Source organism: Microbacterium sp. CBA3102, assembly GCF_007954505.1.
GTDB lineage: Bacteria > Actinomycetota > Actinomycetes > Actinomycetales > Microbacteriaceae > Microbacterium > Microbacterium aurugineum.
In genome coordinates this window covers 2444391-2671137 of the sequence record NZ_CP042412.1, presented here as the reverse complement: position 1 = coordinate 2671137, position 226747 = coordinate 2444391, and the positions used below count along the sequence as shown (strand labels likewise).

Below are 226747 nucleotides of genomic sequence, written 5' to 3'. Positions count from 1 at the left end.
GTTGCCGAGGGTGAGCGCCCGACGCCGTCCGACGTGCGCAGCGAGGCGGGCGAGCGGGATCGCGCACGCGGCCGCTCCGAGCGTCACGGAAGCCGTGGCCAGCCCGGAAAGCGCATCGTTGCCCGAGATGTCCGCGGCCAGGAGCGCGCCGAGGGAGACCGTCGCACCGAATGCGATGCCGCCGAGGACCTGTCCGAGCGACAGCACCAGGACGGTTCGCCGCTGGACCGCCGTCTGCTGCGCCGCCGTCAGGGCGACGGTCGTCATGGCACGGGAACGGCGTTGCGCGCGGTGTTGCGAAGGATGCCGAGTCCGGAGATCTCGACCTCGACGACGTCACCCGCCTCGAACGTGCCGACCCCGGCCGGCGTGCCCGTCATGATCACATCGCCGGGGAGAAGGGTGAAGACGGCGGAGGCGTACTCGATGATCGCCGGCACCGAGTGGATCATGTCGGTGAGTGGGGCGTGCTGGCGCACCTCGCCGTTCACCCGCGTCTCGATCGTCGCGTTGGCCGGATCGAAGTCCGTCTCGATCACCGGTCCCAGCGGGCAGAAGGTGTCGAATCCCTTGGCCCGCGACCACTGGCCGTCCTTGCGCTGCAGGTCCCGCGCGGTCACGTCGTTGCCGATCGTGTAGCCGAGCACGTAGTCGAGCGCGTTCTCGGCCTTCACGTTCTTCGCGATCTTCCCGATCACCACGACGAGCTCACCCTCATACTCGGTGCGCTCCGAGAGCGAGGGACGCACGATCGCATCACCTGGTCCGATCACGGACGTGTTCGGCTTCAGGAACAGCAGCGGTTCCTCCGGGGCCACTCCCCCCATCTCGGCGGCGTGATCGTGATAGTTCTTCCCGACGCAGACGACCTTCGACCGCGGGATCACCGGAGCGAGCAGCGCGGCGTCGGCGAGGGGCACACGAGCGCCGGTCGTCTCGTACCCGGTGAACATCGGATCCCCCGCGAGGACGACGAGTTCGCGCTCGTCGATGATCCCGTACATGATGGCTTCGTCGTGGCTGAACCGGGCGATCTTCATGGTGTCCAGCCTAGCGAGCGCGGCACCCTGCACCGAGACCCCCCAACGCCGCCGAGACCCCGTCCTGTGCGCGCCGAGACGACGGGGTCTCGGCGAGAGGACGGGGTCTCGGCGTCGGGGGTCCGGCGTCAGGCGTCGAGGCGCAGGAGCCAGCCGTGCTTGTCCTCACGGCGTCCGTACTGGATGTCGGTCAGCTCTTCGCGCAACGAGAGAGCGAGTTCTCCCAGCGGCTGCGGCTCGTCGAAGCCGTCGCCCACGAGCGCGCCGATCGGGGTGACGACGGCGGCCGTGCCGCACGCGAACACCTCGACGATGTCGCCCGATGCCACGCCTTCACGCCACTCGTCGATCGAGATCGGACGCTTCTCGACCGTGTATCCGCGGTCCTCCGCGAGCTGCAGCAGCGAGTCACGGGTGATGCCCTCGAGGATGCTGTCCGACTCGGGGGTGACGACGCGGCCGTCCTTGAACACGAAGACCACGTTCATGCCACCGAGCTCCTCGACGTCGCGCTTCTCGTTCAGGAACACGACCTGGTCGCAGCCCTGAGCACTCGCTTCGCTCTGTGCGAGCAGGCTCGACGCGTAGTTGCCGCCGGTCTTGGCCTTGCCGGTGCCGCCCTTGCCCGCACGGGCGTACTCCTCCGAGAGCCAGATGCGCACCGGCTTCACACCGCCGGAGAAATAGGCGCCCGCAGGGCTGGCGATGACGTAGTAGGCGACCTTCTGCGCGGCGCGGACGCCGAGGAAGGCCTCCTTGGCGAACATGAACGGACGCAGGTAGAGGCTCTGGTCGGCCCCGCTGGGTACCCAGCGACCGTCGACCGCGATCAGCTCGCGCAGCGACTGGATGAAGTACTCGGTCGGAAGCTCGGGCAGCGCGAGGCGGCGGGCGCTGGCCTGCAGGCGCGCGGCATTGCGGTCGGGGCGGAACGTGTGGATCGAGCCGTCGGCGTGGCGGTAGGCCTTGATGCCCTCGAAGATCTCCTGCGCGTAGTGCAGGACGGACGCCGCGGGGTCGAGCGGGATCGGCCCGTACGGCTGCACGCGGGGCCGGTGCCAGCCGCCCTTGACCGACCAGCAGATGTCGACCATGTGGTCGGTGAAGACCACGCCGAAGCCCGGGTTCTCCAGCACCTCGGCCAGCCGCGCGGGCGACGCGGCGGTCAGGTTCTTCGTGACGGCGAACTCCAGGGGAGCCACGGTCGCCTCGGCATCGATGGTCGTCATCTCATCATCCATTCCTCGTGGGTGGGCGCATCCTCGCGCCCGTTCAGCCTACGCCTGCGGTCAGAGTCGTGCGGTGATCGCGGAACCGATCTCCGCGGTCGTGCGCGCCGCGCTGCGGGCGGCGATGTCGGCCTCGACCGCGGCGCTCACCCGCGCGGATTCGGCGGAGAGGCCGAGGTGGTCGAGCAGCAGCGCGATCGAGAGGATCGCGGCCGTCGGATCGGCCTTCTGCTGACCGGCGATGTCGGGGGCGGAGCCGTGCACGGGCTCGAACATCGAGGGGAAAGCGCCATCGGGATTGATGTTGCCCGAGGCGGCGAGGCCGATGCCGCCCGTGACCGCTCCGGCGAGGTCGGTCAGGATGTCGCCGAACAGGTTGTCGGTGACGATGACGTCGAAGCGCGAGGGGTCGGTCACCAGGAAGATCGTGGCCGCGTCGACGTGCAGGTAGTCGACCGTGACCTCGGGGTGCTCGGCCGCGATCTCGTTCACGATGCGCTGCCAGATGGCTCCGGCGTGGACGAGCACATTGGTCTTGTGAACGAGCGTGAGCTTCTTGCGGCGACGCTCCGCGAGCTCGAAGGCGTAGCGCACGACCCGCTCGACACCGAATGCGGTGTTCACGGAGGTCTCGTTCGCGACCTCCTGCGGGGTGCCCTTGCGGATCGCCCCGCCGTTGCCGACGTACGGCCCCTCGGTCCCCTCGCGGACCACGACGAAGTCGATCTCCCCCGGCGCGGCCAGTGGTCCGGGAGCTCCGACGAAGAGCTTGGAGGGACGCAGGTTCACGTAGTGGTCGAGCGAGAAGCGCAACCGGAGCAGGAGTCCCCGCTCGATGTTCGCGTATTTCAGTCGCGGGTCCCCCGGCGTTCCGCCGACGGCGCCGAGCAGGATCGCGTCGTGGGCGGCGATGGCGGCGAGGTCGTCATCGGTGAGCGTGTCGCCGGTCTCCAGGAAGCGGCCGGTGCCGAGCGAGAAGCGGGTCTTCTCGAACACGACGTCGCTCGCCGCGGTCACGGCGTCGAGCACCTTCTCCGCCTCGGCGATGACCTCGGGACCGATGCCGTCACCGGGGATGACGGCCAGCTTCACGACACGCGACATGACACTCCTTGCGCACTGCACGGGGATGGACCGGCCCAGACCTGCCGCAGGGCGGGGCGGGCCGATCCTCCCAGCGTACTGGTCAGTGCGAGGGGGCTTTGCGCAGTGTGACGGCGGCGATCACCCCGGCGACCACGACGAGCCCGGCCCCGATCAGCGACGTCACCGTCACACCGGAACCGAATGCGTCGGCCGCCGCGTCCCACAGGGCCGTCCCCAGCTGCGCCGGGAGCTCCTGCGCGGCGGTGTAGGCACCGGCGAGGGTCTCCTCCGCCGCGTGGGCGACATCGGCGGGCAGACCTGCCGGAAGCACGAGAGCGCCGCGGTAGAACGCCGTGATGATGCCACCGAGCACCGCGGTGCCGAGCACCGCCCCGAGCTCGTACGCCGTCTCCGAGACCGCACTCGCCGCGCCTGCCTTGGCCGCGGGAGCGCTCGAGAGGATCAGCTCGTTGGAGATCGTCTCCGCCGCGCCGATGCCGATGCCCAGCACCACGAACGCCACCACGAGCGGGAGGACGCCGTGCTCATGCGTCGTGAACGCCACGATGAGGTAGCCGGCCACCGAGAACGCGAGCCCGGCGGGGACCACGATGTGCGGCGGCACGCGGCGCGAGACCGGCACGACGGAGAGCCCCGCCACGATCATCGCGAGCATGCCGGGGACCAGTGCGATGCCGGCCATCATCGGCGACAGGCCGAGGACCAGCTGCAGGTGCTGCGACACGAAGTACAGGAAGCCCACCAGCGCGACCACGCTGAGCAGGTTCACCAGGATCGCCCCGGAGAAGGAACCGCGCCGGAACAGCGCCATGTCGAGCATCGGGCTCTTGGCCCGCAGCTGACGACGGACGAACAGGTAGCCCATGCCGAAGCCGAGCAGAGCCCAGGCGCCGGCGGTGAGGCTCGGGCCGTCCACCGCGAGGGACTTGATCGCGTAGACCACCGGGATCATGGTCGCCATCGACAGCGCGATGCTGATCAGATCGATGCGACCCGGGTTCGGATCACGACTCTCCGGCACCAGCAGCGGTGCGGCGATGAGCAGGGGGATGAGCACCGGAACGGCGATCAGGAAGACCGATCCCCAGGCGAAGTGCTCGAGCAGGATGCCGCCCACGATCGGACCCAACGCCGACCCGGCGGAGAACGCCGATGCCCAGACCGCGATCGCCATGCGGCGCTGATCACGGTTGCGGAAGATCGACCGGAGGAGGGAGAGCGTCGACGGCATCAGCATGGCGCCGAAGAGACCCAGGAGCGCACGGGCGGCGATCAGCAAGCCGGCCGTGGGCGCGAAGGCGGCGAGTGCGGATACGGCGGCGAAGCCGGTCGCCCCGATCAGCAGCATCTTCCGACGTCCGAACCGGTCACCCAGGGTACCCATCGTGACGAGGAGTCCCGCGAGCACCAGCGGGTACACATCGATGATCCACAGCTGCTCCGCACCGGTGGGCGCGAGCGCGATGGAGATCTCAGGGAGCGCGAAGCTCAGCACCGTGTTGTCCACCGACACCAGAAGCACCGGCAGCATGAGGACGACGAGCGCCGCCCAGCCACGGGCTCCGACACGGGGAGCATCCGTCTCTGTCGTCGGGATCGACGCAGTACGGGTCATGGAACACCTCTCAGGATCGTGATCGACGGTTAGTGAACCGTCCGGCTGGTATAGTAACAGAATCCCGACCGCTCCCCCTGTGCAGAGGACCCACGATGCCCCGACCTCCCCTCGCTCGCGAGAAGGTGCTCGACGCCTTCGAAGCGATCCTCATCGAAGACGGCGAGCGTGCCGCGACCCTCGACGCGACCGCCAAGGCAGCAGGGGTCTCCAAGGGTGGTCTGCTGTACCACTTCGGCTCGAAGGAAGAGTTGGAGATCGGCCTGGTCGAGCGCCTCGACCGCCTCACGACAGCGGACCTCGAGCGGATGACGGCGGCCGAGGAAGGGCCCGTCGCCTACTACGTGCGCACCTCGGTGATGGAAGACGACGCCCTCGACCGTGTCCTGATCGCGACGACGAGGCTCGCGCAGGGCGGCTCGGTCGCTGCGGCCGACATGCTGCGCGAAACACGGCGACGTTGGGCTGAGACGATCCGTCCGCACGTGCGCGACAACGCGAGCCTCGACCTCGTGATGCTCGTCAGCGACGGCCTGTACTTCAACAACTCCCTCGACGTGCACGGCCCCGAACGCCTGGTTCCCCGAAGCGACGAGCTCAAGGACCTGATCGCGCTGGTGCTCCGAGCCACGGCCTGACGGTCAGAGAGACGGGAGAGGGCGGGAGCATCTCGCTCCCGCCCTCTCCCGTCTGTCGCGTCGAGTGATCAGACCTCGGTGATCTCGATCTGCCGGAAGAGGTCGGCGTCGATCGCGGCGCTCACGTCTTCGAGCAGCTCCTCCGACACCGGCGAGTCGAGCGTCAGCACGCTGAGCGCCTGCGCGCCCGCCGCCTGACGCGCGATCTGCATGCCGGCGATGTTGATGCCTGCTTCGCCGAACTTCTGCCCGTACACCGCGACGATGCCGGGGCGGTCGGTGTAGAGCATCACGACGTGGTGCTGCTCGATCGGCAGTTCGAGCGCGTGATCGTTGATCCCGACCAGCTTCTCCGTCTGCTTCGGCCCCGTCAGTGTTCCCGAGACCGACAACTGGGTCCCGTCGGACAGCGCGCCCGTGAGCGTGATCACGTTGCGGTACTCGTCGCTCACGTCGTCCTTGATCAGACGCACGGCGATCCCGCGCTGCTCGGCGAGGAGCGGGGCGTTCACGTACGAGACGGTCTCACTCACGATGTTCGTGAACACGCCCTTGAGCGCGGCGAGCTTGAGAACGCTCACGTCGTAGTCGTTGAGCTCGCCGTGCACCTCGACGTCGAGACTCGTGAGAGGCGAGGTCGCCAGCGAGGCGAAGATCTGGCCGAGCTTCTCGACCAAGGAGATGCCGGGGCGCACGTACGGGTCGATCACGCCACCCGCGACGTTCACCGCGTCCGGCACCAGGTCTCCGCCGAGTGCGAGACGCACCGAGCGGGCGACCGAGACGCCTGCCTTCTCCTGCGCCTCCTCGGTGCTCGCGCCGAGGTGCGGCGTGACGACCACGTTGGGCAGGTCGAGCAGCGGGCGCGCGGTTCCGCCTTCCACGGGAGGCTCGGTCGTGAAGACATCGAGCCCGGCGCCGGCGATCTCTCCTGCGACGAGCGCCGCGTGGAGCGCTTCCTCATCGATCAGTCCGCCGCGGGCGACGTTGACCACGAACGCCGTCGGCTTCATGGCCTGGAACTGCGCGGCACCGATCATGCCGGTGGTCTCCGGCGTCTTCGGCATGTGGATCGTCAGGAAGTCCGACTCGGCCACGAGCTCGTCGAGGGAGAGGAGCTGCACGCCGAGCTGCTGCGCGCGGGCGGACGTGACGTAGGGGTCGTAGGCGACGACACGCATGTCGAAGGCCGCGAGGCGCGCGGCGACGAGGGCGCCGATCCGGCCGAGGCCGACGATGCCGACCGTCTTCTCGAACAGCTCGGCTCCGGTGAAGGAGCTGCGCTTCCACGCGCCACCGGAGAGCGACGCGTGTGCGGCGGGGATGCGGCGGGCGAGGCTCAGAATGTGGCCGACCGTGAGTTCCGCCGCGGAGACGATGTTGGACGTCGGCGCGTTCACGACCATGACGCCCGCTGCGGTGGCTGCCTTGATGTCGACGTTGTCGAGACCGACGCCCGCACGGGCCACGACCTTGAGCTTCGGCGCGTGCGCCAGCGCCTCCTCGTCGATGCGCGTCGCCGAACGCACCAGCACGGCGTCAGCGTCGGCGAGTGCCGCGAAGAGCGCCTCGCGATCGGTACCGTCGACGTCGCGGACGTCGAAGTCGGGGCCGAGGGCCTCGATCGTGGCGGGAGAGAGAACTTCGGCGATGAGCACGACGGGCTTCGGCACAGTGGATCCTTCGGGGCAGCGCGGCAGGCGGGAGGGGCCGATGCGCCGCACACCATGGGGGCGCGATCGCGTCAACTCTACCCGAGGGCTCGGGGCGCTCCGTGCCGTGTGACGCCCGCGACTCAGGCGCTCGGCATCGTCAGGCTGAGCGCAATCAGGCTCATCCAGAACACCGCGACGACACCGAGTCCGGCCAGGAAGACAAGGAGGAGCTCCCCCACCCGCCGACGACGGCCGATCAGGTACGCGAAGACGAAGACGATCGCGGGGAACGCGACGCCGAAGAGCAAGGTCGCCCACCCGCCGGCGGTCAGTCCCGTCTGCGCCATCGTGATCAGATGCGCGACGGCGTTCCACACCGCGTATGCGTAGAACAGTCCGGCCAGGCCGACGACCAGGCCGACGAGCCAGCGCGGCGAACCGGCGGACACCGGCTCCGTGGTCGGGGATGCGCTCATGATCCGACCACCCCCACGGTGACGAAGGGCCAGGGAACCAGCAGGACGACTCCTGCGAGCAGCACGGCGACGCGGATCCACGAAGCCCTCCCCCTGGTCAGGACCCAGCTCGCGAGGAACCAGAGCGCCGGCGCAGCGATCGCCAGGACGAACCAGGGCAGGAACATCGCATCGGCGACCAGGAACGACGCCAGTGGCCGCAGACGCAGTCCGCCGACGATCCATCCGACCGTGTAGAGGAGATACACGCCGCCGACGATGCCGAGGATCAGCAGCATCGGCGTGCTCAGGCCGGCCTGTTCATCCGACCGGGCGGGAGTGATCGTTCCGTCCCCCTCGATCGTGCCGACGTCGCGACTGCCTTTCCCGACGGCGTTCCAGCCAGGGGGCAACGCGGGATCCTTCGGCGCGGAAGCCTCGTCGCCATCCCAGGTGAGGGCGTCGTCGGAGTCGGAAGTCATGCCCTCTAGCGTAGGACACCCGGTCCACTATGCTCAGGGTTGCCTTGAGCTGGAACGGCGGGCATCGGAGGGGAAAGGGAGCACCGTGGCCGAGAGTGACGACACCGACGCGCGGATCGAACCGTCCGCGACGAACGCGACTCCGGAGCCGCCCTCCGGCTGGACTCCCACTGCGGAAGCAAAGGCCAGGGCCACACGCTTCCGGTGGATCGCCGCGGTCCTCTGGGCGGTCGCGATCATCGGCGAGGGTGTCGGCATCTTCTGGCTCCTCCGCCAGCGCGAGTTCGTCGGCGAGGACGGCACTCTGCTCCGCGATCCCGACACCGGCCTGTTGGAGGAACAGGGCGTCACCGCGACGTTCCCGCAGTGGGCATTCGTCGCCCTGCTGGTGCTGCTGGTCGTCATCGCGGCGCTGTCCATCACCGGATCGGTGCTGTGGAAGAAGGCGAACCGCCTCGACCCCGCACGCAAGTCCGACAAGACGCGTTTCTTCGTGCAGAACCAGCTCGGCGCGATCATCGCGGTGGTCGCGTTCCTGCCCTTGGTCATCCTGATCTTCCTGAACAAGGACATGGACAAGGGACAGAAGACCACGGCCGGCATCGTCGGCGTGGCTCTCGCGGCCCTGGCTGTGTTCATCGGCGTCGACTTCGATCCGCCGTCCGTCGAGCAGTACACGGCCGACCAGTCCGCCGTGATCCTGCTCCTCGGCAAGGACGAGGTCGTCTGGGTCGATGGCGGCAAGGTGTACCACGTGTGCGATGAGGTGTCGGCGATCCAGACCGGGAGCGAGATCCGCACGGGCACGACGGCGCAGGCGGTCGAAGCGGGGAAGATCCGGCTGACGCTCCAGTTCACGTCCGAGCTCCGGGCGTGCGGGCTCCCCGTTCCCGAGAACGACGAGGAGATCACCGAGGCACTGCGCGCGATCCAGGCCGGCCAGACCGACACCGTGCTCCCCGCCCCGGAATGGACCGACCCCTCCGAGGCGCCGATCGTCGTGGAGGAAGCGCCGGCGGAGTGACGACGGGCGCGACGCTAGTCCGCGTCGAGCGCCTCCACCAGCCGCTCCTCGGCCGATGACAGGTGAGCGTCGAGGAGGATTGCTGCTCGCTCCCCGTCTCCCGAGGCGACCGCAGCCAGGATATCGCTGTGCTGCGCCGCGATCGCCGCCGCGTCGAGCAATCGTCGACCCTGCACCTGCGCCATGCACAAGCGCACTTCGTCGAGGACGCTGCGGTACATCCGAGCGGTGCGTTCACTGTCGAGCGCCTCGATGAGAGCGGTGTGGAATCGCAGGTCGGGCGCGACGGTCGCCGGGTCCGGCCCCGGCGGCATCGCGAGGAGCTCCGCGTTCGCCTCGACGGCCGCGCGTGGCACCGTCCGCGTCACCGCGAGGTCGCGAAGGGCGGCGCTCTCGAGCCGCGTCCTGGTGCGATAGACATCCCGCACCGTCGCAGAATCGATCCCGACCACGCGCGCGCTGCGATGCGCCGTGCGCACCAGGAGTCCGCTCGCGACGAGCTGCTCGATCGCCGCCTTCGCGCTGGGACGGGCCACTCCGAAGGACTGCGACACAGCCGCTTCCGTGATCGGATCCCCGGAACGGATCTCGGCACGGAGGATACGGCCGCGCAACTGAGCGGTGACAGCATCCACGACGCCGACGATCCCCAGCGTTGCGTCCGAAGCGGTGGTCATGCGGGTCAGCCTATCGAAGCATCCAGGTATCGGTACACTTGTCTGACAATCTTTCGACGGAGCAGAGGAGCACCGTGCCGACCACCCTCGCCGAACCCCTGGACACCGCATTGCTGGGTACCAGGACGCAGGTCCATTCCCGCTCCATCGACCGCTTCGCACGGGCCCACGACGCGTCCCACTATCTGCTCATCCCGGATGCCGTCCTCTCCCCCGCAGACGCCGAGGGCGTGGCGCGCGCCTTCGGCGCAGTCCGCGCCGCCGGGCGCACGATGACGTTCCGGTCCGGAGGCACCAGCCTCTCGGGGCAGAGCGTGAGCGGCGACATCCTCGTCGACACGCGCAGCAACTTCCGAGACATCCGGGTGGAGGACGACGGGGCCTCGGTGCGGGTGGGACCCGGTGCGACCGTACGTCAGGTCAACACACGCCTGTCGCGCTACCGCCGCAAGCTCGGCCCCGACCCCGCGAGCGAGATCGCGTGCACGATCGGTGGCGTCGTCGCGAACAACTCCAGCGGAATGGCCTGCGGGATCACCGAGAACTCGTATCAGACGATCGAGTCGATGACCGTCGTGCTCCCGAGCGGGACGATCCTCGACACCGGCCGCCCGGATGCGGGCGAGGTGCTGCGCGCGGCGGAACCCGAGATCGTCGCGGGCCTGCTCGACCTGAGAGCACGCCTGCTCGCCGCCCCCGAGCACGTCGCCTTCCTCCGCCAGCAGTTCTCGATGAAGAACACCATGGGCTACGGGCTCAACGCGCTGCTGGACTTCGACGACCCGGTGCGCATCCTGGAGCATCTCATCATCGGGTCCGAAGGCACGCTCGCGTTCGTCGCGGAGGCTCGATTCCGCACGATCGAAGTGCGACCGTCGATCGCGACGGGACTTCTCGTGTTCGAGACGCTCTCGGCGGCGATGACGGCGCTCCCCCACCTGACCCGGCTCGGTCTGGCCACCATCGAGCTCCTGGACGCCGCATCCCTGCGGGTCGCTCAGGGACTGAGCGATGTCCCCTCTGCGATCGCCGAGATCGAGGTCCAGGGTCACGCCGCTCTCCTGGTCGAGGTCCATGCCGCCGACGCGGACGCTCTCACCGCGTCGAGCACGAAGGCGCAGTCGCACTTCGAGCAGCTCCCGCTGGCCGTGCCCCCGCGCCTCACCACGGATGCGAGTGAGCGCGCCGCTCTGTGGCATGTGCGCAAGGGGCTCTACACCGCGGTCGCCGGTGCGCGCCCGTCCGGTACGACGGCGCTGCTGGAAGACATCGTGGTACCCGTCCCCCGGCTCCTCGCCACCTGCGAACGCCTGATCGAGCTGTTCGCCGAGCACGGCTACGAAGGCTCTGTCATCTTCGGGCACGCCAAGGACGGCAACGTCCACTTCCTCCTCAACGAACGGTTCGACGACCCCGACAGCGTCGCGCGCTATCGGCGGTTCACGGACGACCTGGTCGAACTCGTCCTCGCGCAGCAGGGATCGCTCAAGGCCGAACACGGCACCGGTCGCATCATGGCGCCGTTCGTGCGTCGCCAATACGGCGATGAGCTCACCGACATGATGTGGGAGATCAAGGCGCTGTTCGACCCCGACGGCATCCTGAATCCCGGAGTCGTCCTCTCCGATGACCCTGACTCGTACCTGCACGACCTCAAGCGGGTGCCGACGGTCGAGAACGAGGTCGACCGCTGCGTCGAGTGCGGCTACTGCGAACCGACCTGCCCGAGCAAGAGCATCACGCTCACCCCACGCCAGCGCATCGTGATCCGCCGCGACATGGCATGGGCCGAGGAGCAGGGCGACACCGAGCTGCTGCGCGACCTGCAGAAGGACTACGACTACGACGGCGTCCAGACCTGCGCGGTCGACGGCATGTGCGGCGTGGCCTGCCCGGTCGACATCAACACCGGTGATCTGGTACGTCGGCTTCGAGCGGAGCAGTCGAACTCCGTCGAAGGCGCGGTATGGGGCACCGCAGCCAAGCACTGGGGCACGGTCACGCGCGCCGGTGGAGTCGCGCTCACCGTCGCCGATGCCCTCCCTGCGCCGCTCGTGCGCGGGGTGACGCATCTCGGCCGCGCCGTCCTCGGTGCCGACACCGTGCCTCTGTACGACGGCGGGCTCCCGCACGGTGGTTCGAAGCCGCCGCGCCCGGAGTCACCGGCCGACGCGCAGGCCGTCTTCTTCGGTGCCTGCATCGGGACGATGTTCGGCGCGGAAGGCGACGGCGAGGGCTCTCGAGACGCACTCCGCGCCCTGCTGGACCGTGCGGGCATCGCCGTCGTGATCCCCGAGGAGAACGGAGGCCTGTGCTGCGGCACACCGTGGAAGTCGAAGGGGCACCTGGACGGTTACGCCCTGATGTCGGACCGGGTGCTGGAGTCGCTGTGGGAAGCCAGCAGGCACGGGGAGCTTCCAGTGGTGTGCGACGCGGCGTCGTGCACAGAGGGCCTGGACGTGATGCTCGCGCAGTCGGTCGCGAAGAACCCGCGCTACGCAGACCTGCGGATCGAGGACGCCACGACGTTCGTGGCACGCGAGGTGCTGCCGAAGGTCTCCGTGTCGGCCAAGCTCCCCACGGTGGCCGTGCATCCGACTTGTTCCACGACCGCGCTCGGCGCGACCGGAGCATTGACCGCGATCGCCGCGGCCGTCGCCGACGACGTGTTCGTCCCCGAGGGATGGGGCTGCTGCGCCTTCGCGGGCGACCGCGGCATGCTGCACCCGGAACTCACGGCCAGCGCGACCGCCCAGGAGTCCGCGGAGATCGCCGAAGCGGAGAGCACGCGCGGCGACTTCGACGCGTTCGTGTCGGCGAACCGTACCTGCGAGATCGGCATGACGCGCGCCACCGGCCGGCCGTACCGCCACGTGATCGAAGTCCTCGAGGAGCTCACCCGGCCCTGACACCCGGTGCACACAGCGAGGGCCCTCCCGAATCGACATCGGGAGGGCCCTCGCGTGGTCGCGATCCGGTCCGTCTCAGCCAGCGGACAGGACGGCGACAGCTTCCTCGCGCAGACCGGCCGGGATCACAGCGACCGTGCGGTCGTCCGTGGATCGCTCAGCGACGGAACCGTCGGCCCAACGCAAGTCGGAGCCCAGGAGCTCCGCGGGCAGCTCCAGCGTGCCGACGCTCGGGTCGAGCGCATGCACATGCACGGTCGAGCCCGTGGTCGTGTACCGCCGCGGCGCTCCGGTCCGCTCGCCCATTCGAACCCACGGACGGGTGCCGTAGATCGCCTCGCCGTTCGTCTCGAGCCACGTGCCCAGCTCGCGCATCGCGCGCCGCTGAAGTTCCGGGATCGACCCGTCGGCGGCGGGACCCACGTTGATCAGCAGGTTGCCGTTCTTGGCGACGACGTCGATGAGCAGCCGGATCAAGGCGGCTCCCGACAGCGAGTGACGCTCATCCTCGGCCTGGTTGAACCCGAAGGAGTAGCCCAGGCCTCGAGTCGACTCCCACGGCTCCGGGATGATCTCCGGGATGTCCGTGTACTCCCGCGTGAGGAAGCCGTGATACGGCACGCCCCACCGGTCGTTGACGACGCCGTCCGGGACGGCCTCGAAGTATCGCTCCAGCAGCGCGGCGACCGCATACTCGTCGCGCCCCTTGCCGCCGTCGGGCCACTCGATGTCGTTCCACAGCACGTCGGGTGAGAAGCGCGTGACCAACTCGTCGAGCTGAGCTGCCGAGTACCGCGCGAAATGGGCGTCGTTGCGGCGGAATCGGAACAGATCGGTGTCGGACTCGATCGGCGGGAAGTCGCTCACATGCCAGTCGAGCGCGCCCGAGTAGTACACGCCGAACTTCGCGCCCGCGCGCCGGGTGGCATCGTGGAACTCGGAGATCAGGTCACGGCGCGGCCCGCGCGCGACCGCGTTGAAGCCGGTGGTCTCGGTGCCCCACAGACAGAAGCCCTCATGGTGCTTCGTGGTCGGGATGATGTACCTGGCCCCTGCGCCGACGAGCTCGCCGACGAAGGCATCCGCGTCGAACGCCTCGGCGTCCCACCGATCGGCGAGGTCCTCGTAGGAGGTCCCCGGCCCGAACAGCTGCTGATGACGCTCCCAGGTCGGACTCCCCGCGATCCGCACGGTGTTGCCGTACCACTCGGCGTACTGATGCCAGGCGTACGCGTCCTCGGTCGGGATGTTCACGCCCTCGCCGTGCTGCACGGCCCACGCCGGCACCGAGTAGAGCCCCCAGTGCACGAAGAAGCCGAGCTTCGCGTCGCGGTACCAGTCGGGCACGCTCTGCGTCGGGTACGTCGGAGCATCCGCGCCGAGGTCCGGCCCGGTGCGCTTCTCGAAGTTCATCATGCGGTCGGCTCCTCTGCGACGCCGCGGCGGACGACCACGGCTTTCAGGTCGGGGTTTCCGTCGGGGTCGAAGGGGTAGACACCGGGGCGTAGACGGTGGTGACCGAGACGGAGGAGGTCCTGGTCGACACCTCCGGGAGTCAACGCGAGAGTCCAGCCCGCGGCGAGCTCGTACAGCTCGGGTTCGAGATAGCCGATCTTCACCACCACGATGTCCGCGGTCGTCGGCTCGAGGCCCAGCATCCGGAAGTCGGAGAGGTGATGGAACGGCTTGCGACGCTCCGTGATGATGGCGTGGAGTCCACCCGCCGCGATCACGACCTGCGTGCCTGCGTCCGGATCTCCGTCGGTGATCGAGAAGACGGTCCCGGTGATCGTCACGGGGCCGTGCGGGCCATCGTCGACCCGGGCGCCCGCCACGATCGTGATCGTCGCCCCGACGCCCGCTTCGACCGCCCGCGCGACCGCCTCGGGATCGAAGATCGACGCCACCAGGGTCGTGCGGTCGGGGCCGATGAGTTCGGAATGCGCGAGCAGGTGTGCAAGGGTCCACGTCACATCGCCCGCCCCGCCCGCCGTCGGATTGTCACCCGAGTCCGAGATGAGGTACGGGTGGGGCGCTCCCGGCGCGAGCGCCTTCTCGAGCGCCTCATCGAGCGTGCCCGTCTCAGCGACGAACACGAAGTCCTCGCGAGCCTCCCAGAACATGCGGGCCACCCGCTCGGCCTCACGCGCGATCAGCTCCCGATCGTCGCCGGTGACCACGACGTACGCCTGGCAACGGGGTTCGTCGGCCCAGGCGTAGCCGATCCAGACCGAGGCATCGACGACGCCCGGAAGCGCCTCGATCTCGGGCAGCTCGGCGTAGATGCTGCGTGCGGGCTCGAGCCGGGTGCTGGTCTTCTCGCCGGGGAGCAGGACCGGGGCCGGCACCCACGCCACGAACGGCCGACGGCCCAGCGGGTCGGCGCCGTGCGGCCCCCGCAGCCGGGCGAGGAGGTTCCACACCGCCCGTTCCTTGGTGTTCATCCAGTCCTCGTGCGGCGCCATCCGGTAGCACGTGAGCAGGTCGACCGCGTCGCGCAGCACCTCGGAGACGTTGCCGTGCAGATCCATCGATGTCGAGACCAGCGTGTCCGGCCCCAGTGCCGCCCGCACCGCGAGCGCGAGGTCGCCTTCGGCGTCGTCGAGACCGACGACGCTCATCGCTCCGTGGATGTCGAAGAAGAAGCCGTCGAAGGGGCCCTGCTCGCGGATGCCCTCGACGATGGCGTCCTTCATCCGACGGTAGGTCTCGGGCGCGACGGCACCACCGGGCAGCGAGCGACCATGGGTGAGGGGCACCCAGTCGGCGGCCGCAGCGAGCTCGCGCCCGTCGTCGAGGAACGGGTAGTAGCTGCGCAGAGCCTCACCTGTGCGAACCGTGAAGGCTTCGTCGCCCGAGATGTGCGGGGAGAACGTGCTCGACTCGATGGAGATCCCGGCGATACCGATCCGGGGCTGCGCGAGCCCCCCGTCGGCGACGGTCGGAAGCGGACCCATCCAGATCTCGTGGGCTTCGGGACGTACGGTCACGTGATGTGCTCCTTGTCGGTGCGGGAGGTCGGGCTCAGTGTGCTCCCGCCGGGACCAGAGCCCGGCGGGCGGTCTCGATGGCGCCGAGAGCGACGGCATCGGAACCGAGGACGGCGGGGACGATGCGCAGAGGGATCCCGGACACCGGGGAATCCGTGTGCAGAGTACGCGTGATCGCGGGCTCCAGAAGATCCCAGGCCGACGTCACGCCTCCTCCGACGATGGCGCACGGCAGGTCGAGGATCGTCGCTGCGCTGGCGCAGGCGAGGGCGAGTGCGCGGCCGGCGGCGTCGAACACCGCGATCGCCTGCACATCACCCGCTCGTGCACGATCCGCGACGACTCTCGCGTCGCGGACGATGTCGCCGGTGCGCTCCTGGTACCGCATCGCGATCGACGTACCGGACGCCAATGTCTCGAGGTGCCCGACCTGCCCGCAGGTGCAGACCAGCTCGCTGTAGCCGGGTGTGTGCCCGATCTCCCCCGCGGCACCGTGCGGTCCGTGGTGGAGCTCACCGTCGATGAGGAGCGCGCCTCCGACCCCGGTGCCGAGCATCACGCCCAGCACGTCGCGGTCCTCGCGGCCGGCGGCGGCGGCTTCGCCCAGGAGGAACGCGTTGACGTCGTTCTCCACACGCACCGGCACCCCCAGTCGCGCTTCCAGCTCCTCGGCGAGCGGGAAGCCCGCCCACCCGACGAAGGTCGCCGAGGCTGCGCGGATCGTGCCGGTCTCGTGGTCGATGACACCGGCAGCGCCGACACCGGCCGCCCCGAGCGGGACACCGGCCTCGGCAGCGAGAGAGGCGGCGAGACCCGCGGCTGCATCGGCCATCGCCGCACCGCCCTGCGCTGCGGGGGCGCCGACGCTCCCCCGTGCCAGCACCGTCCCCTCGCTGCTCACGAGGAGCGCAGCGATCTTGGTGCCTCCGATGTCGATACCGACGACTCCCGATCCGGATGTGCTCGAACGCGTGACGGGCATGGTGGTCCCCTGTTCCTGGCCGATCATGCTCAGCGGCCGCCCAGTCCTGCCATCGCGATGCCCTTGACCAGGTGCTTCTGCAGCACGATCACGAGAATCGTCGTCGGCACCATCGAGATGATCGCCGCAGCCATCTGCAGGTCCCAGCGCGTCCCGGTGAGTCCGGCGAAGCTCGCGAGACCCACGGGGAGGGTGCCGTGCGCGTTGTAGTCGACCGTCACGATGAGCGGCCACAGGTAACTGTTCCAGAAGGACAGGAAGGTGAACACGGCGAGCACCGCGACCGCCGACTTCGACAGCGGCAGGATGATCTGCAGGAACGAGCGTACGGGCCCGGCGCCGTCGACGCGCGCGGCCTCCTCCAGCTCATACGGGATGCCGCGGAAGAACTGCCGCATCAGGAACGTGCCGAACGCACCGAACGCGAACGGGAGCACGAGCGCCTGATAGGTGTCGACCCAGTTGAACCACTGCATCACCTGGAACATCGGGATCACGAGCACCTCGGCGGGCACCATGAGCGTCGCGAGGAACAGCACGAAGACGGCGTCCCGTCCCTTCCAGCGCAACCGCCCGAAGGCGTACCCGGCCGTGGTCGACACGATCAGCACGACGAGCGTGCCGAGGATCGCGACGATGAACGAGTTCATGATGTAGGTGAGGAAAGGGCCGTAGGCGAAGACGTCGACGAAGTTGCTCCAGCGAAGCTCCGACCCGACCAGGGTCGGCGGCATGGAGAACATCTCCGAATTCGGCTTGAGCGCCGAGAAGAACGCGTAGACGAGCGGGGAGATGAAGATCAGCGCTGCGACGTAGATCGCGACGTGCGCGAGGACCAGCCGCACACGCGACGCCGGTGTGGTCGCGGCACCCCGTGCGCGCTCGCGGTCCGAGCGGCCGGCGCGGCTTGTCGGGCGGACGAGGGTCTCAGTGCTCATAGTGCACCCACTTCTTCTGCGCGGCGAACTGGAGACCGGTGATCGCGATGATGATCGCGAAGAGGATCCAGGCTGCCGCGGCGGCGAGGCCGAGGTCGCCGAAGGTGAATCCCTGCTCCCAGATGTACATGACGAGCGGCTTGGTGGCGTTGCCGGGGCCGCCGCCGGTGAGCATCTGCGGCTGGACGAACACCTGCAGGGACGTGATCATCGTCATGATGGTGGCGAAGAAGATCGAGGGCGAGATCATCGGGATGATGATGCTCCACACCCGTCGGAGTCCTCGGGCGCCGTCGATGCTCGCCGCCTCCAGCACGCTCTCGGGGAGCTGCTCGAGAGCGGCCGAGAAGATCAGCATGTTGTAGCCGAGCCCCTGCCAGACGCTCATCACGACGACCATGATCATCGCCCACGACGGGTCGGCCAGGAAGTTTGGCAGCTCGATGCCGAACCACGTCTGCGAGAGGCCGTTGAAGAGCCCCTGTGGCTGCAGCATCATCTTCCACACCAGCACGTTCGCGACCATCGGGGTCACGACCGGGATGAAGAAGAGGACGCGCAGGGCACCTCGCCCGCGGATCCGCGACCCGAGGCCGAGAGCGAGCACGAGCGAGAGAGCGACACTCAACGGCACGTACAGCAGCGTGTACACCGCCGAGTTGCGCAGCGCAGGCCAGAAGTCCGGGCTGCTGGTGAACAGCTTGACGTAGTTGTCCACCCCGTTGAAGTTCCGCTCGCCGAAGGTCGGCCAGTCGAAGACGCTCATCACGATCGAAAGGCCCACGGGCACGATCGTGAACAGGGCGAGCCCGATCAGGGCGGGGCTTGCGAACCCCAGCGCCTGACCGGCCTCGACCTTGGCGAGCGATCGTCGACGTCTCGTCGTGATCGTCATCTCATATTTCTTTCTTTGTCACCACTGACGGCCGAAGCCGGATCACTCGCCGAACTGGGCCTGGGCGTTCGACAGCAGCTCGTCCATCGTCATCTGGCCGTTGTAGACGCTGACGAGGTTGGGCTGGATGTAGCTGTCGAGCTTCTGCCAGTTCTTGGTCATGTACAGCGGGACGGTGTCACCGAAGGCCGCCTCGAAGACCGACTGCACCTGCTCGCGGTACTCCTCATCGATGGACTCGAAGTACAGCGGCTGCGACGACGTGCGTGCCGGGTACGAGCGGCCGGACGATGCGATGTAGTCCTGAGCGTCCTCGCCGAGCAGCGAGCCCATGACCTTGAGGGCCGCCTCCGGGTTCTCGCAGTTCGCCGAGATGCCGTAGCCGGAGCCGAGGATCGGGCCGGGGTTGCCGTCGACACCAGCGGGCAGCGGGACCATACCGGCCGCGAAGCCGGACTCGTTGTTCAGGTAGCTGACGGCGTTCCACGTGCCGTCGACCGCCATGGCGGCGTTGCCACCCGTGTACTGGTTCTCGCCCCAGCCGGTGTCGGAGGCGGATGCCACGGGGGCGGCGACCTTCTTCTCCGTCACGAGCTCGGCGTACCACGTGGACGCGTCGACGAACGCCTTGTCGTCGATGTGCAGGGTGCCGTCTTCGGAGGCCGGCTGCGTCGCGGAGTACGCGATCGGCATCGACATCCACTGGTATCCGCCCATGCCCATGCCGAAGCCGTACTTGCCGTCCTTCGTCGCGTCGGCGGCGATGGCGTCGAAGTCGTCGAACGTCCACCCGATCTCCGGCGTCGCTGCGCCGGCAGCGGTGAGCATGTCCTGGTTGTAGTAGACGAGCATCGTGGCAACGTCGAACGGCACGCCGTAGACCTTGCCTTCGAAGCTGAGGATGCCGTCGGCGCTCGGGTTGAAGTCCGCCCAATCGATGCCGGCCGTCTTGAGGTCCGCGTCGCTCAGCTCACGGAAGGCACCGGTGTAGCCACCGAGCTGCGCGCCGCTCATACCGGTGACGCAGGCCATGTTGCCGCTGGCCATGTTCGTGGTCAGCTTCGTGAAGAAGTCGCTCCACGGCGAGGTCTGCAGCTTGATCTTGATGTCGGGGTTCTGCTCCTGGGCGAATGCGACCTGCGCCTCGAGGGCATCCACGTCGGACTCGCTGCCTGCCCACATGTCGACGACGATCGTGTCGCCGTCGGCGGAACCACCGTTGCCGCTGCTGCTCGCGCAGCCGGTCATCGCGACTGCGACGCCGGTGACGGCGACGACAGCCCCTACACGCAACTTCTTCATTGAATGCCTCCTGGAAGGGAACTAGTTGCTTCGCGGGTCGAAACAACCTAGTAGGATTTCGTATGAAGTTACCGTTTCACACTTCGCAAGAGGCCGCAAGCTGAACATCCGATGTTTATCGGAGCTTGATAATTCGTAACTCCCGGGAAACATGACCATCCCCTACTACGCTGACGAATGCTCCGACCAGGAAAGTGCCCCCATGCCAAATCCCGCTGACACCGCCGTCGACGACCCGCACACCCGCCGCATCCTCGACCTCGTCGCCCGCGGCGAGGCCCGCTCCCGCACCGAGCTCGCCGCCGCACTCGGCGTGGCCGCCTCGACCGTGGGCCTCCGCGTGCAGTCCCTGCTCGACGCCGGCGTGCTGCGCGAGGCCGGCGACGGCACGTCACGTGGGGGACGCCGCCCGCGGGTGCTGCAGATCTCCGCGGACGGTGTCGTGCTCACCGCCGACCTCGGCGGCGGCCACGCGCGTATCGGCAGGCACTCCCTCAGCGGTGCCCTCCTGGACAGTCGCTCGATCACGGTCGATGTGACCGAGGGGCCGGAAGCCACGCTCGACCGCATCGGCGAGGTCTTCGACCAACTCGCCTCCGAGTCGCGGGTCCACGCGATCGGCATCAGCCTGCCCGGTCCCGTCGACATCGCCACCGGCACGGTCGACCAGCCGTCGCGCATGCCGGGATGGCCGGGCTTCCGTGTCGGCACCCATCTCGCGACCCGCTACGGCGTGCCGGTCGCGGTCGACAACGACGCCAACCTCGCCGCGCTCGGCGAGCATCGCGAGCGCTTCGGGCACACCGGGCACAGCATCACGGTGAAGGCCGGCACCGCCATCGGAAGCGGCATCATCGTCGATGGACACGTGCACCGCGGGGCGACGGCCGCGGCAGGAGACATCACCCACACGCGGATCGACGGCAGCGGCGACATCCCGTGCTCCTGCGGCAACACCGGCTGCCTCGAGACGGTGGCCAGTGGGGCGAGCCTCGTGCGCCAGATGCGCGAGCGCGGCAACGAGGTGGTCCGCACCACGACCGACGTGCTGAGCCTGGCGCGCGACGCCGATCCCCTCGCGACCACCCTGGTCCGCACGGCGGGAACCCATCTCGGGCAGGCGCTGTCAGGCGTGGTGAACTTCTTCAACCCGCACGCGGTGTTCCTGACCGGCAGCATGAGCGCCTCGGAACCGTTCATCGCCGCCGTCCGCAGCCGCGTCTACGAGGCATGCCACCCCCTCGCGACCCAGCGACTGCGCATCGAAGCGGCGACGACCGGCGCCGACGCGATCCTCCACGGCGCCGCACGCCTTGCGCTCGAAGGCATGGAGATACCGGTGACGACGGCCTGAGCCGTCGCCACCGTGTGGATCATTCGTCGATGAGCGTCAGCTCGACCACCGGCACCAGCACCTCGGGACGCCGCACCGGCAGATGCACGGTGAGCGTCCCCTCCGCCTCCCCCGCGGGCGTCATCAGATCAGCCTGACGGTCCGGGTCGGACACACTGGTCTGCAGCCAGGATCCGTCGTTCAGCAGCCGCGCGTAGGAGACCTTTCCGGCGAGCTCCGGAAGGTGCACGAAGCCCATCGGCCAGCTGAACAGGCTCAGGTAGAGCTTGTTCCCGCGCCGGGTGTAGACGCCCTCGCGCGGCGGGGTGAGCGGCGCATGCCCGGCCCCGATCACGGCATCACGGTGCAGACGCATCCACTCGCCGATCTCCGCCAGGGTGCGGGCATCCCGGGGCGCGATCGCACCACGACCGTCAGGGCCGATGTTGAGCAGCATGTTCCCGCCCATCGACACCGAGTCGACGAGCATCTGCACGAGCAGTGTGGCGGACTTCTGGTCCATGTTGTCCCGGTGATAGCCCCAGGAGCCGTTGAGCGTCTGGCATGCCTCCCAGGTCAGCGGTACGCCGTCGCGCACGATCGGTGCGGTGGGCTGATACTGCTCCGGCGTGACGAAGTCGGCGGGGATCCCGAGCCGATCGTTGACCAGCATGTCGGGCTGGAGCTCACGGCACAACGCGAGCAGGGTGGTCGCATCCCAGTCCTCGGGCCCCTTGCCCGCCCACCCCTCCTTGCTCTCGGGGTAGGTGAAGTCGAAGAAGAGGTAATCGATCTCCCCGTACTCCGTCAGGAGCTCTCGCACCTGACCGTGGAGGTAGGCGCGGTATCGGGCCATGTCACGCCCGACGTTGAGTTCGTGGGCGTTCTCGTCGTCGCGGCGCGGATGGTTCCAGTCGACGGTGAAGTCGGGGTGATGCCAGTCGATGACCGAGTGGTACAGGCCGACCTTGATCCCCTCCGCGCGCAACGCCTCGACGTACTCACGCACGAGGTCGCGTCCGACGTTCACCACGGAAGTGAAGTCGGTGAGCTTCGAATCCCACAGGCAGAAGCCGTCATGGTGCTTCGTCGTGAGGACGACATAGCCCATGCCCGTCTCCTTCGCGGTGCGTGCGAGGGATGCGGCGTCGAAGAGATCCGGATCGAAGTGCTCGAAGTACGGACGGTAGTCCTCGTCCGTCAAACGCTCGTAGTTTTGCACCCATTCATGACGGGCTGCCCCGCTGTAGAGGCCGAAGTGGACGAACATCCCGAACCGGGCCCGGTCAAACCATTCCTGTCGCATGGCTCCCATCCTGACACAGACATCCGATGTCTGGCGTGATTTGGCGCAGACCACACAAAGAACGGGCGCCCCTGGAGGGACGCCCGTTCTTTCGAGAATCGAATCAGCGTGCCGCGCTGCCGTCGACGTAGTCCTCGTCCTGCTGCTTCCAGGCGAAGAGCGAACGCAGTTCCTTGCCGGTGACCTCGATCGGGTGCTGCTCCTCCTTGGCACGCAGTGCCAGGAACTCCTCCGCCCCGTTGTCCTGGTCATCGATGAAGCGCTTCGCGAAGGCGCCGGACTGGATGTCCGCGAGGACGCCCTTCATGCTCTCCTTGACGCGCTCGTCGATCACACGCGGACCCGAGACGTAGTCGCCGAACTCGGCGGTGTCGGAGATCGACCAGCGCTGCTTGGCGATGCCGCCCTCCCACATCAGGTCCACGATGAGCTTGAGCTCGTGCAGCACCTCGAAGTAAGCGATCTGCGGCTGGTAGCCCGCCTCGGTGAGCGTTTCGAAGCCCGCCTGCACGAGGTGGCTCACGCCACCGCAGAGCACGGCCTGCTCGCCGAACAGGTCGGTCTCGGTCTCTTCGGTGAAGGTCGTCTTGATGACGCCGGCGCGGGTGCCACCGATGGCCTTCGCGTAGGAGAGGGCGAGGTCCCAGGCGTGACCCGATGCGTCGCGCTCGACCGCGATGATGTCCGGGATGCCCCGGCCGGCGACGAACTCGCGACGAACCGTGTGGCCCGGAGCCTTCGGCGCCACGAGGATCACGTCGACGCCCTCGGGCGCGTCGATGTAGCCGAAGCGGATGTTGAAGCCGTGGGCGAAGGCGAGCGTCTTGCCGGCGGTGAGGTTCGGCGCGATCGACTCGCTGTAGATGATGCGCTGGTGCTGGTCCGGCGCGAGGATCATGATGACGTCGGCCCACTCGGTGGCCTCCGCGACGGTCTTGACCGGGAAGCCCGCCTCTTCGGCCTTCGCAGCGGACTTGGAGCCCTCCTTGAGAGCGATGGCGACCTCGACGCCCGAGTCGCGCAGGTTCTGCGCATGCGCGTGGCCCTGCGAGCCATAGCCGACGATGGCGACCTTCTTGCCCTGGATCAGGGACAGGTCGGCGTCGGCGTCGTAGAAGATCTCGGTGCTCACTTTGTGTTTCTCCTTGTTCGTGACAGTGGTGCACGCCCTGCACGTCCGAGGACGGCGGGGCAGGTAGGTGTGATGGTCTGGAAGGTCAGCCGCGCAGGACGCGTTCGGTGATGCTCTTGCCGCCTCGGCCGATGGCGAGAAGACCGGACTGGGCAATCTCCTTGATCCCGAAGGGCTCGAGCGCGCGAAGCATCGCGTCGACCTTGCCCTTGTCACCGGTGACCTCGATCACGAGGGCATCGGAAGCGTAGTCGACGACGGACGCACGGAAGAGGTTCACGACCTCGATCACGTTCGACCGGGTGGCGTTGTCGGTGCGCACCTTCACGAGCATGTGCTCGCGCTGCACGGACGTGGCGAAGTCGAGCTCGACGATCTTGATCACGTTGATCAGCTTGTTGAGCTGCTTCGTGACCTGTTCGAGCGGGAGCTCATCGACGTCGACGACCACCGTGATGCGCGAGATCCCGGGGACCTCGGTCACGCCGACGGCGAGGGAGTCGATGTTGAAGCCGCGGCGGGCGAAGAGCCCCGCGACACGGGTGAGAAGACCGGGGGTGTTCTCCACCAGCAGGCTCAGCACGTGGGTCGACATGGCTCAGTCCTCCTCGTCGAATGCGGGCGCGTGCTCGCGGGCGTACTGGACATAGCTGTTGCTGACTCCCTGGGGGACCATCGGCCACACCATCGAGTCGGCGCTCACGACGAAGTCGATCACCACGGGGCGGTCGTTCGTCTCGAGTGCGAGCTGGATGGCGGCATCCACCTCTTCTTCCTTCTCCACGCGGATCGCGAGGCAGCCGTAGGCCTCGGCGAGCTTCACGAAGTCGGGGATGCGGATCGTGCCGTGCCCGGTGTTGAGGTCGGTGTTGGAGTGGCGACCGTCGTAGAACAGCGTCTGCCACTGGCGGACCATGCCCAGCGAGGAGTTGTTGATGATCGCGACCTTGATCGGGATGTTGTTGATCGCGCAGGTCGCGAGTTCCTGGTTGGTCATCTGGAAGCAGCCGTCACCGTCGATCGCCCAGACGGCGCGGTCGGGTTCGGCGACCTTCGCACCCATCGCCGCGGGGACCGAGTAGCCCATCGTCCCGGCACCGCCGGAATTCAGCCAGGCGTTCGGGCGCTCGTACTTGATGAACTGCGCGGCCCACATCTGGTGCTGTCCGACGCCGGACGCGTAGATGCCCTCGGGTCCCGTGAGCTCACCGATCCGCTGGATGATGTGCTGCGGAGCCAGAAGCCCGTCGGTCGTCGGAGCGTAGCCGAGCGGGAACTCGGTGCGCAGGCCGTCGAGGTATGACCACCACTCCGCGATGTCGGGCTTCACGCCCGCGGTCGCTCCGCGGAAAGCCGTGTCGAGATCGGTGAGCACATCGCGCACATCACCGACGATCGGCACGTCGGCGGTTCGGATCTTGGAGATCTCCGCGGGATCGATGTCGACGTGCACGACCTTGGCGTTGGGGGCGAAGAGCGCAGCCTTGCCCGTCACGCGATCGTCGAACCGTGCACCGAGGGACACCAGGAGATCGGCCTCCTGCAGCGCCAGCACAGCGGGAACCGTGCCGTGCATGCCCGGCATCCCGAGGTGCTGCGGGTGCGAGTCGGGGAACGCGCCGCGCGCCATCAGCGTGGTGACGACCGGAGCGCCCGTGGACTCCGCGAGCTCGAGCAGCTCGGCTGCCGCCCGGCCGCGGATCACGCCGCCGCCGACGTACAGGACGGGCTTCTTGGCCTCGGCGAGGAGGCTCGCAGCCGCTTGGATCTGCTTGCCGTGCGCCTTGGTGACCGGGCGGTAGCCGGGGAGGTCGATCTTGGGCGGCCACACGAACGGTGCCGTGGCCTGCTGCGCATCCTTCGTGATGTCGACGAGGACGGGTCCGGGACGACCGGTGCCCGCGATCTCGTAGGCCGCGGCGATCGCACCCGGGATGTCGGCGGCGTCCTTCACCAGGAAGGAGTGCTTCGTGATCGGCATCGTGATGCCCACGATGTCGGCCTCCTGGAACGCGTCGGTTCCCATCAAGGTCGAGAACACCTGACCGGTGATGGCCAGCAGCGGCACCGAGTCCATGTAGGCGTCGGCGATCGCCGTGACCAGGTTCGTCGCTCCGGGACCGGACGTCGCGATGCACACGCCCACCTTCCCGGAGGCCGAGGCATAGCCCTCGGCGGCGTGACCGGCGCCCTGCTCATGCCGCACCAGGATGTGGCGGAGCTCGGAGGCGTCCATGAGCGGGTCGTAGACCGGGAGGATCGCTCCTCCCGGAAGCCCGAACACGTCGGTGACACCGAGCAGCTCGAGCGAGCGCACCACGGCCTCGGCACCGGTGATCTCCGGCGCAGACGTTGGACGAGCGGGCGGCCTCGGCACGGCCGGGGCGGAATCAGCAGTCATGAGTTTCCTTCTGATGATCTCTGGAGGACGCCGGATGCCGGAGCGTCCGGGTCAGCCGGTGGTCGCTCCCTCGGCGGCGGACCGCACGAGGCGCGAGTACTTGGCAAGAACGCCTCGGGTGTAGCGCGGGGGAAGCGGCTCCCAGCCGGAACGGCGGGAGGCGAGCTCTGCGTCATCGACGAGTAGATCGAGAGTGCGAGCTGCGATATCGACCCGTATCAGATCACCATCGCGCACGAAGGCGATAGGACCTGCGTCCACCGCTTCGGGTGCTATGTGGCCGATGCACAGGCCGGTTGTGCCGCCTGAGAATCGTCCGTCCGTCAAGAGTAGTACATCTTTTCCGAGCCCCGCGCCCTTGATGGCCGCCGTGATGGCGAGCATCTCCCGCATCCCCGGTCCGCCCTTGGGGCCTTCGTAGCGGATGACGATGACGGTGCCGGGCTCGATCTCCCCGTCGGCGACCGCATCCATCGCGGCGCGCTCGCGCTCGAACACACGGGCGGGCCCCTCGAACACCGCGGCGTCGAAGCCCGCGGTCTTCACGACAGCGCCCTCCGGTGCGAGCGAGCCGTGAAGGATCGTCAGGCCGCCGGTCGCGTGGATCGGGTTGTCGAACGTGTGGATGACCTCGCCGTCGATCGGCATGGGGTCGAGGTCCGCGAGGTTCTCGGCCAGCGTCTTGCCGGTGACGGTGAGAGCGTCGCCGTGCAGCAGCCCCTCATCGAGCATCGCCTTCATGATCACCGGAATGCCGCCGTGACGGTCGACGTCGTTCATGACGTACTTGCCGAACGGCTTCATGTCGGCGACGTGCGGGACCTTGTCCCCGATGCGGTTGAAGTCGTGCAGGCTCAGCTCGACGTCGGCCTCGCGGGCGATCGCGAGCAGGTGGAGCACAACGTTGGTGGAGCCGCCGAGAGCCATCGCCAGCGCGATCGCGTTCTCGAACGACTCCTTGGTCAGGATGTCGCGGGTCGTGATGCCCTGGCGGAGCAGGTTGACCACGGCCTCGCCCGAGCGGTGCGCGAAGTAGTCGCGACGACGGTCCGCGGCGGGCGGCGCGGCGGATCCGGGAAGGCTGAGACCGAGGGCTTCGGCGACCGAGGCCATCGTGTTCGCCGTGTACATGCCACCACAGGCTCCTTCACCGGGAGCGATCGCGCACTCGATGCGCTTGAGGTCCTCTTCGCTCATGAGACCGGCACGGCACGCCCCGACCGCTTCGAACGAGTCGATGATCGTGACGTCCTTCTCGGTGCCGTCGGAGAGCTTGACCCACCCCGGGGCGATCGAACCGGCATAGAGGAAGACACTGGAGAGATCGAGGCGCGCACTGGCCATGAGCATGCCCGGGATCGACTTGTCGCAGCCGGCGAGCAGGACGGAGCCGTCCAGACGCTCGGCCATCATGACCGTCTCGACCGAGTCGGCGATGACCTCGCGGGACACGAGCGAGAAGTGCATGCCCTCGTGGCCCATCGAGATGCCGTCCGAGACGGAGATCGTGCCGAACTGCAGCGGGTACCCGCCGCCGGAGTGCACGCCTTCCTTCGCTCCCTGAGCGAGCCTGTCGAGGCTCAGGTTGCAGGGCGTGATCTCGTTCCAGCTCGAGGCGATGCCGATCTGCGGCTTGTCCCAGTCCGCGTCCCCCATGCCGACGGCACGGAGCATGCCGCGGGAGGTCGTGGCCTCGATGCCGTCGGTGACGACGCGGCTGCGGGGCTTGATGTCGATGGGCGCGCTGCTGGCAGGATCATGCGAGGACATGACGGAAGTCTATTGCCGCGCGGCGGTGCGTTCGTCCGCCAACGCCTCCAGAAGCTCGGCGATCTGTTGTGGAGTGTCCACACGCAGGGTCGCAGCGCTCTCCCCCGGGCCCACCCGCACACCGAGATCACCCGGTCCCAGCACGCGCATCGCGTCCTCATCGGTCACGTCGTCGCCCGCGAACAGGATGCCGGTGGCGTCGAAGCGCTCCCGCAAAGCGGTCATCGCGGCGTCCTTGCCCTCCGTGCGCGAGGAGAACTCCAGCACACGGTGTCCTGCCCGACGGCGCCAGTGCGGGAAGCGCTCGGCGACCAGCGCATCGATCTCGGCGAAGACGCGCTCCTCCGTCTCGCGATCGGCGCGTCGGGTGTGCACACCCATACCGAACGTCTTCGGCTCGAACTCGGCACCCTCGTAGCGCGCGATGATCGGCTTCGCGGCGGCCCAGAGCTCTTCCCGGGTGCCGTCCTCGTCGAAGGCGTCATGGACGGCGTCGGGGTCGTCGCCGGGGAACCAGTACTGGGCACCGTGCGAGCCCGCCAGTGCGATCGCGGAGTCATCCGTGTGCTCGGTGATCACGCGCAGATCGTGCATGCTGCGTCCGGAGACGTAGGCGACGACCGTGTCGGGCAGCGCCGCGAGTCGCTCGACCTGGACGGCGACTTCGGGGAGCGCACGCGCGGCCATCGGGTCGGGCACCAGGGGTGATGCGGTGCCGTCGAAGTCGAGGGCGACGACCAGCCGAGGCGTCGCCGCCAGCGCGCTCAGGTCTTCGTCGGCGGTTCCGGGGGTCCAGGGGCGCGTCACAGCTTCTCCAATCCGCGGGGCGTACCCCGTGTCTCCATTGCGAGGTCGATCAGCGCGCACGCACTTCGGCGAGCGCGGCCAGGAACGAGGAGGACCAGGCGTTGACGTCGTTGTCCAGCACACGCCTGCGAAGTGATCTCATGCGTCGTCCCTGGTCGGCAGGAGACATCTCCACCGCGGTCATGATCGCGTCCTTGAGGCCCTCGATGTCATGCGGATTGACCCGCACGGCCTGTCGGAGCTCGTCCGCCGCACCGGTGAACTCGCTCAGCACCAGCACACCGCGGTCGTCCACACGGGTCGCGACGTACTCCTTCGCGACGAGGTTCATGCCGTCACGGAGAGCGGTGACCAGCATCACGTCCGCGGCGAGGTAGAGCGCGACCATCTCTTCGCGCGGGTACCCCTGGTGCAGATAACGGATGGCGGAATGCCCGACCGTGTCGGTGTCGCCGTTGATGCGGCTGACCGCGAGCTCGATCTCGTCTCGCAGGTGCACGTATGCGTCCACGCGCTCCCTGCTGGGGCTCGCGACCTGGACCAGCGTCACGTCCTCGATCTTGAGACGCCCTTCCGCGAGCAGCTCCCCGTAGGCCTTGATGCGGTGGCGGATGCCCTTGGTGTAATCGAGGCGGTCGACGCCGAGCAGGATGCGCTTCGGGTTGCCGAGGCTGGCGCGGATCTCCGCTGCACGGGCACGGATGTCCGCGCGTCCCGCGAGTTCGAGGTAGGGCGCGGTGTCGATCGAGATCGGGAAGGCCTTGGCCAGAGCCGGCCGCACGCCGTCGCCTTCGGGGACGGAGACGTTGGGCCCCTTCACCTCGTAGCGGAGCCGGCGGCGGACGGCCGTCAGGAAGTACGTGGCGTCCTGAGCGCGTTGGAACCCGATCACGTCGGCACCGAGCAGCCCACGGAGCACCTGGTCACGCCACGGCAGCTGCGCGTACAGCCCGTGAGCGGGGAAGGGAATGTGGTGGAAGTACCCGATCGTCACGTCGGGCCGGATCTCGCGCACCATCTGCGGGACGAGCTGCAGCTGGTAGTCGTGCACCCAGACCGTGCCGCCCTCGACCACCGCGGACGCCGCCGCCTGCGCGAATCGACGGTTGACGGTGACGTAGGCCTCCCACCATTCACGGTGATACTGCGGGGGCGCGATCACGTCATGGTAGAGCGGCCAGATCGTGTCGTTCGCGAAGCCCTCGTAGTACTCCGCGACCTCCTGCGCGCTCAGCGGGACCGGGACCAGTTCGATGCCACCGGCTTCGAACGGGGCCAACTCGACATCGGCCTGACCGGCCCAGCCGACCCAGGCACCGTGCACGTTGCGCATCATCGGCTCGAGAGCGGCAACGAGTCCTCCCGGCGACGTCCGCCAGACCTCCTCGCCGTCAGGCCCCTCCACCCGATCGACGGGCAGCCGGTTGGCGACGACGACGAAATCTGCAGCTGCCAAGGGGGCTCCTCACACCAGGGGGTTGAGTCCAACTTACCCAGGTTGGCGTGACTCTGCCGCGCGGTGTCAGACCGTCACGGACAGACGACGCCGCTCACCGCTGAGAACCCAGTTGGCGGCCCCGGCCGCGAACGTGATGAAAGCGGCGACCATCGGCAGGAGGAGAGCGGCGGAGGTGCCGATGCTCTCGGCGATCTCTCCGGTGACGGCTGCGCCGATGGACTGCCCCACGACGACGCCGGAGCCCAGCATCGTCATGACGGTCGCGGAGCGACCGAGCGGGCTGCGGGCGGCACCGAAGCTGTACTGGGTCACGAGGGTCGGGCCGATGCCGATGCCCATGATCGCGAGAGCCAGGACCATCGCGCCCGGCGAATCGACGATGCTCAGCAGGAGCGTGCCGACGAACAGGATTCCGGAGAAGACCAGCCAGCGCGCGCGCAGCGAGAACGCGGGTGGCAGCCAGGCCACGCCCAGGGCGAGCAGGGCGGAGCCGACCCCCATCACGCCGTAGAGAAGGCCGGCCTGCTCCGGAGCACCCCGATCCGCCATGAACGAGGTGAGCGAGGTGAGCATGGCTCCGAAGAACATCCCGACGCCGAGGATGCCGACGACGACGATCAGCAGCCGCGGGCGGAACAGCTCCGAGACGGCCGAGGGCGCTCTCCCGTCGGCGTCACGGTCCTGCGAGACATGGCGGCCGCTCGGGTGGAGGGCGAATGCCCCGACGAACACGACGGTGAGAACGGCGGCACCGACCAGCGGCGCCCACGGCGAGATCGCCGACGCCAGGATGCCGACCAGGAACGGGCCGAACACGAAGACGGTCTCGTCGGCGGCGGACTCGTACGCCATCGTGCCGGACACCGTGCGATCACGTCGGGCCTCCGGCATCCGGTCCCGGATGATCGTGACCAGTCGTGAGCGCGAGAGCGGAGCGACCTGCGGCGCCGTCGCACCGATGCCGACCGCGGCGAGCAGTACGAAGCCGTCCGCGGCCGTGCCGTAGACCACGAACGTGAAGAGCAGGAGCATCGCTCCGTTGGCCAGCGCGAGGATGACCAGCACCGCACGCTGGCCGAATCGGTCGGCGGCAGCGCCGAGCAGAGGCCCGAAGCACGCTGTGCCCAATCCGACGGCAGCCGACGTCAGGCCTCCGAGCGAGAGGGATCCGCGCGCGGAGACGACGACCGTCAGCACGCCGACGACCATCATCGCGAAGGGCAGACGTGCGATGAAGGCGATGAGGAAGTACGGGAGGCCCGCGATGCGGAGGAGGCTCGGGCTCTGCGGGGCGGATTTCGGTGATGCGGGTGCGTGTGTCATGGCTCTCGCGCGTCGATGACGCGATGTCGGGTGCCGCCGCTGTCCGCCGGATTGCCGGCGGCCGGTAGATACACGGTGTGTGCGGCCGCGGGCGAGCCGCGACGCACCCAGGATAGCGGATGTGGACGAGGAAAGCCCGGGAATCCGCCGGTGCAGGGAGGGTCTATCCTGGGCGGCACCCGTCTCACGCTGCCGCTCCCGAGGAGGATTCCGTTGCCCACCACCGCCCCTGTCGCCGCGGCGACCGTCCCGCTTCCCTCACGCTCGCAGCGGGCCGGAACGGCCAAGACTTCCCCGGTGCGTGACCTGCTCGCACTGACCGAGCGGCCGGAGGTCATCTCGTTCGCCGGGGGTCTCCCGCCCCCGAGCTCTTCGACGTGGACGGCATCCGTGCTGCGTTCGACGCCGTCCTGGCCTCTCCCGGTGTGCTGCAGTACTCCACGTCGGAAGGCGACCCGCGGTTGCGGGAAGAGGTCGCGCGGCGCTATTCGATCGACGGACTGCCCACCGCCGCATCCGATCTGATCATCACGACGGGTTCGCAGCAGGGTCTCGGACTGCTCGCGACGACACTGCTCGACCCCGGAGACACGATCCTCGTGGAAGAGCCCTGCTATCTCGCCGCCCTGCAGACGTTCGCGCTGGCGGGAGCGCACGTGGTGGGCGTTCCCGCGAACGGTGATGACCTGGATCTCGAGGCGCTGGACAGACTGGCGCCGACGCACGGCCCGAAGTTCTTCTACACGGTGCCCACGTTCCAGAATCCGACGGGCCGAACACACGGGCTCGAGGCCCGCAGACGCATCGCGGAGATCGCGAGGAGCCGAGGATTCCGCATCATCGAAGACGAGCCGTACCGCCAACTGAGGTATTCGGGCGACCCCCTCCCCTCGCTGGCCGAGCTCGCACCCGAGCATGTCGTCAGCCTCGGCAGCTTCTCGAAGGTGATCGCTCCCGGCCTGCGAATCGGGTGGATCCGCACGACGGCCGACATCCGCTCGACCGTGACGATCGCCAAGCAGGCAGCCGATCTGCACACCTCGACCATCGATCAAGCGGCGGCCGCCCACTACCTCGTCTCCGGTCGCAGTGAGCCCGCGCTCGACCGGATCCGCGACGCGTACGCCGCCCGCCGCGACGCGATGCTCGAGGCGCTGCCGACCGCGCTGCCCGAGGGCAGCACGTGGACTCGACCGGACGGCGGCATGTTCGTCTGGGTCCGCCTCCCGGAGGGCTTCGACGCCACGACAGCGCTCAGGAGAGCGCTGGCTCGGGACGTCGCGTTCGTCCCCGGCACGTCGTTCTCCTCCGGCACCCCGGATCCACGGACGTTGCGCCTGTCCTTCACGACCTACTCCCCTGCCAGGATCCGGGAGGGCTTGTCAAGGCTCGGTGCGACATGGGGTGCGGACGGGTAGCGTAAAGGGATGCGCTACCTCTTCAGCACCGGACTCGTCGCTGCGATCTCCGCGGGTGTCTCCCTGCTGCGCGGCACCCGCGAACAGCCCATCACCTGGCGCGCCCTTCTGTCGTGGCTGAGCTGGGGCATCACGATGGCTCTGGCGATCGGAGCCGTCGTCGACATGAACCGTGAACGTCGCGGTGTGCTCGTCGATGCCGACTCGCCGCAGTCGGTCAAGAAGGCGAAGAAGGCCCAGCGGCTCCAGTTCCGTTCGCAGAAGGCGCTCGCCGACACGCAGGACCACGCCCAGGACGCACGGCGCTGAGTCCGAGCGCCCTGGACGGACACATCAGCGTGTGAGGATCAGCGCTTCGCCCTGACCGCCTCCCCCGCAGAGTCCGACGGCAGCAGTTCCTCCGCCTCGACGCACGAGTTCGTGCACCGCATGGACCACGAGACGGTTACCGGAGGCCCCGATCGGGTGGCCGATCGCGATGCCCCCTCCGTGGATGTTCACGATGCCCTCATCCAGTCCGAGCTCGGTCTGCGAGCGTGCCACGACAGCACCGAAGGCCTCATTGATCTCCACGACATCGAGATCCGCGGGCGTGATGCCCTGCTTCTGACAGGCGCGCTCGATCGCGCGCGCCGGCTGCGCCTGCAGCGAGTTGTCCGGTCCGGCGGTCTGACCGCTCGCCCCCACCCGGGCCAGGATGGGCCAGCCCTTCGCCTCCGCCGTGCGCCGCGTCGTGACGATCACGGCCGATGCGCCGTCGGAGATCTGGGACGAGTTCCCCGCAGTGATCGAACCGCCCTCGGCGAAGGCGGCACGCAGTCCGGCCAGCGTGTCGACCGTGGTGTCGGGGCGGACCCCCTCGTCTTTCGTGACCCGCAGCGGCTCCCCCCGGCGCTGCGGCACCTCGACCGTCACGATCTCCGCATCGAAGACTCCCGCTTCCTGCGCGGCGGCCGCGCGCTGGTGCGACAGCGCGGCGACGCGATCCTGCGCCTCCCGGGTGAGCTCGAAACGGGCGTTGTGGCGTTCCGTGGACGCGCCCATGCTCTCGCGGTCGTACGCATCGGTGAGACCGTCGTAGGCCATGTGGTCGAGGACCTCGACGCTCCCGTACGTCCAGCCGTCGCGCGAGCCCATGAGCATGTGCGGCGCCCGCGTCATCGATTCCATCCCCGCTGCCACCACCACGTCCGCGTCGCCCGTGGCGATCATCCGCGCCGCGTCGATGATGGCCGTCAATCCGGACAGACACACCTTGTTGACCGAGTGGGCCGGCACATCCCAGCCGATGCCCGCGCCGATCGCCGCCTGGCGCGCCGCGTTCTGCCCCGAGCCCGCGGCCAGCACCTGCCCCACGATCACCGCGTCGATGTCGGCCGGATCGACCGAAGCCTGCGCGAGCGCGCCACGGATCGCGAAGGATCCGAGCTGCGGCGCCGTGAAGGCGGCCAGTTGTCCCTTCAGCCGCCCCTGCGGCGTACGGGCCGCGGAGACGATGACGATGTCGTTCTCGGTGTCGTTCATGGTGCAGGGGTCCTTCCCTCGAGGAGATCCGGGTGGATGGCGAGCGGGGGCTGTGTCGCGTCGACGACCTCGTCGACGGTGACGCCGGGCGCCGTCTCGACGAGGACGAGCCCTTCCTCCGTGACGTCGATCACGGCCAGGTCGGTGATGATCCGATCGACCACCGCACGACCGGTCAACGGGAGTGTGCATTCGTCGACGATCTTGGCCGAGCCGTCCTTCGCGACGTGCTCCATGAGCACGATGACGCGCGCTGCGCCGTGAACGAGATCCATGGCGCCACCCGGCCCCTTGACCATCTTGCCCGGGATCATCCAGTTCGCGAGATCACCGGCGGCAGACACCTGCATGGCACCGAGGACGGCGGCATCGATCTTCCCGCCGCGGATCATGCCGAAGCTCGTGGCCGAGTCGAAGAAGGCGGCGCCCGGGAGGGTCGTGACCGTCTCCTTGCCGGCGTTGATCAGGTCGGGGTCGACGGCCTCTTCCCGGGGGTAGGGTCCGACGCCGAGGATGCCGTTCTCCGACTGCAGCACGACCGTGGTCCCGGCAGGCACATGGTTGGGCACGAGCGTGGGGAGTCCGATCCCGAGGTTCACGTAGGCACCGTCCGGGAGCTCGACTGCGGCTCGGGCAGCCATCTGGTCTCGCGAGAGTGCCATCTCAGGCTCCTTCCACGGCGACGGTCCGCCGTTCGATGCGCTTGGGGATATCGGTGCCGACCTCGACGATGCGGTGCACGAAGACTCCGGGGAGGTGGATGCTGTCGGGGTCGAGCTCGCCCGGCTCCACGAGTCGTTCGACCTGCGCGATGCAGATCCGGCCCGCCATCGCGGCGAGGGGATTGAAGTTGCGTGCGGCCTTGTTGAAGACGAGGTTGCCGTGGCGATCGCCTTGCGCCGCGTGCACGAGCGCGAAGTCGGTGACGATGGCCTCTTCCAGGACGAACTCCTGGGGCACGCCGTCCACGTCGAACGCGCGGACGTCCTTGACGGGAGAGGCGACGGCGATCGAGCCGTCCGAGTTGTATCGACGAGGCAGACCGCCCTCCGCGACCTGGGTGCCCACGCCGGTCTGCGTGTAGAAGGCCGCGATGCCCGAGCCGCCTGCCCGCAGCTTCTCAGCCAGGGTCCCTTGAGGCGTGAGCTCGAGTTCGAGCTCGCCGCTCAAGAACTGGCGCTCGAACTCTTTGTTCTCCCCCACATAGGACGACGTCATCTTCCGGATGCGCTGCGCGGCCAGCAGGACCCCGAGCCCCCAGTCGTCGACGCCGCAGTTGTTGCTCACGACGCTGAGGTCCTTCGTCCCCTGTGCCAGCAGTGCCTCGATCAAGGCGATCGGATTACCGGACAGGCCGAAGCCGCCGACGGCCAGCGAGGCGCCGTCCGGGATGTCGGAGACGGCTTCGGCCGGTGACTCCCATTGTTTGTCGATCACGTCTGCTCCTTCGAAAGCGTGCGTGTCTCCAGCTTCCCCCTCTCCCGGCGCCCGGGGGCAGTCCGTTCTTGTGATGTGGTCACATCCGGAGGTAGCGTCCACAATATGGAATCCCCCGACCGTTCCGTCCCCGGCGCACAGGCGATCGCCCGAGCGGCACGCCTCCTCCGCCTCGTGACGTCTTCCGGCGTGGACGGCGCGAGCCTGCACGACCTCGCCCGCGCCGCCGACCTGTCCCGCTCGACCGCGCACCGTCTCCTGAGCGCACTGCGGGCCGAGGGGCTCGTCGATCGAGACGAGGACAGCACGCTCTGGATGCCCGGCCCTGAGCTGTTCCTCATGGGGTCCGTGGCGGCGGCGCGCTACGACGTGACCGCGCTCGCACGGGACATCGTGCGCTCACTGGCCGTCAAGACCGAGGAGAGCGCGTTCTTCTCGGTGCGCCGTGCGGACGAGACGGTGTGCCTGCTGCGCGAGGAAGGCTCGTTCCCGATCCGCTCCTTCGTCCTGAGCGAAGGAGTCCGGTTCCCCCTCGGTGTGGCGAGTGCAGGGCTCGCGATCCTGGCTTTCCTTCCTGACCACGATGTGGACGCGTATCTCGGCCGGCACCCCGAGCTCGAGAGCGGGTGGGGGCGAGCACACGGCCCCTCCGCTCTGCGCACCCGCCTGACCGAGACGAAGGAGCGCGGATACTCGGTGAACCCCGGCCTGATCGTCGAGGGCAGCTGGGGCATCGGCGCGGCCGTCTTCGATCGCAGCGGGCGACCGGAGTGGGCATTGAGCCTGACGGGCGTGGAGTTCCGATTCGGCCCCGAGCGTCTGGCCGAGCTCGGACGAACCCTTCTCGCGCACGCCCACCAGCTCTCCGCCCGGATCGCCGGCGCCCGACGCTAGATCCATTTACATACCAGCGGGTATATACTCGCTGGTATGAATCGCTCGGATGTCATCCCCTCACTGGTGCTCTCGGGATATGCCCTCGGACGCATCGCCGCTCAGGATGCCGGCAACGAGGCACCCGCTGCACAGTGGCGAGTACTCAGCCTTCTGGAGCAGTCAGGATCGCGACGTGTGGGAGAGCTCGCCGCTGCCGCCCGCACGACCCAGCCCGGGATGACCCGGCTCATCGGGGGCCTGGAACGCGAGGGACTCGTCCTCCGCTCCCCCGACGCCGACGATTCCCGCGCGACCGTCGTCGACATCACGCCGCAGGGCGCCGCCGCCATCGATGCGTGGCGTGCGGAGTTCCGGGAGACGCTGGCGCCTCGATTCGCGGCGTTGAGCGAGGAGGACTGGTCGGCTCTCACTCGTGCGGCGGAGATCCTCGCCGCACACACCGCCACAGAACGAACAGGAGAATCTCGGTGAACACCCCCACCACCTCATCGGTGTGGAAGCAGCCCGCGCAGGTCTGGGCGGTCGCGTTCGCGTGCGTGGTCGCTTTCATGGGCATCGGCCTCGTCGATCCCATCCTTCCCGCGATCGCCGATTCGCTCCAGGCGTCTCCGGTCGAGACGGAACTGCTGTTCACCAGCTATCTCCTCGTCACCGGGCTCGCGATGCTCGTCACCAGCTGGATCTCCAGCCGGATCGGCGCAAAAGCGACCCTGCTGATCGGCCTCGCGCTGATCGTGGTCTTCGCGCTCCTCTGCGCCGTGAGCGGCAGCGTCGACGCGGTCATCGGCTTCCGTGCCGGATGGGGGCTCGGAAACGCGCTGTTCATCTCGACGGCGCTCGCGACCATCGTGGGCGCGGCGTCCGGCGGGAGCAGCGCGGCGATCATCCTGTACGAAGCGGCGCTCGGCCTCGGCATCGCCGTGGGCCCTCTGCTCGGCGGCATCCTCGGCGAGCAGAGCTGGAGGGGACCGTTCTTCGGCGTCGTCGTGCTGATGGCGATCGCCTTCGTCGCCGTGCTCGTGTTGCTCCGCGGTCCGGGTGAGAAGAGGGTGCCGGTGCCGTTCTCCGCTCCGTTCACCGCACTGCGTCGCCCGGCACTCGCGACCCTCGCGATCGCTGCGCTGTTCTACAACATCGGCTTCTTCGTGCTGCTGGCCTTCTCACCGTTCCCCCTCGGCTTCGGCGCGCTCGGCATCGGTCTCACTTTCTTCGGATGGGGAGTCGCCCTCGCCGTCACGAGTGTGTGGGTGGCCCCCGTGCTGATGCGTCGGATACCGCGCACCCGCATCATCCTTCTCGTCCTCCCCTTGCTCGCGGCCGATCTGGTCGTCGCCGGGCTCGTCGTCGGGAGCGCACCGGCCCTGGTGGCGTGCATCGTCATCGGCGGCCTGCTGCTCGGTGTGATGAACACCGTGCTCACCGAGGCTGTGATGGAGGCCACCGATCTCCCGCGCTCGGTCGCGTCCTCCGCGTACTCGGCCGTGCGCTTCCTCGGAGGTGCGATGGCGCCTCCGATCGCCGCCCTGCTGTGGCACGCGTTCAACGCGACGGTGCCGTACCTCTTCGCGGCGGTGTCCGTGTTGCTCGCCGCGCTGACCGTGTTCCTCGGTCGACGCGTTCTCGCACACATCGACGACCAGCCGCAGGACACCGCCACCGAGGATGCGGCCGCGATCCTCGTCGGCGACGCCGGCTGACCAGGAGGACAGGCGGCGGAGCAGCATTGGATATCGTGGGGCGATGAGCGAAGGCACCCTCCTCCCGGAACGCAGCAGGCTCGTGCAGCAGCACCTGGTCGATGCGGGCGTGGACACCACGATCCGTGTCCTTCCCGACTCGGCGCGCACGGCGGCCGAAGCGGCGGCCGCGATCGGATGTGACGTCGCGGCGATCGCGAACAGCCTGGTGTTCCTCGCCGATGGCGAACCCGTCCTCATCATGACCAGCGGCGGACACCGCGCAGACTTCGCCGTCCTGACCGAGAGCATCGGGGCGGCGGAGGTCTCGATGGCACCGGCGTCCGTGGTCCGCGCCGCTACCGGCCAGGCGATCGGCGGCGTGGCGCCCGTCGGACACCCCGCGCCGCTGCGCACCTTCCTCGACGAGGCGCTCCAGGATCACGATGAGCTCTGGGCTGCGGCCGGTCACCCGCACACCGTGATGCCCCTCACCTTCGAGCATCTTCGGGTGATCACGAACGGGGCCGTCATCCCCGTCGCGTAGCACGGGTCGACCGAGCTGCGTCTCACTCCTGACGTCGGCGGGCCCGTGCCCCAGCAAACACCGTCAGAGCGATGCCGAGCAGGAGCGCTGCTCCCCCGCCCCAGAGGTACCCCGCCGGCACGTCTCCACCGGTTGTGGCCAGTGATCCCTGCCCCGTCAGCGGAAGCTCGTTCGGCGGGGTGACCGCGTCGGGCGGGGTGCCCGTGTCGGGCGTGGTCGGCGGAACCACCGGCGGCGTCACTGTGGCGGTGTTCGTGAGCGTGATCGCGATGGCCGCACCCCCGCCGATCGTGAACTGGGCTGACCCATCGGCCCGCCCGCTGACGCCGCTGCCGGAGAACACAGGCGTACCCCACTCGACCCCCTCGACGGCCGGAGGCGTGAGTTCCACGAGGGTGACGAGGGTACCCGCAGGCAACGAAATTCGAGACGTCGCCTCTCCGGCAGCCACCGTGAGCGTCCGCTCCACCGCCGGTTCGCCGTAGCTGTAGCGGACCGTGTAGACCGCGTCGGCCGGAACCTCCGACGAGCCCGATCCTTCGAGAACCTTGGTCAGCGTGAAGTCACCCGACGCGCTGCCGTCGCCTGTGCCCCCGCCCGTGACGCGCCAGGCCAGGTCATTCCGCAGCGTGAGACCGTTCACGTCGGCCACGTTCCCGTAGGTGGCGCCGGCGGCCTGCGAACTCGGCACGGTGAAGTACTTGACGAAGTAGGTGCGCGTCGGGTCGATCGGCCCGGGGATCACGAGATCGAACCCCGTTCCCTCCGCGTTCCAGCCGCCGGTCCAGTTCGACACGTCCTTGGCGTCCTGGTCGAGTCCGTCCGTGCTCCAGACGACGAGCGCCCCATCTTCGTTGTGATGCTCGGCGAACTGGTCGTCGGCCGTGGCCAGCATGTCGTGGATGACGAGGGAATCGACGTTCTGGAACTGTGCGCCGGGAAGGACCAGCTGCCACGCGATCCTGCCGTCGGCCGTCTGCCATGACCACTTCTGCGGTTCCGTGGGCAAGGGCGACGCCGGACCGATCCCGCCACCGGGGACCTCGACGGGCGTGATCTTGCCGTCGACGACGAACTCCACCGTGCTCTCGGTCGTCTGTTCGTCAGCGCTGGCTGCGAACCACAGCGATCCGTTGACTCCCGTGCGTCCGTCCACGAAGTCTGTGAGCGTGCAGGTGACGACGGGGGCGGCGTCGGCGCTCACGGTGCATTCGGCGACGGTCTGACTCGGATCCTCGACGGACGGCACCGAGAACGTCATCCCGGCGCGTCCGAACTGGCTCGGCAGCGTGAATCCGAACTTCTGCCCGTCGACGGCGCCGTCCGGCACCGCCCACTCGGCATCGACACGGATCTGCTGGTACTGCGTGACCGATGATCCCCCGTTCATCGTCGTGACGGTGATCGATGCCGCGTCGATGGCCGCGGGATAGTCGTACTCCGCGGCTGTCGCCGCTCCGGCGCCCACGAACGTCATGACAGCGGTGAGCGCTGTCGCGGCGATGGCCGTGATGGTCGTTCGGCGTGCGCGCGCACGTCCAGGATGTGTGTTCACGTTTCTCCCCAGTTCTCTTGACACGCCACACCCGGATCCTGCTGTCCTACAGCAGCGCATCCGTACGAGGTGCGGCGTATCCCCACGGGGAGAGACGACGTCCTGCCGATTCCGTTACGCGAGTTCACGGAAATCCGTCGGGAGATCTCCGTGAACGACGAAAGGTCCTGAAACTGGCGAGAGTTTCAAGACCTTTCTGGTGCACCCCCTGGGACTTGAACCCAGAACCCACTGATTAAGAGTCAGTTGCTCTGCCGATTGAGCTAGAGGTGCGTGGCCCGGGAGAACCCCGACCGAGGAATTACATTACCAGCCGACGGACCCCATGTGAAATCGGGGTCGCCTCGGGCGCGCCGCCGCCGACTCACGCGGAAACCTGGCCGTTCGACACTCTGGCCACGCCGTCGTGACGACTATTCTGAGACCGTGACCGACTCCCCCCTCACCGACTCCCTTCGCAGCGATCTCGAACTCGCACTCCGCCTCGCCGATGCCGCCGACGCCCAGTCGCTCCGCCGCTTCGACGCCGCCGATCTGGAGATCTCGACCAAGGCTGACAACTCCCACGTGACGGATGCCGACCTCGCCACCGAGCGCGCCATCCGCCGCGTCCTGGAAGCCGAGCGCCCCGAAGACGGCATCTTCGGTGAGGAGTTCGGCGCACAGGGAAGCACCCACCGCCAGTGGATCATCGATCCGATCGACGGCACAGCGAATTTCCTCCGTGGCGTTCCGCTCTGGGGCACGATGATCGCGCTCGCGATCGACGGAGTGCCGCAGGTCGGTGTCGTGAGCATGCCCGCTCTCGGTCGCCGCTGGTGGGCGGCCATGGGTGGCGGAGCCTGGACTGCCACCGAAGGCGAGCCCCGACGGCTGCAGACCTCGGCGGTGGACTCCCTCGACGACGCCAGCGTCAGTTTCCAGAGCATCGCGCAGTGGGCGGACGCCGGTCGTCTCGACACCCTGCTGAGCATCGGCGCACGGGTCTGGCGTGACCGCGCCTACGGTGACGTCTACGCGTACATGCTCCTCGCCGAGGGCCGCATCGACATGGTCGCGGAATTCGGCGTCAAGGAGTACGACATCGCCGCCGCCGTGCCGATCGTCCGAGAAGCAGGTGGCCGGATGACCGCCGTCGACGGAGACGAGACGATCTCGGCGCGCTCGACACTCGCAACCAACGGCCGTCTCCACGACGACTTCCTGACACTCATCAACGACTGATCCGGACGAAAGGGGCCCGCGATGAAGACGCGCATCATGTCCGCCACCGCGGGCGTCGTGCTGCTCATCGCTGCCCTGACCGCGTGTGCGGCACCGGAGGCCTCGCCGGCCACGCCTACTCCGGATCGAGTGACCCCGAGTCCCGTGGCGACTCCCGAGCCGGCAGCATCGACGGCGCCCGAGCCTCCTGCCGAGGAGCTCACGTGCGAGTCCATGATCTCGGCGGGGACGGTCACCGCTCTCACGGACGCCGGATGGACCGCACAGTCCAAGGAGTTCGTCGTGGGCGGCGTCGAACTCACCGACGGCCTGCTGTGCTTCTGGGCCGACTACAGCGTCGGTTCCGATCACGGTCAGCTCTACGGCTGGTCGCCGACGACATCGGAAGAAGCCGCCGACGCGCAGGCCGGTCTCCTCGCCGAAGGGTGGAAGCGTGAGGACGACGCCGCGGGCGTCTACTTCACCGAGGACCCTCAGTACTCGATGGGAACCGATGCGGACGGGTATGGGATGACCTACCTGTTCGGCGACGGATGGGTGAAGTTCGCCGACACCAGGCAGGGCCTGATCCTCGTCGAGTGGACGGGCTGAAGACGTCGCTACGGCCGCGCGGCGCCCATCGAGCTCTCTCTGATGCGTCCGAATCCCCGCGCGACCGGGGGTGACCACATCAGCGTGATGAGGGTCGCAGCCACCAGCACCGTCACCGCCGCACCCCAGTCCCACCGCTCGCCGAAGACGATGACGACGGCGTTGAGCGCGATGGCGACCCCGAGGAAGATCGTGAGCATGAGCCGCGAGAGTCCACTGCCACGACGTATTCCGGCAGCGACCGCGAGCACCAGAAGGCCGAACAAGGCGATCGCCGCACCGGCGAGGGAGAACGCCGACGTGCTCACATCCGGGTCGTAGCGACCGAGGAAGACGAGGATGCCGAAGCCCGTCGCGAGGACACCGAACGCATACGCGAGCACCACGACCACCGTCGTGATGATGCCCGCAACGACGCGAGCCGGAGGGGTCGTCGCCGTCGACGGCCGCGCGATGACCCGCGTGGTCGCGGCCGTCTTCGGGCTCAGGACGAGGCGGCGGTGAAGCAGACGCACCACCTCTATCGCGGCGACCATCACGATCGTGATCCCCGTGAGCGCGATGGCGAGGTCTTCTCCCGGGTCGACCAGCACGAAGAACTCTCGGGCGAGCGGGATGGTGAAGACCGCGATCAGCAGGACGAACATCGCCCCCACGACGATCACCTTGAACCGGTTGAGCGGACGTGCGAGCACCGCCAAGATCCAGATCCCGACCACAGCGAGGATCACGGTGGCCCCCGTCCGCAGCTGTTCCTCGTGGACTCCGAGGCCTCGCGCGACGAAGGTGTACCAGGTCAGGCCCAGGGCGACCACGACTCCCGAAGGGATCGCGAAGCTCAGCGAACGTCGTAGGAACCCCGGCACGTACCGGGCCGCGTTGGGCATGAGCGCGAGGAAGAAGGCGGGAATGCCGATCGTCAGGCCATCGGTGATCGACAGTTGGCGCGGCAGGAAGGGGAACTCGAGCACGAGCACTCCGAACATGATCGCGAGCAGTGTCGCGTACACGGTCTTGTTCAGGAAGAGCATCGACACGCGTTCGATGTTCGCGATCACCTGACGCCCTTCCGCGACGACATCGGGCAGGTGCGAGAACTGTCCGTCGAGGAGGACGAGCCTGGCGACCGCCTTGGTGGCGGGCGATCCGGAGTTCATGGCGATGCCGATGTCCGCAGCCTTGATCGCCAGGGCGTCGTTGACGCCGTCGCCCGTCATCGCGACCGTGTGCCCGTGGCTCTGCAACGCCGTGACCATGCGCTTCTTCTGCTCGGGGGTGACGCGCCCGAAGACCGAGTGCTGATCGAGGACGTCGGCGAGTTCGGCATCGCCTTCCGGCAGCCGCCGTGCGTCGTAGCCCTCCGCGACGTCGAGGCCGACTTCCCGGGCGATCGCAGCCACCGTGCGCGGGTTGTCGCCGGAGATGATCCGGATGCCGACCTCCTGCCGTGTGAAGTACTCGAGGGTCTGCGCCGCGTCGGGCCTGACCTGCTCGCGGAAAGTGAGGACGAGGACGGCCGTCAGCTCACTCGGAAGCTGCTCGGACTCGATGTCCGCCTCGGACAGCGGAGTCTCCGAACGACCGAGGACCAGAGTGCGCCGACCGGTCTCGGCGAGGGTGGTGACCATGCGTCCGAGTTCGGTCGCGTCCGACGTCGCCGCGTCTCCGAAGACCATCTCGGGTGCCCCCATCACCCAGGCCCCGGGGATCTCCGAGAACGTCACCGCGCTCCACTTGCGCGCCGAGGAGAACGGAACGTATCCGCGCACGACGAGGGGCTGCGTGACCGGATACGCCGTGGCCATCGATCGCGCCGTCGCGTTCGCATCCGGCGAGGCGGCGAACCAGGACAGCACCGCCGCGGCGGTGCCGGAGAGCTCTGTCGTGCTTCCGGCGAGGGGATGCGCCGCATCGAAGCCGATCTCCCCGACGGTCAGGGTGCCGGTCTTGTCGAGGCACACGACATCGACGCGCGCGAGGCCCTCGACGGCGGGGAGCTCATTGACCAGCACCTGTCGACGCGCCAGTCTCGATGCCCCGACGGCGAAGGCGATGCTCGTCATCAGCACCAGGCCGAGCGGGATCATCGCGGTCAGCGCCGCGATCGTGTTCACGACCGCCTGCACCCATGCGCCGCTCGAGAACACCATGGCGTATCCTCCACCGACGATGATCTGAGCGTTCAGCACCAGCAGCCCGACCGGGCCGATCACCCAGCTCACCCATTTCAGAACGCGGTCGACCGAAGCGCGGAGCTCGCTCGAGACGAGGGAGAAGCGCTTGGCCTCGCCGGCGAAGCGGTTCGCATACGAGTCCGCCCCCACTCGGGTCGCCTGAGCAGTCCCTTCGCCGCCGACGACGACAGCACCCGAGAGAGCATCGTCGCTCGGTTGCTTCTCCACCGGATCCGACTCGCCCGTGAGCATCGACTCGTCGATCTGGAGTCCATGCGACGTGAGGATGCGGGCATCAGCCGGCACCTGTTCGCCGGCGCGCAGGATGAGCACATCGTCCAGGACCACTTCGCCGGGTGCGACCTCGGCTTGCACGCCCTCTCGGAGCACCAACGCTCGTGGCGCATTCATCAGCGCGAGGCGGTCGAGCGCGGACTTCGCGCGGAACTCCTGCACGCATCCGATGATCGCGTTCGCGAAGGCAGCGAGTCCGAACAGCGCATCCTGCCAGCGCCCCACGAGGAACAGCACGAGGAAACAGGCGAAGACGATGCCGTTGAAGAGCGTGAACACATTCGCCCGCACGATGCTCCACGCGCTTCGGCTCGTGTCCGCCGAGAACGCGTTCGTCTTCCCGGACGCGACACGCTCTGCGACCTCCGTGCGCGTCAGACCGTTCGTGTCCGTTTCGGTCGTCGACTCCACAGACCTCAATATAGGCCCCTGTAAAGGATGCCCGTCGGATGGCTTCTGTTCTCCCCGGCCCCGACCACGCTGGCTGATGAGAAGCCGGACACACAGCGAAGCCCGCCTCCCTCGTGGCTACGAGGGAGGCGGGCTTCAATTCCTGTGACAACGACGTGGTGGAGCTGGGGGGAATCGAACCCCCGTCCAACGCTGAGTCTCCACGCCTTCTCCGGGCGCAGTCTGTGAAGATGTTCTGCTCGGCTCCGACCTTTGTCACAGACACCTAAGTCGACGAGCCCAGCCTGGGAAGAGTCCCACGTGACGTCCAGACGCCATCACGCAGCAAGATTCCTAGATGACGCCAGGATCCGTATCGGAATCACATACGGCCTGACGGACTATCGGGCTCGCTTATGCAGCGAGGGCGAAGTCGTTGCGCTTGGTTTCGGCAACTATTTTTTTGCAGAGAGCGTTTACGAGATAACTCTGCATCCTCGGCCCGCTTCTCGTGGATTCACAGGCGCTGTCGAAACCGATCAGCCCCGTGGTCCTTCTCTCGAAGGAGCCGTTGTCACACTATGGAATTGCCAACCCGGATGACGAACACCCGAGCATCTCAGACTACAACGTTCGACGGCTCTCCGCCATTCCGCAGGGCGTGATGAGCTGGCGTAGAGTCGGCCCATGAGTGAAGTCACCGTCACCGTCCGCGGCGAGCACGAGAGGCGCGTCGCACCGGAGAGAGCAACCATCCGCGTGAGCGTCCGCAGCGAGGGGCCGGAGCGGACGGTCGTCCTCGAACATGTGATGCGACTGGCCGACCCTGTGCGAACCAGCATCACCGAGCGAGCCGACGCGGGCAGCATCGTGGACTGGACCAGCACTCGTCTCTCGGTGCGTGCGGAGCGGCCGTGGAGCAACGACGGCAAGCGCCTCGCACCCGTGTTCTACGCCAGCGTCGACTTCACCGCGACCTTCGCGGAAGCTCCCGAGCTTTCGATCTGGACCTCCGACATCTCGCCGTGGGACGGCGTCGAGGTGGGCGGGGTCGAGTGGCATCTGACCCCCGAAACCCGGACGCAGGTCGAACAAGAGGTCGCTGCGGAAGCTGTCGGCGTCGCCGTCACACGGGCTCAGGCGTACGCCGGGGCGCTCGGACTGGAGCAGGTCACCCCCATCGAGATCGCCGACGCGGGCTTGATCTCGAAGGCTCAGGGCTCCGCAGAGGCGCCGCTGATGAAGGCGCGCGGAGGTATCGCTTTCGCTGCCGACGCCGGCCCCGTGATGGAGTACGAACCGGACGAGATCGTCATCTCGGCGACCGTCGAGGCCCGCTTCCTCGCCCGCTGACCCGGATCACTCCGGCGTCGCGAAGGGAGCGAGCTCCGCCGCGAGACGCTCGGACACCCGAGCATGAACGGCGGTTCCCTCCTCCCGATGATCCACGGCGAGCAACAACCCGGACTCGTGGATCGCGGCTACCAGGTCGCCGCGATCGTAGGGGATCACCGCGTGGACCTCGACTGCCGGCTTCGGGAGTGCGTCCTCGATGGCGGCACGCAGCTCCGCGATTCCCTCGCCGGACCGTGACGACACGAAGTGCGCGTGCGGCTGGAGGCCGCGGAGCACCAGACGCTCGTCCTCGTCGATCAGATCCGCCTTGTTGAAGACCACGATCTCGGGCAGATCCCGTACGCCGACATCACCGAGCACGTCGCGCACGGTCTGAAGCTGACCCGCCGGGTCGGCGTGCGAGCCGTCGACGACGTGGAGCACGACGTCGGCTTCGCCGACCTCTTCCAGCGTCGAACGGAAGGCCTCGACGAGCTGATGCGGCAGGTCACGGACGAATCCGACGGTGTCGGTCAACGTGTACACGCGTCCGTCCTCCGTCTCGGATCGGCGCACCGTGGCATCGAGCGTCGCGAACAGCGCGTTCTCGACCAGCACCCCGGCGCTCGTGAGCGCATTGAGCAGACTCGACTTGCCGGCGTTCGTGTACCCCGCGATCGCGACCGACGGAATCGTGTTGCGCTTGCGCTCGGCGCGCTTCGCCTCACGAGCCGGGCCGAAGTCTCGGATCTGGCGCCGCAGCAGAGCCATCTTGGTCCGGATCCGCCGACGGTCGAGTTCGATCTTGGTCTCACCGGGACCGCGCGAGCCCATGCCCGCGCCGCCGGCACCCACCTGCCCACCGGCCTGACGACTCATCGAGTCACCCCATCCGCGCAGACGCGGAAGCAGGTATTCCAGCTGCGCGAGCTCGACCTGGGCCTTGCCCTCACGGCTCTTCGCGTGCTGGCTGAAGATGTCGAGGATCACCGTGGTGCGGTCGATGACCTTGACCTTGACGACGTCTTCGAGTGCACGACGCTGGCTCGGCGCGAGCTCCGTGTCGGCGATCACGGTGTCAGCGCCCACGGCGGCGACGATGTCTTTGAGTTCCTGCGCCTTGCCGCGACCGAGATACGTGGCGGCATCGGGATGCGGCCGGCGCTGAAGCACGCCATCGAGCACCACGGCACCGGCGGTCTCCGCCAACGCCGCGAGTTCACGGAGAGAGTTCTCCGCGTCCTCCTGCGCGCCCTGCGGGTACACACCGACGAGGACGACGTTCTCCAGACGCAGCTGCCGGTACTCGACCTCGGTGACGTCCTCGAGTTCTGTCGAAAGCCCGCCGACGCGACGAAGCGCGTGACGGTCTTCGAGGTCCCACTGCGCACCATCGGTGCTGCCGTGGGAGGCCGTCGATTCATCCTGCAGCGCCTGTGCTGCGCCGAACACGTGCACGTCGGAACGCTTCTCTGCGCTCGCGAGTACGCGATCGACGGTGTGGTCGTCGGTGGAGGGGGTGGTGGTCTCCGTCATCCGTTCCTTGTCTCTGGGTTCGTAGCGAGCCTTAACCTTAGCCCGCGCTGTCCGGTACGCTCGCCCTATGGGGTCCGATCACTACTTCACTGCGGCCCCGGCAAGCCCCGAGAACCTTCGTAAGATCCGCGTATCGCTCGCAGGTCGAGAGCTCGAACTCACCACCGCCGGTGGTGTCTTCAGCCCGGATCGTCTCGACGCCGGCACTGCAGTGCTCCTCGCCAACACGCCTCCGGTTCCTCCGGGCGGCGACCTTCTCGACCTCGGGAGCGGTTGGGGTCCTGTCACGATCTCGATGGCCCTCGCCTCTCCCCATGCGACAGTGTGGGCCGTCGACGTGAATGAGCGCGCCCTGGATCTCGTCCGCCGCAACGCGGCTGCTCTCGGGCTCACCAATGTCAACGCATCTCTGCCCGACGATGTTCCCGCGCACGTGTCGTTCCGCACGATCCGCTCGAACCCGCCCATCCGCGTCGGCAAGAACGAGCTCCACGGGCTGTTGGAACGGTGGATCCCGCGACTCGACGAGCGCAGCGACGCGTGGCTCGTGGTGCAGCGGAACCTCGGGGCCGACTCGCTGCAACGCTGGATCGGCGCGACGTTCCATCCGGGCTACAGCGTCTTCCGGACCGCCACCGGCAAGGGGTACCGGATCCTGAAGGTCCGTAAGCACGGCACGCCCCCGACGGAGCCGATCGCACTCTCCGAGTTGTGACCGTCGCCGTCGTCTTGGACGACGGTCAGACGAGGTCGACCTCGCCCTGGAACACCAGCTGGGCCGGGCCTGAGAGCGCGACGTGCTCCCCGTCCTCGGCCGGGAACATGCGTACGCCGAGGGTGCCGCCCGGCACTTCCACCTGCCAGTTGTTCGGCGCCTTCTCCCCCGCCCAGTAGCGCACGGCCAGCGCTGTCGCGGCGACGCCGGTACCGCAGCTGAGGGTCTCGCCCACACCCCGCTCATGGACGCGCATGCTCACGTGTCCGACGCCATCGCGCACGAGCGGCTCCCCTGGCACGACGAACTCGACGTTCGCCCCCTCGGGAAGCGAAGGATCGAGATCAGGTGCGCGGTGCAGCTCGAGGCCAGCGAGCTCGGCCTCCGAGGCGAGCGCCACGACGACGTGCGGATTGCCGACATCGATCCCGAGGCCGGGACGCGTGACGGGGAGCCCGTCGACACGCACGAGCGGGTCGTCGCCCGAGAGCTTCCAACGGCCGAGGTCGACCTGGTATCCGGTCGCGCTTCGAGTCACGTCGCGCACACCGGCCCGCGTACCGATGGGCAGGGTGGATCCTGGCTCGATGGTCGCGAGACCGGAGCGAACCAGGTAGTGCGCGAACACCCGGATGCCGTTGCCGCACATCTCGGCGAGCGAACCGTCGGCGTTCCGGTAATCCATGAACCACTCGGCAGCAGGTTCCTCCGCCAGCGCGGCCTCGCCATCGGGGATCGCCTCGGATCGGACGACGCGGAGGATGCCGTCCGCACCGATACCGAAGTGGCGGTCGCAGAGGACGGTGACCTGTTCCACCGTCAGATCGAGCGCCCCGTCAGGGTCAGCGATGATGATGAAGTCGTTGCCCGTGCCGTGCCCTTTGGTGAATGCGACCATGCCCCCAGTCTAGAGAGCGGGGCTAGGCGTCGGAGACGAGACGCTTTCCCGTGTTGGCCACGGTAAACCGCTCGTACCCGGTCTACTCCGGCGCACCGGAGGTCGGTGACTCGGTCGACACGCTCACGCGGACACCACGGAATAGCGTCCACACAGGAAGTTCCGATTGCGCGCGACCTCCATGAGCTCGAGGTCGAGCCTGCGCGGGAGCAAAGGTGCGCCGGAGCCCAGCGTCACGGGCGCATACTGCACCCAGACCTCGTCCAGCAGCCCCGCATCGGCGAACTGACCCGCAAGGTCTCCCCCGCCGACGATCCAGATGTCCTGATCGCCCGCCGCCGCCGACATCTCGGCATGAACGCTCTGCACGTCCTGCTGGGTCAGCCGCACCTCGGCGTTCTTCGGGAGTTCGAGTTCACGGTGGGAGAACACCCAGGTCGGCTGGCTGTAGCCCCATCGACCCTCTTCGTGGCGCATGACCCACTCGTATGTCGATGACCCCATGGCCAGGGCGCCGACGTTCTTCTCGAACGCGTTGTACCCCATCGGACCATCGGGATCGACATCCTGCGTCAGCAACCAATCGAGCGAATGCTCGTCTGTCGCGATGAACCCGTCGAGGCTGGAGGCGGTGAAGAAATGGGTGACCATGCCCTCAGCCTCCCACCACTCACCGACATCGAAGGCGGTCGGTCACGACGGTGCGGTCTCGGCTCCGAGGAGCGCCTCCGCGTCCGCGGGTGCGGTCCACCACTCGAGCTCCGGGTACCGCTTGAACCACGAGACCTGACGACGCGCGTAACGGCGGGTCAAGGCTTGCGTCTGAGCGATGGCGGCGGCTTCGTTCAGACTCCCGTCGAGCTGGGCCAAGGCCTGCGCATAGCCGATGGCTCGCGGAGCGGTGACACCACGCTCGAGGCCGTGCTCCCGCAGGCCTGCGACCTCTGCGACGAGACCGGCCTCCCACATCCGCTCGACGCGGGCATCGAGGCGAGGCACCAGGTCGGCGCGATCGACGTGCAGGCCGATCACCCGTGTTCGCGGGTGCCACAGCACAGGCCTTTCCGGCAAGGCGGCGCCGTGTGTACTGCTCCCCTGCTCGAGGACTTCGAGGGCGCGGATGACGCGGCGGCTGTTTCGCGGGTCGACCTTCGCCGCCGCCGCAGGATCCTGGGAACGGAGACGCTCGAGCAGTCCGGCGAGGCCTGCGGACTCCAACTCGCGCTCGAGGCGCTCACGGATCGCAGGGTCTCGTGGCGGGAAGTGGAACTCGTAGACGACGCTCGACACGTACAAGCCGGATCCACCCACGAGGATCGCGTCCCCGCCGCGCCGGTGGATCGCACCGATCGCCTCTCGCGCCACCGGCTGATACCAGGCCACCGCCGCTTCGTCGGCGACCTCACGCACGTCGAACAGGTGGTGCGGGATGCCGCGCCGCTCTGCCACGGGCAGCTTCGCGGTTCCGATGTCCATGCCACGGTAGAGCTGCATGGCGTCGGCGTTCACGATCTCGGCCGGGTTGCCCCGAGCACGCAACGCCTCCGCGAGATCGAGCGCAAGCTCGCTCTTCCCGGTGCCGGTCGCCCCGACGATCGCCCAGAGGCGCGGGTCGCTCACACTCCGACGCGCAGCGTGGGAAGGCCGAGCGAGACCGGTCGCGGGCCGCCCTCTGCCGCGGGCGTCGGGACCGCGCAGGACTCGGCCTGCCCGCGATCCCACGCGTCGCCGCCGCGGGTCCGACGGATGCGCAGCGGAGCGCCGGTCGGGTCATCCGCGAGCAGGTGGAACGGTGCGGCATGGGTCACCGTGACCGTCACGACGTCGCCCGGCCGCGGAAGAGCCGAACCGTCGGTCACCTCGAAATGCACCAGCCGGTTGTCTTCGGCGCGGCCAGTGAGCCGGTGGGTCTCCGCGTCTTTCTTTCCTTCGCCGGTCGAGACCAGCACCTCGACCTCGCGACCGACCTGCTTCTGGTTCTCTTCCAGGGAGATACGCTCCTGCAGGGCGATCAGTCGGTTGTACCGCTCCTGCACGATCTCCTTGGGCACCTGGTCCTCCATCGTGGCGGCAGGAGTGCCCTCGCGGATCGAATACTGGAAGGTGAACGCGGCGGAGAATCGTGCCTGTTCGACGACGCGCAGTGTGTCTTCGAAGTCCTCGTCCGTCTCGCCCGGGAATCCGACGATGATGTCGGTGGTGATCGCCGCGTTCGGGATTCGTTCGCGGACCCGATCGAGGATTCCGAGGAACCGCTCGCTGCGGTACGAACGACGCATGGCCTTGAGGATGCGGTCGCTTCCGGACTGGAGCGGCATGTGCAGCTGCGGCATCACGTTCGGCGTCTCGGCCATCGCATCGATCACGTCGTCGGTGAATGCCGCGGGGTGCGGACTGGTGAACCGGATCCGCTCGAGTCCGTCGATCTCGCCCGCCGCGCGGAGAAGCTTGCCGAACGCCTGACGATCGCCGAACTCGACCCCGTAGGAGTTCACGTTCTGCCCGAGCAGAGTGACCTCGATCGCGCCGTCATCCACGAGGAGACGGATCTCGTTCAAGATGTCGCCAGGACGACGATCCTTCTCCTTGCCGCGCAGGCTGGGGACGATGCAGAAAGTGCAGGTGTTGTTGCAGCCCACGGAGATGGATACCCAGCCGCTGTGCGCGGAGTCGCGCTTCGTCGGCAGCGTGGACGGGAAGACCTCGAGCGACTCGAGGATCTCGAGCTCGGCATCACCGTTGTGGCGTGCGCGCTCGAGGAGGCCGGGCAGTGAGCCCATGTTGTGGGTTCCGAACACGACGTCGACCCACGGAGCCTTGTCGAGGACGGCCTGCTTGTCCATCTGCGCCAGACACCCGCCCACCGCGATCTGCATGCCGTGCTTGCGTCGCTTCACCGAGGCGAGGTGCCCCAGCGTGCCGTACAGCTTGCCGGCGGCGTTGTCTCGCACGGCACAGGTGTTGATGATCACCACATCGGCTTCGGCGCCGTCGAGCGCACGCACATAGCCGGCGCTCTCCAACGAGCCGGAGAGCCGTTCGGAGTCATGCACGTTCATCTGACACCCGAAGGTGCGGACTTCGTAGGATCGCTGTCGCCCGTCGTCGTCGACGGCCGCCGACGACGCACTGATGATCGTCGGTTCACTGCGCGGAATAGTCATGATCAACCCATTGTACGAGCCGATTCCACGCGTGTGCCGCGTCGGGATCTCAGTCCGAGTCGACGAATCGGACGCCCGAGGTCGCCCTGCCGAACGTCGCCTCCTGCAATGCCGTCTTCGCCGCCTTCATCGCTGTCGATCCGTTGTAGCCGCGACGCGAGAGCTGCCCCATCAGACGCCGAAGCGCCGTGTCGTGGTCCAACCGGGCGAGCGAACGAGCCTTGCTCCGAGCGAACTCGAGAGCGCGTTCGTCGTCATCGTCGGGTAGCTCATCGAGCGCGACGTCGATAACCTCGCGCGGGATGCCCCGCTGGGCCAGCGCCCGGGAGAGTGCGACGCGCCCCTGCCCCTTCCGCTCTACTCCCGACGTCACCAGAACCTCGGCGAGAGCGGCATCGTCGAGGTAGCCTCTGCGTCCGAAGTCTTCGATCACCTCGTCGATCGTGGCGCTGTCGAGCTCGTGTCCCCGCAACATCTGACGCGCTTCGGAAACCGACAGCGAGCGGGATCGTAGCTTCCGTACGAGCGACTCCTCGGCCGCGGTACGGGCCTCGTCCCGATCAACCTCGTCGCCACCCGACGCCTCGTTGGATGTGTCGAGCGCACGGAGACGGGGTCCGGAGCTCGCCTCGCCTGCTCGCCCGGCTCCCGGTCTCGCAGATGCTCCTCGGGCGGGATGGCGGTCACTGGGCGTGCCCGCATCGGACGTCGTCCCGAGCGCGGATCCGCGAGACGGAGTGTCCCACGTCGATCGCCACGCTCCGGCGTCGTTCGTGTGGCCGGGCTCGGCTTCCGAGACCACGTCGCTTCCTGCCGCAGCGCTCCGGCCGGGGTCAGCCTGAGGGCGAGCACCGCCGAAGAGAGGAATGATGGGGGCGATCCGCTCGGAATCGCCCCCACGTGTGTCATTCATCAGGCCGGACGACGCTCGGCGAGCTCGTCAGCGGCGTCAGGAGCGACGAGCTGCGCACCGATACCGAGCTTCTGCTTGATCTGCGTCTCGATCGCGAGAGCGATATCGGGGTTGTTCAGCAGGAACGTACGGGCGTTCTCCTTGCCCTGCCCGAGCTGGTCGCCGTCGTAGGTGTACCACGAGCCCGACTTCTTGACGATGGCATGCTCGACGCCGAAATCGATCAGGCTGCCTTCGCGTGAGATGCCGACGCCGTAGAGGATGTCGAACTCCGCCTGCTTGAAAGGCGGAGCCATCTTGTTCTTCACGACCTTGACCCTGGTGCGGTTACCGACAGCGTCGGTCCCGTCCTTCAACGTCTCGATACGACGGATGTCCATCCGGACGGACGCGTAGAACTTCAATGCCTTACCACCGGCCGTGGTCTCGGGCGAGCCGAAGAAGACACCGATCTTCTCGCGGAGCTGGTTGATGAAGATCATCGTGGTGTTCGTCTGGTTCAGGCCACCGGTCAGCTTGCGAAGCGCCTGCGACATGAGTCGAGCCTGCAGACCCACATGCGAATCACCCATCTCTCCCTCGATCTCGGCGCGCGGCACGAGCGCGGCGACCGAGTCGATGACGATCAGGTCGATCGCCCCGGATCGAACGAGCATATCGGCGATCTCGAGCGCCTGCTCACCGGTGTCGGGCTGCGACACCAGGAGCGCGTCGATGTCGACACCGAGCTTCGCTGCGTAGTCGGGGTCGAGAGCGTGCTCCGCGTCGATGAAGGCCGCGATACCGCCGGCGCGCTGTGCGTTCGCGATCGCATGCAGCGTCAGCGTGGTCTTACCCGAGGACTCCGGTCCGTAGATCTCGACGATTCGACCACGCGGGAGTCCGCCGACGCCGAGGGCGACGTCGAGCGCGATGGAGCCGGTCGGGATGACCGCAACGGGGGCGCGCTCATCACTGCCCAGCCGCATGACCGAGCCCTTTCCGAACTGACGGTCGATCTGGGCGAGGGCGGTCTCGAGGGACTTCTCGCGGTCTGCGGGTGATGGCATGATGTGCTCCTTCTGCGCGCGTGGTGCCGCCTGTAGGCTGTCGCGGCCCTCCCGGTTGGGAGTGACTCTCCGACAAGGCGTATGGCTCTTCGGCTTGTTCTCCACCGTACGAGGGGCCACCGACATCGTCTCGGCAAACTCACGTTCGGTGGACAATCACAGCTCTGAACCACCTGTGCAGAAGACTACGCTCTCTTCGAACGAATATTCGACGACACGCCGCCGATCGCACACCGTGTGCCGTAACCCGCGGACATCGCCGACGGAGTCAGTGCCCGCGCGGCTCCAGACGGCCGACACCGTGACGCCGGCTATCCGGGACGTCCATCTCCACGCACAGTGCGAGCCAGATCTCACGGGGCGGTGTCCCGTCGGCCAACGCCTCGAGCGCCGTGCGACCACGAAGAGCCGAGAGTGCGAGATCGTTCACCAATGACGATGCTCGTGCCTGGAACTCGGTGTCGACCGCGCGCAGAAACTCGCTACGACGCATCGTTCACTCCGGCACCCTGCTCAGTGCAACGAGAGCTGAGGCTCGACCGACGCCACGAGGTCGTCCGGAACGACGTCCGGGAAGACCTGGATACCCTCGAGAACCGAGATGCGGTCTCCGACCTCGCGCATGATCGTCGAGATGGGCACATCGAGAGCATCGGCGACGGATGCGAGGATCTCGCTCGACGCTTCCTTCTGCCCACGCTCGACCTCACTGAGGTAGCCGAGCGCAACCGACGCCTTGCTTGCAACCTGCCGGAGCGTGCGCCCCTTCTGCAGGCGGAAGTCCCTCAGCACATCGCCGATTTCCTGTCGTACAAGAATCATCGGAACCTCCTCCCCGTGTGGTCGTTCGGGGTCTCCCCCGATAGGACAGCCAGTCTAGTACGCCTGGCCTGCACGAAATCTACCCCTGCACTCTGTGGTTTGAATGTGAGCACATCATTGATAACCAGACCGGGGCGGACACTATTCCGCGACCAGGTCGAGCAGTGCTTCGAGCGCCGCAGCCACCGTCTGCGCCCGGATCGAATCCCGGTCGCCGCGGAAGCGGAATTCTCTCGCCTGCGCTCCGTTCGGCGTCACGATACCGATGTGCACGGTACCGACGGGCTGTCCGTCCGGCGAATCCGGTCCCGCGATGCCGGTGGTGGACACGCCGACATCCGCGGGCCGATCGTCTACGCTCACCACTCGCCGCACACCCCCGGCCATCTCCAGCGCGACCTGGGGGTGCACCGGACCGCGCCGGGCGAGAAGCTCGGCGTCGACGCCGAGCACCGTCGCCTTCACCGAGGTCGCATAGGCCACGACACCGCCGAGGAGAACGGCGGAGGCTCCGGGGACGGAGACGACCTCTGCGCACAGCGCCCCGCCGGTGAGAGACTCCGCCACTCCCAGTGTCCACCCGCGTTCGTCGAGCGCCGACAGAACGGCGGCGGCGCTCGTCTCGCTCATGCCCTCTTCTGCCGCGATCCGCGCACCTGCGCCACGATGTAGTCGATCCCACTCGCCACGGTCAGCAGCAAGACGATGATCATCAGGATGAACGTCACCAGTGTCCATGCTTCGAGACCGATGAGGACGTGCAGGGGAAGCAACGCCCATCCCAGGGCCACGCCCTGGAACGCCGTCTTGATCTTGCCCATCCACGCGGCCGCGACCACATGCTCGCTCGCGACCATCAGACGATGGATGGTGATCCCCCACTCGCGCACGAGAATGATCGCGACGATCCACCAGCTGACCTCGTCGAGGATCGCGAGACCGATGAACCCCGCCCCGGTGAGGAGCTTGTCGGCGATCGGGTCCCAGAGCTTCCCGAAATCGCTGACGATGTCGTATTTGCGAGCCAGGTAGCCGTCGACCCAGTCGGTGGAGATGCCAACGATGAAGATGATCGCGGCGGCCCAGCGCAATCCGGGCTCAGCCAGGCCGTAGGTTCCTCCGAGCAGCAGCAGGACGAAGAACACGACGGCGAGAGGGATCCGCGCGACCGTGATGGCATTGGGCAGTTGCCGGGGGATGGCCATCAGTCACGCCCCGTCAGGCCCCAGGCGTCTTCGTCGCCCTCGGCCTCCACCTCGGGAAGACCCTCGTACTGGGCCGCGATCGGATCATGGGCCGGAGGCATCGGCGGGACCGGCGGGGCGGCAGGTGCCGTCGGCGCGGCGGAGGCGGCAGGAATGTCCTCGCCGCGCAGCTTCGCCATCACCTGCGGCAGCTGCTCAGCCGTGGCCAGCACGTCCCGCGCCTTCGAACCTTCCGAAGGCCCGACGATCTCGCGGGATTCCAGCAGGTCCATCAGGCGCCCGGCCTTCGCGAAGCCGACACGCAACTTGCGCTGGAGCATCGACGTCGACCCGAACTGCGACGAAACGATGAGCTCGGCCGCGGCGAGCAACAGCTCCAGATCGTCGCCGATGTCCTCGTCGACTTCCTTCTTCTTGGTCGGCTCCATCGCCTCCTGCACGTCGGCACGATAGTCCGGGCGCGCTTGGCGGGTGACGTGCTTGACGACGGCGTCGATCTCCTTCTCGTCGACCCACGCGCCCTGCAGTCGGAACGGCTTGGAAGAACCCATCGGCGAGAACAGCGCGTCACCCTGACCGATGAGTTTGTCGGCTCCCGGGCTGTCGAGGATGACCCGGCTGTCGGTGACGCTGGTGACCGCGAACGCGAGACGCGACGGCACGTTGGCCTTGATCAGACCGGTGACGACGTCGACGCTCGGACGCTGGGTCGCGAGGACGAGGTGGATACCGGAAGCGCGCGCGAGCTGAGTGATGCGGACGATCGAGTCCTCCACGTCGCGCGGGGCGACCATCATGAGGTCTGCGAGCTCATCCACCACGACCAGGAGGTACGGGTACGGCTTGAGAACGCGTTCACTGCCCACCGGCAGCTCGACCTCACCGGCCCTGACGGCACGGTTGAAGTCATCGATGTGACGGAAGCCGAACGACGCGAGGTCGTCATACCGCATGTCCATCTCCTTCACGACCCACTGCAGCGCTTCGGCCGCCTTCTTCGGGTTCGTGATGATGGGCGTGATCAGATGCGGAACGCCGGCATAGCTGGTGAGCTCCACGCGCTTCGGGTCGATCAGGACCATGCGCACGTCGGCGGGACGCGCCCGCATGAGCAGACTGGTGATCATGGAGTTCACGAAGCTGGACTTACCGGAGCCGGTCGAGCCGGCGACCAAGAGGTGCGGCATCTTGGCGAGATTCGCGATCACGATGTTGCCGCCGACGTCCTTGCCGACGCCGATCGTCATCGGGTGCGTGCTCTTCTGCGCGGCGGGCGAGCGCAGAACGTCGCCGAGCGCGACCATCTCCTTGTCGGCGTTCGGGATCTCGATCCCGATCGCGCTCTTGCCCGGGATCGGCGAGAGGATGCGGACGTCGTTCGAGGCGACCGCATAGGCGAAGTTGTTGCTCAGCTGCAGGATCTTCTCGACCTTGACGCCGTGCCCGACCTCGACCTCGTACTGCGTGACCGTCGGGCCGCGCGAGAATCCGGTGACCTTCGCGTCGACCTTGAACTGCGACAGCACGCTCGTGATCTGCTCGATCACCTTGTCGGTCGCCTCGGAGCGCATCACGGGAGGCGGCCCTTCGACCAGCAGACCCGGAGACGGCAGGACGTACGGGGTGACGGGAGCCTGAGGACCACGATCCCCCGGGCCCGCGGTCCCGAATCCGTCCAGGCCGGGGAGCTCGGGGACCTCGCCGGTGTCGGACGCGTCATCCAGCAGCGCTGTGTTCTGCTGCTCGGCGAGGGAATCCGCAACGGAGCGCACGTCCGAGAGAACCTCGGTGGCGGCGTCATAAGGATTCTCGACGACGACCGCCTGGTCGTACGCCGGGGTCGGCTCGGACGTCGTCAGCAGCGCGGTGATGTCGTCGGAACCGAGGGTGCCCTCGTCGGGGTCTTCTTCGCGCCCGGACTTGTTCCGCCGCCACCAGGGCAGCACGTCGGGGTCGTCGACCTTGTCGGCGTCGTCGATCGCCGCATCCTTCGCCGGCTTCTCCGGGCGCTCGGCGTCGAACATCCACGCGTAGAGGTCGCCGAGTCGGGAGCCGATGCGGTTGGGAGGGGTCTTGGTGAGGATCAGGATGCTCAGCGCGGCGAGCAGCGACAAGACGATGTAGGCGGGAATGTCGGTGAGGTAGCTGAGCGGCTGACCGAGCATCCAGCCGAAGAGGCCGCCGGATTCGCTCAGGGCGAGCATCCCCTCCCTGGGCTGAGGACCGTCGCCGGCCACGTGGCAGAAGCCGGCTAGCGTCAGGATGAAGAGCCCGAACCCGATACCGATGCGACCGTTGTCATGCACGGACGACGGGTGGCGGAACAGCCATCCGGCCAGCAGAAGCAGAAGCACGGGCATCACGAAGGCGACGCGTCCGATCAGCCCGCCGACGGAGTACGCGCTGATGTTCGCGGCGACCTCGTTGCCGATGAAGAACCACTCGTTGACCGCTCCGAGGACGGCGAGCACGACCAGGAAGAACGGGAATCCGTCGCGGCGATCATCTTTCTCGAGCGTCTCCGGCCCGAACGCGCGGAAGAGTCCGCCGACACCGTGTGCCAATCCGACCCAGGCACGGACGACGATCGGAGGCTTCTCGGCCTCGTCGATGTACTTCTTCGGAGCGGGCTGGGCCTTGGGAGCCGTCTGCCGCTTGGGGCGCGACGGTGCGCTGGTCGACGCGCGCTCTGTCTTCGTGGAACTCCTGGCCATGCTCTCACGTTACGTCCAACAGCCGACATCACCGCGTAATGACGCGGCTTTCCGCGGATCCGAGAGGGCATCGACTAGGTGGTGGCACGGACCATCGTGTCGCGCGCGGAGCCCTGCCCGACCACGACGAAGCCCTCCGCGCGATAGAGGTTGCGTGCGAAGTTGTCCCGTTCCACGCTCAAGCTGATCCGCGAGTGACCTTGGGACCCCGCGAGTTCCACGACACCGCGCAACAAGGTGCGCCCGACACCGCGTGCCCGCCACAGCGGATGCACCCCGATGATCAGCTCCGGGACGGCGACACCCACGAAACCGAATCCGGGCGCATTCTGCGGAAGCACGCGATACCAGGCTGCGCCCACGGGCACGTCGTCCTCACCGGTGGCCACCAGTCCGTCGTCGGCCGACCTCTTCCACCCTGCGAGATAGCGCCGGTGCTCAGCCGACGTCAAGACCTCGTGCCGCGGACGCACTCCCCCGGCACGCCAGTTGGCGGCCTCGACGAGCATGTCGCCGAGGAACATCGCATCCGTCTGCGCCGCCCTGCGGAGGGAGAAACCCCTGTACATGACGTGAGCCTAGGGCGCCGGTGTTACATCGGGATGACGGTCAGCCGTGAGTGGGGAGACGACCCCCTGCACTCACGCTTCGATGACGAGCGGCACGATCATCGGACGACGACGCAACCGCTGGTTCACCCAACGACCGATCGTGCGTCGCACGACCTGCGACAACGCGTGGGTGTCACGGACGCCGTTGCCTGACGCTTCCTTGAGCGCCGCGACGATCTTCGGCGTGACGTCGTCGAACACCGAGTCATCCTCGGCGACACCGCGCGCGTGGATCTCCGGACCGGAGATGATGCGCCCCGTGCCGGCGTCCACGACGACGATGACGGAGATGAAGCCCTCCTCGCCGAGGATCCGACGATCCTTGAGGTCGGCATCGGTGATCTCGCCGACGGTGGAGCCGTCGACGTACACGAATCCGAGGTCGAGCTGGCCGGCGACCTTCGCGACGCCGTCCTTCAGGTCGATCACGGTGCCGTTCGAGGCGATGATCGTGTTCTCCTCGGAGATGCCGGTGTCCTGCGCGAGCTTGGCGTTCGCGATCAGGTGCCGATACTCCCCGTGCACGGGGAGGACGTTCTTCGGCTTGAGGATGTTGTAGCAATAGATCAGTTCGCCGGCGGCGGCGTGTCCGGAGACATGCACCTTCGCATTCGCCTTGTGGACGACGTTCGCACCGAGCTTGGTGAGTCCGTCGATCACACGGTAGACGGCGTTCTCGTTGCCCGGAATGAGGCTGGAGGCGAGGATGACGGTGTCGCCCTCGCTGATCTCGATCGCGTGGTCCAGATTCGCCATCCGGCTCAGCACCGCCATGGGCTCCCCCTGGGAGCCGGTGGACATGTAGACGATCTGCTCGTCGGGTAGGTCGCGCGCCTTCTTGAAATCGATGAGCACCCCGTCCGGCACCTTCAGATAGCCGAGCTGCTCGGCGATCGTCATGTTGCGAACCATGCTGCGGCCGAGGAAAGCGACACGGCGGCCGTTGGCGTACGCCGCGTCGATCACCTGCTGCACGCGATGGACGTGGCTGGAGAAGCTCGCGACGATGACGCGACGAGGTGCCTTCGCGATCACCTGGTCGAGCACGGGGCCGATCGAGCGCTCCGTCGGCGTGAACCCGGGGACGTCGGCGTTGGTCGAGTCGACGAGGAACAGGTCGACACCCTCTTCGCCGAGGCGCGCGAAAGCCCGGAGGTCGGTGATGCGACCGTCCAGCGGCAGCTGATCCATCTTGAAGTCACCGGTGGCGAGCACCATTCCCGCCGGGGTGCGGATCGCCACGGCCAGCGCGTCGGGAATCGAGTGATTCACGGCGACGAACTCGAGGTCGAACGGGCCGACCCGCTCCTGCTGACCTTCCTTCACCGTGAGCGTGAAGGCCTTGATGCGGTGCTCCTTGAGCTTCGCCTCGACCAGTGCAAGGGTGAGGCCCGAACCGATCAGGGGGATGTCGCTCTTGAGCCGGAGCAGATAGGGAACGGCGCCGATGTGGTCTTCGTGGCCGTGCGTGAGCACCACGCCCACGATGTCGTCCAGGCGGTCACGGATGGGCTCGAAGTCCGGAAGGATCAGGTCGACGCCAGGCTGGTGCTCCTCGGGGAAGAGCACACCGCAATCGACGATCAGGATCTTGCCGTCGTACTCGAACATGGTCATGTTGCGACCGATCTCGCCGAGTCCGCCGATCGGGATGACCCGAAGCGTTCCTTCGTCGAGAGCGGTCGGTTCTACCAGGGGAATGGACATGCTGTCTCCTCAGTCGGACACTCCGCGCGTCCGTTCGTTCGTGGCGACGCGACTCAGCGCGTCGTGCCGTGCACCTTCGGCAGGGCACCACCCGCAGCCGCATTGCGGTCGGGTCGGAAGTTCGAGAAGTCCGCACCGGGAACGTTCTGCACGAGGTCGAGCTCATCCTCGATGAGCGCGGCCTCCCATTCCTCGGGGCCGACCAGGGGAAGGCGGACGCGCGGGCTCGAGATGCGACCGAGTCCGTGCAGGATGTACTTCGCCGCGACCGTTCCCGGCACGTGGGTCATCACGGCACGCACGAGCGGCTCCAGACGCTTGTGCTCCGCGGTCGCCGTGGCGAGGTCACCCGCGTTCACCGCATCGATGATCGTGCGGTACGGGGCCGCCGCGACGTTGGCCGTCACGCCGATGAGGCCCGTGGCACCGATCGCGAGGTGCGGCAGCACGTTCGCGTCGTCGCCGGAGAAGTACATCAGGTCGGTCTGGTTGAGCACGCGGCTCACCTCGGAGAAGTCGCCCTTGGCGTCCTTCACGGCGAGGATGTTCGGGTGCTTCGCGAGCCGCAGGATCGTCTCGTACTTGATCGGCACGCCCGTGCGCCCCGGAATGTCGTAGAGGATCACCGGCAGATCGGTCGCGTCGGCGACCAGCCGGAAGTGCGTGAGGATTCCGGCCTGCGTCGGCTTGTTGTAGTAGGGCGTGACGATCATGATGCCGTCGGCGCCGGCCTTCTCGCTGGCCTTGTAGAGCTCGATCGCGTGGGCCGTCTCATTGGAACCACCGCCGGTGATGATCTTCGCGCGCCCGCCCGAAACGGACTTGCCGACCTCGACGAGCTTGAGCTTCTCCGGGTCCGTCAGGGTCGAGGTCTCGCCGGTCGTTCCCGTCACGACGATGCCGTCCGCGCCTGCGGTGATCACGTCATCGATGTGCTTCTCGACAGCGGGCCAATCGACTTCACCGTCGGCCGTCATCGGAGTGACGAGCGCGACGAGAACCTGTCCGAAAGGGTTGCCCGAGTGCGTCATAAGCCCAGCGTATAGGTTCGACCGGTGGTCCCGCGGACGCGGTGACGCAGATGCACCTCTCCTCGGGGCGAACGGGTCCGAGCGCGTCCCCCGGGCCTGCGCACGTCTCTCGTCGACTCCTGTCGGCCTCAGACGCGACCGCGCCGAGCGACGCCGGACGTGAACGAGCGGGGCAGGACACGCGTCAGCGCCACGATCGCCTTGTACCGAAGTGACGGAACGGATACTGCTCTGCCGCGCGCCGCATCGCGCAGACCGGTACGGACGACATCGCGCGCATTCAGCCACATGATCGCGGGCACACCCTCCTCCCCCACGGCCAGCCCCATCCGCTCATGGAAGGACGTGTGCGTGAATCCGGGGCAGAGCGCGGTGACACTCACTCCGTCTCGTGCGTACTCCGCATTCGCCCAGCCGCTGAATCCGATCAGCCAGGACTTGCATGCCGAATAGGTCGACCGGGAGATGAACCCGGCGACGGACGCGACGTTGATGATGCGACCACCGCGCCCGCGCATCGTCTGCAGCGCCGCGTGCATCAGGCGCATCGACGCCTCGACGTGCACGCGGAGGTGTCGCACCTCGTCGTCGATGTCGTTGTCCGCGAACTGCAGCGGCAGACCGAACCCGGCGTTGTTGATCAGGAGGTCGACCGGGTCGGAGGTGTCGCGCAATCGGGCGGCGACGCGCTCGACCTCGCTCTCCGCCGCGAGGTCGGCGACGAGGATCTCGACCGCGACACCGTACTCCGTGCGCAGCTCCGTGCCCAGCGCCTCCAGCGTCTCGGGTGTCCGCGCCACCAGGATGAGGTCAGCTCGACGCCGTGCCAGCTGGCGCGCGAACTCGGCTCCCAGCCCTGCGCTGGCTCCGGTGATCAATGCGGTGGGCATCAGCGCTCGTACCCGAGGAAGCGGTAGCGGACGCCGGTGCGCGATGTCTGCCACTCGCCCTCGTCGACGAGTCGCCAGCCGGTCGTGGCGGGCGCATAGGCGTCTCCGGCGACGTCGATGTCGAGCTCGGTGACCTCGAGGCGATCGGCGTCGCCGATGACCTGACGGAAGATCTCCGCGCCTCCGATGATCCACGCCTTGTCCAGCCCGCGGACTGCTTCGGCGACGGTCGCCGCCCGTCGCGCGCCCTCATGGCTCCAGTCCTGTTGGCGCGTGATCACGATGTTGTCGCGACCGGAGAGCGGGCGGAACCGCTCCGGAAGGGAGTCCCACGTCTTCCGGCCCATCACCACCGGTGCCCCGAGCGTGACGTCCTTGAAGTGAGCGAGATCCTCCGGAACGTGCCAGGGCATCCCGCCCTCCGCTCCGATCACGCCGCCGCGCGCCTCAGCCCAGATCAGCCCGACCCACGTCATACGGCCACCGCCGCCCGGATCGGCGCGTGATGCTGGTAGTCCTCGACGATGAAGTCCTCGTACCGGTAGTCGAAGATCGACTCCGGCGTCCTCGCCAGTCGCAGGGTCGGGTACGCGTAGGGCTCGCGGCTGAGCTGCTCGCGCACCTGCTCCACGTGATTGTCGTAGACGTGGCAGTCACCGCCGGTCCACACGAAGTCGCCGGGCTCCAGGCCGACCTGCTGCGCGATCATCAGGGTGAGCAGCGCATAGGAGGCGATGTTGAACGGCACTCCGAGGAACATGTCGGCGCTGCGCTGATACAGCTGGCAGGAGAGCTTTCCATCCGCGACGTAGAACTGGAAGAGCGCATGACACGGCGCGAGGGCCATGTCGGGGATATCCGCAGGATTCCACGCCGAGACGATCAGACGACGGGAATCGGGCGAGCGACGGATCTGCTCGATGACCTCGGAGAGCTGGTCGATGCTGCCGCCGTCGGGAGTCGGCCAGGAGCGCCACTGCACCCCGTACACCGGGCCGAGATCGCCCGACTCGTCCGCCCACTCGTCCCAGATCGTCACGCCGTTGTCGCGCAGCCATCCGACGTTGGAATCCCCTCGGAGGAACCAGAGCAGCTCGTACGCGATCGACTTGAAGTGCACGCGCTTCGTCGTGATGAGCGGGAAGCCCTTCGCGAGGTCGAAGCGGATCTGCCGCCCGAAGACGCTCGTCGTGCCGGTACCCGTCCGATCCGACTTGTGCGTGCCGGTCTCCACGACATCGCGGAGCAGATCTTCATAGGGGGTCGGAACGGCGGCGCTCATGACAGCCACGATACCTTCCCGCCCCCGTCGCGGGGTGGATCCTCCGCCTTGGAAAGCGCCGTTCGTCATCATCGGAAACATCGACTCCCGATCCCACGAGCGCGGCGTACTCTCGACGCATGTCGCCCGCGCTCGCCCTCGTGATCGTCCTCGGTCTCCTCGTGCTCGCCACGGCGGTCGGGGTCGCGCTTCGTCGGCGCGACGGGCGGCGGCGCGACGGCGGCAGGCTCCGGTTCGATGCCACGGACATCCCCTCGGCAGCACTCGGCTCCCGCGCGACACTGGTGCAGTTCAGCACCGAGACCTGTGCGCGTTGCCCGCAGGTGCGCCGGTTGCTGCACTCCTACGCTTCGGGTGACGACGGGCTCGCGCACATCGAGGTCGATCTGACGCACCGCCCCGACCTTTCGGCACGGTACAAGGTGCTGCAGACGCCGACGACCTTCCTCATCGACGGCTCCGGCACCGTCCACGCACGATTCCACGGTGTCCCCCACCGTCATGCACTCACCGAAGCGGTCGCGGCCGTCTGAGGCGCGAAGACTGGAGCACACATGACCACGCCCGCACGCATAGACCCCCGCGGTCCGCGATTCGCGGCCACGATCACCGCGGCACTGCTGCTCGTGGCCACGTTCCTGGCGTTGACGGGGATATCCACCGCCCAGGCGGGCGCGGCGACGTTCGGCTGGTACGCCTATCAGCCGTCGACCGGCGCGACCTTCGTCCCCGGCGGATGGGCCGTGGCTGGAACGCCCCTCGTTCACCGTGCCCTGGACCGGGGATTCCTGCTCACGGTGATCATCGCCCTGCTGTTCCTATGGGCCCTCGTCTCGCCGAGGACGGCCCCCTGGGGTGCCCTGTTCCGCGCGCTGGTGCGCCCTCGGCTCGCGCCACCTGCGGAGCTTGAAGATCCGCGACCGCCTCGGTTCTCTCAGGGGGTCGGCCTCTTCGTGGTCGGCGTCGGTCTCGTTCTGCACCTCGTCGGGGTCCCCTGGGCGTTGCCGATCGCCACCGCTGCCGCCTTCATCGCCGCCTTCCTCAACGCGGCGTTCGGCTTCTGCCTCGGATGCCAGATGTACCTGCTGCTCCAGCGGGTCGGCGTGATCGGCCGGACAGCCCCCGCAGCGTGATTCCGGTTCCCTCCGAACCGAACCGTCGATAGGCTGGCCGCGACGTGACCCCTCATCCCTCGGGGCACGAGAACCGGAGGAACCATGCCCGTCACCAGCGAAGCCGCCAGCACCTGGACAGGATCGCTCATGGAGGGGTCGGGCACCGTGGCGTTCTCTTCGTCGAAGCTCGGCACCTTCCCGATCAACTGGAAGGCCCGCAGCGAAGGCAGCGACACCACGACCACGCCGGAAGAGCTCATCGCTGCCGCTCACGCCTCGTGCTTCAGCATGGCGCTCTCCCACGCCCTGGCCGAGAACGGCACGCCTCCCGAGCGAGTCGACGCGAGCGCGTCCGTCACCTTCAAGCCCGGTGTCGGCATCACCGGCAGCCACCTCAACGTCAACGCGACCGTCCCGAACCTCACTCCGGAGGCGTTCCAGGAGATCGCGAACGGAGCGAAGACCGGGTGCCCGGTGTCTCAGGCGCTCGCGGGCATCGAGATCACGCTCGAGGCGACGCTCGCCTGATCGTCGAACCCGACGTCAGGGCCGACGGAAGAGGCGGATCGCCTCGCGGATGCTGGCTCTGGCGTCTTTCCGACGTCCGGCGGCGTCTTGCACGACGCCCAGGCGGTACCGTGCACGCCAGTCATCATGCGCGGCGTCCGCTTCCGCTGCGTACCGTGCGATGAGGGGGTCTGCGTCGGCGCGCGCGATACGCCCGCTCGGCGTCAGCTCGGTCTCCACCGGAGGCATTCCTCCCTCCGCGTCGAGCAGTCGCCCCAGGCGGTCCGCGCCGAAGCCGAACATCATCTCCCGGACGAGCGCCCAGGCACCGATCGGAGCCAGCACGAGGAGCGTGATGCCCATGCCGATCGAAATCGGAGTGCTGACCGAGATGAACATCACGGCGAGCCAGATCGCGACCGCAAGGTAGACGAGCAGCGCCGCCGCCATCAGCGCGACGCCGATCCGCGACATCACGAGCGGATGCCGATGTCGATCATGTGCTCGAGGCCGACGACCACGCCGGCGGCGCTTCGCGCGAACGGGACCGCGATGCGGATCCCGGGTGCGTAGGCGAGCGCCGAGTCCGTGGTGTCATGGGTGAACGTCAGCGATTCCCCCGGTCCGGACAGGATGACCTCCTGCTTGGCGACGACACCGGGGCGACGCAGCGAGTGGATCGGCACACTGCCGACCTGCTGCCCCCGGGCGCGCTGATCCGCGTGCGGAGCGCTGACCGGCCCCTGCTCGGCGCGCGCGGCCGCGATCAGCTCTGCGGTACGCACGGCCGTACCGCTGGGCGAATCGATCTTGGTCTCGCGATGCGCCTCGATGATCTCCGCGGAGCCGAAGAACGGGGCCGCCGCCGCCGCGAGGGCTGACCCGAGCACCGATCCGAGCGAGAAGTTGGGGATGAAGACCGCGCCGGTCCCGGCCGCCTCGACGAGGGGGCGCACCAGCGCGATCCGCTCGGCCGACCAGCCCGAGGTCGCGACGAGCACATTGATGCCTCGCTCGACGGCGGCGCGGACGACATCGATGCTCACCTGCGGCGTCGATGCATCGATGACGAGGCCGGCGCCGTCCAGCTCGGAGAGTTCACTCGACGAGGTCAGCACACGGCTCACCTCGAACCCCTCGAGCTCGTCGACCACCGCATGGATGATCTGTCCGAGCTTCCCGGTGCCGCCGACGAGTGCTACCTGCGTGGTCATGCGTCCAGTCTATTTCGCGGACATCGCCCGCCTCGCGGGGCGCGCGGGACCGCATCGCACCCGATTCGGGGAGCACTCGACCTCACACGAGCAGTGCGTCGGGAATTCCGGTGCGCAGCTCCACCGGCAGGTGACCGGTGTCGTTGTGCGTGAGCAGCGTCCACGGCCGTCCCTGTTTCTGCGCGATCACCGTCAGGCCGCAGTGCGACTGGTTCAAGGTCATCCAGCGCCACTCCGGCGCCGCGAGCACCTCGCGGACGAACCAGGAGATCACGAAGTTGTGGGTGATGAGCACCTCGTGGACATCACCGGTCTTGCGAACGAGGAACTCGTTGACGGCATCCGACATCTGTGCGCGCCCCGCCTCGATCTCCGCCTCGGTCACCGACCCGAAGAACGGTTCGAACGCAGACGGAGTGTCCTCGGTCATCCCGGTCGGCACGCAGTCGAAGAGCAGTGCCGTCGGTGCGGGGTCGACCGAGGGCAGTCGCGCGGCGATCGCCCGCGCCGTCTCGTTGGCCCGCAAGAGCGGGGAATGCCACACAGCATCGAGCGGAAGGCCGGACAACCGGTCGGCGATCAGCTCCGCCTGACGCTGCCCCCGCGGGGAGAGGGGTCCGTCGGCGAGACCATGTTCTGCGTCCTGATGTTCACCGTGTCTAACCAGATATATGTAGTGCGTCACAACTCGCTCGCTTCATTGCCAGCATCCGCCGGGCGTTCATTCCACCCTATGTCAACGGCGGACGATACTCAGTTGCCGGCCCGCGTGAGCTCGGCGAGGTGGCTCCGTGACAGCGAGACGCCGGCGCCCTGCATGAGCTCATCGACATGATCCGTCGCGAAAGCGTTCACGATCGGCGCAGCGACGGTGCGCTGCGCGAGAAGCCAGGCGATCGACACCGCCGCCACGGGAACGCCCAGCTCTTCGGCGACCTGATCGAGCGCGCGCAACACCTTGATGCCTCGTCGATTCAGGTGCCCACGCAACTGCTCGCCGCGCACGCCGCGCGAGGTGAGCGCCTTGTTGCGGTGCCGACCGGACAAGAACCCGTGCTCGAGCGCATGGGACGGCGTGACCGCCAGGTTCTGCGCGCCGGCCACGAGGCGCAGATCGCCTTCGAACGGCAGACGCCGGACCAGGTTGTACGGTGCGTCGATGACCTGCACCCGCGGGTAGCCGGCAGAGGCGAGGATGCGCGCCTCGACCAGCCGCTCCGGCGCGAGCCCGTAGGCGCCGAGCGCGCCGACCTTGCCCGCGTCCGACAGCCATTCGACGGTCGCCAGGGTGTCTTCGAGGTTGGTCGTCGCGTCGAGCGTGGCGTCGAGGTACAGCACGTCGATCCGCTCGACACCGAGTCTGGTGAGCGAGCCCTCGACCGCGCGCACGAGGTTCACGGAGCCGAGCCCGGGGTTGTCGGCATGAGCGCCGACGCGCACACTCAGGACGGCACGCTCGCTCTGTCCGCGCGAACGCAGCCACTGGCCGATGATGTGCTCGCTCCGGCCACCGGAGAATCCGTCCGCGGTGTGGATCGCATTGCCACCGAACTCGACGTAGCGATCGAGGATGCCGTGGCTGGTCTCGAGGTCGACGTTCCAGCCGAACTCTGCAGCGCCGAGCATCAGCGGGAAGGTCTCGAAGCCGGTCTCGCCGAGTGGCACCCGGATGGATTCCCCTATCCCCGGACCGACGATGGGAATGGGCGCGGAGGGATGCTCGGCTGCGGCCGCGTGGTCGCGTTCCGCTGACGCTCCTGCGCCTACGCCGAACAACCGCATACTCTCTCACCCCCGCGTCGATCGGTGCGTCCCGACCTGCGTACCTGCTGGATCTGCACCCCCCGGTGCGTACTTCCGAGGGTAGGCGAATTCACACAACGTCCTGACCAATCCGGGGAACGTCGGGGAAACGCCCGATAACGATTTGGTCACACCGGAGACGACGGAACCCGGGCCCGTCCAGCGCGGACGGACCCGGGTTCCTGTTCGAGCTCTGGGCCTACTCCGCGGCAGCGGCCTCGGCAGGAGCCGCCTCGGCGGCCGGAGCGTCGTCGAGCACGGGCTCGAGCGAGAGCTTGCCGCGGTCATCGATCTTCGTGATCTTCACGAGGATCTTCTGCCCGACCGACAGGACGTCATCGACGTTCTCGACCCGCTTGCCACCGGCGAGCTTGCGCACCTCGGTGACGTGCAGGAGGCCGTCCTTGCCCGGCAGCAGCGAGATGAACGCACCGAACGTGGCGATCTTCACGACGGTGCCGAGGAACTGCTCTCCGACCTCCGGGTTGGTGGGGTTCGCGATCGCGTTGACCTGAGCACGGGCGGCCTCGGCCGAGGGGCCGTCGGTCGCGCCGATGTAGACGGTGCCGTCCTCCTCGATGGAGATCTGCGCGCCCGTCTCGTCCTGGATCGCGTTGATCGTCTTGCCCTTCGGGCCGATCAGCTCACCGATCTTGTCGACAGGGATCTGCACGCTGATGACGCGCGGAGCCGTGGGCGCCATCTCGTCCGGAGCGTCGATCGCCGCGTTCAGGACGTTGAGGATCGTCAGGCGAGCCTCGCGGGCCTGGGTGAGCGCACCGGCGAGCACCGACGACGGGATGCCGTCGAGCTTCGTGTCGAGCTGGATCGCCGTGACGAACTCGCTGGTACCGGCGACCTTGAAGTCCATGTCGCCGAGAGCGTCCTCGGCGCCGAGGATGTCGGTCAGTGCCGCGTAGCGAGTCTCGCCGTCGACCTCATCGGAGACGAGACCCATCGCGATACCGGCGACGGGGGCGCGCAGCGGCACACCCGCGTTCAGCAGCGACAGGGTCGACGCGCACACGGAGCCCATCGAGGTGGAGCCGTTGGAGCTCAGCGCCTCGGACACCTGACGGATCGCGTACGGGAACTCCTCGCGGCTCGGCAGCACCGGCACGAGGGCGCGCTCGGCGAGGAAGCCGTGCCCGATCTCGCGACGCTTCGGCGAACCGACACGGCCGGTCTCACCGGTCGAGTAGGGCGGGAAGTTGTAGTGGTGCATGTACCGCTTGCTCGTCGTGGGCGACAGCGAGTCGATCTGCTGCTCCATCTTGAGCATGTTCAGCGTGGTGACACCCATGATCTGGGTCTCGCCGCGCTGGAAGATCGCGGAGCCGTGCACGCGCGGAATGACCTGCACCTCGGCGTCGAGCGGACGGATGTCCGCCAGGCCACGGCCGTCGATGCGAGCGCCCTCGGTGAGGATGCGTCCACGGACGATCTTCTTCGTGACGGACTTGTACGCGGCGGAGAACTCCAGCGGAGCCGCGGCCGGCAGCGAGCCCGCCTCGGTGGCCTCGATGAGCTCGGCCTTGACGCGGTCCTTGATCGCGTCGTCAGCGGTCTGACGCTCGACCTTGTCGGCGATCTGGTAGACGTCGCTGAGCTCGGAGAAAACGCGCTCGGAGACGAAGCTGTAGACCTCGTCGCTGTACGCGGGGAAGACCGGGTACACGCCCGGCTCCTTCGACGCGGTGGCGGCGAGCTCGGCCTGAGCCTTGACGAGCTGGGCGATGAAGGGCTTCGAGGCCTCGAGGCCCTGCGCGACGATCTCCTCGTTCGGCTTCGTGGCGCCGGCCTTGATCAGGTTCCAGCTGTCCTCGGTGGCCTCGGCCTCGACCATCATGATGGCGACGTCTTCCGTGCCATCGGCCTTGGTGACCACGCGGCCGGCGACGATCAGGTCGAACACGGCCTCCGAGACCTGCTCGGCAGTCGGGAACGCGACCCACTGGTCCGCGTGCTGGCCGTTGCCGGGGATGAACGCGAGGCGCACACCGGCGACGGGGCCCGAGAAAGGCAGACCCGAGATCTGGGTCGACGCCGATGCCGCGTTGATCGCGAGAGCGTCGTAGAACTCGCCCGGTGCGATCGACAGGACGGTGATGACGATCTGGACCTCGTTGCGCAGGCCGTCGACGAACGACGGACGCAGCGGACGGTCGATCAGACGGCAGACGAGGATCGCCTCGGTGGAGGGACGGCCCTCACGACGGAAGAACGAGCCGGGGATCTTGCCTGCGGCGTAGGAGCGCTCCTCGACGTCGACCGTCAACGGGAAGAAGTCGAAGCCTTCGCGCGGGTGCTTGCCTGCGCTGGTGGCCGAGAGGAGCATCGTCTCGCCGTCGAGGTACGCGGCGACTGCGCCCTGAGCCTGCTGCGCGAGGCGGCCGGTCTCGAAGCGGATGGTGCGGGTGCCGAAGCGGCCGTTGTCGAGAACGGCCTCGGTGGCGGTGATTTCAGGACCTTCCAAGAGGTCTCTCCTTCTTTGTTTAGACTCGCGAGTCCATGTGACGCGCGAGCGTGTTCAAAGGAGCGGAACGGAAGGGTTCGGGCGCGCGGGCACTCCCGCGAATCTCGCCTGCGCTGGCCACCAGTAGAAAGCCACCCGACACGTGCCGAGGAACCCACCACAGGGGACCAGCTTCTCCGCCGATCGCTCCATGAGTCGGTGTGAAGTTGTGCAGTTGACACACGTCAACCTCATCCACCCTACCAGCGCACACCTCGAATCTTGGTGTCGCTCCGAGCTTCGCGGATCCGACACGTGACGGTCAGATGCTGTTCATCCGCAGGATCCCGCGGCGCGACGAGGATCCGCTCTGCTGAGATCATGCGCATGTCAGTGATCGGCTGCGGGTACCTCGGTGCCGTGCATGCCGCAGCGATGGCCTCCCTCGGACACGATGTCACGGGTATCGACGTCGACGAGGAGAAGATCGCCGCCCTCATCGCGGGGAAGGCACCGTTCTTCGAGCCTCGACTCCCGGAGATGCTCGAAGAAGGCCTCGCTTCCGGACACCTGCGATTCAGCAGCCGGATGGCGGATGCCGCGGGCGCGGACGTCCACTTCCTCGCGGTCGGAACGCCTCAGATTCCCGGAGGTCACGCCGCGGATCTCCGCTACGTCGATGCGGCGATCGACGCGCTGCTCCCCCACTTGCGCCGCGGGGACGTCGTCGCGGGCAAGTCGACCGTGCCCGTCGGCACCGCCGGGCGACTGGCACCGCTCATCGCCGCGTCGGGAGCGACCCTAGTCTGGAACCCTGAATTCCTCCGCGAAGGGTGGGCGGTGCATGACACCCTGACCCCGGATCGTATCGTGGTCGGTGCGGAACAGGATGGTGACGGGACGCGCGCCGTCGCCACCCTGCGCGAGGCGTACGCGGCGGCCGTCGACGCCGGAACACCCTTCCTGGTCACCGACCTCGCCACGGCCGAGCTGGTCAAGGGGGCGTCGAACGCCTTCCTCGCCACCAAGATCTCCTTCATCAACGCGATGGCGGAGATCGCCGAAGCCTCCGAAGCGGACATCACGCTGCTCGCCGATGCCCTCGGGCTGGACAGCCGTATCGGGCGACGGTACCTCGGCGCAGGTATCGGCTTCGGTGGCGGGTGCCTGCCGAAGGACATCCGCGCCTTCGCCGCGCGCGCAGATGAGCTCGGTCGCGGCGAAGCGGTCGGCTTCCTGCGCGAAGTGGACATGATCAACCTGCGACGCCGCGACCGGGCCGTGCGCCTGGTGGTCGATGCGCTCGGCGGACTCGTGTTCGGGCGCCGGATCGCGGTCCTCGGAGCGGCGTTCAAACCGTTCAGCGATGACATCCGTGATTCTCCGGCTCTGGATGTCGCCGTGCGCCTGCGAGGTCTCGGCGCAGACGTCGTCGTGACCGACCCTGCGGCGATCGACAACGCCATCGCCGCGCACCCGCAACTGGGATATGCCCGCGAGCGCGACGACGCGCTGCGCGACGCCGATGCCGTGGTGATCGTGACCGAATGGGACGAATACCGGCGTGACCTCTCGCCCGAGCACGCGGGCGGGCTTGTCCGCGGGCGGATCGTCATCGATGGACGCAACTGTCTCGACGCGGCGGCGTGGCGCGCCGCCGGCTGGCAATATCACGGCATGGGTCGACGCTGACCCCCCGTCCTGAGGGGACTCAGCCGACGAACGCGGATCGGGGAGCCGACGATCCTCCGAGGCGGACGTAGTCATCGTGCTTCGCCGTCCGCCCGTCGCCCGCAACGCGACCGTGCAGACGACGCCAGACCCAGGGCAATGCGTGGCGTCGCCACCACGCCCCCACGCCGAGGGGCTCGTGCTCGTGCAGTGCTGCATCGAGCGCTCCGAGAGCGTCGGCGTCCGGCACCCCGAGGAGTTCACCCGCCCGATACGCGAGGAAGCGATGCCCCCGGCTGCTCAGATGAACCAGGTCTTCGCCCCAGTTCGGGTGTTCGGCCAGCTGAGGGTGCAGATCCGTGTCGATCAGCATGGCCCCGGTGCGCGCAGCGATCCCGGTCAGAGCCGTCGCGTAGGCGGAGAACCTGCGGGTGTAGATCCACGCCGCACGGCGACCGGGGAGGAACGGCGTCACGAGGAGCACGTCGGCACCGATCGCCCGCAGCCGCCGCACCGCGACCTCGAGCTCTGCGGCGAGCGCGGAGACATCGACACGGCGCTTCACGAGGTCGTTGGCTCCGATCAAGATCGACACGAGGTCCGGGCGAAGCTCGAGTGCCCTGGTCAGCTGGACGCCGGCGACGTCGTGCACTCGCTGGGAGCGGACGGCGAGGTTCGCGTAGTGCAGGTCGCCCTGGGCGGCGAGCAGCAGGGCGAGGCGATCGGCCCAGCCGCGGAGGGTCCCGTCGGGGGCCGGATCGCACAGTCCCTCCGTGAGTGAGTCGCCGAGCGCGACATAGCGGTGCCACTTCCGAACGGTGACCGGTGCGGGCGGCTCCGGTCGCACGCGCCTGCGCGCGCGGGCGCGGGAATCCGCGTGGTGCAGCGCCTGCGCCTCGTCGAAGTACTCGAGGAGCTGGTCACACACGCCGGTCCAGCTGCGGCTCTGCACGGCGTCGCGTCCGGCTTCCCCGAACGCCCGGCGTTTGCGGGTGTCGCCGGCGAGATCGGCCACGCGCGCACGGAGGTCGTCGAGGTCCCCCGGGCGGTACAGCCACCCGTCGATGCCCATGCGCACCAGGTCCAGGGGTCCGCCACGCCCGGTCGCGATGACGGGGACACCGCTGGCATGAGCCTCTTGGAGTGTCTGTCCGAAGGTCTCGCTCTCCCCCGGGTGCACGAACAGGTCGAACGACGCGATCGCTGCGGCGAGCGCGTCACCGTCGAGGTGTCCGAGGAAATGGGCATCCGGGAGCACGGTCTCGAGCTGCGCTCTGCTGGGCCCGTCCCCGACGATCACGAGCCGGGCGCCCGGGATGTCCCGGAGGACGACGAGGTCCTCGACCTGTTTCTCGGGGGCGAGCCGACCGACGTAGCCGATCACGACGTCGGCGCCCCAGGTCGCACGGAGCGCGGGGTCGCGTCGCGTGGGTTGGAAGCGCTCGGCATCGACCCCTCTCCCCCAGCGGCGGACACGGTCCACACCGAGTGCGGCGAGCTGCTGCGCCGCATCGGCGGAGGGCGCGAGGGTCATCGTCGCCCGCCGGTGCAGTCGTGCGATGTGCGTCTGAGCGATCCCCGTGGTCGCCGCCATCCGGTACCTCTCGGTGTAGGCGGCCACGTCCGTCTGATACGCGGCGACGCTCGCGACGTCGAGCCGCTCGGCGGCGAGCACGCCCCGCCAGCCGAGAGCGAACGGGGAGGCGAGATGGACGACGTCGGGCGCGAAGCCTCGCAGGGAGGAAGCGATGCGTTGCGCACCCGACGTTCCCACCCTCACGTCGGGGTAGCCGGGCAGTCCGAGACTCGGGATCGCCTCGATCGGGGCGCCGTCAATCTGTTCGGGGACGCCGACGGCGGCCGGAGCCACGACATGTGCCTGGTGACCTCTCTGCTCGAGGTGGCGCAGGATCTGGAGGACGGAGCCGGTGACGCCGTTCATGTGCGGAAGGAAGGATTCTGTGACGATCGCTACTCTCACATCCCCAGGATGACGGCACTCGACGGCCGCATCGTCGGAAGACGGCACTCGGCACCGGATGTTCACCGGATGCTGGTCGACGGGTCACCGGCTATCCGATCTCCGGTTCCCGAGTCGGTCGATCCGGCGACCGACTCGGGCCCGCTGCTCGCCGGGTGCGCGATCGAGAGAGGGTGACCCGTTGCACCGGGTGCTCTAGGCTCAGGTCATGAGCACCGAAGAAGGCGCCTCCTCGTCTGAGGAGATGAAGCGCAAGTTCAAGGAAGCGCTCGAGAAGAAGAACGCGCACCAGCGGCAGGGCGAGGCACACCTCGACGGCGATTCCGCCGTCCACAGCGCGCACGCCCCGCAGACCCGGCGCGAGTTCCGACGCAAGAGCGGTTGACCGCGCGGATGCGGGAGTCCGTTCCTCGGACTCCCGCATCCCTCTCTCTTTCTTTCGGTCAGGCGCTTCCGGCCCGCATCCGAGCCCGCTCCTCCTTCGCCGCCATCTCCGTGAGAGCCGCCTCGCGCAGGTCCTGGACATCGGCCCCTTGCGACCCGCCCGATGTCGCGTGCGCGTCCACCCCATCGAGCAGCGACTCGTCGAACGGCAGCTCGCCGCCGAGGACCCGGCGCACGCGCGCCCGGTCGATCTGCTTCGTCCAGGTGCCGATCAGGAGCGTAGCCACGGCGTTGCCGGTGAAGTTCGTGAGGGCACGGCCCTCGGACATGAACCGGTCGATGCCGACGATCACCCCGACACCGTCGACGAGATCGGGACGATAGGCCTGCAGACCACCGGCGAGCGTCGCGAGCCCCGCGCCGGTGACCCCGGCTGCGCCCTTGCTCGCGATGATCATGAACACCAGCAGTCCGATCTGCTCGCCGATCGACATCGGCTGCCCCATCCCGGTGGCGATGAACAGCGATGCCATGGTCAGGTAGATCGCCGTGCCGTCGAGATTGAACGAGTATCCCGTCGGAACCGTGATGCCGACCACCGGCTTGGAGACGCCGACGAACTCCATCTTCGCGATCAGACGCGGGAGCGCGGACTCCGAGGAAGAGGTACCGACGATCAGGAGGTACTCCCGTCCCAGGTACTTCATGAGCGAGAAGATGTTCACCCGAGCCACCGTCCAGAGCAGCGCTCCCAAGACCACGACGATGAACAGGATGCACGTGATGTAGAACGCACCCATCAGGATGCCCAAGCTCCAGATCGCTGCGATCCCGGTCTTGCCCACCACCGCCGCGATCGCACCGAACGCCCCGATCGGGGCCAGCCACAGGATCATCCCGAGAATGCGGAACACGAGCTTCTGGAGTTGCTTGACCGCCTCCATGATGGGTGCCCCGCGCTCACCGAGCCCCTGCAGCGCGAAGCCGACGAGGAGCGCGATGAACAGCACCTGCAGCACACTCTCACCGGTGAAGGCCGAGAAGAACGTGGTCGGGATGATACCCAGGATGAACTCCTGCGTCGTCTTCGCCTCCGTGTCGGCCGCGTCATAGGTCGCGGAGGCCATGTCCAGTCCGGCGCCGGGGTGGATGATGTTGCCCACGAGCAGTCCGATCGCGAGTGCGAACGTCGACATCACCATGAAGTAGAGCAGTGCCAGCCCGCCGATCTTGCCCACGGTCGCGGCCTTGGCGATGGAGCCGACCCCGACGACGATCGTGCAGAAGATGATCGGCGCGATCATCATCTTGATCAGCGCGACGAAGCCCTTGCCGAGAGCTTCGAACCCCTGGCCGATCTCCGGCCAGACCAGACCCACCACGGCACCGAGCACCACGGCGATCAGGACGGACACGTAGAGCCACGTATGCCTGTCCCACGCGTGCTTCCCCCGTCGCCAGTTGAACTTCGGGAGTGCGAATCCTGTCGTGAGCGCCATGCGTCCTCCTTGATCGTCGACGTCGTCGTCCGGTGGCGGCTGCGGTGCCGCCGATCGGGTCCCAGAGTCGCCGACTTCGCGGCGCAGCACGATTTGTGGTCGTATTGGTCTCGGCACGGACCATCGACGATCGGAGGCACGCGATGACGCGCACCTCCCCCGGGCGCAGCACCGCCTCTCGCGTGTTCTTCGTGCTGCTCGGCGCGACCGTCGTGATCGGCGTGCTGGTGGCCGGTTTCCTCGTCGTGGAGGCCCAACGGGCGCTCCGGACCGAGGCGGAGCGGGTCACGGCTGCCACCGCGGAGGCTCTGGCGGTCTCGCCGGTGGTCGTTGCCGGGCTCGCCGGCACGGACGCCGAGGCAGCCACCGACGTGCTCGAGCCCTACACGCTGGACGTGATCGCGCGCGCGGACCTCGACTTCATCACGATCATGACGCCCGACGGCATCCGGATCACGCACCCCGATCCGGCACAGATCGGCAAACGCTACCTCGGAACGATCCCCACCGCCGCCCGCAGCCTCACAGAGGTCTTCACCGGCACGCTCGGACCGTCCGTGCGGACGATCGTGCCCGTGACCGCCGCAGACGGAGAGGTGATCGGGTGGGTCTCGGCCGGCGTCACGACCGAGACCATCAGCGATACCCTGATCCGCCGGCTGCCCCTCACCCTCGGCATCACCGCCGGGCTGATCGCACTCGGCGCGGCCGGGGCCGTGATCGCGCGGCGGGCGACGCGGCGCATCACGGGAGACCTTCCGCCGGGGCAGTTGCGCGATGCGGTCTCTTCGTACGAGTCGATCCGTACGCTCGGCGATGCCCTCCGCGCCCAGACCCATGAACACGGGAACCGGATGCATGCCGCCGTCGCCTTGCTCGAGCTGGGTCGCAGCGCCGAAGCCATCGAGATCCTGACCGAGACGTCTCGCCAGAGTCAATCTCTCGTCGATCAGGTCACGGCGCGGCGTCACGGTGACCCGGCCGTCGGTGCGCTGCTCCTCGGGAAAGCATCGCAGGCCAAAGAGCGTGGCATCGACTGGCGCGTGCACATCGAGCCGGAGACTCCGCGTACCCCGCTCTCGCCGGTCGACGCCGTCTCCGTGCTCGGCAACCTCGTGGACAACGCGATGGATGCGGCCGCAGAGTCCGAGGATCGCTGGGTGCGGGTGTCCCTGCGCTCCGGGGAGGAAGGTGAGGTGGTGCTCGAGGTCTCCGACAGCGGCCCGGGTATCCCGCGAGCCCAGCAGGACCGGATCTTCGAACAGGGCTACTCGACCAAGCCCGCGGACGCCCAGGGACGCGGCGTCGGCTTGGCACTCGTGCGGTCCGTGGTCACTGGAGCAGGCGGCACGGTCTCGATCAGTGACGGACCGACGACGTTCCGCGTCGTCCTGCCCGCAGCGACCGGGCCGCGGAGGTCACGCCCATGATCCGCACGCTGCTCGTCGACGACGATGCCCTCACGCTCGAACTCCACCGCGACTACCTGGCCCGCCTCGACGGGTTCATCGTCGCCGGAGAGTGCAGCAGCGCCCGCGCAGCCTTGAACGCGGTGCTCGATCGGCCCGGCGCCGCTGCCTTCGACCTCGTCCTGCTCGACATCACCATGCCGGACGGGTCGGGGATCGATGTGCTGCGGACGCTGCGTGCTCGGGCGGAAGCCACCGACGTCATCGCGATCACCGGGGTGCGCGACGCCGAGACCGTCCGTCAGATGGCGGCCCTCGGCGTCTACCACTACCTGATCAAGCCGTTCCCGTTCGCCGTGTTCCAGGAGCGGATGGACGGGTACCGCGCCCATCGGGAGCAGGCCACGACGACCGCAGGCGAAGCGACCCAGGCGGAGATCGACGCCCTCCTCGGCCGTGCCACGGGCGCGGTCGCCGTGCCGAAGGGCCTGTCCGTCGCGTCGCTCGAGAAGATCAGCGCCGTGCTGCGGACCTCCGGCCCGCTGTCGGCACGGGAGGCCGCCGAACGGCTCGGGATGTCCCGGGTCGCCGCGCGTCGGTACCTCGAGCACCTCGTGGCGGAGGGCGTGCTCACGCGGGCGGCGCGCTACGGGACGCGCGGACGCCCGGAGACCGAGTACGACTGGAAGCGGCGGACCGGACCGACCGCCTGACCGTCACCCGTCAGGGGCGAGTCGTGATCCGGCTCACTCGCCGGCCAGCCCGCCCAGCATGTGCCCGAACGAGCGCCCCTCGCCCAGGTACGTGGCGGGGTCGTACGGGTCCTCGACCGTCGTCTCCTCCCGACGGACGATCGCCTCTGCGAGCTCTCTGGCTCCTCGCTCCACACGCTTGCCGAGCGGAGCCACATCGTCGCCGGAACCACCCCAATCGCTCGACGCGGCGAACACCCCGGTCGAGACGGCATCGGCGTGGAGGTAGGCGAACAGCGGCCGGATGGCGTAGTCGATCGCGAGAGAGTGTCGCGCGGTGCCGGCGTTCGCACCGATCAGCACGGGCTTGCCCCGGAGGGAATCCGGGTCGAGCACATCGATGAACGACTTGAAGAGCCCCGAGTAGCTCGTCGAGAAGATCGGCGTCACCGCGATGAGAGCGTCGGCCGAGACCACGGTGTTGATCGCGGTCTCGAGCGCAGGCGGCGCGAAGCCGGTCAGCATGTTGTTGGTGATGTCGTGTGCGTAGTCACGAAGCTCGATGACGTCGACACTCGCCTGGATGTCCTGCTCGGCGAGCGCCTTGACGGTCTCGGTCGCGAGCCGGTCGGCGAGCATCCGCGTGGAGGACGGGTTCGACAGGCCGGCGGAGACGACGGCGATACGACGCGTGGTCATCTCACGCCTCCTTCCGGCCGAGCCCGAATGCCGCGCCGGCGGGGGCAGGAGAGTCCTGATACGGCGAGTCGCCGGTCAGGTTGTCGCCGCGGTTGGCGCCGGGACGGGCCTGACGGGTCGGCCCGTCGCCGAACTCGGCCTTGACGCGTGCCGCGTGGGTCGGCGCGTCGGGTACTGCGGCAGGACGGTCGTTCGCGAGTTCCTTGCGGAGCACGGGCACGACCTCGGAGCCGAGGATGTCAAGCTGCTCCAGCACCGTCTTCAGCGGCAGGCCCGCGTGATCGATCAGGAACAGCTGTCGCTGGTAGTCGCCGTAGTGCTCCCGCATGGCGGCGTAGCGGTCGATGACCTGTTGCGGGGAGCCGACGGTGAGCGGAGTCATCTCGGTGAAGTCCTCCATGCTCGGCCCGTGGCCGTAGACCGGCGCGTTGTCGAAGTATGGACGGAACCGGTTGACCGCGTCCTGCGAGTTCGCAGCCATGAACACCTGTCCGCCCAGACCCACGATGGCCTGCTCCCTGGTCCCGTGGCCGTAGTGCTCAAAGCGCTGCCGGTACAGCTCGATCAGGCGCTGGTAGTGCTCCTTCGGCCAGAAGATGTTGTTCGCGAAGAAGCCGTCACCGTAGTAGGCGGCCTGCTCCGCGATCTCCGGGGTGCGGATGGACCCGTGCCAGACGAACGGCGGGATGCCGTCGAGCGGACGAGGCGTCGAGGTGAAGCCCTGCAACGGAGTGCGGAACTTCCCCTCCCAGTCGACCACGTCCTCACGCCACAGCTTGTGCAGCAGCGCGTAGTTCTCGATCGCGAGCGGGAGTCCCTGACGGATGTCCTGCCCGAACCAGGGATACACCGGTCCGGTGTTGCCGCGGCCGAGCATGAGGTCCATGCGGCCGTCGGACACGTGCTGGAGCATCGCGTACTCCTCGGCGATGCGCACGGGGTCGTTCGTGGTGATGAGCGTCGTCGACGTGGAGACGATGAGGCGCTCGGTCTGCGCGGCCAGTGCCGCCAGGAAGGTCGTGGGGCTGGAGGACCAGAACGGCGGGTTGTGGTGCTCGCCGATGGCGAAGACGTCGAGTCCGACCTCTTCCGCGTGGACGGCGATGGCCGTCGTCGCCTTGATGCGCTCCTGCTCGCTGGGGGTGATGCCGGTGAGGGGGTCGCGGGTGATGTCGCTGACCGACATGATGCCGAACTGCATCGCCTGCGCGCCTGACTGCTCGCTCATGATTGCTCCGTGTTCTCCGAACCGGATGACTCGCATCCGGTTCTATTCACTTGAATGTAACTGTGTCAACGCGCTCACAGCAACTTTATTCCCGGGCTGTAATCTCGGACGATGAGCAGTACCGGCGCCGACCTCACAGGGCCCACCACAGGTTCGATCCCGCGACGAAGACGGCGCGTGCCGTTCTGGGACAACGCACGGTACTTGTGCATCGTGCTCGTCGTCCTCGGACACGCGATACAACGCCTCACCTACGACTCCGACATCGCGTTCGCCCTCTATCTCGCGCTGTACGCGTTCCACATGCCGGCGTTCGCGATCATCTCCGGGTACTTCTCCAAGTCCGGCTCCCCCACCAAGACGCAGATGGCCCGGGTGATCACGGACATCATCCTCCCCTACGTGATCTTCGAGACGCTCTGGACCCTCACCAAGTGGGCCGTGGAAGGCGAGGCATCGCCCAACTTCACGAAGCCGAGCTGGACGCTCTGGTTCCTCCTCGCCCTCGGCATCTTCCGCCTGATCCTCCCCTACCTCGCGCTGCTGCGCTGGCCGTTGCTGTGGACCGTCCTGATCTCGATCGGCTCGGGCTATCTCCCGAACGTCGACAGCACCTTCTCCCTGTCCCGCACGCTCGGACTCCTCCCGTTCTTCGCGCTCGGCTGGTGGCTCCGCGAGCATGACATCGTCGATCGACTGCGGTTGCTCGACTTCCGCCCGTGGTGGATCCGCGCTGCCGCGGTCGCCGTCCTCGCCTCAACGGGCTGGGCGGCCTGGAACTGGCTGCCCCTCTGGCAGGCCATCGACCTTCGACACTGGCTGTTCTACGAGGACGCCTACTCCGATCTGGGCGGCGACCAGTGGTGGGCGGGCGGGATCCGGATCGCCCTGATGCTGCTGGCCGTCGTGCTGTGCGCGGCGTTCTTCCTCCTGATCCCCCGCGGTTCGTATTGGTGGACGTCCTTCGGTCAGTACACGATGTACGTCTACCTGCTGCACTCCTTCGTGCTCTATCCGTTCCGCGAGACAGGCGTCCTCCGAGACCTCGAACCCACCTGGCTCTGGCTGCCTCTGGTCACCGCACTCTCGGTGCTCGTCGCACTTCTGCTCGCGACCCGGCCGGTGCGCTGGGTCTTCCGCCCGCTGATCGAACCGCGTCCGGGGTGGCTCTTCGCCGACCCCGAGCTCACTCGACGGGAAGGGCGTCGCAACGATCCCACCGGCTCGCGGCGTCCGCGTCCGACCTCGTGACGGCCATGAGCGTGGCGCACGCCGTGCGCGACAGCATCGTGGAGGCAGCCACGCTCTCCGGCTTCGGCGCACACGGACTGCACGTGCGCATCGGCGACGCCGAGGCCGAGCACCGGTGGACCGCCGACGTCCGGGAAGACGTGCACTCCGTCGCGAAGGGCGTCTGCGTCCTGGGCACTGCCCTCGCCGCCGACGAGGGGCTGGTCGACGTCGACGAACCGGTGGTCGCCTCTCTTCCCGACTTCGCGCACGGTGACGGGGTCGACGAGGTGACGCTGCGCCATCTCCTGACGATGTCGAGCGGGATCGATCTCCCCTGGTCGGAGACCCTGATGACGGATTGGCCCGACCTGGCGCGCGAGTTCCTCCGACGCCCATCACGCGGGCGCGTCTTCCAGTACTCCAACGCGAGCACCTACACCGCGATGACGGCTCTCGCGGCGCGAGTGGGCGACGTGGGCGAGTATCTGGATGCGCGGCTCTTCGCTCCGCTCGGCATCACCGACGTCGCCTGGGCACGCTGCCCGAACGGACGCATCGAAGCCGGCGGCGGTCTCCCCCTCCGTACGAACGAGATGGCGCGCATCGGGCTGCTGATCCGAGACCGCGGGCAGTGGCGAGGCAGACGGCTGGTGTCGCCGGAGTGGATCGACGCGATGCATGAGGATGCCGTCGTCGCCGGCGAGAACCCCGGATACGACCGCTATGGGCTCGCGGGATGGGGCGGCCCCGGCCCTGCGTGGCGGCTGCACGGAGCGTACGGTCAGCTCCTGATCTTCCTCGACGACGCGGTCGTGACGATCAGCGCGAACGACCATGCCGGTGCCGACGCGATGGCGGCCTCGGTGGTCGCGATCCTCGAGGATGCCCTCCCGATACCCTGAGTTCAGGCGAAGAGGTCGGCTCCGATGTACGACCCCGGCTCCACCCCGGCGGGAACCGCCCAGATCCCTGAACCGACGTGCCGGATGTACTCGTTCATCCGATCGGTCGAGAGTCGCCGCTGCAGGGAAACGAACTGCGCCGGGTCGCGCTGGTAGGAGAGGAAGAACAGCCCGGCGTCGAGTCGTCCGAGATCGTTGTTGCCATCGACGTAGTTGTATCCACGACGAAGGATCCGGACGCCGTCGTTGTGCTCGGGATGCGCGAGGCTCACGTGACTGTTCTCATCGATCGCGGTGCCCTGGAAGTCGGGCGCGGTGAACTCGTCACCCCCGGAGAGAGGAGCCCCCTCCCCCTTGTCCCGCCCGATGATCGCATCCTGCTCGGACAGGCGCACCCGGTCCCAGGTCTCGATCAGCATCGCGATCTTGCGGGCGACGAGGTACGAACCGCCGGCGAGCCACGTGGGCTCATCCTGGGTCGAGACCCAGACATGATCCCTGAGCGCGGCGGCATCATCGGCGAGGATGTTCGCCGTACCGTCTTTGAAACCGAACAGGTTGCGCGGCGTCGCCTGCGTCGTCGTGGTGCGTGACGTCTTGCCGAAGCCCAGCTGCGACCAGCGCAAGCGCGCGCGTCCGAACGCGATGCGGCTGAGGTTGCGGATCGCGTGCACGGCCACCTGCGGATCATCCGCACACGCCTGGATGCACAGGTCTCCGTGGGATGCCTGCGGGTCGAGGTCGTCCCCGAGGAACGCCGGCAAGCGCTCCAGCCCCGACGGCCGCTGCGCAGCTATGCCGTAGCGGTCGCCTTCCTCGTTCTCGAACAGTCCCGGGCCGAAACCGAAGGTGAGGGTGAGTCCCGAGGCAGGAAGGCCCAGGGCCTCACCCGTGTCGTCCGGAGGCGCTTCGGCCGGCCCTCCGACGGCACCCGTCGCGCTGACCTCGAGGCCCTGCGCCATCCGCGAGGCCGCATACGACCAATCCTGCAGCAGCGAGATCAGGTCCTCCCGGTCCGTGCGCGGCATCATGTCGAAGCTCGCGAAGTGGAGGTGATCCTGCACCGGGGTGGTGATGCCGGCCTGGTGCTCGCCGAAGAAGCCGTACGCCGAGTGCGCGTCCTCCGCCGCTCGCGCGCGCCCCAGCGCCACACCTCCGGCGAGCCCGGCGCCCGCTCCGACGGCGAGCCCCGCCACACTTCCGCCGATCGCCAGACCGAGGAGCCCTCGTCGGCTCAATCCACCGGAGGCGGATGCATCGCGCGTCGCCGCCTCGTCGGGTGCGTCGCCCTCTTCAGGTTCGTTCACGTCCGTGATGGTATCCGGTCGGTTCGGCACGCGGCTGATCAGTCGAGAACCGTGCTGGTGAGCTGCGAGAGCGGCTCGGCGAGGGCGTTGATCAGATCGGTGAACTCCCGCTTGTCGGCTTCCGTCAGCTCGGAGTATCCGACGAACCCGTCCATCAGCGAACCGTGTGCGGCGAGCGAATCATCGAGGGACGCGTAACCCGCTTCGATCTCGCCGACGAGCGCCTTCCCGTCTTCGCCCTGCGCGACGGCGAAGTCCTTCACGAGAGAGAAAGCCATCTTGGACCCCTCGACGTTCGCCGCGAAGTCGTAGAGGTCGGTCCCGGACCACCAGTCCTCCTCGCCGGAGATCTTTCCCGTCGCGACCTCGTCGAGCAACGCGATGGCGCCGTTGGAGATCCCGCCGATGCCCTGGTCGTCGAGAGCCGTCGTGAAGTCGTCCGAGTGCACGTACTCGTACAGCTCCTGGACGTCGGCGAGAAGCAGGTCACCGTAGTCGGCGCGCTCCTGGGGCGTCGACGGCGCCCAGTCCTGCCAGGCCGACGTCTCGCCGTCGGCATTCAGGGCGTCCTGCGCCGGCACCCACAAGTCCTTCTCGATGCGGTGGAAGCCTGTCCAGTCCAACCCCTCGGCGACCGCGTCGACCTCACGGTAATCGATGCGCGGGTCGAGGTCGCCCAGTGCCTCGGCGACCGGTTCGATGCGCTCGTAGAACGCACGGGTCTGCGGGAAGAGCTCCCGTGCAGCGGCGTCATCGCCGGATTCGTACGCGGTGACGAAGTCCTCGACGGCCGGGACGAGCTGGCCGACCTGGTCCTTCACGAACGCAGCGTAGAGGTCGACCGCCTGCTGCTTCTGCTCGGCGTCGGGTCCTTCGACGGCCACCCTATCGCCCGTGACGGTGAAGGCCGCCTTGCCGACTCCGTCACCGATCATGCCCGGCTTGCAGAGAGTGAAGTACTCTCCCGGCTGTGCCACGACCGTGAGGGTGCGGGATGCCGCGGGGGCGATGTTCTCGACCTCGCCGACGATGCGGAGACCGTCTTCGGCCAGGAGGTAGAACTCGGAGACCTGATCGGTGTCGTTCTTGACGTCGAAGGTGAGCGTCCCGCTCTTGGCCGTGGCCGCCGACACGGCGCAGTCGGTAGCGGTCGAGGATACGGCGAACGCGGCATCCGCGGCGACGTCGCTCTTCGCGACGCACCCGCTCAGGACGAGCACTGCGGCACCCGCGGCCGCCAGGGTCCACAGGACACGGTGAGAGGTGGTCATGCTGCTCCTTGTTGTGTGAGAGAAGTGGGTGGCGGCCCGGACTCGGGCTGCGGCGCGTCGTGTGACCGCACCGGACGCGGAGACCGCAGGCCCCGCACGTACAGTGATCCGACGACCAGGATGTAGAGGGTCCACGCGATGACCTGGACCCACGTCATCGCGGGCATGAAGCCGACCGTGGCCTGCAGCAACGCGGCCAGCGGACCACTCGGCGCGATGACGGCCGACACGTCGAAGGCCCAGCCGAACGGGAACCCCGCTCCGCCGACGGTGACCGCGCCCGTCACGGGGTCGAGCGGTGCAGCGGCGGTGAACGGCCCGGGGAGGGCACCCGCCTCCTGCAGATCCATCAGCGCGTAAGCGAGCACGCCGGCCGCGACGATGACCAGGAAACCACCGGTCCACGCGAAGAAGCGGCGCAGGTCGAGCTTCACGGCTCCGCGGGAGATGAGCCAGCCGACGATGACGGCGGCGGCGAGGCCGAGCAGCGCACCGAGCAGAGCGGAGGGAGCGTCGCCGAAGGCCTGCACCATCGACCACAGCAGGAGAGTCGTCTCGATACCTTCACGAGCGACGGAGACGAAACCGATCGCGACCAGCGCCCAGAGCCCGCCGGTGGTGAGCGCACGATCGAGACCACCCTCCAGCGTCGCCTTCATCGTGCGTCCGGCGCGCTGCATCCAGAAGATCATCCACGTGACCATGCCCACGGCCAGGAGCGAGAGCCCGCCGCCGATCAGCTCCTGCGCCTCGAACGTGAGCTCGTAGGCACCGAAAGTGAGCACGGCGCCGATGCCGAGGGCGAGGGCGATCGCGAGTCCCACTCCGGCCCACATCTTCGGGAGCGCATCCTGGCGGCCGAGGCGACGGAGATAGGCGACGAGGATGCCGACGACCAGCGCGGCTTCCAGACCTTCACGGAGGCCGATGAGAAATGTGGCGAGCACGGGAGAACTCTCTTGCGATGACTGAGGTAAGGCATCCCTTACCTCCAGGACTCTAGCATCCCCTCGACGCGATATCGGAACAGGATGCGTCGGGCTGGACGAACGTGCGCGGTAACGCGACGCAACAGTCGCCCTCACTCCTGGACGGCCGACGTACCCTCGGTCCATGGCTGAACTCTCGCTCCCGATCCTCGACCTGTCCCAGCTCGATCAAGGCCCCGAGGCCGCGGCACGCTTCTGTGAGAGCCTCCGGACGGCGACGCACGACGTCGGCTTCTTCTATCTCACCGGCACGGGCATCTCCCCGGAGCTGGAATCACGTCTGCACCGCGCTGCGCGCGACTTCTTCGCCCTCCCCGAGGAGGACAAGCTCGCGATCGAGAACGTGAACAGTCCGCACTTCCGTGGCTACACCCGCATCGGCGGCGAGCGCACCCGGGGCGAGGTCGATTGGCGTGAGCAGATCGACATCGGGCCCGAGCGAGAGCCTCTGGACGACGGCCCCGCGTTCAACCGCCTGATCGGGCCGAACCTCTGGCCGGCTGCACAACCGGAGTTGGAGGAGGTCGTGGCTGAGTGGCACGAAGCCCTCTCGGAGGTCTCGCGCACACTGTTGCGCGCCTGGGCGCTGGCGCTCGGTGCCGACGAGACGTACTTCGACGAGCACTTCGGGGAGCCGTCGACCCTCATCAAGATCGTGCGCTACCCGGGCACCCATGAGCCGGAGCCGCAGCAGGGTGTCGGGGCGCACAAGGACTCCGGTGTGCTCACGCTGCTGTGGGTCGAACCCGGCAAGGGGGGACTGCAGGTCGAACGCGACGGCGTCTGGGTGGACGCTCCCCCGGTGTCCGGGGCCTTCGTCGTGAACATCGGGGAGCTGCTCGAGTATGCGACCGGCGGATACCTCAAGGCGACGAACCATCGGGTCGTCTCTCCGCAGGCACCGGATGACCGCATCTCGATCCCGTTCTTCTTCAACCCCGCGCTCGACAAGCGTCTGCCGTTGATCGAGCTCAGTGAGGAACTCGCGGCGGAGGCGAACGGGGTGACGGACGACCCGGACAACCCGATTCACGCGCTCTACGGCGAGAACGCGCTGAAGTCACGCCTGCGCGCCCACCCGGACGTCGCAGCGATCCACCATGCCGACCTCGTCGGCGCGCGAGTCTGAGCGGGAGCGCCCATCTGTCGCCTGCCTCCGCGACTGCGTGACCCACCACACATGACGAAGGCCGCCCCACACCGTGGGGCGGCCTTCTCAAGAATGTTCTGCGCGATTGAACGCTGGCGGAATCTGCCTTATCGGCGAAGACCCAGGCGCGCGATCAGCGAGCGGTAGCGCTCGATGTCGACGCTCTGGAGGTAGCCGAGCAGACGACGGCGCTGACCAACGAGCAGGAAGAGGCCACGACGCGAGTGGTGGTCGTGCTTGTGCTCCTTCAGGTGCTCGGTGAGGTCCTTGATGCGCTGCGTCAGCATCGCCGCCTGCACCTCGGGGGATCCGGTGTCACCGGGGTGCGTCGCGTACTCTTCGATGATCGCCTTCTTGACGTCTGCTTCCAGTGCCATAGATTCGATCCCCTCTCTGCTTGTTGCGCGGCGCCCGACGCCTGATACGTGGGCTCTCTTTATCCGCGGCCGATCGAACGGCAACCTGAAGAGTCTACCAGCCGAGCGCTCCCCCGTGTGACACGGGCGGATACCGCGCACCCCGATGCAACTAGGCTCGAACGGTGCAGAAGAAGATCCACCGGTGAGCGCGCGCCGCGGTCATCTGATCGACCTCACCCCGCTGAAGACCAGTCCCGCCTTCGCGCGGATGTGGATCGGTTCGACCCTGGCCGGTATCGGCGGGCAGCTGACGATCGTCACGGTGATGCTGCACGTGTTCGTACTGACCGGGAGCACCTTCGCGGTGTCGATGATCGCGGTCGCCGGACTCGTGCCGATGATCCTCGCCGGACTGTACGGCGGGATGCTCGCGGACGCATTCGACCGGCGGCGGGTGGCGCTGATCGCGGCCACGATCACGTTCGTCTCGACCGCGCTCCTCGCCGCCCTCACCTGGACGGGCAGTGAGACCATCTGGTGGCTCTATGCGTTGAGCATGATCAACTCAGCGGCGAACTCCGTCGGGATGGCCACCCGCACAGCCATCGTCCCTCGACTCATCCCCCGCACGCAGCTCGCCGCGGCATCCGCATTGAACGGCGTCGCGTTCGGGCTCACCGTGATGGCGGGCCCCGCACTCGCCGGGCTCCTGGTGGCGCTCACCGGCTACGGCTGGACCTACACGATCGACGTCGTGCTCATGCTCTCGATGTTCCTCGGGCTGTGGACCCTCCCGGTGCTGCGCCCAGAAGGGGATGTCGTGCGACCAGGCTTGGCATCCCTCGTCGACGGGTGGCGATTCCTCCGCAGGGCCGGCAACATCCGGATGCAGTACATCATCGACATCATCGCCATGACCTTCGGTCAGCCCCTCGTGCTCTTCCCGGCGCTGGGCACGGTCCTCCTCGGTGGAGGCGCCATCACCACCGGAATCCTGACCGCGGCCGTCGCCGTCGGCACCTTCGCCTCGAGCCTCTTCTCCGGACGCGTCGTCCAATATCGCTGGCACGGCCGCGGGATCGCTCGGGCGGTCGAGGCATACGGGGCATCGATCCTGCTGTTCGGTCTGGTCCTGCTGATCGGAGCCCTCTCGGATTCCGCGTCGGAGGACGCACCGAACGTCGGATTGATCATCGCCGCCTGCGCGGCACTCGCCCTCTCCGGGGCATCAGACAATGTCAGCTCCATCTACCGCAACACGATGATGCAGGCGGCCGTCCCGGACGCCATGCGTGGCCGACTGCAGGGTCTCTTCGTGGTCGTCGTCGCCGGCGGACCACGGGTGGGCGCCCTCTACGCCGGAACCCTCGCGACCCTGACGACGCTCTGGTTCCCTCCCCTGTTGGGCGGCGTCCTGGTGATCGCCCTGGTCGCGATGCTCTCCCGCCGGAATCGGCGTTTCCTCGACTACGACGCAGAAGACCCCGAGCCCTGAGGGCCCGGGGTCCTGGATGCTGAGCGCAGCGCGATCAGTCCTGCTGCAGGGCGCCCTGAAGGTCCAGGTTGATCGTGATGTCCTTGCCCACGAGCACGCCGCCGGTCTCGAGTGCCGCGTTCCAGGTGAGGCCGAAGTCCTCGCGGTTGATCACGGCCTTCGCAGAGGCACCCGCCTTGTAGTTGCCGTACGGGTCGGTGCCGAAGCCACCGAAGTCGAGCTCGAAGCTGACCGGCTTGGTGACGCCGCGGATCGTGAGGTCGCCATCGACGACGAGCTCGTCACCCTTGACGCGGGTCCCCGTGGAGACGAACTCCATGGTCGGGAAGTTCTCGGTGTCGAAGAAGTCTGCCGAACGGAGGTGCGCGTCGCGGCCCTCGTCGTTCGTGTCGACGGAGGTCACGTCGACGGTCGCCTCGACCTTGGCCTCGAGCGGGTTCTCGGGAGCGATCAGCGTCGCGTTCTTGACGCCGAACGTGCCCCTCACCTTGGAGATCATCATGTGGCGGACGCTGAACGTCACCTCGCTGTGCGAAGGGTCGAGCACCCAGGTGCCGGGACGGTAGCCGGGAATGTCGATGCTGGTCATGGTTTCTCCTTCGGAGACATCGGCCGCGGTTGCGGCGTCGGACAGGGGCCGCGGTGACGCGACCCTCGTGACAACTTACATTCACTCGAATGTATTCCCACGAATGAAGATCTCGTGCCCGCACAGCACGAGACGCTCCTCTTCAGACGAAGAGGAGCGTCTCGCAGGAACGTCGACGGGGTCAGACCGCGATCAGATCGATGATGAAGATCAACGTCTTCCCCGAGAGGAAGTGTCCGCCACCGGCCGGACCGTAGGCGAGGTGCGGAGGGACGATGAGCTCTCGACGACCGCCGACCTTCATGCCGGGGATTCCTTCCTGCCACCCCTGGACGAGCGCGGCGAGAGGGAACTGGATGGTCTCACCACGACCCCAGGAGGAGTCGAACTCTTCACCGGACTCGTACTCGACACCGGCGTAGTGGACGGTCACGGTGTCGCCGCGCTTGGCCTCCGCGCCGTCTCCTTCGATGATGTCGCGGATGACGAGTTCCGCAGGAGCGGGACCGGTGGGAGCGTCGAACTCTGGCTTTGTGCGATCAGTCATGCTTCCATCAAACCGAGCATCGTGGACGAGGTCAACGCGATCGCACTTGCTCACAGCGAACAGCGAGACCAGGCGTCGACACAAAACCCTCTTGACACTCGGCGAGAGCCGGTGCACCCTGTTTACAGATCAACTCAGCGCCCGGGAGACTCGCAGGCATCGCCGCAGCACCGGGCGCTGAGTCTTGCCACGGGGTCCGTCAGCGTCCGACTCAGTACGCCAGCACCGCCGCCCTGGCTGCGCGCGTACGGATCAGCAACGCGCGCTCGTCATCCACCGCGAGGGGATCGCGCCCGGTGATCGCACGCTGGCGGACAGCGGCCAGTGCCGTCGCGTCCTTGATGAATTCGCGCATGAGTGGCCTCCGGTCGCCTCGGAGTCCGCGTGCCCAGGCGAGGCCCGCCTTGCGACCGCTCGACGTGGCGAGCATCGTGACCTCTTCCGGCGTGAACCACCCCGCGCTCGCATACTCGGCGAGGCGGGCCCGGGTGAGGCGCGCCTCCTCGCGGCGCAGCGCGATGATCCCGAGGATGAAGCCGATGAAGAGCGGCACCTGGAGCGTGAAGTAGAGACCGAAGAAGTCGGCGAACGTCGCTGAGCCGTTCCACAGTCCGTGCAGCAGCACGGCCCCGAGCCCTCCCACCAGTCCGGCACCCAGCGCCGAGCCCGCCGAGCCGTGTCGACGCGCCACGAGGCCGATCGCGAAACCGGTGACGGCGGTGAACATCGCGTGCGCGAAGGGCGAGAGGATGGCGCGCACCGCGAACGTCACGGTCAGCTGCTCGCCACCGCCCTCGATCAGGCTGATCGCGAAGTACTGGATGTTCTCGGTGAACGCGAAACCGGCTCCCACGAGCGCCCCGTACACGACGCCGTCGACCGGACCATCGAAGGCCCGGCGGGCCAGAAGGAAGATCAGGAAGACGCCGACTCCCTTCCAGAACTCCTCGACGATCGGGGCCTGCACCACCGCGGTGAAGGCTTCGGAGGTGGGACCGATCAGGATCGTCAGGCCGACGTCGACGAGAAGCGTGAGCCCGACCGCGGCCACGGCTCCCCAGGCGATCGCGAAGAAGATCAGTCGCTTGGGTTCGGGCTCCCAGCGGTCGATCATGCGCACACCGAGGAACACGATGGTCAGAGGGATCAGCGCGAGGACCAGGCCGACCACCGAGGCGAATGCGCCCAGTGCCCAGCCGAAGTAGCCGATCAGAGCCAGGAGCAGGAAGCCCAGGAAGCCGAACAACCACAGCGAGATCGTCCGCCCCTTGCGCGTCGGTACCGGCAGCGCCGGAAGCGACTCCGCGGGCGAGGGTGCGACCGGGGCCGGCGGCGTGTACGGCGTCGGCTGGGCGAGCACCGACGCGTAGCCCGACTGCCGAAACGCTGCCGTGGCCGGCGGAGGCGTGTAGGGCGACGGCTGCTGCGGCGGGGGTGGTCCTCCGAAACTCATAGCCAAAGCCTACGGGGCACAAGAGAGATGGCCTCGGTATGGCTGTGTCCTCCATCCGCGGACCGGCCGCCACCCGGTAGCGTAGGAGCATGCGGTTCGCTCATCTGCGCCGTCCTGACTCCCCTCGCGCGGTTCTCGCCGTGGTCCAGGACTCGGACGCCATCCTCGTCTCTGATCTCCTGACCGACGCCCCTGCCACGCTGCAGCAGCTCATCGAAGGTGGGGATGCTCTTCTCGAGGCTCTGCGCGTGGCGCTGGCCGCAGGCGCCGCCGTCCGTCATCCGCTCGGTGACTGGTCGTTCGATTCCGCGGTGCTCGCACCCCCGGCCGTCCTCGCCGTGGGGCTGAACTATGCCGCCCACTCGAGCGAGCTCGGCCTGAAGACCGACGCCGCGCCCACCGTGTTCACCCTGTGGCCGAACTCGCTCACCGGCCACGATCAGACGACCTCCTGGCCGCGTGACCTCAGTGAGGCCGTGGACTACGAGGCAGAGCTCGGCGTCCTCATCGGCACCCCCGCGAAAGACGTCAGCGAGCAGGACGCCCTCACGCACGTCTGGGGTTACACCGTGGTCAACGACATCACCGCGCGGAACATCCAGTTCTCCGAAGCCCAGTGGTCCCGATGCAAGTCCTTCGACGGGTTCACACCGACCGGGCCCTTCGCGGTGACCGCGGACGAGATCCCCGATCCGCAGGACCTCCACATCTGGACCGTCGTGGACGGGCACACCGTGCAGGACGCGAGCACCGGACAGATGGTGCGCTCCGTCGCGAAGCTGATCGCCCACCTGTCGCAGTCCCTCACGCTGCTGCCCGGAACCCTCATCTCGACGGGCAGCCCCGGAGGCGCCGGGTACTCACGCGACCCGCAGATCTTCCTCCGCGATCACTCGACCGTGACCGTGGGCATCGACGGCATCGGCGAACTCACGACCCACTGCCGCATCACGGACTGAAACGGATCGGACACATGAGGGGACGGACGCCGTGGCGTCCGTCCCCTCGTGCGTTCCCGCCCTCTCAGATCTCGATCAGATCCTCCGGCGCGACGACCGGGATCGCAGCGGTGACCGTCTCCAGTCCCGACAGGCGTGCCGGCGACAGCTGCTTGACGACCTCGTCACGCGACATCAAGCCCGCCTCGACGACGAGATCGGCGACATTCCGATTTGTCAGCAGCGCGGTCTTCGCGAGCGCCGCTGCGGCCGCGTAACCGATGAACGGCGTCAGCGCGGTGATGACGCCGACCGACGCGCCGACCATCGCCCCGAGGCGGTCGCGGTTCGCGGTGATGCCGTCGACGCAGTTGACACGCAGGGTCCACATCGCCTGGCGCATCCAGGTGATGGACTGGAAGATCGAGTGCGCGATCACCGGCTCGAAGGCGTTCAGCTGCAGCTGCCCGGCCTCCGCCGCCATCGTGACCGTCATGTCGGCACCGGCGACGGCGAAGGCCACCTGGTTCACGACCTCCGGGATCACGGGGTTCACCTTGCCCGGCATGATGCTGGACCCCGCCTGCATCGCGGGAAGGTTGATCTCGCCCAGCCCGGCCTGCGGTCCCGACGACAGGAGACGCAGGTCGTTGCAGATCTTCGAGAGCTTCATCGCGTTGCGCTTGAGCGTCGAGGAGAACGACATGAACGAACCGGTGTCACTGGTGGCCTCGACGAGGTCTCCCGCGGTGCGCAGGTCGAGCCCGGTGATCTCCCGCAGGTGCTTCAGCACGGACGGGGCGTAACCCCGATGCGTCGTGATGCCGGTGCCGATCGCGGTCGCCCCCATGTTGATCTCGAACATCAGAGACGCGTTCTCGGTCAGGCGGGTGTGATCGTAACCGAGCGTCGTGGCGAAGCCGTTGAACTCCTGGCCGAGCGTCATCGGCACGGCATCCTGCAGCTGGGTACGACCGACCTTCAGGACGTCGTGGAACTCCCGCGACTTGCCAAGGAAGGACAGTCGGAGCAGATCCAGCTCCTCGAGCAGGGACCGCAACGTCAGCGAAAGACCGATCTTCACGGCCGTCGGGTAGACGTCGTTGGTGGACTGGCTGCGGTTCGTGTGGTCGATCGGTGAGAGGAACGCGTAGTCACCCTTCTCCCGGCCGGCGAGTTCGAGCGCGATGTTGGTGATGACCTCGTTCGCGTTCATGTTGGTCGAGGTGCCGGCACCGCCCTGGATGACGCCCACCGTGAACTGCTCGTGGAACTCGCCGTCGATCACACGCTGCGCAGCACGATCGATCAGGTCGGCACGCTCGGCGTCGAGCACACCGATCTCACGATTCGCGCGGGCGCTCGCCTGCTTGACCATCGCCAGGCCGACCACGAGATCGGGGTACACCGAGATCGGCCGCTTCGTGATCGGGAAGTTCGCGTCGGCGCGGGCGGTGTGGATCCCCCAGTACGCGTCGACGGGAATCTCCATGCTCCCGAGCGAATCGGTCTCGGTGCGGGTCAGGGTAGGCGCGGCAGAAGCCATGTCACATCCTCGTGGGTCGTGGCGGGTGAGAAGAGTGGGGGATGTGCCCAGTCTACGCCGCTCAGCGCCCGGGTTTGCGGGAGAAGGCCTCGAGTCGCCCTTCCGGTGAGAGCTTCGACATCCGCTCCACCCAGGCCTCCGAGAAGTAGTCGCCGGTCACCGCGTCGGTCACCGGGACGACGGTGTGGGTGATCGTGTCGGGATACACGTGGACCATCTGGAATGCCTGCGCGGCGTCCATGCCGTTCACCTCGGCCGCCGGACGTGCCACGTTCATCGTGTAGCAGGTGGCCGACGCGACGCTGACCGGAACCCCGGCGAACATCCCGTGTGACGAATAGTGCAGATGTCCGGCGAGGATGCCACGGACATCGCTGCCGCGGATGACGTCGGCGAGTTCGTCCTGATGGCGCAGTTCAAGGATGTCGAAGAGCGGCAGATGGCTCGGGAGCGGCGGATGATGCATCGCGAGCAACGTGCCGTGCGGCGCAGGCCGGGCGAGCTGATCCGCGAGCCAGGACAGTTGACCGGTATCGAGATCGCCGTGGTGCCAGCCGGGGACGCTGGTGTCGAGGGCGACGAGACGCAGCCCGCCGAGGTCCCAGACCCCGGTGACGGGCTCTTCGGTCGGCTCGAGGTCCAGGAGTCCTGCGCGCAGGGCGGGACGCTCATCATGGTTTCCCGCCACCCAGACGATCGGCGCGCCGAGCTCCTCGGCAACCGGTTCGACGGACGCGCGCAGACGACGATAGGCGTCCGGCTCCCCCAGATCGGCGAGGTCCCCGGTCACGACGATCGCCGTCGGGTGCGGGTGCACCGCACGGATCGCCTCCAGCGTGCGCGCGAAGTTCGCCTCGACGTCATACCGCCCGCCCAGCGATGCTCCCCCGGCGAGGAAGTGCGGATCGCTGACGTGGATCAGGACATGCGACGCCGGAGCGTGCCGGCCGAAGGTGTACGCGTCACCGATTGCTGCGGACATGCCCTCAGCCTAGGCGTCTGGTCAGTACTGCAGGTGTAGTGATCAGATAGGATGCGGTGGTGGCGCGGAACGAAGGCAGAAGACAGGCGATCGCGGATGCGGGGCTCACCGTGCTCGCTCGCGAGGGCTCCCGTGGGCTGACCCACCGTTCCGTCGATGTCGCGGCCGGTGTGCCGACCGGCACCACGTCGAACTACTTCCGCAGCCGCGATGCGCTGGTGGCCGGACTGGTCGAACGCATCGGTGAGCGGCTCTCCCCCACACCGGAAGAGCTGGAGCGCCGCTCCGCGGGCGAACCGGGCCGCGCGCTGTTCGCCGACTACGTGCGCGACATCGTCCGCCGACTCACCGATGACCGGGAAGTGACGCTCGCGCTCTTCGAACTGCGGCTCGAGAGCAGCCGCCGCCCCGAAGTGGCCGCGGTGCTCGGCGCCTGGCAACGCGCAGGGCTCGAGGAGGACGTCGCCTTCAATACGAGGGCGGGCCTCCCGGGGGGACGGCGCGAGATCGCGCTGTTCCACTACGCGATCGACGGGATCCTGCTCGACCGACTGACCACACCGATCGACCCGGAGTCACCGACCGATGACATCATCGACGACCTGGTGGAGGGTCTGCTGCGGTGATCTGAGGGTGCGCCGTGCGAATCAGTGTCCGATGACGAGCATGAGGATGCCGGCGACGACAGCCGCAGCGCAGAGCGCGAAGCACGCATAGGCGCCGATGAGAGCCGTCGTCTTCTGCCCCTCGGTGAGTGGGCTCTTCTTCGCCGCCTTCGCCGCCTGCTTCTCGGCGCGACGGAGCTCCTTCTCGGTGATCACGGTGATCGCGTCGGTGAACTCCGCGGGGCTCACGACCGGAGCACGCCCGCTGCGCACCAGCAGCCGGAGACCGAGCGCGTAGAAGGTGACGATCGCAGCCGCACCGATCAGCGCCGCCAGGAACACCTGGAGGAACGCGAGCCAGTCGATCACGATGTTCATTCGGACTCCTCCTTCCGCGTCGCATCCGCACTCTTCGACACGGCCCCGGCCTTCGCCGCCTTGCCGTCGGACTTCGCCTGAGCCTTCTTCTTTGCCTTGTCAGCCGCGTCCTTCCTGGCCTGCGCCTTCGCCTTGTCGCGCGCTTCCGCACGAGCCTTCGCCTCCGCCTTCGCCTCGGCGATGCGCTGCTGGCGTCGCGTGGGCGGTGGCGTGTCGGGGAGCTCGACCGCGCGTCCCGACTCAGCGACGTCGCTCATGGCGTTCGCGGGCGTCACGGCGTTGCGGCGCGAGCGCATGAAGAGCCCGAGGATGATCGCGAGTGCGAGGACCGCGTCGATCGCGACGCCCCAGTTGCCGAGCCAGACCACCAGGAGCGCGGCCAGCGCGCCGACACCGCCGGCTGCGGGCAGTGTGAGGATCCAGCCCACGCCGATCCGACCGGCGGTCCGCCAGCGGACCGTGGAGCCGCGGCGTCCGAGTCCCGAGCCGATCACGGACCCCGAGGCGACCTGCGTCGTGGAGAGCGCGAAGCCGAGGGCGCTGGAGGCGAGGATGGTGGCCGCGGTCGAGCTCTCGGCGGCGAATCCCTGCGCGGGTTTCACATCGGTGAGTCCCTTGCCGAGCGTGCGGATGATGCGCCAACCGCCCAGGTACGTGCCGAGTGCGATCGTGAAGGCACACGCGACGATCACCCAGAGCTCGGGCTCGTGATGCGCCCCCGACTGCCAGCCGATCGTGATCATCGCGAGAGTGATGACGCCCATGGTCTTCTGCGCGTCGTTGGTGCCGTGTGCGAGCGCGACCAGGGAGGACGTGAAGATCTGCCCCCACCGGAACCCGTCACGGCCATCCGGCTTTCCGTCGTAGCGACGGGTGATCGAGTACGCGATCTTCGTCGCGGCGAAAGCGATCAGGCCGGCGGTGACGGGTGCGATCAGCGCCGGAAGCACGATCTTCGAGAGCACCATGCCGAAGTCGATGCCGCCCACGCCCGCGCCGACGATCGTCGCGCCGATGAGCCCGCCGAAGAGCGCATGGGACGAGCTCGAGGGCAGTCCGAGGAGCCACGTGAGCATGTTCCACGTGATCGCGCCGATCAGGCCGGCGAAGATCAGCGAGAGGAAGAGGTCAGCCCCCGCGGAGAGGATCGCGTCCTCCCGGATGATGCCGCCGGAGATGGTCTTCGAGACCTCTGTGGACAGGAACGCCCCGATGAGGTTCAGGACGGCGGCGAGGAGGACGGCGGTCTTGGGCTTCAGCGCGCCGGTGGCGATCGGCGTCGCCATGGCATTCGCGGTGTCGTGAAAACCGTTGGTGAAGTCGAAGAAGAGTGCCAGCGCGATGACGAGCACGACGATGAGGGCTGCGGTTTCCACCGTTCGCTTTCGGTCGTTGAGGAAGAAGGAGTTGTCGACGGTATCGACGTGCTGAACGAAGAGTTCACCGTGGGTTTGACTTCCGTTAACCGGCCCCGGTAAATCCTCCCACCCTCCCCCGCGCCGGTCAACTCGACCTGGGATAGCGTGGAACGGTGACTGACGCCCCGCTCGCTGCCCGCCGTTCCACCCTCCGCACTCATCATGGCGACACGTTCGACGACCCGTATGAGTGGATGCGGGCGAAGGACTCCGAGGAGGTCATCGCACACCTCGAGGCCGAGAACGCCTACACGGATGCGCAGACCGCCCACCTCGCCGCGCTTCGGACGAAGCTGTTCGAGGAGATCAAGGCCCGCGTGCAGGAGACCGATCTCTCGGTACCCACCCGCCGGGGCGACTGGTGGTACTACAGCCGGACCGAGGAGGGAGCGCAGTACGGTATCCACTGCCGCGCTGCTGCCGACGCCGGCGAGTGGACTCCGCCCGTGCTCGAGCCGGGCGTCCCTGTTCCGGGTGAAGTGGTCCTTCTCGACGGGAACATCGAGGCCGAAGGGCATGAGTTCTTCTCGCTCGGCGCGTTCGACACCTCCGACGACGCCACGAAGCTGTTGTGGTCGACCGATTTCGAGGGCGACGAGCTCTACACGGTGCACGTGCGCGATCTGACGACCGGAGCGACCCTCGACGACGAGATCCCAAACACGGGCGGTGCCTTCTTCACGCCGGACGGCACCGGAGTCCTCTACACGACCCGGGACGACGCATGGCGGCCCGACACCCTGTGGCTGCATCGCCTGGGCACACCCGTCACGGACGACGTCCGGCTGTTCCACGAACCCGATGAGAAGTTCTGGCTCGGTGCGGGGATCACACGAAGTCGGCGGTACCTCGTGATCGGCGTCGGCTCCAGCATCACGAGCGAGGAGTACCTGGTCGATCTGACCGGCGATCTCACCGCCGAACCGCGACTGGTCTGGCCGCGCCGCGAAGGGGTGGAGTATTCGATCGATCATGCGGTGGTGGACGGCGAGGACCGGCTGTTCATCCTCCACAACGACGGCGCCCTGGACTTCGAGCTGGTCTCCGTCGCGGCCTCCGATCCCCAGGGTGAGCGGCTCCCGGTCGTCGCGCACGAGGCAGGAAGACGTCTGCTCGGCATGGATGCGTTCCGTGACTTCGCCACCGTCGAGTACCGACGCGAAGGACTCGAGCGCGTCGGTCTGCTCGACTACCCCACGAACACCCTCGACGAGATCCCCTTCGACGAACCGCTCTACTCCGCGGGCGTCAGCGGCAACCCGGAATGGCACTCGCCGTTCCTGCGCCTCGGATACACGTCGTTCGTCACCCCGGGGACGGTGTACGACCTCGATCTCTCGAATCGCGACCTGATCCTGCGCAAGCAGGTCTCCGTCCTGGGCGGCTATGACCCCGCGGGGTACGGCCAGCGGCGTGAATGGGCGACGGCCCCCGACGGCGTGCGTGTGCCCATCTCGCTCGTGTGGAAGCGCTCGTTCGGCGAACCCGGCACGGACGCGCGGCCGCTGCACCTGTACGGATACGGATCGTACGAGCACTCGATCGACCCCGGCTTCTCGGTCGCCCGGTTGTCCGAACTCGACCGCGGGGTGATCTTCGCCGTCGCCCACGTGCGCGGTGGTGGGGAGATGGGCCGTCAGTGGTACGAGGACGGCAAGCTCCTGCACAAGCGCAACACCTTCACGGACTTCGTCGCCTGCGCCGAGCACCTGGTCGCGACGGGCGTGACGACACCGAAGCGCCTGGTCGCCGAGGGCGGGAGCGCGGGTGGTCTGCTGATGGGAGCGGTCGCCAATCTCGCTCCCGAGCTCTTTGCAGGCGTCCTCGCCGGTGTGCCGTTCGTGGACGCCCTGACGACGATCCTGGATCCGTCCCTGCCGCTCACCGTGATCGAGTGGGACGAGTGGGGCGACCCGTTGCACGGCGCGGACGTCTACGACTACATGAAGTCGTACTCGCCCTACGAGAATGTGAGAGACGGCGTCGAGTATCCGCGGATCCTCGCCGTGACCTCCCTCAACGACACGCGTGTCCTGTATGTGGAACCCGCCAAGTGGGTCGCACGTCTGCGAGAGGCCGGCGCCTCGGACGTCCTCCTCAAGTGCGAGATGGTCGCGGGACACGGCGGCGTGAGCGGACGCTACAACTCCTGGAGGGAGCGCGCGTTCGAACTCGCCTGGCTGCTCGACACCCTCGGTCTCGCCGAGGACTGAACCGCCGTGGTGGGGCGCCCCGCACGGGGGCGCTCCCCCGCTCCGCGTCCTCAGCCGAAGAGCGCAGCGGCCTCGTCGTAGCGGTAGCGCGGCACCGTGTTCAGCTCGCCGAGAGCATCGGCGAAGGGCACCCGCACGATGTCGGTACCCTGCATGGCGACCATCTGCCCCCAGGCGCCGTCGACGAGCGCATCCGCCGCATGCAGACCGAGTCGCGTCGCGAGCACCCGATCGAACGCCGACGGCGATCCACCACGCTGGATGTGACCGAGGATCGTCGCCCGGGTCTCGATGCCGGTGATGCGCTCGATCTCCGGAGCGAGCATGTCGCCGATGCCGCCGAGCCGGGGACGGTTGAAAGCGTCGAGCCCCTTGTCGCTGTAGGCCTCTTCCATGCCGAGGAGCTTGAATCCCTCGGAAACGACCACCAGAGGTGCGCGACCACGATCGTGGGCACTGGTCACCAGCTCGGTGATGTCGTCGATCGACATCGGAACCTCGGGGATGCAGATGACGTGCGCACCGGCGGCCATGCCCGCGTGCAGGGCGATCCAGCCGACGTGGCGGCCCATGACCTCGGCGACCATGCAGCGCTGGTGGGAATCACCGGTCGTGCGGAGGCGGTCCATCGCGTCGGTCGCGATGTTCACGGCCGTGTCGAAACCGAAGGAGTAGTCCGTGGCCTGCAGGTCGTTGTCGATCGTCTTGGGGACGCCGATGACCTTGATGCCGTCCTTCGCGAGACGGTCCGCAGCGGCGAGCGTCCCCTCGCCGCCGATCGCCACGATGCCGTCGATCTTGTGGCCGTACAGGGTCTTGGCGATGTTCTCGGCGCCTCCGCGCTCCCCCTCGTAGGGGTTCGTGCGGCTGGTGCCGAGGATGGTCCCACCGACCTTCGAGAGCCCCTTCACCTCGTGGCGCGTGAGCGGCATGAAGTCGCCGTCCACGAGGCCACGCCACCCGTCCCGGATGCCGACGAACTCCAGGTCGTACGTGGTGGTGCCCTTGAGCACGATGCCGCGGATGACCGCGTTGAGGCCGGGGCAGTCGCCGCCGCTCGTCAGGATGCCGATCTTCATGCTGGTGCCTTCAGACGTTCGGGTGATGGGGGAACAGGCGACGCTGCCTTCGATCGACACTAGTGCCCCCGCGCACCCGCGCGCCATTCGACGCCGACGAAAATCCCCGATCTTGACGTGGACGATGGAGGATATCGACGGACTTCCCGGAGATGCCCGATATTCAGCGCCGAAGTGACGTTAAGAACAGCCGTTCTTGACGCCTACGCCGCACCGAGTGCCTGCCGCAGCAGGTGCATGAGTGCTGCCAGCTGCACCGGCTCCGCGGCCGACTCCTCCACGGCCTCGCCGTCGAGCGCCCGCGCCGCGAGGCCCTGCTTCTGGTCGATCAGCTCCGCGATCTTGGTGTCGATCGTGTGCGCCGCGATGATTCGCCAGGCGGTGACCGGCTCGTCCTGCCCGATGCGGTGCACGCGGTCGATCGCCTGCGTCTGCTCGGCGGCGGTCCAGGACAACTCGGCGAGCACGACGTTCGAGGCCGCTTGCAGGTTGAGCCCGACACCGGCCGCAGTGAGCGAGCAGACCGCGATGCCCACGGAGGGGTCACCGTTGAAGTCGTCGATCGCCTGCTGTCGCGTGGTCGACGACTGGTCGCCCCGGATCGACACCGCCCGGATGCCCGCGGCGGCGAAGTGCGCCTCCGCCTGATCCATCACGTCGATGTGCTTGGCGAAGAAGACCACCTTGCCGACCGAGCGCTGAAGCTGCGCCGCGTAGTCCGCTGCGAGGGGCGCCTTGGCCTGGCCGATGCGCCTGACCATCGTGAAGACGTTGTCTCCCCCGGTGCCGGCGGCCTTCGACTCCTCGAGTTCGTTCTGAGCGACGAGACGCACGATGTCCTCGTCGATCTCCCCGGGGACCAGTCCGCGATCGCCCCGCGCCTCGATGATGCGACGGTAGCGTGCGGCGAGCCGCTCCCCCAGCTCGCGCTCGGCCTGACGGATGCCGCGTCCGAACTCGTCGTCGAGCTGCACGGGCAGGTCGGCGATCAGCTTGTCCGGGAGATCGGCGGCGACGTCCTTCTTCTTGCGGCGTACGATGCCCATCGAGATGACGGCGTCCCGCGCCTCGGGGTAGAACGCCTTGTCGGCCGGAGTGAACCCGGTCGCGTCCAGCTTCTCCATGAGCTCGGGGCCCGGCTTCTCGCCGGTCGTCCAGCCCAGGAACCGCCAGATCGCGTCGAAGTCCTCGACGTCGTTGATCAGCGGGGTTCCGGTGAGGGCCAGCATGAGCGGATCGTGCCCCGGGGTGCGCTCGCGCACCTGGGCGGCCAGCGACAGGACGTTCTGCGACCGCTGCGAGGACAGGTTCTTGATGAAGTGCGCCTCGTCGACGACCATGCCGCGCAGACCGATGGAGGCGAGCCACGACATGTGCCGGTCGAGGATCTCGTAGTTCACGATGAACACGTCGGCGAACGCATCGATGTCGTCGCCGTCTCCCTGGATCACCGTCGCACGGCGCTGCGGAGTCCAGCGTTCGACCTCGCGCGCCCAGTTCATCTTCACGACGTTGGGCACGACGACGAGCAGCGGATACGCACCCGCGACGGACGCGGCGAGCACCGACTGCGCCGTCTTGCCGAGGCCCGGCTCATCAGCGAGCAGGAAGCTGCGGTGCCCCGCCTTGACCGCCTCGAGGAATCGGGACTGGTGCACCATGACCTCGAGGCCCTTGGGCGAGATGTGGTCGAACTCCGGCGCAGGCGGGAGATCCATCGATGCGGCGGATCCGCCCGCACCCGTCTCGAATGCCTTGTACAGCGGGCCCATGAGCTCCCAGCCGTCGAGACGACGACGCGGGGTCGCCGCCGCACGCGGCGTCAGGTCGGGGGCGAGGAACGGGTTTGCCAGCTGACGTGCCTCCACCGAGGGCGGGGTGACCTGTCGCTCCGCGATCGCCGCGGGCACGACGGAGACCTGCACGGGGGCCGCATCGGCGATGATCAGGTCTTCGGGAGCGAGCTCGGCACCGGATTCGAGCAGCCAGTCGCGACGCATGCGCTTGGCCACCGGCGACGTCGCCTGGTCTGCTTCCAGCAACTGGATGAGCGACGTGTCGCGCGCAGCGGTCTTCGCGAGGATCGTGGCGACACCGTCGAGCCGCTTGAGCAGCTCGGCGCGCGCGGGATCCCCGATCTCAGCGTCGGCCTTCACCCGCGCACGTTCTTCGCGCACGAGGAAGGCGATCACCTGGAACTTCACCCGGTTCGTCGGACCGAGCTTCCCCCGCTGAGACTTGGCCTCGATCTCACGCACCTTGCGCGCGAGGATCGGGATGAGGGGTGCCTCGTCGTCACGACGGGACGTCTTCTTTCGCCGCGTGGCGGCGGTTGCCGTGGTCGGCATGCTCCTCCTGAGCGTGAAGGCTCCGGCTTCCCCAGGAAGCCGCCAGCCGTTCTCGTTGTCCGCGTGTGGCGTGAGCCAGGACCGTACGAACAGTGGATCTTCTTCCCGTCGAGGCACGCGAGAAGCGTGAGAATCGGCGGGAGCCGTTTCCCATTCTATGTCATGGTGCTCGCGTCGCGGATATTTCGGACGATCAGGAAGCCACGTCGAGCGCGCGGGCGGCATCGGTGACGTCGGCGGCCATCTGCTCCATGAGCTTCTCGATCCCCTCGAACGCGACCATTCCGCGCAGTCGCTCGACGAACTCGACGCTGACATCGTGTCCGTAGAGATCCAGCCCGGTCTCGCCGAGCACGTGCGCCTCCACCTGGCGCACGAGGACATCATCGAAAGTGGGGTTGGTCCCGACGGAGATCGCGGAGGGGTGCCGGATACCGGTGTCATGATCCACGAGCCATCCCGCGTACACGCCGTCGGCCGGGACGAAAGCATCGACGATCGTGGAGAGGTTCGCGGTCGGGAACCCCAGCTCTCGCCCGCGCTTGAGGCCGTGGACGACCTCGCCCCGCACGTCCGGGTAGCGGCCGAGCACGGTCGTCGCCGTCGCGACATCGCCCTCCATCAGCAGCTCTCGGATCCAGCTCGACGACACGCGCCGCGCGGAGCCGGGGAGGTACACGTCGTCGACGACCTCGACGGAGAAGCCGTGCTCGGGCCCGAGCACGCGCAGGAGGTCCGGCGTGCCCGCTCCCCTGTTCCCGAACCGGAAGTCCTCGCCGACGAGGACCGTGGAGACTTCGAGCGCACCGACGAGGATGTCGGTGACGAAGTCATGAGCGCTGCGGGCGGCGAGTTCCTCGTCGAAGGTGAGCACCAGAGTCGCGTCGATGCCCATCTCGCCGAGCAGTTCGAGTTTGCGCTCGACCGTGACGACGTTCTCCGGGCATCGGTCCGGACGAAGGATGGCCAGGGGGTTGCGGTCGAACGTGACCACGACGGCGCGGCTGCCACGGGCTGCAGCGGCTTCGTTCAGCCGGGCGATCACCGCTCGGTGGCCGGCATGGACGCCGTCGAACTTTCCGATGGCGACCGCGCTCGGTCCGAAGCCGTCCGGGATCTCCTCCGGACTGCGGAACACGATCACGCGTGGACCTCGACCGATCGCGGGGCGTCGACAGGTCGGTGCGTGCGCAACCACCAGACGCCGAAGATCGGGAGCACCAACGGGACGAAGAGGTACCCGCGCCCGAACAGCGACCACACCGTCTCATGTTGGAACAGCGCCGGCATCAGGACGCTGAGCAGACCCACCACGAGCACCCCGGTCAGTTCGAAGACGATCGCGATCCAGGCCACCGTGTACCAGCCGCGACGTCGGGCGAGGACGAGCGCGAGGGTCGCGAGGATGTACACGACGGCGGCGAGTGCGGACAGCGAGTACGCGAGAGGTGCCTCGTCGAAGCGGCGGACGATCTGCACGAAGCTGCGTCCGGTGGCGGCCAGCGCCATCACGGCGTAGACGATCACGAGGACGCGACCGATGCCGGTCATCCGAGTGGGGGGTGCGGTGGAGCTCATAGCGCATTCCATCCTAGAGCCGCGGGAGGCGGCCGGACTCTGCCCGAGGTCTCAGCTCATGCGATCTGGACGGACCAGATGACCTGCATGCGCCACAGCATGATCGCGATCGCGAACGCCGCGACCCCGAGGATCACGGTGCTCCACCTGCTGCGCTCCATGAGCGCCCACAGCACGGCTCCTACGGGAAGCAGTGCGGCCGACACGAGGTAGACCCAGTACTCGAGCAGGTCCCCCGTCGGCGGGTTGCCGGCGAGAGGTGCGACGATCGCGACCATCACCTGGACGATCAGGAGGAGCTCGACCAGCGCGAGTGCACCGACGCTGAAGTCGCTCGGCCGGCGCCCGATGAGCCCCGCGATGAGGCAGAAGACACCCGCCGCGACGGCCACGACGACCTGGGCGATCGTGAACCACAGGATCATCGCACGGCCTCCGGCATGTTCATCGCACTCTTCAGGTCGGCTCCCCGCTTCTCGACGATGCCGACGAGGAGCCCGTCCTCGTCGATGGCGGCTGCGATCGGTCCGTCCAGGCGCGCGGCGTGGCCGGTGAGACGTTTGCCGTGCCGCAGGTCGCGCGCTTCCTCGGCCGTCATGTCCACAACCGGGAGGATGCGCCGGGCCGCCTGCGCCGCGGTGAGAGTGGACGCCCCCTCGAGCGCGTCGACATCCACGGCGTCGCTCACATCGAACGGGCCGATCCGCGTGCGCCGCAGCGCGGTGAGGTGCCCGCCGACGCCGAGGGCGTCCCCGAGGTCGCGAGCGAGCGAGCGGATGTAGGTGCCGGACGAGCAGTCGACGATCACATCGAGATCGAGCGCTTCGTCGCTCCGCCGGCTCGCGATGAGGTCGAACCGGGAGACGACGACTTCTCGGGCGGCCAGGACGACCTCTTCCCCGGCACGGACGCGATCGTAGGCTCGACGCCCGTCGACCTTGATGGCGGAGACGGCACTGGGCACTTGCGAGATCTCTCCGGTGAGGGCAGCGATCCCCGCGGCGACCGCATCGTCCGTCACAGCGTCCCACGCCTCCGCAGCGGCGGTCGTGAGGATCTCGCCCTCCGCGTCATCGGTGCCCGTGGTCTGGCCCAGTCGGATCGTCGCCGTGTAGGTCTTGTCCGCGCCCACGATGTAGGTCAGGAGCCTGGTCGCTCCCTCGATCCCGATGACCAGTAGCCCGGTCGCCATCGGATCGAGCGTTCCCGCGTGACCGACCTTCCTCGTTCCGAACGCACGACGGGTGCGCGCGACGACGTCGTGACTGGTCAGCCCAGCGGGCTTGTCGACGAGGAGGATGCCGGGCGAGACCATCCCCCCAGCCTACCGAGGCCACAGCGGTCGACCGTTCGCGAGCCTCGGTCGACGGCGTCGTTCCGGGCACGGCTGCGCGCTCCCGTAGGCTGAGGGGATGCCCGGATCGCAGGCCCTGCCCGACATCGTGTCGCGCCTGTCGGACTGGTATCGGGACGCAGCGCGTGACCTGCCGTGGCGCCGGTCCGCGTTTCATGACGAGTTCGGCGCCTGGGGCGTCCTCGTGAGCGAGTTCATGCTGCAGCAGACCCCCGTCTCGCGGGTCATCCCCCACCTCGAGGCGTGGCTGGCGCGGTGGCCGACCCCGGAGGCGATGGCCGCGGCATCCGCGGCGGACGTCGTGCAGCAGTGGGCGAACCTGGGCTATCCGCGACGGGCGCTCTGGCTGCACCGTGCCGCGGTGGAGATCACGGAGCGGCACGACGGCATCGTTCCCCGCGATGTCGACGCGCTCCTCGCGCTCTCCGGCATCGGCGACTACACCGCCCGAGCGGTCGCCGTGTTCTCCTACGGAGACCGGCACCCGGTGGTCGATACGAACACGCGTCGCGTTCTGGCGAGGGCGATCGACGGCCGCGCCCACCCCGCGCCGCCGTCTCGTCGTGACCTCGCACTGATGGAATCCCTGCTCCCGGCTTCGGTGCCCGAGTCCGTGGTCTTCAACGCCGCGGCGATGGAACTGGGCGCCACGGTCTGCACGGCGCGAGCTCCGCGCTGCGAGCAGTGTCCTCTCTCCGCGTCCTGCGCCTGGCTCGTCGCGGGCCGCCCCGACACCGGGGATGACCGACGACGCCAGGCATCGTACGAGGGATCGGATCGTCAGGCCCGTGGCCTCGTGCTGCGCCTTCTGCGGGAGGCGTCCCCCGACGCGGTGCCCCTGGTCGCCGTCCTGCCCGACTGGTCGGATTCGCCTCAGCGCGATCGCGCGATCGACTCGCTCATCGCCGACGGGCTCGCCGAGGCCGACGGCGAAGCCCTCTCGCTGCCTCGGTGACGACGCTTCAGAGGTGATGATCGGTGCGGTGTGCGAGCACCGTGAGCTCGACGCGGCTGCGGACGTCGAACTTCGTGAAGATCCGCCCGAGGTGCACTTCGACCGTGCGGACCGACACGTTCAGCATCTCGGCGATGTCCCTGTTCGGGGATCCGCCGACGGCGAGCATCGCCACCTCGAGCTCCCGTGCGGTGAGCGCGAGCGACCATGCGGCGCGACACGCGGAGAGCGGATCGGCCGCCGGAACGATGCTCCCCTCCCTGGCGTCGAGCCGGTCGATGCGGTCGCGGATGGACCGCGCCCACGCGGTCGCTCCTGAGACCTCGAACAGACGCTCGGCACGGTGGAGGTGCACCCTGGCCGCGGCATGGTCATCGTGGATCGCGTGCTGGGTTCCGAGCATGGTCTCCACTCTGGCTCGCGTGAACGGAGAGGCGAGCGTGCGTGCGGCCTCCGTCACGGCATCACGCTCCGAACGCCACCGAGCGTCCCCGGCCGTCGCAATGCGCACGCGCAGCCGCTGCGCGAGCGCGATCTCCGGCGGCTCGATCGAGCCGACCGTCATCGGGCGCGCCTCCACCGTGAGAGCGAGTTCGTCGAGCGCCGGCACCGACATCGCGGTCCGCGGTGACCCGAGCTCGGCCCAGAGTCGAAGCGTGGCGGCGGCATCGTGGAAAGCGCCGGCGAGAAGCGACTGGATGCCCCGATCGACGAGCACATCGATCCGTGCCCCGTTCGGCAGGGCTGCCGTGAGTGAAAGCGAGAACGGACCGAGTTCGCCGAGCACGGCGAGATCGAGACGGCGCGCGAGGACAACGCCCAATCCCGCGAACGGCAAGGCGACCGGCAGCACGAGCGCGGCCTGGATCAGTCGTTCCCGCGCGAGGCCGATGTCGCCTCGCCACGCGAGCAGCAGGACGTCGACGACCCGGCGGTACGCCTGGATGATCGGGCTGTGCTCGTAGCCGGGAACCAGAGGGTCCGGCGCGGAGCCGATCGCCGAGTCGTCTTTGGCGAGGAGACGTCGCGCTCGATCGATGTCACCGTGCAACGCTGCGCGCAGGGCACTCAGCATCCCCCCGCTCACCGGACCGGACCCCGCGACCTCATCGACGTCACGGTCTCCGGCGATGAGCCAGCTGAGGGCGATCGCCGGATCCCGCAGTTCGCGCTCCGCACCGGTGCGAGCTGCCCCCTCGCGGAGCGCATCGAGCCACACCCGCATCCCCCGCCGGTCACCTCGCTCAGCGCACATCACTGCCACGAGTGCGCTCGCGCGCGTCCAATGTCGCCAGTCCTCCGGGTCATCCGTCTCCGGACGCAGCGAACTCGGATCGATCTCGGGCACCGCCCCTTGCGCGAGCGTCTGGGCGACGAGGAGTGCGCCGAGGCCTCGCGAACGCCGGGGGTCGGAAGTCTCGGAGTACAGCGCGTTCAACCATGCCGAGGCCTCGGACACGAAGCCGGCTGCGAGCGCCGACGTGCCTGCGACCAGACGCGCGTCGTCTCGGTCGCTTGCGGTGGCGTGGTCCGAAGCCTCGCGCGCGAGCAGCAATGCGCGCTCGGGATGGCCCGCGTCACTGAGTTGCCCGGCGATGTCGATGAGCTCGGGAGCAGCCGCAGGGTCGCCTTCGAGGGACGCCCGCGCATGATGCCAGTTCGCGCGCACCTGGTCACCGCGCGCGCGGAAGACAGTGCTCAACCGCTCGTGGACGACCGCCGTGGTCGCGGCCGAGGATGTGGCTCTGATCCAGATCGACAGGCGGGCATCGACGAAACGAACACGACCGGCATGCACGCGGAGGCGGTCGCCCACCGGAGCGGCCGCGACCTCTGATGCGGATCTCCCGTCGAACGCGAGCAGAGGTTCGAGATCATCCTCCAGCGACACCGAGAGTGCGAGGAGCAATTGCCGGTCACGCGATTCGAGTTCCACGGTCTCGAACCTGCGGGCGATCGACGGGACCAACGGGAGCGGTGAAGGCAACGGACGGTGTCCGTGTCTTTGCTCGGGCGTCAGACTCTCGACGACTTCGCGGACCGTGGGGGCATGCGCGTCGAGATCGACGGCGAGACCGGCGAGCACATGCGGTGCGCATGCGAGGTTCCGTTCGAGAAGCTCCTCGAGGATGATTCCCACCACCGCGGGCGCGACGAATCGCCCCCGCGCCATGCTCCGACCCACGATGCCGCCCCCCAGCTTCGCGGGATCTGGTCCCGCGAAGCTGAGCGTATCAAACGGCGATCACTCCGCGTCGTCGTCCGTGCGGTACGGGTCGGCGTCGCCGGCATGCGATGCCGAGGACGCGAGCTTCGCGACGTCCGCATCCCGCTGCTGGGCTTCGCGGAGCAGCGCACCGATGTGATCCGCGTTCTCCGGAAGCGCGTCGGGGATGAACTCGAGCGTCGGCACGAGCCTGGTGCTGAGCTGCCGCCCGACCTCGCTGCGCAGCATTCCGGTGGCCGAGGTGAGCGCGGCACCGCTGGAGATGCGCTCTTCCTCCGTGCCGAGCACCGTGTAGAACACCGACGCGTGCTGAAGGTCTCCGCTCACGCGGACGTCGGTGATCGTGACGAAGCCGAGGCGCGGGTCACGCAGCCCCTTCTCCAGTCGTTCAGCGAGGATCACGCGGATGCGATCCGCGAGCCGAGCCTGTCGTTCGCCTGCCATTGTTCTCTCCCTGTACGGAAACCTCAGGGCGTCCCCGCCCCGCGCCCCGAGGGGAGCGGGGCGACGGACGCCCGAGAGGTTGTTCGAATCGATCAGCCGCGAGGCTTCTCGACGAGCTCGGTCGTCTCGATCTCATCACCGATCTGGATGTCGTTGTACTTGCCGAGGCCGATACCGGCCTCGTAGTCCGTACGGACTTCGGTGACGTCGTCCTTGAACCGGCGCAGCGACTCGATGGCGAGGCCATCGGCGACCACGACGCCGTCGCGGATGACGCGAGCCTTGGCGTTGCGGGTGATCGTTCCCGATCGCACGATGACACCGGCGATGTTGCCGAACTTCGAGGAGCGGAACACCTCGCGGATCTCGGCCACACCCGACTGGACCTCTTCGAACTCCGGCTTGAGCATGCCCTTGAGCGAGCTCTCGATCTCGTCGATCGCGTTGTAGATGACGGAGTAGAAGCGGATGTCCACGCCCTCACGGGAGGCACGCTCGCGCGCCTTCGTGTCGGGGCGGACGTTGAAGCCCACGATGATCGCGTTGTCGATCGTCGCCAGGTTCACGTCGGACTCGGTGATCGCACCGACACCGCGGTGGATGATGCGCAGCTGCACCGAGTCGTCGACCTCGATCTTGAGCAACGACTCCTCGAGCGCTTCGACGGCACCGGAGACGTCACCCTTGATGATGAGGTTGAGCGACTCGACCTTGCCCTCTTCGAGAGCACGGGTGAAGTCTTCAAGCGAGATGCGCTTGCGGGCCTTGGCCAGCTGGGCGTTGCGCTCGACCGCTTCACGCTTCTCAGCGATCTGGCGGGCCATGCGGTCTTCCTCGGTCACGATGAAGACGTCACCGGCACGCGGCACGGAGTTCAGACCCTGCACCTGCACCGGACGCGACGGGTAGGCCTCGAGGACCTGCTCGCCGTTCTCGTCCGCCATGGCACGCACACGGCCGTACGCCGTACCTGCGACGATCGCGTCGCCGACCCGGAGCGTTCCGGACTGGATGAGCACCGTGGCGACCGAACCGCGGCCCTTGTCGAGCTTCGCCTCGATGGCGACACCACGAGCGGCCTTGTTCGGGTTGGCGGTCAGGTCGAGACCGGCGTCTGCGGTGAGCAGCACGGCGTCCAGGAGTTCCTGGATGCCGGTACCGGCACGTGCGGACACGTCGACGAACATGACATCTCCACCGAACTCCTCGGCGACCAGGCCGTACTCGGTCAGCTGCTGACGCACCTTGGAGGGGTTGGCGTCGGGCTTGTCGACCTTGTTCACCGCGACCACGATCGGCACGTTCGCCGCCTGCGCGTGGTTCAGCGCCTCGACCGTCTGCGGCATGATGCCGTCGTCGGCTGCGACCACGAGGATCGCGAGGTCGGTGACCTGCGCACCACGGGCACGCATGGCGGTGAACGCCTCGTGACCCGGGGTGTCGATGAACGTGATGGCGCGCTCGATGTTCTCGTGCTCGGTCCAGACCTGGTAGGCACCGATGTGCTGGGTGATGCCACCGGCTTCACCCTCGATGACGTTGGTCTGACGGATCGCGTCGAGCAGTCGCGTCTTACCGTGGTCGACGTGACCCATGACGGTGACCACCGGCGGACGGATCTCGAGGTCGTCCTCGCTCTCCGCCTCCAGCTCGGCCTCGAGGTCGAGACCGAAGCCCTCGAGGAGCTCCTTGTCCTCGTCCTCGGGCGAGACCATCTGGATCTTGTAGCCGAGCTCGGCCCCCAGGACCTCGAAGGTCGCCTCATCCAGGGACTCGGTGGCCGTGGCCATCTCGCCGAGGTTGAAGAGGATGGTGACGAGGGTTCCCGGCTGAACCGTGTAACCGGTCAGCGTCTCGATCTTGTCGGCGAAGTCCGCGATCGACGCGCCGCGGCGCATGCGGATGGTCTCTCCGTTGCCGCGGGTGACGTTGACGCCACCGACGACCGGAGCACTCCGCATCTCGAACTCTTGCCGCTTCGCCCGCCGCGACTTGCGCTGCTTGCTCTTTCCGCCGCCCTTGCCGAAGGCACCTGCGGTGCCGCCACCGGGACCACGGCCTCGGCCGCCGCCCCCACCGGGACGACCAGCGAAACCGCCGCCGGGACGCGCGCCGGGACCACCGGCACCGCCGGGTCCGCCGCCGCCGGGACGACCGGGACCGCCGGAGCGCTGCTGGAACGGAGCACCCGGACGACCACCCTGACCGCCACGAGGAGCGCCGGGACGCGGCGAACCGGGACGCGGGGCACCCGGACGGGGTGCGCCGGGACGCGGAGCCTGCGGACGCGGGATGTTGCCCGGGGTCGGGCGCTGTCCCATGCCCTGAGCGGATGCGAAGGGGTTGTTGCCCGGACGGGGTCCGGCGGGGCGCTGACCCATCCCCTGCGCAGAGGAGAACGGGTTGTTGCCGGGGCGCGGAGCCCCGGGAGTCGGTGCGCCGCCCTCAGCAGGCTTCGCCGCCTCGGGAGTCGCTGCAGCCGGAGCCTCTGCCGCGGGAGCAGGCGCCGGAGCGGAGGGCGCGGGAGCCGCGGGGGCCGGGGCCTCCGGGGCAGGCTTGGGACCGGGCTTGGGACCCGGGGTCGGTGCCGGCTTGGCACCGGGCTTGGCGCCGGGCTTGACGGCGGGCTTCGCGGCGGGAGCGGCGTCAGCCGCTGCCTTGAGCGAACCGTCGGCCTCGATCGCCGCACGCAGCTTGCGCGCCACCGGCGGTTCGATGGTCGAAGACGGGCTCTTCACGAACTCGCCGAGTTCCTTGAGCTTTGCAAGTGCGACCTTGCTGTCGACGCCGAGTTCGGCGGCGATCTCATGTACGCGTGGTTTACCAGCCACAATTCTCCTGTCTGAGTCGGTCCACCCAGACAGGGCAGACCACTAGTCGCGGACGGGTCTCATTTCGAGCCGTTCACTTTGTTTCCATAGCTGTTCAGCCTTTGTTTCTTGGTGGATGCTGTTCGAAGTTCCGCGTGTCCAGCTGAGTGGTCACGCGCAGTGCTCGTCCGAATGCGCGGCGCCGCAGAGCGGCATCCATGCATTCGCGTGTCGGATGGACCCACGCGCCTCGCCCCGGCAGGACAGCACTCTCATCGACGATGAGGGTGTCGTTCTGGGACACCACCCTGAGGAGGGCGGAGCGGGGAGCACGCGCGCGACAACCGACGCACGTTCGTACGGGTTCCATCTTACACCTGCGTTTCGCCCCGCCCTGCCCGTACGCGGGGCGAGCCGGGAGTCCGGAGCCGTTCAGTCGAGGATGCTGTCCGGCTGGATGTCGATCTTCGCACCCGTGAGCTTGGCGGCCAGACGCGCGTTCTGACCCTCCTTGCCGATCGCGAGCGACAGCTGATAGTCGGGGACCAGCGCACGGACGGCCTTGGTTCCCGCGTCGAGCACGAACGAGCTCGTGACCTTCGCCGGCGAGAGCGCATGGGCGACGAAGACCGGAAGGTCGGCGTCATAGTCGACGATGTCGATCTTCTCCCCCGCGAGCTCCTCCGTGACCGCGCGTACGCGCCGTCCGAGTTCGCCGATGCACGCACCCTTGGCGTTGATCGACGGATCATTCGCCTTCACCGCGATCTTGGTGCGGTGTCCGGCTTCACGGGCCAGAGCCACGATCTCGACGAGACCGGCTGCGATCTCCGGAACCTCGAGGGCGAAGAGCTTGCGCACGAGTCCCGGATGCGTGCGCGAGACCGTGATCTGCGGTCCCTTGAGCCCCTTGGCGACGCTCGTCACGTACACACGCAGGCGCGACCCGTGCGTGTACTCCTCGCCCGGCACCTGCTCCTCGGGGGGCAGGATGGCTTCGACGGCGCCGAGATCGATGTGGATCATGCGCGGATTCGGACCCTGCTGCACCACGCCGGCGACGATGTCGCCTTCCTTGTCCTTGAAGTCACCGAGCACCACGTCGTCGGCGATGTCCCGCAGACGCTGGCTGATGACCTGCTTCGCCGCGAAGGCCGCGATGCGTCCGAAGTCGTCGGGGGTGGCGTCTTCCTCGCCGATGACGGCGCCTTCCTCATCCCGGACGACCTGGAGGACGGCGACGTGCCCGGTCTTGCGGTCCAGGTCGACGCGGACGCCCTCGGGGGTCACACCGTCCTCGGACACGTGCTTGGAGTATGCGGTCAGGATCGCCTGCTCGATGATCGCGACGAGTTCGTCGAAGGGGATCGCCTTCTCCTTCTCGATCCCTCGCAGAAGACTCAGTTCGATGTCCATGACGGCCTCTCTATTCAGCTCTCGTCGCGCCTGTTCGCACGCGCGACATCCGTACCACGATACCCTGTGCCGACCGGCCCCTGCCACGGCGGCAGCGGAGGCGGCCGCGGACCGGCCCGAGGAGGACCACGTGAGCGCATTCGACACCATCGTCATCGGTGCAGGCATGTCGGGGCTGACGAGCGCCCGCATGCTCGCAGACGCCGGCCAGCGCGTCGTCGTCCTCGAAGCACGGGACCGCATCGGCGGACGGATGCACACCGATCGGAGCGCGGGGTTCCCCGTCGACCTCGGCGCGTCATGGATCCACGGGATCGACGGCTCTCCCCTGTGGGACCTCGTCCAGGCCCTCGGTGTCCCGACCATCGAGTACACGGTGGGCAGCTTCCAGGTCGGCGGGCGACCGATGGAGAACTTCGACGGCAAGGGGCGAGCGATGGGTGACACCGCGACCGCCCAGTGGATCGCGGATGTCGATGAGGCCGATCGCCTGCTCGTCGAGGAGATCGCGGCATCCTCCTCGGGTGACACCTACCTCGACGTCACCGAGCGGGCCCTCGATCGTTCCGGGTTCTCGCCCGAGCGCATCGACGAGATCCGTGAGTTCTTCCGTCACCGGGTGGAGGAGCAATGCGGCGCCTGGATCGGCGACCTGGATGCGCACGGCCTCGACGAAGATGCCATCGAGGGCGACGAGGTGATCTTCCCGCGCGGGTACGACGAACTCCCCCGGCGCATCGGTGCCGGGCTCGATGTCCGCACCGATACGCCGGTCTCACGCGTGACCCGCTCGACGGCCGGCGTGGTCGTGCAAGCAGGCGACACGGAGTACACCGCTGACCGCGTGATCGTGACCGTGCCACTCGGCGTGCTGAAGACGGGAACGATCGAGTTCGACCCGGCGCTGCCGGACGCGGTCGCAGGCCCGATCGACCGGCTCGGCATGGGGGTCTTCAACAAGATCTTCCTGCAGTTCCCCGCACGTTTCTGGAACGACGAGAGCTACGTCATCCGTGCTCTGGGCGAGGCCGGGGAGCACTGGCACTCCTGGTACGACGTCTCCGCCGTCAGCGGACTGCCCACGCTGCTGACCTTCGCGGCCGGCCCCTTCGGGCGGCACATGCAGGAGCTGCCGGACGAGGAGGTGGTCGCTGACGTCCTGCGCGCCCTCCGCAGCCTGTACGGCGACGCGGTCGGCGAACCCCGCGCCCACTGGATCACGCACTGGGGGCCTGATGCGTTCTCGAACGGCTCCTACTCGCACCTGGCGGTGGGATCGACGCATCACGACCACGATGCCCTGGCCGGTCCGGTGGACGACGTGCTGCATTTCGCGGGCGAAGCCACCTGGGGCGACGAACCCGCGACGGTCGGCGCCGCCTTCTACTCCGGGCACCGAGCGGCGGAACGGATCCTCGGCCACACCGTCGACCTCGGCGAGTTCGCCGCCGGCATCACCGCGCGGGAGCAGAAGGAAGGGCGTTGATCGCCCCGATCAAGCGGAAGAGGTTTCCGACCTGGCGTTGATCCAAGTGGAGCGCCAGTCGCGGCAGTTCGAGTCGGTCGTCGTCGGCGACCTCGGGCTGCCGTGGATTCGTCCTCTCGATGCGACCCGAAGCCAGCATCGTGGCGAACTGCTCGTTGAGCGCTTCGACCTCGGCATCCGTCGGCTCTTCCCGCAGGCGCAGGATCAGCGCGTCGCCGACCCACCGCAGCGAGTCGTAGTTGTGCCAGAAGCCGGTGATCTCCGCGCGCGCCTCCTCCACGGAGTCGGTGATCACGACACGGTCGAAGTCCCCCTCCGAGATGACGCCGGTAGGAGCGAGGTGGTCGTCGATGAAGCTGCGCAGCCCCTGCCAGAACGTCCCGCCCGGCTGATCGAGGAGCACGATGGGCGTGGGCTCCGCCTTACCGGTCTGCTGGAGGGTGAGCAGCTCGAACATCTCGTCGAGTGTGCCGAAACCACCGGGAAGGCAGATGAACCCCAGCGACTCCTTGATGAGCATCAGCTTGCGCGTGAAGAAGTACTTCATCGCGACCACGTGATCCTGACCGGCGACGAAGCCGTTCGGCTTCTCCTCGAAGGGCAGTCGGATCGACACACCGAGCGAGAGCGCGGGCCCCGCCCCTTCGGACGCCGCCTGCATGATCCCGGGACCGGCGCCGGTGACGACCATCCATCCATCACCGGCCAGTGCCGCGGCGACATCGCGGGCGGTCAGGTACAGCGGATCATCCTGCCTGGTGCGCGCCGAACCGAAGACGGTGACCTTGGGCACGCCGCGGAACGGGGCGAACAGTCGGAAGGCGTCGCGCATCTCCGCCAGTGCCGCGGAGGCGATCTTCAGGTCGAGTCGGTCGGCACCGTCCTCACCCAGCAGGATCGCGGTCCGCAGCATCCGCATCACCAATCGTCGATCGGCGTGCACGCCCGCGTCGTCGAGGACGGTGTTGATCTCGGCACTGAGCGCTTCCGGCAGAGGTTCGTCGTTCATGCCCCCAGCGTGTCATGCGGCGCGAGGAGTGGGGGCCGCAACGCCGGGCACCGGACCGACACGGTCGGTCATCCCCTGAGCACGACACCGCGGCGGTGTCAATGCCCGTGACCACCATCCCGGCAGCGGGCACGCTGATGCCATGACGGAGATCACAGGACCCGAAGCCCTCGCCCGCGTCGCCGAGCTCGTGCAGGACATCGACATCACGATGCTGACCACCACGGATGACGAGGGCAACCTCGTCAGCCGGCCGATGTCGACCCGGCAGATGGACGATGCCGGGGACATCTGGTTCTTCACGGCTGAGGACACCGAGAAGGTGGACGAGGCTCGACAGAACCACGACGTCGGGCTCGCATACTGCGATGCCAAGGGAATGCGCTATGTGTCCGTCGCCGGGACAGCTGAGATCGTGCACGACCGCGCCAAGATGGAGGAGCTCTACTCCGCGTCACTGGAGATCTGGTTCGCCGACGGACTCGACACACCGGGAATCGCGCTGCTGAAGGTGACGCCGAAGGTGACGGAGTTCTGGGAGCCCGCCAAGGGCAAACTCGCTCTCGCCGCGGGGGCACTCAAGTCCCTCGTCACCCGCGATACACCGGATGACGACATCATGAACCACGGCCGCATCGTCTGCTGACGACGCGGCCCTGGTCTCACCGCGAGGCCGTGAGACGCTCGACGACCTCGTCGACCGAGATGGCGTCGCGGGCACCGGTCGCCCGGTCCCACAGCTCGACCTGCCCCTCGGCCGCGCCGCGTCCGACGATCACGATCTTCGGCACGCCGACGAGCTCGGCGTCGCCGAACTTCACTCCCGGCGACACCTTGGGACGGTCGTCGTAGAGCACGTCGAACCCAGCGGTCTCGAGCTGAGCGGAGAGGCCCTCAGCGACGTCGAACGCGACCTGGTCACGACCGGCTGCGACGACCTGCACGTCGAACGGTGCGATCGAGGCCGGCCAGATGAGCCCCTTGTCGTCGTTGTTGAGCTCGGCGATGATCGCCAGGATGCGGGTCACACCGATTCCGTAGGAGCCCATCGTGACGGTGACGAGCTTGCCGTTCTCGTTCAGCACCTTCAGGCCCAGCGCCTCGGCGTACTTGCGGCCGAGCTGGAACACATGACCGATCTCCATGCCGCGCGCGAGCTCGACGGGGCCGGATCCGTCGGGAGCCGGGTCTCCGGCACGCACGTTCGCGATCTCGACGATGCCGTCGGCGGCGAAGTCTCGTCCGGCCACGACGGAGTGGGCGTGCTTCTGGTCGATGTTCGCCCCGGTGATCCAGGTCGTCCCCTCGCTCACACGCGGGTCGACGAGGTAGCGGATGCCGGTCGCGGACTCCTCGCCCAACACGGCGCCGGTGGGTGACCACGGGCCGATGTAGCCCCGCACGAGCAGCGGGTTCTTCTCGAAGTCGTCGGCCGTGGCGGTCTCGACCTCAGCGGGAGCGAACGCCACCTCCGCACGCTTCTCGTCGACGTCGCGGTCGCCGGGGATGCCCACGACGACCAGCTCACGGGTCCCGTCGAGATGCGTGAGAGCCAGAACCACGTTCTTGAGGGTGTCCGCCGCCGTGTAGTCGCCGTCGAGCTCGCGGTTGCTGTGCGCCACCAGCGTCTCGATGGTCGGGGTGTCGGGTGAGTCGAAGATGACCGGCTCTGCGTCCGGGTCGAATTCGATCGCTTCGGGCACCGCGGTCGTGAACGCCTCGACGTTGGCGGCGTATCCGCCCGCGCTGCGCACGAACGTGTCCTCTCCGACCGGCGTCGGGTGCAGGAACTCCTCGCTGCGGGAGCCCCCCATCGCGCCGGCATCCGCCTGGACGATGGCGTACTCGAGACCGAGACGCTGGAAGATCCGCTCGTAGGCATCGCGCTGCGCCTGGTAGCTGACGTCCAGACCCTCGTCGGAGGAATCGAACGAGTAGGCGTCCTTCATCGTGAACTCGCGGCCACGGAGCAGGCCGGCCCGCGGACGCGCCTCGTCACGGTACTTGTCCTGAATCTGGTAGATCGTGAGCGGGAGGTCCTTGTACGACGAGTACAGGTCCTTCACGAGCAGCGTGAACGCCTCCTCGTGCGTCGGGGCGAGGAGATAGTCGCCCCCCTTGCGATCCTGGAGTCGGAAGAGCAGATCGCCGTACTCCTCCCAGCGACCGGTCGCCTCATACGCCTCACGCGGCATCAGTGCGGGGAAATGGACTTCCTGCGCACCGGCCGCGGCCATCTCCTCGCGCACCACGGACTCGATCTTCGCCTTGACGCGCAGACCGAGTGGCAGCCACGCGAAGATCCCGGCAGCCTGCGGCCGGATGTACCCGGCCCGGATCAGCAGCCGGTGGCTGGCGACCTCTGCGCCTGCAGGGTCTTCGCGGAGCGTGCGGAGGAAGAAATTCGAAAGACGAGTGACCACGGAGCAAGTCTAGTGAGCCGTGGTCACTCGTCTCGCGTCAGTTGAGCGCGGGGAGGTTCGCGGGGACGACCCCACCGGCGTACAGGTCGGCCGCGAGTTCCTGCAGGGCGGTGAGAGCGACCCGCTGCGGAAGAGGACCGTAGGAGATGCGAGCGACGCCGAGCTTCTCGTACTCCGAGGCGGCGAGCGCTCCCGGGAGACCGATGACGCTGACCTTGCGCTCACCGATGCCCTCGACGAGCTGACGGGTGACGTTCATGTCGAGGATGCCGGGGACGAAGACCGCCGTCGCACCGGCGTCGAGGTAGGCACGACCGCGCTGGATGGCATCGGCGACGCTCTCCTTCACGGACCGCCCACCGGCACGGACGAAGGCGTCGGTGCGCGCATTGAGGGCGAAGGGCACTCCTTCGCCCTCTGCCGCCTTGACGATCGCCTCGACGGCGGCGACGGACTCGTCGAGCGGCTTGAGCCGATCCTCGACGTTCGCACCGACGACACCGGCGGCGATGGCGAGACGCGCGGTCTCCCCCGCGTCCCCGTAGCCGTCATCGAGGTCGGCGGTGACGGGGACCTGCACAGCGGCGGCGATCCGCCCGACCATGTCGATCATCACCTCTCGCGGCGTGGCTCCGTCCTCGTAGCCGAACGAGGCGGCGATGCCGTGCCCCGCGGTGGCGAGCGCCTTCGTCTCCGGGAGCGCGGCGACGGCCTTCGCGGAGACGACGTCCCACACATTCACGACGCGGAGGATCTCCGGAGCGTCATAGAGTCCGACAAGAGTCTGGGCCTTGGCTGCAGTGGTCATGTAACCACGGTAACGCGACCCGCGGACGGTCGGGTCGGCTCCAGCGGATCCGGCATCGATGAGGGAGCCCGCATAGTGTGGAGCCATGCCGCAGCGCCGATCGCATGTGTCCTCCTCCGCCACTCGGAGCGAGCTCGCGGCCGCCCTGGCCGCGCTCCGGGAGTCTTCGGAGGCGCCGCTCGAATTCCCACCCGAGGCGCTCGCCGAAGCAGAGACCAGCACCGCGACCGCCCCGGAGCTCGACCTCCGGGACGTGCCGTTCGCGACGCTGGATCCGGCGGGTTCCCGCGACCTCGACCAGGCGTTCCACCTGGCTCGTGCGGGCACCGGCTACACGGTGCGCTACGCGATCGCCGACGTTCCGGGATTCGTCGTGCCGGGCGGAGCGGTGGACACCGAGGCTCGACGCCGCGGACAGACGCTGTACGCGGCGGACGGGTCGATCCCGCTACATCCTCGAGCACTGAGCGAGGATCGCGCCTCGCTGCTCGCAAACGTCGACCGCCCTGCGCTGGTCTGGACCTTCGACCTCGACGAGGCGGCCTCGGTGCAGGACTTCCGCCTCGAACGCGCACTCATCCGCTCTCGCGCCCAGCTCGAGTACGTGACCACGCAGCAGGCGTTGGACCGCGGCGACGACGGACCCGCGGCTCTGCTGCCGGAGATCGGAGCGCGGCGCCTCGAACAGGAACGGTCACGGGGCGGGGCGAGTCTCAACCTCCCCGATGAGGAGGTCGTCCAGGGTGCGGACGGCGCGTATTCGATCGAACGCCGCAGCCCTCTCCCCGTCGAGGAGTGGAACGCTCAACTGTCCCTCATGACGGGGATGGCGGCGGCGTCACTCATGCTCGACGCCGGGATCGGTGTCCTCCGCACCATGCCGGAACCCGACGACGCGGCCTTCACCACGTTCCGTCACCAGACGGTGGCCCTCGGGCGACCGTGGACGTCGGGAACCTACGGGGAGTACCTGCGCCGGCTGGATCGCGCCGACCCCGTCACCCTCCCGGTGCTCGAAGCCGCAGCATCGCTTTTTCGCGGCGCAGGGTATGTCATCTTCGACGGAGCGCCCCCGGAGGACGCGGTGCAGGCCGCGATCGGCGCTCCCTACGCGCACGCGACCGCTCCCCTGCGCCGACTGGTCGACCGCTGGAGCCTCGTCATCTGCCTTGCGGCATCGAGTGGCGCTCCGGTACCGGAGTGGGCCCGCGCGTCGCTTCCCGAGCTCCCCGCTCTCATGCAGGAGTCCGGTCAGCGCGCGTCGCGGCTGAACTCGACGACGATCAACACCGTCGAAGCCGCGCTGCTCGTTCCGTTGATCGGCACGACGATCGAGGCGACGGTCATCGAGTTGCGCGGTGAGCGCGCGAGCGTGCAGATCGCCGACCCCGCGGTGACGGCGACAGCACCCGTTCCCGCCGACGTGAAGCCGGGAGACCTCGTGCGCCTGCAGGTCGTCAACGCGGACATCGCCGCGGCCGAGGTCGAGTTCGCCGTGTGAACGAGCCTTGAAGTGTGTCATCACACTGGTACATAATGTATCAGCGTGTTGACACACTGACGGAGGCGACGATGATCCTGTTCCTGCTTCTCATCTGGGGGCCCAGCGTGCTCGGCGCAGTGATCGCGCTCGCCCTCCGGCTGACTCTCCTGCGCGGAACCCCACGGCTCCCGACCAGAGACGCGGTGTTCACCGCGATCGCGGGTGGAGTGCCGGTGATCGTGTTCCTCGCTCCCCTCGCCGGAGATCTCGGCTTCGGCCCGCAGCTCTGGTGGGACCTCGGGAGCCGGACGGCACTTCCGCTGATACTGGGTATCGTCGGCGTGATCCTGCTCTGCCTCCCCTCACGGTCGACGCAGATGGACGCCTCGGCACAGCTCGTCCCGCGTACGGTCCGGACGTTCCTCCGCCCGAGACAGCCCATCCTCCTCGGGGCCCTCGCAACCGTTGCCGTCGCGCTCGCTCTTGCCGCCGGCGCCGCATCGGAGACGGATGAGCGGGGAGAGTACACACGATTCTCGATCACCCTGGGGTCCTCGGGCACTTCGGCCTCGACCGGCATCTACGGCTGGCACTACTCGCTGCCGTCGCTGGCGCTGCTCGGCGTGCTCCTCCTCGCCACCGCGATCGGCTGGCTCCTGATCCCGCGTCCTGCCTGGAGCGACGACATCGACCGCGACACCGCGATCCGGCGACTACGTGCCGCCAACATCGCCCGGATCGCGTGCGGGGCCGTACTGCTCCATCTCGCCGTGGTGTTCAGCTCGCTCCGAGGCACCGCATCGATGATGCTGTCGGCACAGGCGGGCCCTCTCGGCATGGTGTCCCTCGGCACCCCGTTCGCCGCGATGGAGCCCGCACTGTTCGTGGCGTGGGCCCTCTCCACCACGGCAGGGATCGCGCTCTGGCTGCTCACCGCCCTCAGCGGTGTGCCGATGGGCGCGCGGACACCGAGTCGGGTGCGCACGTCATGATCATCACGATCCGCCGTGATACCGGAGAGTCGCCTGCAGAACAGGTCCACGATCAGATCCGAGGGTTGATCACGACCGGCCGGCTCCTCGCCGGCGACCGCCTTCCGTCCGTGCGTCAACTCGCCTCGGACCTGTCGATCGCCCCCGGAACCGTGGCCAAGGCGTATCGCCTGCTCGAGGAAGACGGGCTCGCGACCTCGCGCATCGGCTCCGGCACGCGGGTGAGCGATACGGCCAGCCCCGTCGCGGGCGGCATCGCCGATGCCGCCCACGCGCTGGCCGCCATCGCCCGGGCGGAGGGCCTCACGCTCGCAGACACACAGCGGGTCCTCCGCGCGATCTGGTGACCGCTCGCCGAGGCGAGGCCACCGGGCGCGAACGACATCGGCGGATACTCTGACGGCATGGATCATGCCGAACGCGCCGAGCGATTCATCGCCGGAACCTACCCCCGCGCGCGGATCGCGATCGTCGCCGGGAGCACAGCACGTGAGGAGCGCACGGCAACCAGCGACACCGATCTCCTCCTCATCGGCGATCCGCTCTTCGACGACCCGACGCAGTCGAGCGAGGCGGCCACCCACGAGTTCGAAGGAGAGATCTTCGAGGTGTTCGCCTACACTCCGGACGGCTTCGCCGAGTGGGCGGATCGCGGGCTCGACAACCACCGCCCCGTCATCGTCCACATGCTCGTGGAAGGAATGCCGATCCGGGATGACGGGTCGCTGGATGAGTTCCGTGCGCACTGGAGCAGACTCCTGGCCGCGGGGCCGACACTCACCGCTGAAGAGTCCGCCTTCCGTCGTTACGTGATCACCGACCTCCTCGATGACCTCCACGACGCGGAGGATCCCCTGGAACAACGGGTCGTGGCGAACCTGCTGTTCGAACGCATCGCAGAATTGATGCTCCTGTCCGAGGGCCACTGGGTCGCGACGGGAAAATGGCTTCCCCGTCGACTGCGTTCCCTGAGCCCCGAGCGGGCCGACCTCCTGGGCAACCCGCTGCTCGCCGGAGACCTCGCGCTCTTCGCCGCACAGGTCGAGACCGAACTACGGCGAGCGGGTGGCCGCGTTCAGGCGGGATTCGTCCGCTGAGGTCAGACCGCCGGGGTCGCGGTCGTGGTCATCACCAGGAGCTGCGGGTCGCTCAGATCGAGCTCGACCACAATCGCGGAGAACTCCGTGAGACTGTCGACATGGGTGCCGCCGCAGAGGATCGCCGCGTGGCCCTCCGGCAGGTCGCAGTGCCACCGCCGGCGGTCGACGATCGTGGCCCCCTCCGTCCGGATGACGCTGGCTGCGCCCGACGCCACCCACGCGGCGAGCCGGCTGTTGATCTGCTCCTCACGATCGGCGAGCGTCGCGGCGAAGGTCTCGGTGTCGAATCCAGCTCTGCGCAAGCTCTTGCCGAGACGGTACTCGTCGACGGCGCCGTTCTCGTGGATACGGCTGGACTGGTTCGCGCGGCCTTCGAAGTCGGGGTTCCCGAGCGCATCCACTCCCGGGTCCTTCCGCCACAGGTCGGAGACGGCGAGGTCGAGCGCGAGGGAGGCCAGGTGGCAGGCCGTGTGACCACGACTGAGTCCGGCTCTGCGCGTCTCGTCGACGGACAGGCGGACGCGGGTGCCCTCCACCAGCCCGTCGGGCACCTCGGCGTCGATGCGGTGCCCGACCAGCCACGTCCACCCCTCCGCGCCACGCTTGACGGGGATGTCGCTGCCCACGGCGAAGGCACCCTCCGCGGAGGCAGCGGCCATCACGGCCTCCGCGACCGGGAGAACCTGCCCGCCCGACGTGATCGTTCCGCTGTCGCCCGGCTGATCCGGCCAGGTGTGGTCGACGGGGTGGAAAGGAGTCGCGTCGACCACGACCACCGTTCCGTGCGGGCCCTGCTCGATGCGGGTGACGACGCCGTCACCGTCTACAGCGCCTTCGGCGAAGGTCACGATGGTGGGTGTCGACATGGATCTCCTCGGATTCGACGGTGATGCCGGAGTGCGGTCGGCGGCCTGTGGCAGCGGGGTCAGTGCGACGGCGGGATGGTGAAGCCGGCCAGCTTGTCGCCCTCGATCACGAAGATCCCGATCGCATCGACCATCGCCTGAACGGGGGCGGGAAAAGCGGCTTCGGACATGTCCGTGCTCCTCAGGACTCAGGCGGTGACGACCTGCGCGGTGCCGAGGGGCGCTTCCGGGCCCATCTCGGCGGCGATCCGGGTGGCCTCTTCGATCAGGGTCGCGACGATCTCCGCCTCCGGCACGGTCTTGATGACCTCGCCCTTGACGAAGATCTGCCCCTTGCCGTTGCCCGATGCCACGCCGAGGTCGGCCTCACGGGCCTCGCCCGGACCGTTGACGACACAGCCCATGACGGCGACGCGCAACGGCACCGTCATGTCCTTGAGCCCCTCGGTGACGTTCTCGGCGAGTGTGTAGACGTCGACCTGAGCGCGTCCGCACGACGGGCACGAGACGATCTCGAGCTTGCGTTCACGGAGGTTGAGCGACTGCAGGATCTGGTGCCCGACCTTCACCTCTTCCGCCGGCGGCGCCGAGAGGGAGACGCGGATGGTGTCGCCGATCCCCTCGCCGAGCAGGATGCCGAATGCCGTGGCGCTCTTGATCGTGCCCTGGAACGCCGGCCCCGCCTCGGTCACCCCGAGGTGCAAGGGCCAGTCGCCGCGCTCGGCGAGCTGACGGTAGGCCTTGACCATGACGATGGGATCGTTGTGCTTGACGGAGATCTTGAAGTCGTGGAAGTCGTGCTCCTCGAACAGCGACGCCTCCCAGACGGCGCTCTCGACCAGAGCCTCGGCCGTCGCCTTGCCGTACTTGGTGAGGATGCGACGGTCCAACGATCCGGCATTGACGCCGATGCGCAGCGAGACGCCGGCGGCCTTGGCTGCCTCGGCGATCTTGCCGACGTTGCCGTCGAACTCCCGGATGTTGCCGGGATTGACGCGGACGGCCCCGCACCCCGCATCGATGGCCGTGTAGATGTAGCGCGGCTGGAAGTGGATGTCGGCGATCACGGGGATCTGGCTCTTCATCGCGATGATCTTGAGCGCATCGGCATCGTCCTGATGCGGCACGGCGACGCGCACGATCTCGCAACCGGACGCCGTGAGCTCGGCGATCTGCTGAAGGGTCCCGTTGATGTCGGTGGTCTTCGTGGTCGTCATCGACTGCACACTGACGGGAGCATCGCCGCCCACGAGCACCTTGCCCACTTTGATCTGCCGAGACTTCCGGCGCGGGGCGAGGACTTCGGGGATCTTCGGCATTCCGAGGTTCACTGCTGGCACCCCACCAGCCTACGCCGCCCGGATGCGAGAGGGCTGGACGGACGCACCTACGCTGGTCGCATGGCGGTCATCCTCCTCACCGGCTTCGAGCCCTTCGACGGCGCCGCCCGCAACCCCTCGGCGGACGCCGTCCGCGCAGTGGCGGCAGACTACGACGGCCCGCACGATCTCGTCATCGCGACGCTGCCCGTCGCCTTCGATGCCTCGGCGCTCCGCCTTCGTGACCTGATCGCGACGCACTCCCCCGATGCCGTGATCGCCACCGGGCTCGCCGGAGGCAGCCAGCGGATCGCCGTCGAGCGCATCGGCGTGAACCTGATCGACGCACGGATCCCCGACAACGACGGCGCGCAGCCGTTCGATGCTCCCAGCGAGATCGGCGGCCCCGCCGCTCGCTTCGCCAGCCTCCCGACCAAGCGTCTGCTCCAGGTGCTGATCGAGGACGGGCTGCCTGCGCGCCTCTCGCTGTCGGCGGGGACCTACGTCTGCAATCACGTGCTCTACACAGCCCTCGGCGCTGTTCGGGCGGACGCGCGAGCCGGATTCGTGCATCTGCCCTGGTCCACCAGCACCGCACCGGCCGGCGCAGCGCACCTCGCCGACAAGGATCTCGCACGCGCCGTGCGCCTCGTCGTCGATCACGCCCTCGATGCCGAGGTGACCCGGCCCGGCGGCAGTCTCTGGTGAGGCCCTGCCGCTCAGACGGGCACGGGCGATGTGGTAGTTTCAGGCCCATGCTCGCGAACTTCACCTGGTGGCCCGCCTTCTAGGCGGTGTGTTCGCGTTCCCACGAATCCAGACCGCCTCCGGGGCGGTCTTTTCGTTGCGCCGAGCCGGAGCACTGCACAGGAGACATCGATGACCCTCTCACGACTCGCCGAGCTCAGCGCCGACCCGACGGCATCCTTCGTGCTGATCGCCCGCGACGGTGCCGACACCGTCGAGCTGCTCAGCGGCGACGTGGTCGATGTCGACCTGCTCGCCGACATCCCGCTCATGCTCGACGGCACCCCGCGCGAGATCTTCGCCCTGGTCCCCTACCGCCAGGTGCGTGAGCGTGGTTTCGTCGCACAGGACGACGGCGCACCGCTGCGGTGCGTGATCGTCAACGAGCACCTCCACCTTCCGACTCCCGCTCTCCTCGAGCAGCTCCCGAACACCCCGGTGCCTCTCCGCGACGACGGCTTCGACATCGCGGACGACGAGTATGCGGCCATCGTGGAGAAGGTCATCGCAGACGAGATCGGGCGCGGCGAAGGCGCGAACTTCGTGATCCGCCGCGACTTCACCGCGAACATCGATGTCGACGACCGCACCGCGGCGCTCACCTGGTTCCGCGCCCTGCTCACGCACGAGCGCGGCGCGTACTGGACGTTCGCGGTCTTCACGCCGGGGCACATCGCCGTCGGCGCGAGCCCGGAAGCACACGTCGTCGCGCGTGAGGGCGTCGTCACGATGAACCCGATCTCCGGAACCTTCCGCCACCCCGCAGGGGGCGCGACCAAGGACACACTGATCGATTTCCTCGCCTCCACCAAGGAGACCGAGGAGTTGTTCATGGTCGTGGACGAGGAGCTCAAGATGATGAGCGCGGTCTGCTCCGACGGCGGGCGCATCACCGGCCCGCACCTCAAGGAGATGTCGCGGCTCACGCACACCGAGTACATGCTTCGCGGACGCAGTGCCCTCGACCCGCGCGACATCCTGCGGGAGACGATGTTCGCACCGACCGTCACCGGATCACCCATGCAGAACGCCTGCGCTGTGATCCGGCGTCATGAGTGCCAGCCGCGAGGCTACTACTCCGGCGTGGCCGCACTGTTCACCCCGAACGCGGACGGCGGACATGACCTGGATGCCCCCATCCTCATCCGCACCGTGTACCTCCAGGACGGCACGCTGCGCGTTCCCGTCGGTGCGACACTGGTCCGCCACTCCGATCCTCTGGGCGAGGTGTCGGAGACGCACGGCAAGGCGGCCGGCGTGCTCGGCGCGATCGGTGCGATCGATCGCGATCGTGTGGCGGAGGCCCGGAGCGATGCCGATGCGCCGGGTGGGGAACGCGCCCTCGCCGACGACCCGGCGATCGCCGCACTGCTGTCTTCGCGCAACGCACGCCTGGCCGAATTCTGGCTCAACCCGCAGGGCGAGGACTTCACCGGACCGTTCGCGGGGCACACGGCTGTCGTCGTGGACGCCGAGGATCGCTTCACGACGATGCTCGCCCACCAATTGCGACACCTCGGGCTCGCCGTGACGATCGCGCCCTGGGACGAGGTGACGGACGCCGACATCGACACCACGGATCTCGTCGTCGCCGGCCCCGGCCCCGGCGACCCGCGGGACGCCACGAGCACTCGCATCTCGCGGATGCGCGAGATCGTGGGACGCCGCCTCGAGGCCGAAGCTCCGCTGCTCGCGGTCTGCCTCAGCCATCAGATCCTCGCCGACCGGCTGGGCATCGCGTTGACACCGCTCGCTGCGCCGCACCAAGGCCTGCAGAAGGCGGTCCCGGTGTTCGGAGAGGACGCATCGATCGGCTTCTACAACACGTTCACGGCGCGAGTGACACCGGGGACGACGACCGTCGCATCGGCCGAGGTGTCCGCAGACGACGCGTCGGGCGACGTCTACGCCCTGCGCGGCGCGCACTTCGCCTCGGTGCAGGGACATCTCGAATCGATCCTGTCGCGCGACGGCATCCACACCCTCGAACGCCTCGTCTCCCACGCCCTCAGCTGAGCGGACGCCCAGTCGGCTCAGCAGAGTTCTCGCGAGCGGAGCAGCCGCCGTTCCGCTTCGTTGGTCGTCAGGCCGTGCGCCGTATGAAGCGCGCGGATCGCCTCCTCTTCTCGGCCGAGCCCGCGCAGCAGTTCGGCGCGCACCGCATGCCAGAGGTGGAAGCGGACCATCTCATCTTCCAGCGCCTCGACCTCGGCCAGCGCAGCCTCTCGTCGGCCGGTCTCCCCGAGCGCGACGGCACGGTTCAGACGGACGACCGGCGACGGGTCGTAGGCGAGCAGCATGTCGTAGAGGACGATGATCTGCTCCCAGTCGGTCTCCGAAAACACGCGGGCGTCGGAATGGCACGCTGCGATCGCTGCCTGGAGCTGCCACCTCCCCGGTCGCCGAAGCGCCGCCGCTGCCGCGAGCGCCCGATGCGCTTCCGCCTGTAGACCGACATCCCATCGTGAGCGGTCCTGGTCAGCGAGGAGCACGATGCGCCCGGCGACCGATCGCGCAGGCTCCCGGCTGCGATGAAACTTCAGCAGGGCCACCAGCCCGAGCGCCTCAGGCTCACTCGGAAGTGCGTGAGCGACCACATCGGCGAGCCAGAGCGCATCCTCCGCGAGGTCGCGATTCGCCTCCGCACCGCCACCGGCGGTGAGATGTGCCTCGTTGTACATGACCGAGATCACCGTGAGAACCACGTCGAGCCGGGGCGAGCGCTCCGCACCGATCGGAACACGCAGCGGGATTCCGGCCGCGCCGATCTTGCGCTTCGCCCGGACGATGCGCTGCCCGACCGCGGTCGGGGTGCTCATCGTCGCCCGAGCGATCTGCTCCGTCGTGAGTCCGCACACGGCGCGGAGCGTGAGGGCGAGCTGTGCCGACTCGGTCAGGGCAGGGTGGCAGCAGCCGAACAGCAGCGAGACGCGCTCATCGATCGCACTCTCGGAGGGGGCGGGTGCGCCGGCGAGGAGCTCGAGCTTCTTGCGATATCGCTGGTCGCGCCGCAGCCGGTCGAGCGCATTGCGCCGAGCCGCGACGGTCAGCCAGCCGCCCGGATTCGGAGGCGCACCGACCTCCCTCCAGGAGACGAGCGCCTCGGCCACCGCCTCGGCCACCGACTCCTCCGCGAGATCGAGGTTGCCCAGCGAGGCGGTGAGCGCCGCGACGATGCGAGCAGACTCCGCGCGGACCACGCGTTCGAGGGCACGATCGGATGCCGCGCCCGACGGCGACGCGGCATCCGATGCGGTCACTGCTCGAACTGGCTGTAGTCGGTGACGATGGGCCGGACCTCCACCGACGTGCCCTCCATCTCCAGCATCGGCCAGCTCTTCGCGAGAGCGATCGCCGCGTCGAGGTCAGGCACGTCGATGATCGTGAATCCGCCGACCGCCTCCCGGGCTTCGGTGAACGGCCCGTCGACGACGACCGCTCCCCGCGCACCGTGCCGGACGGTGGTCGCGGTTTCCACCGGCTGCAACTCGGCACCGCTGTCGTCGATCACCTCGGCGTTGTCCTGGAACCACTGGAACACGCGTCCGTAGACGTCCTGTGCGACCTCCGGTGCGATGGCGGCGTCGAGCTGTGGAGTCGAGGTGAACATGATGACGTACTTCATGAGGTTCGTCCTTTCGTCTTGAGAACCGTTTCACCCCCACAGCGAACGAGCAAGGACGAATTCGACACGTCAACCGAGAAGATTCACCGGATTGAAGAGATCGGCGATCAGGAGCAGTGCGCCCATCGCGATCAGCAGGACCGCGACCACCACGGTCAGCGGCACCAGCTTGGTCGCGTCGACAGGTGCAGGAGGGGGCCGCCGGAAGAGCTTCGCCCAGGCCCGCTTGATCCCATCCCACAGGGCGACCACGATGTGCCCTCCGTCGAGCGGGAGCAACGGGATGAGGTTGAACACGAACAGGGCGACGTTGAGCGAACCGAGCAGTCCGAGCAGGATCGCGAAGCGATTGAGGACGGGGGCATCCGTCGCCGCGACCTCGCCCGCCAGGCGCCCGACACCGACCACGCTCAAGGGTCCGTTCGGATCCCGCTCACCCCCGGTCACCAGGGAGACGCCGATGTCCCAGAGCCGCACGGGGAGCGTGACGAGCAACGAGCCGACCCTGGCGACGTTCTCCGCCGCCATCTGCGGTCCCGCGCTCAGCGGCTGCTGCACGTATCCCATCTGCGATCCCATGCCGACATAGCCGACCTCCTTGACGACGGGATCACCGGCGTCGTCCAGGATGGGCTGGCCCGAGGCATCCGTGATCGTGCGCTCGGCGGCCACCGGGGTGATGCTCAGGCTCTGCTCGGTGCCGTCCCGCAGGACCACCAGGTCGAGCGTCTCACCGGGCGCCGCCTGCACGATCGCCGTCGCCTCCGCGAAGTCCGACACCGGCTGGCCGTCGACGGAGACGAGCACGTCCCCCGGCTTGATCCCGGCTTCCGCAGCGGGCGACTTCGGGTCATCCGCGGTGCACTCGGTCTGGGTGGATCCTGCGGGGACGACGCACTCGGTGACCGAAGCGATCGTCGTCGTCCCTTGCTGGACGCCGATACCGGACACCAGCACCGTGAAGATGACGGTCGCCAGGATCAGGTTCATCAGCGGGCCGCCGAACATCACGATGACACGCTTCCACACAGGCAGACGGTAGAAGACCCGGTCCTCTGCGCCTTCCGCGATGGTCTCGTCGTTGGCGGAGCGCGCGTCCTGGATCAACGACCGGAACACGCCGGATGCGGGACCGGTGCTCTTCGACGGCGGGTACATCCCGGACATCGAGATGAAGCCACCGAGCGGCAGCACCTTGAACCCGTACTCGGTCTCTCCGATCCGCTTCGACCACAGACGCGGCCCGAAGCCGATCATGTACTGGCCGACGCGCACGCCGAAGAGCTTCGCGGGGACGAGATGGCCGACCTCATGCAGGCCGATCGACAGGCCGAGGCCGATCAGCATGAAGAGGATGCCGCCCAGATAGAGCAGGAATTCCACGTGCCAACGCTACTGCCCCGAGCTAGGAATCCGCCCGGCACGCTCGTCCCGGCTAGGCTGTGAGCGTGAATGCCCGGCAGCTGCGACTCGTGCGCGCCGCCGCCGTCTCCTCCATCGCGACGCTGCTCGCCGGTGTCTCCCACACGCTCGGCGGAGGTTCCGCCCCTCATCCGCTGCTGATCCTCGCGGTCGCCACACTCGTCACGCCGCTTTCCGCACTGCTCATCGGTGCCCGCCCCTCGCGTGGCCGGGTCGCGGTCACCGTCCTTCTCGCACAGGCGGCGTTCCACGTGCTGTTCCAGGTGCTGGGCTCCCCGGTCGCGTCATCGTCCCCCGGCGGGCTCGGCCACGTGCACCATCTCGATCTCGCGCTGCTCGCCTCCACGCCGTCCGCATCGGCCGCCGGTGCCCCCATGCTCGTCGCCCACGTCGTCGCCGCCGTCCTCACCATGCTCCTGATCTGGCACGGCGAAGCGGTCGTGCGAGCGGTGGTCCGTTGGGTCGAGGCCCTTCTCCGGCGTTCCGTCACGACCACCCCGACCGACCACCGCAGGCCGCCCGGACTGCGTTCCCTCGATCTTCCTGTCCTCGAAGTCGCTTTCGCGGCCGCCGTGACGCGACGGGGTCCACCCGCGCTCGTCCGCGACTGATCCGCCCCGATCCGTCGCACGGAGTCCGCTGCTCGTTCCCGAGCGGCCTCACCCCTTCGCGGATTCGCGCCGTCCGGCGCGCCCGCACATCGAGCACCAGGAGATACATCATGTCCCGCAACACCCCCTCTCGCACGCGCCGCACCGTCCTCGCCACCACCGGCTTGCTCAGCGGTGCGCTCCTCGCCCTCGCGGTTCCCGCCATGGCGAGCGCCCATGTGGGCGTCAGCCCCGATGAACTCGTCGCAGGAGACCACGGCGTCCTGACCTTCTCCTTCTCGCACGGCTGCGAGAATTCCCCGACCACCGCCCTGCGCATCACGATGCCCGAGGGTCTCGCCTCCGTCGCGCCGACGATGGACGGCGACTGGAACATCGAGGTGGAGCGCGGGGACGACGGCCTCGTCAGCGCGGTGACCTACACCGCTGTCACACCGGTGCCGAACGACCTCCGCGGTGCGGTGAGCATGTCGGTCGGGCTCGACGAGAGCACCCCCGACACCCTGGCATTCCCCGTCGTGCAGGAGTGCGTCGAGGGGTCGACCGAGTGGACGCAGCTCGCCGAGAACGGGGAGGACCCGCACAGTCTCGATGCACCGGCGCCGGTCGTGTCCGTCACGGAGGCCGCAACCTCGGGTCACGGTGACCACGAGGCTGCCGCTGACCACGAGGCTGCTGAGACGACGGAGGAAAGCACCCAGGCCGCTGCGAGTGACCCCGTGGGCATCGCCCTCGGCGCCGGCGGGCTCGTGGCCGGTGTCGCGGCTCTCGTCGTCGCGGTCCTCGCCTACCGCCGAAAGGCCTGACGCCGCGCACGACTCCTCGCGCGCCGTGTTCCGGGCGTGCGGGGAGTCGTGCCGCAGGAGGGTTCGCCGCGCCGCCATGAGATCATTGATGCGACATGTCGATTGAACAACAACCGAGCCTGCCTCCCGTGCTCCGCCCCGCGAACCCGCCCCGGCGTGAGCTGTCCGAACTCGCTTCCCGTTTCGCCGGTTCCGTACGCGGCGACATCGACGGGATCACCCTCTCCGGCATCACCTTGGCCACGGCGGACCTCCGTCCGGGTGAGGCCTTCGTGGCGATTCAGGGGGTCAACCGTCACGGCGCGGACTTCGCGCTCGCCGCTGCCGAGAAGGGCGCCGTGGCCGTCATCACGGACGAGCCGGGAGCAACCATCGCGGACTCCGCAGGGCTGCCGATCATCGTGGTCGACGACCCCCGCGCCGTCCTCGGCGACCTGAGCGCCTGGGTGTACGGCACGGGCGCCGATGATCCGTTGCCGCTGCTGTTCGCGACGACGGGGACCAACGGGAAGACCAGCGTCTCGCACCTCCTCGAGGGGATCCTCGACCAGCTCGGGGTCGTGACCGGGCTCTCCTCCACGGCAGAGCGCCACATCGCCGGGGAGGTCATCGTCTCCCGACTGACGACGCCTGAGGCATCCGAGATGCATGCCCTCCTCGCCCTCATGCGAGAACGAGCGGTCGAAGCGGTGGCCGTCGAGGTCAGCGCTCAGGCGCTGTCCCGGCACCGCGTCGACGGTCTCCGTTTCGATGTCGCCGGCTTCACCAACCTCAGCCATGATCACCTCGACGACTACGCCGACATGGAGGAGTACTTCGAGGCCAAGCTGCCGCTGTTCCGACCCGACCGTGCGAAACGCGGCGTCATCTGCCTCGACTCGCCGTCCGGGGCGATCGTGGTCGAACGCGCAGAGATCCCCGTGGTGACCGTCGGAACACCGTCGATCGCAGCCGACCCCGCCGCGGCCTCCGCGGCGGACTGGGTCGTCGTGATCGACGACGAGCGAGCGGCCGGCACCACGTTCACCATGACCGGACCCTCCGGTTCACTCACGACGACGGTCCCCGTCATCGGTCCGCACATGGCCGCCAACGCCGCGCTCGCGATCGTCATGCTCCTGGAGGGCGGCTACGCGTGGGACCGCATCGTCACGGCGCTCGCTCAGGACGACGGCATCCGCGCGTATCTCCCCGGCCGCACGCAACTCGTGTCCGGCGAGCGGGGTCCCGCCGTGTTCGTCGACTTCGGGCACTCCCCCGACGCGTTCGAGAAGACGCTCGCCGCCGTCCGTCGGGTGACACCGGGCCGAGTGCTGATGCTGTTCGGCGCCGACGGAGACCGCGATGCGAGCAAGCGGTTCGACATGGCGCGCACGGCGGTCGAAGGCAGCGACATCCTCGTGGTGACCGATCACCATCCGCGGTTCGAGGATCCGGCATCCATCCGCGCCACGCTCATCGCCGGCGCGCGACAGGCCCGGCCCGACGCGGAGATCCACGAGGCCTCACCGCCCGAGAACGCGATCATCACCGCTGTCGGACTGGTCGGCGACGGCGACGCGATCCTCTGGGCCGGCCCCGGCCACCAGGACTACCGGGACATCCGCGGCGTCCGCACGCCCTACTCCGCTCGTGAACTCGCCCGTCGCGCGTTGCGTGCGGCGGGATGGCCGGTTCCGGAGCCGCGCTGGCCCGTTCCCTACCCCGACGAGGACTGACCTCGTCGGGGCGGCGCCGGTCGCTCCGACCCCGGGCTCAGCCCGCCGCGATGATTCGATCGGCCGTCTCGCGCGCCCAGGTCTCGGCCGCCGCGAGCGTCTCGACGGTCAAGGCGTCGGGAGCGTCATGGGCGTCGATGACGCGGGCGATCGTGTCGACGATGCCGAGGAACGACAGCCGTCCCTCGTGGAACGCGTCGACGGCCTGCTCGTTGGCGGCGTTGTAGACCGCGGGGAAGGTCCCGCCGGCGCGACCGACCGCCTTCGCCAGGGCGACGGAGGGAAAAGCCTCTCTGTCGAGCGGTTCGAACGTCCAGGACGTCGCTTGCGTCCAATCCAACGGCCGTCCGACGCCCCCGACACGGTGCGGCCAATCCAGCCCCAGGGAGATGGGCAGGCGCATGTCGGGCGGTGACGCCTGCGCGATGGTCGAACCATCGATGAACTCGACCATCGAGTGCACGATCGACTGCGGATGCACGACAACCTCGATGTCGTCGTAGGCGACGTCGAAGAGCAGGTGTGCCTCGATCACCTCGAGCCCCTTGTTCACCAAGGTCGCCGAGTTCGTCGTGACCATGCGCCCCATGTCCCAGGTCGGGTGCGCCAGAGCCTCGGCGGGGGTCACCTCGGTGAGTTCTGCGCGGGAGCGCCCTCGGAACGGGCCGCCGGATGCGGTCACCACGAGGCGCCGCACCTCGGCGTGGGTGCCGGCGAGGAGCGCCTGCGCCAACGCCGAGTGCTCGGAGTCGACCGGGACGATCTGCCCCGGCGCGGCAGCGGCCAGGACGAGGTCACCGCCGACGATCAAGGATTCCTTGTTCGCCAGCGCGAGAGTGCGCCCCGCGTGCAGCGCGGCCAGCGTCGAGCCGAGACCGATCGAACCCGTGATGGCGTTGAGAACGACGTCGGCCTCGACGTCGCGCACGAGCTGCTCGGCGTCGACGGCTCCGAGCGCCGTGTGCTCGACGCGGAATTCCTCAGCCTGCGCCTCCAGCATCTCGCGGTTGGATCCTGCGGCGAGACCGACGAGTTCGAATCGCCGGGGGTTGGCGCGGATGACATCCAGCGCCTGGGTGCCGATGGAGCCGGTGGAGCCGAGGACGATGATGCGACGCATGACGCCAGCCTAGGACACGTCCTGGATACCGCCCCTGCTACTGCTGGACGGGCGTGGTGGCGAGGATGTCCACGACGAAGACGAGGCTCTCCTTCTGGAGCTCGTGACCTTCACTCGCGCCGTAGCCGTCGGACGGCGGCATCACGACGATGACCTGCGAGCCGACCTTCTGCCCTTCGAGAGCCTTCTGGAAGCCCGCGACGACGCCGGTGGTCTGGAACTGTGCCGGTGCAGCGTCGCGGCTCCAGCTCGAGTCGAACTCCTCGCCGTCCGACCACTTGACGCCCAGATACTGCACGACGACGAGGTCGCCGGATCCGACGGTCGGTCCGTCGCCCTGCGTGAGGACAGCGACCTTGGTCTCGGTCGGTGCGTCACCCTCGGGGATCTTGATCGAGGGCTTGCCGTCATCATCGAGCGTGACCGTCGGCATGCCGGGGGTCGGGTCGACGGGGGTTCCGGTGGCGATTTCGGGCAGCTGCTCGACGGCCTGTGCGTAGACGACCACGTTGTTCGCGCCCTCGCCCAGGGCACTGCCGGGCAGCGAGAGCACGACGCGTGAGCCGACCGGCTCGCACTCGAGAGCGGCGACGAAGAGCGAGGACTGGTTGGTGTCGAGGAGCACGGGCAGCACCCCTCCCTCGCCGCGAGCGGAGGAATCGAGCACCTCGTTGGTCGTCGCATCCACGATCTGGTACTGGACCGAGACCAGGTCGTTGACGAGCACGTCGTCCCCCGTCGCCCGCAGAGACGACCGTCCGCTCGACGCCCGCGAAAGCCGCGTCAGACGGGACGGTCACCTTCGTGTCGGCGCCCTCTCCCTCGACGACGACGGCATCCGAGGTCTCACCTGGCTGCGCGTCCAGAGCACACGTGCTCGAAGCCGACGGGTCAGGCGTGCCGGAGCTCGACGGCGCGGAACTGCCGGAACAGCCCGCCAGCAGCAGGGTCGCCGCGGCGACGGTGGACAGGACGATGAGCGGACGCTTGCGCACAGTGAGACCTCGGGATCGCGGGCGGGACACCCCATACTCCCCCATACCCCTTTGCCCCGGCTGGGAGGCGCGGCGGAACTCTTCATTCCCACACGAGCATGGATCCGGGAGTAACCTGCTCTGATGACCTCTGAGCAGTCCGTCGAGCCCGAATCGTCGCCCGCAGAGGGATCCTCGCCCGCTGAGGCCGCGAAACCACGCCATGCCGGCTTCGCGTACACCCTCGGCCGCAGCCTCATCACCCCCGCTCGCCCGCCTCGTGTACCGGCCGCGTATCGAAGGTCGCGATCGGGTGCCGCTGACCGGGCCCGTCATCTTCGCGAGCAATCACCTCTCGTTCATCGACTCGATCGCGATCCCCGTCGCCGCGCCCCGTCCGGTGCACTTCCTCGCGAAGTCCGCCTACTTCGAGGGCACCGGCTTCCAAGGCTGGATGAGCAAGACGTTCTTCGAGTCCATCGGAGCCATCCCGGTGCGACGCGGGGCCGGCCAAGCAGCACTGGACGCGCTGGATCTGCAGCGGCAGCTCCTCGATGAGGGCCTCGCGGTGGCGCTGTATCCGGAAGGCACACGCTCCACGGACGGTCGACTCTACAAGGGCCGCACCGGCGTCGCCTTCCTCGCCTTGCAGACGGGCGCGCCCGTCGTCCCGGTCGGGCTGATCGGCACGGACAAGGTGATGCCCGTGGGGGCCAAGGTCCCGACGCTCTCGGAGCGCATCACGGTCCGCTTCGGCGAGCCACTCGATCTGTCTCCGCACGGTCCCGCGACGAGCGGACGTGCGCGCCGCCTCGCCACCGATGAGATCATGGCCGCGATCCACGGATTGTCGGGCCAGGAGCTCGCGGGGGCCTACAACGAGGCACCGGCGCAGAGCACCATCGAGAAGATCAAGCAGGCGCTCCCCCACGAACGTCGCTGACGGTCCACCGCATCTCTACGCGAGCGCGCTGATCTTCGCCTCGTGGCGCACGGGGAAGTTCATCGAGTTGGCGATGAAGCACCATTGGTTCGCCAACTCGTGCGCCCGCTCTGCGGCTTCGATCATCGACGCCTCCGCGACCACGACATCGGGGCGGAGCATCACCTCCACGAAGGCCCTCCCCCTTTTCCGTCCTCGCGCATCATCCCGCTGGCGTCGTCGCTGTAGGAGACGACGACCACACCCAGCGTCACGCAGGCATGCAGGTATGACAGCAGGTGGCACTCGGAGAGAGATGCCAGCAGCAGATCTTCCGGATTCCACCGTGCAGGGTCCCCGCGGAACGGTTTGTCGGCGGATGCGAGGAGCTCCGGCTTTCCGCTGACTTCGATGGTCACGTCACGGCGGTAGTCGCGGTAGCCGGATGTGCCTGTTCCGAGATTGCCGGTCCACGTCGCGGTGAGTGCGTAGTGGTGTTCGCCGAGGGCGCGGGAAGTCGACTGTGCCATGTCGCCAGTCTGCCAGCCCCGTGCGACGTCGGCGGAGCGACCAGGCCTGCGGCGATAGAGTTGACGGGTGCTGGAGACTCTCACCATTCAGGATTCCGTGGAACTCGCCGTCGTCGAGCGGAGCGGCTTCGTCGAATCGCGTCACGTCGGAGCCGCGGTCGTGCTGTCCTCCGACGGTGATGTCATCGCCCGCCACGGCAACGTCGACGCCCTGATCCTCCCTCGTTCGAGCCTCAAGCCCCTGCAGGCCGTCGCCTGCATCACCGCCGGTGCCGTCTTGGAGGGCGAGCAGCTCGCCATCTCCACCGCGAGTCACGTCGGCACCGATCGGCACGCCTCCGTGGTGCGCGACATGCTCACCGAAGGCGGGCTGACCGAAGACCACCTCGGTTGCCCGGCGTCGTGGCCGACCGACTCCGCCAGCCGCGACGAACTCGTCCGCGAGCACGGCGAACCCTCGCGGGTCCGGATGCCCTGTTCGGGAAAGCACGCCGCGATGCTGCGCGCCTGCGTGGCGACCGGCTGGCCGACGGACGGTTACCTCGACCCCGCTCATCCTCTCCAGGCGCACATCCGCGACGTCGTCGAGCGCCTGACGGGCGAGAAGGTGGCGCACACGGCGATCGACGGCTGCGGCGCCCCCGTGCACGCGATCACGCTCACGGGCCTGGCGCGCTCGATCCATCGCATCGGCACGGCATCCGACCGTTCGCCGTTCGCCCTCCATCGGGTGGCGGGTTCTCTGGTCCGCGCAGTGCGGGAGAACCCCTGGGCGATCGAAGGCCCTGGTCGGCCCGACACCATCGCGATCGAGAAGCTCGGAGTGTTCGCCAAGTTCGGAGCCGAGGGCATCATGGTGATGGTCGCCCCGAACGGCACGACCGTGGCGCTGAAGGTCCTGGACGGAGCGACCCGCGCAGCGACGATCGTGGCCGCCACGCTGCTCGCCCGCTCAGGCGGCCTGAGTGACACCGACGTCGCGACGCTGGCGGAGGCTCTGCCCCTGGGCGTGTCCGGCGGTGGCTCGATCGTCGGGACCATCCGCCCGAGCGCCGCCATCTGAGGCGCGAGCGGTCGGCTCACGGGCTCTCGAAGATCCGCTGGTCCTCACGGCGTCAGCTCCGCGAGGATCACTCGGCGCGGCGGCTCCGCTCCCCGAACGGACCAGGCCCGTCCTGCATGCGACCGTGCAAAGGGCGGGAGTTCGCGGACCCCCGCGAGCTGCCGCAGGTCCGCCGGCTGCTCCGCTCGGATCACGACCTCTCCTTCGGCGCGGATGCGCTGCCACGACGACCAGTTGCGTTGCCAGGTCTCGGCATCGGCGATCAGGATGCGGTGACCGTCCGGCAGGGTCGGCTCTGCACCGACGAGAACTACTTCGAAGCCGGCGTGCGCGTCACGTAGCCGCGACGCTGTCGCCCTCGCGCCGGCGCTGACGATCGCGGTGACGGCGCACGACGGCGACCACGTCGTCATCGCGGGCGGCTCGATCGGCTCGCCGACGCCGTCGTGGTCGTCGTCGACCCAGGCGAGCTGGACCTCCCGGTCACCGATCCACGCGCGCCCGGGGTTGCGGTCGCGGAGGAACGCGGATGCCTCACCTCCGGCCGCGAGGTGCTCGACCCGAGTCGCCATGCGCAGGAGCGCGCGGCGCGGAAGTGCATCGAGGACGCGTCCCACTGCTCCCGTCGATCGGCCGGCGGTCACGGCGAAAGTCGTCCCCGCGCCGGAGCGCAGCAGGTGTTCCCAGCGTTGGGCGAACTGCTGGCCGTAGTCAGGCGGGAAGCCCGCGACGAGCGCGTCGAGGTCGTCGCAGAGCACGAGAGCGGGGACCCGCTCCTCGCCCGAGCTCCATGCGTCGACGAGATCCCATGCGCCCTCGAGGTCCCGCGGCACCCAGACGGAGTCCGTGCCGGAGCGCTGCGCCGCGAGGACTCGCAGGGCCGTTGTGCGTCCCGATCCCGACGCCCCGAGGAACACCAGCCCCCGCTCCTGCCCGCAGTGCAACGTCTCCAGCGGTTGCATCTGCTGTGCCGGTTCGTCTGCCCGGCCGAGGATCACCGCGTCACCCGACGCGCGGTCAGGCGCCGTGAGCAGATCGCCGAGTGGAAGCCGCGAGGGAAGCGCCGGAAGCCACGGGCTGCGTGGTGGCGCGGTCTCCGCCCAGCGCAATCCGATGCCGCGCAACTCGGTGGCTCCGGTGAGCGCGACTCGCACGGCGATCGGTTCCGAGTCTGAGGGGCGCCGCACGAGCCCGACCCCGCGGGAAGCAGCACCTCCGGGAAGCTCGGCCGCAGCATCGGTGCCGATCATCGCCCTGCTGTCGGCCGCGTCCCCCACCCGCAGACTGATGCGAAGCGGACAATTGGCGGCGAGTGCGTCTCGCACCACACCGGTCGCACGCTGCGTACCGAGGATGAGATGCATGCCCAAAGCGCGTCCTCGGGCCGCCACATCGATGAACACCGCCCCGAGATCAGGATGCTCGGCCAACAACGCCGCGAACTCGTCCACGACGATGACCAACCGCGGAATCCCGACCTCACGCACATCACGGGCCCCTGCGGCCGCCAAGAGCGCCTCGCGCCGACGGAGCTCCGCTGTGAGGCTCGAGACGCCGCGCCGTGCGCCTTCCTCATCGAGGTCCGTGATCACCGCCGCGACCTGTCGCAGCGCCCTCAGCGGCTCGAAGGCCGTGCCACCCTTGAAGTCAGCCAGGAGGAAGGTCACCCTGTCGGGGCCGTGGTGCGCAGCGATCGCGGTGACCCAGCTGACGAGCAACTCGCTCTTGCCCGTCCCCGTCGTGCCGGTGACGATGGCATGCGGACCGTCCTCGACGATGTCGAGCATGACATCGCCGTACGCGCTCCGTCCGATCGCCGCGGGCAGACCTTCGCCGGCGGGCGGCTGTTCCAGCTCGTGCAAGGAGACCACGTCCGGGAGCACGTCGGCGCCGTCGCTCCGCGCTGCGTGTTCTTCGGCGACCTGACCCACTTGGGCGAGCGACAGGCACTCGACCGCAAGCGTCGACGTCCCGTTCGGCGTACGGAGGTTCGCTCGTCCCGGCTCGATGACGTCGATCACGGTGGTGATCCCCTCGGGTACCTCTGTGTCGGCGGGGACGAGCCAGATCAGTGCATCCGCCTCCACGCGACCGGAGTCAGGCGTCCCGACGCCGAGGCGAAAGCCGCTTCGACGCGAACGTCGCGCATGCGGCAGCGCGGCGAGGCCGCAATCGTCGAGGGCGGTGCCCACCAACGACAGCTGTGCAGCACCGAAACGCAGACCGAGCTGCACCACCAACGCCCGCGCGACGGCGAAGATCACCGGTCGCGCCCCGCGTATGCAGACGCCCCCACCCAGTCGGACCACGATCGGCGCGTCTTCGAGGACGCCGGAACGTTGACGGAACTCGCGGCCACGGCTGTCGTCTCCCCCGCTACAACGGACCCCGCTCGCGACGCTGCCGGTGCCCACGACGAGGGAGGTCTCCGCATCGGGCGGCTGTGCCCCGCGGAGGGGCGGCTGCGTGAGGCAGACGGAAGCGTCGGGCAGACGGAGCCACAGCGCTTCACGCTCAGCCCGATGGCGGCGGATCAGGTCTGCGTCGACCGCGGCCCAGTTCCGCTCCGCATCAGCCTCACCCTGCCGACGTTCGCGGCGTCGGTTTCGGGCCGCATCGAGGAACGAAGCCGCCATCATCAACGGGCCCAATGCCGCGAAGCAGAGCGCGAACAGCGAACCGGTGATCAGCCACAGCGCCACACCCCCGACCACCGGGACGACGGCCGCCAGAAACGGCAGCCCAGCGCGGCGAGAGGCTGCGGGGGCCGCCGGGAGAACGATCGGAAGAGATTCCATGCCACCCAGTGGACCGCACGGACGTCAGAGGAACGGCGCTCTCCACAGCGCTGAGCGACTATTCCGAGGTGTCTTCGGGTGGGGAGGAGGAGTCGCTGTCGTCCTCGATCTGGACGATGATGAGCGTCACGTTGTCACGCCCACCGTTCTCCAAGGCGGCCGCGAGCATGGCATCGACGCCTGCCGCTGGATCGCTGTTGGCCCGGAGGAAGTGCTGGATCCCGTAGTCGGTGAGCTCCTTCGTGAGCCCGTCGGAGCAGATCACGAACCGATCCCCCGCGCGCACGTCTAGGGTGACGTAGTCCGGTGCAGTGAGTTCGCTCGCCCCCACCGCCCGCGTGATCACGTTGCTGTACGGATGCCCTTCCGCCTCCTCGGGGCTGAGCTTGCCTGCCGCGATCAGCTCCTGGACCACGGAGTGATCCGTCGTCACCTGTACGAGCCGGTCATCGCGGAGCAGATACACCCGCGAGTCCCCGATATTCAACGCCACCCAGTGCGCATCTTCGCCGTCACCGACCAGGAAGACACCCGTGAGCGTGGTGCCGGTGCCTTCGTCGGTCGTCTCCGGGTGGTCGGCGATGTCAGCCACGGCCAACTCGAGTGCTTTCTCGATCGCCGGCCCGTTGACCTCACCGGCAGCGACCACGGCTTGGAGCCGCGCGACGGTGCTGCTGCTCGCGATCTCGCCGCCGGCATGGCCCCCCATGCCGTCCGCGACGATGAAGAGCGGGTACTCGGCGAGGAACGCGTCCTGATTGATCTCGCGGCGGCGACCGAGGTCGGTGGCCCCTGCCCAGGACAGCAGCAGAGGGCGCTGCGCAACCGTGACGCGATGCGTCTTCGTCTCAGCCACGTACTGCCTCCGATGGGCCTGCGACGGATCGGGCGACCGCAGGATACTCACACATCGTAGTAGAACTCCCCCGCACTGCGATCACACTCGTGCGCCCGGGTCTGCGGGCAGCGGGAACAGATGGTCGATGATCTCGAGGTCGGCGGCGTCCGGACGCCAGGCATCACCCGCTGCCGCGTTGGCTTCGACCTGCTCCGCCGATGTCGCTCCGGCGATGACGCTGGAGACCGCCGGGTGCGCGAGGAGCCACCCGAAAGCCGCCTGCAGCATCGTGATGCCGCGGTCGTCGCAGAAGCGCCGGAAGTCCTCGAGCGCCTCCCACGGAGCGTCCTCCCAGACATGCCTTCGTGCGGACATGATCCTGCTCGACGCAGGCCCACCATCACGCGTGAACTTCCCGGTGAGGAGACCGTTGTGCAGCGGGAAGTAGGGGAAGAAGCCCAGCTCGTACCGCTCGGCGGCGGGGAGGACTTCGCGCTCGGCGGCACGCGCCAGCAACGAATAGTGGTTCTGCGCGGAGATGAACCGTCCGGACGAACGCGCACGGGTCGTGAACTCCGCCTCGGCGATCTCCCATCCGCGGAAGTTCGAGTGCCCGAAGTAGCGGATCTTCCCCTCGCGCACGAGTTCATCGAGCGCGTCGGTGGTTTCCGCGATCGGCGTCTCCGGGTCAGGCAGGTGCAGTTGGTAGAGATCGATCCAGTCGGTGCGCAGGCGACGCAGGGACTCCTCGACGGCGCGGCGGATGTATCGACGGGAGCCGCGGGCGGCGGGGAACGCATACCCCATGTCCCGCTCGTGGCCGAACTTGGTCGCGAGCACGACGCGATCGCGCCGCCCTTCGAGCGCTTCGCCCATCAGCGTCTCGCTCGCGCCGGCCACCGCACCGTACATGTCGGCCGTGTCGAAGAACGTGATGCCGTTCGCGAGCGCCGCGTCGATCACCTCTCGCGTTCCGGCAAGGGTCTCGGTGGCCGTCCCCGCGCGCCCGAAGTTGTTGCAGCCGAGGCCGGTCGCGGAGACGAGAAGACCGGATGCGCCGACTCGGCGCTGCGTCAAGACCATGTCTCCACGTTAGCGTCCGCTCGGGCCCGGAGACGATCGCACACAGCACAGAGCCCCCGACCGAAGTCGGGGGCTCTGTGTCAGACGGTCACGCCGGAGGCTGCGTGGGATCGTTCGGCGATGCGGGCGGAGCCGCAGGAGGCGCCGGCGGAGCTGCGGGCGGTGCCGGCGGACCGGCAGGAGGTGCCGGCGGGGCCGCGGGAGGTGCCGGAGGCGTCGTCGGAGGAACCGGGGGAACCGGGGCTCCGGTCGCGGGCGCCGCAGGGCCTGCCGGCGGTGCGTACCCGGGCTGGGCCGGCGGTGCGTACCCGGGCTGGGCCGGCGGCGCATAGCCCGGCTGCGCGGGCGGAGCGTATCCCTGCGGCGCACCGTAGCCAGGCTGCGGGGCTGCAGCGGCCGGCTGGACGGGCACGCCGTTCCAGACCGTCCGGTCGCCGAGGAAGCCGTTCGAAGCCCACGATGCCGGCTGGATGTTCGGGTTCCAGCGAGACTTGTCGAACGCGTTGATACCGAGCCACACGATGCTCAGGAACACGTAGAGGACGACCCAGACGGCGTCCTTCTGAAGCTTGAGGCCGATGCGCCAGGCCGCGATCGCGGAGAAGACTCCGAGAGCGAGCGAGAACGCGTAGCCGATGCCGATCCAGCTGAGCAGCGCGGCACCAGCGATTCCGTAGAGGACGAGCCACGGGCTCAGGTCACCGAGCTTGAAGAAGATCATCGCGTTGTAGACGGGCACCCACGCACGCCACTTGCCCTCGACACCTGCTTTGTCGAAGATCTTCATCAAGAAGAGAGAGCCCAGCACGTACCCGGCAAGACCGATGATGACGCTGAAGATGACGATGCCGAAAACTACGGCGAGGTATCCCGAGTCGTAATAGGAGTCCATGATCCCCTCCGGATCTGAATGTACGGACGCGATTGACGCCGCGACACCACACTAGCGGTGCGCGCGATCCCCGGGCAACGAGGTCTGCGGAAGCGCGTCAGCGCCCGAAAGCGCCCGCTACTCCGCGACGACGAGTTCGATGGTGCCCCGATGATCGGTGTCGCGGAGCGTGATCCCCCGCGACTGCGCCCACGTGCGGAAGCCACGAAGAGAGGAGCTTCGGGGCCGATCCTCGGCGAGGGCGCGGACGAGCAGCCCCTTCGACTTCTTGTTGAAGTGGTTCAATGCCCTGCCGTGCTCGGTCACGACCCGCACGTACGCCGACGGCACGCTGTCCGGAACCGGCCCCAGAGCGACATACGCCTCGCTGCGCAGATCGAGCACGAACGACACAGCGGTTTCCACGAACGCCGCAGAGGTCGCATCGGCCCAATGGCGCCGCAGCGCGGGAAGGCCGGGGAGCGACGTTCCCGCCGCGAGACGATAGGTCGGTATCGGATCGAGGGCGCCGACCGGACCGAACGGTGCGCTGTGGATCCAGACATGGTCGCCCAACCACCGGCGGGACGCCGTCGAGAGAGAGGGGGCGTCGAGCGCGTCGAACAGGACGCCCGTGTACCGGTCGACGGCAGGCATCGTCGGTGCCGTCCGCAGTCGCCGGTTGTGGGCGATATCACCGGCCTGACGCTCACTCAGCTTCAGCACACGCCGCGACTCCTGCTCGTCGGCTGCGAGGTCGACGAGCGCATCCAGCACGGCGGCGCGGTGCGGGGCCAGACCGGGCAGGGCCAACGAGGGCAGGTCGAGCGGGACGTCGACGCCCCCCTCTCGCTTCGTCTCGGACGGAGGGAGCAGGATCTTCATGAAACCTCGGTGGATGCAGACGCGTCCGCCTCGGGACCCGAGCGGGTACCGAGGCGGACGCGTCGAAAGGAGAAAGCTAGCCGATGAGAGCCGCGTTGCCGGCCACGATCGTCAGGGTGTCGCCCTCCATCGAGAGGAAGCCGTCCTGCGCGTTGGCCAGCACCTTGGTGCCATCCGACTGCGTGATGCGAACCTGCCCCTCGGCGAGGATGGCCAGCACCGGCTCGTGGCCGCTCATGAAGCCGATCTCACCCTCGACGGTCTTGGCGACCACGAGGCTCGCCTCTCCCGTCCAGACCTCCGCATCCGCGGAGACGAGGCTGACATGCAGCGCCATGGTCAGCCGTTCTCCTTCTGGATCTTCGCCCACTGCTCTTCGACGTCGGAGATACCACCGACGTTGAAGAAGGCCTGCTCGGCGACGTGGTCGAAGTCACCGCGGGTGATCGCATCGAACGACTCGATGGTCTCCTTGAGCGGGACGGTCGAACCCTCGACACCCGTGAACTTCTTGGCCATGTAGGTGTTCTGCGAGAGGAACTGCTGGATACGACGTGCGCGCGACACGACGATCTTGTCTTCCTCGGAGAGCTCGTCGACACCGAGGATCGCGATGATCTCCTGCAGCTCCTTGTTCTTCTGGAGGATCTGCTTGACGGTCGTCGCGACGCGGTAGTGGTCCTCGCCCAAGTAGCGGGGGTCCATGATGCGCGACGTCGAGGTCAGCGGGTCGATGGCGGGGTACAGACCCTTCGAGGCGATCTCACGAGACAGCTCGGTCGTGGCGTCGAGGTGGGCGAAGGTGGTCGCCGGAGCCGGGTCGGTGTAGTCATCGGCCGGCACGTAGATCGCCTGCAGCGAGGTGATCGAGTGACCACGCGTCGAGGTGATGCGCTCCTGGAGCACACCCATCTCATCGGCGAGGTTCGGCTGGTAACCCACGGCCGAGGGCATGCGGCCCAGCAGCGTCGAGACCTCGGAACCGGCCTGCGTGAAGCGGAAGATGTTGTCGATGAAGAGCAGCACGTCCTGCTTCTGCACGTCACGGAAGTACTCCGCCATCGTCAGAGCCGACAGCGCGACGCGCAGACGCGTCCCCGGCGGCTCGTCCATCTGGCCGAAGACGAGGGCGGTCTTGTCGAAGACGCCCGCCTCCTCCATCTCGTGGATCAGGTCGTTACCCTCACGGGTACGCTCACCGACACCGGCGAACACCGACACACCACCGTGGTCCTGCGCGACGCGCTGGATCATCTCCTGGATGAGCACGGTCTTGCCGACACCGGCACCACCGAACAGGCCGATCTTTCCACCGAGCACATACGGCGTGAGGAGGTCGATCGACTTGATGCCGGTCTCGAACATCTGAGTCTTGGACTCGAGCTGGTCGAAGTTCGGAGCCTTGCGGTGGATGGGCCAGCGCTCGGTGACCTCGAAGGTCTCGCCGGGCTCGAGGTTCAGCACCTCGCCGATGACGTTGAAGACCTTGCCCTTGGTCACGTCACCGACGGGAACCGAGATGGCCTCACCGGTGTCGCGAACCTCCTGACCGCGGACGATACCGTCGGTCGGGTTCAGGGCGATGGCGCGGACGAGGTCGTCGCCGAGGTGCTGAGCGACCTCGAGCGTGATCTCGGTGGACTCTTCGCCCATCTCGATCGTCGTCTTCAGGGCGTTGTAGATGTCGGGGATCGAGTCGTGCGGGAACTCGATGTCGACAACCGGACCGTTGACGCGTGCGACGCGCCCGACGACCGCGGTCGCCGGCTGGTCAGCCGGAGCGGTGAGGGTCATTTTCGTCTCTTTCCTGATGGTCTATTTGCTCGAGAGGGCGTCGGCGCCGCCGACGATCTCCGCGATCTGCTGCGTGATCTCCGCCTGGCGCGCATTGTTGCGCAGACGGGTGTAGTCGGTGATGAGCTTGTCGGCGTTGTCGCTGGCCGACTTCATCGCCTTCTGCGTCGCTGCCTGCTTCGCGGCGGACGACTGGAGAAGTGCGTTGAAGACGCGGCTCTGGATGTACACCGGCAGGATGGCGTCGAGGACGGTCTCGGCATCCGGCTCGAACTCGTACAGCGGGTAAACGGTGTTGCCCGCCTCCGACTCATCGGCTTCCGTGATCTCCAGCGGGAGCAGACGCACGGACTCCGGCGACTGCGTCATCATGCTGACGAAACGGTTGTACACGAGGTGGATCTCGTCGACGCCGCCGTCCTGTCCCCCGCGGGCGAAGGCTTCGAGCAGCGAGGCGGAGATCTCCTCGGCGGTGTGGAACGACGGGGTGTCGGTGTCACCGGTCCACTCCGCAGCGGCCGCGAGGCGACGGAACTGGAAGTATCCGACCGCCTTGCGTCCGATGAGGTAGAAGACCGGCTCCTTGCCCTGCTCGCGCAGGAGCTCCGCGACCTCGAGACCCTCACGGAGGATCTGCGAGTTGAAGGCTCCGGCGAGACCGCGGTCCGAGGAGAAGATCACGACCGCGGAGCGGGTGATGTTCTCGGACTCGCGGGTCAGCGGGTGATCCACGTTCGAGTGCGTCGCGACGGCCGATACGGCCCTCGTCACGGCTCGCGCGAAGGGGGTGGACGCCTTGACGCGTGCCATCGCCTTCTGGATGCGCGAAGCCGCGATGAGTTCCATCGCCTTCGTGATCTTCTTGGTCGTCTGAGCAGAAGAGATCTTCTGCTTGTAGACCCTGAGTTGAGCGCCCATATGTCAGTACCTCACGCGATTACGCGCGACGACCCTTGACGATCTTCTCCTGGTTGACGTCCTCAGCCTCAGCCGCAGCGTACTCCTCGTGACCGGGGGCGCCGATGGCGTGACCCTTGCCACCCTGGAATTCCAGGACGAAGGCATCCGTCTGCTTCTCGAGCTCGGCGACCGTGGCGTCATCGAGGACGTTCGTGTCGCGCAGAGTGTCGAGGACCTTGGTGTTGCGACGCAGGTAATCCAGGAGTTCGCGTTCGAAGCGCAGGACGTCTTCGACCTCGATCGTGTCGAGCTTGCCGTTGGTACCGGCCCAGATCGAGACGACCTGCTCTTCGACGGGGTACGGCGAGTACTGCGGCTGCTTGAGCAGCTCGGTCAGACGCGCACCGCGGGAGAGCTGACGACGCGAAGCCGCGTCGAGGTCGGACGCGAACATCGCGAACGCCTCGAGGGAGCGGTACTGCGCGAGCTCCAGCTTCAACGTTCCCGAAACCTTCTTGATCGACTTGACCTGCGCGTCACCACCGACTCGCGAGACCGAGATACCCACGTCGACCGCCGGACGCTGGTTGGCGTTGAAGAGGTCGGACTGGAGGAAGATCTGGCCGTCCGTGATGGAGATCACGTTGGTGGGGATGTACGCGGAGACGTCGTTCGCCTTGGTCTCGATGATCGGGAGACCCGTCATGGAACCGGCACCGAGCTCGTCGGAGAGCTTCGCGCAACGCTCGAGCAGACGGGAGTGCAGGTAGAACACGTCACCGGGGTACGCCTCGCGGCCCGGCGGGCGGCGGAGGAGGAGGGAGACGGCACGGTAGGCCTCGGCCTGCTTGGACAGGTCATCGAAGATGATCAGCACGTGCTTGCCGCCGTACATCCAGTGCTGGCCGATGGCCGAACCGGTGTAGGGCGCGAGGTACTTGAAGCCTGCGGGGTCAGAAGCCGGAGCGGCCACGATCGTGGTGTACTCCAGCGCGCCGGCCTCTTCGAGCGCGCCCTTCACCGAAGCGATGGTCGAGCCCTTCTGGCCGATGGCGACGTAGATGCAGCGAACCTGCTTGCTGACGTCGCCCGACTCCCAGTTGGCCTTCTGGTTGATGATCGTGTCGATCGCGATCGCCGTCTTGCCGGTCTGGCGGTCGCCGATGATGAGCTGACGCTGACCACGACCGACGGGGATCATCGCATCGATGGCCTTGATGCCGGTCTGCATCGGCTCGTGCACCGACTTGCGCTGCATGACGCCCGGGGCCTGGAGCTCGAGAGCGCGGACGCCCTCGGTCTCGATGGCGCCGAGGCCGTCGATCGGGTTGCCGAGCGGGTCGACCACACGACCCAGGTAGCCGTCGCCGACCGGAACCGAGAGGACCTCGCCGGTGCGGGTGACTTCCTGTCCGGCTTCGACACCGGTGAACTCGCCGAGGACGACGACACCGATCTCGTGCTCGTTGAGGCTCTGCGCGAGACCCTTGGTGCCGTCCGCGAAGATGACGAGCTCGTTCGCCATGACGCCGGGCAGTCCCTCGACGTGCGCGATGCCGTCTGCGGCGTCGATGACGGTGCCGACCTCGGTCGCCCCGGCCCCGGAGGGCTCGTATGCGGCGGCGAAGTCCTTCAGCGCGTCACGGATGACGTCGGGGCTGATCGATAGTTCTGCCATTGTCTTCCCTTTGTATCTGGGTGCGCGGTTCCCCGCGCGAAGTCGTGTTAGCCCGCGAGCTTCTGGCGAAGGTCGGCGAGTCGTGCGGAGATGCTGCCGTCGATGACGTCATCGGCGATCTGCACACGCAGACCTCCGACGACGGCAGGGTCGATGACGACGTTGAGCGAGACCTGACCGTCATAGCGACGCGAGAGCGAGTCGCTGAGACGGGTGCGCTGCGCATCGCTGAGAGGTGCCGCGGTGTGCACCGTGGCGACCACGCGACCGCGCTGGCTCGAGACGATGCTCATCGCCCGGTTCAGCAGTCGCCGGATCCGGCGTCCGCGCGGCTCGCGCACGAACGAGGTGATGATCAGCGTCGAGGCGGCGCTCGTGGAGCCCTCGGCCAGGAGACGCTCGATGAGCGCGCTCTTGGCATCTTCTCCTCCGACGCGGCTGCCCAGAGCGAGCTCGAGCTCGGGGTTGGCGGCGATCACCCGGGAGAAGCCGAACAGCTCCCCCTCGATGTCGACGCCCGGCTCCGCGATCGCTGCCGCGCGGATCGCGAGCTCCTCGATACCGTCGACGAGCTCACCCGCGTTCGACCAGCGCTCAGCGACGACGGTCTTCAGAACGTCCTGAGCGCCTGCGGAGAACCCGCCGAACACCGCGGTGACGACGTTCTGTCGTGCCACGGCGGGAGCGGAAGGGTCAGCAAGCGCGCCGCTCAGCTGGGACGACTCGCTCACGGCACGCGCGGCAGCCAGCAGCTCCCGTGCGGTGTCGAGAGAGAGGTCCTTCGCTGCGGCAAGCGTCTTGATGGATGCCGCGAGTGCCTGAGTGGTCGCGCTGCCCATTACTGAGCCGCCTTCTCGGATGACTCGAGCTCGGCGAGGAAGCGGTCGACGACGGCCGTCGCACGTGCGTCGTCGGAGAGCGTCTCACCGACCACGCCACCGGCGAGGTCGATGGCGAGCGTTCCGACCTCGCTGCGGAGCGAGACGAGAGCGGTCTGCCGCTCGGCCTCGATCTGCGTGTGCGCGGTGGCGGTGATGCGAGCGGCCTCGGAAGCCGCAGCTTCCTTCGCCTCGGCGACGATCTTCTTGCCGTCCTCACGGGCGGCCTCACGGATCTCGCCGGCCTCGGTGCGCGCCTCAGCGAGCTGACGCGTGTACTCCTCGAGCGCAGCTTCAGCCTGCTTCTGAGCCTCGTCGGCCTTCGCGATGTTTCCCTCGATCGCGGCGGACCGCTTGTCGAGCATCGCCGTCAGACGCGGAAGCGCGAACTTCCAGACGACGAAGAGGATGACGATGAACCAGAGGCCCGACCAGATGATGTCGTACCACGCAGGGATGAGAGGGTTGTTCGGCTCACCCTCTGCTGCGAGGTTCGTGACAAGAGCGTTCAGCATCCTGTCTCCTTCAGAAGTCGGTGAGGATTACGGGAAGGGGATGAATGCGACGGCGATGCCGACGAACGCAAGCGCCTCGGTGAAGGCGATACCGATCCACATGAGGACCTGGAGACGACCGGCCAGCTCGGGCTGACGGGCGACACCCTCGATGGTCTTGCCGACGACGATGCCGACGCCGATGGCCGGGCCGATGGCTGCGAGGCCGTAGCCGACCGCTCCGAGGTGACCGTTGATTTCAGCGAGAACCGTAGTAGCGTCCACGGGTTTTTCCTTTCGTTGGGTGGGAAGGCGTATGCCTGCCCGCTCAGTGCTCTTCTGCGACCGCGAGCTGGATGTAGACCGCGGTGAGGACGGTGAAGACGTATGCCTGGAGGACGGCGACCAGAATCTCGAAGAGAGTGAAGGCGCCGCCGAAGGCGAGGGTTCCGACACCGAGCGCGGCCCAGCCGCCGCCTGCGGTGAAGAAGAAGAACTGGGTCGCGGAGAACGCGAGGACCAGGATCATGTGCCCCACGACGAGGTTCATGAGAAGACGCAGCGTCAGCGTGACGGGGCGGAGGATGAACGTCGAGATGAGTTCGATGACCGCGACGATCGGCATGGCGGCGACCGGCACACCCTGCGGGAACAGGGAGTTCTTGAAGAACTTGAAACCGTGGCGCTTGATGCCGGCGTAGATGAAGGTCACATAGCTGACCACCGCGAGCGTGAGCGGAACCGCGATGATCGCGGTGCCCGGCATGTTCAGGAACGGGATGATTCCCGTGATGTTCATGAACAGCACCATGAAGAAGATCGTGGTGAGGATCGGCAGGAACCGATCGCCGTCCTTGCGCCCGAGCATGTCGTGGGCGACGTTGGTGCGGACGAAGCCGAGGCCCATCTCCACCAGGCTCTGGAAGCGTCCGGGGACGACCTTCATGCGGCGGGTTCCGAGCCAGAGGATCAGCACCACGGCGATCACCGCGAGCAACTGGACCAGGTGGATCCGGTTCACGGGGACGGGGCCGACGTGGAAGAGGATCTCCGGGAAGAAATCGTCGATCGAAGGGCCGTGGAACTCACCGTCGGAGGCAAGTCGGGGGGTCAGGGTCGCAGCAAGATTAAACAGCGCGGGCTCCAGCTTCGGGGCACCGGTCTAAACCGGGGCGACGATGGTCGGTGTGCTACACAGCGCAAGCGCTCGCGGGCGAGCGGCGGGCACGGTTCAACAGTATCAGAATCTGAGGGGACCCTAAGACCGCGGGGCCTCGTCGACGGGCCCTTCTCCGATGTCGTTGGCCCTTCCGGGGGCACGGTCCTCCGGCACCTCCGTCGGAAGCGATATATCGCTTACGTTCGGCAACCGCATGCGGGTGAGGACGATGACGTCGATCGCGAGCGACATCAGCACGCCGGCGACGATCGAGAGGAAGAAGACCATCGGGTGCAGCCACGGCTGCCCCGCGAGAAGGATCATCGCCACCACGAACAGACCCAGCTTCAGCAGCCACCCCCCGAGGACGATGGCGAAGAAGAGCTGCACGTAGATCGGATCGCCGTACCAGCGGTTGGCGATGAGGATGCTGATCCCGGTGATGGCCAGGAAGAGTGCGGCGAGCAGCACGCCCAGCAGCCCACTGACCAGCCCCTCCCCCTGGGCCACGAGGTAGCCGACGCCACCGGCGATGATCGCGAGCACGGCGGTGGCCACGCCCGATGCGATGAGTGTGCGCCGGAGGATCGGCGTGCTGGAAACGGGGCTCGGGCTCATCAGGACTCCACGGGTGTCGGGTCGGTTTCGGCGGCCGCGGGGTTCTTCCTGCGGCGGGTGGGGCTCAGGGTGACGACGAGGCAGGCGGCGATGCCCACGATGCCGAAGCCGACGCCCGGGAGGTACTGTCCCGGCCAGTCCTCCCGCGCACCGACGTACATCAGGAGGACGGCGATCGAGATGACGGCCGTCCACGCGTAGAAGATGAGGACTGCGTCGCGGTCCCGGTGCCCGAGGTCGAGCATCCGGTGATGCAGGTGCTTGCGATCGGGCGAGAACGGCGAACGCCCCGCACTCATGCGACGGAGCACCGCGAGACCGAAGTCGAGCAGCGGCAGCAGGACGACGAGCAGGGGCAGCAGGATCGGCAGGAAGGCACCGACGAGCTGCGAACGTCCGAGACGCTCGGGGTCCAAGGCGGACGGGTCCATCTGCCCGGTGATGGCGATCGCCGAGGTCGCCATCAGCAGCCCGATCACCAGAGCGCCGGAGTCGCCCATGAAGAGCTTCGCCGGGCTCCAGTTCAGCGGGAGGAAGCCCAGGCAGGCACCGATCAGCACGGCGGCGAGGAAGGTCGACAGATTGAAGTAGCTGGAGGCGCCGGAGTCACGCGTGAAGATGTACGAGTAGGCGAAGAAGACACCGTTGGAGATGAGGCACACGCCCGCGACGAGACCGTCGAGCCCATCGATGAAGTTCACCGCGTTCATGACGATGACGATCGCGAACATCGTGATCGTGATGCTCAGCCAGCTCGAGACCACGATGAGATCGCCGAAGGGCAGGGACAGGATCTGCAGCCCCCCGCCGACCGTGATGAGGCCGGCGGCCAGGAACTGCGCACCGAGCTTGATCATCCAGTCGATGTCCCAGAGGTCGTCCACGACCCCGATGATCGCGATCAGCAGCGAAGCGCCGAGGATCGACCACATCGTCTGCGGCGGGATCCAGATGCTCTGGAAGAACGGGTTGATGGCGGAGAACCCGAAAGCGGCCGCGATGCCGAGGAAGATCGCCACACCGCCGAGTCGTGGCGTGGGCGTGGTGTGCACATCACGCTCACGGATGCCGGGATACAGCTTGAAGCGAAGGCTCAGTCGCCAGACCGCCCAGGTCAGCGCGAAGGTGATCGCTGCCGTGAGGATGACCGTGGCGAGATACTGCTTCACGAATCCGCGTCCTGCTGCTCCTCCGCGTGCTCGTGCCCCTCGTGCTGCTCCTCCGGCTCGAGGAGGTCACCCAGCACGTCGTGCAGCTGTTCACGCGTCACCGCACCGTCGCGGAGGATGCGCACCGTTCCGGCATCTGCATCCCCACCCCGGCGCACGAGGGAGGTGGCATCGACGATCGTGGAGGCGATGCCGTCCTTGCTCAGTCCATCGGCGAGGTACACGGCGACACTGTCACCCAGCATCTTCTCCGCATCGAGCGCCGAGATCGCCGCCGCCCGTCCGGTGAGGTTCGCGCTGGACACCGCGAGCGGTCCGGTCTCGGCCAGGAGCTCCAACGCCACGCGGCCTTCCGGCATGCGGACGGCGACGGTCCCCTGGGTCTCGCCGAGGTCCCACACCAGCGAGGGCTGTGCGGGGAGCACGATCGTGAGCCCACCGGGCCAGAACGCCTCCACCAGCCGCTCGACCGGTTCCGGCACGGACTCGGCGAGGGCGGCGAGCGTCTCCTTCGTGCCGATGAGAACGGGCGGCGGCTGATCGCGTCCCCTCCCCTTCGCATCGAGGAGCCGCTGCACGGCGGCCGGTGAGAAGGCGTCGGCAGCGACGCCGTAGACGGTATCGGTGGGCATCACGATGAGGTCGCCACGGCCGATCGCCTGGCGCGCATGGCGCATGCCGGCGAGCAGCTGCGATTCGTCGCGGCAGTCGAAGATGGTGGACATGACGGTTCGATTCTATGCGGCGCGGGTATGTCGGATGCTCGGAGGCTGCTGATCAGGGCCTGAGCGCCGTGGTGGTGCGGTCGCGCAGGGTGAGATCGCGATGCGTCGCCGTCGCCCGCCATCCGTCCGCAGCCAGGATGTCGCGGATCGACTCCCCCTGCAGCTCTCCGTGCTCGATGACCAGAAGTCCCCCGGGATGCAGCAGACGCAGCGCGCGGGAGCTGAGCGCCCGCACCACGTCGAGGCCGTCCTGTCCCCCGTAGAGCGCCAGCGCGGGATCGAAGAGCCGCACCTCGGGGTCGCGCGGGATCGCCTCATCGGGAACGTACGGCGGATTCGAGATCACGACCGTCGCCGTGCCGTCCAACTCGGGGAAGGCCTCTCTCAGATCGGAGAGCACGAGCGTCAGATTCTCGACTCCCGCGACGTTGCGCCGTGCCCACTCGTGCGCATCCTCGGAGAGCTCCGCAGCGAAGATCCGCGCATGCGGCACCTCGGTCGCCATCGCCAGCGCGATCGCGCCGCTCCCGGTCCCGAGGTCGACGCCGATCGGTGCCGACTCCGGGGAGTTCAGCAGCGCATCGATCGCGTACTGCACGACGGTCTCCGTCTCCGGACGCGGCACGAAGACACCGGGGCCGACGGCCAGTTCGAGGTGGCGGAAGGGCGCCGAGCCCGTGATGTGCTGCAACGGCTCGCGTGCGGCACGGCGGGTCACCAGAGCATCCAGCGCCGCCGCCCGCTCGTCGTCGAGGCCGTCTCCGCGGACGATGCCGGCCTGCACCTCGCCACGTCGACGGCCGAGGACATGACCTGCGAGCAGTTCGGCGTCGACCAGAGGATCCGGGACGCCGGCGTCGGTCAGGCGCTGGGCTGCGGCACGGACGTGCGCCGCCAGAGAGGTGTCGGACATGCCTTCCAGCGTAGAGTGCACGCGCCTGTCACATAGGCGCCGTCCACTCCCCTCTCCCCTAGGCTGGTCCGGCAGCGATCCCGCACAGGAAGGCTCCTCATGCCCGGCATCCACTCCGACATCACGACCGCGTTCGGCAACACGCCGCTCGTTCGTCTGAACCGCGTGACCGAAGGCCTGGGAGCCACCGTGCTCGCCAAGCTCGAATACTACAACCCCGCGTCCAGCGTGAAGGACCGCATCGGCATCGCGATGATCAACGCCGCCGAAGCCTCGGGCGAGCTGAAGCCGGGTGGCACGATCGTCGAGTCGACCAGTGGCAACACGGGCATCGCCCTCGCGATGGTCGGAGCAGCACGCGGATACCGCGTCATCCTCACGATGCCGGCCTCCATGTCGAAGGAGCGCCGGGTCCTGCTCAAGGCGTTCGGCGCCGAGATCGTGCTCACGGACCCCACCAAGGGCATGAGCGGTGCGATCGAGGAGACGAAGCGCATCGTGGCCGAGACGCCGGGCGCTATCTGGATCCGTCAGTTCGAGAACCCGGCCAACCCGCAGATCCACCGCGAGACCACGGCGCAGGAGATCCTCCGCGACACCGACGGCGCGATCGACATCTTCGTCGCCGGGGTCGGAACCGGCGGAACCGTCACCGGCACCGGCCAGGCCCTCAAGGCCGCGAAGCCCGGTGTGCAGGTCATCGCCGTCGAACCCAAGGACTCCCCCGTCCTCAGCGAAGGACACCCCGGCCCGCACAAGATCCAGGGCATCGGTCCGAACTTCGTCCCGGACGTGCTCGACCGCGACGTGATCGACGAGATCATCACCGCCGAATTCGACGAGTCCCTCCGCGTCGCCCGCGACCTCGCCGCCACGGAGGGTCTGCTCGTGGGCATGTCCTCCGGGGCCGCCGTGTCCGCGGCGCTGAAGGTGGCGGCCCGCGCCGAGAACGCGGGCAAGACGATCGTCGTGGTGATCCCGGACACCGGTGAGCGCTACCTCTCCACCGCGCTGTTCGAGGACCTGCGCGAAGACTGAGATCTCCGATGGGCATCATCGGGCGAATGCGCGAAGACATCGCGGCAGCCCGTCTCCGTGATCCGGCCGCACGCAGCGCCGTCGAGGTGGCACTCCTGTACCCGGGACTCCACGCGATCTGGGCGCACCGCGTCTCGCACGCGCTCTGGCGACGGCGACTCCGACTGCTCGCGCGCGCCGGGTCGCAGCTGTCACGCTGGATGACCGGGATAGAGATCCACCCGGGCGCGAAGATCGGGCGCCGCTTCTTCATCGACCACGGCATGGGCGTGGTCATCGGCGAGACCAGCGAGATCGGTGACGACGTGATGCTGTATCACGGCGTCACCCTCGGCGGACGCACTCGCACCGCAGGGAAACGCCATCCGACCCTCGAGGACGGCGTGGCCGTGGGCGCCGGCGCGAAGATCCTCGGCCCCGTGACGATCGGGGCCGCCTCCGTGATTGGCGCGAACGCCGTGGTCACGCGCGATGCGCCCGCCGACAGCGTGTTGGTCGGCGTTCCCGCGAAACCACGACAGCGCAGCGCCGGTGAGGACACCCGCGCGCTGCTCACCGCTCCGGACTACGCGATCTGAGCGTCGGGCGTCGCTGCACGACTCAGCGTCGTGCGCCCTTGACGGACTCGACCTTCTTGCGCAGGAAGATCAGCGGCAGCAGGACGCTGCCCAGCGCGGTGATCAACCACACGATCACCGATCCGAGAAGCCAGCCGGTGAGATCGGTGATGCGGAGTCCGCCGATGGGAAGCAGCACCACGATGATCAGCGAGATCAGGGTCGAGAAGATGCCGATGCCGCCCATGAGCACGGGCGCGTAGCGATTCGCCATCTTGCCGACCCACGGTGCCAGGACGCTCTGCAGGATCGCGAAGATCAGGATGCAGATGACGAAGCCCCACCACTTGTCCCATTCGATCTGGAACCCTTCGAGAGCGAGGTCGGCGACGATCAGGCCGAGGCCGGCCGATATCACGTACATCAGACCGCGGAACAGGAGTGTGATCACGGCCCGAGCCTAGCGCTCAGCGTGGCTTCGCGCCTCAGGATTCGGCGCCGAGTGCGGCGAGCCGCGCTTCCTCATCCGCGGTGATCGCGCTCTCGATCAGCGGGTCCAGCGCGCCGTCCATCACCTGATCGAGGTTGTAGGCCTTGAAGCCGGTGCGGTGGTCCGCGATCCGATTCTCCGGGAAGTTGTACGTGCGGATGCGCTCGGAGCGGTCCATCCCGCGGATCTGCGAACGGCGCGCGTCGGACGCCGCCGCGTCGAGCTCCTCCTGCTGCCTCGCGAGCAGTCGGGCGCGAAGCACGCGCATTCCGGCCTCGCGGTTCTGCAACTGCGACTTCTCGTTCTGCATCGACACGACGATGCCCGTGGGGACGTGGGTGATGCGCACGGCGGAATCCGTCGTGTTCACCGACTGCCCGCCGGGGCCGGACGAGCGGAAGACATCGATCTTGAGATCGTTCTGATCGATGTGGATCTCCTCCGGCTCATCCACCTCGGGAAAGACCAGCACACCCGTCGTGGAGGTATGGATGCGTCCCTGCGACTCGGTGGCCGGCACACGCTGCACGCGATGCACGCCCCCCTCGTACTTGAGATGCGCCCAGACGCCCTGCGCGGGGTCGGACGAGGAGCCCTTGATCGCGACCTGCACGTCCTTGTAGCCGCCCAGGTCGGACTCGTTGCGCTCCAGGAGCTCCGTCTTCCAGCCTTTGGAGGCGGCGTACTGGATGTACATGCGCAGCAGGTCGGCTGCGAACAGTGCGGACTCCGCACCGCCTTCACCGGCCTTGATCTCCATGATCACGTCACGCGCATCGTCCGGGTCACGCGGGATGAGCAGACGACGCAGACGTTCCTGGGACTCCTGCACCTCCTCCTCCATCGCGGGGATCTCCGCCGCGATGGACTCGTCTTCCCGGGCGAACTCGCGAGCCGTCTCCAGATCATCGGTCGCCGCGACCCATGCCTCGTAGGCGGCGACGATGCGCGACAACTCGGCATAGCGACGGTTCACACGCTTCGCGCGGGCGGCGTCGGCGTGCACCGCCGGGTCGGAGAGCTCCTCCTGAACCCGGCGGTGCTCGTCGATCAGAGTCTGGACGGACTCGAACACGGCTCGGCCGCTCAGCGGATGTTGTTGTCGTGCCCGTGCGCGCCCGAGGGGAGCGTGGGGATCGACTTCTGCATCTGCACGAGGAACTCGACGTTCGAGTTGGTCTCCTTGAGCTTGCCGAGGACGACCTCGAGGGCCTGCTGCTGGTCGAGGCCGGCGAGGGCGCGACGCAGCTTCCACGTGATCTTGACCTCGTCGGCCGACAGCAGCATTTCCTCGCGACGGGTGCTCGACGCGTTCACGTCGACCGCCGGGAAGATGCGCTTGTCCGCGAGCGCACGCGACAGGCGCAGCTCGCTGTTGCCGGTGCCCTTGAACTCCTCGAAGATGACCTCGTCCATCTTCGACCCGGTCTCGACCAGGGCGGTGGCGAGGATCGTGAGGGATCCACCGTTCTCGATGTTGCGCGCGGCTCCGAAGAAGCGCTTGGGCGGGTAGAGCGCGGAGGCGTCGACACCACCGGTGAGCACACGACCCGAGGCCGGAGCCGCCAGGTTGTAGGCACGGCCGAGGCGCGTGATGGAGTCGAGCAGCACGACGACGTCGCGGCCGAGCTCGACCAGACGCTTCGCACGCTCGATCGCGAGCTCCGCCACGGTGGTGTGGTCTTCGGCGGGGCGGTCGAACGTGGAGGCGATGACCTCGCCCTTGACCGAGCGCTCCATGTCGGTGACCTCTTCGGGGCGCTCGTCCACGAGCACGACCATGAGGTGGACCTCAGGGTTGTTCTGCGCGATCGCGTTCGCGATCTGCTGCAGCACGATCGTCTTGCCGGCCTTGGGCGGAGCGACGATGAGGCCGCGCTGTCCCTTGCCTACCGGGGCGACCAGGTCGATGATGCGCTGGGTCAGCTTCTCGGGAGCCGTCTCCAGACGCAGGCGCTCCTGCGGGTAGAGCGGAGTGAGCTTGCCGAACTCCACACGCGTGGCGGCGTCGTCGATCGAGAGACCGTTGATGGAGTCGACCTTGACCAGCGCGTTGTACTTCTGACGGCCCTGCTGCTCGCCTTCGCGCGGCTGCTTGATCGAGCCGACGACGGCGTCACCCTTGCGCAGGTTGTACTTCTTGACCTGTCCGAGCGAAACGTAGACGTCGCTCGGTCCGGCGAGGTAGCCGGTCGTGCGGACGAACGCGTAGTTGTCGAGGACGTCGAGTATGCCGGCGATCGGGATCAGGACATCGTCCTCGCCGATCTCCGTGTCGAACTCATCGGTCGGAGCACCGTTGCGGCGCTTGTTGCGCTGGCGGTTGCGGTTGCTGCCGCCGGACTGCTCGTCATCCCCAGCCGGCTGCGCCTGCTGGTCCTGCCCGGAGCTGTTCTGCCCGCGTCCTCGGTTGCGGCTGCGGTTGCGGTTGCGACCACGCCCGCCCTGCTCCTCACCACTGTCGGAGTCGGAGCCGGAGTCGCCGTTCTGAGGCGCGTCGGCGGGAGCGGCGTCTGCTGCCGTGTCCTTCACCGGCGCGGGGGCGTCGGCGTCGGGCGTCGACTTCTGCGCACCGCGGCGACCGCGTCCCGTCGACTTCGGTGCGGATTCCGCAGCGGCTTCGGCCGGGGCGGCGTCTGCAGCCGGAGCGTCCGAGGAAGCGGCATCCGCGGCGGGAGCCTCGGCGTCCGCCTTCTTCGCGCGGCTCCGACGCGGTGTCTTCGCCTTCGGCGCCGCCTCGGGCGACTCGGCGGACGCCTCCGCAGATGCGGGCTCGCTCGTCGTGGCGGCAGCCGCCTTCGTCGTCTTCGCCTTCGTCGTCTTCGGCTTCGCGGGCTTCTCGGCGCTCTCGACCTTTTCCGCGTTCTCGGCCTTCTCGGCCTTCTCCGCGGTCGTGGCGGTGCTCGCACGACGCGGTGCGCGCTTGCGCGCCGGCGCCGTCTCGGTGGTCGCTGCAGCAGCTTCCGCGGCCGGTGCCGACGAATCGTTCTGGGTCTCGGAGAGGTTCTCCACGAGTACTCCCTTATATGTCATGGGGAATGAGCGTTGAACGCGCACAACGGGTGCTGCGCACGATCGCACGGGCCGGCGCTCAGCGCCAGCCAGCCTCGGCACTTGTGCCTCAAGGGTTTGCGTGCGGGTCTTGCAAGAGTTGCAATGGGGCCAGATTCACGTCGTTACGTGGAGCCCTCCGCTCGAGTCCCCACTGTACCACCACGAACGTCGACTGCGAGCAGGAGCGCCTCCCACGGGGTGTCGGTGACCTGGTCGGCCAGCTCCACCGCGTCTTGACGACTCCCCGGTCCGTCCGCGAGGACGAGAACGCTCGGCCCGGCACCGGAGACGACCGCCGCGAAGCCCGCCTTGCGCAGCGCCTGCACGAGTCGCTGGGTCTCCGGCATGGCCCCGGCCCGGTAGTCCTGATGGAGCCGATCGGCGGTCGCATCGAGGAGCAGTTCCGGGCTCTGCATGAGGGCGGCGATCAACAGCGCCGAGCGGGAGACGTTGAACACCGCATCCGCTGTGGACACATGGGGCGGCTGCAGCGATCGCGCCTGCGAGGTGGACATCGTGTAGGCCGGGACGAGGACGAGCGGCGAGACACCGCGGTGCACGAGCAGCTTCTTGTGCTGCGGGCCGTGCTCTCCCATCCAGGCGATCGTCAATCCGCCGAAGAGCGCAGGGGCGACGTTGTCGGGGTGGCCCTCGATCTCGGTGGCCAAGCGCAGCAGATCGGTGTCCCCGATCTCGACATCGCCCGCGAGGAGCCCCTTCGCCGCGAGCACCCCCGCGGCGACGGCAGCCCCGGAGGATCCGAGACCACGGCCGTGCGGCACGCCGTTCTCGGCGACGATGCGCAGTCCGGGCACCGGTCGGCCCGCGTCCGCGAAGACATAGGCGATCGTCCGGACGATGAGGTTCGAGGCGTCGCGCGGAATCTCGGCCGCACCGGAACCGGTGACCTCGATGTCGAGTTCACCGGCCGGCAGCGCGGTGACCTGGAGCGTGTCGTAGATGCTGAGGGCCAGGCCGAGCGTGTCGAATCCTGGACCGAGGTTCGCACTGGTCGCGGGGACCCGCACCTCGACGGTGCGCCCCTCGACGGATACCCCGTCGACCGGGGGCAGCGCTGTCGCCACCGTCACTCGCCTTCCACGCGGAGCACCGACACGACCCGCGCCACGACGGCGCTGTCGGCGAGGGCGTCGACGGTGGCGCTGAGTGCCTGCTCGGTCGCACGGTGGGTTCCGATGATCAACCGTGCGGTCGGCTCGTCCTCGCCGTCGACGGTCTGTACGACGGTCGCGACGGAGACTCCTCCGTCGCTGAGGATGCCCGCGACCGTGGCGAGCACTCCGGGCGCATCCGAGACCTCGAGCGTGATCTGGTAGCGCGTGGTGACGTGTCCGATCGGGACGACCGGAAGATTGGCGCGGGTCGATTCGCCCACGCCGACGCCGCCGGCGATGTGGCGACGGGCCGCCGAGACCACGTCTCCGAGCACGGCGGACGCGGTCTGGACGCCACCGGCACCCGCACCGTAGAACATCAGGGATCCGGCGGCCTCCGCCTCGACGAACACGGCGTTGTTGGCACCGTGCACCGAAGCGAGGGGGTGGGAGTTCGGGACAAGCGCCGGGTACACGCGCACCGAGATCGACTCGGCACCGTTCGCCTCGATCCGCTCGCACACGGCGAGCAGCTTGATCACGAAGCCCGCTGCGCGCGCCTCCTCGATCATCGACGGGGTGATCGACGTGATCCCCTCGCGGTACACGGCATCGAGCGGCACCGCGGTGTGGAAGGCGAGGCTCGCGAGGATCGCGGCCTTCTGCGCGGCGTCATAGCCCTCGACATCGGCGGTCGGGTCGGCCTCGGCGTACCCGAGGCGCTGCGCGTCGGCGAGCACATCGGCGAAGTCCGCGCCCTCGCTGTCCATCCGATCGAGGATGTAGTTCGTGGTGCCGTTGACGATGCCCATGATGCGCACCACTCGGTCACCCGCCAGCGAGTCGCGCAGGGGGCGGATGATCGGGATCGCACCCGCGGCCGCGGCTTCGTAGTACACGGAGGCACCGACGCGGTCGGCCGCTTCGAACAGCTCGGGGCCGTGGGTCGCCAGCAGCGCCTTGTTGGCCGTGACCACGTCCGCACCGGCGCCGATCGCCTGCAGGATGGTGCTGCGGGCCGGCTCGATGCCGCCGATGAGTTCGATCACGATGTCCGCGCCGAGGACCAGCGATTCCGCATCGGTGGTGAAGAGCTCCGCGGGGAGATCGACGTCGCGGGGCGCGTTCACATCGCGCACTGCGATGCCGGCGAGTTCCAGTTCGGCACCCGCGCGGTCGGCCAGCTCGTCACCGTGGCGCAGCAGGAGCGCCGCGACCTGGGAGCCGACCGCTCCCGCACCCAGCAGTGCCACACGAAGTCGTCGGTAGTCAGTCATGGTTACTCCTTCGGAGGTGGGTCATTTGTCTCGATCGGCGGCCGGCGCCCCGTCGATGCCCATGTCACGGGCCAGCACATCGACGAGGGTCTCGCCACGGACGATGACCGTCGACCGGCCTTCGCGCACGGCGACGACCGGCGGACGCGGAACGTGGTTGTAGTTGCTGGCCAGCGACACGCAGTACGCGCCGGTCGCCGGTACCGCCAAGAGGTCTCCGGGCACGAGATCGTCGGGCAGATACTCGTGATCGACCACGATGTCGCCCGATTCGCAGTGCTTGCCCACGACCCGGCTGAGGCGGGGCTCGCCCGCACCGACGCGCGAAGCAAGGCGTGCAGAGAACTGCGCTCCGTACAGAGCGGGGCGCGCGTTGTCACTCATTCCGCCATCGACGCTGACGTAGCGGCGCACGGCACCCGACTCCACCGTCACGTCCTTGGTGGTGCCGACCTCGTAGATGGTGACGCCGGCGGTACCGACGATCGCGCGGCCCGGCTCGAACGACAGGGCAGGCATCGGGATTCCGCGCGCGGCACACCCCTCCGCCACCGCGTCGACGATCTCACCGGCGAGGTCCTCGATCGGCGTCGGGTCGTCCACGCGCGTGTAGGCGATGCCGAAGCCGCCGCCGAGGTTGAGCTGCGGCACCGGGCCGTCCTGGAGCAGGGTGGCATGCAGGTCGAGCACGCGCGACGCCGACTCGCGGAATCCTGCGACGCCGAAGATCTGTGAGCCGATGTGACAGTGCAGGCCCGCGAACACCAGCCCGGGAATCTCCCGGATCCGGGCGACGGCGTGCTCGGCGTCCGGCAGCGGGAAGCCGAACTTCTGATCCTCGTGGGCCGTGGCGAGGAAGTCGTGCGTCTCGGCGTGCACACCGCTGATCACACGCACCAGTACCCGTTGCGTGGCGCCGGTGCGGGCGGTGATGGCCGCGAGCCGCTCGATCTCGATCGCGCTGTCCACGATGATCGTGCCGACTCCGACCTCGACCGCACGCTCCAGCTCGGCGACCGACTTGTTGTTGCCGTGGAAACCGAGGGACGCCGGGGCGACACCGGCAGCGAGCGCGACCGCGAGCTCCCCTCCGGTGCAGACGTCGATGCGGAGCCCCTCGTCGACAACCCAGCGCGCCACGGTCGTGCACAGGAACGCCTTGCCTGCGTAGTAGACCTGCGCCGTCGTCCCGTGCTCGGCCGCTGCACGATCGAACGCGACACGGAACCGTCGGGCACGACCCCGCACCTCATCCTCGTCCAGGACCAGCAGCGGCGAGCCGTAGGTACGGGTGAGCGAGGGGGCGCTGACGCCGGCGATGAGGAGCGCGCCGTCGTCGTCGCGCACGGCGGACTCGGGCCAGACGCCGTCGGCGAGATCGTTCGCGTCGTCGGGGACGACGAGCCATTCCGGAGCGAGCGAATCGGCAGGGGGAAGCACTGATCACCAATCGTGGGAAGGATCTCGGGCGAGCGGGCGCACATCGAGGTTGTCCCGATTCTAGGGCACCGGCCCCGCCACCCTGGTCAGAGTGACGCTCGACGTCAAGCCCCCTGTGATGAGCAGTTCACGGCTCCTAGGGTGGGGACGTGGCGAACACCGAAACACCGACAGACTCCCCCGCGCGCCCCGGACTGGTCGCGCGCATCACGGGCCCGCTCATCGCGTGGGCTCTGGCACGGCGCCCGGTGCGCGCGGCATTGCTGTACAGCGAGCGACGCGGGCCGATGCTCGCCGACAGCGTCACCTACCGCGCGTTGTTCAGCGTCTTCGCCGGCGTACTGCTCGGCTTCTCGATCGCCGCGCTCTGGCTCGCGGGGAATCCGGCAGCGTTGCAGGCGATCATCGATGCCGTCGAGGCGGCCGTGCCGGGACTGATCGGAGAGGAAGGGGTGATCGATCCGGACGCCCTCCGGGCGCCCGCATCCTTCTCCATCGCCGGCATCATCTCCCTGATCGCCCTGGTGGGCGCCGCGCTGAGCGCCATCGGCTCGTTGCGCACGGCGGTGCGGGTCCTCGCCGGCACCCTGCAGGACGACATCCTGTGGATCTGGGTCATCCTGCGCAATCTCGCTCTCGCGCTCGGCATCGGTCTGGCGTTCGTCGTCTCGGCAGGACTCACGTTCGTCGGTCAGCTCGGCGTGACGTGGATCGCCGACATCCTGGGCCTCCCGTCCGATTCCCCTGCGGTGACGTGGGGCGTGCGTCTGCTCTCACTCCTGGTCGTGTTCGCTCTCGACACCGCACTCATCATCGGCGTCTTCCGCGTGCTCTCGGGAGTGCGCCCGGCCGCGCGCTCCCTGTGGCCCGGCGCGCTGCTCGGCGCCTTCGGCCTCCTGGTCCTGCAGGAGCTGTCCGGCCTGTTCGTGGGCGGCGCGACGAGCAACCCGCTCCTCGCCTCCTTCGCCACGCTGCTCGCGCTGCTCATCTGGTTGAACTTCTCCGCGCAGGTGATGCTGTTCGCCTGCGCGTACATCGTCACGGCCGAGGAAGAGGCCTCGGACCGCGTGCACGCACGTTATGCCGCGACCACCTTCCCTCAGCGGCGTCTGCAGCGGGCCGAGGTCGACGTGCGGATTGCGACGGCGGAGCTGCGGGCCGCGCAGGAGGCCGTAGCAGCGGACACGTCGTCCTAGCGTCACCGCGCCCCGCTACATCACCACGGCTCCGTTGTGACCATTCCGCCTATACTGGTCACAACGAGAGGAAGCCATGCACGCTCGACGACGGCGGATCGACCTTCCCCACGCCACGGTCTCCGCGCTGGAGTGGCGGCCGTCGACGGAGTCCGGGCCGCCCGTGCTGCTGTTGCACGGTGGAGGTGCCGACAGTGCCGCTCTCTCCTGGGGCGAGGTCGGCCCCGCCCTCGCCGACGCCGGACACCGCGTCTTCGCGCCTGATCATCCCGGCTTCGGACAGAGCCCGAGCGCCGCGTGGACCCTCACGCAGGAGAACCTCGTCCGCCACGTCGGCGAACTCGTCGACGCCCTCGAGCTGAGCGACTACGCGATCGCCGGACTCTCCCTCGGCGGCGGGATGACGATCGGGCATCTGTTCGACCGCCCCGCCGGGGCGCGCACCGCTGTCCTCCTCGGATGCTACGGAGTGATGCCCCGCCTCGCCGACGGCCCGCTCGGTCGGGTGACCCATCTGGCCTCCTTCCTCCTCCTGCGCTCGGGCCTGCTGGCTGCGATGACCCGCTCGTACGCGCGCAACGCCTCGGCGATGGAGCGCGGTCTGCGCGACCTGGTCCGCGATCCGCGTGCGCGCACACCGGAACTCGTGGACGCCGTGGCCGTCGAAGCGGCGAACGGAACAGGCTTGGCGACCTTCGGTCAGTGGCAGCGCGACCAAGTGCAGTGGAATCGGTTGCGCACGGTCTACACGGAACGGCTGCCGTCGATCCGCACCCCGACGCTGTTCGTGCACGGAACCCGGGACTCGGGCGTTCCGCTCGCACGCATCGAGAAGGCCTCTGAGCTGCTGCCGGATGCAGCCCTGCTCACGGTCCCCGAAGCCGGGCACTGGGTCCAGCGCGACCGGCCCGATCTCGTGATCCCCGCGATGATCGAACACCTGCGAAGGAGCGACGATGCCGCGACCGCGCGTCCCTGACCGGAGAGAACGCATCCTCGATGCCGCAGAAGAGCTCGTGCTCGCTCAGGGCTTCGACCATATGAGTGTCGCGTCCGTCGCCGCACGCGCAGGCATCGGCAAGGGCGCCGTGTATCTGGAGTTCGCCGGCAAACGTGATGTCCTCGATGCCCTGCTCCTGCGAGGGAACAGGCGCATGGCCGATCGCGTCCGCCGCGAACTGGGAGACCACCCTCGTCTCGGCGATGCCTGCCGGGCGACTGCGCGAGCACTGCTGGATGATCCGCTGATGACTGCGGCCTTCCTGGATGACCGGGGCGTGCTCGGCTCCCACGTGATGGAGGTGACCGACGACCGCTACCGGACACGCCATCACCGAGTGGTCGAGTGGTTCCGGGAACTGCAGGATCGCCACCTCATCATCGCCGACGTCGATCCCCGCTCGCTCGCCCTGGCCCTGTCGAGCACGACGATCGGGCTCCTCTCTGCGGCGCGTCTGCTCGGCCCGCTCGATCGGTCCGTGCTGGAGGACACGATCGACACCATCGGCCGGATGGCCGCGACCTTCGAAACGGAGCGATGATGCAACGGGAATCCTCCGCTCCGGCCCACGACGGCCCAGTGCTGCTCCTCCACGGCGGGGGCGTGGCCGGATGGATGTGGGATCCGCTGCGTTCCCACCTCACCGCGGAGCATCGCCTCCTCGTTCCGGACCTCCCGGGCCATGGTCGCAATGCGGCCGATCCGTATGTGTCGCACGCAGAGACCACCGCCGCACTCGCGCAACTCCTCGAGGAGGAAGGAGGTTCTGCGACGGTCGTCGGGTTCTCGCTCGGCGCACAACTGGCCGTCCGACTCGCCGCGGAACGGCCCGACCTCGTGGACCGCGTGGTCGTCATCAGCGCGCAGGCCACGCCGATGCGAGGCACCGCCGCGACGCTCGCGATGCTCGGCGCCCTGTCGTGGCTCGCGCGGCAGAGGTGGTTCGCGAAGCTGCAAGCGCGTCAGCTGTACATCCCCGATGAACTCCTCCCCGAGTACATCCGGACCTCCGCAGGCATATCCCGAGAGACCCTCCTGCGCTCCGTCGAAGAGAATCTCCGGTTCGTTCCCCCCACGGCGTGGGGAGCCTTTCCCGGCGACGCGTTGATCCTGGTCGGCGCCGCGGAGAAAGCACTCATGAAACGCTCTGCCGCCGCACTCGACGCGGCCCTCCCACAGAGCACGCTCCAGGTCGTGGACGGATGCGGCCACGGCATACCGCTGCAACGTCCGGCCTGGCTGGCACAGCGGATCGAGGACTGGCTCGCCGACACCGCTGAACGCCCCTAGCGACGCTCCCTCAGCTCGGGCAGACGCCCTTGTCCTGCAACGACGTGTCCGTGACGATCGCTCCGTCGACGTCGACGTCGATCACCGCCGCGCCATCGACGATCTCGAGCCCGGTGAGGGTGAGTCCGGCGGGGAGTTGATCGGCGATGCACACCCGCTGCGGTTTCGTGACCTCCTGACCGAGCGAGCCGAGCGTCGAACCGACCTGATCGAGGTCGATGTCGAGCCCGCCGATGCTGGCGGCCACCGGTGTGAGTTCGAGGTCGCCGTCGACGACTCCGGGGGTGACGGTCAAGGAGAGCGGCACGGACGCGCCGAACACGGTGATCGATCCGCTCACGGTGGCGTTCGGAGCCTCGAGCTCGACGGATTCGATGGGAAGGTCTGTGCCGGCGAGCAGGGAGGTGAACTGCCCCTGATCGATGCGGATCGTCCCGGAGGCGCCGCCGAGCTCACCGCCGCGCAGCGGGACGTCGGTCGCCGTGACCTCCGCCGCACCCGTGATGCCTTCGAGGGTGACCGAATCGGTCGACAGACGCAGGGACTCCAGGTTTCCGCCGATGAGTTGCGGAAGCACCAGGCCCCGCGTCTCGACATCGAGCTGCTGATCGGCGGGCAGATCGAGCTGCTCCACGACGATCGACCGCACGATGCCCGGCAGCACGGCGCGCGCCACGAACTCGGCGGCGACGACGAGCGCTGCCAGAACGATCACCACGACCAGCAGCACCCAGGGCCAGCGACGTCTCCGGGTCGCGCCCTCGGGTGACTGCTCAGGCGAAGAACCGGGGATCACGAGCGTCGGATGCTCGGCACCGGCCTCCGGATACGGGAGGGTGTGGTTGTCGTCGCTCATGACGCGACCATCACATGCGCTCGGGTGCGCTGACCCCGAGGAGGTCGAGGCCGTTGCGGAACACCTGACCGGCGGCATCGTTCAGCCACAGGCGGGTGCGGTGGACCGTCTCGATCGGGTCATCGCCCTGAGGGATGACGCGGCAGTTGTCGTACCAGCGGTGGTACAGCCCCGCGAGCTCCTCGAGGTACCGCGCGACACGGTGGGGCTCACGCACCTGGGCGGCGAACGCGACGATGCGCGGGAACTCCTGCAGAGCCCCGAGAAGGGCGGCCTCGGATTCGTGCGTGAGGGTCTCCGGGGCGAACTCAGAGCGGTCGACGCCGGAGTCGGCGGCGTTGCGGGCGACGTTGTGGGTGCGGGCATGAGCGTACTGCACGTAGAACACCGGGTTGTCGTTGGTGCGCTTCTGCAGCAGCTCGGGATCGAGATCGAGCGGGGAGTCCGCCGGCGAGCGCTCCAAGGAGTAACGGAGCGCGTCGGTGCCGAGCCAGTCGAGCAGGTCGTCCATCTCGATGATGTTGCCGGCGCGCTTGCTGAGGCGGGCACCGTTGATCGACACCATCTGTCCGATCAGCACCTCGACGTTCTTCTCCGGATCCTCACCCGCCGCTCCCGCAATGGCCTTGAGCCGGTGCACGTAGCCGTGGTGGTCGGCGCCGAGCAGGTAGATCTTGTTCTGGAACCCGCGGTCTCCCTTGTTCAGGTAGTACGCGGCATCGGCGGCGAAGTAGGTGTACTCGCCGTTCGAACGGCGGATGACACGGTCCTTGTCGTCGCCGAAGTCGGTGGTGCGCACCCAGACCGCACCGTCCTCGTCGAAGACGTGGCCCTGCTCGCGCAGACGGTCGACGGCCTGATCGATCAGGCTCGACCCCGATGCGTCCTTCGCGTGCAGCGTGCGCTCGGAGAACCACACGTCGAAGGGCACGTTGAAGCGGCCGAGGGAGGACCGGATCTCGGCGAGCTGGAATTCATAGGCGAGCTCGAGCGCCACCTCTGACTGCTCGTCGTCGGGCAGCTGGAGCAGATCCGGGCGCGATTCGAGAACACGACCGGCAAGCGTCGTGATGTACTCCCCCGGATAGCCGCCCTCGGGGGTGGGCTCGCCCTTCGCCGCAGCGAGAACCGAAAGGGCGAAGCGCTCCATCTGCGCGCCGGCATCGTTGATGTAGTACTCCCGGACGGCATTCGCGCCGCTCGCGAGGAGGAGGCGGACGATCGAGTCGCCGAGCGCGGCCCACCGCGTGTGCGCGATGTGCAACGGCCCTGTCGGGTTCGCCGACACGAACTCCACGTTGACGCTGACGCCTTCCTGCGACGTGTTCGTGCCGTACGCGGAACCCGCGTCGACGATGACCTTCGCCAGGGCACCGGCGGCGGCCGCATCGAGCCGGATGTTGATGAAGCCCGGACCAGCGACCTCAGCGCTCGCGATCCCCTCGACCCCACCGAGACCGTCGGCGATCTGCTGGGCGAGCTCCCGCGGGTTCGTGCCGAAGGGCTTGGCGAGGCGCATGGCGATGTTCGTCGCCCAGTCGCCGTGGTCGCGGTTGCGCGGACGCTCCAGCACGATGTCGGCGGCGGTGAGTTCCAGAGGCTCACCGGGACGTCGTTCCTCGGCGAGGGGTGCGAGGACGGCAAGGACGGCGGCGGCGAGCGATTCGGGGTTCATAGCCTTCTCAGTTTACGGGGCGCCACGTCGGCATCCGACGGCACGGGACGTGCGGAATTCGCAATCCGCTCACGGTGATCTACTCTCGTCCCATGAAGGCCACCGTCCCGCGCCGTCGACTGCACCGCGCAGGAGTGGCCATCGCCCTCCTCCTCGCCGTGACTGCGGGTGTTCTCGGAGTATGGCGACCGTGGATCCCCCTTCCCGCGGCGGCACCGATGGGCGCCGCGATCGAGGGTGCAGACGCCGCGTCCGAGGCGCTCGCCCCTGCTCCGCTCACCCTGCCCGAGCACCCGACCGTTCTGGTCTTCGGCGACTCCTGGACCTACGGCTCTGCGGCGACGGTACCGGCGCTCGGCTACGCCTACGTCCTCGCGAGCCTGATCGACGGCCAGACGATCGTCAACGGCGTCCGAGGGAGCGGATATCTCAAGCCGGGTCTCGACGGCCCGACCTTCGGCGAGCGCATCGCCGCACTCGACCCCGCCCTCTCCCCCGACCTCGTGATCATGCAGGGATCCATCAACGACCGGAAGCAGGGCGTCGCAGGCTACCGCGAGGCCGTCGCCGCAGCCTGGGACGCGATGGCTGCGAAGTATCCGGAGGCCGCGATCGTCGTGCTCGGCCCGGCACCGCACGAGCTCCCCGTGGGTTCGACGACCGCCCGCATCGACACGGATCTGGGTGAGCTCGCCGCGGCACGGGGCTGGTGGTACATCTCCCCCATCGCCCAGGGCTGGATCACCGCACAGAACTATATCGACGTGATCGACGTCGATCTGGGACGCAAGCACCCTTCGACCGAAGGACACCGTTACCTGGCCGAAAAGGTCGGCGCCGCCCTCGACGAGATGCGCGCCGCGCCGGTCACCGAGGCGGGCGGGTCGGAGACGACCCCCGACGAGTGATATTGTCGATCGGTACGCCTCCGTAGCTCAGTGGATAGAGCGCCGGTTTCCGGTACCGTAGGTCGCAGGTTCGACTCCTGTCGGGGGCACAACACCATCAGAAGGCCGCTCTTCGGAGCGGCCTTCCGTGTTCCGGCCACCCCGATATGAGATTCGCGAGGTTCGGGCGCGACCAGGAGCCGACGATGGCAGCGTCTCCGGCGTGGTCATTCCGTCACGCGCCGCGCGGTGTACCCGGCAGCTTGGTCTCCGTCGAGCAGGATGACATCGCCGTTCGACAGCCGCGAGCACGGCTGCTCCGTCACCGTCTCGATGCCGAGCCGCAAGAGCGTGCCGTGCGCCACGACCACGGTGTTCACTCCCTCCCGAAGGAGCTCTCTCAGGGCACCGGCAGCGCGGTCGGCAGTGGCCGCGACGGATTCGGCACCCGGATACTCCTGGTCCGGCCACCGCTCCCAGACCTCGGCGATCGGCAGACCGTCGGCCTCACCGTAGTGCCGCTCGACGAGGTCCTCGTGCACGCGGTACTCCGCACGGGGGATGTGACCACGGATGATCTCGGCCGACTGCGCCGCACGTCGCAGCGGAGACGTGACGATCTGCGACCAGACTGCCCTCGCCAGCAGACGACCCGCAGCATCGGCCTGGGCCTCACCGACCCGATCGAGGGCGATGTCGGACTGCCCCTGCATTCTGCGTTCGTGATTCCACGCGGTCCGTCCGTGCCTGACCAGCGCGAGCGTCATGCCGACATCACCGCCTCGCGCGCGGCAGCGTGTCCCCCGGCCTGTGGATAGACCACCGCCTCTTCGATGTGGACGGAGACCGCATCCCCGACCAGATGACGGCTTCCGCTCGTCCGCGCACGGAGATGTGTGCCCTGCCAGTCCACGACGACGTCGCTGCCGTCGGGGGTGAAGAGCGAGGAGCGGATGACGGCATCGCCGCCCGGTGTGAGGGTGATGGAGCCGGGAAGGACCGCAGCGGTAGCCCGCGCAACGCTCGCCCGTCCGGGGCAGGGGACGCTCAGCGGATGATCGGCGGCAGAGAAGACGCCGTCGACGACATGTCCCTCCACGAGCGTGGCGTCGGAGAGGAACTTCGCGACGAACGGGCTGTCCGGGCGAGCGAGCAGGTTCGTCGGGGTGTCGACCTGTTGGATGCGTCCCCCGTCGAGCACGGCGACGCGGTCGGCGAGCGCGAGAGCCTCCGAACGGTCGTGGGTCACATGGACGACGGTCAACCCCATCTCCCGCGTGAGGGTGCGCAGCTCGAGACGAAGCCGATCACGGAGTGGTTCGTCGAGGGCGGAGAGCGCTTCGTCCAGGAGAAGCACGCGGGGGCGAGCGACCAGAGCACGGGCCAGGGCGACACGCTGTCTCTGGCCACCGGACAGAGTGGCAGGGTCACGGCGCTCGTAGCCCGCGAGTCCCACGAGGTCCAATGCCTCGCCGACGCGGGTCCGTCGTTCGGCGCGCGGGACCTTGGCGCGCCGCAACGGATACTCGACGTTGCGACCTACGTCCCAGTGCGGCCAGACGGCGTGCTGCTGGAACACCATCCCGAGCCGCCGCTGCTCCGGTGGCACGGCGACGCCCGGGCCGGCGATGACGCGATCGTCGATCAGGACCCGACCGGCCGTGGGCGTCAAGAACCCTGCGATACTGCGCAGCAGCGTCGTCTTCCCGGATCCGGACGGGCCGACGAGGGCGAGGAACTCCCCGTCTGCGATCTGCAGGTCGATGTCGGCGAGTCCGACGGCACCGGAGCGGTATCGCAGAGAGACGTGATCGAGCGTGACGGAGGCCATGGGCGTCCTTTCTGTTACTTCGTCTTCGGGATCGCAAGCCCGATGACGGCGAGTCCGAGCACGGCCACGATGAGCGACCATGCGGCGGCGGTGCTGAACGCGCCCGCCTGTTGAAAGCTGAAGATCGCGACCCCGAGGGTCTGCGACCCGGGAGAGAGGAGAAGCACCGAGAGTGTGAGTTCACGCACAGCGGTGACGGCGACGATCACGGCGCCGGAGAGAGCGGCGGGCGCCGCCATGCGGCAGGAGATGTCGATCAGGGCGCGCACCCGTGTCGCACCGCCGATCCGCGCCGCCTCTTCCGCACTGGTCGGTGTCGATGCGAGCGGAGCCGCGACAGCCTGCACCACGAGCGCTGTGAACGAGGTGACGTATGCCGCGAGGATCAGCCACGGTGTGTTGAACAGCCCCAGCGCAGGTGCGAGCACGAGCCAGGCCACGGCGATGACGATGCCGGGCACTGCCTGCGGCACCATCGCGACGGCCCCGAGCGCCCGGGTGGCACGACTCGGAACCCGCGACACGAGCAATCCGATGGCCAGACCCACGACGCCGCAGATCACTGCCGCCAGGACAGCGAGCATCACCGAGTTCGTCGCCCCCTCCAGCGCGTTCCTCGTGGTGAGTGCACGGATGAGGTGGTCCAGTGTGAGGTTGTCCCAGGTGAGGGGCACGCCGGGCGCGCGCAGCAACGTCTGCGTCAGCAGGGCGATGAGGGGCAGGACCGTGATGGTCAGCACCACGAGCCACATCGCCACTCCGAGCCCGGCCCGAGCGCGACCGAGCGAGACGCGTTCGATGACGGCGCTCGAGGAATCCAGTTCCCATCCGCGTCGTCCGATCATGGCATCGGCGACCAGCGCGAGGACCGCCAGCACCAGCAGGACGATGCCTATCGTCGCGACCACGGCCAGCGGGTCATCGACCGTGCCCGACTGCAGGTAGCGGTAGACGAGGGTCGCAAGGGTCGTGAAGCGCTCGGGCAACCCGATGATCGACGGGATGCCGAAGTCGGCGAGGTTCCCGACCGCGATCAGCACGAACGACGACAGGAGTGCCGGCCTCAGCAGCGGGATCGTGACGGAGGTGAGAGCGCCCACCGGCCCGGCGCCTCCGACCCGCGCGGCATGTTCGAGATCGGTGGGGATGCGGCGCAATGCCGCAGAGACGATGAGCATGGCGATCGGGTAGCTGTGGATCGTGAGCAGCACGATGACGCCGTCCGCACCGTAGATCGACCAGAGCGGCCCGCCGAACATGTCGCGCCACCACAGGTTCAGCGGGCTGGTGGGGCCGGCGACACCGAGCCAGGCGATGGCGCCGACGAACGGAGGCATGAGCAACGGGCTCAGCGCGAGGAGACGAAGGGCTGAGCGCCCCGGCAGATCGGTGCGTTCCAGGAGCACCGCGAAGGCGGTGCCGACGACGACCGCCAGCACCGCAGAGACCCCGGCGGAGAGCAGGCTGTTCGCACCGGCTTCCAGGACGTCGCCCTGGAGAAGGACCTGTGCCTGCTGTCCTCCGCCTGCCAGCACCAGGATCGCGCCGATGGGGAGCAGGATGAACGCTCCGCAGGCCGCCCACAGGGCGACCGTGAGGAGACTGACCCCGTCGAACCCTCGGGACCCGTCAGCGCGGGTCCGGCGCGATGCCGGACCCGCGACAGGAGTGGAGATGTCGGCCATCTAGAGGAACAGCGAGCGGAAGGTCTCGACCGCGGCGTCCTGCGTGCTGCGGATCGTCTCGAGGTCCGGGGAGAGGATCTCGACGTCGTCCATCGACGGTGCACCGTCCGGCGTGCCGACGTCGGAGCGCACCGGCAGGTACGACTGCTCGACCGCGAGCTCCTGGCCGGCGGCACTCACCAGGAAGTCGACGAACGCCTTCGACGCTGCCTCCGCGTCGGTGTCCGCGAAGATCCCGACGGGCTGGGACACGTACGGCACACCCTCGCTCGGGTAGGACACGGCGATCGGCGACCCCTGTGCGGCGAGCTCGCGGACCAGGTAGTCGACGACGATGCCGACGGGCTGCGCGCCGGTGGCGACGGCCTGAGACACCGGACCGTTGCTGTCGGCGATGACCGGGCGGTTCTCGGCCAGAGCCGTCATCCACTTCTCCCCCAGCTGGTCGTCGTCCAGCCACACGGCGGCGTTGTAGGCCGCAGCTCCGGACACATCGGGATTCGGCATCACGATCTTGTCGGCGTACTCGGCGTCGGTGAGGTCCTTCCACGACTCGGGGGCCGTGGTGACGATGCCGGTGTTGTAGGCGATGACGGTGGGGATGATCCTCGTGCCGGTGTAGAAGCCCTCGGGATCGACGACATCGGGATTCAGTGCATCCACGTCAGCCGGTGTGTACTTCAGCAGGAGGTCGTCCGCCGCGTACCCCTCGAACGTGCCGGCATCGGCGGCGAGGAACACATCGGCCTGGATGCCGCCCGACGCCTGCTCTGTCGCGACACGGGTGGTCAGGTCGCCGGTGCCGGCGCGGAAGACCTCGACGGTGATCTCGGGGTGGATCTCGTTGAAGGCGGCGACGAGCTCGTCGGCCTTCTCCTGGGGTTCGGAGGTGTAGAGCGTGATGGTCGTCGGTTCCAGGGCCGCGGCGGACTCCTCGGATGTCGCGGTGGATGCCGGCGTCGGGGCGCAGCCGGCGAGGGCGAAGGCGGCGACGCCGAGCAGGGCGACGGGAGCGGTCTTGCGAAGGAATGACATGGTGTCCAATCAGGGTTCAGGTGGAGATGACGGAGGAGAAGATCGGCGCGGGCGAATCGAGCCCGACGTTGGTGACGGCGACCCCGCTCGGCAGGAGGTGCACGAGAGAGAACATCGCGAGGTCGTGTCCGCTCACGCGGTTCGGACCGGCATCCATCACCTGGTGATACGCCAGCGAGGGACCGACGAAGACGGGGATGCCGCGCAGCGTCGCGGACAGCGGGTGATGGAAGTGCCCGGCGAGAACCGCCCGCACGTCGGAGCCGGTCATGTCGTCGAGGAAGTCGTCCCCGTCCCGCAGGCCCGCCTTCGCCAGCGTCGGCAACGGAGAACCCAGTGGCGCGTGATGAAGCGCCACGACCGTGCCGCTGCCGTGCGGCGTGCGCAACACGTCTCGGAGCCACGCACGCTGGTCGATACCGAGCTCACCGCGAGACGAATCCAGGATGACGAAGCGGAGCTCGTCGATGAGGTACACCCGGTGGTGGGTCCGCTCATGGCCGCGCAGCACACGCGCGGCATCGGGCTCGTCGTGATTGCCGAGTGCCGTGAGCACCGGTACGCCCGCAGTCTCCGAGAGCTCGTCGAATGCGTCGCGCAGCGCCGGGTAGGCGGCGGCGTTCCCCCGCTGCACCAGGTCACCGGTGACGACGATTGCCTCCGGCGTGATGCGGGCGTCTCGCAGATAGGCACCGACGGCGCGCAACCGAGCGAATCCGTCGACGGTGTCGTAGAGAAGACCGCTGCTCGTGGCGTGGACATCGCTGAGGTGCAGCACCGTGAGCCGCCCGGTCTCGCGACTCATGCGGAGGCCCCTTCCTTGCGACGCAGCGCTGCGAGGCGGTCCGGGGCGAGACCGTGTTCGCGGAGATACGCCTCGGCCCCACCCTGTTCTCGGATGACGGCCAACGCGTGGGCGATGGCCTCCGGCGGGCTCTCCAGGTGCAGTCGCAGAACCTCGGCTCGCTCCCGGGCGTCGACGGAAACCGCGATGCGCTCGGCATGCTCCTCCCGCACCGGACGAACCTCCGGACCGGATCGCACGTAGTCCGCGATCACATCCTCTTCGCTGACCCCCGCAGCGAGTCGTGCCAGCGCGACGACGAGCCCGGTACGGTCTTTCCCTGCCGTGCAGTGCACGAGGGCCGCTCCCTCGGCATCCGCGATCGCTCCGACCGCCGCGGTCAGCGCACGCCCCCTGGTTCGGAGCAACCCCTCGTAGATCGCTTCGAGGGAGCCGGTGGCTGGCGGCTCAGCCCCGTAGACGGGGACCGACGCGACACGGATGCGGTGGGAGACGGCTCCGGTCTCCGCAGGCTCGCGCAGGTCGACGATGACGCTCACCCGCAGCGCGCTCAGAGCTAACTCTCCCGCATCGCTCAGCGACTCCGGCGCACCGGAGCGGAGTAGCCAGGGCGAACCCGTCGCGTTCGCCCGGACGTTGAACAGACCGTCCACCTCAATCGCCCGCATGAGCCCACCCCGCCGTTACATGTATTTCGAACCACACGAAACGCCATTACAGTCGGGGCGCCCCACCGTCTGCTGGCCCGGCGATGACGCACTGCTGACCAGGAGGTGAACGGTCGGGTTCGCTACTCCTCGGTGATCGCTTCCGCGACGACGTGACGCATACCCGCTGCATCCGACGGAGTCACATCGGACGCGAGAGCCGAGTGCAGCGCGTGAAGCACCACGGTGTGCCCGATTCGGGCGAGAAACGGGTCGACATCGTGCGTCACGGCTGCCGGCCCTGTCGCGATGACGATGTCGGCAGTGCGTCCGATCGGCGAGCGAGCGAAGCTGGTGACGACCGCGACGCGTGCTCCGCGGTCCGCAGCGGCCGCGCACGCACGGAGCGTCTGCACGTTCGCACCGGAATAGCTCAGCCCGAAGCACAGATCGTCTTCACCCAGGGTGTTGACGGCGAACTGCTGCGCGAGCGGATCGACGGGCGCCTCCACCGGGCGCCCCAGGATGCTGAGCCGCATCGCGAAGTCCTGCAGCGGTGGTCCGGAGAACCCGTTGCTGACGAGCACCACGCGGCGCGCATGACGCAACGCCATCGCGGCCTCGCGGAGGAGCGCCGGGTTCACGCACTCCTGAGCCAGACGTACGGCCTCGACCGCATCGTCGAAGGTGTCGGAGCCGGCTTCCTCTTCGCGGGGCCGCAAGGGGGTCGAGCGGGCGAGTTCGAGCCGGAGATGCTGGAACCCGCGGAAACCCAGGCTCTGGCAGGCGCGGATCACCGTCGCCGTCGACGTTCCCGCCGCCTCCGCGAGTTCCGCCGTCGACCACACGACGACCTCGGTCGGACGCTCGATTATCAGCGCTGCCACCCGTGACTCACTGGGGCCGAGCAGGGACGACGAAGCGCGTACCCGAGCGAGCACGCTCAGATCAGGGCGCGAGATGACCATGGCTTCCTCACCGGCGCGCGTCGGACTGCGCCTGCATGGAATGTAGCGCCTGATGTCGAACAGGAAGCAAACGAGGTCGGGACCTTCCACCTCGATCACGAACGCACCCCCGTGTGCTGCTGGCACCGCGCAGCGATTCGCGGGAAGCTGAGGCATGAGGTTTCTCCCCCTGCTGTGGCGCTATCCGGCCATCACGATCACCGTCCTCGTGTTCGTCGGCGTGCTGGTCCTCCACGCGAGCGGAACGGCGGACCTCGGCCGATGGATCGCGACGGGCTATGTGGCGGTGTTCGTCGCGTGGACCCTCGTCGGGATGGTGCGCGACGTGCTCCGCGGTCACGTCGGGCTCGACATCCTGGCGGTGGTCGCGATGGTCGCCACGCTCGCGGTCGGCGAGTACATCGCCTCCCTCATCATCGTGCTGATGCTCTCGGGAGGAGAGGCTCTCGAGGACTTCGCCGGACGCCGCGCGAAACGCGACCTGTCCGCGCTGCTGGATCGCTCCCCGCGCATCGCCCACGTGCTCGTGCATCCGGAGACCACGGAATCGGATGATGTCCGGGATGTTCCCGTGGATCAGGTCTCCGTCGACGACGTCCTCCTGGTACGACCGTCCGAGATCGTCCCAGTCGACGGCACCCTCCTGACCACAACGGGGACCTTCGATGAGTCCTCGCTGACCGGCGAGAGCATGCCCGTGACCCGCGAGGCCGGCGGAGAGGTGCTCTCCGGGGCGATCAACGGAACCCGAGCTGTGCGCATTCAAGCCGTTCGCACGAGCGCGGACAGCCAGTACCAGCAGATCGTCGCACTCGTGCACGAAGCGGAGGCGTCCCATGCTCCGGTCGTGCGACTGGCCGACCGCTTCGCGATCCCGTTCACGGCGGTGTCGCTCGTGCTCGCGGGCGCCGCGTGGGCGATCTCCGGCGACTCGACACGGTTCGCCGAGGTGCTCGTGCTCGCCACGCCGTGCCCCCTCCTGATCGCGGCTCCCGTCGCCTTCCTCGGCGGACTGTCGCGCGCAGCGAAGGCCGGAGTCATCATGAAGGGCGGCGCCGTCCTCGAACAGATCGCGCGCGTGCGGTCGGCCGCTTTCGACAAGACGGGCACCCTCACGCAGGGCAGACCGGAGCTCGTCGACGTGCGCCCGACGAACGGCTTCGATGCGGACGAACTCCTGCAGCTCGCCGCCTCGGCGGAGCAGTACTCGACGCATGTCCTCGCCGAGGGCATCCGACGGGCGGCCGAGCAGCGCGGGCTCCCCCTCCATTCCGCCGAGGAAGCGCGCGAGGAGGCGACGAACGGTGTGGTCGCCCGCATCGGCGGGCGGGTGGTGGTGGTCGGTAAACCGGCCTACGTCTCCTCCCACGCGCCCGACACGGTGCGCGCGACGCTCGACGTGAGCCAGGCCGCCGCGTATGTGTGCGTCGACGGTCGCTTCGCCGGCGTCCTCGTGCTCGCCGACCATCCGCGACCGGAGGCGGGATCGGTCGTCTCCTGGCTGCGCGGGAACAGCGTCGACCGGATCGTGATGCTCACCGGTGACGTGGGTCCGACGGCGGAATCCGTCGCCCATCAGGTGGGGATATCCGAGGTCCACGCGGAGCTGCTTCCTCCGGAGAAGGTGCGTCTGGCCGCCGAACTCCACCCGCGGCCGGTGATGATGGTCGGCGACGGGGTCAACGACGCGCCCGTGCTCGCCGCCGCCGACATCGGCATCGCCATGGGAGCGAAAGGAGCGACGGCCGCCGGCGACGCCGCCGATGTCGTGATCCTCGTCGATTCCCTGGCGAAGGTCGTGGACGCGCTCTCCATCGGCCGTCACACCCTGCGCGTCGCGCTCGCGGCGATCTGGATCGGTATCGGGCTGAGCGTCGGGCTCATGCTCGTCGCGATGACGGGCGTGATTCCAGCGGTGGCCGGGGCTCTCGTCCAGGAACTCGTCGACCTCGCGACCATCCTGTACGCGCTCCGCGCGCTCAGCGGTCCGACCTCGTCCCTTCCGCCCACGACGGTGCGGCCGTTACTCAAGGGCGCACGCGAGTCCTCCGGATGAACTTCTGACGAAAACGCTCGCGTGCGGGGACAACGTGGATAGTCTGGCGTCATCGTGGAAGCCGCCGTCGCCGATGACGCAGCTCACGGCCGAGAGGACCATCGCATGACATCACCGATCCCCGGACGCCTCGCCGACGTCGAGATCGACCTCGACATCCCCGCGCGCTCGTCCCTTCCGCTGATCTTCGACGAGCTGGACTACCAGCTGGCATGCCAGACCTACCTCTGGGCTCTGCCCCTGGTCTCGTATGCGCAGTGGAAGACGCAGCACTACGACGTCTTCGGCGCGACGAGCAGCGATCTCGTGCGCTACCTGAGCTACCGGGACCGTCTCGGGCTGATCACCGCCAACGCGACGACCCCCTATATCCTCAACTTCTTCGACCTCGCAGAGACGGGGCCCCTCGTCATCGAACTTCCCGCCGGCCCGACGGCCGGGGGCGTCTCCGATTTCTGGCAGCGCGAGGTCGGAGCGATGGGCGAGATGGGCCCGGACCGGGGCGAGGGCGGGAAGTACGTCATCCTCGCACCCGCTGTCGCCGAGCCGGACGACCTCGATGCGGGATACCGCGTCCTCCACTCCTCCGGCGTGAACATCATGTTCGGGTTCCGCACCCTCGATCCCGATCCTGCGCGAGCCGATGCGCTCGTGAACGCGGTGCGCATCTATCCGTACGCCGACCGTGCGAACCCCGCGCCGACGCGGATCGTATCCCCCGACGGCCGCGCATGGACCGGCGACCAGCCCCGCGGCCTCGAGTACTGGAAGCGCCTCCACGCGATCTACCAGAGCGAGGTCGTCGACGAACGGGACCGTTTCTACCTCGCCATGCTCAAGCAGTTGGGAATCGAGAAGGGAAAGCCGTTCGCGCCCGACGAACGGCTCACGCGCATCCTCGAGCAAGGCGCGGCGGCCGGGGAGCTCATGGCTCAGGCGAACACCTTCGCGAAGCGCTTCGACGAGGTCAGGTACTGGCCGGACCGCGCGTGGGAACTGGCCATCGTGCTCGATAACCCCGCGCAGCGCGGCGACGGATACGACGAGCTGTTCGAGCGGGCGTCCTGGTTCTACGAGGCCGTGTCCTTCTCTCAGGCGATGAAGAGCACCACGCCGGGCGTCGGTCAGGCGTACCTCGGTTCCTACGTCGACGGCGCGGGCGAGTGGCTCGATGGAGGCCGCGACTACACCTTGCATGTCCCCGCGGATGTTCCTGCCAAGCTCTTCTGGTCGGCCACCGTGTACGACGTCACGACGCGCTGTCTGATCGACAATCCTCAGCAGCGTGGTGACCGTGGTTCCCGGGACACCGACCTCACGCTCAACGACGACGGGTCGGTCGACCTGTATTTCGGTCCGGAGGAGCCCGCGGAGGGACCGACGAACTGGGTGCAGACCATTCCCGGGCGGCATTGGTTCTCGTACTTCCGCTTCTACGGCCCCACCGAGCCGTACTTCGACCGGAGCTGGAAGCTCGGCGACATCACACCCCGCTGACACGGGACGAGCAGCCGCCCGCCCCCGCTGCACCGCCGAGTCTCACCCGAGAGGGGTGACCGGCGGCCTCTCCACGCTTTCGTGGGATGCCAGCATGGAGCCGTCGAACCGCCGATCGATCGAGACGTGAGGATCCGAGATGACCGAGAACGCCGCCCTGCCGTCGTGGCGCGACACCCGCACACGGCGCGAGATCGAGGAGTTCGTCGCCTCCGTCACCGACGGCCCGGAGGCGGTACCGGTCGAGGAACGGGTCGCCGTGTTCGACAACGACGGCACCCTGTGGTCCGAGAAGCCGATGATCACGCAACTGCACTACGTGGTGGAACAGTGGCGCGCCGCCGCGGAACGCGATCCCGCGCTGGCCGAGAAGCAGCCGTACCTCGCTGCGGTGAGCGGCGACTTCGGTTGGCTGGGCACGGCGATCGACAAGCACTACGGCGGAGACGACTCCGACCTGAAGGTCATCATCCAGGCTCTCGTCGGCCTCACCGATGGCATGAGCGTCGAGGACTACGCCCGCTCGGTCGCCGAGTTCTACGAGGTCGCGCAGCACCCGACACTGAAGCGCCCCTACGCCGAGACCGTCTATCAGCCGATGGTCGAACTGCTCCGCTACCTCGAGCTGCACGGCTTCACGTGCTACATCGTGTCGGGAGGTGAGCGCGATTTCATGCGCCCGATGACCCAGGCGAACTACGGCATCCCGCCGGAACGCGTCGTCGGGTCGGCGTTCGGCCTCGCCTGGGACGACACGGACGCGACCGTTCGCTACTCGCCGTCCCTGGCCTTCTTCGACGACGGCCCGGAGAAACCCATCCGGATCTGGACCCGTATCGGTCGACGACCCCTGTTCGTCGGCGGCAACTCCAACGGCGACGCCGCGATGATGGACTTCGCGCGCCGCGGACCACGGCCCGGATTCGCGCTCCTGGTCCACCACGACGACCCGGAACGCGGCGACACGCCCTACGACGCCGGTGCCGAGAAGGTGCTCGCAGACGCTGCGGACAAGGGCTACACCGTGGTCAGCGTGAAGGACGACTGGGCGACCGTGTTCCCCTCGTCGACGCGCGACCCGCAGGCATCCTGAGCCTGCGGGCCGAACGCTCGGTGGGGTTCAGGGGGTCGTCGAGACGGTGGCTTCCGGTGCGGCCGCGTCCTCGCCGGTGTCCTCTTCCCCGAGAACATCCGTCGCGGTGGAGGGACGCCGCACGAGCTCGACCAGGATGAGGAAGACCACGAGACCGACCGATACTCCGACCACCGAACCGAACGAGACCGGTCGCGTCATGATGAGGATGAGCAGCGCGAGGGCCATGCCGGCGATGACGATCGGCCCGTGGAATCGGTCGATCGCAAGGCCGAAGCGTCCCGTGGACACGCCTCGCCGTTCCCAGGTGTTCCGTACCGCAGCGAACCCGCTCGCCGATGCGCCTCGAAGCGCGACGGCACTGCGGCTCGACCCGGCGATCCAGGCCCACACCGCTACCAGGACGCCGACCAAGGCCAGCGCAGCGATCGTCGAACTGAGCAAGGACGTCACCTGATCGAAGAGGGACTCGGCCGCGGCAGCCGTCATGATCGACGGACTGACCGCACCGATGAAGAACACTCGGCCGATCCCCATCCCTGCGGACAGGAGCAGGAATGCCACGGCGAGCGCCGCGCTGGTCCAGAACAACGCACGTGGGCGGTTCCGGGCGATCAGGATCCCTCCGACCACCAGGCCGAGCACGACCCACGGCAGCCAGAAGCCCGCGGCGACCGCGATCTGGTAGACCGTCCGCACCAGCACCAGAGCATCGGCCTGCGCGATGGGGATCGAGCGATCGATCTGCGGGATCAGGTCCGCGAATCCGACGCCGCGTTCCGTCAGCACCGCCTTGACGCGCTCGACCACGAGACCGAGATCGATCGACAGCACGCCGTCGTCTGCGAGCTGAAGCGCGGTGTCCGGACTGTTCTGCATGATCGCCACGGCACGCTCATGACTGAAACGCAGCGACTGCGCCCAGATGTCGGCGAACTGGTCGGAGGCGACCACGTCATGGATCACGTTGTCGACGAGGGACGTGAGCCCGCTGGCAGCCGGCGCCTCCAGGAGACTGAGGGCGGAGGACGCGCGAGGGGGAAGGTCCAGCTCCCGCAAGCCGTCGAAGACCTCGCCCACGACCGCGTCGAGGTCGACCTGCTCGTGGATGGCGGCACTGACCTGGTCGGCGACGAAATCCTGAACGTCGGGATCCTCGGCCAGAGGCGCGAACGTCGCCACGAACCTGTCGGCATCGACGAGCTGGAGGCGCGCCCACGTGCCCATCGCCGCGATCGGTGCCATCAACACGGCGACGGCGAGCACGATCCCCGCGACGATGCTCCTCGCCACCGGGCGCCTGCGCTCCTTCTCCGCCGGCGATTTCTTGAGCGCCTCGTTCTCCTGCTCGAGCAGGAGAACGCGGGCACGCAGATCCTCCAGTTCGCTCATGCGGCGTCCTCCTCCGTGTCGCCCCCTCGTGCGCCGGGTCCGGCGCACGCCCCGATCGTCAGCTCAGCAGCTTCTGCTTCGCCGCGACGAACTCCTCCTGCGAGAGGACGCCCGAGTCCTTGAGCGCCGCCAGCTGCTGCAGCTTCGCGACCATGTCGTCGGGCGCCGCTGCCGCCGGGGGTGCCGCTGCTGCAGGTGCAGCGGCGTACTGTGCGGCGGCGTTCTGCGCGGCCGCATCGATCTGCGCCTGCTGCTGGGCGGCCTCGTACTGCTGCTGCTCGTACTGTCCCTGAGCCCGCTGCTGCTGGTTCCGAGACATGGCACCGCCCACGGCCGACGCCGTTCCTGCCACGACGGCTGTCCTTGCTGCCAGCCCGATCAGTCCGGGGCGGCCGAATCTTCTCATTGGCATGTCACTAACCTTCCTGGTCGAGGATGTCCATCATGGCGTTCACGACGGGAGCGGGGACGCGCTCGCTCCGGAGCACCTGCCCGCCTGCGGCCGCGAGGCTCTGCGCCAGAGCGCGGGCGAACGTGAGTTCCAGGACGACGACGGCGGCGGACTGCCCCGGATCGAGGGCTGCAGCGAGCGCCTCCACGTCTTCCTCACCGGCGAGGCCTGCGGCGATCGGCTGGAAGTCGTCCAGCCCGAGATCGCCGTCATCGTCGTCGAGCTCGACGATCTCGACCTCACCGCTCGCCGACTTCGACAACACGACGAAGTCGAGCAACCGGACGACACCGCTGTCGATGAGGTCGGTCAGTGCTCGGAACGTCGCCGGGTCGGGACGCTCTCCCTCGAACCCGACGAGGTAGAACTCGGCGGGGCCGAATCGGAAGTCATTCATGGATTGTCCTTTCTCACGGTGACGAACCGGACCGTGCGCTCATGCTCGCATCGCTGTCGAGGCGGAGGTCCGCATTCTCACCCCAACCGGGTGAGCGCTCAGCCGTCCGGCGGCTCGGTCTGACTGTTCTGGCGCGGGATCCACACCTTGCGGACGATGATCAGGATCGACGCGGTCAGCGGGATCGCCACGAGCGCGCCGAGCAGTCCGAGGAGGGTGGCGCCGATCATCGCGCCGATGATCACGAGCACCCCGGGCACCGCGGCCGCCTTGCCCATGACACGGGGGGTGACGACGTACGCCTCCACCTGGATGTAGACGAGGTACGCGATCGCGAAGATCAGCGCGGCCAGCGGGCTGACGAACAGCGTCGCGACGCTGCCGATGACCAGGAAGACCAGAGACCCGATCATCGGGACCAGCGTGACGAAGAACGCGACGATCGCCATCACCGCGGGGATGGACGAGCCGACCGCGAACTGGATCACAAGCACGACCAGCGCGTTGATGATCGAGAGCGTCACGCCGCCGGCGACCACTCCCCCGACCGACTGCGTGATCTCCTCCAGCACGTCGGCGAATCGAGCCCGCCGGTACAGCGGGACCAGGGAGACGACCGCGCCCTTGATGCTCTGCAACGAGGACACGAAGTACAGCGTGAGGACGACCACCATGATGAAGCTCGACACCGCTCCGATCACGCCGAAACCCGCTTTGAGCACCCCTCCGGAGATCGCGAGGAAGGAAGACAGCGTGGTGAGCGAGTGGATGCCCTCGGCGACGACGGCCGAGAGGTCGACACCGAGGTTCGCCTCCAGTGCCAGGTACCACTCGCTCTGCTGCATCGCCGCGATGGTTTCGGGTGCCGCCTCGATCGCGGCGGAGACCTGTCGGATCGTCATCGGAACGAGGACGAGGAGGATCACGGCGACGACGGCCAGGAACACGGCGGCGACCACCGCGACACCGGCCGCACGGCTCATCCTCCGGCGTTCGAGAGCGCGCACGGCCGGATCCAGTCCGAGCGCGAGGAACATCCCCAGGAAGATCGAGATGAGAACGGTGGAGATGCCGGCGATCGTCGCTGCCAGGGCGATCGCGAGCAGGACCCCCACGGCGACGGTGAAGCCCGACAGCAACGGCTTCGCCGGGAGCATGAGCTGCAGGCGGGACAGGGGTCGACCCCTCTCCCGCTCCGTGTGCATCACCGGCTCCGTCTCGTCCACACGGTGCACGATACGCGCGAGGTTCCGACGGAGCCCCCACCGCCTCACCCGTTCCTGGTGACCGTGCGAGGGTCGCCCGCTAGGGGTGAGCGAGATCCCCGCCCTCCCCGTCGCGCTGTCACTATCGCGGTACGCAGTAACTCAACGAAAGGGGTCCGAAGTGTCGATTTGGACAAGCTTCTGGGACATCATCTGGTGGTTCTTCTGGGTCTTCGTGTTCATCTCCTACCTGATGGTGCTCTTCAACATCGTGGCGGACCTGTTCCGGGACCACGCCCTGAACGGCTGGTGGAAGGCCGTCTGGATCATCTTCCTCATCTTCGTCCCCTTCCTGACGGCCCTCGTCTACCTGATCGCGCGCGGCAGGGGCATGGGCGAACGCAGCGCTTCGGCGTACAAGGAGCAGCAGCAGGCTGCCGACTCCTACATCCGCAGCGTCGCCGGTTCCAGTCCCAGCGATGAGATCGACAAAGCGTCGAAGCTCCTCGCCGCCGGCACCATCACCCCCGACGAGTTCGCTGCCATCAAGGCACGCGCGCTGAGCTGAGATCGTGCCTGAGGCGGTCGGTGTGACCCTGGAGGCGCTCGGCGACGTCGAATTCGTCGTCGTGCGCCTCGAGGACGGCCGCCTCAGCCCGAACATCCTGGAGGCTCTGCTTCGACAGGTGGAGAGCGGAGCCATCCGCCTTCTGGACTTCCTGATCCTCCATCGACTGCATGGAGACGATTGGCGGCTGATCGAGATCGACACCGACGAGTTCGCGCTCGCCGGACTCGGACTCGACACCCCCGGCCTGATCGGCGACGACGATGCGCGGCACTTCGCCTCGCGCCTTCCCGTCTGCACCGTCGCGGCGCTGATGCTCATCGAGCCGACATGGAGCGAGCGCTTCTCCCGCGACGTCGATCGACGAGGGGACAGCATCCTGGCGATGCAACCGATTCCGGCCGCGATCGCGAACACGGTTCTCGCCACGGCCCTGCAGCACCACTGAGCGTCCCGCATCGCCAGGTGCGTGGGGCTCAGACCGTGGTGCGCACGGCCTCACGCCGCGAGGACACCCCGAGCTTGCGATAGATCGCCCTCTGGTGCGTCTTTACCGTGTTGATCGACACCGCCAGCTCTCGAGCGATCTCGTGCAGCGTCCGCGCGGTCTGCAGCTGTTGGAAGACATCCCGCTCCCGCTCCGAGAGCGTCTCCACCAGCGAACCGGCGGCATCGTTCGCGAGGCAGCGTCCGATGAAATCCTCGAACTGCGTGCCGAAGTGGACGTGTTCGCCCAGCAGCTTGCGCACCGCCGTCTCGCGAGGCCCGAAGGGAAGCCGGATGTTCTCGCCGGAAGCGACGGCGACCGCCGCCTCGCACAGATCATGCGCCTCGTCGTGATGACCACCCTGCCGGCGCAGCACCGCAGCCGTGATCAGTGTCGCCGACTTCACGTAGGGGATCTCGCTGAACTGACGGAGCGAGCGCAGCATCTCCAGCGCCGCGGAGTATTCGCCGGCCCGACGCAGGACCCCCGCGAGCGCGACGTTGACGACGGGGAGATCCGGGCACTGGATGTACTTCCTGGCGATCCGCATCGCCCGATCCTGACGCCCGACCGTCTCCTCGAGCAGAGCGACCGACGACTCCCGGAATGCCGGCCAGGAGATGCCGTGGATCACCTCGAGGGGAATGTCCTGGATGCCGATCGCCGCGCGACGGCACGCAGCGACGTCGCCCGTCTCCGCCGCCGCGTAGGCGGTCATCATGCGCGCGACGCTCGTGAAGGATCGGTCGGAACCCCCGTTGGCGATCACCGTGCCGAACTCCCGGATCGCCTCGGGGAACTCGCCCGACCAGTACGCGACATAGCCCGAGGCCGTCGCTGCGCTCCCTCCGGCGTACGTGCTCCAGGGAAGGGTGGCGTCCTCGACGTCGTACGCGGCGGCGAGGGACACCCGTGCGTCGGTGAGACGGCCGGCCCACGTCTGACCGAAGGCGAGATGCCCGAGCGAGCGCTTCGCCAGTTCGCGGTCCCCGGAGGTCTGCGCCTCCCTGGCGGCGACCGAGAAGTACTCCAACGGAATCATCGGGTTGCCGCGATGACGAATCTCGGTCCAGCCGAGGAGATAGTTGAGCGCCGCGCGATCCCCGAGTTCGGTCGAATCCCCCTCGAGGAGCATCCGGCGCACTCTGGCGCTCGCCTCAGCGACCTCGGTGCGTTCATCCGCGATGAACAGCCGGGCGATGAGCAGGACCGGGGGTTCCGCTCCCTCGCACGTCCGGGCCACCGTCGCCTCGGCGCGGCGGAACAGCTCGCGCGCCACACGATGGTCGCCCAACACGTCACTCGCGCAGGCGCGGACGAGGAGGACCTGCGCGTCGTCGGGGGTTCGATGCAGCATCTCCACCGCCGTGCGCTCGACCTCGGCGGCACTCGTCCCCACGACGAGACCGAGCCAATGGCGCAGCAACGTGTCTCTCGCGGTCACGGACTCCCCTGCGCGGAGCGAATGCGCGATCGACGCGATGGGATCAGTCCCCTCGAGCGCGCTCGCCGCACGACGATGGCAGGCGGCGGCGCGTACGGCATCGAGCCGCACGATCTCCGCGCACTGTCGTGCGAACGAGGCGTGCCAGCGGTACACGACCCCGTGCGAACCGTCGAACCGGTCGAGGAAGAGACCGAGCCGTACGCACGTCTCGAGGAGTTCGGCCGCGTCGGGACGCTCCGTGACCGCAGCGGCCAGCTCCGGGGTGAGCTCGCCGCAGACACTCGCGTCGAGCACGAAGTCGGCCACGCCCGGTGGCAATGCGCCGAGCACATGTTCGCGGACGTAGGCGCCGAGAAAGCCCGAAGCGCTCTGCGCCACGGAGTCCGGTCGAGCCCCACCGATCATCATCAGGCGGACGGCGATCGGCCAGCCCCTGGTCTCCTCGAAGATCGTGTCGGCGGCGAGACCGTTCGCCGCCGACGCCTGCAGACGCTCCACCTCCGGCGCCGTGAAGCTGAGGGTCTCCGCGCCCACGAAGGCGTCCGGATGCGTGATCCGATGCCGGGAGAGCGTGACCTCGAGCAGCGTCGTGCCGACGAGGACGATCCGCAGGTTGTCCGGACCCTGCTCCGCGAGCATGCCGAGGAGACCCCGACGCCAGTCCTCCCCGGCGCGCTGCGCGTCGTCGATGATCAGGTGCACGCGGTCATCGACGCCCTCGAAGGCGCTGCAGATCTCCTGGTAGGCGTGACTCGGGTCGTCCAGGTCCCGAGAGATGGCCAGCGACCGCCCTACTCTCTCGGCCCCGACCAGCAGGGCGTGCACGACTCCCTGCGTCAGCCGCGACGGATCGCAGTCGAACGAGCTGAGGCCCAACCAGGCGACCTGCTCGAGCCCGGAAGCCCAGTCAGCGACGGCGGTGGTCTTGCCGAATCCGCTGGGGGCACTGACCACGACCAGCGAGTCCGCCGCCGCTGCCGCCTCAAGCGCGTCGCTCACGCGTTCGCGACGGATGGCGCCTGGTTGCGGTGCCGGCGGTCGGAATCGCACCGTCGGTCCCGGCGTCGTCGAGCGTACGGGGGGGCGACATGGCACCAAGGTACTGGCGTATCGGTTAGCCCTTCAAGGTGACTTTCGTCGAGTTCCGCCGTCCGAAGCCTCTCGCTCCGCGTCGCGCTTGAGCGCATCGGCCGTGCGGATGAAGAGGATGATCCAGCTGAAGACGACCGTCCCCGCCACCAGCTCGACCGCGGTGAGCGTGTAATAGCCGACGGCGAAGAACACCGAGAGCAGCAGGATCAGCAGGATGAACACGTAGCCGAGGATGACGAACGTGCGGGAGACACCGGGGATCCATCGCCGGATGGCGACCACGAGCACGGCGTACGCGACGACCATGCCCGAGGCCACGCCCGTGTGCAGCGCGAAGTGCTGATCGACGGGGAACACGCCGACGAGGCCGAGAAAGATTCCCACGATGACGAGGCACGTCCGCACGGCGACCACTCCGCGTGGATGCGTGGTTGGGATGCCCCGCGTGGCGTAGCGGGCCAGCGTCGTCACGAGGATGCCGGCGACGATCAACGTCAGATTGAAGGCGCGCGCCGAAAGATCGTCGGTCATACCGAGGGCACTCAGATTCTCCTTCCACCACTGCGGATCGCTCGCGGTGAGCATGCTCGCGAGGACTCCGAGCACGAGGAACACGGCGAGCACCGTCGCCAACAGCTGCAGATCGAGGTGGGTCGCGGAGTAGTAGGTCACGTACGCGGTGAGCGCCGCGGCGGCTCCGGCCAGCATCAGCACGGGTATCGGATACACCACGGCTCCGAGGAGCCCCTGCTCCATGATCGTCGCCGCGAGCGTCCATCCGAGCAGCGCGATCATGGCATGGGCGAACGCGAAAGCCGCGATGTCGATGATGTCGAGCACGCCGAGCCGCTTCTCCCGCGCGGGATCGGCGGCGATGATCCGCCCCAGCACGAAGACGACGATCGCCGTGACTGCCGACATCAGTGCGACGAACTGGCCGAGCGAGTCGGGGCCGGAGATCGGCGCTGAGCGCAGACCGAAGACGGGGAGGGCGACGAGTGCCGCGAGGATGAAGGCGAAGATCGAGATCTGGAGCCCGATGGCCTCCCGCGCACGCTCTCTCGTCGCTCCGCGCGAGCGTGCGGCCGTCAGCAGATCCGGCGTCGGCGGAGTCGTGGACATGGGCCCAGTGTCCCGGCGGTCACACGCCACCGCACCGCCGGGCTCACCCGCGCGGGGTGACCGCGGCGCACGCGCTGCGACCGGGTCGGCGCATCCTTGTCGCATGAGGCGGATGACCCGGACGAGCCCGAAGGAGCCGCGATCGTGACTCTGGAGGACCTGTTCCCCGACGGCCTCTCCGCCCTGCAGATCGGGCTGGCGGTGCTGTCGGTGCTCGTCGGGTGGCTGCTGTCGCGGTTCGCGCGCAAAGGCGTTCTGAAGCTCACGACCCGGACACCCGGCATCTCGGACTCCGTGGCGCAGCTCGCCGCGCGATTCACCCAGTACGCACTGCTCCTGGTCGGCATCGGGGTCGGCCTGGCCTTCCTCGGCGCGAATGTGCAGCCGCTGCTGGCGATGACGGCCATCGCGGTCGTCGTCCTGATCCTGGTGCTGCGAGGTGTCGCGGACAACTTCGCGGCGGGCGTCCTGATCCAGTCCCGCCAGTCGGTGAAGATCGGCGAGGAGATCGCGATCGACGGCCCGGACGGGGAGATCCGCGGCAAGGTGCAGGAGCTCAACGGACGCGCGGTGATCCTCACCACGGTGGACGGGCGCACGGTGCACGTGCCCAATGCCGCGCTGCTCACCGGCGTGCTCGTGAACAACTCCCGACACGGGGCGCGTCGAAGCGCGCTGGAAGTCAGGATCGCGCGGTCCGACGACCTCGACCTGGACGAGGTGATCGGGATCATCACCGACGCGGCGGCCACCGTCGACGGTGTGCACACGCGCGAGCGCCCGGGTGTGCGCATCAGCTCAGTCTCCCCGACCCGATGGATGCTGGAACTCCAGGTCTGGCATCACCCCCTGCACGGCGCCACCGTCGTCTCCGACACCGTGCGCGCAGTCGCCGAGGCACTGGAAGCGGCCGGCCTGCGCAGCGTGGTGGCGCCGGAGCAGAGCACGCCGCCCCTCGTCCCGCCCGAGCCGTACTGAGCGCCGGCATCCGTCCGCGGTGCCATCCGCGAGGCGAGCGCGATCACCCGCGAGCGACGGCTACGCTGGCCGCGTGACCACCTCATCACCGCCCGGGGGCTCCGGCGATCGGATGCTCTCCCCCAGTCTTCGAGTGCTCCTGGTACTCGCGGCGAGCGTGGTCACGCTGGCGGGCGTGTACTTCGTGCGCGACATCTTCGGACCGCTGGCTCTCGCGATCGTGATCGTGATCATCTGCGAACCCCTCCGTCGCCCGCTCGACCGCCGCGAATGGCCACGGTGGGCGAGCACGACCGCCGTCATCGTCGTCGCCTACCTGATCCTCCTGGCGATGGGCGCCCTGCTCTGGCTCGCCGGTACACAGTTCGCACGGCTCGTCGGCGATCTCGTCTCGGAGGGAGGCCTGGCGAACACCGCCGACGAGTTCATCGCCTGGCTGCAGGCCCTGGGCCTGGACGAGCAGGCCTCGGATGCGGCAGCCTCCGTGCTGGATCCCACCACTCTGCTGGGCCTCGTGCGCAGCATCGGCGGCACCGTGCTCAGCGTCGCGACCGCGCTGTTCTTCGTCTGCGCCTACATCATCTTCATGGCGGCCGACGCGGCACGATACCGGCAGGCGCCCGAACTCTTCGGCGCTTCGAAGGGTGCGGTGATCGCGCGCATCACCCACCTCAGTTCCGGAATCCGTCGCTACTACATCGTCAACGCCACCTTCGGCGCCATCGTCGCGATCATCGATGGCCTGGCGCTGTGGTGGATGGGCGTTCCCGCACCCGTCGTCTGGGCGATCCTCGCGTTCGTGACGAACTTCATCCCGAACATCGGATTCGTCCTCGGACTCGTCCCCCCGGCGATCCTCGCGTACGCGGTCGGCGGCTGGCCGCTCCTCCTCGGTGTGGTCGTCGTGTACTGCGTCGTGAACGTGGTGCTCCAGGTTCTCGTGCAGCCGAAGTTCGTCAGCGACGCGGTCGACCTCAGCCTCACGCTCAGCTTCTTCTCGGTGATCTTCTGGACGTTCATCATCGGGCCCCTCGGCGCGATCCTCTCGATCCCGCTCACCCTGCTGGCACGCGCACTCGTGCTCGAAGGCGATCCGGGGACCACCTGGGTGCGCTGGCTGTCCGGGGATCGCACGGCCGTGCCCACGATTCCGGACCCGGAGCCGGACCCCCAGCCCCGAGGCCGTCTGCGGCGACGGATTCGACGCAGCGTCTGACCTCCCGTGCCCCGATCCACTCCGTCGGAGTATCACCCGAGGGAGGTTAGGCCCTGGTGGCCACCGTCTTCCCGGACTGGGATGGTGGACGCGAACGCGCCCGACCGGGTGCGACGGAGGGAGGCGACGTGCAACGACCACTCGCGGGGCTCACCGGGCGGAACTTCATGACCGAGCTGACCGCGGGTGTGACGCTGCTCGCGATCGCCATCCCCCTGAACATCGGCTACGCACAGATCGCCGGTCTCCCGCCGACCGCGGGGCTCTACGCCCTCGTGGTGCCGACGATCGTGTATGCCCTGGTCGTCTCCTCACGCCAGCTCGTCGCGTCTCCGGATGCCGCGGCCGCCGCGCTCGTCGCCTCGTCGATCGGTGGTCTGGCCGCCGCGGGCAGCGCCGACTACGCCACCCTGGCACTCGCGCAGGCGATCATCTGCGGGGTGATGTTCGTGCTTCTGGCCGTGTTCAAGCTCGGCTTCCTGGCGAACTTCCTGTCGAAGCCGATCCTCGTCGGCTTCGTGGGCGGCCTCGCGCTCGACATCATGGTGAGCCAGGTGGCGAAGATGCTCGGCATCAAGATCGACTCCGGGAAGGAGTTCACCGGCAAGATCGCCGATCTCGTGGGAGGCTTCACGACTCTCAACGGCTGGGCCGTCCTGATCTCCGTCTGCTCGGTGGCCGTCCTCCTGCTGGGGCGCCGCTTCCTGCGTGCGGTCCCGTGGGCGCTGATCGTGCTGGTCGTGACCACGCTCGTGGTCGTCCTGACCGGCCTCGATCAGCGAGGGGTGGATGTGCTCGGTGAAGTTCCCGCGGGGCCGCCGGTGCTGACCTGGCCCATGATCGACTGGTCGCTGTGGCTCGCGCTGGTGCCCTCCGCGATCGCGCTCACGCTGGTGACGACGGCGGAGGGTCTGCTCGTCTCCCGCTCCTATTCCGAGAAACACGGCTATCCGTTCCGCGCGAACCGTGACCTGTTCGCGTTCGGCATCTCCAACATCGCTGCGGGGGCGCAGGGCAGCTTCGCCGTCGGCTCCTCGACCTCCCGCACCGCGGCGATGGATCAGGCCGGATCCCGCACACAGTTCCCTGCTCTGATCCTCGCGGCGGGAACCCTGCTGCTCCTCCTGTTCGGCACGGCACTGTTGGCCGACATCCCCTCTCCCGCGATCGGCGCGATCGTGGGCGTGGCCATCATCCCGCTTCTCGGCGTGCGCGACTTCATCGATCTGTGGCGCAAGGATCGGTTCGAGTTCCTCATCGGGGCGACCTGCTTCCTCACCACGCTCTTCGTCGGTTCGATCGCGGGCATCCTGGTGGCCTTCGTGCTCGCCCTCATCAACCTCGCCAAGCGCGCCTCGCATCCGGCGATCGATGTCCTGGAATCCAGCGGCGACCCTGGCGAGTCCCTGCTCGAGGACGCCCCCGCGGGCAACGTCACCGCCCCGGGAGTGATCGTGATCCGCCTCGCAGCCCCCCTGTTCTTCGCGAACGGCGCCGTCTTCTCCACCGCCGTGAAGGAGGCGATCCGCTCGGCAGGAACGGAGTCGGTCCACCACCTCGTCGTCGACATGGAGGCCGTGACCGATGTGGACGTCACCGGAGCGGAGTCCTTCACCGCGCTCAAGGAATGGCTCGCGTCGCAATCCATCTCGCTCGCGTACAGCCGAGTCCGCCCGAAGACGCTGCGCCGTCTCACCAGCCTCGGGTTGCTCGACGCGGAAGAGGTCTTCTCGACCAACCGCGCCGCGATCAGCCGACTGGCCCCGTCGTCGGCGGAGCCCACATCCCCAAGGAAAGCAGGTCACTGATGGGCACCGTCATCGGGGAGATCCTCCCGCTCGCCCTCGGCGTGGCGATCAGCCCGATCCCGATCATCGCGGCGATCCTCATGCTGCTCTCGCCGAAGGCGCGCGTCACGAGTGTGGGCTTCCTGCTCGGGTGGGTGATCGGCATCGTCGTGGCGGTGACGGTCTTCACGCTGCTGTTCGCCATCCTCCCGGAGGAGGACCCGGACGCTTCCCGTCCGATCCGCGGCGTCGTGCAGCTCCTGCTCGGGGTGCTCCTCTTCGTGCTCGCGTTCGGACAGTGGCGCAAACGTCCGAAAGCGGGCGAAGAGGCGGCCCTGCCGAAGTGGATGAAGGCGATCGACACGATCACCTTCCCGGTCGCCTTCGGACTCGGCTTCCTGCTTTCTGCGGTCAATCCGAAGAATCTCATCATGGCGGCCGGTTCCGGCACCGACATCGGCGCTGCGGCTCTTCCCGTCGGCTCGACGGTCCTCGTGGTGGTCGTCTACACGCTCATCGCGGCCTCGACGGTGCTCGTCCCGGTGATCAGCTACCTCATCGCGGCAGACCGGCTTCGAGCGCCTCTGAACGCCCTGCGCGGCTGGCTCGCCACCGAGAACGCGGTCATCATGGCGGTGCTCCTCCTGGTGATCGGGATGTCGATGGTCGGAAAGGGCATCGGCAGTTTCTGACCGATGTCCCGCACCAGGCGAACGTGAGACCGATGGTCAGCGTGGTTCGTCGGGTTCAGCAGGAGTCACGGCGTCGAGCGCGGCATCCGTGTGCGCCGCGGCGATCGACGCGATCCCGGCTCGTACGGAGACATGCACCCGCCCAGCGGCGGAGAGCCGCAGGAACCAGGGGGTGTGCTCCGCGACCGCCGACGCCGGTTCCGGAAGCGCAGCCAGGTGCAGGGAGACACCGCGCTGCGCCAACTCGCGATCAAGGTCTTCGAGGGCGTCGAGCACCGTGATCGTCATGACTTCCTGCTGTCGCAGCCCGAGCACGAGCGCGCGGATGGGCTCGCTCTCTCGATCGACGAGCTCGAGCACGCGGCGCTCGTTGACCAGCGCGTTGGCGGTGTAGAGCCCCCGTTCGAGGTCGACGCCGAGCACCCCGTCGTTCCTGCCCACCACGCGCACCTTCGGCACGTTCAACTCGCGCAGCACGAGGATCAGGGTGACGACGACTCCGACCGCGACGGCCGGGAGGAGCCCTGCCGTGAGCCCGAGGACAGCGACGGACAGGGCGACCCAGAAGTCCACCCGACTGATCCGTGCCCACCGCACCAGCTCGGGGATGTCGATGAGACCTGCGACCGCCACGAAGACCATCGCCGCCAGGGTCGCCTCCGGCAACAGACTCAGCACGGGGCCGAGGAACAACGACACGAGGAGGGCGAGCACGACCGTCACCACCGTCGCCAGCTGCGACGTGGCGCCCGCACTCCGATTGACGGCGCTCTGCGAGAACCCGCCCGCCGCCGGCATGGTGCCGAAGAACGCGCCGACCGTGTTCGCCGCCCCGGTCGCGAGAAGCTCCTGGTCGCTGTCGACCTGACGATCGGTCGCCGCGCGGAGACTCCGAGCCACCGCTGCGGACTCGAGGAAGGCCATGACCGCGATGGCGAGCGCACCCGGGAGCAACGCGGGGATCCGTGCGAGGTCGGGGATGCCGGGAACGGGGAGCCCGCTCGGGACGGGCGCGATCAGGCGGACGCCGAGCTCATCGATGCCCCCGAGCCCGACGAGGAGGATGCCGCCGACCACGACGACGAGTGTTCCGGGGATCTTCGGGGCGACGAGGTTCAGGACGAGCAGCGCGGCGATCGAGCCGACCGACAGGGCCAGTGTCGGCCAGTTCACGCTGTCGAGAGCGTTCCCGACGGCCGCGAGCGACCGGAAGAAGCCATGTCCGGAGAAGTCCTCGCTCTGGCCCAGCAGCGTGGGCAGTTGCCCGACGGCGACCGTTGCGCCGACGCCGATCTTGAGCCCCAGCACCGTGGCACCGCTGATGTTCTCCACGAGCGACCCGAGTCGACACAACCGAGCGAGGAGAAGGGTCACTCCGACAAGAAGCGTCAGCGTCATGAGGGAGCCGATCGCGTCATCGGCGCCGGCGGCCACGCCCGCGGTGACGAGAGTCGTCGCGGTGAGAGTCGCGATCGTCGACGTCGTCGAGACGCTCATCGCCCGGCTGCCGCCGAGGAACGCGTAAACGAGCATCGGCAGGATGCACGTGTACAGACCCACTTGGACGGGGAGATCGGCGATCGTCGCGTAGGCCATCGCCTGTGGGATCACGACAGCCCCCGCCGACAGTCCAGCGATGACGTCGCGCGCGATCCAGCGGTGCCGGTAGCCGTCGAGCGTGCTGAAGAACCACGACGGTCTTCTCACTGCGCTCACCTGCTTCCGGCGGTCCGATGGCCCGAGCGTACTGCGACCGACCGTGGTCGACGCGAGGATCCTCACCCGCCGCGGGTGGGGTGGCGTACGGCTCACGAGGCGGTCCGAGAGATTAAGTTGTGCACAACTGACTTGTGTGCAAGCATTACCGTATGGCAATGACCGATGAAATGGTGTGCTTCTCGCTGTACTCCGCTGCCCGCGCCACCACTCAGGCGTATCGGGCGCTGCTCGCGCCCTGGGGACTCACCTACCCGCAGTACCTCGTGCTCGCGGCGCTGTGGCTCGACGGCGAGCAGACCATCGGATCGCTCGGCGAGGTGATGCGCCTCGACTCGGGCACGCTCTCGCCGCTCGTGCGACGCCTCGAACAGGCCGGTCTCGTCGAGCGATCCCGCAGCCGGACCGATGAGCGTGTCGTGACGGTGCAGCTCACCGCGAGAGGGAACGAGCTTCGTGCGGAGGTGGCGCCCATTCATGCCGCCGTCGCCGAAGCCGCCGGTCTCCGCGACGACGATCACCGCCGCGCGCTCATCACCGAGCTGCGGGACATCACCGACCGACTCCAGCGGGTGACCGCCGGCCTCGCCACGTCCGTCGACACGGACGACCCTCGTTGAATTCACTCACACAGGAACGGAACCCCATGCGCGCACTCATCCACCAGACGTTCGGTGATCCCGAGCAGGTCCTCCGGATCGAAGACCGCCCCCTCCCGGAACCGGGCGCGGGCCAGGTCCGCCTCCGGACGGTGCTCTCCCCCATCCACAACCACGATCTGTGGACGGTCCGCGGCACCTACGGCTTCACGCCCGAGCTCCCCGCGGCGTCCGGCACCGAGGCGCTCGGTGTCGTCGACGCGATCGGGGACGGCGTCGACAACCTCGTCATCGGTCAGCGGGTCGCCACCGGCGGCACATTCGGGGCCTGGTCGGAGTACTTCCTCGCGAACGCGGCCGGCCTGATCGCGGTTCCCGATTCGCTCTCGGACGAGAGCGCCGCGCAGCTCGTCTCGATGCCGTTCAGCACGATCGCCCTGCTGCGGTTCCTCGACGTGGAGCCGGGCCAGTGGATCGTGCAGAACGCGGCGAACGGCGCCGTCGGTCGGATGCTCGCGCAGCTTGGAGCCGCACGAGGCGTCCGCGTCCTCGGCCTCGTCCGCCGCGGAGCAGGGGTCGAGGAGCTGCGGGCGCAGGGCATCGAGGGCGTGGTCGCCACCGATCAGGAAGACTGGCGCGAGCAGGTCGCGCACATCACCGGTGGAGCACCCATCGTCGCCGGCGTGGACTCGGTCGGCGGTTCCTCCGCGGGAGACGTCCTCTCGCTCCTCGCCGAGGGAGGCACTCTCGTCGCCTTCGGGGCGATGAACTCTCCGACCATGGAGATCGCTTCCTCCGACGTGATCTTCAAGCAGGCGACGGTGAAGGGCTTCTGGGGCAGCAAGGTGATCCCGCAGCTCGACCCGAGCGTGCGCGGCGAGCTGTTCGGTGAGCTGATCCAGCGGGTCGGCGACGGCAGCCTGACGCTTCCCGTGGCGGGAACCTTCGACGCGGGAGACATCCGCGCGGCGGTGCAGGCGAGCAACACCCCGGGGCGCGTCGGCAAGGTGCTGTTGCGCTTCTGATCCCGCGATCCGAGGGCGGGGCCGGCGATGTCGGTTCCCCGAGGCAGAGTGTGGCCATGGAGATCACCCTCATGCAGCCCGAAGGGCTCGTCGCCAGCCCCGCCTTCAGTCACGTCGCCGTCGTGCCGCCGGGTGCGACCACGATCTACGTCGGTGGCCAGAACGGTGTGGATACGACCGGCGCGGTCGTATCCACGGATGCCGCGGAGCAGTCTCTCCACGCCGTCGAGAACGCCCGCATCGCCCTCGAGTCGGCGGGCGCCGGGCTCGCCGACGTCATCAGCTGGACCGTGCTGATCCGTCAGGATGCGGATCTCCGCGCGGCCTACGGCGCCGTCGCGTCGAGGCTCGCCAGAGACGGCGCCCCGCCCCTGGTCACCGCGGCCCTCGTCGCGGGCCTCGGTGTCCCCGGGGCTCTCATCGAGGTGAGCGCGGTCGCCGCAGTCATCCGCGACTGACCCGGAGATCCTCGATCGGAGCCGCCGTACCCGGAGGAGGAGTCAGATCCTCCCCCGGACCGGCGTGCGCCCGGTGTCGTCCGCGGCATCGGGCATCGTCATCTCCGCGCGCACACCGAGAAGACGGACCTCGCGCTCGGCGTCGAGGGTCGCCGCCAGCGCGAGAGCCGCCGCCACGAACTCCTCACGGTCCTCGGTCGCACCCGGCAGCTTCCGACCGAGCGTCTTCGTCTCGAAGGGCGCGTAACGAACCTTCAGATGCACACGCACGACCGGCCTGCCCTCGGCGGTGCAGTCATCGAAAGCCTGGACGGCGAGCTCGCGAACGGCCCGCTCGATCTGGTCCGGTGTCGTGAGGTTCTGCTGGTAGGTCGTCTCCCGGCTGTGGCTGCGAGCGACCCACGGCGTGTCATCGACGACGGCAGGCCCCTGACCGGATCCGAGTCCGTGATACCAGACCCCCATCCGCGGGCCGAACTCCTCGACGAGAATCGCCTCCTCGGCGTCCGCGAGTTCCCGGACGGTCGAGATGCCATGTGCAGCCAGACGCTTCTGCACCTTCGAGCCGACGCCCCAGAGATCACGTGTCGATCTGTCGCCCATGACGTCGAACCAGTTCGCTTCGGTGAGCCGGAAGACCCCTCGGGGTTTGCCGAACTCCGTCGCGATCTTGGCGCGCACCTTGTTGTCGCCGATGCCGACCGAGCAGTGCAGCTCCGTCGCCTCACGCACGGCCTCCTGTGCAGCCCGCGCCACGCTCTCGGGGTCGTCCGTACTCACACCGAGGAAGCACTCGTCCCATCCGACGACCTCCACCACGACCTCCGGCAGCGCACGAAGCGCAGCCATCACGTCCGCGGAGGCGATCTCGTACGCCTGGTGATCGACCGGGAGGAACACGGCGTCCTCGGGAGCCTTGCGTGCCGCGATCTTCAGCGGCATCCCCGAGCCGATGCCGAAGGCACGTGCCTCATACGACGCGGTCGACACGACGGCTCGCTCGGTGGGATCCCCCCGTCCGCCCACGATCACCGGGCGTCCGGCGAGCTCGGGCCGCCGCAGCACCTCGACCGCGGCGATGAACTGATCCATGTCCACGTGCAGCACCCAGTCGGCCATGACACGAGTGTGCCGGGTGAGAGGGCGTCTGTCACCCCGTTCCCCGGGCGACCCCGGGCGCGCGCGTCAGGAGATCGTGACGCCGATCGCCGTCACGATCACGGCGAGCAGAGGTAGCGCCCCCTGCATCGTCGCGGCGCGAGCCTTCGTGCGGTCCGCGAGCACCAGGACGAGTGCGGCGGCGAGCATCATGGCCGTGCCCGCGAACACCAGGGTCAGACCGACCGTCTCGGCTCCCACGATCACGAGACCGATGCCGAGCAACGTCGTCAGCGCCAGGAAGAGGTTGTAGAACCCCTGGTTGAAGGCGAGCTGCTTCATCGTGACGGCGTCCGCCTCGCTGGCGACGCCGAAGATCTTCCTGGTCTCGGGTTCGGTCCACCTCAGCGACTCGAGCGCGAAGATGAACACATGGAACGCAGCGGCAGCTGCGGCGAGGACGAGACCGACGATGAGCATGGGCTGATTCTCTCGTCCGAGAGCTCACCCGGCAAGCCCGCGAGGTCTCCGCGCGTGCTCAGACCAGGAAGATCGGAAGCAGCCCCGGGTTGTGCGCGTGGACGAGCACCGCGAACACGACGGCGTCGAACAGCAGATGCACGGTGACCACGTACGCGAGCGAATGGGTGCGCAGGAAGATGTATCCCTGCAGGAGCGCGAACGGGATCGTGAGCAGCGGACCCCACTCCCGGTACCCCAGCTCCCACAGGAACGAGACGAACACGACGGCCTGGAGCAGGTTCGCGATCACGTTCGGGAAATGGCGACGGAGCAGAGCGAACACCGTGCAGATGAAGAACAGCTCGTCCCAGATGCCGACGGCACCCACTCCGACGAAGAGCCGCGCGATGAGGTCGGGAGTGTCGACCACGGGCCAGTTCTGGTAGACGCCGCTCGTGATGAAGTAGAAGGGGAGGATCAGCCAGCCGAGGACGAGCACCGCCACCAGCCATCCCCATTGGAGCCTCCCCCATCGACGATGGGTCCGCCACGGGAAACTGATCGCACGGTCGCGGTACACGAAACGCGAGATGACGTAGGGCACGGCCACCGCGCCGCCGAGAGCCAGCGTGAACCGCAGCATCGCGAGGTTGTCCAACTCGGCGGCCAACGGGATGATGCTCACGATCAGCAGACCGACCGCGATCAGGGAGAGGTCGCGGACGAGCGACGGGGGGCGTTGCTCTCCCCCGCTCACGATCCGGCTCTCGGACGGCCGACGGCGTTCGATCACCCAGGCGGCACCAAGGCCCAGAGCGAGCAGCACCCAGCCGAGCCACGGGATCTCCGCCACGAAGAAGGCAGGAGCTGCGGCGCAGACGAGCCCCGCGGGGACGATACCGGGCCACGTCGCCGCCGCGGTCCGCGCCTCGGTCATGGGCGGGTCTGGCGCCGGTAGACGAGATCGCGGATATCGCGCCCTTTGGCGATGCCTTTGCGCTCGAAGGCGGTCATGACGCGACCGTCGAAACGCTCGGCCCACTCGCCGTCGAACGCGCGCTCGAACAGGGGTTCGGCATCGAGCACCTCGCGCATCTGCAGCGCGTAGTCCTCCCAGTCGGTCGCAAGCCGCAGCAGGCCGCCATCACGCAGCGCTCTCGCCGCGGTGTCACCGAAGCCCGGCCGCACGAGCCGACGCTTGGTGTGCCGCTTCTTGTGCCAGGGGTCAGGGAAGAAGATCCACACCTCTCGTGCCGCCCCCTCGGGCAGGTACGACGACAGCACCTCGGGCGCGTTCGCCTCGACGACACGGAGATTGCGTGCGCCCTCACGGTCGGCATCGAGCATGGTCCGGGCGAGCCCCGCGCGGAACACCTCGACGGCGAGGAAGTCATCCTGCGGGCGCGACGACGCCGCCGCGACGATCGCGTGCCCTTGCCCTGAGCCGATCTCGACGTAAAGGTCGGAGTCGCGACCGTACTCCGCCGCAGGATCGAGGCGCGCCTCCGGGTGCACCGAGGTCCAGGCGACGTCGCGCGGGACGTCGAGCAGGTAGTGCGGTCCGAGCTCGGTGAAGGCGCGCTCCTGCGCCTCGGACATCCGACCGCTGCGGCGTACGAACGACACCGGTTCGTCTCGGAAGGTACGGGGTTCGGGCATGATTCCAGGGTAGTCGCCGTGCTCGGGTGCGCCGGCGCACGCGGACCGCACCTCTGTCACTCTGCGGGGGCGGTGACGAAGTCGATGAGTTCTTCCACACGACCGAGCAGCGCGGGCTCCAGGTCCCGATACGTCGTGACCTTGGAGAGGATGTACTGCCACGCGCGTCCGGTGTCGCCCGGCGCCTCGTACGGCCAGCCGAGAGCACGGCAGATCCCCGTCTTCCAATCGGTGCCGCGCGGGATCTCGGGCCACTTCGCGATACCGAGGGCACGCGGTGTCACGCACTGCCAGACATCGACGAAGGGATGCCCGACGATCCGGAGGTGCCGCCCGTGCGGGCCGCGCGCGATCGCCTCGGCGACCCTGGTCTCCTTCGATCCCGGCACGAGGTGGTCGACCAGCACACCGTAGCGCCGCGTCGCCGTCGGCGGCTCGGCGGCGAGGAGATCGTCGAGGAGGTCGATTCCCTGGAGGAACTCGACGGCGACACCCTCGACGCGCAGGTCTGCGCCCCAGACCTTCTCGACCAGTTCGGCGTCGTGCTTGCCCTCGACGAGGATGCGACTGGGCAAGGCGACACGCGCCCGCTGATCGGCGACGACGAAGGAGCCGGACGCCGTCCGACGGCGGCCCTGTGCGGGGGTGGACGGGCTGATGAGCCGCACGGGGGCACCGTCGATCAGGAATCCTCCGCCGAGCGGGAAGAGCCTCCGGCGTCCGCGTCGGTCCTCCAACTCGACGTTTCCCGCCTGCACGCGTGTCACGGCACCGCAGAACCCGTCATCGGCGACCTCGACGACCAGATCAGCCTCCGCCGCGACCTGTGGCACCTGCTTCGCGCCGCGGTCGCGCCACCCGGTCGCCAGCACATCCGAACCGTACATGTCGTCCATGCCTTCCAGCGTATGTGCCTCCGCTGACGGCGAACGGCGAACCGCTCTCCAGTGCTGTCGCGTGTCGTAGTCAGTGCATAGACTCGACGCATGGGGCTCGGCTGCCGGTCGGAGGGAACACGATGACGAAACGGTGGCTCATGCTGACCGGACTCGTGCTGGCGATCGTCGCAGGGGCACTCGCCCCGTCGGCTGCGTCCGCCACCGATCCGATCACGCTCGACGCCGGGTTCGTCACGGACCAGGCCGGCGTGCTCAGCGCCGACGAAGAGGCGACGGTCGAGGCCCGGCTGAAGGAACTGAGCGAGAACTCGAACGCCGACCTGTTCGTCGTGCTCGTCGACGAGTTCACCAACCCCACAGACGATGCGCAGTGGGCAGACACCGTCGCCGAGGCCAACAACCTCGGCACCAAGCAGTATCTCCTCGCCATCGCCGTCGACGGCCGCAGCCTCTACATCTCCGCGGCAGCCGACGGACCGCTGAGCTTCGGCCAGCTCGACAGCATCGAAGACAAGATGGTCCCGTTCGCCGCCGACGGCGACTGGATGGGGGCGATCGCCCTCGCCGCCGATGAGATACAGGGAGACGGAGGTGCCGGAGCACTCCGCATCGGCGTGATCGTCGTCGCCGTCGTCGTGGTCGCCCTGCTCGTCTGGCTCGTCGTCGCGCTGGTGCGCCGTGCGCGCCGCAGGGCCGAGATCCGCGAACGCGGCGCGATGCCGGAGACTCCCGATCCCGCCGACCCGTTCTCCACGCTCACCGATCAGCAGGTCGAGACGCAGGCCGCGCTCGCCCTCGTTCAGGCCGACGACGCCATCACCTCGAGCAGAGAAGAGCTCGGCTTCGCGATCGCGCAGTTCGGGGAGGGCGCCACGGAGGAGTTCACCCGGGTGGTCGACACCGCCAAGGCCAAGATCGCCGAGGCATTCGACCTGAAGCAGAAGCTCGACGACGAGATCGAGGACACGATCCACGATCGCCGCGCCTGGCACATCCGCATCATCCGGATCGCCGAGGAGATCGACGATGTGCTCGATGACAACACCGAAGCGTTCGACGCGCTCCGCAAGCTCGAGCAGAACGCCCCGCAGGAACTCGAGAGGGTCCGCGGCGAACGCGCGGCTCTGACCCCCGCACTCGCTGCCGCCGCACCCGCGCTCGCGGCGCTGGCAGAGACCTACGACGCGGAAGCGCTCCGCACGATCGCCGACAACCCGGCCCAGGCGCAGGAGCGCGCCGAGCTGGCGGATCGATCGATCGACGCCGCCGCACAGGCGATCGCGGCGGGCAGATCCGGTGAAGCAGCCTTCGCGATCCGCACGGCCGAGCAATCCGTGGCGCAGGCGGCGCAGCTCACCCAGGCGGTGACGGCCCTGGGGTCCGAACTGTCCGCACTCGAGACGAAGTCGCGTGCTCTGGTGGCCGAGCTGCAGGGGGACCTCGTCGCCGCCCGGCAGCTGCCCGACGCGGACGGAGCGATCGCCGCCGCGACCTCGGCGACCGCAGAGCAGTTGCAGCGCGCACAGGTCGACCTCGCCGGGTCCGCCCGCAACCCGCAGCGAGTGCTGGAGGCGCTCACCGCCGCGAACGCCCAGATCGACGGCGCCATCGCTCACGGGCAGGAGAGCGTCGAACGCGCGCGCCGCGTGCAGCAGATGCTCGAGCAGACCCTCGCACAGGCGACCTCCGAGATCCGCGCGACTCGGGATTTCATCGAGACCCGTCGCGGCACCGTGGGCTCCACCGCCCGCACCCGGCTCGCGAACGCGGAGGCGAGCCTGACGCACGCTCTGAGCCTGCGGGCCACCGATCCTGATGCCGCACTGGCCGAGGCCAATCGTGCCCTCTCCCTCGCCCGAGAGGCGACGGCGGCCGCACAGTCGGATGTCCAGGCATACGCCCCTTCCTCCGACCAGGGCGGCTTCGGTGGCCTCTTCGGAGGCTCCGGATCGGCGGGCGGCGGCTCGGGCATCGGCGGCGACATCCTCGGCGGCATCATCGGCGGCCTGATCGCCGGCGGGGGCGGCCGATCCACGAGCCGCGGCAGCCGCAGTGCCTGGCGCTCCTCCGGGGGCGGCGGTTTCCGCAGCTCCGGCTTCGGCGGCGGCGGGGGTTCCCGCGGCGGCGGCCGTAGCGGGCGATCCGGAGGTAGACGCTTCTGATCCGCCACACAGATTCTTACGCCAAGCTCTCGAAGACGCCCTCTGAAAGGAACCACGCATGACCAAGCAGTCCATCTTCGGACGTATCTCGACCCTCGTCCGCGCGAACATCAACTCTCTGCTGGACTCTGCGGAAGACCCGCAGAAGATGATCGACCAGCTCGTCCGCGACTACACGAACAGCATCGCCGACGCCGAGTCCGCGATCGCGGAGACCATCGGCAACCTGCGCCTGCTGGAACGCGACCACGAAGAGGACGTCCAGGCGGCCACCGAATGGGGCAACAAGGCTCTGGCCGCCAGCCGCAAGGCCGACGAGATGCGCGCCAGCGGTGATGCCGCCGACGCCGACAAGTTCGACAACCTCGCCAAGATCGCTCTCCAGCGTCAGATCAGCGCGGAGCGCGAGGCCACCGGCGCCGAGCCGCAGATCGCCGCGCAGACCGAGATCGTCGACAAGCTCAAGAGCGGCCTGAACGGCATGAAGGACAAGCTCGTCGAGCTCAAGAACAAGCGCAGCGAACTGCTCGCCCGCGCCAAGGTCGCCGAGGCGCAGACCAAGGTGCAGGACGCGGTCGGCTCGATCAACGTGCTCGACCCCACCAGCGAGCTGGGCCGGTTCGAGGACAAGGTCCGCCGTCAGGAGGCTCTCGCGCAGGGCAAGATCGAACTTGCTGCGTCCAGCCTCGACGCGCAGTTCGAGAGCCTGGAAGACCTCGGCGAGCTCACCGAGGTCGAGGCTCGTCTCGCCGAGCTCAAGGCCGGTGGCAGCGCCCCCCGTCAGGCCCTCGAAGGCTCCTGACACGACCAGCGGATGCCCCGGACCTCGTGTTCGGGGCATCCGCGTTCTCCCTCGGAGGCACCCATGGTGCGATTCCTGGTCATCCCGCAGTGGCAGGGCTCACCCGCGCCACGGGCGATGCTCCTCGTCGACGGCGCGTCCGCGATCGCCGGCGATCTGCCCCGCGCGGCCACGACGGTGTTGGACGTGCCGGTCGAGGCCGGTGAAGCGCTCGGCACGGGCGTCCGCCGGCTGAGTGCGCTGCTCCGGACTCGTGAGCTCGTGCACGGCCATATCGACGTCGACACCGTGGTGATCGGCGGCGACTGCAGCGTCACCGTCGCCGCCCTCGATGCACTCCCGGGCGGCACTGAGGATCTGGCCGTCGTGTGGTGCGACGCACACGCAGATCTGCACACACCCGAGACGTCGCCTTCGGGCGCCTTCTCCGGCATGGCACTGCGCGCGTTGCTCGGCGAGGGCGAGGAGCAACTGGCGCTCTCCCCCGCAATCCCTGCCGACCGCGTCGTGACCGTCGGCATGCGTACCCTCGATGACGCGGAGATCGCGCCGCTCGCGCCGCTGACGAATCTCTCGGTCGCCGATCTCGAGCGCCCGGAGGCTCTGCTCGATGCGGTGCGTTCGACGGGCGCCTCACGCGTGTGGGTTCACATCGACGTCGATGTGCTCGATCCCTCGGACTTCGCGGGTGTGTCGTCGTCCGTGCCGTTCGGCCTCTCCCCCGCCGCACTCAGCACCGCCGTCCGAACCCTGCGCGGAGAGATCCCGCTCGCCGGAGCCACCATCGCCGGCTTCGCTCCGCGGTCCCCGGCCGACGCCGTCGATGATCTCGGCGCGCTGCTGCGACTGATCGGAGCGGTGGCATGACGCCGGACTCGGAGTGGCGCGCAACGGCCGACGAGGTGCTCGCGCGCGGGCGCCGCTTCGACAGACGGATCCCCTCCTTCCTGCTGCGCTCCCCGATCAGCCGACTCGGCTACGCGTGGGGTACCTCCGTGGGCTGGATGTGGGGCGCGCTGTGGAGCACCGGCCCGGTGGAGAGACGCTCCGGGCTCTGGGTCTTCCGGGGCATGCCGAAATGGACCTTTCGCCGCGGTGGGGTCTGTGTCGGAGGCTGCTTCCTGACCGGTGACGCGCGTCCGACCGAAGCCGTGCTGCGCCACGAGGCCGTGCACAAGGCCCAGTGGCTCCGCTACGGCTTCCTGATGCCCGTGCTCTACCTGTTCGCCGGGCGCGACCCGTTGCGCAACCGCTTCGAGATCGAAGCGGGGCTCGAAGACGGGAACTACGTGCGGCGCACCCGCTGAGAGCTACGCCTCAGCGCTGCGCGGGCAGCAGGCCGAAACGCTCGGGCGTGCGGATCTGTGCCGGGGAGATCGCCAGGGAGCCGGTGAGGTGCTCGACGATGTCGGCCGTCCCCAGGTAGCCACCCAGAAGCGTGACGTGCGTCTCGATCTCGTCGTCGCACATCATCTCATCGGCCCACGCGCAGGTCGCCCGCGCGAGAGCCTGTCCCGGCGCGCAGGAGCGACCACTGCCGGGCGCACCGGTGCGCTGCTCGCGCGCGAGCCAGGTCACCGTCATACGGCCCGGGGCGTCGATCACGCCGATGTCCGCGGCCTCGGGCACCTCGATGAAGATCCGCCCGGAAGCACACAGCGGCAGCGTGGTCAGGAACACCTCGAGCTCGGCGAGCGACTGCTCGTCGGCCGTGACCAGGTGGTGCGCGCGCTGACGTGCGGCGCGACGTTCCGCGCGCGTGCTGCGAGTCTCGAGCGAGGTGTTCATGATGACTTCATCGTACACCAAGTGAAGGCTTGCCTAACCTTGCTCCTGCTGTGAGAAAGCGTGCGCACGCACTACTCGGCCGGCTCGACGAGCGCCTGCGCCAGCGCCGCGAGCTCCCCCTCGGTCATCCCGTTGGCGCGCAGGTACCCGGCGACGGAACCCCAGCGCTCATCCACCTGCTCGAGAAGACCTCGCATCACCGGCGCGGGCGACTGCGTCGCGAGCGCGACGGCATGCACGGCGTCCGGGTGCTGAGACCGCAGGTACTCGGCGATGCGCCGCGTGCGCTGGGCGGGAAGCTGCGATTCGGTGAGCGCGTAGTCGGCGATCACGGCCTCCCTCTCGGCACCGACGGCGGAGAGCGCCAGAGCGACGGTCACCCCGGTGCGATCCTTGCCGACGGTGCAGTGCACGAGGGTGCGCTCGCCCGCGGCGATGATGCGGAGGGCCGCCACCAGTCGATCGCCGCTCTCCTCGAGGAGGTGCAGGTACAGCCCCTCGAGGCTGATGTCGGTTTCGAAGAATGATCGCACCGACCCCAGGAACAGGGGAAGGTGCGTGGTCTCCGGCCCGTCGATCTCCGTCGGCTCCGCTGCGACCTCCTCGCCGTCTCGAAGGTCGACGATGCGCTGCACGCGCTCACGGAGGAGGGCCGCCCCGGCGGGGGTCGCACCGGACAGCTGCCCCGCCCGCAGGAGCACACCGGCGCGGATGCGACCGCCTGCTGCCGGGATGCCGCCGACGTCGCGGATGTTCGCCACCCCATCGACGCGGAGAACGGTCATGCCTGCGCCTGCGACGCACGCGGGGGCACCGGGTAGCGGCCGGCGATCACGATGCGGTTGAACGCGTTGATGGAAACGCACGCCCAGCTCAGAGCGGCGTATTCCTTCTCGGTGAACACGCTGCCGACCCGGTCGTACACGTCATCCGAGACGCCGTCCTCGGAGATGAAGGTGAAGGCCTCGGCGAGTTCGAGTGCCGCCCGCTCCCGGTCGCTGAAAACACCGCTCTCGCGCCACGTGGAGATCTGGGTGAGCACATCGGTGTCGACGCCGGCCGCGACGGCACGGTCGACATGGATCCGCACGCAGTACGCGCAGCCGTTGAGCTGGGAGCAATGGATCATGACGATCTCCTTGAGACGATCGTCGATGCCGTTCGCCGCGCAGATCTGGCCCACCGTCTTCGAGAACGCATCGAGCGCCTGGTACGCGGCAGGCTCGGTCTTGGACAGGTGCACACGCGTCTCACTCATGACTCCATGATATTCGTCGCGCGTCCGCTGGCCCCCCGCTCGCCCCAAGAGGTCGAAATGCAAACTGCCAATCCTGTCTGTACTAGGGGCGCCATAAAGACAAGTGAACTCTGGGTTAAATTTAGCTTTTTGCTCTCGCATTTCTCCGTCTCCGGGCGCAGGGAGCAGAATGTGGAGGTGGCGATCGACATCAGCGAGTTCAGCTATCTTCCCGCACAGGCCGATGCGCTCGGCGTTCCGCTCCCTCCGGTGGAGCGTGTCACCCTCCCCCTCGACGACGGGCGCATACTCAGCGCGCTGCGCTTCGGGACCGGCGCGCCTCGGGTCACCCTGCTGCACGGTGCCGGTCTGAACGCGCATACGTGGGACACGACGGTCCTGGCGCTTCAGGAGCCCGTGCTCGCGATCGACCTCGCCGGACACGGCGACTCCTCCTGGCGTGACGATGCCGACTACACCCCGCGCACACTCGCCCGAGACATCGCGGCGGCCTTCGACGCGTGGGCGGTCCCGCCTCAGATCGTCGTCGGTCAGTCCCTCGGCGGACTCACCGGAGCTGCACTCGCTGCCGTGCGCCCGGATCTCGTGTCCGAGCTCGTCGTCGTCGACATCACCCCGGGCATCGACGTCACCGCCGGTCCGGCCGCGCTGCGCGAGTTCTATGCCGGTCCGACCGATTTCGCCTCCCGAGATGAGCTGGTCGACAAGGCGATGTCGCTCGGTTTCGGGGGCAGTCGCGCCGAGACCGAGCGCGGCGTCTTCCTCAACACCCGCGTGCGCGAGGACGGCCGCGTCGAGTGGAAGCATCACTTCGCGCACCTCGCCGCCCAGGCGCTCGCGGCCCACGATCCGGGCTCGGTGGCCGCGCCGTCCGTGCTGCACGAGACCGGGTGGGAGGATCTCTCCGCCGTCCGCGCGCCGATCACCCTGGTCCGCGCGCAGCGCGGCTTCGTCAGCGAAGCGGACGCCGCCGAGCTGCAACGTCGCGTGCCCACCGCCCGCCTGGTCACGCTGGACGCGACACACAATGTCCAGGAGACCGCCCCGACCGCCCTCGCCGCCCTCATCGCGTCCCCCGCCGTCTCCCACGGAATATGACGCTTCGTTCCATACCCGACCCGCACCATCCCACGCATCTCTAGGCTCGATCCAACGGCACACAGCAACTGCCGCACCGAGAGGAAACGCCCATGTTCCGACGTACCCGACGTCTCTCGCTGATCGCCGCGCTCGCGGCGACCGCCGTCATACTCAGCGCCTGCGCCGGCTCCCCCGAGCCGACCGTCACCACGGGCACCGGCACGCCCGACCCCGACGCGACCCTGCACGTCGGCCTGGTCCTCGAACCGACCAACCTCGACATCCGCCACACCAGTGGCGCCGCGCTCGAGCAGATCCTCATCGACAACATCTACGAGGGACTGGTCAGCCGGACGCAGGAGAACGAGATCGAGGGGCGCCTCGCCTCGGACTACACCGTGTCCGACGACGGCCTCACGTACACTTTCACCCTCAACGAGGGCATCCAGTTCCACGACGGAACGGCGCTCACCTCCGCGGACGTCGTCTCCTCGTACGAGACCGTGCGCACCGATGCCACCGTGCAGGGCAACGCCGAGTTCGCGAAGGTCTCCTCGATCACCGCACCCGACGCGACCACGGTGGAGATCGTGCTCACCGAGCCGGACCAGAACTTCCTGTTCACCCTGACGGGCCCCGCCGGGCTGGTCTTCAAGACCGGGGACACGACCGACCTGAAGTCGGCGGAGAACGGCACCGGTCCCTTCACCCTGACCCGGTGGAACAAGGGCAGCACCATCACCTTCGCGCGCAATGACGACTATTGGGGCGAGAAGGCAGGCGTCGCTCAGGTGGAGTTCCAGTACATCCCCGACTTCACCGCCGGTGTGAACGCCGCGCTCGCCGGCGACGTCGACGTGCTCACCGCCGTGGACCCGAACCTCGCCCCGCAGCTCGAGGACTCCGGCGAGTTCGCTCTCACGAAGGGCCGGACGACTGACAAGGCGACGCTGGCGTTCAACAACCAGAAGGCCCCCCTGGACGATGTCCGGGTGCGCGAGGCGCTGCGACTCGCGATCGACCACGATGCGCTCGTCGAAGCCGTCGGCGCAGGCACGACCCTGCACGGTCCCATCCCCGAACTCGACCCGGGCTATGAGGATCTGTCCGATGTGATCTCCTACGACCCGGAGAAAGCGAAGTCGCTGCTCGCCGAAGCCGGCCAGGAGGACCTGGAGCTCACCCTCACCATCCCCGCCTTCTACGGGACCACGGTGCCGAAGGTGCTGATCTCCGACTTCAAGAAGGTTGGCGTCTCCCTTGAGGTGAACTCGGTGGAGTTCCCGACCTGGCTGGAAGACGTGTACACCAACCACGACTACGACCTCAGCTTCGTGCTGCACGTCGAGCCGCGCGACTTCGGTAACTTCGCCGACCCGGACTACTACTTCGGCTACGACAACACCGAGGTGCAGCGTCTGTACGCCGAAGCCCTCGCCGAGGTCGATCCCGACAAGTCCGCCGAGCTGCTCGCGCAGGCCGCGCGCATCGTGTCGGAGGACCACGCCGCGGACTGGCTGCACAACGGCGAGACCATCACGGCAGTGAGTCCGATCGTCGCAGGCTTCCCGGAGGACTCGATCAACTCGCGCATCGACCTCGCCGGCGTCACCGTCTCCACCGACGGGTAACGGGCGGCCACCCCTCCGTGATCCGATACGCACTCACACGAGGAGCCCTGCTCATCGCAGGGCTCCTCGTGTCGAGCGTGCTCATCTTCCTGACTCTGCGCGTGTTCCCTGGAGACGTCGCGCAACTCATCGCCGGCACCCAGGCCTCACCCACCGAAGTCGACGCGTTGCGTGAATCCCTCGGCCTGAACCGCCCGTTGGTCGCCCAGTACACCGAGTGGATCGGCGGCATCTTCCGCGGCGACCTGGGGACCTCCCTGCTCTCCGGGGCCTCTGTCGGTGAGGAGCTTCTGCTCAAGGCGCAGGTCACCGTGCCCCTCGGCATCATGTCGCTCCTGATCGCCGTACTGATCGCCGTGCCGTTCGGCATCCTCGCCGCACTCCTGCGCGGTCGCCGCGGAGGCACGGCTTTCAGCGTCGGCGCCCAGGCGCTGGCCGCCGTCCCCGTCGTCTGGGCCGGCATGATGCTCATCGTCGTGTTCTCGGTCTGGCTGGGCTGGCTGCCTCCACAGGGCTTCCCACGCACCGGATGGTCGACACCGTGGCGGGCGATCGAGTCGCTGCTGCTCCCCGCCTTGACGATCGGCATCGTGGAGGGCGCGATGCTGATGCGGTTCGTGCGCAGCGCCACGCTCCAAGCGGCCGGACAGGACTTCGTGCGCACGGCCGCCGCGAAGGGCCTCACTCGCACGCGAGCACTCATCCAGCACGGCATACCGGCCGTCGGACTCTCGATCGTCACCGTCCTCGGGCTCCAGGTCGCCGGGATCATCGTCGGATCGGTCGTGATCGAGCAGCTCTTCACCCTCCCCGGCATCGGACGGATGCTGGTCGCCGATGTCGGAACGCGCGACCTCATCAAGGTGCAGAGCGAACTCCTCGTCCTCACCGGCTTCGTGCTGGTCGTGGGCTTCGTGGTCGACCTCGTGCACCGCGCGATCGACCCCCGCCAACGGGAGGCCGCATGACTCCCCGATGGCTCGCCCGCCTCTGGAGCACCCCGACCGGGCGCTTCGGGCTCGTCGTCGTGGCCGTGGTCGCGGGCACGGCGCTCGTCGCCCTGTGGTGGACCCCGTTCGACCCTCAGGCGTCGGACATCGGAGAGCGGTGGCTCCCCCCGGGATGGCCGCACCTGCTCGGCACCGATGACACCGGCCGTGACATCCTCAGCCTGCTGATGGCGGGAGCGCGCACGACCGTGTTCGTGAGCGTCGGCGCCGGCGTCGTGGCGACGGTCGTGGGAGTCTCCCTCGCCGCGCTCGGCGCCCTCACCGCTCGCTGGATGCGGGAGACCGTCGCGGTGCTCGTCGACATCCTGATCGCCTTCCCCGTCCTCCTGATCGCCATGATGATCTCCTCGGTCTGGGGCGGCTCGCTCTGGGTCGTGATCTGGGCCGTGGGGATCGGGTTCGGCGTGAACATCGCCCGCGTGACGCGACCGGAACTGCGCCGTGTGCAGCAGAGCGACTTCGTGCTGGCCGGTCGAGCCGCGGGGCTGACTCCGTCGCAGAGCCTGGTCCGCCACCTGCTGCCGAACGTCGCACCGGTCTTCATCGTGCAGCTCTCATGGTCGATGGCCGTCGCCGTCCTCGCCGAGGCAGGACTGTCGTACCTCGGGTTCGGTGCCTCCGTGGTCGAACCGAGCTGGGGGCTGCTGCTCGCCGACCTCCAGCGCTACATCGGGGTGCATCCGCTCTCGGTGATCTGGCCCGGTCTCGCGATCACGATCACCGTGCTCGCGCTGAACCTCCTCGGTGACGGCCTGCGCGAGGCGACCGACCCGACCCTGCGGCACCGTTCCGCCGAAGTCCATACCCCGGGGGTGGTCGCATGAGTCTCTCCGTGGAAGACCTCGTGATCGAGATCGACGGGCGCCGCGTCGTCGACGGCATCTCGTTCGAGGTTCCGGATGGTGCGCGCCTGGGTCTGATCGGCGAGTCCGGTTCCGGCAAGTCGCTCACCGCTCTCGCTGTGCTCGGCCTCCTCCCCGACGGTGCGAGCGCGTCCGGCAGTATCCGCTGGAACGGCGTGGAACTGATCGGAATGCCCGATCGCGAGCTGGCCCGGTTGCGCGGCGACGACATCGGCATCGTGTTCCAAGAGCCCCGCACGGCGCTGAACCCCATCCGCGCCGTCGGGCGACAGATCGCGGAATCGATCCGCATCCACGAGGGAGTCGGTCGCCGCGAGGGCCGAGAGCGCGCGATCGCCGAGGCCGCGCGCGTGCGTCTGCCGGATCCGGAGTCGATCGTCGACCGGTATCCGCACCAGCTCTCGGGCGGTCAGCGGCAGCGCGTCGCGATCGCCATGGCTCTCGCCTGCCGTCCGCGCCTGCTCATCGCCGACGAACCGACGACCGCACTCGACGTCACGATCCAGGCCGAGATCCTGTCGCTCCTGCTCGCCCTCGTCGCCGAGGAGGGCATGTCCCTCGTCTTCATCACCCACGATCTCGCCGTGCTCGCTCAGGTCGCGACCGTGGGCGTCGTGCTCGAGCGCGGGCGCGTCGCGGAGTCGGGGGCGGTGTCGACTCTCCTCTCGGCCCCCTCCTCCCCGATCACACAGGGGCTGCTGCGGGACGCGACAGCGACCCTGTGGCGCCCGGACGGCGGTGTCTCGTGACCCTGATCGAAGCGCGGGGACTCGGACGGGATCACCGCCTCCCGAAGCGCTCCCTGTTCGAGCGCCCCCGTACGCAGACCGCGCTGTTTCCGACCGACCTGGAGGTCGCCGAGGGCTCATCCGTGGGGATCATCGGCGAATCGGGGTCGGGGAAGTCGACCCTGGTCCGACTCCTCCTGGGGCTCGATCGAGCGACATCCGGCATCGTCACCATCGACGGACACCCCGTGGACGCCACCGCATCCGCCAAGTCCCTGCATTGGCTGCGCCGCGAGACCGGGATGGTGTTCCAGGACCCGTTCGCCTCGCTCGATCCGCGCATGACAGCCGGGCAGATCATCCGCGAACCCCTCTGGGCGCTCAGCGTCGACGGCGATCACCGAGCGAGGGTCCGCGAGGTCCTCGCACAGGTCGGCCTGGAGCCCGAGATGGGCGATCGCTACCCGCACGAGTTCTCCGGTGGTCAACGCCAGCGGATCGCGCTCGCCCGGGCGATCGTGCATCGACCTCGCATCCTCGTGGGTGATGAGCCCCTCTCCGCCCTCGACGTGACGGTGCGCGCGCAGATCCTGGATCTGCTGATGGAGCTCCGCCGGACGACGGACCTCACGCTCCTTCTGGTGTCGCATGACATCGGTGTGGTGCAGAACCTGTGCGACAGTGTCGCGGTGATGAAGGACGGCCGCATCGTCGAACGGGGATCGACGGAGGAGGTCCTCCTGCACCCCGCACAGGAGTACACGAAGTCCCTGCTGGCGGCGATCCCGGTGATCCCGCGCTCCGGGGACGTCTGAGCGCACATCGTCACCGCCGGTCGCCCTGCTCAGCGACGTGCCCCGAAGAGGCTTCCGCGCCGCCGTCCCGTCGGCTTGAGCACGCGCCGCATGTACACGGTGCCGAGGTCGCGGCCGAACTTGTACCCGACGCGCCCCATGCGCCCGGCCTCGACGAAACCGAGCTTCTCGTGAAGCCGTATCGACGCCTCTGCGCCGCGATCGCTGATGACGGCGACCATCTCTCGAAGCCCGATCTGCTCACACGCGTCGATCAGTGCCCGCAGCAGTGCGGCTCCGAGCCCCTTCCCGCCGGCCCCCGGGCCCAGGTAGATCGAGTCCTCGACGGTGTACTTGTAGGCGTTCTTCCCCGCCCACGGCTGGGCGAGCGCGTATCCCATCACGACCCCGCCCGGGGACACGGCGACGAGGAAGGGCAGCTCCAACCGCGTGAGCAGCGCGTACTTCTCGCGCCAGTACGGGATGCTGCTGCGTCGCTCATCGAGTGTGACCGCGGAATTGCTCACGAAGTGGTTGTAGATCTCCCGCACGTGAGGCAGGTCAGCCGGGCGGACCGGCCGGATCGTGTACGCGAAGATCTCGGGCGCGGCCTGCGGGCGAAGGTGGCGCGGGAGGACACGGCGACGGTCCCCCGGTTCGAACTGCATGCGCTCAGCTTAGAGACGGAGCGGCTTCGCCTTCCACCCTCCAGTCCACGGCTTCGGCCCCCTGTTCCGTGAGCAGGGCATTAGCGCGCGAGAACGGCCGGGATCCGAAGAACCCGCGGCTCGCCGACAGCGGGGAGGGATGGGCCGAGACGATCACCGGCGTGTCACCGAGCATCGGCTGCAGATTCGCTGCGTCCTTGCCCCAGAGCACGGCCACGAGAGGCTGATCCCGGGCGACGAGGGTTCTGATCGCGAGTTCGGTGACCTTCTCCCACCCCCAGCCTCGGTGCGAGGCGGCCGCCCCCGGACGGACGGTCAGAACGCGGTTGAGCAAGAGCACGCCCTGATCGCTCCAGGCGGTGAGATCACCGTGCGGCGCCGGCGGTATGCCGAGGTCGCTCTCCCGCTCCTTGTAGATGTTCGTGAGGCTGCGCGGCAGCGGCCGTACCTCACGGTCCACCGCGAACGACAGGCCGATGGGATGACCGGGCGTCGGGTACGGGTCCTGCCCCGTGATCAGCACGCGCACGTCCGCGAGGGGCCGTTCGAACGCCCGAAGGACGTCCTCCCCGGCAGGCAGGTACCCGTGCCCGGCATCCTGTTCCGCCCGGAGCCTCTCCCCGAGTCCGGTTATCGTCTCCTGGACCGGGGCGAGTGCTTCCGCCCAGCCCGCGTCGATGAGGCCGTCCGCAGCGAGCTCGGCCAGCGTCCGCGCCATCGTCAGTCGATCGAGCGCACGCGCAGCGGTCCGCGGGCGAGCAGGTGCTGAGCGGATTGGGCCACCGGACGCATCGTGACGAGGTCGAGGTTCACATGCCCCGGTGCCTCCAGCGCATAGGTGATGACATCCGCGACATCCTCCGCGAGGAGCGGTGCGTCGACGCCGGCGTACACGGCCTCTGCGGCCACGGCGTCGCCGCCCAGCCGGTTCAGCGTGAACTCCTCGGTGTGCACCATGCCGGGCGCGACCTCGACCACCCGGATCGGCTCGCCGTTCAACTCCTGGCGGAGCACCTTGACCAGCATGCCCTCGGCGGCCTTCGCCGCGTTGTACCCGGCTCCCCCCGCATACGCCGATTGGGCGGCCGTGGAGGTGACGAAGACCGTGTCCGCGTGCCCGTCCGCGTCGGCAGCTCGGCGCAGCAGCGGGAGCAGTCCCGCCACGAGCCGCTGCGTCGCGAGCACGTTCGCATCGAACATCCACTGCCAGTCCTCGACCGAGGCATCTTCGATGCGATCGGTCCCGCGCGCACCGCCGGCCACCTGCACGAGCGCGTGCACCGGGCCCGACTCCGCGAGCGTGGAGACGAGCGCGTCGACGGCAGCCGGGTCGGTCAGATCGCAGGCGATCACGGAGGCTCCGGTCTCCGCGGCGAGCGCGGACAGACGGTCCTTGCGCCTGGCGACCCCGACCACATCCCATCCCCGCGACCGGAGTGCGCGCACCGTCGCCGCGCCGATCCCCGAACTCGCCCCTGTCACCACTGCACGTCTGTTGGCCATGCCTCCACCGTACGATGTTCGCCCCGGATTGCGGAGTCCCCCACGGGCTGTCGCGGATCCCTCGCTCGCGCGACGGCGGGCACCGCTCTGTTACGTCACATTTCTCCCTCACTGTTGACACCGAGCGATATTCCGTACTCTCGCAGCAACGGCATCCGCCATCCGACCTTCCGACCACTCCTGGGGGAATCACATGTCCGCACCTGAGTCCTGGCGCTTCGAGACCAAGCAGATCCACTCCGGCGCCGCCCCCGACCCGGTCACGAAGGCGCGCGCCACGCCGATTTATCAGACCACCTCGTATGTCTTCGACAGCGCGGATCACGCGGCCAACCTCTTCGCCCTGGCGGAGTTCGGCAACATCTACACCCGCATCCAGAACCCGACCCAGGACGTGCTGGAGCAGCGGCTCGCCGCGCTCGAAGGCGGCACCGGCGCGCTCGTGCTCGCCAGCGGACAGGCGGCCTCGACCTTCGCCATCCTGAACATCGCGCAGGCCGGAGACCACTTCGTCGCCTCGAGCTCGATCTACGGCGGCACCTACAACCTCTTCAAGTACACCCTCGCGAAGCTCGGCATCGAGGTCACGTTCGTCGAGAACCAGGACGACCCCGAGGAATGGCGCCGCGCCGTCCGTCCGAACACGAAGCTGTTCTTCGCAGAGACGATCGGCAACCCGCAGATCAACATCCTCGATATCCGTACCGTCGCCGACGTGGCGCACGAGAACGGCGTGCCGCTGATCGTCGACAACACCATCGCCACCCCGTACCTGATCCGTCCGTTCGAGTTCGGTGCCGACATCGTCGTGCACTCGGTCACGAAGTTCCTCGGCGGCCACGGCACGACCATCGGCGGAGTCATCATCGACGGCGGCACGTTCGAGTGGTCGAAGAACGTCGACAAGTTCCCCGGCCTCACGGTCCCGGACCCCTCGTACCACGGCGCCAGCTACACCGCCGCCGTCGGCGACCCCCTCGCGTACATCATCAAGGCCCGTGTGCAGCTGCTGCGCGACCTCGGCTCCGCGATCGCGCCGCAGAGTGCGTGGAACCTCATCCAGGGCGTCGAGACGCTGTCGCTGCGCATCGAGCGTCACGTGCAGAACGCCCAGGAGATCGCCGAGTGGCTCGACGGCCGTGACGATGTCGCGACGGTCAACTACTCGGGGCTGCCCTCCTCGCCCTGGTACGCCAAGGCGAACGAGTACGCTCCCAAGGGTGTCGGTGCCGTGCTGTCGTTCGAGCTGAAGGGCGGCGTGGAGGCCGGGCGCGAGTTCGTGAACAGCCTGTCTCTGTTCAGCCACCTCGCCAACATCGGCGACGTCCGCTCGCTCGTCATCCACCCGGCCTCGACCACCCATGCACAGCTCACCCCCGAGCAGCAGCTCACGGCCGGTGTCACACCGGGCCTCGTGCGCCTCTCGGTCGGCATCGAGAACATCGAGGACCTCAAGGCCGACCTGGATCAGGCTCTCGCCGCGGCACGCGCCGTGTCGGAGGCCGCCCGCGCCTGACCCCCGCTGTTCCGGTCGGCACCCCGTCCTACCGTCGACGCCCCTCCTGAATCACGGCTCTCAGGAGGGGCGTCGACGGTGTGCGGGGGCGTCGACCGGAAGTGGGGGGCGCGAGAGATCGGGGCGTAACCTGCCGCCGATGTGTGCCGGGTCACGCGACAATGGAGGGATGGACTGGCAGACGACCTCCGAGGACACGGTGCCGTCGGCACCCGTGACGGAGGCCGACGTCCGTCTCCTCCGCGCCCGCCCCCCGGCGACCGGAGCCTGGCGTGATGGTGACCCGGTCGGCGGCAGGCGCTTCGCCGCCTTCGGAGCCTTCGCCACGGAGAGCGGTGCGGAGCTGCCCGGTATCCGGATCGCCTACGAGTCCTGGGGCGAGCTGAACGCCGCCCGCGACAACGCGATCCTCGTCCTCCATGCACTCACGGGCGACAGCCATCTGCGTGGCCCCGCAGGAGCGGGCCATCCGACCGCGGGCTGGTGGGAGGACATCACGGGCCCCGGCGCACCCCTCGACACCGATCGCTGGTTCGTGATCGCGCCGAACATGCTGGGCGGCTGCCAGGGCTCCACGGGCCCGGCGAGTGTCGCCCCGGACGGCTACGAGTGGGCATCGCGATTCCCCTACCTGACGATCCGCGATCAGGTGGCGGCGCAGGTGCGGCTCGCTGATGCGCTGGGAATCGACACGTGGGCGGCGGTCATCGGCGGCTCGATGGGGGGCATGCATGCCCTGGAGTGGGCCGCCACCCACCCCGAGCGCGTGCAGCGGCTCGCGGTCCTCTCCTCTCCGCCGGTGACGACGGCCGACCAGATCGCGCTGAACACCGTGCAGCTGGAGACCATCCGCATGGATCCGCGGTTCCAGGGCGGCGAGTACTACGACCTGTCCGACGGCGACGGCCCCCACCGCGGTCTCGCCCTGGCGCGGCGCATGGCCCTGCTGAACTACCGCAGCCCGATCGAGCTCAACCAGCGCTTCCAGCGGTCCTGGCAGTCGGAGGTATCGCCGCTCGGGCACGGCGGGCGCTTCGCGGTCGAGTCGTACCTGGACTTCCACGGCAACAAGTTCACCCGCCGCTTCGACGCCAACAGCTACATCACCCTCGTCGAAGCCATGAACTCGCATGACGTCGGGCGGGAGCGCGGGGGTGTCGAAGAAGCTCTGCGGGCGGTCACGGCGACCACGCTGGTCCTCGGGATCGACAGCGACCGGCTGTTCCCCGTCGACGGGCAGCAGCGCATCGCCCGCAGCATTCCGCACGTGATCGACGACGAGGCCGTGGTGCTCACCAGCGACTTCGGACACGACGGGTTCCTGATCGAGACCGAAGCCGTCGGGTCCCACCTCCGCCGGCTCCTCGACAGCTGAGCCTCCCGAACGCCTCAGCCTGCGACGAACCTCCACGGCAGCACGCCGGCCTCGAGGCGCCCTTGCTCCCAGGAGAAGTCACGACCGGTCTCGGTGTCGAGAACACGCGTCTGGAAGAGTTCCGCTGCACCGCCGGACGACAGTGCCGCAGCGGCATCCGCGAACGCGGACAGGCGGTGCAGCGTGACCCACGTCGGTGGGTACAGCATCCACTCCCCGCCCCGTGGCGCGCCAGTGCTTCCGTTGGCCGCGCCCAGGCCAACTCAGCGACCTCGTCCTCAGCAGGTGACGGCACCGCGTCCGACGCCGCGGCGAGGAAGAACCAGGTGCGGATGCGGGTGGGAGCCTCCATCGGCGGCTGCCACTCGGAGAGGACGACGAGATCGTCGACCACCAGCCCCACTTCCTCGAAGGTCTCCCGGATCGCGGCGCGGCGCGCGTCCTCGACGTCTCCTTCGCCGTCGCGTCGGTCCTCCGGCTCGACCTTGCCGCCCGGGAACACCCAGGCGCCTGGGAAGGATCCGCGGTCCGGTCGACGCAGCAGCAGCACCTCGAACCCGGGTTCCGCGGGCCGCAGCAGGACGACGGTGCCGGCGACGGGCAGGGAATCCTCGGGCGCAGTCATCCCGTCACTCTACGACGCGACGAGCTCAGAGACCTCGGGGCGACGCGCTTCGATGCGGTACGACAGCACGGCGATCAGGAGCCCGGCGACGGCGAGCGCTGCTCCGGTCCATGCCGGCGCGGTGAAGCCCCATCCGACGGCGATCACGACACCGCCCAGGAAGGCGCCGAGGCTGTTCCCGATGTTGAGCGCCGAGTGGTTCATCGCCGCCGCGATCGACTGGTTGTCCCCGGCCACGTCCATGAGACGCGTCTGGATGGTCGGGCTCAGCACCGAGGAGACGAATCCGACCACGAGCACCGTCAGCCCGAGGCTCACGATCCAGAACGACAGGAAGGCGAGCAGGGAGAACACGATCGCCATCGCCGCGAGTCCCCACAGCAGGGTGCGGCGCAGATCGATGTCGGCGAGGTGGCCGCCCACGAGGTTTCCGGCGGTCATGCCGAGCCCCATCAGCACGAGCACGATCGGGACCGCCCACTCGGGTGACCCCGCCACTTCCGTCACCAACGGCGCGATGTAGCTGTACACCGCGAAGAACCCGCCGAAGCCGATCGCGCCGATGCCGAGTGTGAACCACACCTGCGCCCGCCGGAACACCCGGAGCTCCTGACGCATCGTCCGCCCCGGATCGCCCGGGTGCGCGGGGACGAACAGGGCGATGCACAGCGTTGCGAGCGCGAACACCAGCGCCACGACGGCGAACGCCGCCCGCCACCCCCACTCCTGCCCGAGGAAGGTCCCCAGCGGCACCCCGATGACATTGGCGACCGTGAGGCCGGTGAGGATGAACGCCACGCCCTTGGCACGGTTTCCCGGACCCATGACATCGGCGGCGACGAGGGCTCCGATGCCGAAGTACGCACCGTGCGGCAGCCCGGCGAGGAATCGCGAGGCGGCGACGAGCTCGAAGGTCGGCAGCACCACCGTGAGGGCATTGAACACCGTGAGCGCGAGAGCGAGCACGATCATCACTCGATGACGCGGGTAGCGCGCCACGAAGCCGGCGATGGTCGGGGCGCCGATGACGACACCCAGCGCGTACAACGAGATCAGCCACCCCGTCTGGCTCAGCGCTTCTTCCGGACGGGTCGTCCAGAGCGCAGGCAGCAGGTCAGCGGCGATGTTGGGCAGCAGGCCCATGACCACGAACTCGGTCATGCCGATGCCGAAACTGCCGATGGCGAGAGAGAGGAGCGCCCACTTCGCCGCACCCCTCGATTCATTCGAGGGATTCACCGGATCAGCTTAGCGGCCGTCGGGGGGCACGACCGCCGGGACGCCTCGTTCTCGCGTCATGAACACGTCCACGTCGTCCTGCGAGTCGACGGTGAACCCGTGACGCTCGTAGAGGCTGCGCGCCGGACTGCCCTGGAGCACGTTGAGCCGGTACCGCCGGTCGTCGTCGAGGATCATCGCTAGGACCCGAGTGCCGACGCCCCTCCCCTGGTGCGAGGCGTCGAGGTAGAGGTGCTCCAGCCACGTGATGTCGCCGTCTGGACGGAGGGCGACAGACCCGACATCCACAGCGTCCACCACGATGATCCGCGTGTACGCCGGCTCGAACGCATCGCGGAAGCGTTGCCGGACACGCGTCGGGTCGTAGCGCCCCAGCCGCTCCAGGTCGGCGCGGAGCACGTCGGCGCGCAGCTCGGCGATCCACTCGGCGTCCTCGGCGAGCGCCGTCCGGAGAACGACCGATCCGAGCGGACGCGGATCAGTCACGGGGCTCCGCGGCAGCCGCCTCCCCGATCGCCGACTCCAACCGTTCGATCTTCGCGTCGAGCTCTCCGGAGTACCCGGGACGGATGTCGGCCTTGAGCACGAGCGAGACCCGTGACCCGAACGGCATCACCGCTTCGGTCGCGCGCTTGACGACGGCCATGACCGTGTCCCAGTCCGGACCCTCGATCTCGGTGAACATGCTCGTCGTCCGGTGCGGCAGCCCCGACTCGCGCACGACGCGCACGGCGGCCGCCACGGCGTCGTGCACGGAGGCGTCGGTGCGCTGCGCACCGTCGGCGGGGGTGCCACTCGGGGCGACGGAGAAGGCGATCAGCATGGGTTCACTCCTGGGGTTTCGGATGACGGGCGGGCACACGTGCGAGAGCACGGATGCTCAGGATGAGCAGGACGAGGAGAAGGCCGTTGCGCACCGTGAGGACGGCGACGGCGATGGCATCGGCACGCAGGAGTGCGTCGTAGCCGATCGGATAGACGAGGCAGGTGAGCAGGCAGAGCGCGAGGACGACGACGGCGGGAACGCGCGCTCTGACCCGATCGAGCACGAGCCAGAGGATCACCGGGGCGATCAGCCAGGTCTGGAACTGCGGCGAACCGACCTTGTTGGTGACGATCAGCAGCGTGACGAGCGTGAGGGCGAACGGAGGGAACAGCCGGGGGAAGGTCGCACCGCGCGCCGCTTTCCGCGCGCCCACCACCGTCACCGCGAGGACCGAGAGCGCCATCAGAGGTGTGAGCGCGGCGGCGACGGCGTCGACCCCGGGGGCCGTGATCTGGAAGGTGAGGATCTCGAAGCTGTACTCGATACGTGCGGCTCCGGCGACCGCGAGCCAGAGGAACGGCGTGGCGGCCACGGCCTCGATCTGCAGCCCCCGCCCAGTCTGCTCCGTCAGGAACCCGAAGATCTCGGTGTCCGCGCCTAGCAGGAACAGCGTCGCGACGACCCCGGTGGTGACGACCGCGGCAGCGAGGAGCACCCGCATCCTCGCGCGGAGCGCCACGACGGCCGCCAGGACCAGCGCCCCGGGCCAGATCTTGATCCAGGCGCCGATCGTGAGGAGGGCGGCACCGATCGTCGGCCGCGACACGAGCCAGAGCCCACCGATCACGGCGATCGGCACCGTGATCGCGTCGATCCGGTAGAGCGCGATGGGACCGAGCAGAAGGAGCGCCGCACACCAGAACCAGGCAGCCACACGACGTGCGCGCGACGGCGAACGGCCGACGAGCACACCGAAGGCGACGGCATCGAGGATGATCACGAGCGTCGCCCATCCGACCAGATACGCATGGGAGACGCCGAGCAGGAGTACGAGCGGCGCCGACAGGGCCGCAGCGATGAGCATCGGCACGAGGGCGAGCTGCGGGTAGACCCAGGTCTCGTCGATTCCGACGATCGGTCCCCCGCTGAGCGCCGACGTCGCCCAGGGCTCGTACACGAGCACGACATCGCCCATCGGCTGACTCGGATACACCCACCCGAGCCACGCCGTGAGCAGGTGCACGAGCAGGAACACGGCCCACAGCACGACCACCCTGCTGTTCGACGCGCGCCTCACGCGAGGACGTCCGCGATCGCGGGCGGCAACGCCGCGGCGACATCCAGCGCGACGATCGGATGCCCCGGGCTGCCGGCGGTCACGTCTGCGGCGATCCGTGCCGCGTGGCCGTGCACCCAGGCCCCCGCGGCGGCGATCTCTGCGAGCGGGGCATCGGGATTCGCGGCGGTCACCGCGCCGAGCACGCCGGCGAGCACGTCTCCGGTTCCCGCCGTCGCCAACCAGCCCGTCCCGGCCTCGATCGCGAAAGTCGTCCCGTCCG

General features: G+C 68.3%; 215 protein-coding genes, 2 tRNA genes, 1 other RNA gene and 3 pseudogenes (2 of these 221 only partly in view). 74 read left to right on the top strand and 147 right to left on the bottom strand.

Annotated features, from left to right (window positions below; all coding sequences use genetic code 11):
* The 5 genes from FGL91_RS12715 to FGL91_RS12695 all read right to left on the bottom strand — a co-directional run.
* Window positions 1–267, bottom strand: partial view of an MFS transporter gene (locus tag FGL91_RS12715; protein ID WP_131490904.1) — the beginning only. 993 nt of this gene lie to the left of the window's left edge; the window shows 267 of its 1260 coding nt (coding positions 1–267); it begins with the start codon at window positions 265–267; the stop codon falls past the left edge of the window.
* Entirely contained in the window at window positions 264–1040 is a 777-nt protein-coding gene (locus FGL91_RS12710) for a fumarylacetoacetate hydrolase family protein (RefSeq protein WP_047523926.1), read from the bottom strand. The genes FGL91_RS12715 and FGL91_RS12710 overlap by 4 nt, the downstream gene beginning before the upstream one ends.
* A gap of 128 nt (window positions 1041–1168) precedes the next feature.
* Complete coding sequence (locus FGL91_RS12705; protein ID WP_134353616.1) at window positions 1169–2269, bottom strand: branched-chain amino acid aminotransferase; 1101 nt, start codon at window positions 2267–2269, stop codon at window positions 1169–1171.
* A gap of 60 nt (window positions 2270–2329) precedes the next feature.
* Window positions 2330–3373 (bottom strand): 3-isopropylmalate dehydrogenase, encoded by a 1044-nt coding sequence (locus FGL91_RS12700; protein ID WP_153243975.1) that lies wholly within the window; start codon window positions 3371–3373, stop codon window positions 2330–2332.
* Window positions 3374–3455: 82 nt separating this feature from the next.
* Window positions 3456–4991, bottom strand: coding sequence for an MFS transporter (locus FGL91_RS12695; protein WP_131490901.1), 1536 nt, complete (start codon window positions 4989–4991; stop codon window positions 3456–3458).
* Between the two features lie 95 nt (window positions 4992–5086).
* Here FGL91_RS12695 and FGL91_RS12690 point away from each other — a divergent pair, with 95 nt between their 5' ends.
* Window positions 5087–5629 (top strand): TetR/AcrR family transcriptional regulator, encoded by a 543-nt coding sequence (locus tag FGL91_RS12690; RefSeq protein ID WP_047523923.1) that lies wholly within the window; start codon window positions 5087–5089, stop codon window positions 5627–5629.
* 68 nt (window positions 5630–5697) lie between these two features.
* On the opposite strand, the gene serA is transcribed toward FGL91_RS12690, so the two are convergent.
* The 3 genes from serA to FGL91_RS12675 form a co-directional block, all read right to left on the bottom strand.
* Complete coding sequence (gene serA / locus FGL91_RS12685; protein ID WP_131490899.1) at window positions 5698–7302, bottom strand: phosphoglycerate dehydrogenase; 1605 nt, start codon at window positions 7300–7302, stop codon at window positions 5698–5700.
* 122 nt (window positions 7303–7424) lie between these two features.
* Window positions 7425–7760: a hypothetical protein gene (locus FGL91_RS12680; RefSeq protein ID WP_047523921.1), complete on the bottom strand. Its 336-nt coding sequence runs from the start codon at window positions 7758–7760 to the stop codon at window positions 7425–7427.
* Window positions 7757–8221 (bottom strand): hypothetical protein, encoded by a 465-nt coding sequence (locus FGL91_RS12675; protein ID WP_131490898.1) that lies wholly within the window; start codon window positions 8219–8221, stop codon window positions 7757–7759. The genes FGL91_RS12680 and FGL91_RS12675 overlap by 4 nt, the downstream gene beginning before the upstream one ends.
* A gap of 85 nt (window positions 8222–8306) precedes the next feature.
* On the opposite strand from FGL91_RS12675, the gene FGL91_RS12670 reads away from it, so the two are divergent.
* A complete protein-coding gene (locus tag FGL91_RS12670) occupies window positions 8307–9245 on the top strand; it encodes a hypothetical protein (RefSeq protein WP_131490897.1) in 939 nt (312 codons plus the stop codon).
* Between the two features lie 14 nt (window positions 9246–9259).
* Here the strand turns inward: FGL91_RS12670 and FGL91_RS12665 are convergent, their stop codons facing one another.
* Window positions 9260–9922, bottom strand: a complete 663-nt coding sequence (locus FGL91_RS12665; protein ID WP_153243974.1) for a GntR family transcriptional regulator — start codon at window positions 9920–9922, stop codon at window positions 9260–9262.
* A 74-nt stretch (window positions 9923–9996) separates the two neighbouring features.
* Between FGL91_RS12665 and FGL91_RS12660 the strand changes: the two genes are divergently transcribed.
* A complete protein-coding gene (locus FGL91_RS12660; protein WP_153243973.1) occupies window positions 9997–12831 on the top strand; it encodes an FAD-binding and (Fe-S)-binding domain-containing protein in 2835 nt (944 codons plus the stop codon).
* A 75-nt stretch (window positions 12832–12906) separates the two neighbouring features.
* Here FGL91_RS12660 and FGL91_RS12655 read toward each other — a convergent pair whose 3' ends face one another.
* From FGL91_RS12655 to FGL91_RS12630, 6 genes are all read right to left on the bottom strand, one after another.
* Entirely contained in the window at window positions 12907–14247 is a 1341-nt protein-coding gene (locus tag FGL91_RS12655; RefSeq protein WP_153243972.1) for an alpha-L-fucosidase, read from the bottom strand.
* Window positions 14244–15788: a M81 family metallopeptidase gene (locus FGL91_RS12650; RefSeq protein WP_322619409.1), complete on the bottom strand. Its 1545-nt coding sequence runs from the start codon at window positions 15786–15788 to the stop codon at window positions 14244–14246. The genes FGL91_RS12655 and FGL91_RS12650 overlap by 4 nt, the downstream gene beginning before the upstream one ends.
* A 67-nt stretch (window positions 15789–15855) precedes the next feature.
* Entirely contained in the window at window positions 15856–16803 is a 948-nt protein-coding gene (locus FGL91_RS12645) for an ROK family protein (RefSeq protein ID WP_227991615.1), read from the bottom strand.
* Between the two features lie 29 nt (window positions 16804–16832).
* Window positions 16833–17741 carry a carbohydrate ABC transporter permease gene (locus FGL91_RS12640; protein WP_153243969.1) on the bottom strand — a complete coding sequence of 303 codons (909 nt, stop codon included), beginning with the start codon at window positions 17739–17741 and terminating at the stop codon, window positions 16833–16835.
* Window positions 17731–18636 (bottom strand): carbohydrate ABC transporter permease, encoded by a 906-nt coding sequence (locus FGL91_RS12635; protein ID WP_047519224.1) that lies wholly within the window; start codon window positions 18634–18636, stop codon window positions 17731–17733. The genes FGL91_RS12640 and FGL91_RS12635 overlap by 11 nt, the downstream gene beginning before the upstream one ends.
* Before the next feature lie 42 nt (window positions 18637–18678).
* Window positions 18679–19938: an ABC transporter substrate-binding protein gene (locus tag FGL91_RS12630; RefSeq protein WP_047519229.1), complete on the bottom strand. Its 1260-nt coding sequence runs from the start codon at window positions 19936–19938 to the stop codon at window positions 18679–18681.
* A gap of 202 nt (window positions 19939–20140) precedes the next feature.
* On the opposite strand from FGL91_RS12630, the gene FGL91_RS12625 reads away from it, so the two are divergent.
* Window positions 20141–21292 carry an ROK family transcriptional regulator gene (locus FGL91_RS12625; RefSeq protein ID WP_131490889.1) on the top strand — a complete coding sequence of 384 codons (1152 nt, stop codon included), beginning with the start codon at window positions 20141–20143 and terminating at the stop codon, window positions 21290–21292.
* Window positions 21293–21311: 19 nt separating this feature from the next.
* On the opposite strand, the gene FGL91_RS12620 is transcribed toward FGL91_RS12625, so the two are convergent.
* The 8 genes from FGL91_RS12620 to FGL91_RS12585 all read right to left on the bottom strand — a co-directional run bounded on the left by FGL91_RS12620 (window position 21312) and on the right by FGL91_RS12585 (window position 31469).
* Window positions 21312–22586 carry an alpha-L-fucosidase gene (locus tag FGL91_RS12620; protein WP_416202650.1) on the bottom strand — a complete coding sequence of 425 codons (1275 nt, stop codon included), beginning with the start codon at window positions 22584–22586 and terminating at the stop codon, window positions 21312–21314.
* A gap of 94 nt (window positions 22587–22680) precedes the next feature.
* A complete protein-coding gene (gene ilvC, locus FGL91_RS12615; RefSeq protein ID WP_047519233.1) occupies window positions 22681–23709 on the bottom strand; it encodes a ketol-acid reductoisomerase in 1029 nt (342 codons plus the stop codon).
* A gap of 85 nt (window positions 23710–23794) precedes the next feature.
* Window positions 23795–24304 (bottom strand): acetolactate synthase small subunit, encoded by a 510-nt coding sequence (ilvN, locus tag FGL91_RS12610; RefSeq protein ID WP_017830816.1) that lies wholly within the window; start codon window positions 24302–24304, stop codon window positions 23795–23797.
* Between the two features lie 3 nt (window positions 24305–24307).
* A complete protein-coding gene (locus FGL91_RS12605) occupies window positions 24308–26110 on the bottom strand; it encodes an acetolactate synthase large subunit (RefSeq protein ID WP_047519234.1) in 1803 nt (600 codons plus the stop codon).
* 51 nt (window positions 26111–26161) lie between these two features.
* Window positions 26162–27880 carry a dihydroxy-acid dehydratase gene (ilvD, locus tag FGL91_RS12600; RefSeq protein WP_047519236.1) on the bottom strand — a complete coding sequence of 573 codons (1719 nt, stop codon included), beginning with the start codon at window positions 27878–27880 and terminating at the stop codon, window positions 26162–26164.
* A gap of 9 nt (window positions 27881–27889) precedes the next feature.
* On the bottom strand, window positions 27890–28687 hold the full coding sequence (gene otsB / locus FGL91_RS12595; protein ID WP_153243967.1) for a trehalose-phosphatase: 798 nt from the start codon (window positions 28685–28687) through the stop codon (window positions 27890–27892).
* A gap of 49 nt (window positions 28688–28736) precedes the next feature.
* Window positions 28737–30143: an alpha,alpha-trehalose-phosphate synthase (UDP-forming) gene (locus tag FGL91_RS12590; protein WP_153243966.1), complete on the bottom strand. Its 1407-nt coding sequence runs from the start codon at window positions 30141–30143 to the stop codon at window positions 28737–28739.
* Window positions 30144–30209: 66 nt separating this feature from the next.
* Entirely contained in the window at window positions 30210–31469 is a 1260-nt protein-coding gene (locus tag FGL91_RS12585; RefSeq protein WP_153243965.1) for an MFS transporter, read from the bottom strand.
* Window positions 31470–31846: 377 nt separating this feature from the next.
* On the opposite strand from FGL91_RS12585, the gene FGL91_RS12580 reads away from it, so the two are divergent.
* The gene (locus FGL91_RS12580; protein WP_227991611.1) at window positions 31847–32887 is read left to right on the top strand and encodes a PLP-dependent aminotransferase family protein; all 1041 of its coding nucleotides are present in this window, start codon (window positions 31847–31849) and stop codon (window positions 32885–32887) included.
* A 9-nt stretch (window positions 32888–32896) separates the two neighbouring features.
* Complete coding sequence (locus tag FGL91_RS12575) at window positions 32897–33196, top strand: hypothetical protein (protein WP_047519243.1); 300 nt, start codon at window positions 32897–32899, stop codon at window positions 33194–33196.
* A 24-nt stretch (window positions 33197–33220) separates the two neighbouring features.
* Here the strand turns inward: FGL91_RS12575 and FGL91_RS12570 are convergent, their stop codons facing one another.
* The 3 genes from FGL91_RS12570 to FGL91_RS12560 are packed head-to-tail and all read right to left on the bottom strand — an operon-like array spanning window position 33221 to window position 35848.
* Window positions 33221–34411, bottom strand: coding sequence for an acetyl-CoA C-acetyltransferase (locus FGL91_RS12570; RefSeq protein ID WP_153243964.1), 1191 nt, complete (start codon window positions 34409–34411; stop codon window positions 33221–33223).
* Entirely contained in the window at window positions 34408–35073 is a 666-nt protein-coding gene (locus FGL91_RS12565; protein ID WP_194239215.1) for a CoA transferase subunit B, read from the bottom strand. Before FGL91_RS12565 ends, FGL91_RS12570 begins: the two co-directional genes overlap by 4 nt.
* 1 nt (window position 35074) lies before the next feature.
* Window positions 35075–35848 (bottom strand): CoA transferase subunit A, encoded by a 774-nt coding sequence (locus tag FGL91_RS12560; protein WP_153243963.1) that lies wholly within the window; start codon window positions 35846–35848, stop codon window positions 35075–35077.
* 105 nt (window positions 35849–35953) lie between these two features.
* On the opposite strand from FGL91_RS12560, the gene FGL91_RS12555 reads away from it, so the two are divergent.
* Genes FGL91_RS12555 through FGL91_RS12540 form a run of 4 tightly spaced genes read left to right on the top strand, consistent with a single transcriptional unit; the run spans window position 35954 to window position 38968 of the window.
* Window positions 35954–36742, top strand: coding sequence for an IclR family transcriptional regulator (locus tag FGL91_RS12555; protein WP_134353599.1), 789 nt, complete (start codon window positions 35954–35956; stop codon window positions 36740–36742).
* Window positions 36743–36778: 36 nt separating this feature from the next.
* The gene (locus FGL91_RS12550; RefSeq protein ID WP_047519251.1) at window positions 36779–37216 is read left to right on the top strand and encodes a MarR family winged helix-turn-helix transcriptional regulator; all 438 of its coding nucleotides are present in this window, start codon (window positions 36779–36781) and stop codon (window positions 37214–37216) included.
* Window positions 37207–38442 (top strand): MFS transporter, encoded by a 1236-nt coding sequence (locus tag FGL91_RS12545; protein WP_153244739.1) that lies wholly within the window; start codon window positions 37207–37209, stop codon window positions 38440–38442. Before FGL91_RS12550 ends, FGL91_RS12545 begins: the two co-directional genes overlap by 10 nt.
* A gap of 43 nt (window positions 38443–38485) precedes the next feature.
* A complete protein-coding gene (locus tag FGL91_RS12540; RefSeq protein ID WP_153243962.1) occupies window positions 38486–38968 on the top strand; it encodes a YbaK/EbsC family protein in 483 nt (160 codons plus the stop codon).
* 22 nt (window positions 38969–38990) lie between these two features.
* Here FGL91_RS12540 and FGL91_RS12535 read toward each other — a convergent pair whose 3' ends face one another.
* Both FGL91_RS12535 and FGL91_RS12530 read right to left on the bottom strand, forming a co-directional pair.
* The gene (locus FGL91_RS12535; protein WP_153243961.1) at window positions 38991–40523 is read right to left on the bottom strand and encodes an Ig-like domain-containing protein; all 1533 of its coding nucleotides are present in this window, start codon (window positions 40521–40523) and stop codon (window positions 38991–38993) included.
* Between the two features lie 197 nt (window positions 40524–40720).
* Window positions 40721–40796, bottom strand: a tRNA-Lys gene (locus FGL91_RS12530).
* Between the two features lie 153 nt (window positions 40797–40949).
* Here FGL91_RS12530 and FGL91_RS12525 point away from each other — a divergent pair.
* Both FGL91_RS12525 and FGL91_RS12520 read left to right on the top strand, forming a co-directional pair.
* Entirely contained in the window at window positions 40950–41747 is a 798-nt protein-coding gene (locus tag FGL91_RS12525) for an inositol monophosphatase family protein (protein WP_153243960.1), read from the top strand.
* 21 nt (window positions 41748–41768) lie between these two features.
* A complete protein-coding gene (locus FGL91_RS12520) occupies window positions 41769–42338 on the top strand; it encodes a hypothetical protein (protein ID WP_131490880.1) in 570 nt (189 codons plus the stop codon).
* An 8-nt stretch (window positions 42339–42346) separates the two neighbouring features.
* On the opposite strand, the gene FGL91_RS12515 is transcribed toward FGL91_RS12520, so the two are convergent.
* Both FGL91_RS12515 and ssrA read right to left on the bottom strand, forming a co-directional pair.
* Window positions 42347–45217 carry an HAD-IC family P-type ATPase gene (locus FGL91_RS12515; RefSeq protein WP_153243959.1) on the bottom strand — a complete coding sequence of 957 codons (2871 nt, stop codon included), beginning with the start codon at window positions 45215–45217 and terminating at the stop codon, window positions 42347–42349.
* 156 nt (window positions 45218–45373) lie between these two features.
* Window positions 45374–45743, bottom strand: a transfer-messenger RNA (tmRNA) gene (ssrA, locus tag FGL91_RS12510).
* A 140-nt stretch (window positions 45744–45883) separates the two neighbouring features.
* Here ssrA and FGL91_RS12505 point away from each other — a divergent pair.
* Entirely contained in the window at window positions 45884–46549 is a 666-nt protein-coding gene (locus tag FGL91_RS12505; protein ID WP_131490878.1) for an SIMPL domain-containing protein, read from the top strand.
* Between the two features lie 6 nt (window positions 46550–46555).
* Here the strand turns inward: FGL91_RS12505 and hflX are convergent, their stop codons facing one another.
* Window positions 46556–48067: a GTPase HflX gene (hflX, locus tag FGL91_RS12500; RefSeq protein WP_153243958.1), complete on the bottom strand. Its 1512-nt coding sequence runs from the start codon at window positions 48065–48067 to the stop codon at window positions 46556–46558.
* Between the two features lie 67 nt (window positions 48068–48134).
* On the opposite strand from hflX, the gene FGL91_RS12495 reads away from it, so the two are divergent.
* Window positions 48135–48782: a class I SAM-dependent methyltransferase gene (locus FGL91_RS12495; protein ID WP_047519272.1), complete on the top strand. Its 648-nt coding sequence runs from the start codon at window positions 48135–48137 to the stop codon at window positions 48780–48782.
* 25 nt (window positions 48783–48807) lie between these two features.
* Here the strand turns inward: FGL91_RS12495 and dapF are convergent, their stop codons facing one another.
* From dapF to FGL91_RS12410, 17 genes are all read right to left on the bottom strand, one after another.
* The gene (dapF, locus tag FGL91_RS12490) at window positions 48808–49680 is read right to left on the bottom strand and encodes a diaminopimelate epimerase (protein WP_131490877.1); all 873 of its coding nucleotides are present in this window, start codon (window positions 49678–49680) and stop codon (window positions 48808–48810) included.
* 123 nt (window positions 49681–49803) lie between these two features.
* The gene (locus FGL91_RS12485; RefSeq protein WP_153243957.1) at window positions 49804–50331 is read right to left on the bottom strand and encodes a dihydrofolate reductase family protein; all 528 of its coding nucleotides are present in this window, start codon (window positions 50329–50331) and stop codon (window positions 49804–49806) included.
* Window positions 50332–50373: 42 nt separating this feature from the next.
* Window positions 50374–51300, bottom strand: coding sequence for a tRNA (adenosine(37)-N6)-dimethylallyltransferase MiaA (gene miaA, locus FGL91_RS12480; protein ID WP_153243956.1), 927 nt, complete (start codon window positions 51298–51300; stop codon window positions 50374–50376).
* Window positions 51297–52844 carry a tRNA (N6-isopentenyl adenosine(37)-C2)-methylthiotransferase MiaB gene (miaB, locus tag FGL91_RS12475; protein ID WP_047519280.1) on the bottom strand — a complete coding sequence of 516 codons (1548 nt, stop codon included), beginning with the start codon at window positions 52842–52844 and terminating at the stop codon, window positions 51297–51299. The genes miaA and miaB overlap by 4 nt, the downstream gene beginning before the upstream one ends.
* A gap of 49 nt (window positions 52845–52893) precedes the next feature.
* Window positions 52894–53319 (bottom strand): regulatory protein RecX, encoded by a 426-nt coding sequence (locus FGL91_RS19110; protein WP_227991607.1) that lies wholly within the window; start codon window positions 53317–53319, stop codon window positions 52894–52896.
* A 437-nt stretch (window positions 53320–53756) separates the two neighbouring features.
* Window positions 53757–54806, bottom strand: a complete 1050-nt coding sequence (gene recA / locus FGL91_RS12465; RefSeq protein WP_047519284.1) for a recombinase RecA — start codon at window positions 54804–54806, stop codon at window positions 53757–53759.
* 268 nt (window positions 54807–55074) lie between these two features.
* Window positions 55075–55299, bottom strand: coding sequence for a DUF3046 domain-containing protein (locus FGL91_RS12460; protein WP_153243954.1), 225 nt, complete (start codon window positions 55297–55299; stop codon window positions 55075–55077).
* Between the two features lie 20 nt (window positions 55300–55319).
* Window positions 55320–55628: a helix-turn-helix domain-containing protein gene (locus FGL91_RS12455; RefSeq protein ID WP_026049981.1), complete on the bottom strand. Its 309-nt coding sequence runs from the start codon at window positions 55626–55628 to the stop codon at window positions 55320–55322.
* Window positions 55629–55769: 141 nt separating this feature from the next.
* Window positions 55770–56258 carry a CinA family protein gene (locus FGL91_RS12450; RefSeq protein WP_131490872.1) on the bottom strand — a complete coding sequence of 163 codons (489 nt, stop codon included), beginning with the start codon at window positions 56256–56258 and terminating at the stop codon, window positions 55770–55772.
* Complete coding sequence (gene pgsA / locus FGL91_RS12445) at window positions 56255–56833, bottom strand: CDP-diacylglycerol--glycerol-3-phosphate 3-phosphatidyltransferase (protein WP_047519289.1); 579 nt, start codon at window positions 56831–56833, stop codon at window positions 56255–56257. The genes FGL91_RS12450 and pgsA overlap by 4 nt, the downstream gene beginning before the upstream one ends.
* Window positions 56833–59547 (bottom strand): DNA translocase FtsK, encoded by a 2715-nt coding sequence (locus FGL91_RS12440; protein ID WP_153243953.1) that lies wholly within the window; start codon window positions 59545–59547, stop codon window positions 56833–56835. The genes pgsA and FGL91_RS12440 overlap by 1 nt, the downstream gene beginning before the upstream one ends.
* Before the next feature lie 74 nt (window positions 59548–59621).
* The gene (locus tag FGL91_RS12435; RefSeq protein WP_131490870.1) at window positions 59622–60116 is read right to left on the bottom strand and encodes a GNAT family N-acetyltransferase; all 495 of its coding nucleotides are present in this window, start codon (window positions 60114–60116) and stop codon (window positions 59622–59624) included.
* A gap of 72 nt (window positions 60117–60188) precedes the next feature.
* Entirely contained in the window at window positions 60189–61865 is a 1677-nt protein-coding gene (locus tag FGL91_RS12430; RefSeq protein WP_153243952.1) for a ribonuclease J, read from the bottom strand.
* Window positions 61866–61918: 53 nt separating this feature from the next.
* Window positions 61919–62896, bottom strand: a complete 978-nt coding sequence (gene dapA / locus FGL91_RS12425) for a 4-hydroxy-tetrahydrodipicolinate synthase (RefSeq protein ID WP_047519295.1) — start codon at window positions 62894–62896, stop codon at window positions 61919–61921.
* Between the two features lie 128 nt (window positions 62897–63024).
* Window positions 63025–63786, bottom strand: a complete 762-nt coding sequence (locus tag FGL91_RS12420; protein ID WP_131490867.1) for an SDR family NAD(P)-dependent oxidoreductase — start codon at window positions 63784–63786, stop codon at window positions 63025–63027.
* Complete coding sequence (locus FGL91_RS12415) at window positions 63786–64262, bottom strand: dihydrofolate reductase (protein WP_153243951.1); 477 nt, start codon at window positions 64260–64262, stop codon at window positions 63786–63788. Before FGL91_RS12415 ends, FGL91_RS12420 begins: the two co-directional genes overlap by 1 nt.
* On the bottom strand, window positions 64259–65068 hold the full coding sequence (locus FGL91_RS12410) for a thymidylate synthase (RefSeq protein WP_153243950.1): 810 nt from the start codon (window positions 65066–65068) through the stop codon (window positions 64259–64261). Before FGL91_RS12410 ends, FGL91_RS12415 begins: the two co-directional genes overlap by 4 nt.
* A gap of 119 nt (window positions 65069–65187) precedes the next feature.
* Here FGL91_RS12410 and FGL91_RS12405 point away from each other — a divergent pair, with 119 nt between their 5' ends.
* The 3 genes from FGL91_RS12405 (at window position 65188) to FGL91_RS12395 (ending at window position 66711) form a co-directional block, all read left to right on the top strand.
* Window positions 65188–65601, top strand: a complete 414-nt coding sequence (locus FGL91_RS12405) for a thioredoxin family protein (RefSeq protein WP_047519301.1) — start codon at window positions 65188–65190, stop codon at window positions 65599–65601.
* 21 nt (window positions 65602–65622) lie between these two features.
* Window positions 65623–66201: a DUF4395 domain-containing protein gene (locus FGL91_RS12400; RefSeq protein ID WP_153243949.1), complete on the top strand. Its 579-nt coding sequence runs from the start codon at window positions 65623–65625 to the stop codon at window positions 66199–66201.
* A gap of 84 nt (window positions 66202–66285) precedes the next feature.
* Entirely contained in the window at window positions 66286–66711 is a 426-nt protein-coding gene (locus FGL91_RS12395) for an OsmC family peroxiredoxin (RefSeq protein ID WP_047519305.1), read from the top strand.
* Window positions 66712–66726: 15 nt separating this feature from the next.
* Here the strand turns inward: FGL91_RS12395 and FGL91_RS12390 are convergent, their stop codons facing one another.
* The 5 genes from FGL91_RS12390 to FGL91_RS12370 form a co-directional block, all read right to left on the bottom strand.
* Window positions 66727–67164, bottom strand: coding sequence for a hypothetical protein (locus FGL91_RS12390; protein ID WP_153243948.1), 438 nt, complete (start codon window positions 67162–67164; stop codon window positions 66727–66729).
* Complete coding sequence (dapB, locus tag FGL91_RS12385; RefSeq protein ID WP_153243947.1) at window positions 67164–67904, bottom strand: 4-hydroxy-tetrahydrodipicolinate reductase; 741 nt, start codon at window positions 67902–67904, stop codon at window positions 67164–67166. The genes FGL91_RS12390 and dapB overlap by 1 nt, the downstream gene beginning before the upstream one ends.
* Before the next feature lie 82 nt (window positions 67905–67986).
* On the bottom strand, window positions 67987–68589 hold the full coding sequence (locus tag FGL91_RS12380) for a histidine phosphatase family protein (RefSeq protein ID WP_047519311.1): 603 nt from the start codon (window positions 68587–68589) through the stop codon (window positions 67987–67989).
* A gap of 68 nt (window positions 68590–68657) precedes the next feature.
* Window positions 68658–69686 carry an aldo/keto reductase gene (locus FGL91_RS12375; RefSeq protein WP_047519313.1) on the bottom strand — a complete coding sequence of 343 codons (1029 nt, stop codon included), beginning with the start codon at window positions 69684–69686 and terminating at the stop codon, window positions 68658–68660.
* Window positions 69687–69906: 220 nt separating this feature from the next.
* Complete coding sequence (locus tag FGL91_RS12370) at window positions 69907–72183, bottom strand: polyribonucleotide nucleotidyltransferase (RefSeq protein ID WP_153243946.1); 2277 nt, start codon at window positions 72181–72183, stop codon at window positions 69907–69909.
* A 360-nt stretch (window positions 72184–72543) separates the two neighbouring features.
* Here FGL91_RS12370 and FGL91_RS12365 point away from each other — a divergent pair, with 360 nt between their 5' ends.
* Complete coding sequence (locus tag FGL91_RS12365) at window positions 72544–73854, top strand: UDP-glucose dehydrogenase family protein (RefSeq protein WP_153243945.1); 1311 nt, start codon at window positions 72544–72546, stop codon at window positions 73852–73854.
* 19 nt (window positions 73855–73873) lie between these two features.
* Here FGL91_RS12365 and FGL91_RS12360 read toward each other — a convergent pair whose 3' ends face one another.
* On the bottom strand, window positions 73874–75775 hold the full coding sequence (locus FGL91_RS12360; protein ID WP_227991606.1) for a GDSL-type esterase/lipase family protein: 1902 nt from the start codon (window positions 75773–75775) through the stop codon (window positions 73874–73876).
* 247 nt (window positions 75776–76022) lie between these two features.
* On the opposite strand from FGL91_RS12360, the gene FGL91_RS18935 reads away from it, so the two are divergent.
* The gene (locus tag FGL91_RS18935) at window positions 76023–76199 is read left to right on the top strand and encodes a DUF5302 domain-containing protein (protein ID WP_165875365.1); all 177 of its coding nucleotides are present in this window, start codon (window positions 76023–76025) and stop codon (window positions 76197–76199) included.
* Between the two features lie 58 nt (window positions 76200–76257).
* Here FGL91_RS18935 and FGL91_RS12355 read toward each other — a convergent pair whose 3' ends face one another.
* Complete coding sequence (locus tag FGL91_RS12355) at window positions 76258–77697, bottom strand: cation:dicarboxylate symporter family transporter (protein ID WP_131490858.1); 1440 nt, start codon at window positions 77695–77697, stop codon at window positions 76258–76260.
* A gap of 143 nt (window positions 77698–77840) precedes the next feature.
* On the opposite strand from FGL91_RS12355, the gene FGL91_RS12350 reads away from it, so the two are divergent.
* Window positions 77841–79127 (top strand): ATP-binding protein, encoded by a 1287-nt coding sequence (locus tag FGL91_RS12350; RefSeq protein WP_131490857.1) that lies wholly within the window; start codon window positions 77841–77843, stop codon window positions 79125–79127.
* Window positions 79124–79819, top strand: coding sequence for a response regulator (locus FGL91_RS12345; RefSeq protein ID WP_131490856.1), 696 nt, complete (start codon window positions 79124–79126; stop codon window positions 79817–79819). The genes FGL91_RS12350 and FGL91_RS12345 overlap by 4 nt, the downstream gene beginning before the upstream one ends.
* Window positions 79820–79852: 33 nt before the next feature.
* On the opposite strand, the gene FGL91_RS12340 is transcribed toward FGL91_RS12345, so the two are convergent.
* Both FGL91_RS12340 and FGL91_RS12335 read right to left on the bottom strand, forming a co-directional pair.
* On the bottom strand, window positions 79853–80497 hold the full coding sequence (locus FGL91_RS12340; RefSeq protein WP_131490855.1) for an FMN reductase: 645 nt from the start codon (window positions 80495–80497) through the stop codon (window positions 79853–79855).
* Between the two features lies 1 nt (window position 80498).
* A complete protein-coding gene (locus tag FGL91_RS12335; RefSeq protein WP_131490854.1) occupies window positions 80499–81725 on the bottom strand; it encodes an LLM class flavin-dependent oxidoreductase in 1227 nt (408 codons plus the stop codon).
* Between the two features lie 111 nt (window positions 81726–81836).
* Between FGL91_RS12335 and FGL91_RS12330 the strand changes: the two genes are divergently transcribed.
* A complete protein-coding gene (locus tag FGL91_RS12330) occupies window positions 81837–82976 on the top strand; it encodes an acyltransferase family protein (protein WP_153243943.1) in 1140 nt (379 codons plus the stop codon).
* Between the two features lie 5 nt (window positions 82977–82981).
* Window positions 82982–83860: a serine hydrolase domain-containing protein gene (locus FGL91_RS12325; protein WP_131490852.1), complete on the top strand. Its 879-nt coding sequence runs from the start codon at window positions 82982–82984 to the stop codon at window positions 83858–83860.
* 2 nt (window positions 83861–83862) lie between these two features.
* On the opposite strand, the gene efeB is transcribed toward FGL91_RS12325, so the two are convergent.
* The 3 genes from efeB to efeU are packed head-to-tail and all read right to left on the bottom strand — an operon-like array spanning window position 83863 to window position 87385.
* Window positions 83863–85167: an iron uptake transporter deferrochelatase/peroxidase subunit gene (gene efeB / locus FGL91_RS12320; protein ID WP_194239214.1), complete on the bottom strand. Its 1305-nt coding sequence runs from the start codon at window positions 85165–85167 to the stop codon at window positions 83863–83865.
* Window positions 85168–85205: 38 nt separating this feature from the next.
* Window positions 85206–86438 carry an iron uptake system protein EfeO gene (gene efeO / locus FGL91_RS12315; protein WP_131490851.1) on the bottom strand — a complete coding sequence of 411 codons (1233 nt, stop codon included), beginning with the start codon at window positions 86436–86438 and terminating at the stop codon, window positions 85206–85208.
* Entirely contained in the window at window positions 86435–87385 is a 951-nt protein-coding gene (efeU, locus tag FGL91_RS12310; protein ID WP_131490850.1) for an iron uptake transporter permease EfeU, read from the bottom strand. Before efeU ends, efeO begins: the two co-directional genes overlap by 4 nt.
* A 166-nt stretch (window positions 87386–87551) precedes the next feature.
* Between efeU and FGL91_RS12305 the strand changes: the two genes are divergently transcribed.
* Window positions 87552–88556: an isopenicillin N synthase family dioxygenase gene (locus tag FGL91_RS12305; RefSeq protein ID WP_131490849.1), complete on the top strand. Its 1005-nt coding sequence runs from the start codon at window positions 87552–87554 to the stop codon at window positions 88554–88556.
* A 128-nt stretch (window positions 88557–88684) separates the two neighbouring features.
* On the opposite strand, the gene rpsO is transcribed toward FGL91_RS12305, so the two are convergent.
* Entirely contained in the window at window positions 88685–88954 is a 270-nt protein-coding gene (rpsO, locus tag FGL91_RS12300; RefSeq protein WP_017203073.1) for a 30S ribosomal protein S15, read from the bottom strand.
* Window positions 88955–89138: 184 nt separating this feature from the next.
* Here rpsO and FGL91_RS12295 point away from each other — a divergent pair, with 184 nt between their 5' ends.
* The gene (locus FGL91_RS12295; protein WP_047519338.1) at window positions 89139–90431 is read left to right on the top strand and encodes an MFS transporter; all 1293 of its coding nucleotides are present in this window, start codon (window positions 89139–89141) and stop codon (window positions 90429–90431) included.
* Between the two features lie 34 nt (window positions 90432–90465).
* Here the strand turns inward: FGL91_RS12295 and FGL91_RS12290 are convergent, their stop codons facing one another.
* The 3 genes from FGL91_RS12290 to FGL91_RS12280 all read right to left on the bottom strand — a co-directional run bounded on the left by FGL91_RS12290 (window position 90466) and on the right by FGL91_RS12280 (window position 93020).
* Window positions 90466–91020 (bottom strand): YceI family protein, encoded by a 555-nt coding sequence (locus tag FGL91_RS12290; protein ID WP_047519339.1) that lies wholly within the window; start codon window positions 91018–91020, stop codon window positions 90466–90468.
* Between the two features lie 181 nt (window positions 91021–91201).
* Window positions 91202–91567 (bottom strand): FKBP-type peptidyl-prolyl cis-trans isomerase, encoded by a 366-nt coding sequence (locus FGL91_RS12285; protein ID WP_047519341.1) that lies wholly within the window; start codon window positions 91565–91567, stop codon window positions 91202–91204.
* Between the two features lie 211 nt (window positions 91568–91778).
* Window positions 91779–93020, bottom strand: a complete 1242-nt coding sequence (locus FGL91_RS12280) for a PrsW family intramembrane metalloprotease (RefSeq protein WP_153243942.1) — start codon at window positions 93018–93020, stop codon at window positions 91779–91781.
* A gap of 89 nt (window positions 93021–93109) precedes the next feature.
* Between FGL91_RS12280 and FGL91_RS12275 the strand changes: the two genes are divergently transcribed.
* The gene (locus tag FGL91_RS12275) at window positions 93110–93979 is read left to right on the top strand and encodes a fumarylacetoacetate hydrolase family protein (protein WP_047519345.1); all 870 of its coding nucleotides are present in this window, start codon (window positions 93110–93112) and stop codon (window positions 93977–93979) included.
* 64 nt (window positions 93980–94043) lie between these two features.
* On the opposite strand, the gene FGL91_RS12270 is transcribed toward FGL91_RS12275, so the two are convergent.
* A complete protein-coding gene (locus FGL91_RS12270) occupies window positions 94044–95504 on the bottom strand; it encodes an aspartate ammonia-lyase (RefSeq protein ID WP_131490847.1) in 1461 nt (486 codons plus the stop codon).
* Between the two features lie 61 nt (window positions 95505–95565).
* Window positions 95566–96486, bottom strand: a complete 921-nt coding sequence (locus tag FGL91_RS12265) for a phosphodiesterase (protein ID WP_131490846.1) — start codon at window positions 96484–96486, stop codon at window positions 95566–95568.
* Window positions 96487–96545: 59 nt separating this feature from the next.
* On the opposite strand from FGL91_RS12265, the gene FGL91_RS12260 reads away from it, so the two are divergent.
* Window positions 96546–97112, top strand: coding sequence for a TetR/AcrR family transcriptional regulator (locus tag FGL91_RS12260; protein WP_131490845.1), 567 nt, complete (start codon window positions 96546–96548; stop codon window positions 97110–97112).
* A 21-nt stretch (window positions 97113–97133) separates the two neighbouring features.
* On the opposite strand, the gene FGL91_RS12255 is transcribed toward FGL91_RS12260, so the two are convergent.
* Window positions 97134–97469 (bottom strand): peptidase, encoded by a 336-nt coding sequence (locus tag FGL91_RS12255; protein WP_131490844.1) that lies wholly within the window; start codon window positions 97467–97469, stop codon window positions 97134–97136.
* Window positions 97466–98845: an inorganic phosphate transporter gene (locus tag FGL91_RS12250; protein ID WP_131490843.1), complete on the bottom strand. Its 1380-nt coding sequence runs from the start codon at window positions 98843–98845 to the stop codon at window positions 97466–97468. Before FGL91_RS12250 ends, FGL91_RS12255 begins: the two co-directional genes overlap by 4 nt.
* A 155-nt stretch (window positions 98846–99000) precedes the next feature.
* Between FGL91_RS12250 and FGL91_RS12245 the strand changes: the two genes are divergently transcribed.
* Window positions 99001–101100 carry a S9 family peptidase gene (locus tag FGL91_RS12245; protein ID WP_153243941.1) on the top strand — a complete coding sequence of 700 codons (2100 nt, stop codon included), beginning with the start codon at window positions 99001–99003 and terminating at the stop codon, window positions 101098–101100.
* Between the two features lie 50 nt (window positions 101101–101150).
* On the opposite strand, the gene FGL91_RS12240 is transcribed toward FGL91_RS12245, so the two are convergent.
* The 6 genes from FGL91_RS12240 to truB form a co-directional block, all read right to left on the bottom strand.
* Window positions 101151–102179: a 6-phosphofructokinase gene (locus tag FGL91_RS12240; RefSeq protein WP_047519389.1), complete on the bottom strand. Its 1029-nt coding sequence runs from the start codon at window positions 102177–102179 to the stop codon at window positions 101151–101153.
* Window positions 102180–102382: 203 nt separating this feature from the next.
* The gene (locus tag FGL91_RS12235) at window positions 102383–104527 is read right to left on the bottom strand and encodes a DEAD/DEAH box helicase (protein WP_134353562.1); all 2145 of its coding nucleotides are present in this window, start codon (window positions 104525–104527) and stop codon (window positions 102383–102385) included.
* A gap of 193 nt (window positions 104528–104720) precedes the next feature.
* On the bottom strand, window positions 104721–105671 hold the full coding sequence (locus tag FGL91_RS12230) for a bifunctional riboflavin kinase/FAD synthetase (protein ID WP_153243940.1): 951 nt from the start codon (window positions 105669–105671) through the stop codon (window positions 104721–104723).
* Entirely contained in the window at window positions 105668–106105 is a 438-nt protein-coding gene (locus FGL91_RS12225; protein ID WP_227991603.1) for a hypothetical protein, read from the bottom strand. The genes FGL91_RS12230 and FGL91_RS12225 overlap by 4 nt, the downstream gene beginning before the upstream one ends.
* A 56-nt stretch (window positions 106106–106161) precedes the next feature.
* Entirely contained in the window at window positions 106162–106530 is a 369-nt protein-coding gene (locus tag FGL91_RS12220) for a hypothetical protein (RefSeq protein WP_153243939.1), read from the bottom strand.
* Window positions 106527–107420, bottom strand: a complete 894-nt coding sequence (gene truB / locus FGL91_RS12215; protein ID WP_153243938.1) for a tRNA pseudouridine(55) synthase TruB — start codon at window positions 107418–107420, stop codon at window positions 106527–106529. Before truB ends, FGL91_RS12220 begins: the two co-directional genes overlap by 4 nt.
* Before the next feature lie 115 nt (window positions 107421–107535).
* On the opposite strand from truB, the gene FGL91_RS12210 reads away from it, so the two are divergent.
* Window positions 107536–108414, top strand: coding sequence for an A/G-specific adenine glycosylase (locus FGL91_RS12210; RefSeq protein ID WP_153244738.1), 879 nt, complete (start codon window positions 107536–107538; stop codon window positions 108412–108414).
* A gap of 7 nt (window positions 108415–108421) precedes the next feature.
* On the opposite strand, the gene FGL91_RS12205 is transcribed toward FGL91_RS12210, so the two are convergent.
* The 5 genes from FGL91_RS12205 to nusA form a co-directional block, all read right to left on the bottom strand.
* A complete protein-coding gene (locus FGL91_RS12205) occupies window positions 108422–110587 on the bottom strand; it encodes a response regulator transcription factor (RefSeq protein WP_153243937.1) in 2166 nt (721 codons plus the stop codon).
* A 72-nt stretch (window positions 110588–110659) separates the two neighbouring features.
* A complete protein-coding gene (rbfA, locus tag FGL91_RS12200) occupies window positions 110660–111085 on the bottom strand; it encodes a 30S ribosome-binding factor RbfA (RefSeq protein WP_021199404.1) in 426 nt (141 codons plus the stop codon).
* Between the two features lie 92 nt (window positions 111086–111177).
* Complete coding sequence (infB, locus tag FGL91_RS12195; RefSeq protein WP_153243936.1) at window positions 111178–113916, bottom strand: translation initiation factor IF-2; 2739 nt, start codon at window positions 113914–113916, stop codon at window positions 111178–111180.
* Between the two features lie 94 nt (window positions 113917–114010).
* Entirely contained in the window at window positions 114011–114265 is a 255-nt protein-coding gene (locus tag FGL91_RS12190) for a YlxR family protein (RefSeq protein ID WP_153243935.1), read from the bottom strand.
* A 62-nt stretch (window positions 114266–114327) separates the two neighbouring features.
* Window positions 114328–115311, bottom strand: coding sequence for a transcription termination factor NusA (nusA, locus tag FGL91_RS12185; RefSeq protein WP_047522603.1), 984 nt, complete (start codon window positions 115309–115311; stop codon window positions 114328–114330).
* A gap of 130 nt (window positions 115312–115441) precedes the next feature.
* On the opposite strand from nusA, the gene FGL91_RS12180 reads away from it, so the two are divergent.
* On the top strand, window positions 115442–116797 hold the full coding sequence (locus FGL91_RS12180) for a flavin monoamine oxidase family protein (RefSeq protein WP_153243934.1): 1356 nt from the start codon (window positions 115442–115444) through the stop codon (window positions 116795–116797).
* Here FGL91_RS12180 and FGL91_RS12175 read toward each other — a convergent pair.
* On the bottom strand, window positions 116766–117806 hold the full coding sequence (locus FGL91_RS12175) for a TIGR00730 family Rossman fold protein (RefSeq protein ID WP_134353555.1): 1041 nt from the start codon (window positions 117804–117806) through the stop codon (window positions 116766–116768). The genes FGL91_RS12180 and FGL91_RS12175 overlap by 32 nt on opposite strands.
* A 142-nt stretch (window positions 117807–117948) precedes the next feature.
* Here FGL91_RS12175 and FGL91_RS12170 point away from each other — a divergent pair, with 142 nt between their 5' ends.
* On the top strand, window positions 117949–118452 hold the full coding sequence (locus tag FGL91_RS12170; protein WP_131492120.1) for a pyridoxamine 5'-phosphate oxidase family protein: 504 nt from the start codon (window positions 117949–117951) through the stop codon (window positions 118450–118452).
* Between the two features lie 16 nt (window positions 118453–118468).
* On the opposite strand, the gene FGL91_RS12165 is transcribed toward FGL91_RS12170, so the two are convergent.
* Entirely contained in the window at window positions 118469–120229 is a 1761-nt protein-coding gene (locus FGL91_RS12165; RefSeq protein ID WP_131492121.1) for a proline--tRNA ligase, read from the bottom strand.
* A 37-nt stretch (window positions 120230–120266) separates the two neighbouring features.
* Complete coding sequence (locus FGL91_RS12160) at window positions 120267–121037, bottom strand: isocitrate lyase/PEP mutase family protein (protein ID WP_047522617.1); 771 nt, start codon at window positions 121035–121037, stop codon at window positions 120267–120269.
* 85 nt (window positions 121038–121122) lie between these two features.
* Here FGL91_RS12160 and FGL91_RS12155 point away from each other — a divergent pair, with 85 nt between their 5' ends.
* The 4 genes from FGL91_RS12155 (at window position 121123) to FGL91_RS12140 (ending at window position 124609) form a co-directional block, all read left to right on the top strand.
* Complete coding sequence (locus FGL91_RS12155; protein WP_153243933.1) at window positions 121123–122538, top strand: RNB domain-containing ribonuclease; 1416 nt, start codon at window positions 121123–121125, stop codon at window positions 122536–122538.
* 71 nt (window positions 122539–122609) lie between these two features.
* The gene (locus FGL91_RS12150; protein WP_153243932.1) at window positions 122610–123512 is read left to right on the top strand and encodes a hypothetical protein; all 903 of its coding nucleotides are present in this window, start codon (window positions 122610–122612) and stop codon (window positions 123510–123512) included.
* Complete coding sequence (locus FGL91_RS12145) at window positions 123509–123859, top strand: GntR family transcriptional regulator (protein WP_153243931.1); 351 nt, start codon at window positions 123509–123511, stop codon at window positions 123857–123859. Before FGL91_RS12150 ends, FGL91_RS12145 begins: the two co-directional genes overlap by 4 nt.
* A gap of 57 nt (window positions 123860–123916) precedes the next feature.
* Complete coding sequence (locus tag FGL91_RS12140; RefSeq protein WP_153243930.1) at window positions 123917–124609, top strand: hypothetical protein; 693 nt, start codon at window positions 123917–123919, stop codon at window positions 124607–124609.
* A gap of 2 nt (window positions 124610–124611) precedes the next feature.
* Here FGL91_RS12140 and FGL91_RS12135 read toward each other — a convergent pair whose 3' ends face one another.
* The gene (locus tag FGL91_RS12135; RefSeq protein WP_153243929.1) at window positions 124612–125478 is read right to left on the bottom strand and encodes a hypothetical protein; all 867 of its coding nucleotides are present in this window, start codon (window positions 125476–125478) and stop codon (window positions 124612–124614) included.
* Between the two features lie 188 nt (window positions 125479–125666).
* Window positions 125667–126797, bottom strand: a complete 1131-nt coding sequence (gene ispG / locus FGL91_RS12130; RefSeq protein WP_047522577.1) for a flavodoxin-dependent (E)-4-hydroxy-3-methylbut-2-enyl-diphosphate synthase — start codon at window positions 126795–126797, stop codon at window positions 125667–125669.
* 81 nt (window positions 126798–126878) lie between these two features.
* On the opposite strand from ispG, the gene FGL91_RS12125 reads away from it, so the two are divergent.
* Together FGL91_RS12125 and FGL91_RS12120 are read left to right on the top strand one after the other, a co-directional pair.
* Window positions 126879–127505, top strand: coding sequence for a pyroglutamyl-peptidase I (locus FGL91_RS12125; RefSeq protein ID WP_153243928.1), 627 nt, complete (start codon window positions 126879–126881; stop codon window positions 127503–127505).
* A gap of 171 nt (window positions 127506–127676) precedes the next feature.
* Window positions 127677–129560 (top strand): chorismate-binding protein, encoded by a 1884-nt coding sequence (locus FGL91_RS12120; protein WP_131492128.1) that lies wholly within the window; start codon window positions 127677–127679, stop codon window positions 129558–129560.
* Window positions 129561–129577: 17 nt separating this feature from the next.
* Here the strand turns inward: FGL91_RS12120 and FGL91_RS12115 are convergent, their stop codons facing one another.
* The 3 genes from FGL91_RS12115 to FGL91_RS12105 all read right to left on the bottom strand — a co-directional run bounded on the left by FGL91_RS12115 (window position 129578) and on the right by FGL91_RS12105 (window position 132552).
* Entirely contained in the window at window positions 129578–130804 is a 1227-nt protein-coding gene (locus FGL91_RS12115) for an RNA polymerase sigma factor (RefSeq protein ID WP_131492129.1), read from the bottom strand.
* Window positions 130801–131169 (bottom strand): YciI family protein, encoded by a 369-nt coding sequence (locus FGL91_RS12110; protein ID WP_131492130.1) that lies wholly within the window; start codon window positions 131167–131169, stop codon window positions 130801–130803. The genes FGL91_RS12115 and FGL91_RS12110 overlap by 4 nt, the downstream gene beginning before the upstream one ends.
* A gap of 69 nt (window positions 131170–131238) precedes the next feature.
* On the bottom strand, window positions 131239–132552 hold the full coding sequence (locus tag FGL91_RS12105) for a M50 family metallopeptidase (RefSeq protein ID WP_131492131.1): 1314 nt from the start codon (window positions 132550–132552) through the stop codon (window positions 131239–131241).
* Window positions 132553–132617: 65 nt separating this feature from the next.
* Between FGL91_RS12105 and FGL91_RS12100 the strand changes: the two genes are divergently transcribed.
* The 3 genes from FGL91_RS12100 (at window position 132618) to FGL91_RS12090 (ending at window position 135726) form a co-directional block, all read left to right on the top strand.
* A complete protein-coding gene (locus tag FGL91_RS12100; protein ID WP_153243927.1) occupies window positions 132618–133202 on the top strand; it encodes a hypothetical protein in 585 nt (194 codons plus the stop codon).
* Between the two features lie 110 nt (window positions 133203–133312).
* The gene (locus FGL91_RS12095; RefSeq protein ID WP_153243926.1) at window positions 133313–134008 is read left to right on the top strand and encodes a YcnI family protein; all 696 of its coding nucleotides are present in this window, start codon (window positions 133313–133315) and stop codon (window positions 134006–134008) included.
* A 95-nt stretch (window positions 134009–134103) separates the two neighbouring features.
* The gene (locus FGL91_RS12090) at window positions 134104–135726 is read left to right on the top strand and encodes a Mur ligase family protein (protein ID WP_194239213.1); all 1623 of its coding nucleotides are present in this window, start codon (window positions 134104–134106) and stop codon (window positions 135724–135726) included.
* Window positions 135727–135763: 37 nt separating this feature from the next.
* On the opposite strand, the gene dxr is transcribed toward FGL91_RS12090, so the two are convergent.
* Together dxr and FGL91_RS12080 are read right to left on the bottom strand one after the other, a co-directional pair.
* The gene (gene dxr, locus FGL91_RS12085; protein ID WP_131492134.1) at window positions 135764–136846 is read right to left on the bottom strand and encodes a 1-deoxy-D-xylulose-5-phosphate reductoisomerase; all 1083 of its coding nucleotides are present in this window, start codon (window positions 136844–136846) and stop codon (window positions 135764–135766) included.
* Window positions 136847–136883: 37 nt separating this feature from the next.
* The gene (locus FGL91_RS12080) at window positions 136884–137573 is read right to left on the bottom strand and encodes an FKBP-type peptidyl-prolyl cis-trans isomerase (RefSeq protein WP_227991601.1); all 690 of its coding nucleotides are present in this window, start codon (window positions 137571–137573) and stop codon (window positions 136884–136886) included.
* Window positions 137574–137964: 391 nt separating this feature from the next.
* Between FGL91_RS12080 and FGL91_RS12075 the strand changes: the two are divergent.
* A pseudogene (locus FGL91_RS12075) lies at window positions 137965–138763 on the top strand (lysophospholipid acyltransferase family protein).
* 15 nt (window positions 138764–138778) lie between these two features.
* Here FGL91_RS12075 and FGL91_RS12070 read toward each other — a convergent pair.
* A pseudogene (locus FGL91_RS12070) lies at window positions 138779–139272 on the bottom strand (OsmC family protein).
* 67 nt (window positions 139273–139339) lie between these two features.
* Here FGL91_RS12070 and FGL91_RS12065 point away from each other — a divergent pair.
* Complete coding sequence (locus FGL91_RS12065; protein ID WP_131492137.1) at window positions 139340–140335, top strand: asparaginase; 996 nt, start codon at window positions 139340–139342, stop codon at window positions 140333–140335.
* A gap of 44 nt (window positions 140336–140379) precedes the next feature.
* Here FGL91_RS12065 and FGL91_RS12060 read toward each other — a convergent pair whose 3' ends face one another.
* The 17 genes from FGL91_RS12060 to prmC form a co-directional block, all read right to left on the bottom strand.
* Window positions 140380–143133: an FtsK/SpoIIIE domain-containing protein gene (locus tag FGL91_RS12060; protein WP_153243924.1), complete on the bottom strand. Its 2754-nt coding sequence runs from the start codon at window positions 143131–143133 to the stop codon at window positions 140380–140382.
* A 58-nt stretch (window positions 143134–143191) separates the two neighbouring features.
* Entirely contained in the window at window positions 143192–143989 is a 798-nt protein-coding gene (locus FGL91_RS12055) for a PP2C family protein-serine/threonine phosphatase (RefSeq protein ID WP_153243923.1), read from the bottom strand.
* Window positions 143990–144070: 81 nt separating this feature from the next.
* Window positions 144071–145054, bottom strand: a complete 984-nt coding sequence (locus FGL91_RS12050; RefSeq protein ID WP_131492140.1) for an aldo/keto reductase — start codon at window positions 145052–145054, stop codon at window positions 144071–144073.
* A gap of 88 nt (window positions 145055–145142) precedes the next feature.
* A complete protein-coding gene (locus tag FGL91_RS12035) occupies window positions 145143–145946 on the bottom strand; it encodes a large exoprotein (RefSeq protein WP_194239212.1) in 804 nt (267 codons plus the stop codon).
* A gap of 117 nt (window positions 145947–146063) precedes the next feature.
* Window positions 146064–146810, bottom strand: a complete 747-nt coding sequence (locus tag FGL91_RS12030) for a YaaA family protein (protein ID WP_131492141.1) — start codon at window positions 146808–146810, stop codon at window positions 146064–146066.
* A gap of 76 nt (window positions 146811–146886) precedes the next feature.
* Complete coding sequence (locus FGL91_RS12025) at window positions 146887–147147, bottom strand: F0F1 ATP synthase subunit epsilon (protein ID WP_131492142.1); 261 nt, start codon at window positions 147145–147147, stop codon at window positions 146887–146889.
* Window positions 147148–147149: 2 nt separating this feature from the next.
* Window positions 147150–148604 carry a F0F1 ATP synthase subunit beta gene (atpD, locus tag FGL91_RS12020; protein ID WP_047520474.1) on the bottom strand — a complete coding sequence of 485 codons (1455 nt, stop codon included), beginning with the start codon at window positions 148602–148604 and terminating at the stop codon, window positions 147150–147152.
* A 21-nt stretch (window positions 148605–148625) separates the two neighbouring features.
* On the bottom strand, window positions 148626–149522 hold the full coding sequence (locus tag FGL91_RS12015; RefSeq protein WP_047520473.1) for a F0F1 ATP synthase subunit gamma: 897 nt from the start codon (window positions 149520–149522) through the stop codon (window positions 148626–148628).
* 19 nt (window positions 149523–149541) lie between these two features.
* A complete protein-coding gene (gene atpA, locus FGL91_RS12010; protein ID WP_047520471.1) occupies window positions 149542–151182 on the bottom strand; it encodes a F0F1 ATP synthase subunit alpha in 1641 nt (546 codons plus the stop codon).
* 47 nt (window positions 151183–151229) lie between these two features.
* Window positions 151230–152021, bottom strand: coding sequence for a F0F1 ATP synthase subunit delta (locus FGL91_RS12005; RefSeq protein ID WP_131492143.1), 792 nt, complete (start codon window positions 152019–152021; stop codon window positions 151230–151232).
* Window positions 152021–152575, bottom strand: coding sequence for a F0F1 ATP synthase subunit B (locus FGL91_RS12000; RefSeq protein WP_047520467.1), 555 nt, complete (start codon window positions 152573–152575; stop codon window positions 152021–152023). The genes FGL91_RS12005 and FGL91_RS12000 overlap by 1 nt, the downstream gene beginning before the upstream one ends.
* Before the next feature lie 27 nt (window positions 152576–152602).
* Window positions 152603–152839 (bottom strand): ATP synthase F0 subunit C, encoded by a 237-nt coding sequence (gene atpE / locus FGL91_RS11995; protein WP_017830994.1) that lies wholly within the window; start codon window positions 152837–152839, stop codon window positions 152603–152605.
* 43 nt (window positions 152840–152882) lie between these two features.
* Entirely contained in the window at window positions 152883–153575 is a 693-nt protein-coding gene (gene atpB, locus FGL91_RS11990; protein WP_227991600.1) for a F0F1 ATP synthase subunit A, read from the bottom strand.
* Between the two features lie 237 nt (window positions 153576–153812).
* A complete protein-coding gene (locus tag FGL91_RS11985; protein ID WP_047520463.1) occupies window positions 153813–154331 on the bottom strand; it encodes a hypothetical protein in 519 nt (172 codons plus the stop codon).
* Complete coding sequence (locus FGL91_RS11980) at window positions 154331–155500, bottom strand: MraY family glycosyltransferase (protein WP_047520461.1); 1170 nt, start codon at window positions 155498–155500, stop codon at window positions 154331–154333. The genes FGL91_RS11985 and FGL91_RS11980 overlap by 1 nt, the downstream gene beginning before the upstream one ends.
* Window positions 155497–156225, bottom strand: a complete 729-nt coding sequence (locus tag FGL91_RS11975; RefSeq protein WP_047520460.1) for an L-threonylcarbamoyladenylate synthase — start codon at window positions 156223–156225, stop codon at window positions 155497–155499. The genes FGL91_RS11980 and FGL91_RS11975 overlap by 4 nt, the downstream gene beginning before the upstream one ends.
* A 52-nt stretch (window positions 156226–156277) precedes the next feature.
* Window positions 156278–157138 (bottom strand): peptide chain release factor N(5)-glutamine methyltransferase, encoded by an 861-nt coding sequence (gene prmC / locus FGL91_RS11970; RefSeq protein ID WP_153243922.1) that lies wholly within the window; start codon window positions 157136–157138, stop codon window positions 156278–156280.
* A 99-nt stretch (window positions 157139–157237) separates the two neighbouring features.
* On the opposite strand from prmC, the gene cysK reads away from it, so the two are divergent.
* A complete protein-coding gene (cysK, locus tag FGL91_RS11965) occupies window positions 157238–158176 on the top strand; it encodes a cysteine synthase A (RefSeq protein ID WP_047520456.1) in 939 nt (312 codons plus the stop codon).
* An 8-nt stretch (window positions 158177–158184) separates the two neighbouring features.
* Window positions 158185–158754, top strand: a complete 570-nt coding sequence (gene epsC, locus FGL91_RS11960) for a serine O-acetyltransferase EpsC (protein WP_131492147.1) — start codon at window positions 158185–158187, stop codon at window positions 158752–158754.
* A gap of 22 nt (window positions 158755–158776) precedes the next feature.
* On the opposite strand, the gene FGL91_RS11955 is transcribed toward epsC, so the two are convergent.
* The 6 genes from FGL91_RS11955 to lysA all read right to left on the bottom strand — a co-directional run bounded on the left by FGL91_RS11955 (window position 158777) and on the right by lysA (window position 166109).
* Window positions 158777–159184, bottom strand: coding sequence for a phage holin family protein (locus tag FGL91_RS11955; protein WP_153243921.1), 408 nt, complete (start codon window positions 159182–159184; stop codon window positions 158777–158779).
* 34 nt (window positions 159185–159218) lie between these two features.
* A complete protein-coding gene (gene prfA, locus FGL91_RS11950) occupies window positions 159219–160298 on the bottom strand; it encodes a peptide chain release factor 1 (protein ID WP_131492149.1) in 1080 nt (359 codons plus the stop codon).
* Between the two features lie 11 nt (window positions 160299–160309).
* On the bottom strand, window positions 160310–162235 hold the full coding sequence (rho, locus tag FGL91_RS11945; protein ID WP_227991599.1) for a transcription termination factor Rho: 1926 nt from the start codon (window positions 162233–162235) through the stop codon (window positions 160310–160312).
* A gap of 164 nt (window positions 162236–162399) precedes the next feature.
* Window positions 162400–163362: a homoserine kinase gene (gene thrB / locus FGL91_RS11940; protein ID WP_372492640.1), complete on the bottom strand. Its 963-nt coding sequence runs from the start codon at window positions 163360–163362 to the stop codon at window positions 162400–162402.
* Between the two features lie 2 nt (window positions 163363–163364).
* A complete protein-coding gene (locus tag FGL91_RS11935; RefSeq protein WP_153243919.1) occupies window positions 163365–164669 on the bottom strand; it encodes a homoserine dehydrogenase in 1305 nt (434 codons plus the stop codon).
* Between the two features lie 21 nt (window positions 164670–164690).
* A complete protein-coding gene (gene lysA / locus FGL91_RS11930) occupies window positions 164691–166109 on the bottom strand; it encodes a diaminopimelate decarboxylase (protein WP_131492152.1) in 1419 nt (472 codons plus the stop codon).
* 149 nt (window positions 166110–166258) lie between these two features.
* Between lysA and FGL91_RS11925 the strand changes: the two genes are divergently transcribed.
* From FGL91_RS11925 to FGL91_RS11910, 4 genes are all read left to right on the top strand, one after another.
* Window positions 166259–167305, top strand: coding sequence for a YihY/virulence factor BrkB family protein (locus tag FGL91_RS11925; RefSeq protein ID WP_131492153.1), 1047 nt, complete (start codon window positions 166259–166261; stop codon window positions 167303–167305).
* A gap of 76 nt (window positions 167306–167381) precedes the next feature.
* Window positions 167382–168284, top strand: a complete 903-nt coding sequence (locus FGL91_RS11920; RefSeq protein WP_131492154.1) for an alpha/beta fold hydrolase — start codon at window positions 167382–167384, stop codon at window positions 168282–168284.
* Window positions 168262–168846 (top strand): TetR/AcrR family transcriptional regulator, encoded by a 585-nt coding sequence (locus FGL91_RS11915; RefSeq protein WP_153243918.1) that lies wholly within the window; start codon window positions 168262–168264, stop codon window positions 168844–168846. The genes FGL91_RS11920 and FGL91_RS11915 overlap by 23 nt, the downstream gene beginning before the upstream one ends.
* Window positions 168843–169595 (top strand): alpha/beta fold hydrolase, encoded by a 753-nt coding sequence (locus FGL91_RS11910; RefSeq protein ID WP_227991598.1) that lies wholly within the window; start codon window positions 168843–168845, stop codon window positions 169593–169595. The genes FGL91_RS11915 and FGL91_RS11910 overlap by 4 nt, the downstream gene beginning before the upstream one ends.
* A 10-nt stretch (window positions 169596–169605) precedes the next feature.
* On the opposite strand, the gene FGL91_RS11905 is transcribed toward FGL91_RS11910, so the two are convergent.
* Together FGL91_RS11905 and argS are read right to left on the bottom strand one after the other, a co-directional pair.
* Complete coding sequence (locus tag FGL91_RS11905) at window positions 169606–170451, bottom strand: DUF2993 domain-containing protein (RefSeq protein ID WP_047520433.1); 846 nt, start codon at window positions 170449–170451, stop codon at window positions 169606–169608.
* A gap of 10 nt (window positions 170452–170461) precedes the next feature.
* The gene (gene argS / locus FGL91_RS11900; protein WP_131492157.1) at window positions 170462–172126 is read right to left on the bottom strand and encodes an arginine--tRNA ligase; all 1665 of its coding nucleotides are present in this window, start codon (window positions 172124–172126) and stop codon (window positions 170462–170464) included.
* Between the two features lie 92 nt (window positions 172127–172218).
* On the opposite strand from argS, the gene FGL91_RS11895 reads away from it, so the two are divergent.
* Window positions 172219–173034 carry an SGNH/GDSL hydrolase family protein gene (locus tag FGL91_RS11895; protein ID WP_227991594.1) on the top strand — a complete coding sequence of 272 codons (816 nt, stop codon included), beginning with the start codon at window positions 172219–172221 and terminating at the stop codon, window positions 173032–173034.
* A gap of 16 nt (window positions 173035–173050) precedes the next feature.
* A tRNA-Arg gene (locus tag FGL91_RS11890) sits at window positions 173051–173123 on the top strand.
* A gap of 117 nt (window positions 173124–173240) precedes the next feature.
* Here the strand turns inward: FGL91_RS11890 and FGL91_RS11885 are convergent.
* The 7 genes from FGL91_RS11885 to FGL91_RS11855 all read right to left on the bottom strand — a co-directional run bounded on the left by FGL91_RS11885 (window position 173241) and on the right by FGL91_RS11855 (window position 179984).
* A complete protein-coding gene (locus FGL91_RS11885) occupies window positions 173241–173780 on the bottom strand; it encodes a histidine phosphatase family protein (protein WP_153243917.1) in 540 nt (179 codons plus the stop codon).
* Complete coding sequence (locus tag FGL91_RS11880) at window positions 173777–174844, bottom strand: ABC transporter ATP-binding protein (protein WP_153243916.1); 1068 nt, start codon at window positions 174842–174844, stop codon at window positions 173777–173779. Before FGL91_RS11880 ends, FGL91_RS11885 begins: the two co-directional genes overlap by 4 nt.
* A 14-nt stretch (window positions 174845–174858) precedes the next feature.
* The gene (locus FGL91_RS11875) at window positions 174859–176529 is read right to left on the bottom strand and encodes an ABC transporter permease (RefSeq protein ID WP_194239210.1); all 1671 of its coding nucleotides are present in this window, start codon (window positions 176527–176529) and stop codon (window positions 174859–174861) included.
* A complete protein-coding gene (locus FGL91_RS11870) occupies window positions 176530–177564 on the bottom strand; it encodes an ABC transporter substrate-binding protein (RefSeq protein WP_153243915.1) in 1035 nt (344 codons plus the stop codon).
* Window positions 177565–177580: 16 nt separating this feature from the next.
* On the bottom strand, window positions 177581–178369 hold the full coding sequence (locus tag FGL91_RS11865; RefSeq protein ID WP_153243914.1) for a metallophosphoesterase family protein: 789 nt from the start codon (window positions 178367–178369) through the stop codon (window positions 177581–177583).
* Window positions 178366–179037 (bottom strand): tyrosine-protein phosphatase, encoded by a 672-nt coding sequence (locus tag FGL91_RS11860; RefSeq protein WP_131492162.1) that lies wholly within the window; start codon window positions 179035–179037, stop codon window positions 178366–178368. The genes FGL91_RS11865 and FGL91_RS11860 overlap by 4 nt, the downstream gene beginning before the upstream one ends.
* A 122-nt stretch (window positions 179038–179159) precedes the next feature.
* Window positions 179160–179984, bottom strand: a complete 825-nt coding sequence (locus tag FGL91_RS11855) for a MurR/RpiR family transcriptional regulator (protein ID WP_131492163.1) — start codon at window positions 179982–179984, stop codon at window positions 179160–179162.
* Between the two features lie 154 nt (window positions 179985–180138).
* Here FGL91_RS11855 and FGL91_RS11850 point away from each other — a divergent pair, with 154 nt between their 5' ends.
* From FGL91_RS11850 to FGL91_RS11840, 3 genes are all read left to right on the top strand, one after another.
* Entirely contained in the window at window positions 180139–182040 is a 1902-nt protein-coding gene (locus FGL91_RS11850; RefSeq protein ID WP_153243913.1) for a heavy metal translocating P-type ATPase, read from the top strand.
* Window positions 182041–182145: 105 nt separating this feature from the next.
* A complete protein-coding gene (locus tag FGL91_RS11845) occupies window positions 182146–183537 on the top strand; it encodes a DUF1254 domain-containing protein (RefSeq protein ID WP_153243912.1) in 1392 nt (463 codons plus the stop codon).
* Window positions 183538–183676: 139 nt separating this feature from the next.
* On the top strand, window positions 183677–184630 hold the full coding sequence (locus tag FGL91_RS11840; protein ID WP_153243911.1) for an HAD family hydrolase: 954 nt from the start codon (window positions 183677–183679) through the stop codon (window positions 184628–184630).
* Between the two features lie 27 nt (window positions 184631–184657).
* Here FGL91_RS11840 and FGL91_RS11835 read toward each other — a convergent pair whose 3' ends face one another.
* The 4 genes from FGL91_RS11835 to FGL91_RS11820 all read right to left on the bottom strand — a co-directional run bounded on the left by FGL91_RS11835 (window position 184658) and on the right by FGL91_RS11820 (window position 188096).
* Window positions 184658–186022, bottom strand: coding sequence for a hypothetical protein (locus FGL91_RS11835; protein WP_227991592.1), 1365 nt, complete (start codon window positions 186020–186022; stop codon window positions 184658–184660).
* A gap of 58 nt (window positions 186023–186080) precedes the next feature.
* Entirely contained in the window at window positions 186081–186434 is a 354-nt protein-coding gene (locus tag FGL91_RS11830) for an SHOCT domain-containing protein (protein ID WP_131492167.1), read from the bottom strand.
* A gap of 4 nt (window positions 186435–186438) precedes the next feature.
* Window positions 186439–186870, bottom strand: a complete 432-nt coding sequence (locus FGL91_RS11825) for a DUF6325 family protein (RefSeq protein WP_131492168.1) — start codon at window positions 186868–186870, stop codon at window positions 186439–186441.
* Window positions 186871–186968: 98 nt separating this feature from the next.
* A complete protein-coding gene (locus FGL91_RS11820) occupies window positions 186969–188096 on the bottom strand; it encodes an AI-2E family transporter (RefSeq protein ID WP_153243910.1) in 1128 nt (375 codons plus the stop codon).
* 160 nt (window positions 188097–188256) lie between these two features.
* Between FGL91_RS11820 and FGL91_RS11815 the strand changes: the two genes are divergently transcribed.
* Window positions 188257–188643 (top strand): SHOCT domain-containing protein, encoded by a 387-nt coding sequence (locus FGL91_RS11815; protein WP_047520406.1) that lies wholly within the window; start codon window positions 188257–188259, stop codon window positions 188641–188643.
* Between the two features lie 4 nt (window positions 188644–188647).
* Window positions 188648–189091 carry a DUF6325 family protein gene (locus tag FGL91_RS11810; RefSeq protein WP_153243909.1) on the top strand — a complete coding sequence of 148 codons (444 nt, stop codon included), beginning with the start codon at window positions 188648–188650 and terminating at the stop codon, window positions 189089–189091.
* 28 nt (window positions 189092–189119) lie between these two features.
* Here FGL91_RS11810 and FGL91_RS11805 read toward each other — a convergent pair whose 3' ends face one another.
* Together FGL91_RS11805 and FGL91_RS11800 are read right to left on the bottom strand one after the other, a co-directional pair.
* Entirely contained in the window at window positions 189120–191576 is a 2457-nt protein-coding gene (locus FGL91_RS11805) for a LuxR C-terminal-related transcriptional regulator (RefSeq protein ID WP_153243908.1), read from the bottom strand.
* Between the two features lie 123 nt (window positions 191577–191699).
* A complete protein-coding gene (locus FGL91_RS11800) occupies window positions 191700–192791 on the bottom strand; it encodes a DUF998 domain-containing protein (RefSeq protein WP_165875427.1) in 1092 nt (363 codons plus the stop codon).
* A gap of 144 nt (window positions 192792–192935) precedes the next feature.
* Between FGL91_RS11800 and FGL91_RS11795 the strand changes: the two genes are divergently transcribed.
* The 4 genes from FGL91_RS11795 (at window position 192936) to FGL91_RS11780 (ending at window position 197464) form a co-directional block, all read left to right on the top strand.
* On the top strand, window positions 192936–193769 hold the full coding sequence (locus tag FGL91_RS11795; RefSeq protein ID WP_165875428.1) for a mechanosensitive ion channel family protein: 834 nt from the start codon (window positions 192936–192938) through the stop codon (window positions 193767–193769).
* 73 nt (window positions 193770–193842) lie between these two features.
* Window positions 193843–194985: an AI-2E family transporter gene (locus tag FGL91_RS11790; RefSeq protein ID WP_227991590.1), complete on the top strand. Its 1143-nt coding sequence runs from the start codon at window positions 193843–193845 to the stop codon at window positions 194983–194985.
* 56 nt (window positions 194986–195041) lie between these two features.
* Window positions 195042–196793 (top strand): SulP family inorganic anion transporter, encoded by a 1752-nt coding sequence (locus tag FGL91_RS11785; protein WP_227991588.1) that lies wholly within the window; start codon window positions 195042–195044, stop codon window positions 196791–196793.
* A complete protein-coding gene (locus tag FGL91_RS11780; RefSeq protein ID WP_153243907.1) occupies window positions 196793–197464 on the top strand; it encodes a GAP family protein in 672 nt (223 codons plus the stop codon). The genes FGL91_RS11785 and FGL91_RS11780 overlap by 1 nt, the downstream gene beginning before the upstream one ends.
* A 36-nt stretch (window positions 197465–197500) precedes the next feature.
* On the opposite strand, the gene FGL91_RS11775 is transcribed toward FGL91_RS11780, so the two are convergent.
* Window positions 197501–199171 carry a SulP family inorganic anion transporter gene (locus FGL91_RS11775; RefSeq protein ID WP_227991585.1) on the bottom strand — a complete coding sequence of 557 codons (1671 nt, stop codon included), beginning with the start codon at window positions 199169–199171 and terminating at the stop codon, window positions 197501–197503.
* Window positions 199172–199338: 167 nt separating this feature from the next.
* Here FGL91_RS11775 and FGL91_RS11770 point away from each other — a divergent pair, with 167 nt between their 5' ends.
* Genes FGL91_RS11770 through FGL91_RS11760 form a run of 3 tightly spaced genes read left to right on the top strand, consistent with a single transcriptional unit; the run spans window position 199339 to window position 201262 of the window.
* Window positions 199339–199800, top strand: a complete 462-nt coding sequence (locus tag FGL91_RS11770) for a MarR family winged helix-turn-helix transcriptional regulator (protein WP_372492641.1) — start codon at window positions 199339–199341, stop codon at window positions 199798–199800.
* A gap of 26 nt (window positions 199801–199826) precedes the next feature.
* On the top strand, window positions 199827–200804 hold the full coding sequence (locus FGL91_RS11765) for a zinc-binding dehydrogenase (protein WP_153243905.1): 978 nt from the start codon (window positions 199827–199829) through the stop codon (window positions 200802–200804).
* A gap of 56 nt (window positions 200805–200860) precedes the next feature.
* Complete coding sequence (locus FGL91_RS11760; RefSeq protein WP_153243904.1) at window positions 200861–201262, top strand: RidA family protein; 402 nt, start codon at window positions 200861–200863, stop codon at window positions 201260–201262.
* Between the two features lie 42 nt (window positions 201263–201304).
* On the opposite strand, the gene FGL91_RS11755 is transcribed toward FGL91_RS11760, so the two are convergent.
* The 5 genes from FGL91_RS11755 to FGL91_RS11735 all read right to left on the bottom strand — a co-directional run bounded on the left by FGL91_RS11755 (window position 201305) and on the right by FGL91_RS11735 (window position 205377).
* On the bottom strand, window positions 201305–202381 hold the full coding sequence (locus FGL91_RS11755; protein ID WP_194239208.1) for a DNA polymerase IV: 1077 nt from the start codon (window positions 202379–202381) through the stop codon (window positions 201305–201307).
* Window positions 202382–202447: 66 nt separating this feature from the next.
* Complete coding sequence (locus FGL91_RS11750) at window positions 202448–202840, bottom strand: DUF1304 domain-containing protein (protein WP_153243903.1); 393 nt, start codon at window positions 202838–202840, stop codon at window positions 202448–202450.
* A gap of 58 nt (window positions 202841–202898) precedes the next feature.
* Complete coding sequence (locus tag FGL91_RS11745) at window positions 202899–203759, bottom strand: CPBP family intramembrane glutamic endopeptidase (protein ID WP_153243902.1); 861 nt, start codon at window positions 203757–203759, stop codon at window positions 202899–202901.
* Window positions 203756–204481, bottom strand: a complete 726-nt coding sequence (gene trmB, locus FGL91_RS11740; RefSeq protein WP_153243901.1) for a tRNA (guanosine(46)-N7)-methyltransferase TrmB — start codon at window positions 204479–204481, stop codon at window positions 203756–203758. Before trmB ends, FGL91_RS11745 begins: the two co-directional genes overlap by 4 nt.
* A 56-nt stretch (window positions 204482–204537) precedes the next feature.
* Entirely contained in the window at window positions 204538–205377 is an 840-nt protein-coding gene (locus FGL91_RS11735; RefSeq protein ID WP_153243900.1) for a DUF3097 domain-containing protein, read from the bottom strand.
* 122 nt (window positions 205378–205499) lie between these two features.
* On the opposite strand from FGL91_RS11735, the gene FGL91_RS11730 reads away from it, so the two are divergent.
* The 4 genes from FGL91_RS11730 (at window position 205500) to FGL91_RS11715 (ending at window position 209651) form a co-directional block, all read left to right on the top strand.
* A complete protein-coding gene (locus FGL91_RS11730) occupies window positions 205500–207542 on the top strand; it encodes a TPM domain-containing protein (protein ID WP_153243899.1) in 2043 nt (680 codons plus the stop codon).
* Between the two features lie 58 nt (window positions 207543–207600).
* Window positions 207601–208344, top strand: a complete 744-nt coding sequence (locus FGL91_RS11725; RefSeq protein ID WP_047524088.1) for a PspA/IM30 family protein — start codon at window positions 207601–207603, stop codon at window positions 208342–208344.
* A 63-nt stretch (window positions 208345–208407) separates the two neighbouring features.
* Window positions 208408–209211: an arginase family protein gene (locus FGL91_RS11720; RefSeq protein WP_153243898.1), complete on the top strand. Its 804-nt coding sequence runs from the start codon at window positions 208408–208410 to the stop codon at window positions 209209–209211.
* Window positions 209208–209651 (top strand): hypothetical protein, encoded by a 444-nt coding sequence (locus tag FGL91_RS11715; protein WP_047524086.1) that lies wholly within the window; start codon window positions 209208–209210, stop codon window positions 209649–209651. Before FGL91_RS11720 ends, FGL91_RS11715 begins: the two co-directional genes overlap by 4 nt.
* Before the next feature lie 10 nt (window positions 209652–209661).
* Here FGL91_RS11715 and FGL91_RS11710 read toward each other — a convergent pair whose 3' ends face one another.
* From FGL91_RS11710 to FGL91_RS11700, 3 genes are all read right to left on the bottom strand, one after another.
* Window positions 209662–210132, bottom strand: coding sequence for an SIP domain-containing protein (locus FGL91_RS11710; RefSeq protein ID WP_081997082.1), 471 nt, complete (start codon window positions 210130–210132; stop codon window positions 209662–209664).
* A 71-nt stretch (window positions 210133–210203) separates the two neighbouring features.
* Window positions 210204–210917: a tyrosine-protein phosphatase gene (locus FGL91_RS11705; RefSeq protein WP_153243897.1), complete on the bottom strand. Its 714-nt coding sequence runs from the start codon at window positions 210915–210917 to the stop codon at window positions 210204–210206.
* Window positions 210914–211390: a carboxymuconolactone decarboxylase family protein gene (locus tag FGL91_RS11700; protein ID WP_047524084.1), complete on the bottom strand. Its 477-nt coding sequence runs from the start codon at window positions 211388–211390 to the stop codon at window positions 210914–210916. Before FGL91_RS11700 ends, FGL91_RS11705 begins: the two co-directional genes overlap by 4 nt.
* Window positions 211391–211561: 171 nt before the next feature.
* Here FGL91_RS11700 and FGL91_RS11695 point away from each other — a divergent pair, with 171 nt between their 5' ends.
* From FGL91_RS11695 to FGL91_RS11670, 6 genes are all read left to right on the top strand, one after another.
* Complete coding sequence (locus FGL91_RS11695; protein WP_227991583.1) at window positions 211562–212488, top strand: alpha/beta fold hydrolase; 927 nt, start codon at window positions 211562–211564, stop codon at window positions 212486–212488.
* Window positions 212489–212580: 92 nt separating this feature from the next.
* On the top strand, window positions 212581–214101 hold the full coding sequence (locus FGL91_RS11690) for an ABC transporter substrate-binding protein (protein ID WP_153243896.1): 1521 nt from the start codon (window positions 212581–212583) through the stop codon (window positions 214099–214101).
* 17 nt (window positions 214102–214118) lie between these two features.
* Complete coding sequence (locus FGL91_RS11685; protein ID WP_153243895.1) at window positions 214119–215069, top strand: ABC transporter permease; 951 nt, start codon at window positions 214119–214121, stop codon at window positions 215067–215069.
* Entirely contained in the window at window positions 215066–215935 is an 870-nt protein-coding gene (locus tag FGL91_RS11680; protein WP_153243894.1) for an ABC transporter permease, read from the top strand. Before FGL91_RS11685 ends, FGL91_RS11680 begins: the two co-directional genes overlap by 4 nt.
* Window positions 215932–216723, top strand: coding sequence for an ATP-binding cassette domain-containing protein (locus FGL91_RS11675; protein ID WP_153243893.1), 792 nt, complete (start codon window positions 215932–215934; stop codon window positions 216721–216723). The genes FGL91_RS11680 and FGL91_RS11675 overlap by 4 nt, the downstream gene beginning before the upstream one ends.
* Complete coding sequence (locus FGL91_RS11670; protein ID WP_153243892.1) at window positions 216720–217517, top strand: ABC transporter ATP-binding protein; 798 nt, start codon at window positions 216720–216722, stop codon at window positions 217515–217517. The genes FGL91_RS11675 and FGL91_RS11670 overlap by 4 nt, the downstream gene beginning before the upstream one ends.
* Window positions 217518–217546: 29 nt before the next feature.
* On the opposite strand, the gene FGL91_RS11665 is transcribed toward FGL91_RS11670, so the two are convergent.
* From FGL91_RS11665 to FGL91_RS11655, 3 genes are read right to left on the bottom strand one after another with little or no spacing between them, the layout of a single operon-like run.
* Window positions 217547–218164, bottom strand: a complete 618-nt coding sequence (locus tag FGL91_RS11665; RefSeq protein WP_134353491.1) for a GNAT family N-acetyltransferase — start codon at window positions 218162–218164, stop codon at window positions 217547–217549.
* Window positions 218165–218168: 4 nt separating this feature from the next.
* Entirely contained in the window at window positions 218169–218882 is a 714-nt protein-coding gene (locus FGL91_RS11660) for a uracil-DNA glycosylase (protein WP_153243891.1), read from the bottom strand.
* A 2-nt stretch (window positions 218883–218884) separates the two neighbouring features.
* Entirely contained in the window at window positions 218885–219667 is a 783-nt protein-coding gene (locus FGL91_RS11655) for an SDR family oxidoreductase (RefSeq protein ID WP_194239207.1), read from the bottom strand.
* Between the two features lie 193 nt (window positions 219668–219860).
* Here FGL91_RS11655 and FGL91_RS11650 point away from each other — a divergent pair, with 193 nt between their 5' ends.
* Window positions 219861–221183, top strand: coding sequence for a bifunctional o-acetylhomoserine/o-acetylserine sulfhydrylase (locus tag FGL91_RS11650; protein ID WP_131492192.1), 1323 nt, complete (start codon window positions 219861–219863; stop codon window positions 221181–221183).
* Window positions 221184–221352: 169 nt separating this feature from the next.
* Entirely contained in the window at window positions 221353–222558 is a 1206-nt protein-coding gene (gene metX, locus FGL91_RS11645) for a homoserine O-acetyltransferase MetX (RefSeq protein ID WP_131492193.1), read from the top strand.
* 14 nt (window positions 222559–222572) lie between these two features.
* On the opposite strand, the gene FGL91_RS19105 is transcribed toward metX, so the two are convergent.
* The 7 genes and pseudogenes from FGL91_RS19105 to FGL91_RS11615 form a co-directional block, all read right to left on the bottom strand.
* Window positions 222573–222767, bottom strand: a complete 195-nt coding sequence (locus FGL91_RS19105; RefSeq protein WP_227992091.1) for a hypothetical protein — start codon at window positions 222765–222767, stop codon at window positions 222573–222575.
* 74 nt (window positions 222768–222841) lie between these two features.
* Window positions 222842–223183, bottom strand: a pseudogene (locus FGL91_RS11640) (NUDIX domain-containing protein); the annotation flags it as partial.
* 9 nt (window positions 223184–223192) lie between these two features.
* Window positions 223193–224422: an MFS transporter gene (locus tag FGL91_RS11635; RefSeq protein WP_153243890.1), complete on the bottom strand. Its 1230-nt coding sequence runs from the start codon at window positions 224420–224422 to the stop codon at window positions 223193–223195.
* Between the two features lie 9 nt (window positions 224423–224431).
* On the bottom strand, window positions 224432–224908 hold the full coding sequence (locus tag FGL91_RS11630) for a GNAT family N-acetyltransferase (protein WP_047524377.1): 477 nt from the start codon (window positions 224906–224908) through the stop codon (window positions 224432–224434).
* Window positions 224901–225245, bottom strand: coding sequence for a thiamine-binding protein (locus FGL91_RS11625; RefSeq protein WP_134353486.1), 345 nt, complete (start codon window positions 225243–225245; stop codon window positions 224901–224903). The genes FGL91_RS11630 and FGL91_RS11625 overlap by 8 nt, the downstream gene beginning before the upstream one ends.
* A 4-nt stretch (window positions 225246–225249) precedes the next feature.
* Window positions 225250–226485, bottom strand: a complete 1236-nt coding sequence (locus FGL91_RS11620) for a hypothetical protein (protein WP_227991578.1) — start codon at window positions 226483–226485, stop codon at window positions 225250–225252.
* Window positions 226482–226747, bottom strand: partial view of an NAD(P)H-hydrate dehydratase gene (locus tag FGL91_RS11615; RefSeq protein WP_153243889.1) — the 3' portion only. Its footprint extends 565 nt past the window's final position; only the last 266 of its 831 coding nucleotides appear in the window; the start codon falls outside the window, past its right edge; it ends in the stop codon at window positions 226482–226484. The genes FGL91_RS11620 and FGL91_RS11615 overlap by 4 nt, the downstream gene beginning before the upstream one ends.

Excerpts from the sequence above, each read along its gene's own strand:
- FGL91_RS12710 (WP_047523926.1), bottom strand. The coding sequence starts at position 1,040 with ATGAAGATCGCCCGGTTCAGCCACGACGAAGCCATCATGTACGGGATC.
- FGL91_RS12705 (WP_134353616.1), bottom strand. The coding sequence starts at position 2,269 with ATGACGACCATCGATGCCGAGGCGACCGTGGCTCCCCTGGAGTTCGCC.
- FGL91_RS12700 (WP_153243975.1), bottom strand. The coding sequence starts at position 3,373 with ATGTCGCGTGTCGTGAAGCTGGCCGTCATCCCCGGTGACGGCATCGGT.
- FGL91_RS12695 (WP_131490901.1), bottom strand. The coding sequence starts at position 4,991 with ATGACCCGTACTGCGTCGATCCCGACGACAGAGACGGATGCTCCCCGT.
- FGL91_RS12690 (WP_047523923.1), top strand. The coding sequence starts at position 5,087 with ATGCCCCGACCTCCCCTCGCTCGCGAGAAGGTGCTCGACGCCTTCGAA.
- FGL91_RS12680 (WP_047523921.1), bottom strand. The coding sequence starts at position 7,760 with ATGAGCGCATCCCCGACCACGGAGCCGGTGTCCGCCGGTTCGCCGCGC.
- FGL91_RS12675 (WP_131490898.1), bottom strand. The coding sequence starts at position 8,221 with ATGACTTCCGACTCCGACGACGCCCTCACCTGGGATGGCGACGAGGCT.
- FGL91_RS12665 (WP_153243974.1), bottom strand. The coding sequence starts at position 9,922 with ATGACCACCGCTTCGGACGCAACGCTGGGGATCGTCGGCGTCGTGGAT.
- FGL91_RS12655 (WP_153243972.1), bottom strand. The coding sequence starts at position 14,247 with ATGATGAACTTCGAGAAGCGCACCGGGCCGGACCTCGGCGCGGATGCT.
- FGL91_RS12650 (WP_322619409.1), bottom strand. The coding sequence starts at position 15,788 with ATGGGTCCGCTTCCGACCGTCGCCGACGGGGGGCTCGCGCAGCCCCGG.
- FGL91_RS12645 (WP_227991615.1), bottom strand. The coding sequence starts at position 16,803 with ATGCCCGTCACGCGTTCGAGCACATCCGGATCGGGAGTCGTCGGTATC.
- FGL91_RS12640 (WP_153243969.1), bottom strand. The coding sequence starts at position 17,741 with ATGAGCACTGAGACCCTCGTCCGCCCGACAAGCCGCGCCGGCCGCTCG.
- FGL91_RS12635 (WP_047519224.1), bottom strand. The coding sequence starts at position 18,636 with ATGACGATCACGACGAGACGTCGACGATCGCTCGCCAAGGTCGAGGCC.
- FGL91_RS12630 (WP_047519229.1), bottom strand. The coding sequence starts at position 19,938 with ATGAAGAAGTTGCGTGTAGGGGCTGTCGTCGCCGTCACCGGCGTCGCA.
- FGL91_RS12625 (WP_131490889.1), top strand. The coding sequence starts at position 20,141 with ATGCCAAATCCCGCTGACACCGCCGTCGACGACCCGCACACCCGCCGC.
- FGL91_RS12620 (WP_416202650.1), bottom strand. The coding sequence starts at position 22,586 with ATGGGAGCCATGCGACAGGAATGGTTTGACCGGGCCCGGTTCGGGATG.
- ilvN (WP_017830816.1), bottom strand. The coding sequence starts at position 24,304 with ATGTCGACCCACGTGCTGAGCCTGCTGGTGGAGAACACCCCCGGTCTT.
- FGL91_RS12605 (WP_047519234.1), bottom strand. The coding sequence starts at position 26,110 with ATGACTGCTGATTCCGCCCCGGCCGTGCCGAGGCCGCCCGCTCGTCCA.
- ilvD (WP_047519236.1), bottom strand. The coding sequence starts at position 27,880 with ATGTCCTCGCATGATCCTGCCAGCAGCGCGCCCATCGACATCAAGCCC.
- FGL91_RS12585 (WP_153243965.1), bottom strand. The coding sequence starts at position 31,469 with ATGACACACGCACCCGCATCACCGAAATCCGCCCCGCAGAGCCCGAGC.
- FGL91_RS12575 (WP_047519243.1), top strand. The coding sequence starts at position 32,897 with ATGCGCTACCTCTTCAGCACCGGACTCGTCGCTGCGATCTCCGCGGGT.
- FGL91_RS12570 (WP_153243964.1), bottom strand. The coding sequence starts at position 34,411 with ATGAACGACACCGAGAACGACATCGTCATCGTCTCCGCGGCCCGTACG.
- FGL91_RS12565 (WP_194239215.1), bottom strand. The coding sequence starts at position 35,073 with ATGGCACTCTCGCGAGACCAGATGGCTGCCCGAGCCGCAGTCGAGCTC.
- FGL91_RS12555 (WP_134353599.1), top strand. The coding sequence starts at position 35,954 with ATGGAATCCCCCGACCGTTCCGTCCCCGGCGCACAGGCGATCGCCCGA.
- FGL91_RS12550 (WP_047519251.1), top strand. The coding sequence starts at position 36,779 with ATGAATCGCTCGGATGTCATCCCCTCACTGGTGCTCTCGGGATATGCC.
- FGL91_RS12540 (WP_153243962.1), top strand. The coding sequence starts at position 38,486 with ATGAGCGAAGGCACCCTCCTCCCGGAACGCAGCAGGCTCGTGCAGCAG.
- FGL91_RS12520 (WP_131490880.1), top strand. The coding sequence starts at position 41,769 with ATGAAGACGCGCATCATGTCCGCCACCGCGGGCGTCGTGCTGCTCATC.
- FGL91_RS12505 (WP_131490878.1), top strand. The coding sequence starts at position 45,884 with ATGAGTGAAGTCACCGTCACCGTCCGCGGCGAGCACGAGAGGCGCGTC.
- hflX (WP_153243958.1), bottom strand. The coding sequence starts at position 48,067 with ATGACGGAGACCACCACCCCCTCCACCGACGACCACACCGTCGATCGC.
- FGL91_RS12495 (WP_047519272.1), top strand. The coding sequence starts at position 48,135 with ATGGGGTCCGATCACTACTTCACTGCGGCCCCGGCAAGCCCCGAGAAC.
- dapF (WP_131490877.1), bottom strand. The coding sequence starts at position 49,680 with ATGGTCGCATTCACCAAAGGGCACGGCACGGGCAACGACTTCATCATC.
- FGL91_RS12485 (WP_153243957.1), bottom strand. The coding sequence starts at position 50,331 with ATGGTCACCCATTTCTTCACCGCCTCCAGCCTCGACGGGTTCATCGCG.
- miaB (WP_047519280.1), bottom strand. The coding sequence starts at position 52,844 with ATGACTATTCCGCGCAGTGAACCGACGATCATCAGTGCGTCGTCGGCG.
- FGL91_RS19110 (WP_227991607.1), bottom strand. The coding sequence starts at position 53,319 with ATGTTGCGGGGACACGAGCTCGACAGCGCCACGATCGACGAGGTGATC.
- recA (WP_047519284.1), bottom strand. The coding sequence starts at position 54,806 with ATGCCATCACCCGCAGACCGCGAGAAGTCCCTCGAGACCGCCCTCGCC.
- FGL91_RS12460 (WP_153243954.1), bottom strand. The coding sequence starts at position 55,299 with ATGCGTCGTAGCGAGTTTCTGCGCGCGGTCGACACCGAGTTCCAGGCA.
- FGL91_RS12455 (WP_026049981.1), bottom strand. The coding sequence starts at position 55,628 with ATGATTCTTGTACGACAGGAAATCGGCGATGTGCTGAGGGACTTCCGC.
- FGL91_RS12450 (WP_131490872.1), bottom strand. The coding sequence starts at position 56,258 with ATGAGCGAGACGAGCGCCGCCGCCGTTCTGTCGGCGCTCGACGAACGC.
- pgsA (WP_047519289.1), bottom strand. The coding sequence starts at position 56,833 with ATGGCCATCCCCCGGCAACTGCCCAATGCCATCACGGTCGCGCGGATC.
- FGL91_RS12440 (WP_153243953.1), bottom strand. The coding sequence starts at position 59,547 with ATGGCCAGGAGTTCCACGAAGACAGAGCGCGCGTCGACCAGCGCACCG.
- FGL91_RS12435 (WP_131490870.1), bottom strand. The coding sequence starts at position 60,116 with ATGTACAGGGGTTTCTCCCTCCGCAGGGCGGCGCAGACGGATGCGATG.
- FGL91_RS12430 (WP_153243952.1), bottom strand. The coding sequence starts at position 61,865 with ATGTCCATTCCCCTGGTAGAACCGACCGCTCTCGACGAAGGAACGCTT.
- dapA (WP_047519295.1), bottom strand. The coding sequence starts at position 62,896 with ATGACGCACTCGGGCAACCCTTTCGGACAGGTTCTCGTCGCGCTCGTC.
- FGL91_RS12420 (WP_131490867.1), bottom strand. The coding sequence starts at position 63,786 with ATGCCCACCGCATTGATCACCGGAGCCAGCGCAGGGCTGGGAGCCGAG.
- FGL91_RS12415 (WP_153243951.1), bottom strand. The coding sequence starts at position 64,262 with ATGACGTGGGTCGGGCTGATCTGGGCTGAGGCGCGCGGCGGCGTGATC.
- FGL91_RS12410 (WP_153243950.1), bottom strand. The coding sequence starts at position 65,068 with ATGAGCGCCGCCGTTCCGACCCCCTATGAAGATCTGCTCCGCGATGTC.
- FGL91_RS12405 (WP_047519301.1), top strand. The coding sequence starts at position 65,188 with ATGTCGCCCGCGCTCGCCCTCGTGATCGTCCTCGGTCTCCTCGTGCTC.
- FGL91_RS12400 (WP_153243949.1), top strand. The coding sequence starts at position 65,623 with ATGACCACGCCCGCACGCATAGACCCCCGCGGTCCGCGATTCGCGGCC.
- FGL91_RS12395 (WP_047519305.1), top strand. The coding sequence starts at position 66,286 with ATGCCCGTCACCAGCGAAGCCGCCAGCACCTGGACAGGATCGCTCATG.
- FGL91_RS12390 (WP_153243948.1), bottom strand. The coding sequence starts at position 67,164 with ATGTCGCGGATCGGCGTCGCGCTGATGGCGGCGGCGCTGCTCGTCTAC.
- dapB (WP_153243947.1), bottom strand. The coding sequence starts at position 67,904 with ATGACCACGCAGGTAGCACTCGTCGGCGGCACCGGGAAGCTCGGACAG.
- FGL91_RS12375 (WP_047519313.1), bottom strand. The coding sequence starts at position 69,686 with ATGCGGTTGTTCGGCGTAGGCGCAGGAGCGTCAGCGGAACGCGACCAC.
- FGL91_RS12365 (WP_153243945.1), top strand. The coding sequence starts at position 72,544 with ATGCGCATGTCAGTGATCGGCTGCGGGTACCTCGGTGCCGTGCATGCC.
- FGL91_RS12360 (WP_227991606.1), bottom strand. The coding sequence starts at position 75,775 with ATGAACGGCGTCACCGGCTCCGTCCTCCAGATCCTGCGCCACCTCGAG.
- FGL91_RS18935 (WP_165875365.1), top strand. The coding sequence starts at position 76,023 with ATGAGCACCGAAGAAGGCGCCTCCTCGTCTGAGGAGATGAAGCGCAAG.
- FGL91_RS12355 (WP_131490858.1), bottom strand. The coding sequence starts at position 77,697 with ATGGCGCTCACGACAGGATTCGCACTCCCGAAGTTCAACTGGCGACGG.
- FGL91_RS12350 (WP_131490857.1), top strand. The coding sequence starts at position 77,841 with ATGACGCGCACCTCCCCCGGGCGCAGCACCGCCTCTCGCGTGTTCTTC.
- FGL91_RS12345 (WP_131490856.1), top strand. The coding sequence starts at position 79,124 with ATGATCCGCACGCTGCTCGTCGACGACGATGCCCTCACGCTCGAACTC.
- FGL91_RS12340 (WP_131490855.1), bottom strand. The coding sequence starts at position 80,497 with ATGACCACGCGTCGTATCGCCGTCGTCTCCGCCGGCCTGTCGAACCCG.
- FGL91_RS12335 (WP_131490854.1), bottom strand. The coding sequence starts at position 81,725 with ATGAGCGAGCAGTCAGGCGCGCAGGCGATGCAGTTCGGCATCATGTCG.
- FGL91_RS12330 (WP_153243943.1), top strand. The coding sequence starts at position 81,837 with ATGAGCAGTACCGGCGCCGACCTCACAGGGCCCACCACAGGTTCGATC.
- FGL91_RS12325 (WP_131490852.1), top strand. The coding sequence starts at position 82,982 with ATGAGCGTGGCGCACGCCGTGCGCGACAGCATCGTGGAGGCAGCCACG.
- efeO (WP_131490851.1), bottom strand. The coding sequence starts at position 86,438 with ATGACCACCTCTCACCGTGTCCTGTGGACCCTGGCGGCCGCGGGTGCC.
- FGL91_RS12305 (WP_131490849.1), top strand. The coding sequence starts at position 87,552 with ATGGCTGAACTCTCGCTCCCGATCCTCGACCTGTCCCAGCTCGATCAA.
- rpsO (WP_017203073.1), bottom strand. The coding sequence starts at position 88,954 with ATGGCACTGGAAGCAGACGTCAAGAAGGCGATCATCGAAGAGTACGCG.
- FGL91_RS12290 (WP_047519339.1), bottom strand. The coding sequence starts at position 91,020 with ATGACCAGCATCGACATTCCCGGCTACCGTCCCGGCACCTGGGTGCTC.
- FGL91_RS12285 (WP_047519341.1), bottom strand. The coding sequence starts at position 91,567 with ATGACTGATCGCACAAAGCCAGAGTTCGACGCTCCCACCGGTCCCGCT.
- FGL91_RS12280 (WP_153243942.1), bottom strand. The coding sequence starts at position 93,020 with ATGAGTTTCGGAGGACCACCCCCGCCGCAGCAGCCGTCGCCCTACACG.
- FGL91_RS12275 (WP_047519345.1), top strand. The coding sequence starts at position 93,110 with ATGCGGTTCGCTCATCTGCGCCGTCCTGACTCCCCTCGCGCGGTTCTC.
- FGL91_RS12270 (WP_131490847.1), bottom strand. The coding sequence starts at position 95,504 with ATGGCTTCTGCCGCGCCTACCCTGACCCGCACCGAGACCGATTCGCTC.
- FGL91_RS12265 (WP_131490846.1), bottom strand. The coding sequence starts at position 96,486 with ATGTCCGCAGCAATCGGTGACGCGTACACCTTCGGCCGGCACGCTCCG.
- FGL91_RS12255 (WP_131490844.1), bottom strand. The coding sequence starts at position 97,469 with ATGAACATCGTGATCGACTGGCTCGCGTTCCTCCAGGTGTTCCTGGCG.
- FGL91_RS12240 (WP_047519389.1), bottom strand. The coding sequence starts at position 102,179 with ATGAAGATCGGCATCCTGACGAGCGGCGGCGACTGCCCCGGCCTCAAC.
- FGL91_RS12235 (WP_134353562.1), bottom strand. The coding sequence starts at position 104,527 with ATGCCGACCACGGCAACCGCCGCCACGCGGCGAAAGAAGACGTCCCGT.
- FGL91_RS12225 (WP_227991603.1), bottom strand. The coding sequence starts at position 106,105 with ATGAGCTCCACCGCACCCCCCACTCGGATGACCGGCATCGGTCGCGTC.
- FGL91_RS12220 (WP_153243939.1), bottom strand. The coding sequence starts at position 106,530 with ATGATCCTGTGGTTCACGATCGCCCAGGTCGTCGTGGCCGTCGCGGCG.
- truB (WP_153243938.1), bottom strand. The coding sequence starts at position 107,420 with ATGGTCTCGCCCGGCATCCTCCTCGTCGACAAGCCCGCTGGGCTGACC.
- FGL91_RS12205 (WP_153243937.1), bottom strand. The coding sequence starts at position 110,587 with ATGGCGCGGGGGCGATTCGTCGCGCCCGCGGTGGTGGGAATCATCCTC.
- rbfA (WP_021199404.1), bottom strand. The coding sequence starts at position 111,085 with ATGGCAGGCGAACGACAGGCTCGGCTCGCGGATCGCATCCGCGTGATC.
- FGL91_RS12190 (WP_153243935.1), bottom strand. The coding sequence starts at position 114,265 with ATGGAACCCGTACGAACGTGCGTCGGTTGTCGCGCGCGTGCTCCCCGC.
- nusA (WP_047522603.1), bottom strand. The coding sequence starts at position 115,311 with ATGGACATCGAACTGAGTCTTCTGCGAGGGATCGAGAAGGAGAAGGCG.
- FGL91_RS12175 (WP_134353555.1), bottom strand. The coding sequence starts at position 117,806 with ATGAACGACGAACCTCTGCCGGAAGCGCTCAGTGCCGAGATCAACACC.
- FGL91_RS12170 (WP_131492120.1), top strand. The coding sequence starts at position 117,949 with ATGACGGAGATCACAGGACCCGAAGCCCTCGCCCGCGTCGCCGAGCTC.
- FGL91_RS12160 (WP_047522617.1), bottom strand. The coding sequence starts at position 121,037 with ATGACCACTGCAGCCAAGGCCCAGACTCTTGTCGGACTCTATGACGCT.
- FGL91_RS12155 (WP_153243933.1), top strand. The coding sequence starts at position 121,123 with ATGCCGCAGCGCCGATCGCATGTGTCCTCCTCCGCCACTCGGAGCGAG.
- FGL91_RS12150 (WP_153243932.1), top strand. The coding sequence starts at position 122,610 with ATGATCCTGTTCCTGCTTCTCATCTGGGGGCCCAGCGTGCTCGGCGCA.
- FGL91_RS12145 (WP_153243931.1), top strand. The coding sequence starts at position 123,509 with ATGATCATCACGATCCGCCGTGATACCGGAGAGTCGCCTGCAGAACAG.
- FGL91_RS12140 (WP_153243930.1), top strand. The coding sequence starts at position 123,917 with ATGGATCATGCCGAACGCGCCGAGCGATTCATCGCCGGAACCTACCCC.
- FGL91_RS12135 (WP_153243929.1), bottom strand. The coding sequence starts at position 125,478 with ATGTCGACACCCACCATCGTGACCTTCGCCGAAGGCGCTGTAGACGGT.
- ispG (WP_047522577.1), bottom strand. The coding sequence starts at position 126,797 with ATGCCGAAGATCCCCGAAGTCCTCGCCCCGCGCCGGAAGTCTCGGCAG.
- FGL91_RS12125 (WP_153243928.1), top strand. The coding sequence starts at position 126,879 with ATGGCGGTCATCCTCCTCACCGGCTTCGAGCCCTTCGACGGCGCCGCC.
- FGL91_RS12120 (WP_131492128.1), top strand. The coding sequence starts at position 127,677 with ATGACCCTCTCACGACTCGCCGAGCTCAGCGCCGACCCGACGGCATCC.
- FGL91_RS12110 (WP_131492130.1), bottom strand. The coding sequence starts at position 131,169 with ATGAAGTACGTCATCATGTTCACCTCGACTCCACAGCTCGACGCCGCC.
- FGL91_RS12095 (WP_153243926.1), top strand. The coding sequence starts at position 133,313 with ATGTCCCGCAACACCCCCTCTCGCACGCGCCGCACCGTCCTCGCCACC.
- FGL91_RS12090 (WP_194239213.1), top strand. The coding sequence starts at position 134,104 with ATGTCGATTGAACAACAACCGAGCCTGCCTCCCGTGCTCCGCCCCGCG.
- dxr (WP_131492134.1), bottom strand. The coding sequence starts at position 136,846 with ATGCGTCGCATCATCGTCCTCGGCTCCACCGGCTCCATCGGCACCCAG.
- FGL91_RS12060 (WP_153243924.1), bottom strand. The coding sequence starts at position 143,133 with ATGGAATCTCTTCCGATCGTTCTCCCGGCGGCCCCCGCAGCCTCTCGC.
- FGL91_RS12050 (WP_131492140.1), bottom strand. The coding sequence starts at position 145,054 with ATGGTCTTGACGCAGCGCCGAGTCGGCGCATCCGGTCTTCTCGTCTCC.
- FGL91_RS12035 (WP_194239212.1), bottom strand. The coding sequence starts at position 145,946 with ATGGACTCCTATTACGACTCGGGATACCTCGCCGTAGTTTTCGGCATC.
- FGL91_RS12030 (WP_131492141.1), bottom strand. The coding sequence starts at position 146,810 with ATGAAGATCCTGCTCCCTCCGTCCGAGACGAAGCGAGAGGGGGGCGTC.
- FGL91_RS12025 (WP_131492142.1), bottom strand. The coding sequence starts at position 147,147 with ATGGCGCTGCATGTCAGCCTCGTCTCCGCGGATGCGGAGGTCTGGACG.
- atpD (WP_047520474.1), bottom strand. The coding sequence starts at position 148,604 with ATGACCCTCACCGCTCCGGCTGACCAGCCGGCGACCGCGGTCGTCGGG.
- FGL91_RS12015 (WP_047520473.1), bottom strand. The coding sequence starts at position 149,522 with ATGGGCGCTCAACTCAGGGTCTACAAGCAGAAGATCTCTTCTGCTCAG.
- atpA (WP_047520471.1), bottom strand. The coding sequence starts at position 151,182 with ATGGCAGAACTATCGATCAGCCCCGACGTCATCCGTGACGCGCTGAAG.
- FGL91_RS12005 (WP_131492143.1), bottom strand. The coding sequence starts at position 152,021 with ATGGGCAGCGCGACCACTCAGGCACTCGCGGCATCCATCAAGACGCTT.
- FGL91_RS12000 (WP_047520467.1), bottom strand. The coding sequence starts at position 152,575 with ATGCTGAACGCTCTTGTCACGAACCTCGCAGCAGAGGGTGAGCCGAAC.
- FGL91_RS11985 (WP_047520463.1), bottom strand. The coding sequence starts at position 154,331 with ATGAGCCCGAGCCCCGTTTCCAGCACGCCGATCCTCCGGCGCACACTC.
- FGL91_RS11975 (WP_047520460.1), bottom strand. The coding sequence starts at position 156,225 with ATGTCCACCATCTTCGACTGCCGCGACGAATCGCAGCTGCTCGCCGGC.
- prmC (WP_153243922.1), bottom strand. The coding sequence starts at position 157,138 with ATGTCCGACACCTCTCTGGCGGCGCACGTCCGTGCCGCAGCCCAGCGC.
- cysK (WP_047520456.1), top strand. The coding sequence starts at position 157,238 with ATGCCCGGCATCCACTCCGACATCACGACCGCGTTCGGCAACACGCCG.
- epsC (WP_131492147.1), top strand. The coding sequence starts at position 158,185 with ATGGGCATCATCGGGCGAATGCGCGAAGACATCGCGGCAGCCCGTCTC.
- FGL91_RS11935 (WP_153243919.1), bottom strand. The coding sequence starts at position 164,669 with ATGACTGACTACCGACGACTTCGTGTGGCACTGCTGGGTGCGGGAGCG.
- FGL91_RS11920 (WP_131492154.1), top strand. The coding sequence starts at position 167,382 with ATGCACGCTCGACGACGGCGGATCGACCTTCCCCACGCCACGGTCTCC.
- FGL91_RS11915 (WP_153243918.1), top strand. The coding sequence starts at position 168,262 with ATGCCGCGACCGCGCGTCCCTGACCGGAGAGAACGCATCCTCGATGCC.
- FGL91_RS11910 (WP_227991598.1), top strand. The coding sequence starts at position 168,843 with ATGATGCAACGGGAATCCTCCGCTCCGGCCCACGACGGCCCAGTGCTG.
- FGL91_RS11905 (WP_047520433.1), bottom strand. The coding sequence starts at position 170,451 with ATGAGCGACGACAACCACACCCTCCCGTATCCGGAGGCCGGTGCCGAG.
- argS (WP_131492157.1), bottom strand. The coding sequence starts at position 172,126 with ATGAACCCCGAATCGCTCGCCGCCGCCGTCCTTGCCGTCCTCGCACCC.
- FGL91_RS11895 (WP_227991594.1), top strand. The coding sequence starts at position 172,219 with ATGAAGGCCACCGTCCCGCGCCGTCGACTGCACCGCGCAGGAGTGGCC.
- FGL91_RS11885 (WP_153243917.1), bottom strand. The coding sequence starts at position 173,780 with ATGACGCTCGCGCTGGTCAGGCACGGACGGACCGCGTGGAATCACGAA.
- FGL91_RS11880 (WP_153243916.1), bottom strand. The coding sequence starts at position 174,844 with ATGGCCTCCGTCACGCTCGATCACGTCTCTCTGCGATACCGCTCCGGT.
- FGL91_RS11875 (WP_194239210.1), bottom strand. The coding sequence starts at position 176,529 with ATGGCCGACATCTCCACTCCTGTCGCGGGTCCGGCATCGCGCCGGACC.
- FGL91_RS11870 (WP_153243915.1), bottom strand. The coding sequence starts at position 177,564 with ATGTCATTCCTTCGCAAGACCGCTCCCGTCGCCCTGCTCGGCGTCGCC.
- FGL91_RS11865 (WP_153243914.1), bottom strand. The coding sequence starts at position 178,369 with ATGAGTCGCGAGACCGGGCGGCTCACGGTGCTGCACCTCAGCGATGTC.
- FGL91_RS11860 (WP_131492162.1), bottom strand. The coding sequence starts at position 179,037 with ATGCGGGCGATTGAGGTGGACGGTCTGTTCAACGTCCGGGCGAACGCG.
- FGL91_RS11855 (WP_131492163.1), bottom strand. The coding sequence starts at position 179,984 with ATGGTCATCTCGCGCCCTGATCTGAGCGTGCTCGCTCGGGTACGCGCT.
- FGL91_RS11850 (WP_153243913.1), top strand. The coding sequence starts at position 180,139 with ATGAGGTTTCTCCCCCTGCTGTGGCGCTATCCGGCCATCACGATCACC.
- FGL91_RS11845 (WP_153243912.1), top strand. The coding sequence starts at position 182,146 with ATGACATCACCGATCCCCGGACGCCTCGCCGACGTCGAGATCGACCTC.
- FGL91_RS11840 (WP_153243911.1), top strand. The coding sequence starts at position 183,677 with ATGACCGAGAACGCCGCCCTGCCGTCGTGGCGCGACACCCGCACACGG.
- FGL91_RS11835 (WP_227991592.1), bottom strand. The coding sequence starts at position 186,022 with ATGAGCGAACTGGAGGATCTGCGTGCCCGCGTTCTCCTGCTCGAGCAG.
- FGL91_RS11830 (WP_131492167.1), bottom strand. The coding sequence starts at position 186,434 with ATGCCAATGAGAAGATTCGGCCGCCCCGGACTGATCGGGCTGGCAGCA.
- FGL91_RS11825 (WP_131492168.1), bottom strand. The coding sequence starts at position 186,870 with ATGAATGACTTCCGATTCGGCCCCGCCGAGTTCTACCTCGTCGGGTTC.
- FGL91_RS11800 (WP_165875427.1), bottom strand. The coding sequence starts at position 192,791 with ATGTCCACGACTCCGCCGACGCCGGATCTGCTGACGGCCGCACGCTCG.
- FGL91_RS11780 (WP_153243907.1), top strand. The coding sequence starts at position 196,793 with ATGGGCACCGTCATCGGGGAGATCCTCCCGCTCGCCCTCGGCGTGGCG.
- FGL91_RS11770 (WP_372492641.1), top strand. The coding sequence starts at position 199,339 with ATGACCGATGAAATGGTGTGCTTCTCGCTGTACTCCGCTGCCCGCGCC.
- FGL91_RS11765 (WP_153243905.1), top strand. The coding sequence starts at position 199,827 with ATGCGCGCACTCATCCACCAGACGTTCGGTGATCCCGAGCAGGTCCTC.
- FGL91_RS11760 (WP_153243904.1), top strand. The coding sequence starts at position 200,861 with ATGGAGATCACCCTCATGCAGCCCGAAGGGCTCGTCGCCAGCCCCGCC.
- FGL91_RS11755 (WP_194239208.1), bottom strand. The coding sequence starts at position 202,381 with ATGGCCGACTGGGTGCTGCACGTGGACATGGATCAGTTCATCGCCGCG.
- FGL91_RS11750 (WP_153243903.1), bottom strand. The coding sequence starts at position 202,840 with ATGCTCATCGTCGGTCTCGTCCTCGCCGCAGCTGCCGCTGCGTTCCAT.
- FGL91_RS11745 (WP_153243902.1), bottom strand. The coding sequence starts at position 203,759 with ATGACCGAGGCGCGGACCGCGGCGGCGACGTGGCCCGGTATCGTCCCC.
- trmB (WP_153243901.1), bottom strand. The coding sequence starts at position 204,481 with ATGCCCGAACCCCGTACCTTCCGAGACGAACCGGTGTCGTTCGTACGC.
- FGL91_RS11735 (WP_153243900.1), bottom strand. The coding sequence starts at position 205,377 with ATGGACGACATGTACGGTTCGGATGTGCTGGCGACCGGGTGGCGCGAC.
- FGL91_RS11730 (WP_153243899.1), top strand. The coding sequence starts at position 205,500 with ATGACGAAACGGTGGCTCATGCTGACCGGACTCGTGCTGGCGATCGTC.
- FGL91_RS11725 (WP_047524088.1), top strand. The coding sequence starts at position 207,601 with ATGACCAAGCAGTCCATCTTCGGACGTATCTCGACCCTCGTCCGCGCG.
- FGL91_RS11720 (WP_153243898.1), top strand. The coding sequence starts at position 208,408 with ATGGTGCGATTCCTGGTCATCCCGCAGTGGCAGGGCTCACCCGCGCCA.
- FGL91_RS11715 (WP_047524086.1), top strand. The coding sequence starts at position 209,208 with ATGACGCCGGACTCGGAGTGGCGCGCAACGGCCGACGAGGTGCTCGCG.
- FGL91_RS11710 (WP_081997082.1), bottom strand. The coding sequence starts at position 210,132 with ATGAACACCTCGCTCGAGACTCGCAGCACGCGCGCGGAACGTCGCGCC.
- FGL91_RS11705 (WP_153243897.1), bottom strand. The coding sequence starts at position 210,917 with ATGACCGTTCTCCGCGTCGATGGGGTGGCGAACATCCGCGACGTCGGC.
- FGL91_RS11700 (WP_047524084.1), bottom strand. The coding sequence starts at position 211,390 with ATGAGTGAGACGCGTGTGCACCTGTCCAAGACCGAGCCTGCCGCGTAC.
- FGL91_RS11690 (WP_153243896.1), top strand. The coding sequence starts at position 212,581 with ATGTTCCGACGTACCCGACGTCTCTCGCTGATCGCCGCGCTCGCGGCG.
- FGL91_RS11680 (WP_153243894.1), top strand. The coding sequence starts at position 215,066 with ATGACTCCCCGATGGCTCGCCCGCCTCTGGAGCACCCCGACCGGGCGC.
- FGL91_RS11675 (WP_153243893.1), top strand. The coding sequence starts at position 215,932 with ATGAGTCTCTCCGTGGAAGACCTCGTGATCGAGATCGACGGGCGCCGC.
- FGL91_RS11665 (WP_134353491.1), bottom strand. The coding sequence starts at position 218,164 with ATGCAGTTCGAACCGGGGGACCGTCGCCGTGTCCTCCCGCGCCACCTT.
- FGL91_RS11660 (WP_153243891.1), bottom strand. The coding sequence starts at position 218,882 with ATGGCGCGGACGCTGGCCGAGCTCGCTGCGGACGGCCTCATCGACGCG.
- FGL91_RS11655 (WP_194239207.1), bottom strand. The coding sequence starts at position 219,667 with ATGGCCAACAGACGTGCAGTGGTGACAGGGGCGAGTTCGGGGATCGGC.
- FGL91_RS11650 (WP_131492192.1), top strand. The coding sequence starts at position 219,861 with ATGTCCGCACCTGAGTCCTGGCGCTTCGAGACCAAGCAGATCCACTCC.
- metX (WP_131492193.1), top strand. The coding sequence starts at position 221,353 with ATGGACTGGCAGACGACCTCCGAGGACACGGTGCCGTCGGCACCCGTG.
- FGL91_RS19105 (WP_227992091.1), bottom strand. The coding sequence starts at position 222,767 with ATGCTGTACCCACCGACGTGGGTCACGCTGCACCGCCTGTCCGCGTTC.
- FGL91_RS11625 (WP_134353486.1), bottom strand. The coding sequence starts at position 225,245 with ATGCTGATCGCCTTCTCCGTCGCCCCGAGTGGCACCCCCGCCGACGGT.